General features: G+C 68.1%; 212 protein-coding genes, 1 tRNA gene, 36 pseudogenes and 2 other annotated features (2 of these 251 running past the window's edge). Of the genes and pseudogenes, 105 read left to right on the plus strand and 144 right to left on the minus strand.

Annotation, left to right across the window (positions count from 1 at the left end):
• A pseudogene (gene xseA / locus C7T91_RS01225) lies at nucleotides 1-163 on the minus strand (exodeoxyribonuclease VII large subunit); its annotated part reaches 485 nt to the left of the window's first position; the annotation flags it as partial.
• Between the two features lie 240 nt (nucleotides 164-403).
• Between xseA and C7T91_RS33170 the strand changes: the two are divergent.
• The 3 genes and pseudogenes from C7T91_RS33170 to C7T91_RS38975 all read left to right on the plus strand — a co-directional run bounded on the left by C7T91_RS33170 (nucleotide 404) and on the right by C7T91_RS38975 (nucleotide 1237).
• Complete coding sequence (locus C7T91_RS33170) at nucleotides 404-592, plus strand: hypothetical protein (RefSeq protein ID WP_201741928.1); 189 nt, start codon at nucleotides 404-406, stop codon at nucleotides 590-592.
• Nucleotides 593-617: 25 nt separating this feature from the next.
• Nucleotides 618-1052: pseudogene (locus C7T91_RS33175) on the plus strand (FAD-dependent oxidoreductase); the annotation flags it as partial.
• Between the two features lie 71 nt (nucleotides 1053-1123).
• Nucleotides 1124-1237 carry a hypothetical protein gene (locus C7T91_RS38975; protein WP_407943254.1) on the plus strand — a complete coding sequence of 38 codons (114 nt, stop codon included), beginning with the start codon at nucleotides 1124-1126 and terminating at the stop codon, nucleotides 1235-1237.
• Between the two features lie 307 nt (nucleotides 1238-1544).
• Here C7T91_RS38975 and C7T91_RS38980 read toward each other — a convergent pair whose 3' ends face one another.
• Nucleotides 1545-2642 carry an amidohydrolase family protein gene (locus tag C7T91_RS38980; RefSeq protein ID WP_108257672.1) on the minus strand — a complete coding sequence of 366 codons (1098 nt, stop codon included), beginning with the start codon at nucleotides 2640-2642 and terminating at the stop codon, nucleotides 1545-1547.
• Between the two features lie 11 nt (nucleotides 2643-2653).
• Here C7T91_RS38980 and C7T91_RS01250 point away from each other — a divergent pair.
• The 3 pseudogenes from C7T91_RS01250 to C7T91_RS32070 all read left to right on the plus strand — a co-directional run.
• Nucleotides 2654-3070 (plus strand): annotated as a pseudogene (locus tag C7T91_RS01250) (ATP-binding cassette domain-containing protein); the annotation flags it as partial.
• Between the two features lie 31 nt (nucleotides 3071-3101).
• Nucleotides 3102-3452, plus strand: a pseudogene (locus C7T91_RS01255) (ATP-binding cassette domain-containing protein); the annotation flags it as partial.
• 2008 nt (nucleotides 3453-5460) lie between these two features.
• Nucleotides 5461-5808 (plus strand): annotated as a pseudogene (locus tag C7T91_RS32070) (MFS transporter); the annotation flags it as partial.
• A 69-nt stretch (nucleotides 5809-5877) separates the two neighbouring features.
• On the opposite strand, the pseudogene C7T91_RS34435 reads toward C7T91_RS32070, so the two are convergent.
• Together C7T91_RS34435 and C7T91_RS01265 are read right to left on the minus strand one after the other, a co-directional pair.
• Nucleotides 5878-6921 (minus strand): annotated as a pseudogene (locus C7T91_RS34435) (ABC transporter substrate-binding protein); the annotation flags it as partial.
• A gap of 495 nt (nucleotides 6922-7416) precedes the next feature.
• The gene (locus tag C7T91_RS01265; protein WP_108257675.1) at nucleotides 7417-8274 is read right to left on the minus strand and encodes an oligopeptide/dipeptide ABC transporter ATP-binding protein; all 858 of its coding nucleotides are present in this window, start codon (nucleotides 8272-8274) and stop codon (nucleotides 7417-7419) included.
• 26 nt (nucleotides 8275-8300) lie between these two features.
• Here C7T91_RS01265 and C7T91_RS38290 point away from each other — a divergent pair.
• Nucleotides 8301-9023: pseudogene (locus C7T91_RS38290) on the plus strand (c-type cytochrome); the annotation flags it as partial.
• Nucleotides 9024-9192: 169 nt separating this feature from the next.
• On the opposite strand, the gene C7T91_RS01275 reads toward C7T91_RS38290, so the two are convergent.
• Nucleotides 9193-9852 (minus strand): SDR family NAD(P)-dependent oxidoreductase, encoded by a 660-nt coding sequence (locus tag C7T91_RS01275; RefSeq protein WP_108257677.1) that lies wholly within the window; start codon nucleotides 9850-9852, stop codon nucleotides 9193-9195.
• 86 nt (nucleotides 9853-9938) lie between these two features.
• On the opposite strand from C7T91_RS01275, the gene C7T91_RS31310 reads away from it, so the two are divergent.
• The 6 genes and pseudogenes from C7T91_RS31310 to C7T91_RS01300 form a co-directional block, all read left to right on the plus strand.
• Complete coding sequence (locus tag C7T91_RS31310) at nucleotides 9939-10106, plus strand: winged helix-turn-helix transcriptional regulator (RefSeq protein WP_145962734.1); 168 nt, start codon at nucleotides 9939-9941, stop codon at nucleotides 10104-10106.
• 123 nt (nucleotides 10107-10229) lie between these two features.
• On the plus strand, nucleotides 10230-10703 hold the full coding sequence (locus tag C7T91_RS01280) for a CYTH domain-containing protein (protein ID WP_108257678.1): 474 nt from the start codon (nucleotides 10230-10232) through the stop codon (nucleotides 10701-10703).
• Nucleotides 10704-11604: 901 nt separating this feature from the next.
• Nucleotides 11605-11823, plus strand: a complete 219-nt coding sequence (locus C7T91_RS01285; protein WP_108257679.1) for a hypothetical protein — start codon at nucleotides 11605-11607, stop codon at nucleotides 11821-11823.
• 155 nt (nucleotides 11824-11978) lie between these two features.
• Nucleotides 11979-12668 (plus strand): c-type cytochrome, encoded by a 690-nt coding sequence (locus C7T91_RS01290; RefSeq protein WP_108257680.1) that lies wholly within the window; start codon nucleotides 11979-11981, stop codon nucleotides 12666-12668.
• A 493-nt stretch (nucleotides 12669-13161) separates the two neighbouring features.
• On the plus strand, nucleotides 13162-13389 hold the full coding sequence (locus C7T91_RS01295) for a hypothetical protein (RefSeq protein WP_201741930.1): 228 nt from the start codon (nucleotides 13162-13164) through the stop codon (nucleotides 13387-13389).
• 1 nt (nucleotide 13390) lies between these two features.
• Nucleotides 13391-13951 (plus strand): annotated as a pseudogene (locus C7T91_RS01300) (efflux RND transporter permease subunit); the annotation flags it as partial.
• On the opposite strand, the pseudogene C7T91_RS34445 reads toward C7T91_RS01300, so the two are convergent.
• Together C7T91_RS34445 and C7T91_RS38295 are read right to left on the minus strand one after the other, a co-directional pair.
• Nucleotides 13945-14874: pseudogene (locus C7T91_RS34445) on the minus strand (ABC transporter permease); the annotation flags it as partial. The pseudogenes C7T91_RS01300 and C7T91_RS34445 sit on opposite strands and share 7 nt — an antisense overlap.
• Before the next feature lie 85 nt (nucleotides 14875-14959).
• Nucleotides 14960-15832: a ferredoxin reductase domain-containing protein gene (locus C7T91_RS38295; protein WP_108257683.1), complete on the minus strand. Its 873-nt coding sequence runs from the start codon at nucleotides 15830-15832 to the stop codon at nucleotides 14960-14962.
• Between the two features lie 61 nt (nucleotides 15833-15893).
• Here C7T91_RS38295 and C7T91_RS33185 point away from each other — a divergent pair.
• A pseudogene (locus C7T91_RS33185) lies at nucleotides 15894-16184 on the plus strand (dimethylamine monooxygenase subunit DmmA family protein); the annotation flags it as partial.
• A gap of 218 nt (nucleotides 16185-16402) precedes the next feature.
• Nucleotides 16403-16693: pseudogene (locus C7T91_RS01325) on the plus strand (hypothetical protein); the annotation flags it as partial.
• Between the two features lie 118 nt (nucleotides 16694-16811).
• Here C7T91_RS01325 and C7T91_RS01330 read toward each other — a convergent pair.
• Nucleotides 16812-17273: a FixH family protein gene (locus C7T91_RS01330; protein WP_330848796.1), complete on the minus strand. Its 462-nt coding sequence runs from the start codon at nucleotides 17271-17273 to the stop codon at nucleotides 16812-16814.
• Nucleotides 17273-18763, minus strand: coding sequence for a cytochrome c oxidase accessory protein CcoG (gene ccoG, locus C7T91_RS01335; RefSeq protein WP_108257685.1), 1491 nt, complete (start codon nucleotides 18761-18763; stop codon nucleotides 17273-17275). The genes C7T91_RS01330 and ccoG overlap by 1 nt, the downstream gene beginning before the upstream one ends.
• Nucleotides 18764-19107: 344 nt before the next feature.
• Here ccoG and C7T91_RS01340 point away from each other — a divergent pair, with 344 nt between their 5' ends.
• Both C7T91_RS01340 and C7T91_RS01345 read left to right on the plus strand, forming a co-directional pair.
• A complete protein-coding gene (locus C7T91_RS01340; protein WP_108257686.1) occupies nucleotides 19108-19803 on the plus strand; it encodes a DUF2270 domain-containing protein in 696 nt (231 codons plus the stop codon).
• 10 nt (nucleotides 19804-19813) lie between these two features.
• Nucleotides 19814-20476, plus strand: a pseudogene (locus C7T91_RS01345) (SDR family oxidoreductase); the annotation flags it as partial.
• 24 nt (nucleotides 20477-20500) lie between these two features.
• Here C7T91_RS01345 and C7T91_RS01350 read toward each other — a convergent pair.
• The 6 genes from C7T91_RS01350 to C7T91_RS01375 form a co-directional block, all read right to left on the minus strand.
• Nucleotides 20501-21397, minus strand: coding sequence for a DMT family transporter (locus C7T91_RS01350; RefSeq protein WP_236637908.1), 897 nt, complete (start codon nucleotides 21395-21397; stop codon nucleotides 20501-20503).
• A complete protein-coding gene (locus C7T91_RS01355; protein WP_108257688.1) occupies nucleotides 21394-22119 on the minus strand; it encodes an SDR family oxidoreductase in 726 nt (241 codons plus the stop codon). The genes C7T91_RS01350 and C7T91_RS01355 overlap by 4 nt, the downstream gene beginning before the upstream one ends.
• A gap of 10 nt (nucleotides 22120-22129) precedes the next feature.
• Nucleotides 22130-23620, minus strand: a complete 1491-nt coding sequence (locus C7T91_RS01360) for a UxaA family hydrolase (protein WP_108257689.1) — start codon at nucleotides 23618-23620, stop codon at nucleotides 22130-22132.
• A gap of 67 nt (nucleotides 23621-23687) precedes the next feature.
• The gene (locus C7T91_RS01365) at nucleotides 23688-25316 is read right to left on the minus strand and encodes a TRAP transporter large permease (protein WP_201741932.1); all 1629 of its coding nucleotides are present in this window, start codon (nucleotides 25314-25316) and stop codon (nucleotides 23688-23690) included.
• A 1-nt stretch (nucleotide 25317) separates the two neighbouring features.
• Nucleotides 25318-26127: a TRAP transporter small permease subunit gene (locus C7T91_RS01370; protein WP_108257690.1), complete on the minus strand. Its 810-nt coding sequence runs from the start codon at nucleotides 26125-26127 to the stop codon at nucleotides 25318-25320.
• A gap of 60 nt (nucleotides 26128-26187) precedes the next feature.
• Entirely contained in the window at nucleotides 26188-27204 is a 1017-nt protein-coding gene (locus tag C7T91_RS01375; RefSeq protein WP_108257691.1) for a TRAP transporter substrate-binding protein, read from the minus strand.
• Between the two features lie 187 nt (nucleotides 27205-27391).
• Between C7T91_RS01375 and C7T91_RS01380 the strand changes: the two genes are divergently transcribed.
• From C7T91_RS01380 to C7T91_RS34455, 5 genes and pseudogenes are all read left to right on the plus strand, one after another.
• A complete protein-coding gene (locus C7T91_RS01380; RefSeq protein ID WP_108257692.1) occupies nucleotides 27392-28054 on the plus strand; it encodes a GntR family transcriptional regulator in 663 nt (220 codons plus the stop codon).
• 47 nt (nucleotides 28055-28101) lie between these two features.
• Entirely contained in the window at nucleotides 28102-28947 is an 846-nt protein-coding gene (locus C7T91_RS01385) for a fumarylacetoacetate hydrolase family protein (protein WP_108257693.1), read from the plus strand.
• 97 nt (nucleotides 28948-29044) lie between these two features.
• Nucleotides 29045-30070, plus strand: coding sequence for a sensor histidine kinase (locus C7T91_RS01390; RefSeq protein WP_108257694.1), 1026 nt, complete (start codon nucleotides 29045-29047; stop codon nucleotides 30068-30070).
• The gene (locus tag C7T91_RS01395) at nucleotides 30067-30462 is read left to right on the plus strand and encodes a response regulator (protein ID WP_108257695.1); all 396 of its coding nucleotides are present in this window, start codon (nucleotides 30067-30069) and stop codon (nucleotides 30460-30462) included. The genes C7T91_RS01390 and C7T91_RS01395 overlap by 4 nt, the downstream gene beginning before the upstream one ends.
• 155 nt (nucleotides 30463-30617) lie before the next feature.
• A pseudogene (locus C7T91_RS34455) lies at nucleotides 30618-30945 on the plus strand (hypothetical protein); the annotation flags it as partial.
• On the opposite strand, the gene C7T91_RS34460 reads toward C7T91_RS34455, so the two are convergent.
• From C7T91_RS34460 to C7T91_RS01410, 4 genes are all read right to left on the minus strand, one after another.
• Nucleotides 30923-31531, minus strand: a complete 609-nt coding sequence (locus tag C7T91_RS34460) for a hypothetical protein (protein WP_236637909.1) — start codon at nucleotides 31529-31531, stop codon at nucleotides 30923-30925. The pseudogene C7T91_RS34455 and the gene C7T91_RS34460 sit on opposite strands and share 23 nt — an antisense overlap.
• A 1211-nt stretch (nucleotides 31532-32742) precedes the next feature.
• Nucleotides 32743-32946 (minus strand): hypothetical protein, encoded by a 204-nt coding sequence (locus C7T91_RS31320; RefSeq protein ID WP_145962736.1) that lies wholly within the window; start codon nucleotides 32944-32946, stop codon nucleotides 32743-32745.
• Between the two features lie 33 nt (nucleotides 32947-32979).
• Nucleotides 32980-33078, minus strand: a sequence feature (23S ribosomal RNA rRNA prediction is too short).
• Nucleotides 33079-33102: 24 nt separating this feature from the next.
• Nucleotides 33103-33379, minus strand: a sequence feature (23S ribosomal RNA rRNA prediction is too short).
• 730 nt (nucleotides 33380-34109) lie between these two features.
• Nucleotides 34110-35117 (minus strand): polysaccharide pyruvyl transferase family protein, encoded by a 1008-nt coding sequence (locus C7T91_RS01405; RefSeq protein WP_161555681.1) that lies wholly within the window; start codon nucleotides 35115-35117, stop codon nucleotides 34110-34112.
• An 811-nt stretch (nucleotides 35118-35928) separates the two neighbouring features.
• Nucleotides 35929-36525 (minus strand): S24/S26 family peptidase, encoded by a 597-nt coding sequence (locus C7T91_RS01410; protein ID WP_145962737.1) that lies wholly within the window; start codon nucleotides 36523-36525, stop codon nucleotides 35929-35931.
• A gap of 196 nt (nucleotides 36526-36721) precedes the next feature.
• Between C7T91_RS01410 and C7T91_RS01415 the strand changes: the two genes are divergently transcribed.
• Nucleotides 36722-37927, plus strand: a complete 1206-nt coding sequence (locus C7T91_RS01415) for a GIY-YIG nuclease family protein (protein ID WP_108257699.1) — start codon at nucleotides 36722-36724, stop codon at nucleotides 37925-37927.
• Between the two features lie 157 nt (nucleotides 37928-38084).
• Here the strand turns inward: C7T91_RS01415 and C7T91_RS01420 are convergent, their stop codons facing one another.
• Nucleotides 38085-38750 carry a hypothetical protein gene (locus C7T91_RS01420; RefSeq protein ID WP_108257700.1) on the minus strand — a complete coding sequence of 222 codons (666 nt, stop codon included), beginning with the start codon at nucleotides 38748-38750 and terminating at the stop codon, nucleotides 38085-38087.
• A 194-nt stretch (nucleotides 38751-38944) separates the two neighbouring features.
• Between C7T91_RS01420 and C7T91_RS01425 the strand changes: the two genes are divergently transcribed.
• Both C7T91_RS01425 and C7T91_RS01430 read left to right on the plus strand, forming a co-directional pair.
• On the plus strand, nucleotides 38945-39253 hold the full coding sequence (locus C7T91_RS01425) for a hypothetical protein (RefSeq protein WP_108257701.1): 309 nt from the start codon (nucleotides 38945-38947) through the stop codon (nucleotides 39251-39253).
• Between the two features lie 532 nt (nucleotides 39254-39785).
• The gene (locus C7T91_RS01430) at nucleotides 39786-40256 is read left to right on the plus strand and encodes an MmcB family DNA repair protein (protein WP_108257702.1); all 471 of its coding nucleotides are present in this window, start codon (nucleotides 39786-39788) and stop codon (nucleotides 40254-40256) included.
• 3 nt (nucleotides 40257-40259) lie between these two features.
• Here the strand turns inward: C7T91_RS01430 and C7T91_RS01435 are convergent, their stop codons facing one another.
• Nucleotides 40260-40448, minus strand: a complete 189-nt coding sequence (locus tag C7T91_RS01435; protein ID WP_108257703.1) for a DUF6324 family protein — start codon at nucleotides 40446-40448, stop codon at nucleotides 40260-40262.
• Nucleotides 40449-40511: 63 nt separating this feature from the next.
• On the opposite strand from C7T91_RS01435, the gene C7T91_RS01440 reads away from it, so the two are divergent.
• Both C7T91_RS01440 and C7T91_RS01445 read left to right on the plus strand, forming a co-directional pair.
• Nucleotides 40512-41000 carry a GNAT family N-acetyltransferase gene (locus tag C7T91_RS01440; protein ID WP_108257704.1) on the plus strand — a complete coding sequence of 163 codons (489 nt, stop codon included), beginning with the start codon at nucleotides 40512-40514 and terminating at the stop codon, nucleotides 40998-41000.
• A 75-nt stretch (nucleotides 41001-41075) separates the two neighbouring features.
• Nucleotides 41076-41152: transfer RNA gene (locus C7T91_RS01445), tRNA-His, on the plus strand.
• 2 nt (nucleotides 41153-41154) lie between these two features.
• Here C7T91_RS01445 and C7T91_RS33190 read toward each other — a convergent pair.
• Complete coding sequence (locus C7T91_RS33190) at nucleotides 41155-41760, minus strand: hypothetical protein (RefSeq protein WP_201741933.1); 606 nt, start codon at nucleotides 41758-41760, stop codon at nucleotides 41155-41157.
• Between the two features lie 185 nt (nucleotides 41761-41945).
• Nucleotides 41946-42953, minus strand: a complete 1008-nt coding sequence (locus C7T91_RS01455; RefSeq protein ID WP_108257705.1) for a zinc-dependent alcohol dehydrogenase family protein — start codon at nucleotides 42951-42953, stop codon at nucleotides 41946-41948.
• A gap of 238 nt (nucleotides 42954-43191) precedes the next feature.
• On the opposite strand from C7T91_RS01455, the gene C7T91_RS01460 reads away from it, so the two are divergent.
• Both C7T91_RS01460 and C7T91_RS01465 read left to right on the plus strand, forming a co-directional pair.
• Nucleotides 43192-44727 carry a sulfatase-like hydrolase/transferase gene (locus C7T91_RS01460; RefSeq protein ID WP_108258443.1) on the plus strand — a complete coding sequence of 512 codons (1536 nt, stop codon included), beginning with the start codon at nucleotides 43192-43194 and terminating at the stop codon, nucleotides 44725-44727.
• 136 nt (nucleotides 44728-44863) lie between these two features.
• The gene (locus tag C7T91_RS01465; protein ID WP_145962739.1) at nucleotides 44864-45337 is read left to right on the plus strand and encodes a hypothetical protein; all 474 of its coding nucleotides are present in this window, start codon (nucleotides 44864-44866) and stop codon (nucleotides 45335-45337) included.
• A 39-nt stretch (nucleotides 45338-45376) separates the two neighbouring features.
• On the opposite strand, the gene C7T91_RS01470 is transcribed toward C7T91_RS01465, so the two are convergent.
• The 4 genes from C7T91_RS01470 to C7T91_RS01480 form a co-directional block, all read right to left on the minus strand.
• Nucleotides 45377-46633 (minus strand): ABC transporter substrate-binding protein, encoded by a 1257-nt coding sequence (locus C7T91_RS01470; RefSeq protein WP_108257707.1) that lies wholly within the window; start codon nucleotides 46631-46633, stop codon nucleotides 45377-45379.
• A gap of 68 nt (nucleotides 46634-46701) precedes the next feature.
• On the minus strand, nucleotides 46702-47520 hold the full coding sequence (locus C7T91_RS01475) for a hypothetical protein (RefSeq protein WP_108257708.1): 819 nt from the start codon (nucleotides 47518-47520) through the stop codon (nucleotides 46702-46704).
• On the minus strand, nucleotides 47484-47648 hold the full coding sequence (locus C7T91_RS34465; protein WP_236637910.1) for a hypothetical protein: 165 nt from the start codon (nucleotides 47646-47648) through the stop codon (nucleotides 47484-47486). The genes C7T91_RS01475 and C7T91_RS34465 overlap by 37 nt, the downstream gene beginning before the upstream one ends.
• 77 nt (nucleotides 47649-47725) lie before the next feature.
• Nucleotides 47726-47935, minus strand: a complete 210-nt coding sequence (locus tag C7T91_RS01480; RefSeq protein WP_108257709.1) for a PEP/pyruvate-binding domain-containing protein — start codon at nucleotides 47933-47935, stop codon at nucleotides 47726-47728.
• A gap of 285 nt (nucleotides 47936-48220) precedes the next feature.
• Here C7T91_RS01480 and C7T91_RS01485 point away from each other — a divergent pair, with 285 nt between their 5' ends.
• Complete coding sequence (locus C7T91_RS01485) at nucleotides 48221-48691, plus strand: hypothetical protein (RefSeq protein ID WP_108257710.1); 471 nt, start codon at nucleotides 48221-48223, stop codon at nucleotides 48689-48691.
• Nucleotides 48692-48702: 11 nt separating this feature from the next.
• Nucleotides 48703-48906, plus strand: coding sequence for a hypothetical protein (locus tag C7T91_RS01490; protein WP_108257711.1), 204 nt, complete (start codon nucleotides 48703-48705; stop codon nucleotides 48904-48906).
• A gap of 38 nt (nucleotides 48907-48944) precedes the next feature.
• On the opposite strand, the pseudogene C7T91_RS01495 reads toward C7T91_RS01490, so the two are convergent.
• A pseudogene (locus C7T91_RS01495) lies at nucleotides 48945-49360 on the minus strand (organoarsenical effux MFS transporter ArsJ); the annotation flags it as partial.
• Between the two features lie 931 nt (nucleotides 49361-50291).
• Here C7T91_RS01495 and C7T91_RS01500 point away from each other — a divergent pair.
• Entirely contained in the window at nucleotides 50292-50564 is a 273-nt protein-coding gene (locus tag C7T91_RS01500) for a spike base protein, RCAP_Rcc01079 family (protein WP_108258444.1), read from the plus strand.
• A gap of 111 nt (nucleotides 50565-50675) precedes the next feature.
• Here the strand turns inward: C7T91_RS01500 and C7T91_RS01505 are convergent, their stop codons facing one another.
• Nucleotides 50676-52916: an ATP-binding protein gene (locus tag C7T91_RS01505; protein WP_236637911.1), complete on the minus strand. Its 2241-nt coding sequence runs from the start codon at nucleotides 52914-52916 to the stop codon at nucleotides 50676-50678.
• Nucleotides 52917-53094: 178 nt separating this feature from the next.
• On the minus strand, nucleotides 53095-53454 hold the full coding sequence (locus tag C7T91_RS01510) for an RsmB/NOP family class I SAM-dependent RNA methyltransferase (protein WP_236637912.1): 360 nt from the start codon (nucleotides 53452-53454) through the stop codon (nucleotides 53095-53097).
• 72 nt (nucleotides 53455-53526) lie between these two features.
• On the opposite strand from C7T91_RS01510, the gene C7T91_RS32080 reads away from it, so the two are divergent.
• On the plus strand, nucleotides 53527-53805 hold the full coding sequence (locus C7T91_RS32080) for a calcium-binding protein (RefSeq protein WP_108257714.1): 279 nt from the start codon (nucleotides 53527-53529) through the stop codon (nucleotides 53803-53805).
• 4 nt (nucleotides 53806-53809) lie between these two features.
• Nucleotides 53810-53992, plus strand: coding sequence for a hypothetical protein (locus C7T91_RS01520; RefSeq protein ID WP_145962741.1), 183 nt, complete (start codon nucleotides 53810-53812; stop codon nucleotides 53990-53992).
• Nucleotides 53993-54504: 512 nt separating this feature from the next.
• Here C7T91_RS01520 and C7T91_RS01525 read toward each other — a convergent pair.
• The 9 genes from C7T91_RS01525 to C7T91_RS01565 form a co-directional block, all read right to left on the minus strand.
• Entirely contained in the window at nucleotides 54505-55335 is an 831-nt protein-coding gene (locus C7T91_RS01525) for a DUF1206 domain-containing protein (RefSeq protein WP_108257716.1), read from the minus strand.
• A 452-nt stretch (nucleotides 55336-55787) separates the two neighbouring features.
• Nucleotides 55788-57068 carry a CocE/NonD family hydrolase gene (locus C7T91_RS01530; protein WP_161555682.1) on the minus strand — a complete coding sequence of 427 codons (1281 nt, stop codon included), beginning with the start codon at nucleotides 57066-57068 and terminating at the stop codon, nucleotides 55788-55790.
• Nucleotides 57065-58477: an FAD-binding oxidoreductase gene (locus C7T91_RS01535; RefSeq protein WP_108257718.1), complete on the minus strand. Its 1413-nt coding sequence runs from the start codon at nucleotides 58475-58477 to the stop codon at nucleotides 57065-57067. The genes C7T91_RS01530 and C7T91_RS01535 overlap by 4 nt, the downstream gene beginning before the upstream one ends.
• Nucleotides 58478-58487: 10 nt before the next feature.
• Nucleotides 58488-59300 carry a creatininase family protein gene (locus C7T91_RS01540; RefSeq protein WP_108257719.1) on the minus strand — a complete coding sequence of 271 codons (813 nt, stop codon included), beginning with the start codon at nucleotides 59298-59300 and terminating at the stop codon, nucleotides 58488-58490.
• A gap of 88 nt (nucleotides 59301-59388) precedes the next feature.
• Nucleotides 59389-60354 (minus strand): ABC transporter substrate-binding protein, encoded by a 966-nt coding sequence (locus tag C7T91_RS01545; RefSeq protein WP_108257720.1) that lies wholly within the window; start codon nucleotides 60352-60354, stop codon nucleotides 59389-59391.
• A 48-nt stretch (nucleotides 60355-60402) separates the two neighbouring features.
• The gene (locus C7T91_RS01550) at nucleotides 60403-61791 is read right to left on the minus strand and encodes an FAD-binding oxidoreductase (RefSeq protein ID WP_108257721.1); all 1389 of its coding nucleotides are present in this window, start codon (nucleotides 61789-61791) and stop codon (nucleotides 60403-60405) included.
• Nucleotides 61791-62180 (minus strand): oxalurate catabolism protein HpxZ, encoded by a 390-nt coding sequence (hpxZ, locus tag C7T91_RS01555; protein WP_108257722.1) that lies wholly within the window; start codon nucleotides 62178-62180, stop codon nucleotides 61791-61793. The genes C7T91_RS01550 and hpxZ overlap by 1 nt, the downstream gene beginning before the upstream one ends.
• Nucleotides 62177-62968 carry a cysteine hydrolase family protein gene (locus C7T91_RS01560; protein ID WP_201741934.1) on the minus strand — a complete coding sequence of 264 codons (792 nt, stop codon included), beginning with the start codon at nucleotides 62966-62968 and terminating at the stop codon, nucleotides 62177-62179. The genes hpxZ and C7T91_RS01560 overlap by 4 nt, the downstream gene beginning before the upstream one ends.
• The gene (locus tag C7T91_RS01565) at nucleotides 62968-63399 is read right to left on the minus strand and encodes a cupin domain-containing protein (protein ID WP_108257723.1); all 432 of its coding nucleotides are present in this window, start codon (nucleotides 63397-63399) and stop codon (nucleotides 62968-62970) included. The genes C7T91_RS01560 and C7T91_RS01565 overlap by 1 nt, the downstream gene beginning before the upstream one ends.
• A gap of 129 nt (nucleotides 63400-63528) precedes the next feature.
• Here C7T91_RS01565 and C7T91_RS01570 point away from each other — a divergent pair, with 129 nt between their 5' ends.
• The 4 genes and pseudogenes from C7T91_RS01570 to C7T91_RS01585 all read left to right on the plus strand — a co-directional run bounded on the left by C7T91_RS01570 (nucleotide 63529) and on the right by C7T91_RS01585 (nucleotide 65681).
• Entirely contained in the window at nucleotides 63529-64422 is an 894-nt protein-coding gene (locus C7T91_RS01570) for a LysR family transcriptional regulator (RefSeq protein ID WP_108257724.1), read from the plus strand.
• Between the two features lie 72 nt (nucleotides 64423-64494).
• Nucleotides 64495-64623 (plus strand): annotated as a pseudogene (locus C7T91_RS01575) (GntR family transcriptional regulator); the annotation flags it as partial.
• A gap of 34 nt (nucleotides 64624-64657) precedes the next feature.
• Entirely contained in the window at nucleotides 64658-64840 is a 183-nt protein-coding gene (locus C7T91_RS01580) for a DNA cytosine methyltransferase (protein ID WP_236637913.1), read from the plus strand.
• A gap of 1 nt (nucleotide 64841) precedes the next feature.
• The gene (locus tag C7T91_RS01585) at nucleotides 64842-65681 is read left to right on the plus strand and encodes an NgoMIV family type II restriction endonuclease (protein WP_108257725.1); all 840 of its coding nucleotides are present in this window, start codon (nucleotides 64842-64844) and stop codon (nucleotides 65679-65681) included.
• 5 nt (nucleotides 65682-65686) lie between these two features.
• On the opposite strand, the gene C7T91_RS01590 is transcribed toward C7T91_RS01585, so the two are convergent.
• The 5 genes from C7T91_RS01590 to C7T91_RS01610 form a co-directional block, all read right to left on the minus strand.
• Nucleotides 65687-66163 (minus strand): GNAT family N-acetyltransferase, encoded by a 477-nt coding sequence (locus tag C7T91_RS01590; RefSeq protein WP_108257726.1) that lies wholly within the window; start codon nucleotides 66161-66163, stop codon nucleotides 65687-65689.
• An 87-nt stretch (nucleotides 66164-66250) separates the two neighbouring features.
• Nucleotides 66251-66547, minus strand: coding sequence for a carboxymuconolactone decarboxylase family protein (locus tag C7T91_RS34470; RefSeq protein WP_330848815.1), 297 nt, complete (start codon nucleotides 66545-66547; stop codon nucleotides 66251-66253).
• 99 nt (nucleotides 66548-66646) lie between these two features.
• Nucleotides 66647-66982 carry a MerR family transcriptional regulator gene (locus tag C7T91_RS01600; RefSeq protein WP_201741935.1) on the minus strand — a complete coding sequence of 112 codons (336 nt, stop codon included), beginning with the start codon at nucleotides 66980-66982 and terminating at the stop codon, nucleotides 66647-66649.
• Between the two features lie 187 nt (nucleotides 66983-67169).
• Nucleotides 67170-68945 carry an aspartate--tRNA ligase gene (aspS, locus tag C7T91_RS01605; protein ID WP_108257727.1) on the minus strand — a complete coding sequence of 592 codons (1776 nt, stop codon included), beginning with the start codon at nucleotides 68943-68945 and terminating at the stop codon, nucleotides 67170-67172.
• Nucleotides 68946-68991: 46 nt separating this feature from the next.
• Complete coding sequence (locus C7T91_RS01610) at nucleotides 68992-70554, minus strand: alpha/beta hydrolase domain-containing protein (RefSeq protein ID WP_161555683.1); 1563 nt, start codon at nucleotides 70552-70554, stop codon at nucleotides 68992-68994.
• A gap of 236 nt (nucleotides 70555-70790) precedes the next feature.
• On the opposite strand from C7T91_RS01610, the gene trhA reads away from it, so the two are divergent.
• Together trhA and C7T91_RS01625 are read left to right on the plus strand one after the other, a co-directional pair.
• Nucleotides 70791-71453 carry a PAQR family membrane homeostasis protein TrhA gene (gene trhA, locus C7T91_RS01620; protein WP_108257729.1) on the plus strand — a complete coding sequence of 221 codons (663 nt, stop codon included), beginning with the start codon at nucleotides 70791-70793 and terminating at the stop codon, nucleotides 71451-71453.
• A pseudogene (locus C7T91_RS01625) lies at nucleotides 71372-72298 on the plus strand (acyl-CoA dehydrogenase family protein); the annotation flags it as partial. The gene trhA and the pseudogene C7T91_RS01625, both read left to right, overlap by 82 nt.
• 86 nt (nucleotides 72299-72384) lie before the next feature.
• On the opposite strand, the pseudogene C7T91_RS01630 reads toward C7T91_RS01625, so the two are convergent.
• The 6 genes and pseudogenes from C7T91_RS01630 to C7T91_RS32085 form a co-directional block, all read right to left on the minus strand.
• Nucleotides 72385-73161 (minus strand): annotated as a pseudogene (locus tag C7T91_RS01630) (leucyl aminopeptidase family protein); the annotation flags it as partial.
• Nucleotides 73068-76244: an efflux RND transporter permease subunit gene (locus tag C7T91_RS01635; protein WP_108257731.1), complete on the minus strand. Its 3177-nt coding sequence runs from the start codon at nucleotides 76242-76244 to the stop codon at nucleotides 73068-73070. The pseudogene C7T91_RS01630 and the gene C7T91_RS01635, both read right to left, overlap by 94 nt.
• A gap of 44 nt (nucleotides 76245-76288) precedes the next feature.
• Nucleotides 76289-77047, minus strand: coding sequence for an efflux RND transporter periplasmic adaptor subunit (locus tag C7T91_RS01640; protein ID WP_108257732.1), 759 nt, complete (start codon nucleotides 77045-77047; stop codon nucleotides 76289-76291).
• Nucleotides 77044-77907 carry a formate dehydrogenase accessory sulfurtransferase FdhD gene (locus tag C7T91_RS01645; RefSeq protein WP_108257733.1) on the minus strand — a complete coding sequence of 288 codons (864 nt, stop codon included), beginning with the start codon at nucleotides 77905-77907 and terminating at the stop codon, nucleotides 77044-77046. Before C7T91_RS01645 ends, C7T91_RS01640 begins: the two co-directional genes overlap by 4 nt.
• On the minus strand, nucleotides 77862-78944 hold the full coding sequence (locus C7T91_RS01650; RefSeq protein ID WP_108257734.1) for a caspase family protein: 1083 nt from the start codon (nucleotides 78942-78944) through the stop codon (nucleotides 77862-77864). The genes C7T91_RS01645 and C7T91_RS01650 overlap by 46 nt, the downstream gene beginning before the upstream one ends.
• Before the next feature lie 574 nt (nucleotides 78945-79518).
• Nucleotides 79519-79686: a hypothetical protein gene (locus tag C7T91_RS32085; RefSeq protein ID WP_161555684.1), complete on the minus strand. Its 168-nt coding sequence runs from the start codon at nucleotides 79684-79686 to the stop codon at nucleotides 79519-79521.
• Nucleotides 79687-79973: 287 nt separating this feature from the next.
• Between C7T91_RS32085 and C7T91_RS01655 the strand changes: the two are divergent.
• Nucleotides 79974-81282: pseudogene (locus tag C7T91_RS01655) on the plus strand (IS256 family transposase).
• Nucleotides 81283-82114: 832 nt separating this feature from the next.
• Nucleotides 82115-82927, plus strand: a complete 813-nt coding sequence (locus tag C7T91_RS01660; protein ID WP_145962742.1) for a hypothetical protein — start codon at nucleotides 82115-82117, stop codon at nucleotides 82925-82927.
• A gap of 707 nt (nucleotides 82928-83634) precedes the next feature.
• Here C7T91_RS01660 and C7T91_RS38300 read toward each other — a convergent pair.
• The 4 genes from C7T91_RS38300 to C7T91_RS01680 form a co-directional block, all read right to left on the minus strand.
• The gene (locus tag C7T91_RS38300) at nucleotides 83635-85317 is read right to left on the minus strand and encodes a calcium-binding protein (RefSeq protein ID WP_108257736.1); all 1683 of its coding nucleotides are present in this window, start codon (nucleotides 85315-85317) and stop codon (nucleotides 83635-83637) included.
• A 1241-nt stretch (nucleotides 85318-86558) separates the two neighbouring features.
• Complete coding sequence (locus C7T91_RS01670) at nucleotides 86559-87488, minus strand: AEC family transporter (protein ID WP_108257737.1); 930 nt, start codon at nucleotides 87486-87488, stop codon at nucleotides 86559-86561.
• A complete protein-coding gene (locus C7T91_RS01675; RefSeq protein WP_108257738.1) occupies nucleotides 87488-88285 on the minus strand; it encodes an MBL fold metallo-hydrolase in 798 nt (265 codons plus the stop codon). Before C7T91_RS01675 ends, C7T91_RS01670 begins: the two co-directional genes overlap by 1 nt.
• A complete protein-coding gene (locus tag C7T91_RS01680; RefSeq protein WP_108257739.1) occupies nucleotides 88282-89091 on the minus strand; it encodes a TatD family hydrolase in 810 nt (269 codons plus the stop codon). Before C7T91_RS01680 ends, C7T91_RS01675 begins: the two co-directional genes overlap by 4 nt.
• A 579-nt stretch (nucleotides 89092-89670) precedes the next feature.
• Between C7T91_RS01680 and C7T91_RS33195 the strand changes: the two genes are divergently transcribed.
• The 7 genes from C7T91_RS33195 to C7T91_RS01720 all read left to right on the plus strand — a co-directional run bounded on the left by C7T91_RS33195 (nucleotide 89671) and on the right by C7T91_RS01720 (nucleotide 97317).
• Entirely contained in the window at nucleotides 89671-90294 is a 624-nt protein-coding gene (locus C7T91_RS33195; RefSeq protein ID WP_201741936.1) for a hypothetical protein, read from the plus strand.
• Nucleotides 90295-90518: 224 nt separating this feature from the next.
• Entirely contained in the window at nucleotides 90519-91349 is an 831-nt protein-coding gene (locus C7T91_RS01695; RefSeq protein WP_108257741.1) for a MurR/RpiR family transcriptional regulator, read from the plus strand.
• 149 nt (nucleotides 91350-91498) lie between these two features.
• Nucleotides 91499-93412, plus strand: coding sequence for a bifunctional 5-dehydro-2-deoxygluconokinase/5-dehydro-2-deoxyphosphogluconate aldolase (locus C7T91_RS01700; RefSeq protein WP_108257742.1), 1914 nt, complete (start codon nucleotides 91499-91501; stop codon nucleotides 93410-93412).
• A gap of 47 nt (nucleotides 93413-93459) precedes the next feature.
• A complete protein-coding gene (gene iolD, locus C7T91_RS01705) occupies nucleotides 93460-95301 on the plus strand; it encodes a 3D-(3,5/4)-trihydroxycyclohexane-1,2-dione acylhydrolase (decyclizing) (protein ID WP_108257743.1) in 1842 nt (613 codons plus the stop codon).
• A 136-nt stretch (nucleotides 95302-95437) separates the two neighbouring features.
• Entirely contained in the window at nucleotides 95438-95626 is a 189-nt protein-coding gene (locus tag C7T91_RS01710; protein WP_108257744.1) for a hypothetical protein, read from the plus strand.
• Nucleotides 95623-96429, plus strand: coding sequence for a 5-deoxy-glucuronate isomerase (iolB, locus tag C7T91_RS01715; protein WP_108257745.1), 807 nt, complete (start codon nucleotides 95623-95625; stop codon nucleotides 96427-96429). Before C7T91_RS01710 ends, iolB begins: the two co-directional genes overlap by 4 nt.
• A gap of 285 nt (nucleotides 96430-96714) precedes the next feature.
• Nucleotides 96715-97317 carry a septum site-determining protein MinC gene (locus C7T91_RS01720; protein ID WP_161555685.1) on the plus strand — a complete coding sequence of 201 codons (603 nt, stop codon included), beginning with the start codon at nucleotides 96715-96717 and terminating at the stop codon, nucleotides 97315-97317.
• A gap of 118 nt (nucleotides 97318-97435) precedes the next feature.
• On the opposite strand, the gene C7T91_RS01725 is transcribed toward C7T91_RS01720, so the two are convergent.
• Entirely contained in the window at nucleotides 97436-98722 is a 1287-nt protein-coding gene (locus C7T91_RS01725) for a c-type cytochrome (protein ID WP_236637915.1), read from the minus strand.
• A 70-nt stretch (nucleotides 98723-98792) separates the two neighbouring features.
• Nucleotides 98793-99032, minus strand: a pseudogene (locus tag C7T91_RS34480) (c-type cytochrome); the annotation flags it as partial.
• Here C7T91_RS34480 and C7T91_RS34485 point away from each other — a divergent pair.
• Nucleotides 98923-99180: a hypothetical protein gene (locus C7T91_RS34485; protein ID WP_236637916.1), complete on the plus strand. Its 258-nt coding sequence runs from the start codon at nucleotides 98923-98925 to the stop codon at nucleotides 99178-99180. The pseudogene C7T91_RS34480 and the gene C7T91_RS34485 overlap by 110 nt on opposite strands.
• Before the next feature lie 185 nt (nucleotides 99181-99365).
• Here the strand turns inward: C7T91_RS34485 and C7T91_RS01730 are convergent.
• From C7T91_RS01730 to C7T91_RS01745, 4 genes and pseudogenes are all read right to left on the minus strand, one after another.
• A pseudogene (locus C7T91_RS01730) lies at nucleotides 99366-99972 on the minus strand (transposase); the annotation flags it as partial.
• A 311-nt stretch (nucleotides 99973-100283) separates the two neighbouring features.
• Nucleotides 100284-101027: pseudogene (locus tag C7T91_RS01735) on the minus strand (IS6 family transposase).
• 101 nt (nucleotides 101028-101128) lie between these two features.
• Complete coding sequence (locus tag C7T91_RS01740; RefSeq protein ID WP_108257747.1) at nucleotides 101129-102454, minus strand: LLM class flavin-dependent oxidoreductase; 1326 nt, start codon at nucleotides 102452-102454, stop codon at nucleotides 101129-101131.
• Between the two features lie 32 nt (nucleotides 102455-102486).
• Complete coding sequence (locus C7T91_RS01745) at nucleotides 102487-103542, minus strand: M20/M25/M40 family metallo-hydrolase (RefSeq protein ID WP_108257748.1); 1056 nt, start codon at nucleotides 103540-103542, stop codon at nucleotides 102487-102489.
• Here C7T91_RS01745 and C7T91_RS32090 point away from each other — a divergent pair.
• Together C7T91_RS32090 and C7T91_RS32095 are read left to right on the plus strand one after the other, a co-directional pair.
• Complete coding sequence (locus tag C7T91_RS32090) at nucleotides 103517-103690, plus strand: hypothetical protein (RefSeq protein ID WP_161555686.1); 174 nt, start codon at nucleotides 103517-103519, stop codon at nucleotides 103688-103690. The two genes, C7T91_RS01745 and C7T91_RS32090, sit on opposite strands and share 26 nt — an antisense overlap.
• A gap of 680 nt (nucleotides 103691-104370) precedes the next feature.
• The gene (locus C7T91_RS32095; RefSeq protein WP_161555687.1) at nucleotides 104371-104667 is read left to right on the plus strand and encodes a hypothetical protein; all 297 of its coding nucleotides are present in this window, start codon (nucleotides 104371-104373) and stop codon (nucleotides 104665-104667) included.
• A 476-nt stretch (nucleotides 104668-105143) separates the two neighbouring features.
• Here the strand turns inward: C7T91_RS32095 and C7T91_RS01755 are convergent.
• Nucleotides 105144-105558 (minus strand): annotated as a pseudogene (locus C7T91_RS01755) (IS5/IS1182 family transposase); the annotation flags it as partial.
• Between C7T91_RS01755 and C7T91_RS32100 the strand changes: the two are divergent.
• From C7T91_RS32100 to C7T91_RS01775, 5 genes are all read left to right on the plus strand, one after another.
• The gene (locus C7T91_RS32100; protein ID WP_161555688.1) at nucleotides 105537-105686 is read left to right on the plus strand and encodes a hypothetical protein; all 150 of its coding nucleotides are present in this window, start codon (nucleotides 105537-105539) and stop codon (nucleotides 105684-105686) included. The pseudogene C7T91_RS01755 and the gene C7T91_RS32100 overlap by 22 nt on opposite strands.
• A gap of 127 nt (nucleotides 105687-105813) precedes the next feature.
• A complete protein-coding gene (locus C7T91_RS01760; RefSeq protein WP_108257750.1) occupies nucleotides 105814-106575 on the plus strand; it encodes a carboxymuconolactone decarboxylase family protein in 762 nt (253 codons plus the stop codon).
• A 21-nt stretch (nucleotides 106576-106596) separates the two neighbouring features.
• Nucleotides 106597-107232 (plus strand): NADPH-dependent F420 reductase, encoded by a 636-nt coding sequence (locus C7T91_RS01765; protein ID WP_108257751.1) that lies wholly within the window; start codon nucleotides 106597-106599, stop codon nucleotides 107230-107232.
• A 23-nt stretch (nucleotides 107233-107255) separates the two neighbouring features.
• Nucleotides 107256-107651: a (R)-mandelonitrile lyase gene (locus tag C7T91_RS01770; protein WP_108257752.1), complete on the plus strand. Its 396-nt coding sequence runs from the start codon at nucleotides 107256-107258 to the stop codon at nucleotides 107649-107651.
• Nucleotides 107652-107742: 91 nt separating this feature from the next.
• The gene (locus tag C7T91_RS01775) at nucleotides 107743-108423 is read left to right on the plus strand and encodes a RibD family protein (protein ID WP_108257753.1); all 681 of its coding nucleotides are present in this window, start codon (nucleotides 107743-107745) and stop codon (nucleotides 108421-108423) included.
• Nucleotides 108424-108427: 4 nt separating this feature from the next.
• On the opposite strand, the gene C7T91_RS01780 is transcribed toward C7T91_RS01775, so the two are convergent.
• Nucleotides 108428-108865, minus strand: a complete 438-nt coding sequence (locus tag C7T91_RS01780) for a helix-turn-helix domain-containing protein (protein WP_407943243.1) — start codon at nucleotides 108863-108865, stop codon at nucleotides 108428-108430.
• Between the two features lie 89 nt (nucleotides 108866-108954).
• On the opposite strand from C7T91_RS01780, the pseudogene C7T91_RS01785 reads away from it, so the two are divergent.
• The 4 genes and pseudogenes from C7T91_RS01785 to C7T91_RS01800 form a co-directional block, all read left to right on the plus strand.
• Nucleotides 108955-109443 (plus strand): annotated as a pseudogene (locus tag C7T91_RS01785) (IS5 family transposase); the annotation flags it as partial.
• A 56-nt stretch (nucleotides 109444-109499) separates the two neighbouring features.
• Nucleotides 109500-110501: an IS110 family transposase gene (locus C7T91_RS01790; protein WP_108257754.1), complete on the plus strand. Its 1002-nt coding sequence runs from the start codon at nucleotides 109500-109502 to the stop codon at nucleotides 110499-110501.
• An 81-nt stretch (nucleotides 110502-110582) separates the two neighbouring features.
• The gene (locus C7T91_RS01795; protein WP_108257755.1) at nucleotides 110583-110972 is read left to right on the plus strand and encodes an integrase core domain-containing protein; all 390 of its coding nucleotides are present in this window, start codon (nucleotides 110583-110585) and stop codon (nucleotides 110970-110972) included.
• A 118-nt stretch (nucleotides 110973-111090) separates the two neighbouring features.
• A pseudogene (locus C7T91_RS01800) lies at nucleotides 111091-111363 on the plus strand (hypothetical protein); the annotation flags it as partial.
• Nucleotides 111364-111454: 91 nt separating this feature from the next.
• Here the strand turns inward: C7T91_RS01800 and C7T91_RS37685 are convergent.
• From C7T91_RS37685 to C7T91_RS01810, 3 genes and pseudogenes are all read right to left on the minus strand, one after another.
• Complete coding sequence (locus tag C7T91_RS37685; protein ID WP_269100133.1) at nucleotides 111455-112288, minus strand: glutathione S-transferase N-terminal domain-containing protein; 834 nt, start codon at nucleotides 112286-112288, stop codon at nucleotides 111455-111457.
• 72 nt (nucleotides 112289-112360) lie between these two features.
• A pseudogene (locus tag C7T91_RS37690) lies at nucleotides 112361-112816 on the minus strand (LysR substrate-binding domain-containing protein); the annotation flags it as partial.
• Nucleotides 112817-112894: 78 nt separating this feature from the next.
• Nucleotides 112895-113086 carry a helix-turn-helix domain-containing protein gene (locus C7T91_RS01810; RefSeq protein WP_108257758.1) on the minus strand — a complete coding sequence of 64 codons (192 nt, stop codon included), beginning with the start codon at nucleotides 113084-113086 and terminating at the stop codon, nucleotides 112895-112897.
• A gap of 1271 nt (nucleotides 113087-114357) precedes the next feature.
• Here C7T91_RS01810 and C7T91_RS40290 point away from each other — a divergent pair.
• Nucleotides 114358-114849: a hypothetical protein gene (locus tag C7T91_RS40290; RefSeq protein WP_108258448.1), complete on the plus strand. Its 492-nt coding sequence runs from the start codon at nucleotides 114358-114360 to the stop codon at nucleotides 114847-114849.
• 259 nt (nucleotides 114850-115108) lie between these two features.
• Here C7T91_RS40290 and C7T91_RS40295 read toward each other — a convergent pair.
• From C7T91_RS40295 to C7T91_RS01835, 3 genes and pseudogenes are all read right to left on the minus strand, one after another.
• Nucleotides 115109-115603, minus strand: a pseudogene (locus C7T91_RS40295) (LLM class flavin-dependent oxidoreductase); the annotation flags it as partial.
• Between the two features lie 18 nt (nucleotides 115604-115621).
• Nucleotides 115622-116512, minus strand: a complete 891-nt coding sequence (locus C7T91_RS01830; protein WP_108257759.1) for an amino acid ABC transporter permease — start codon at nucleotides 116510-116512, stop codon at nucleotides 115622-115624.
• 56 nt (nucleotides 116513-116568) lie between these two features.
• Nucleotides 116569-117474, minus strand: coding sequence for an ABC transporter substrate-binding protein (locus C7T91_RS01835; protein WP_108257760.1), 906 nt, complete (start codon nucleotides 117472-117474; stop codon nucleotides 116569-116571).
• A gap of 518 nt (nucleotides 117475-117992) precedes the next feature.
• On the opposite strand from C7T91_RS01835, the gene C7T91_RS01840 reads away from it, so the two are divergent.
• The 4 genes from C7T91_RS01840 to C7T91_RS01855 are packed head-to-tail and all read left to right on the plus strand — an operon-like array spanning nucleotide 117993 to nucleotide 120990.
• Nucleotides 117993-118475, plus strand: coding sequence for a cucumopine synthase-related protein (locus C7T91_RS01840; protein WP_108257761.1), 483 nt, complete (start codon nucleotides 117993-117995; stop codon nucleotides 118473-118475).
• 15 nt (nucleotides 118476-118490) lie between these two features.
• Complete coding sequence (locus C7T91_RS01845; RefSeq protein WP_108257762.1) at nucleotides 118491-118916, plus strand: DUF3830 family protein; 426 nt, start codon at nucleotides 118491-118493, stop codon at nucleotides 118914-118916.
• Nucleotides 118917-118945: 29 nt separating this feature from the next.
• Entirely contained in the window at nucleotides 118946-120313 is a 1368-nt protein-coding gene (glnT, locus tag C7T91_RS01850) for a type III glutamate--ammonia ligase (RefSeq protein WP_108257763.1), read from the plus strand.
• Nucleotides 120313-120990 (plus strand): alpha/beta fold hydrolase, encoded by a 678-nt coding sequence (locus C7T91_RS01855; RefSeq protein WP_108257764.1) that lies wholly within the window; start codon nucleotides 120313-120315, stop codon nucleotides 120988-120990. Before glnT ends, C7T91_RS01855 begins: the two co-directional genes overlap by 1 nt.
• Nucleotides 120991-121292: 302 nt before the next feature.
• Here C7T91_RS01855 and C7T91_RS01870 read toward each other — a convergent pair whose 3' ends face one another.
• From C7T91_RS01870 to C7T91_RS01935, 13 genes are all read right to left on the minus strand, one after another.
• On the minus strand, nucleotides 121293-121664 hold the full coding sequence (locus C7T91_RS01870) for a hypothetical protein (RefSeq protein WP_108257765.1): 372 nt from the start codon (nucleotides 121662-121664) through the stop codon (nucleotides 121293-121295).
• Nucleotides 121651-122748 carry an EscU/YscU/HrcU family type III secretion system export apparatus switch protein gene (locus tag C7T91_RS01875; RefSeq protein WP_108257766.1) on the minus strand — a complete coding sequence of 366 codons (1098 nt, stop codon included), beginning with the start codon at nucleotides 122746-122748 and terminating at the stop codon, nucleotides 121651-121653. The genes C7T91_RS01870 and C7T91_RS01875 overlap by 14 nt, the downstream gene beginning before the upstream one ends.
• Nucleotides 122748-123509, minus strand: coding sequence for a flagellar biosynthetic protein FliR (locus C7T91_RS01880; protein WP_108257767.1), 762 nt, complete (start codon nucleotides 123507-123509; stop codon nucleotides 122748-122750). The genes C7T91_RS01875 and C7T91_RS01880 overlap by 1 nt, the downstream gene beginning before the upstream one ends.
• The gene (locus C7T91_RS01885; RefSeq protein WP_108257768.1) at nucleotides 123506-125626 is read right to left on the minus strand and encodes a flagellar biosynthesis protein FlhA; all 2121 of its coding nucleotides are present in this window, start codon (nucleotides 125624-125626) and stop codon (nucleotides 123506-123508) included. Before C7T91_RS01885 ends, C7T91_RS01880 begins: the two co-directional genes overlap by 4 nt.
• 27 nt (nucleotides 125627-125653) lie before the next feature.
• Complete coding sequence (locus tag C7T91_RS01890) at nucleotides 125654-125959, minus strand: flagellar basal body-associated FliL family protein (RefSeq protein ID WP_108257769.1); 306 nt, start codon at nucleotides 125957-125959, stop codon at nucleotides 125654-125656.
• A 280-nt stretch (nucleotides 125960-126239) separates the two neighbouring features.
• Nucleotides 126240-126983 (minus strand): flagellar basal body L-ring protein FlgH, encoded by a 744-nt coding sequence (flgH, locus tag C7T91_RS01900; protein WP_108257771.1) that lies wholly within the window; start codon nucleotides 126981-126983, stop codon nucleotides 126240-126242.
• A complete protein-coding gene (gene flgA, locus C7T91_RS01905; protein WP_108257772.1) occupies nucleotides 126980-127414 on the minus strand; it encodes a flagellar basal body P-ring formation chaperone FlgA in 435 nt (144 codons plus the stop codon). Before flgA ends, flgH begins: the two co-directional genes overlap by 4 nt.
• A gap of 4 nt (nucleotides 127415-127418) precedes the next feature.
• Nucleotides 127419-128204: a flagellar basal-body rod protein FlgG gene (gene flgG, locus C7T91_RS01910; RefSeq protein ID WP_108257773.1), complete on the minus strand. Its 786-nt coding sequence runs from the start codon at nucleotides 128202-128204 to the stop codon at nucleotides 127419-127421.
• 11 nt (nucleotides 128205-128215) lie between these two features.
• Nucleotides 128216-128932 (minus strand): flagellar hook-basal body complex protein, encoded by a 717-nt coding sequence (locus C7T91_RS01915; protein WP_108257774.1) that lies wholly within the window; start codon nucleotides 128930-128932, stop codon nucleotides 128216-128218.
• A gap of 1 nt (nucleotide 128933) precedes the next feature.
• Nucleotides 128934-129200 carry a flagellar biosynthetic protein FliQ gene (locus C7T91_RS01920; protein ID WP_108257775.1) on the minus strand — a complete coding sequence of 89 codons (267 nt, stop codon included), beginning with the start codon at nucleotides 129198-129200 and terminating at the stop codon, nucleotides 128934-128936.
• Nucleotide 129201: 1 nt separating this feature from the next.
• Nucleotides 129202-129495 carry a flagellar hook-basal body complex protein FliE gene (gene fliE / locus C7T91_RS01925; protein WP_108257776.1) on the minus strand — a complete coding sequence of 98 codons (294 nt, stop codon included), beginning with the start codon at nucleotides 129493-129495 and terminating at the stop codon, nucleotides 129202-129204.
• 23 nt (nucleotides 129496-129518) lie between these two features.
• Entirely contained in the window at nucleotides 129519-129908 is a 390-nt protein-coding gene (gene flgC, locus C7T91_RS01930) for a flagellar basal body rod protein FlgC (protein WP_108257777.1), read from the minus strand.
• A 2-nt stretch (nucleotides 129909-129910) separates the two neighbouring features.
• On the minus strand, nucleotides 129911-130303 hold the full coding sequence (locus C7T91_RS01935; RefSeq protein WP_108257778.1) for a FlgB family protein: 393 nt from the start codon (nucleotides 130301-130303) through the stop codon (nucleotides 129911-129913).
• A gap of 83 nt (nucleotides 130304-130386) precedes the next feature.
• On the opposite strand from C7T91_RS01935, the gene C7T91_RS01940 reads away from it, so the two are divergent.
• Complete coding sequence (locus tag C7T91_RS01940; RefSeq protein WP_108257779.1) at nucleotides 130387-131754, plus strand: FliI/YscN family ATPase; 1368 nt, start codon at nucleotides 130387-130389, stop codon at nucleotides 131752-131754.
• A gap of 122 nt (nucleotides 131755-131876) precedes the next feature.
• Here the strand turns inward: C7T91_RS01940 and C7T91_RS01945 are convergent.
• Together C7T91_RS01945 and C7T91_RS34495 are read right to left on the minus strand one after the other, a co-directional pair.
• Nucleotides 131877-131972: pseudogene (locus C7T91_RS01945) on the minus strand (IS5/IS1182 family transposase); the annotation flags it as partial.
• Nucleotides 131968-132315 (minus strand): hypothetical protein, encoded by a 348-nt coding sequence (locus C7T91_RS34495; protein ID WP_236637919.1) that lies wholly within the window; start codon nucleotides 132313-132315, stop codon nucleotides 131968-131970. The pseudogene C7T91_RS01945 and the gene C7T91_RS34495, both read right to left, overlap by 5 nt.
• 374 nt (nucleotides 132316-132689) lie before the next feature.
• On the opposite strand from C7T91_RS34495, the gene C7T91_RS01955 reads away from it, so the two are divergent.
• Entirely contained in the window at nucleotides 132690-134570 is a 1881-nt protein-coding gene (locus C7T91_RS01955) for a PhoX family protein (protein WP_108257781.1), read from the plus strand.
• Nucleotides 134571-134622: 52 nt separating this feature from the next.
• Here C7T91_RS01955 and C7T91_RS01960 read toward each other — a convergent pair whose 3' ends face one another.
• From C7T91_RS01960 to C7T91_RS01975, 4 genes are all read right to left on the minus strand, one after another.
• Nucleotides 134623-135042 (minus strand): type II toxin-antitoxin system VapC family toxin, encoded by a 420-nt coding sequence (locus tag C7T91_RS01960; RefSeq protein ID WP_108257782.1) that lies wholly within the window; start codon nucleotides 135040-135042, stop codon nucleotides 134623-134625.
• Nucleotides 135042-135296, minus strand: coding sequence for a type II toxin-antitoxin system Phd/YefM family antitoxin (locus C7T91_RS01965; RefSeq protein ID WP_108257783.1), 255 nt, complete (start codon nucleotides 135294-135296; stop codon nucleotides 135042-135044). Before C7T91_RS01965 ends, C7T91_RS01960 begins: the two co-directional genes overlap by 1 nt.
• 124 nt (nucleotides 135297-135420) lie before the next feature.
• Nucleotides 135421-136596, minus strand: coding sequence for a type III PLP-dependent enzyme (locus tag C7T91_RS01970; RefSeq protein WP_407943244.1), 1176 nt, complete (start codon nucleotides 136594-136596; stop codon nucleotides 135421-135423).
• 246 nt (nucleotides 136597-136842) lie between these two features.
• On the minus strand, nucleotides 136843-137304 hold the full coding sequence (locus C7T91_RS01975) for an Lrp/AsnC family transcriptional regulator (protein WP_108257785.1): 462 nt from the start codon (nucleotides 137302-137304) through the stop codon (nucleotides 136843-136845).
• 182 nt (nucleotides 137305-137486) lie between these two features.
• Between C7T91_RS01975 and C7T91_RS01980 the strand changes: the two genes are divergently transcribed.
• Nucleotides 137487-138716 carry an aminotransferase-like domain-containing protein gene (locus tag C7T91_RS01980; RefSeq protein WP_108257786.1) on the plus strand — a complete coding sequence of 410 codons (1230 nt, stop codon included), beginning with the start codon at nucleotides 137487-137489 and terminating at the stop codon, nucleotides 138714-138716.
• Between the two features lie 8 nt (nucleotides 138717-138724).
• Here the strand turns inward: C7T91_RS01980 and C7T91_RS01985 are convergent, their stop codons facing one another.
• Nucleotides 138725-139144, minus strand: coding sequence for a response regulator (locus tag C7T91_RS01985; protein WP_161555690.1), 420 nt, complete (start codon nucleotides 139142-139144; stop codon nucleotides 138725-138727).
• Between the two features lie 88 nt (nucleotides 139145-139232).
• Nucleotides 139233-140048 carry an IclR family transcriptional regulator gene (locus C7T91_RS01990; RefSeq protein ID WP_108257788.1) on the minus strand — a complete coding sequence of 272 codons (816 nt, stop codon included), beginning with the start codon at nucleotides 140046-140048 and terminating at the stop codon, nucleotides 139233-139235.
• Between the two features lie 402 nt (nucleotides 140049-140450).
• On the opposite strand from C7T91_RS01990, the gene C7T91_RS01995 reads away from it, so the two are divergent.
• The 6 genes from C7T91_RS01995 (at nucleotide 140451) to C7T91_RS34505 (ending at nucleotide 144023) form a co-directional block, all read left to right on the plus strand.
• Nucleotides 140451-140987, plus strand: coding sequence for a hypothetical protein (locus C7T91_RS01995; protein WP_108257789.1), 537 nt, complete (start codon nucleotides 140451-140453; stop codon nucleotides 140985-140987).
• Entirely contained in the window at nucleotides 140960-142195 is a 1236-nt protein-coding gene (locus tag C7T91_RS02000; RefSeq protein WP_108257790.1) for a glycosyltransferase 61 family protein, read from the plus strand. The genes C7T91_RS01995 and C7T91_RS02000 overlap by 28 nt, the downstream gene beginning before the upstream one ends.
• 122 nt (nucleotides 142196-142317) lie before the next feature.
• Nucleotides 142318-143097, plus strand: coding sequence for a succinate dehydrogenase iron-sulfur subunit (locus C7T91_RS02005; protein WP_108257791.1), 780 nt, complete (start codon nucleotides 142318-142320; stop codon nucleotides 143095-143097).
• A 67-nt stretch (nucleotides 143098-143164) separates the two neighbouring features.
• Nucleotides 143165-143380 carry a hypothetical protein gene (locus C7T91_RS02010; protein WP_108257792.1) on the plus strand — a complete coding sequence of 72 codons (216 nt, stop codon included), beginning with the start codon at nucleotides 143165-143167 and terminating at the stop codon, nucleotides 143378-143380.
• Nucleotides 143381-143454: 74 nt separating this feature from the next.
• The gene (locus C7T91_RS34500) at nucleotides 143455-143928 is read left to right on the plus strand and encodes an exonuclease domain-containing protein (RefSeq protein ID WP_108257793.1); all 474 of its coding nucleotides are present in this window, start codon (nucleotides 143455-143457) and stop codon (nucleotides 143926-143928) included.
• Complete coding sequence (locus C7T91_RS34505; protein ID WP_236638022.1) at nucleotides 143907-144023, plus strand: tryptophan-rich sensory protein; 117 nt, start codon at nucleotides 143907-143909, stop codon at nucleotides 144021-144023. Before C7T91_RS34500 ends, C7T91_RS34505 begins: the two co-directional genes overlap by 22 nt.
• 5 nt (nucleotides 144024-144028) lie before the next feature.
• Here the strand turns inward: C7T91_RS34505 and C7T91_RS02025 are convergent, their stop codons facing one another.
• Nucleotides 144029-144850: an LOG family protein gene (locus tag C7T91_RS02025; protein ID WP_407943245.1), complete on the minus strand. Its 822-nt coding sequence runs from the start codon at nucleotides 144848-144850 to the stop codon at nucleotides 144029-144031.
• Nucleotides 144851-144927: 77 nt separating this feature from the next.
• On the opposite strand from C7T91_RS02025, the gene dapD reads away from it, so the two are divergent.
• Both dapD and C7T91_RS02035 read left to right on the plus strand, forming a co-directional pair.
• On the plus strand, nucleotides 144928-145755 hold the full coding sequence (gene dapD, locus C7T91_RS02030) for a 2,3,4,5-tetrahydropyridine-2,6-dicarboxylate N-succinyltransferase (RefSeq protein ID WP_108257794.1): 828 nt from the start codon (nucleotides 144928-144930) through the stop codon (nucleotides 145753-145755).
• A gap of 332 nt (nucleotides 145756-146087) precedes the next feature.
• Nucleotides 146088-146395: pseudogene (locus C7T91_RS02035) on the plus strand (hypothetical protein); the annotation flags it as partial.
• A gap of 156 nt (nucleotides 146396-146551) precedes the next feature.
• On the opposite strand, the gene C7T91_RS02040 reads toward C7T91_RS02035, so the two are convergent.
• The gene (locus C7T91_RS02040) at nucleotides 146552-147361 is read right to left on the minus strand and encodes a SapC family protein (RefSeq protein WP_236637921.1); all 810 of its coding nucleotides are present in this window, start codon (nucleotides 147359-147361) and stop codon (nucleotides 146552-146554) included.
• 46 nt (nucleotides 147362-147407) lie between these two features.
• Entirely contained in the window at nucleotides 147408-147662 is a 255-nt protein-coding gene (locus tag C7T91_RS02045; protein WP_108257796.1) for a hypothetical protein, read from the minus strand.
• Here C7T91_RS02045 and C7T91_RS02050 point away from each other — a divergent pair.
• Nucleotides 147634-147891: pseudogene (locus C7T91_RS02050) on the plus strand (IS1634 family transposase); the annotation flags it as partial. The gene C7T91_RS02045 and the pseudogene C7T91_RS02050 overlap by 29 nt on opposite strands.
• 51 nt (nucleotides 147892-147942) lie before the next feature.
• Here the strand turns inward: C7T91_RS02050 and C7T91_RS02055 are convergent.
• Nucleotides 147943-148065, minus strand: coding sequence for an SMR family transporter (locus C7T91_RS02055; RefSeq protein ID WP_330848797.1), 123 nt, complete (start codon nucleotides 148063-148065; stop codon nucleotides 147943-147945).
• Nucleotides 148062-148259: pseudogene (locus C7T91_RS02060) on the minus strand (heme-dependent oxidative N-demethylase subunit alpha family protein); the annotation flags it as partial. The pseudogene C7T91_RS02060 and the gene C7T91_RS02055, both read right to left, overlap by 4 nt.
• 336 nt (nucleotides 148260-148595) lie before the next feature.
• Here C7T91_RS02060 and C7T91_RS02070 point away from each other — a divergent pair.
• Nucleotides 148596-149189: pseudogene (locus C7T91_RS02070) on the plus strand (heme-dependent oxidative N-demethylase family protein); the annotation flags it as partial.
• On the opposite strand, the gene C7T91_RS02075 reads toward C7T91_RS02070, so the two are convergent.
• From C7T91_RS02075 to C7T91_RS02085, 3 genes are read right to left on the minus strand one after another with little or no spacing between them, the layout of a single operon-like run.
• Nucleotides 149117-150022 (minus strand): pseudouridine-5'-phosphate glycosidase, encoded by a 906-nt coding sequence (locus C7T91_RS02075; protein ID WP_236637922.1) that lies wholly within the window; start codon nucleotides 150020-150022, stop codon nucleotides 149117-149119. The pseudogene C7T91_RS02070 and the gene C7T91_RS02075 overlap by 73 nt on opposite strands.
• The gene (locus tag C7T91_RS02080; protein ID WP_236638023.1) at nucleotides 150019-150444 is read right to left on the minus strand and encodes a PfkB family carbohydrate kinase; all 426 of its coding nucleotides are present in this window, start codon (nucleotides 150442-150444) and stop codon (nucleotides 150019-150021) included. The genes C7T91_RS02075 and C7T91_RS02080 overlap by 4 nt, the downstream gene beginning before the upstream one ends.
• Complete coding sequence (locus C7T91_RS02085) at nucleotides 150329-150961, minus strand: amidohydrolase family protein (RefSeq protein WP_236637923.1); 633 nt, start codon at nucleotides 150959-150961, stop codon at nucleotides 150329-150331. Before C7T91_RS02085 ends, C7T91_RS02080 begins: the two co-directional genes overlap by 116 nt.
• 233 nt (nucleotides 150962-151194) lie before the next feature.
• Here C7T91_RS02085 and C7T91_RS38985 point away from each other — a divergent pair.
• Nucleotides 151195-151293, plus strand: a pseudogene (locus C7T91_RS38985) (hypothetical protein); the annotation flags it as partial.
• A 420-nt stretch (nucleotides 151294-151713) separates the two neighbouring features.
• On the opposite strand, the gene C7T91_RS02100 reads toward C7T91_RS38985, so the two are convergent.
• Nucleotides 151714-152772, minus strand: coding sequence for an ABC transporter ATP-binding protein (locus tag C7T91_RS02100; RefSeq protein WP_236637924.1), 1059 nt, complete (start codon nucleotides 152770-152772; stop codon nucleotides 151714-151716).
• A 2-nt stretch (nucleotides 152773-152774) separates the two neighbouring features.
• Nucleotides 152775-153830: an extracellular solute-binding protein gene (locus C7T91_RS02105; protein WP_108257799.1), complete on the minus strand. Its 1056-nt coding sequence runs from the start codon at nucleotides 153828-153830 to the stop codon at nucleotides 152775-152777.
• A 195-nt stretch (nucleotides 153831-154025) separates the two neighbouring features.
• Between C7T91_RS02105 and C7T91_RS02110 the strand changes: the two genes are divergently transcribed.
• Together C7T91_RS02110 and addA are read left to right on the plus strand one after the other, a co-directional pair.
• A complete protein-coding gene (locus C7T91_RS02110; protein ID WP_108258452.1) occupies nucleotides 154026-154862 on the plus strand; it encodes a RecB family exonuclease in 837 nt (278 codons plus the stop codon).
• On the plus strand, nucleotides 154859-157783 hold the full coding sequence (gene addA, locus C7T91_RS02115; RefSeq protein WP_161555693.1) for a double-strand break repair helicase AddA: 2925 nt from the start codon (nucleotides 154859-154861) through the stop codon (nucleotides 157781-157783). The genes C7T91_RS02110 and addA overlap by 4 nt, the downstream gene beginning before the upstream one ends.
• A gap of 248 nt (nucleotides 157784-158031) precedes the next feature.
• On the opposite strand, the pseudogene C7T91_RS02120 reads toward addA, so the two are convergent.
• The 6 genes and pseudogenes from C7T91_RS02120 to purC form a co-directional block, all read right to left on the minus strand.
• Nucleotides 158032-160227 (minus strand): annotated as a pseudogene (locus C7T91_RS02120) (Rne/Rng family ribonuclease); the annotation flags it as partial.
• Between the two features lie 418 nt (nucleotides 160228-160645).
• A complete protein-coding gene (locus C7T91_RS02125) occupies nucleotides 160646-161980 on the minus strand; it encodes a sigma-54-dependent transcriptional regulator (RefSeq protein WP_108257801.1) in 1335 nt (444 codons plus the stop codon).
• 4 nt (nucleotides 161981-161984) lie between these two features.
• Nucleotides 161985-163787, minus strand: coding sequence for a sensor histidine kinase (locus C7T91_RS02130; RefSeq protein ID WP_108257802.1), 1803 nt, complete (start codon nucleotides 163785-163787; stop codon nucleotides 161985-161987).
• 70 nt (nucleotides 163788-163857) lie between these two features.
• The gene (gene purQ, locus C7T91_RS02135) at nucleotides 163858-164529 is read right to left on the minus strand and encodes a phosphoribosylformylglycinamidine synthase subunit PurQ (RefSeq protein WP_108257803.1); all 672 of its coding nucleotides are present in this window, start codon (nucleotides 164527-164529) and stop codon (nucleotides 163858-163860) included.
• Entirely contained in the window at nucleotides 164529-164768 is a 240-nt protein-coding gene (gene purS, locus C7T91_RS02140) for a phosphoribosylformylglycinamidine synthase subunit PurS (protein WP_108257804.1), read from the minus strand. The genes purQ and purS overlap by 1 nt, the downstream gene beginning before the upstream one ends.
• A gap of 126 nt (nucleotides 164769-164894) precedes the next feature.
• Nucleotides 164895-165653 (minus strand): phosphoribosylaminoimidazolesuccinocarboxamide synthase, encoded by a 759-nt coding sequence (gene purC / locus C7T91_RS02145; protein WP_108257805.1) that lies wholly within the window; start codon nucleotides 165651-165653, stop codon nucleotides 164895-164897.
• Nucleotides 165654-165811: 158 nt separating this feature from the next.
• Here purC and C7T91_RS02150 point away from each other — a divergent pair, with 158 nt between their 5' ends.
• Together C7T91_RS02150 and C7T91_RS02155 are read left to right on the plus strand one after the other, a co-directional pair.
• A complete protein-coding gene (locus C7T91_RS02150) occupies nucleotides 165812-166126 on the plus strand; it encodes a DUF1476 domain-containing protein (protein ID WP_108257806.1) in 315 nt (104 codons plus the stop codon).
• 119 nt (nucleotides 166127-166245) lie between these two features.
• Nucleotides 166246-167652, plus strand: a complete 1407-nt coding sequence (locus tag C7T91_RS02155) for a hypothetical protein (RefSeq protein ID WP_108257807.1) — start codon at nucleotides 166246-166248, stop codon at nucleotides 167650-167652.
• Between the two features lie 518 nt (nucleotides 167653-168170).
• Here C7T91_RS02155 and C7T91_RS02165 read toward each other — a convergent pair.
• Both C7T91_RS02165 and C7T91_RS02170 read right to left on the minus strand, forming a co-directional pair.
• Nucleotides 168171-168377: a hypothetical protein gene (locus C7T91_RS02165; RefSeq protein ID WP_145962746.1), complete on the minus strand. Its 207-nt coding sequence runs from the start codon at nucleotides 168375-168377 to the stop codon at nucleotides 168171-168173.
• Between the two features lie 179 nt (nucleotides 168378-168556).
• Nucleotides 168557-169222 (minus strand): RluA family pseudouridine synthase, encoded by a 666-nt coding sequence (locus C7T91_RS02170; RefSeq protein WP_108258453.1) that lies wholly within the window; start codon nucleotides 169220-169222, stop codon nucleotides 168557-168559.
• A gap of 254 nt (nucleotides 169223-169476) precedes the next feature.
• Between C7T91_RS02170 and nhaA the strand changes: the two genes are divergently transcribed.
• A complete protein-coding gene (gene nhaA, locus C7T91_RS02175; protein ID WP_236637925.1) occupies nucleotides 169477-170682 on the plus strand; it encodes a Na+/H+ antiporter NhaA in 1206 nt (401 codons plus the stop codon).
• Between the two features lie 82 nt (nucleotides 170683-170764).
• Here the strand turns inward: nhaA and C7T91_RS02180 are convergent, their stop codons facing one another.
• The gene (locus C7T91_RS02180; protein WP_108258455.1) at nucleotides 170765-170899 is read right to left on the minus strand and encodes a DUF1674 domain-containing protein; all 135 of its coding nucleotides are present in this window, start codon (nucleotides 170897-170899) and stop codon (nucleotides 170765-170767) included.
• The gene (locus C7T91_RS33210) at nucleotides 170896-171090 is read right to left on the minus strand and encodes a hypothetical protein (RefSeq protein WP_201742000.1); all 195 of its coding nucleotides are present in this window, start codon (nucleotides 171088-171090) and stop codon (nucleotides 170896-170898) included. Before C7T91_RS33210 ends, C7T91_RS02180 begins: the two co-directional genes overlap by 4 nt.
• A gap of 161 nt (nucleotides 171091-171251) precedes the next feature.
• On the opposite strand from C7T91_RS33210, the gene C7T91_RS02185 reads away from it, so the two are divergent.
• The 5 genes and pseudogenes from C7T91_RS02185 to C7T91_RS02205 all read left to right on the plus strand — a co-directional run.
• Nucleotides 171252-171833, plus strand: a complete 582-nt coding sequence (locus C7T91_RS02185) for an anthranilate synthase component II (protein ID WP_108257810.1) — start codon at nucleotides 171252-171254, stop codon at nucleotides 171831-171833.
• A complete protein-coding gene (gene trpD / locus C7T91_RS02190) occupies nucleotides 171830-172852 on the plus strand; it encodes an anthranilate phosphoribosyltransferase (RefSeq protein ID WP_108257811.1) in 1023 nt (340 codons plus the stop codon). Before C7T91_RS02185 ends, trpD begins: the two co-directional genes overlap by 4 nt.
• Entirely contained in the window at nucleotides 172849-173664 is an 816-nt protein-coding gene (trpC, locus tag C7T91_RS02195; RefSeq protein ID WP_108257812.1) for an indole-3-glycerol phosphate synthase TrpC, read from the plus strand. The genes trpD and trpC overlap by 4 nt, the downstream gene beginning before the upstream one ends.
• Entirely contained in the window at nucleotides 173664-174137 is a 474-nt protein-coding gene (gene moaC / locus C7T91_RS02200; RefSeq protein ID WP_108257813.1) for a cyclic pyranopterin monophosphate synthase MoaC, read from the plus strand. Before trpC ends, moaC begins: the two co-directional genes overlap by 1 nt.
• Nucleotides 174134-174319, plus strand: a pseudogene (locus C7T91_RS02205) (molybdopterin molybdenumtransferase MoeA); the annotation flags it as partial. The gene moaC and the pseudogene C7T91_RS02205, both read left to right, overlap by 4 nt.
• Here C7T91_RS02205 and C7T91_RS02210 read toward each other — a convergent pair.
• Complete coding sequence (locus C7T91_RS02210) at nucleotides 174292-174888, minus strand: spermidine synthase (RefSeq protein ID WP_201741938.1); 597 nt, start codon at nucleotides 174886-174888, stop codon at nucleotides 174292-174294. The pseudogene C7T91_RS02205 and the gene C7T91_RS02210 overlap by 28 nt on opposite strands.
• 141 nt (nucleotides 174889-175029) lie before the next feature.
• A complete protein-coding gene (locus C7T91_RS02220; RefSeq protein WP_108257815.1) occupies nucleotides 175030-176727 on the minus strand; it encodes an FAD-dependent oxidoreductase in 1698 nt (565 codons plus the stop codon).
• A 235-nt stretch (nucleotides 176728-176962) separates the two neighbouring features.
• On the opposite strand from C7T91_RS02220, the gene C7T91_RS02225 reads away from it, so the two are divergent.
• Complete coding sequence (locus tag C7T91_RS02225) at nucleotides 176963-177616, plus strand: AraC family ligand binding domain-containing protein (RefSeq protein WP_269099540.1); 654 nt, start codon at nucleotides 176963-176965, stop codon at nucleotides 177614-177616.
• 33 nt (nucleotides 177617-177649) lie between these two features.
• On the opposite strand, the gene C7T91_RS02230 is transcribed toward C7T91_RS02225, so the two are convergent.
• The 3 genes from C7T91_RS02230 to C7T91_RS37695 are packed head-to-tail and all read right to left on the minus strand — an operon-like array spanning nucleotide 177650 to nucleotide 179435.
• Nucleotides 177650-178456, minus strand: coding sequence for an ABC transporter permease (locus tag C7T91_RS02230; RefSeq protein WP_108257817.1), 807 nt, complete (start codon nucleotides 178454-178456; stop codon nucleotides 177650-177652).
• Nucleotides 178453-179310 (minus strand): ABC transporter permease, encoded by an 858-nt coding sequence (locus tag C7T91_RS02235; protein WP_236637927.1) that lies wholly within the window; start codon nucleotides 179308-179310, stop codon nucleotides 178453-178455. Before C7T91_RS02235 ends, C7T91_RS02230 begins: the two co-directional genes overlap by 4 nt.
• Nucleotides 179307-179435 (minus strand): hypothetical protein, encoded by a 129-nt coding sequence (locus C7T91_RS37695; protein WP_269099542.1) that lies wholly within the window; start codon nucleotides 179433-179435, stop codon nucleotides 179307-179309. Before C7T91_RS37695 ends, C7T91_RS02235 begins: the two co-directional genes overlap by 4 nt.
• Nucleotides 179436-179448: 13 nt before the next feature.
• Between C7T91_RS37695 and C7T91_RS02240 the strand changes: the two genes are divergently transcribed.
• On the plus strand, nucleotides 179449-179697 hold the full coding sequence (locus C7T91_RS02240) for a glutamine synthetase (RefSeq protein ID WP_161555695.1): 249 nt from the start codon (nucleotides 179449-179451) through the stop codon (nucleotides 179695-179697).
• 7 nt (nucleotides 179698-179704) lie between these two features.
• On the plus strand, nucleotides 179705-180994 hold the full coding sequence (locus C7T91_RS02245) for an NAD(P)/FAD-dependent oxidoreductase (RefSeq protein ID WP_108257820.1): 1290 nt from the start codon (nucleotides 179705-179707) through the stop codon (nucleotides 180992-180994).
• A 372-nt stretch (nucleotides 180995-181366) separates the two neighbouring features.
• On the opposite strand, the pseudogene C7T91_RS34520 reads toward C7T91_RS02245, so the two are convergent.
• A pseudogene (locus C7T91_RS34520) lies at nucleotides 181367-181977 on the minus strand (SDR family NAD(P)-dependent oxidoreductase); the annotation flags it as partial.
• Nucleotides 181978-182254: 277 nt separating this feature from the next.
• A complete protein-coding gene (locus C7T91_RS32110) occupies nucleotides 182255-182413 on the minus strand; it encodes a hypothetical protein (RefSeq protein ID WP_161555696.1) in 159 nt (52 codons plus the stop codon).
• A 137-nt stretch (nucleotides 182414-182550) separates the two neighbouring features.
• Between C7T91_RS32110 and C7T91_RS32115 the strand changes: the two genes are divergently transcribed.
• Nucleotides 182551-182697, plus strand: a complete 147-nt coding sequence (locus C7T91_RS32115; RefSeq protein ID WP_161555697.1) for a hypothetical protein — start codon at nucleotides 182551-182553, stop codon at nucleotides 182695-182697.
• Between the two features lie 219 nt (nucleotides 182698-182916).
• Here the strand turns inward: C7T91_RS32115 and glpD are convergent, their stop codons facing one another.
• Nucleotides 182917-184494, minus strand: a complete 1578-nt coding sequence (glpD, locus tag C7T91_RS02255; protein ID WP_108257821.1) for a glycerol-3-phosphate dehydrogenase — start codon at nucleotides 184492-184494, stop codon at nucleotides 182917-182919.
• A gap of 179 nt (nucleotides 184495-184673) precedes the next feature.
• Between glpD and C7T91_RS02260 the strand changes: the two genes are divergently transcribed.
• A complete protein-coding gene (locus C7T91_RS02260) occupies nucleotides 184674-185423 on the plus strand; it encodes a DeoR/GlpR family DNA-binding transcription regulator (RefSeq protein ID WP_108257822.1) in 750 nt (249 codons plus the stop codon).
• Nucleotides 185424-185426: 3 nt separating this feature from the next.
• Here the strand turns inward: C7T91_RS02260 and pqqE are convergent, their stop codons facing one another.
• From pqqE to iscR, 17 genes are all read right to left on the minus strand, one after another.
• On the minus strand, nucleotides 185427-186527 hold the full coding sequence (gene pqqE / locus C7T91_RS02265) for a pyrroloquinoline quinone biosynthesis protein PqqE (protein WP_108257823.1): 1101 nt from the start codon (nucleotides 186525-186527) through the stop codon (nucleotides 185427-185429).
• The gene (gene pqqD / locus C7T91_RS02270; protein WP_108257824.1) at nucleotides 186524-186805 is read right to left on the minus strand and encodes a pyrroloquinoline quinone biosynthesis peptide chaperone PqqD; all 282 of its coding nucleotides are present in this window, start codon (nucleotides 186803-186805) and stop codon (nucleotides 186524-186526) included. The genes pqqE and pqqD overlap by 4 nt, the downstream gene beginning before the upstream one ends.
• Nucleotides 186802-187548, minus strand: a complete 747-nt coding sequence (gene pqqC, locus C7T91_RS02275) for a pyrroloquinoline-quinone synthase PqqC (RefSeq protein WP_108257825.1) — start codon at nucleotides 187546-187548, stop codon at nucleotides 186802-186804. The genes pqqD and pqqC overlap by 4 nt, the downstream gene beginning before the upstream one ends.
• Nucleotides 187545-188441, minus strand: a complete 897-nt coding sequence (pqqB, locus tag C7T91_RS02280) for a pyrroloquinoline quinone biosynthesis protein PqqB (protein ID WP_108257826.1) — start codon at nucleotides 188439-188441, stop codon at nucleotides 187545-187547. The genes pqqC and pqqB overlap by 4 nt, the downstream gene beginning before the upstream one ends.
• A 27-nt stretch (nucleotides 188442-188468) precedes the next feature.
• Entirely contained in the window at nucleotides 188469-188567 is a 99-nt protein-coding gene (gene pqqA, locus C7T91_RS02285) for a pyrroloquinoline quinone precursor peptide PqqA (RefSeq protein WP_108257827.1), read from the minus strand.
• An 81-nt stretch (nucleotides 188568-188648) separates the two neighbouring features.
• Nucleotides 188649-189308, minus strand: a complete 660-nt coding sequence (locus C7T91_RS02290; RefSeq protein WP_236637929.1) for a response regulator transcription factor — start codon at nucleotides 189306-189308, stop codon at nucleotides 188649-188651.
• Nucleotides 189309-189355: 47 nt separating this feature from the next.
• A complete protein-coding gene (locus tag C7T91_RS02295; protein ID WP_108257828.1) occupies nucleotides 189356-189871 on the minus strand; it encodes a DUF2478 domain-containing protein in 516 nt (171 codons plus the stop codon).
• Nucleotides 189872-190162: 291 nt separating this feature from the next.
• Nucleotides 190163-191131: a substrate-binding domain-containing protein gene (locus C7T91_RS02300; protein WP_201741939.1), complete on the minus strand. Its 969-nt coding sequence runs from the start codon at nucleotides 191129-191131 to the stop codon at nucleotides 190163-190165.
• 66 nt (nucleotides 191132-191197) lie between these two features.
• A complete protein-coding gene (gene glcF / locus C7T91_RS02305) occupies nucleotides 191198-192484 on the minus strand; it encodes a glycolate oxidase subunit GlcF (protein ID WP_108257829.1) in 1287 nt (428 codons plus the stop codon).
• Nucleotides 192485-192487: 3 nt separating this feature from the next.
• Nucleotides 192488-192634 (minus strand): hypothetical protein, encoded by a 147-nt coding sequence (locus tag C7T91_RS32120; protein ID WP_161555698.1) that lies wholly within the window; start codon nucleotides 192632-192634, stop codon nucleotides 192488-192490.
• Nucleotides 192635-192814: 180 nt separating this feature from the next.
• Complete coding sequence (locus C7T91_RS02310; protein WP_108257830.1) at nucleotides 192815-194101, minus strand: SufB/SufD family protein; 1287 nt, start codon at nucleotides 194099-194101, stop codon at nucleotides 192815-192817.
• Nucleotides 194101-194856: a Fe-S cluster assembly ATPase SufC gene (gene sufC, locus C7T91_RS02315; RefSeq protein ID WP_108257831.1), complete on the minus strand. Its 756-nt coding sequence runs from the start codon at nucleotides 194854-194856 to the stop codon at nucleotides 194101-194103. The genes C7T91_RS02310 and sufC overlap by 1 nt, the downstream gene beginning before the upstream one ends.
• Nucleotides 194857-194875: 19 nt before the next feature.
• Entirely contained in the window at nucleotides 194876-195568 is a 693-nt protein-coding gene (locus tag C7T91_RS02320; RefSeq protein ID WP_161555699.1) for a polysaccharide pyruvyl transferase family protein, read from the minus strand.
• A 101-nt stretch (nucleotides 195569-195669) separates the two neighbouring features.
• Nucleotides 195670-195981, minus strand: coding sequence for a heavy metal-binding domain-containing protein (locus tag C7T91_RS02325; protein WP_108257833.1), 312 nt, complete (start codon nucleotides 195979-195981; stop codon nucleotides 195670-195672).
• A gap of 135 nt (nucleotides 195982-196116) precedes the next feature.
• Entirely contained in the window at nucleotides 196117-197679 is a 1563-nt protein-coding gene (sufB, locus tag C7T91_RS02330) for a Fe-S cluster assembly protein SufB (protein ID WP_108257834.1), read from the minus strand.
• Nucleotides 197680-197721: 42 nt separating this feature from the next.
• A complete protein-coding gene (locus C7T91_RS02335) occupies nucleotides 197722-198774 on the minus strand; it encodes a cysteine desulfurase family protein (RefSeq protein ID WP_108257835.1) in 1053 nt (350 codons plus the stop codon).
• Complete coding sequence (gene iscR / locus C7T91_RS02340; RefSeq protein ID WP_108257836.1) at nucleotides 198771-199229, minus strand: Fe-S cluster assembly transcriptional regulator IscR; 459 nt, start codon at nucleotides 199227-199229, stop codon at nucleotides 198771-198773. The genes C7T91_RS02335 and iscR overlap by 4 nt, the downstream gene beginning before the upstream one ends.
• Before the next feature lie 149 nt (nucleotides 199230-199378).
• On the opposite strand from iscR, the gene C7T91_RS02345 reads away from it, so the two are divergent.
• Genes C7T91_RS02345 through C7T91_RS02355 form a run of 3 tightly spaced genes read left to right on the plus strand, consistent with a single transcriptional unit; the run spans nucleotide 199379 to nucleotide 201280 of the window.
• Nucleotides 199379-200032, plus strand: coding sequence for an alpha/beta hydrolase (locus tag C7T91_RS02345; protein ID WP_108257837.1), 654 nt, complete (start codon nucleotides 199379-199381; stop codon nucleotides 200030-200032).
• Nucleotides 200029-200607: an HD domain-containing protein gene (locus C7T91_RS02350; protein ID WP_330848798.1), complete on the plus strand. Its 579-nt coding sequence runs from the start codon at nucleotides 200029-200031 to the stop codon at nucleotides 200605-200607. Before C7T91_RS02345 ends, C7T91_RS02350 begins: the two co-directional genes overlap by 4 nt.
• Complete coding sequence (locus C7T91_RS02355; RefSeq protein ID WP_108257838.1) at nucleotides 200498-201280, plus strand: nitrilase-related carbon-nitrogen hydrolase; 783 nt, start codon at nucleotides 200498-200500, stop codon at nucleotides 201278-201280. The genes C7T91_RS02350 and C7T91_RS02355 overlap by 110 nt, the downstream gene beginning before the upstream one ends.
• A 3-nt stretch (nucleotides 201281-201283) precedes the next feature.
• Here C7T91_RS02355 and C7T91_RS02360 read toward each other — a convergent pair whose 3' ends face one another.
• From C7T91_RS02360 to C7T91_RS02405, 10 genes are all read right to left on the minus strand, one after another.
• Nucleotides 201284-202420 carry a M20/M25/M40 family metallo-hydrolase gene (locus tag C7T91_RS02360; RefSeq protein WP_108257839.1) on the minus strand — a complete coding sequence of 379 codons (1137 nt, stop codon included), beginning with the start codon at nucleotides 202418-202420 and terminating at the stop codon, nucleotides 201284-201286.
• Nucleotides 202417-203577: a M20 aminoacylase family protein gene (locus tag C7T91_RS02365; protein ID WP_108257840.1), complete on the minus strand. Its 1161-nt coding sequence runs from the start codon at nucleotides 203575-203577 to the stop codon at nucleotides 202417-202419. The genes C7T91_RS02360 and C7T91_RS02365 overlap by 4 nt, the downstream gene beginning before the upstream one ends.
• Entirely contained in the window at nucleotides 203564-204079 is a 516-nt protein-coding gene (locus C7T91_RS02370) for an MlrC C-terminal domain-containing protein (protein WP_201741940.1), read from the minus strand. The genes C7T91_RS02365 and C7T91_RS02370 overlap by 14 nt, the downstream gene beginning before the upstream one ends.
• 1167 nt (nucleotides 204080-205246) lie before the next feature.
• Nucleotides 205247-205732, minus strand: coding sequence for a VPLPA-CTERM sorting domain-containing protein (locus C7T91_RS02375; protein ID WP_108257842.1), 486 nt, complete (start codon nucleotides 205730-205732; stop codon nucleotides 205247-205249).
• Nucleotides 205733-205937: 205 nt separating this feature from the next.
• Nucleotides 205938-208067 carry a methylmalonyl-CoA mutase gene (scpA, locus tag C7T91_RS02380; protein ID WP_108257843.1) on the minus strand — a complete coding sequence of 710 codons (2130 nt, stop codon included), beginning with the start codon at nucleotides 208065-208067 and terminating at the stop codon, nucleotides 205938-205940.
• A 181-nt stretch (nucleotides 208068-208248) separates the two neighbouring features.
• Nucleotides 208249-208773, minus strand: coding sequence for a hypothetical protein (locus tag C7T91_RS02385; RefSeq protein WP_108257844.1), 525 nt, complete (start codon nucleotides 208771-208773; stop codon nucleotides 208249-208251).
• 156 nt (nucleotides 208774-208929) lie between these two features.
• The gene (locus tag C7T91_RS02390) at nucleotides 208930-210924 is read right to left on the minus strand and encodes an acetyl-CoA carboxylase biotin carboxylase subunit (protein ID WP_108257845.1); all 1995 of its coding nucleotides are present in this window, start codon (nucleotides 210922-210924) and stop codon (nucleotides 208930-208932) included.
• Between the two features lie 121 nt (nucleotides 210925-211045).
• Nucleotides 211046-211252, minus strand: coding sequence for a hypothetical protein (locus C7T91_RS02395; RefSeq protein ID WP_108258458.1), 207 nt, complete (start codon nucleotides 211250-211252; stop codon nucleotides 211046-211048).
• Nucleotides 211253-211515: 263 nt separating this feature from the next.
• The gene (locus C7T91_RS02400) at nucleotides 211516-213048 is read right to left on the minus strand and encodes an acyl-CoA carboxylase subunit beta (RefSeq protein WP_108257846.1); all 1533 of its coding nucleotides are present in this window, start codon (nucleotides 213046-213048) and stop codon (nucleotides 211516-211518) included.
• Between the two features lie 21 nt (nucleotides 213049-213069).
• A complete protein-coding gene (locus tag C7T91_RS02405) occupies nucleotides 213070-213474 on the minus strand; it encodes a biotin transporter BioY (protein ID WP_161555700.1) in 405 nt (134 codons plus the stop codon).
• On the opposite strand from C7T91_RS02405, the gene C7T91_RS32125 reads away from it, so the two are divergent.
• The 7 genes and pseudogenes from C7T91_RS32125 to C7T91_RS02435 form a co-directional block, all read left to right on the plus strand.
• The gene (locus tag C7T91_RS32125; RefSeq protein ID WP_161555701.1) at nucleotides 213469-213639 is read left to right on the plus strand and encodes a hypothetical protein; all 171 of its coding nucleotides are present in this window, start codon (nucleotides 213469-213471) and stop codon (nucleotides 213637-213639) included. The two genes, C7T91_RS02405 and C7T91_RS32125, sit on opposite strands and share 6 nt — an antisense overlap.
• Complete coding sequence (locus C7T91_RS02410; protein WP_108257848.1) at nucleotides 213639-214727, plus strand: ABC transporter ATP-binding protein; 1089 nt, start codon at nucleotides 213639-213641, stop codon at nucleotides 214725-214727. The genes C7T91_RS32125 and C7T91_RS02410 overlap by 1 nt, the downstream gene beginning before the upstream one ends.
• Nucleotides 214724-215586 (plus strand): annotated as a pseudogene (locus C7T91_RS02415) (carbohydrate ABC transporter permease). The gene C7T91_RS02410 and the pseudogene C7T91_RS02415 overlap by 4 nt, the downstream one beginning before the upstream one ends.
• A gap of 133 nt (nucleotides 215587-215719) precedes the next feature.
• Nucleotides 215720-216472, plus strand: a complete 753-nt coding sequence (locus C7T91_RS02420; RefSeq protein ID WP_236638025.1) for a carbohydrate ABC transporter permease — start codon at nucleotides 215720-215722, stop codon at nucleotides 216470-216472.
• Between the two features lie 12 nt (nucleotides 216473-216484).
• Nucleotides 216485-216766 (plus strand): DUF2160 domain-containing protein, encoded by a 282-nt coding sequence (locus tag C7T91_RS02425; protein WP_108257850.1) that lies wholly within the window; start codon nucleotides 216485-216487, stop codon nucleotides 216764-216766.
• A gap of 142 nt (nucleotides 216767-216908) precedes the next feature.
• Nucleotides 216909-218642: an ABC transporter substrate-binding protein gene (locus tag C7T91_RS02430; RefSeq protein WP_108258460.1), complete on the plus strand. Its 1734-nt coding sequence runs from the start codon at nucleotides 216909-216911 to the stop codon at nucleotides 218640-218642.
• A 72-nt stretch (nucleotides 218643-218714) separates the two neighbouring features.
• Nucleotides 218715-220189, plus strand: partial view of a thiamine pyrophosphate-binding protein gene (locus C7T91_RS02435; protein WP_108257851.1) — the 5' portion only. The gene runs 355 nt beyond the window's last position; only the first 1475 of its 1830 coding nucleotides appear in the window; it begins with the start codon at nucleotides 218715-218717; its stop codon lies off the right edge, out of view.

Raw genomic sequence — 220189 nt, forward strand, 5'->3', positions numbered from 1 at the left:
AGATATGGCCCGAGCGCGGGCGCGAGATGCGGCCGAGCTCGCCGCGGACGCGGACATGGGAGAAATTGCCCTCCACCGTGCGCTTCACGGCACCCGAGATTTCGGACACGGTGAATTCAGGGGCATTGCCGCCGGGCTGGGGCTCGTCTTCGAACAGGTCCATTTTCGTCTCCGCTGCGCGGCTGGACCCTAGCCGAGCGGCGCGCGGAGGAAAAGCCGTCAGGCGGGCTGGAGGGCGCGGGCAAGCGCCTGCGCCGCGTGGCAGGCGGGACAGCAGCCGGCACAGGCGGCGACCGAGCTGCCGCGCGTCGGCCCGGCGCGCTTCGATCTGGCGGCACACGGCATCCGGACGATCGTCTGGGCCACCGGCTTCCGGCGCGCCTACCCGTGGCTGCGCCTGCCGGTGCTCGACGCCGCGGGCGAACTCGAGACGGATCGCGGCCTGACTGCCGTTCCCGGTCTCTATGCGCTCGGCCTGCCGTTCCTGCGCCACCGCGCCTCGGCCTTCATCCATGGGATCGGGCGCGATGCCCAGGACCTTGCCCCGCTCATCGCCGCCGGTCTGCGCCGGGGCATTCCGCTTGCCGCCTGATCGAGTTCAAGAAAGGAAATTCGACATGACCAGAGAGACTTACGACGCAATCATCGTGGGCGCCCGCTGCGCCGGAGCCGCGACCGCCCTGCAGCTCGTCCGGACCGGGGCGAGGGTGCTGCTGATCGACAGCGCGCGCGCGGGAAGCGACACCATGTCCACCCATGCCCTCATGCGCGGGGCGGTGATGCTGCTGGAGCGCTGGGGTCTCGGCGCATCCCTGCGCGCCGCCGGCACGCCGCAGATCTCCCGCACCAGCTTCATCTACGGCACCGAGGTCTTCGACATCGACCTGAGCCCCGAGCATGGCGTCGAGGCTCTGATGGCCCCGCGCCGCATCCTGCTCGACCGGATGCTCGCCGAGGCTGCCGCCGAGGCCGGGGCCGAGCTGCGCTTCGAGACAAGCTGCGTCGGGCTGATCCCGGATGCGCAGGGCCGCACTGCCGGCGCGCGCCTGTCCTCGTCCGACGGCACCGTGCGCGAGGTTTCGTGGAGGCCGCGCGCCGCGCATTGGCCGAGGAAGCCGTGCTGGTGGCCGAGGCCGCGCGGATCGCAGGCTATGGCAGCGCGGCGAATTTCGCCACCGCCTACCGCAGGGCCTTCGGCGAGCCCCCCTCAGCCCGGCGGCGGGGCGGGCTGCGTTGACCGGTGGTGTTATATGCACTATATAGAAGGAATGAGATAGCACGGATAGGAGATCCGATGTCTGCCCCGCTCCGCCCCCTTTCCCCGCAGGACCCTGCCGCCCGGCCGATGAAGGACCGGCGCCTGAGCGCCCGGATCGCCGGGGCGACGGATGTGCATGTCGACGTGACGCTGAGCGCGGCCGACCTGCCGCCGGAGCTGGCGGAGACGCTGGCCGGGGCGATCGGGTCGCGGCTCTCGGCGGAGCTGGAGCGGGAATTCGACCTCTTGGTGGGCGCCTACCGGGCGCGGCTGGAGGAAAGCCTGGTCAAGGGCCAGGACGCGGCGCTGCGCGAGGCGCTGAACCGGGCGCGGCTGCAGACCCGGCTGCTGGCCGGTCTGCCGATGGCCGACCAGGCGGAGGCCTGCGAGCTTCTGGGCCTGTCGCTGGCCAATCCCTCGGCGACGATGAAGCGCAAGGAGGCGCGCGGCGAGATCCTGCGCTTCTCGGTCGAGGGCCGGGCGCGCTATCCGCTCTTCCAGTTCGACGTGGAGGCGCGGCGCATCCATCCGGCGATGGCCGCGATGCTGGCGCGCCGCCCGGACCATTGGAGCGATTTCCGGCTGCTGCACTGGCTGACCCGGCCGCATGCAGCAGCGGCAGGCGCTGGTCGGGCACGCTGTCGTCCCAGGGCAGGCGGGCGAGGGCGGAGTGGATGGCATTGAAGGGCGAGAGCGGCGCGGTCGGCCAGTCGGTGCCGAAGGCCAGCGCCACGCCCTCCCGCGCGATCGCCGCCCAGGGGAAGGTGTCGCCCCAGCGGGCACGCCCCATGATCGAGACGGTCGGTTCCAGAGGCAGGCCGCTCGAGCCCGGCGGATGCACGGGCTGCATCGAAGCGGTGGCGCCGAGTTCCCGCAGCCGCGGCAGGTCATCGGGATGCAGCATGTCGATATGCTCGACCCGGTGGCGGGCATCGCGCGGGCCGTTCGCCGTCTGCGCGGCCTCATAGCCGTCGAGCACCGCCCGCACCGCGCCGTCGCCGACCGCATGGGTCTGGAGCTGCAGGCCGCGGGCATCGGCGGAAATGCAGATCTCGGCGAAGCGGCCGGGCGGGAAGAGCGGTTCCGAGCGAAAGCCGGGACGGCCGGGATAGTCGTCGGTGCGCAGAGCGGTCCAGGTGTCGAAGACGCCGTCCATGAACATCTTGATCCGGCCGAAGCTGAGCCGGCCCACGGGCGGGCGTCCGGCGGCCTCGATCAGCGCGGCGATGCGGGCGTCATCGTGGTCCGGCGCGACGGTCATCGGCAGCGAGACGCGGACCGGCAGGTCTCCGGCCCCGGCCATCTCCGCCAGCAGGTCGGCCAGATAGAGGCTGCCATCCATCATCGCGACCGAGGTGATCCCGAAGCGGGCGCATTCCGCCATCGCGGCCGCAAGCGCGGCGCGACGGCGCGATCCGCGGCACGGCGGAGGACTGGCTCGGCCGCGTCGAGATCGACCCGGGACGCATCGACGACCGGCCCTCGGCGTTTTCGGGCGGCATGCAGCAGCGGCTGCAGATCGCGCGCAACCTCGTCACCGGGCCGCGGCTCGTGTTCATGGACGAGCCGACCGGCGGGCTCGACGTCTCGGTGCAGGCGCGGCTCCTCGACCTCCTGCGCGGGCTGGTGCGCGACATGGGGCTCTCGGCAGTGATCGTCACCCATGATCTCGCCGTGGTGCGCCTGCTCGCCGACCGGCTGATGGTGATGAAATCCGGCGAGGTCGTCGAGCAGGGCCTGACCGACCAGGTGCTCGACGATCCGCAGCACGGCTACACCCAGCTGCTGGTTTCCAGCGTGCTGGCCGCCTGAGGGGACGGACATGGACGGAAACGGACAACAGATGATCGAGATCGCGGGCGTGTCGAAGCGCTTCGTGCTGCACAACCAGGGCAGCGCGGAAATCCCGGTGCTGGCCGGCGCGGGCTTCTCGGTGGCAAGGGGCGAATGCGTGGCGCTGACCGGCGCCTCGGGCGCAGGCAAGTCGACGCTGATGCGGATGATCTACGGCAACTACCGCACCGACGAGGGCCGCATTGCCATCGGCGGGATCGACATGGCCGGGGCCGAGCCGCGGCAGGTGATCCGGCTGCGCCGCGAGGTGCTGGGCCATGTCAGCCAGTTCCTGCGGGTCGTGCCGCGGGTGCCGACCATCGAGGTCGTGGCCGAGCCGCTGCGGCTGCTCGGCACGGCGGAGGCCCCAGGCACCGTCTGACGTCCCGGGCCGCGCCCTTGTCCCGGCCCCCGGCGCCGCATGGCGGGACCGAGTTGTCTTCCTTGCCGGAACGCCGGGCTTGGGCAGGCCTTGCCGGGGACGGCACCGGGACGGATGCCGGCCGCCATGCGCCGGTGGCTGCGGATCGGCCGCGTTTCCGGGACGTCCGTTCCGAGCGCCTTGGTGCCATCGGCAGGCCGGACCGGACTCCTTGCGTTGCTGGGTCTGACCGGGAACGGTGTTCTTCGCAGCGTGCAGTCTTGGCCATTTCGGAGCATGGCCTCGAGGAGGGCGGGGAACTGGCGCCCGGCTGCGATCAGGATCTTTCCGGCCGCCTTCCCTGCGCGCCGCGTCCCGTCGCGGAGGGGCCTGCGCGCTGGCCCGTTGCGGGAAGCGGAGTGCGCAGCGGTGCAGGGAGTCTCGCGCCCCTTTCGCCTGCCACGCCGGACCCGGCAGGGGCCGCGCCAAAGTCCGCTTTCGCGCGCGCAAGGCGCAAGGCCCAAGGCGATCCTGCGGCGTCCGGTTTTGGCGGATTCCGGCAGCTTTGCGGCCGCGTCGCGGGCACGGCGATGGTGCGGCCGAGAGAGGTGAAGCGGGCGTCCGGATCACGGCTGGAGCTTCGATTCCTGCCAGCAGACCGGGCCGGACCGGGCCGTCGCGGCGGGCCTTCCCGGCCTTGCGAATTCCGGCCAAGGGCTTGCGGCGGCGGAGAAGATCGGTGCCGCACCGGCGCGCGTGCCGATGTACAGTCGGAGGCCCGTCTCGGCCAGGATGCGGGCGCCGGTCGCGGATCGCAAATGTCGAAGTTAGGGGCGCAGCGTCCAAGCCAGGCCCGTTCGCACCGATCCGATGTCGACACTCCAAGGCCCGAAGCGGCGCGGTGCCACAAGGCAATCCGCGCGCGCCTTGCGGCGAGGAGACGACGAGTGCAGCAGGCCGCATCATGCAGGGCCGCCCCCGCCGAAAGCCAGTTGGGCCGGACATGCCACGCGTCGCAGCGCCGGACGCCGCGCCATGCCTTGCGGGACCTTGCGGCACCACCTCCCGCAATCATCGGGACCGCCCTGCCGGTCCGCGCGACATATCCCCGGCACCGCGGACTCCGTGAATGGCAGTCTGCGCCGAAGCTCGGGCACCCGCCGAGCCTCCCAAGCGCAGCCTCTCCTTTTTCCGGCCGCGGCCTCCCCCTGGGCACCGCTGTCACGCATCCGGCGGGACGTCAGGAAGGCTGCCGGACCCGCGTCCCGTGACATGACCTCCGGCAGGCGGATACCGGCTTTCCTGCGACGCTGTCGCCCGGTCCCTCCCCGGCCTGCCGCCAACCGGATCGCGGCGGCCCGAGCCATCTTGGCCGGGCGCCCATGCCGATGGAACGCAGGGCATCCAAGCGGCTCGGACAGACGAAACGCACCGAGCCCGCCAGCCGGGCGCGGCAGACCATTGCCGCAGGGATGACCAGTGGCTCTCGCACCCGATCCAGCCCGCGCCCGGGCGCCGGTTCGGCCATGCAGTACAGCGGGCCCGCCGCACGCCGAAGCTTGCTCAGAACAGGCTGAGCTGGTCGCCGGGGCGTGGCGGGACGCGGAACGGCGGCGGCGGGCCCGACAGCGCGGATGCAGCGGGCGAGCGGCACGGAAGGACGGGCGCTGCGATGCGGCCCCGTTCCGGGCGCGTCCCGCTGAGGCTGCCGGAAAGCGGCGCCGCATCCATGAGTCCTGTTCATGGGCGGTTTCATTTTCCCGGCATTCTGCGGTGCGGCATGCCAGGCTAGATTGCAGTCAATTCGATGCCGCACCCCGCGTTTTCCGGGCAGTGCGGCCAATCCGGTCCGATTGCGGGAGCGGCGGTCCTCCCCGTCCCGCCGGACCCCGGACATCCAAGGATGACTGCAATGACCCAAGTTCCGGGCAGGCCCGCCCGCATCCCGCTGCCGCTCCTCGCCCTCGGCCTCGGCGCCTTCGGCATCGGCACCACCGAATTCGCCCCGATGGGGCTGCTGCCTGCGATTTCCGGGGATCTCGGCATCTCGATCCCGACCGCCGGGCAGATCGTCACCGCCTATGCGGTCGGCGTGATGGCCGGGGCGCCGGTGATGACCCTGCTCCTGGCGCGGTTCGGCCATCGCACGGCGCTGATGCTGCTGATGGCGCTCTTCGTGATCGGCAACCTCGCCTCGGCGGCCGCGCCGGACTACTGGACGCTGGTCGCGGCGCGGGTGGTCACCAGCTTCTCGCAGGGCGCTTTCTTCGGCTACGGCGCGGTGGTCGCCACCAGCGTCGTGCCGCCCGAGCGCCGCGCCAGCGCCGTCGCCACCATGTTCATGGGGCTGAGCATCGCCAATATCCTCGGCGTGCCGGCCGCGACCTGGGCCGGGGAGGCCATCGGCTGGCGCGGCCAGCGCGTCCTGGCCGGGCGCAGACAGCAGGAACCGCAGCAGCCGTCCCGCCGCTTCGGGCCGGGCTGCGCCGCGATGGACGAAGCCGCTGCGCGGGACGGCCAGGTTGTAGTCCTCCATCAGCAGGATCTCGGTCCGGGGATCATGCCGCGCCAGCGCATCGGCATAGGAGCCGAGCACGCCGGTCGCGATGAGCACCTCGCCCTCGGCGGTGGCGCGGAACATCTCCGCGCTCGACGTGAACAGGCGCGTCCCGGTCCGGCCCATGATTTCGGCCAGCCGCGCCTGGCCGGGCCCGATCCCGGCGGCCTGGCTCGACAGCAGGTAGCCGATGCCCGAGCGCCGGATGTCATAGGTCGCCAGCCGCCCGGCCAGCATCTCGCCCCGATCGCGGATCAAGGTGGCCAAGGCGGCATGGCTGCGCGGATGCGGCAGCCCGGCAAAGGCCGCGCGGTTCAGGAGAACGACCTCGGGTTCCAGCGTGAAGCCGAAGAGTTCGCCGCGCCAGGAGGTCCCGGAAGGCACGGCCGGAGCGCGTCCCGGCAGCGGCTGCGCGAGCCCGCGGTTGACCAGCGCGACCTGCAGATCCAGCGCCGGGCTGATCACCAGGTCGGGCAGGGGCCCGGTTCCCGCGGCAAGCCGACGGTGCAGGGCCTGCGTTCCGATCTCGTGATAGTCGACGGCGATGCCCGGATGGAGCCCGGCGAAGGCGTCGAGGATGCGGGCGAAGACCGCGCTGTCGGTGGCCGACCACAGGACCAGGGGCGGGGCAGCCTGCGACCGGGAGGGAGCCGCCAGCCCCGCCATCGCGCTTGCCTGCAACCGGGCGATGTGCCTGCGGCGGGGCGAAGCCTTCCTCCTCGGCGCGGTCCTGCTGATGGGCGCCGCCATGCATCTCTGGGGCCTGGGCGTCCTGCTCCACCGTGCCGATCGATCCGGCAGCCTCGGACCCGCGCTGCCCTGGGCCATCGCGCTTTTCTGGCTCCATGCCTCGGCCGTGCTCGCCCTGTCGGGCTGGCGCACCGGCCTGCGCGCCGTCACCGCCCTTGCCATCCTGCCCTTCGCGCAGCTCCTCGCCACCGGCGCCTTCTATGCCGGGAGCGCCTATGTGTTCGTCTCCGAGGAACCGACGCTGAGCATCCTGCAGATGTCGGCCCTGCTGGCAGCCTGCCTCGTGCTGCAGCGGCGCGCCCCGCCCCGCATCGCGCGCCATGCCGCCATCCTGGCGATCATGGCCTTCGTCACCGCCAATCTCTGCGCGCTGGTCGGCTCGCTCGGCGGCGACGTGATCGGCTCCAGCTGGACGGCGCCGCGGCTCGCGGATTTCCAGACCGCAGCTCCCGGCACCGCCACGCGGGAAGAGATCAATGCCGCCTTCGATGCCTTCCTCGAGGCCCGCCAGGCTTTCTACGAGACGGCGCGGCGGATCCCGGCCGGGACCTATGCCCTGGCCTGGGCGGCGGCGCTGGCTGCGCTCGGCATCTGGTCGGCCGCGACGCTGCGGCGCGGGCTCTTCAACACCGCGGTCACCTTCGCGGCGATCCACGCCTATACCCAGCTGATGGAAACGCTGGACGCTGCGCCGCTGGCCTGGCTCCTTGCCGGGCTCTCCGACGCACAGCCGGGCTGTGCCTCGGGACAGCGGCTGCGGAACGGACAGCCCGAGAGCCGCGCGGTGGCGGAGGGCAGCTCGCCCTCGAGCTTCTGCCGTGCCGGTGCCGCGCCGGGCTTCGGCGGCAGCACTGCCGAGAGGAGCGCCCGGGTATAGGGATGCTGCGGCGCTCCGAAAACCGCGTCGCCCGGGCCGAGTTCCACAAGCGTGCCCCGATACATCACCGCGACCCGCTGCGCGATGCTGCGCACGATGCCGAGATCGTGGCTGATGAACAGCAGCGCCAGCCCCAGCTCCGCCTGCAGGTCCTGCAGCAGGTTGACGATCTGCGCCTTGATCGAGACGTCGAGCGCCGAGGTCGCCTCGTCGCAGACGATCAGCTCGGGCTGCGGCGCCAGCGCGCGGGCGATGGCGATGCGCTGTGCCTGGCCGCCGGAAAACTCGTGCGGCCAGCGCTCGGCGCTGTCCACCGGCATCCGCACGAGCCGCAGCAGCCGCGCGACCTCGTTGCGGATCTCCTGCGGGCCCAGCTCGGGGCGGTAGTTGCGCAGCGGCTCGGCCAGGATCGCGCCGATCTTCATGCGCGGGTTCAGCGAGGTCAGCGGGTCCTGGAAGATCATCTGGATGCGCCGCGCATAACCCTGCCGCGCGCCCCGGCGCAGCGTGTCGATGCGGGTGCCGCCGAAGCGGATCGCGCCGCCGCTGACGCTTTCCAGCCCGACCACGCATTTGCCGAGCGTCGACTTCCCGCAGCCGGATTCGCCGACCAGCGCCACGGTCTCGCCGCGCCGCACGGCGAGGCTGACAACGCGGCGCCTATGTCGCGCGGGCCGCCGATTGCGCGCCCTGCCATACCGCCCCCGGCGGCGCGCCCTTCGCCGGCGGGCTGGTGCTGAAGACCGCCTTCGGCGAGATGACCAGCCCGAACATCACTCCGGATCCCGGGACCGGCATCGGCGGCTGGAGCCGCGACGCGTTCGCCCGCGCTGTCCGCGAGGGCATCGCCCCGGACGGCTCGAACCTCTATCCGACCATGTCCTTCACCTCCTATGCGAAGATGTCGGATGCGGATATCGACGCGCTCTATGCCTACATCATGTCGCTCTCGCCAGTGCGGGCCGAGTTCGAACCCGCCGCTCTCGACTTCCCCTGGAACCAGCGCATCCTGCTGAACGGCTGGCGCAAGCTGTTCTTCGACAACGCCGAATTCGAGCCCGATCCCGGCCGCAGCGACGCGGTCAACCGCGGCGCCTATCTGGTCGAGGGTCCGGCGCATTGCGGCGAATGCCACAGCCCGCGGAACGCGCTCGGCGGCTTCGAGCCCGGCAAGGCACTGACCGGCGCCGCGATCGAGGGCTACTGGGCGCCGAACCTGACCCCCGATCCCTCCACCGGCCTCGGCAGCTGGAGCGAGGAGGACCTCTACGCCTATCTCTCGGGCCGCGACACGCCGCATGGCGGCGCCTTCGGGCCGATGCATGACGTGGTGGCCGAGGGCACCTCGCATCTCGACGACCCGGATCTGCGCGCGATGGCCGCCTATCTGCACCAGCTGGCGCCGCAGCGGAACCCGGACGGCCGCGCGCTGGAGCATGCCGAAGCCACGGCCTCGGTCGCCATCGCGACGGTCCACCGGTTTTGCCGCGGCGGGGCGTTCAGGTGCCGGAGGGGGCGCGCAGCGACGGCGGCCCGCATCCTCCGGCAGGGCGGCGTCAGATGCCGGCCTCGGCCAGAACTGTCTCGGCGGCTTCGTGGATCGTGGCCATGCCCTCGGTCCGCTCGGTCGGGAAGAACCGCGCGCGGGTGGCGGTCGGCATCGGCGGCGGGGTCAGGATCTGCACCTTCGGGCCGGTCTTGACGGTCTCGGCTGCCCAGGACTGCGCCAGCGCGATCTGCCCGGCCTTGGTCGCGCCGTAGCTGCCGTAGAATTTCGCGCCCTTCGCCCCGGGGTCGTCGAAGAACAGCGCGCGGCCGGTCTCGCCCAGCAGCGGGGCGACATAGACGATCAGGCGGCGGGTCGCGTCGACATTGATCGACAGGCTCTTGTCCCAGTCCTTGTCGGCGATCATCTGCGCGGGGGTCAGCGGCGCGGCGTGGATCGCGGCATGCACCCAGAGCGACACCCCGCCCCAGCGGTCATGGATCGAGCGGCACAGATGCTGCATCGCGCCGTCCTCGGTGATGTCCATGGGGGCCAGCGTCGCCGAGCCTCCGGCCTTCTTGATCTCGTCATCGAGCTCCTCGAGCCCGCCGATGGTGCGGGCCACGGCCATGACGTGGTGGCCCTTCGCGGCAAGCGCACGGGCAATGGCGAAGCCGAGCCCGCGGGAGGCTCCGGTCACGAGGGCGGGGAGGGCGTCTGTCCGGGTCATGGCGCGACTTAGGCAGCGCCGGCGGGGAAAGGCAAGAGGCGGCGCGGTCGCGCGCGCCCGCGGCGGCGCGGCGGCGGGCGGCGCTCATGGCGCTGGAACGCCCGCGCACCCAGGCCGAGTTGCGCGATCTCCTCGGCATGAGCAACAGCGGCGTCCTCAATCTGCTGCGGCGGCTGGAGCGCGACGGGCTTGCCCGGCCGGCGGAAAAGGTCGGCTGGACCCGGATCTGGGAAAAGGTGGGCCACCGATTCTGATCCCGGCTGCGGGCCGCCGTTTCCGGAGAGGACCGGCCAAGGGACTTGACATGCTGCGGGGGCAAGCTTGAATTCGTGCCGCGCCGCCAGCGGTCCGGCGCGGGGTGCCGGGGGCGGCTTGCGATGGCGACGGAAATCGAGCGGAAATTCCTCGTCACCGGCGAGGGCTGGCGGCAGGCCGTGACGCGCAGCGTCGCGCTGCGCGACGGCATCCTCGCGCTGAGGGAAGGCCGCAAGATCCGCATCCGGTTCTATGACGGGCGCGCGACGCTGACCGTGAAGGGGCCGCGCAACGGCATTTGCCGCGACGAGTTCGAGTACGGGATCCCGGCAGGCGATGCGCGGATCCTGCTGGAGAGCCATTGCACCAATATCCGGGAAAAGATCCGCCACCATGTGTTCCATGGCGGATGGGAGTGGGTGGTTGACGTCTATGGCGGGGCGCTGGCCGGGGTCGTGCTGGCCGAGATCGAGCTTCCGTCGGACCAGGCCCGGTTCCCCTGTCCGCCCTGGATCGGGCGCGAGGTGACCGGTCTGCCGGACTTCCGGCCCGACCGCATCGCCGCGCGGCTGCGGCAGGCCGGAGACGGCGCCTAGCTCAGGCGGCGAGCGCGGCTGGGCGATGGCTCGGGTCCACCTCCGAGAGAGGCGCCACTGGTGGGGTCTTGCTGTCCCTGACCGGAGCCGCAGGTGCCGCTTCGCCGTGCTCTCCGGCGGCTCCGGCCGATTTGCCCGGCGGACCTTGCCCCCGGAACCCGGACTGGGAGTCGCATTGCTTCTTTGGAGAGGGCTCCCGGATGACCAGATGGCGTGGCCGCCGGTCCGGACGATCTGCGCCGCGGGAGCTGATGCCTCAAGGAAGAGGCCGCGGCCATGCGGAAGGCTTCGGCGCCGCCCTAGCCCCCGGACCGGTGGCGTGGCTCGGTCGGCTTCGCGGAATATGCTGCGAAGCAATGGGCGCGAAGCTGGAGTTCACTGCCGTCCGCCACCCGCGCAGGCCATCCGCCTCATGTGCCGGAGGCTTCCGGCGAGCATGAGCGGGTTCCGCGCCAAGCCGCCGGGGACGGAAGTCGTCCCGGGATGCGCGCGATCTCCGAGGTCGGCCACCGGCGCTGCGGCCCCCCTCATCCATGCCGAACTGCGCGGTCAAGGCCTCCGTTGGGCGGGAAAGCGGTGGTCATGCTCATTGAAAAAACCGTTCCACCGCGCAAAGGACGCCGCACTCCGCGAGCGACTGGCAGCCGACCCAATCCCGGCATCGCGCAGACCCTGCCGGGGCGGATCGTCCGGGCCGCATCTGGCTGGCGGGCATCAGCACCGTCAATGGCCCGGACCTGCGGCGCAACCTTGGCGGCGGCCCGCGGAGGTCGGCTGGCTCTGTCCCGCGGTCGCGCAGGACATGGCGAGGGTGGAGAGCGCCGGCCGCTTCCGGTTCGCCGCGCAATTCGCCCTGAGCCATGCCTGCTGACTCCTCGCCTATCCGCTCTCGGGCTGGCTGATGACCGCGTTCGGCACCGCCCCCGCCTTGGCGGCGCTCGCCGCGCTCGCCGGGATGGGCATCCTCCTGGCCCGCGCCCTCTGGCCCCGGAAAGACGCGGAAACGCTGGAGCACACCCACGACGATCTGCCCCTCGACCACCCCCATGTCGCGGGCCGCCGCACCCACAGCCATCCCTTCGTCATCGACGACCTGCACCGCCATTGGCGCAGGCCCTGAACAGCCCCCAAGCCGCAGTAGCGCTCCGGGCGCTGCAAGACCCGCCTGCCGTTTTCCTGCAGCTCCGCGCCGGCCTCCGGGCGCAGGCCCCGTGACAGACGCGGCTCCGGAGCGCATGCTTGCCGGGGAAACGCGCGCAAACGAGGACAAGCATCATGAAACTGTTCCCGACAGTCCTGATTCTGGCGGCCTGCTCCGGTGCCGACGTAGCTGCGCATGAAAATGCCGTTGGCGTCGTCAAGGAACGCATGGAGCTCATGGAGCGCTTCGACGAACTGGCCGACCGCATCTTCGCGATGATCCACGGCGAACTGGCCTATGATCCTGCAGCCGTCCGGCGCGCCGCGGAGGAAATCGCCGAAGGGGCGGGCCGCCACCTCACCGCGCTGTTCCCCGAGGGCTCCGGCGGCGCGCCGAGCGAGGCCAGCCCGGCGATCTGGCGCGAGTCCGGCACGTTCGGACATTACGCTGCAATGCTCGAGGACTGGTCGCGCGAGCTGGCGGCCGAAGCGGGAAACCAGCCCCGCGGCCGCCTTCCCTTGCCTGCAGCGGCGGCGCTGCCTGGCCGGGCCCGGATCGTCATTCACCATCCCCGGTCCTCGGGGAGCCGGGCGTCGCGCCTCCTCGCCGGGCAATTGCGCCGGGCCGGGGCGGGCGAGGTGGAGATCCGCGAAGTCGGCTTCGCGGTCCGGAAGCCCAGTGTCCGCTACTTCCGGCCCGGCGACCGGGCGATGGCAGCGGCAACCTGCGGACTAGCTTTCGGACCTTGCCGGGGCGCGCTCGGCGATTTCACCGGCTACCGCCCCAGCCCGCGCAGGGGCACCGTCGAGATATGGCTGCCCTGAGGATCGTGCCGGGTCGCGGGAAAACTGCCCGGCCGGATATCCCGCCGCATGCCGGTGAAGCAGGTGCCTCCGGACCGCCGGTCCGGCCAGCCGCGCGCGCTGTGCCGGTGCCGCGAAGGACCCGGTGCACCGGAGTGACCTGGGCTGCCGCCTTCGGGCGGGTGTCCTGCCCGCGACGCGTCTGCTCACCGCGCGCCCCGTCCGGTCATCGATCAGGGCGCGGGAGGTCCCGGCACGCCGCCGCTCTGCCGCCGCATCCGAAAATCTTTGAGTGAACGGCATTTCGGCGAGCGCAGACCTGTGTCCTCCGCGATGGCTGCCCCACGGCCCGCGGTCCGGCACCGCATTGGCGCCGGGAGGCGCTTGCTCCGCGGATTGCGCCGGCCCCTCCGTCGTTGCGCAGCAATCGGGAGGCAGCTTGCGCGGGTGACCGCGGTCGCGTCAAAGACCGCCGGCGGGGACTGGAATGCTGGCCTTACGGACCTCGCGCAGAATGCCGGCCCGCAACGGCGGCTCGGCGAATCCGCCGCCCGGGGCAGGCGCCGCGGCGGCGCCGGAGATGCTGGTGCTCGATCCCGAACGGCGGGCGCGGCTCGTCGCCTTCGTCGAGGCGAGCGATGCCATGCCGGGCGAGATGAAGTCCCGCCTGCTGGCCCAGCTCGCCGCGGAGCAGGTCCCGGCGCAGGTGGTCGAGCGGCTGGAAAGCCGGATGGGCAGCTGAGATGGGCGGCATCCTCGGCTATTTCACCCGCCACGCGACGGCGGCCAATCTTGTCCTCGTCCTGCTGGTGGTCTTCGGCCTCGCGGCGCTGCCGCAGATGCGGGCGCAGTATTTCCCGGATGTCGTGGTCGATGCGATCGACGTGGACATCGACTGGGACGGGGCCGGGCCCGAGGATGTCGACCGCGCGGTGATCGAGCCGGTGCTGCCCGCGCTGATGGCGGTGGAGGGCCTGTCCTCGGCCTCCAGCCGCGCCTCCGAGGGGCGGGCGCGGATCGAGCTGGAATTCGAGCCGGGCTGGGACATGGAGCGCGCCGCTGCCGATGTGCAGGCGGCAGTGGACGGGGTGACGACCCTGCCCGAGGATGCCGACCCGCCCGAGGTGACCCGCAGCGTCTGGCGCGACCGGGTGACCGATGTGGTGATCTCGGGGCCGGTGGGGGTGGACCAGCTGGCCCGCTTCGCCGACGAGTTCAGCCAGCGGCTCTTTGCCGAGGGCGTGACCCGCACGACGATCCGCGGCGTCGCGGCGCCGCAGACGGTGGTCGAGGTCCGCACGCTCGACCTGATGCGCCACGACATCACCATGGCGGAGCTGGCCCGCGTGATCGGCGCGGCGGCGGCGACCACGCCCCGGGCGCGCTCGCCCGCCGCCGCCGCGCCGATCAGCACGACGAAGCCGGTGAGCAGCGTGGCGCCTGCCGCCCAGCTGGTGGCGGCGGCGATGCCCGAGAGCACGGTGGTGACGTTGTCGATCGCGTCGCGCACCCGGATCGCGGTGATGTTCGGATAGGCATTGGCAAGGTCGCGCAGGATCGCCGCCTCGGCCTCCTCCTCGGCATAGACGGTGGCGATATGGGTATGCGGCGCACCGGCCAGAGCCGCGGGGTTCATCGACAGCACGAAGCCGATCCCGGCGGTGGAGAAGTCGACTACCCGCAGCGAACTGATCGTCGCGGTGATCTCGCGGCCGAGGATGTTCATGGTGATGGTGTCGCCGATGCCGACGCCGATCTCCTCGGCCTCCTCCTGGGCGAAGCTGACCAGCGGCGGACCGTCGTAATCCTCGGGCCACCATTCGCCTTCGGCCATGGTCACGTTGTCGGGTTTCGTCGCCGAATAGGTCAGGCCGCGGTCGCCGCGCACGACCCAGTGATTGCCCGCGACCTCGCGGGCCGGGCGGCCGTTGATCTGGGTGACGACGCCGCGCAGGTTCGGCGCGGTATCGACGCGGCTGACTGCCGGATCGCCCTCGACCCGGTCGAGGAAGCCCTCGAGCTGGTCGGGCTGGATGTCGACGAAGAAATAGGACGGCGCGCGCTCCGGCAGGTCGTCCTGGATCGCATTGCGCAGGTTGCGGTCGATCTGGCCGACGGCGGCCAGCACCGCGAGCCCGAGGCCCAGCGACAGCACAACCGAGGTCGTCTCCTCGCGCGGGCCGCCGATCGCGGCGACCGCCCAGCGGAGCCACGTCCGGCGCCCGCGACGCCTCCGCGGCAAGGAGGGCCGGTGGGACACGGCCGCACAGGCCCGGTCTGCCGCTCTGGACAAGCCTTGCGGCGCTTGGCAGTCAAAGCGGGGGCACAGGCGCCCCGGGAGCTTGCCGATGACCGACCTGATCCTGTCGAATGTCCGCCTGCCGCTGGCGGGCCGCCTGGCCGAGGGCCATCTGGTGATCCGGCATGGCTGCCTGCATGCCGTCGAAACCGGTCCGGCGGGGGTGGCGGGCGCGGTGGATTGCGAGGGCGACATCGTCGCGCCCGGGCTGATCGAGCTGCATACCGACAATCTCGAGCGCCATATCACGCCGCGCCCGGGGGTGGACTGGCCGCACCATGCCGCGGTGATGGCGCATGACGCCGAGCTGGCCTCCTGCGGCATCACCACGGTCTTCGACGCGGTGCGGGTGGGGACGCTCAGCTATCCGGGCCGCGATACCGGATACCGCGAATATGCCCGCAAGCTCTGCGACGAGATCCTGGCGATGAACGATGCGGGCGCGCTGAAGATCAGCCATTTCCTGCATCTGCGCGCCGAGATCCCGACCCAGACGCTGCTGGCGGAGCTCGACAGCTTCGGCCCTGCCGACGGCGTGCGGCTGATCAGCCTGATGGACCACACGCCGGGGCAGAGGCAATTCGCTGATCCGGAGAAATTCGAGATCTGGACCAAGAAATACATGGGGCTCGACCGCGACGGGTTCGAGCGCTACTGCCGCTTCCTGGTCGAGCTGCGCGACGGCATCGGGCCCGGCAACCTGGCGGGCGCGGTGGCGCGGGCGCAGGCGCTCGGCGCGGTGCTGGCAATGCAGCTCCCAGGGCTGCTGGCTGCGGTCGAGGGCGCAGAGCTGCGACAGGAAGGGCGTGATGCCGATCCCGCCGGCGATCAGGACGTGGCGGCGCGCCCGGCGGTCGAGCGCGAAGAGATTGGCCGGCGGGCTCACCGCCAGCAGGTCGCCCTCCGATACCTTTTCGTGCAGGAAGCGCGAGCCGCCCCTGCCCCGGTCCGGCTCCGAAGGGCTGATCGGCCAGGTCTCGGCGCTGGCGCTCGAAGCCGGCATGCTGCCCGGGGCGATCCAGGCCGAGCATCGCGGCACGGTCGCGCGGCGGATGCAATGCGTCCATTGCAAGGGCATCACCGAGGAGGTCGCGACCGATCCCTTCGCCTGTGCGCATTGCGGGCTGACGCTCTTCGTGCGCGACCATTTCTCCCGCCGCCTCGGCGCCTTCCAGGGGGTCTGCGTCGATGCCGAAACCCCCGGCCAGATCCCCCCGGCACAGGAGATCCGCCCATGAGCCGGATGATGCTGAAAGTCGCCGAGACCGAGATGCTCGCCCCGCTGGTGCGGCGCCTCCGCCTGGTCCATCCCGAGGGCGCGATGCTGCCGGTCTTCTCGGGGGGCGCGCATGTCACCGTCGAGATGCCCGACGGCANAGGTGGNTCCGGCGCAATTCCTATTCGCTGATCTCCGACCCGAATGACGGTTCGGGCTACGAGATCGCCGTGCGCCGCGATCGAGGCGCGCAGCCAGAACCATGCCGGATCGCTGGAGCGCGACCTTCTGGCGGTCAATGACCTGATGTCGCCCTTCTTCGCCGCCGGGTTCTACTACAAGACCTTCATGTGGCCCGCCGCCTTCTGGGAGAAGCTCTACGAGCCGATGATCCGCCGCGCGGCGGGGCTCGGCACGCTTTCGGGCCTGCCCGACCCGGATGCCTATGGGCGCGGCTACCTGCATCCCGACCTGTTGGTGATCGGCGGCGGCGCGGCCGGGCTTGCGGCGGCGCTGGCGGCACCGAGAGCATGAGCTTCTCCGCCCGCGCCGCGCGCAGCCGCGCGACGGTCTCGGCCGGGTCTGTGGCGACGCAGGCCGGACAGGCCACGGCGCCGGGCAGCTCCTGCGTCTCGGCCAGGGCCATGGCTCAGCCTTGCCCGTTCGAGATCAAGAGCGGAATCCGCCGGGTGAATTCCGCGCCGTTGCCGGCCACGGCCTTCAGCCGGATGTTCCAGTTGCCGTCGGGCAGGTCCAGCGGCGTGGCATAGACCGCGCCGTTGCGGGTGAATTCCGGCGTGACGTCGTCGCGGGTCGAGGTCGCCCAGCCAACCAGCGCCACCATCGAGGCGACCTCCGCCGGCGCGCCATCGGGCCCGGTCATCTCGATTTCCAGCACCTTGCCGGCATAGCGGGCCTCGACCGTCCAGCCGAGCGCGTCCTGCGCCGCCTTGTGGGCGTCGAATTCCTGGCTGGCCTCGTAGCTGTTGCGCACCTCGATGCCGGGGAAGGTGGCGACCGCCTGCCACGCCATGATCACGTTCACCCCGATCACCACGCCGAAGAAGGCCAGCGCGATCATCAGCACCTTGAAGCCGGTCAGCTCGCCCATCATTGCGCTTCCTTTCCGTTGAACACCGTCGATTTCTCCGTCGCTTCCCGGCTCACCGTATCCTCCACATGGATCCACAGGTCGGTCCGGTCCGAGACCGCAGCCTCCGAGCCCGGCGCCGCCATGATATAGACCCGCTGCAGCATCGTCGAATCCGCAGGCACCATCACCGTCTGCGTGTCCGAGCCTTCGAGCGCAACCGCGAAGGGCTCGTCCGCCTCGACGGTGATCTCGTAGGGCCGGTCCTCGCCGTGCTTGTTCCTCAGCCGCACGTCATAGGTGTTGCGGATCGTGCCGTCCGACAGCGTGATGAAGACCGGGTTGCGAATCGGAGCGACCGTGACCGAGATGTCCTCGCGCATGAAGAGCGCGGCGACGAGGCCGATGCCGACGCCGCTCCAGAGCACGGTGTAGAGGATCGTGCGCGGCCGCAGGATGTGCCTGAGCACCGGGACGGGCGTCTGCCCGGATTTCTCGTGCTCTTCGTCGGTCAGCGCCATGTAGTCGATCAGGCCGCGCGGCTGGCCGATCTTGTCCATGATCTCGTTGCAGGCATCGATGCACAGCCCGCAGGTGATGCATTCGAGCTGCTGGCCGTCGCGGATGTCGATCCCCATCGGACAGACGTTCACGCAGGCGTTGCAGTCGATGCAGTCGCCCATCACGGGCGCGTCCGCCGGCGCCTCGCGCTGGCTGATCGCGTCGGCGGTGCGGGTGGTCTCGGCGACCTCGACATGCTTGCGGCGGTGCTTGCCGCGCGGCTCGCCGCGCCAGGAGCGGTAGGCGATGGTGATCGTGTCCTCGTCCATCATCGCCGCCTGGATGCGCGGCCAGGGGCACATGTAGATGCAGACCTGTTCGCGCATGAAGCCGCCGAAGATGAAGGTCGTCGCGGTCAGCAGCCCCACCGTGGAATAGGCGACGAAGGGCGCCTGGAAGGTCACGAGGTCATGCAGGAGCGTCGGCGCATCGGCGAAATAGAACACCCAGGCGCCGCCGGTGGCGACCGCGATGGCGAACCAGGCGGCCCATTTGGTGATCCTCAGCCGCGCCTTGCGGGCATCCCATTTCTGCCGCAGCAGCCGGATGCGGGCGTTGCGGTCGCCTTCGACCCAGCGCTCGACCAGGATGAAGAGGTCGGTCCAGACGGTCTGGGGACAGGTATAGCCGCACCAGACCCGGCCCAAAGCCGAGGTGAACAGGAATAGCCCGAGCCCGGCCATGATCAGCAGGCCGGCGACGAAATAGAATTCATGCGGCCAGATCTCGATCCAGAAGAAGAAGAACCGGCGGTTGGCGAGATCGACCAGCACCGCCTGGTCGGGCAGCTTGGCGCCGCGGTCCCAGCGGATCCAGGGCGTGACGTAGTAGATGCCCAGCGTGACGATCATGATGATCCATTTGAGCCTGCGGTAATTCCCCGAGACACGCTTGGGGAAGATCGGCTCGCGGCTGGCATAAAGGGAGGGGGGCTGCTCGCTCGCGCTCATGACATATTCCGATTCGACTGCACTTGTCTTATTCGTGTATCTGCCATGCGCGATTGGCTAGGGACTTGACGTGGATCAATAGCGCCAGATGGTCGCAAATCCCTGCCCTCCGAACAAAAAAACACCGGCACCCCCCAAGGAAACGCGCGAACAGGAAGGGGTGCCGATGTTGAGCGGATCCGAACGAGGTTCAGCACCGTCGGACCTTGCAGTCGTTCTATCCCGCTGATCCGGCTCCGGCTTTGACACAGGTCAATCCCGCGATTCAGGTTGGGCCGGCGCGCGCTTCTGTCCGATACTGGGGGCAACCGGACGCAGATTCGGCGGAAGACGGAGGGGGAAACATGGCGCAGCCAGAGGCGCAGCCGCGGACGCATGCGGCCGCGAAACGGGAATTCACCCCGGCGGAGATCGGCGCGATCGCCCATCTCTACCGCGGCGAGGTCTATCGCAGCACGATCTGGCGAACCCGGCTCGACACGACGACGAACTGGTCGGTGGTGACCCTGGGCGTCGCGCTGTCGATCGCGTTTTCCTCGCCCGGCGCCTCGGAGCTGCCGCTTCTGCTCGTGGGCGTGCTGATCGGGCTCTTCATGGTGCTAGAGGCGCGGCGCTACCGCTATTTCAACGTCTGGCGGGCGCGGGCGCGCTGGATGGAGACGCATTTCTACGCGCCGATGCTCGATGACGGCGACCTGCATACCGAAGAGAACTGGCAGAAGACGCTGGCGAAGGATTACTGGCGGCCGGAATACCATGTCAGCATGTCGCGCGCGATGGGGCGGCGGATCCGGCGCAACTATCTGTGGATCCTGTCGATCCAGTTCCTCGCCTATCTCGGCAAGCTGATCGTCCACCCGGTTCCGGCCGGCAGCATCGGCGACGTGATCGCCCGCGCCGCGATCGGTCCCGCGCCGGGCTGGGCGGTGCTGGGCTTCGGCCTGTGCTATCTGGGCAGCTGGCTCGCCCTTGCCGAATGGGTCCGCCGCAAGGACGCCTCCAGCGCGCGGAAGAAAGGCGGCGGCCGGTCGCTGGGATAGCCCCCGCCCCGGCTGGGACGTGGCGCTTGCCGGGCGCCGCCGGGACGCGCTGGAGGACACCGCGCGGGGCCATGCGAAGGCGCTGATCCTGCCCTGCGACGTCACCGACGAGGCCTCCGCCGACGCGGCCTTCGACAAGGCGGCGGCCGAATGGGGCCATCTCGACGCGCTCTTCAACAATGCCGGCGTGTCCCTGCCCGGCGCGCCGATCGACGAGATCCCGGTGGCCGACTGGCGCCACCTGATCGACGTGAACGTCACCGGCGCCTTCATCGCGGCGCGCGCCGCCTTCCGCATCATGCGCCACCAGGACCCGCAGGGCGGGCGGATCATCAACAACGGCTCGGTGTCGGCCTATGTGCCGCGCTGGGGATCGGCGGCCTACACGGCGTCGAAGCACGCGGTGCTGGGCCTGACCAAGACCGTGTCGCTCGACGGGCGGCCCTTCAACATCGCCTGCGGCCAGATCGACATCGGCAACACGCTGACCGACATGGCCGAGAAGATGACCAAGGGCGTGCCGCAGGCCGACGGTTCGATCGCGGTGGAGCCGGTGATGGACGTGTCGAATGTCGCGAAATCCGTGCTGCACATGGCGTCGCTGCCGCTCGAGGCGAATGTGCAGGTCATGACGGTGATGGCGACCGCCATGCCCTATGTCGGACGCGGCTGACGCGCCGTCCCGGGCGGGGGCGCCTCAGCGTCCCCGCCGTGCCGCGCGCTCGCGCTGGATGATGTACCAGCTCGAGCCCGCAATGATCGCCCCGCCAAGGAGCGTCCATTGCGTCGGCCAGGTGCCGAAGACGAGGATGCCCGCCACCGCCGCCTCGACGATCTGCACATAGACGACCGGCGCCAGGATCGAGGCATCGGCATAGCGGTGCGCCACCGTCGCCAGCGTGTGGGCCGTGCCGCCGAAGACCCCGACCAGCACCAGCACCAGCCCGGTGCCCGCGGTCTCGGGCCAGGCCCAATGCGCCAGCGCCACCGGCGCGAAGGCCAGCGTCGCCAGCCCCGTGCTCCAGACTTGGCTGGTCGAGATGCTTTCCGACCCGGCGATCATCCGGGTGACGATGTAGTAGACCGAGGCCGAGAGCATCGCGCCGACCGACAGGAACACCGCCGGATCGAACTCCGCCCCCCAGGGCTGGACCACCACCATCACGCCGAAGAAGCCGGTGCAGACCGCCGCCAGCCGCCGGAAGCCGACCGTCTCGCCGAGCACCGGGATCGCCAGCAGCGTCACCGCGATGGGGCCGGCGAACATGATCGTCGTGGTCATGGTGATCGGCAGGAACTGCAGCGCGGCGAAGTTGCAGACCGTGCTGCCCAGGAGCGCCAGCGAGCGCAGGAACTGCAGCCCCGGCCGGCGCGAGCGCAGCACCGCCGTCCCCTCGCGCGGCAGGAACCAGCCGAGCGCGAGGACCAGCGCCACCGCGTAGCGCATGAAGACGATCTGCACCACGGGCACCCCGGCGAGCAGAAGCCACTTCGCCGAGGTGTCGATGCAGGTCATGAAGGTCACGCCGAGCGCCATCAGCCCGACGCCGAGCGCGGTGCGCTCCTCTTTCGGCGCGACCTGGGCCTGGCTCACGCCGCGGCCCAGCCGCCGTCGATGATATGTGCCTGTCCGGTGGTGAATTTCGACTCGTCCGAGGCCAGGTAGACCGCCAAATGCGCGATCTCCTCCGGCGCGCCGATCCGGCCCATCGGCTGGCGGGCGACGAAGGCCTTCATCGCCGCGTCGTAATCGCCGGTGGCACGCAGCCGCTCGTGCAGCGACGGGCTGTCCACCGTGCCCGGGCAGATGCAGTTCACCCGCACGCCCTTGGTCACGTAATCCACCGCCACCGATTTCGTCAGGCCGATCACCGCCGCCTTCGACGCGCCGTAGACGCAGCGACCGGGCGCCGCGATCACCGAACTGGCCACCGAGGCGATGTTGATGACCGAGCCGCCACCGCGCTCCACCATCCCCGGCAGCGCCGCCTGCATCGCATGAAACTGCGCCCGGACGTTCAGGTTGAAGGCGAAATCGAAATCCGCATCCGTCGCCTCGGCGATGGTGCCGGCATGGACGACGCCCGCGCAGTTCATCAGGATGTCGGGCTGCGCCGCGCCGATCGCCGCCGCCAGCGCCGCCTTGTCCATGACGTCGAGCGCGAAGGCATGGGCAACCTCCAGCCCGTCCAGAAGTTCGGGCTTCAGGTCGGTTGCCGTCACCTCGGCGCCCTCGGCGGCGAAGGCCTGCGCCACCGCCCGGCCGATCCCCTGTCCGGCCGCCGTCACGAAGGCCCGCTTTCCTTGAAGTCTCATCACTCTCTCCTCACATTACCGCGCCGACCAGCCAGGGCACGAACTCGTAATCGCCCAGGCCCTGGGCTTCGGATTTGGACATCTCGCCCGAAGCCACGCGCAGCCACATTTCGTAAATTTCCCGGCCGACCTCCTCGACCGCCGCCCCGTCGCTCAGGATGCGTCCGGCATTTATGTCCATGTCCCCTTGCATGCGCAGGAACATTTCCGTGTTCGAGGCAATTTTCACCGTCGGCGAGGGTTTCGAGCCGAAGGCCGAGCCGCGCCCGGTGGTGAAGCAGACCAGGTTGCAGCCGCCGGCGATCTGCCCGGTGACGGAGGCCGGATCGTAGCCGGGGCTGTCCATGAAGGCGAAGCCCTTCGCGGTCACCGGCTCGGCATATTTGTAGACACCGGCCAGCGGCGTCGTCCCGCCCTTGGCGGCGGCGCCCAGCGACTTCTCGAGGATGGTGGTCAGCCCGCCCTTCTTGTTGCCGGGGCTCGGGTTGTTGTCCATGTTGCCGCCATTGCGCGCGGTGTAGTCCTGCCACCAGTCGATGAGCCCCAGAAGCCGCCGCCCGGTCGCCTCGTCGACGGCGCGCGCGGTCAGCAGGTGCTCGGCGCCGTAGATCTCGGGCGTCTCGGCCAGCACGCCGGTGCCGCCCTGCGCCACCAGCAGGTCGCAGGCATGGCCGACCGCCGGGTTCGCGGTGATCCCCGACCAGGCATCCGAGCCGCCGCATTGCAGCGCGACGGTCAGCTCCGAAACCGGGCACTCCTCCCGCCGCGCCTTGTCGACCTCGGGCAGCATCGCCTCGATCATCTCGATCCCGTGGCGGATGGTGTTCTGCAGCCCGCCTTCCTCCTGGATGGTCATCACCTGGAAGTGCGGGCCGGGCGTGATGCCGTAAGCTTCCAGCAGCCAGCCGATCTGCATGCCCTCGCAGCCCAGGCCCGCCATCAGCACGCCGCCGACATTGGGATTGCGCGCATAGCCCCAGAGCACCCGCTGCAGGAGCTCGAAGCCGGTGCCGTCGCCGCCCATCGCGCAGCCGGTGCCGTGGACGAAGGCGGTGACGCCGTCGACATTGGGATAGGCGGCCAGCCGCTCGGGGGTGAAATGCTCGGCGATCCGCCTTGCGGCCGTGGCCGAGCAGTTCACCGAGGTCAGGATGGCGATGTAGTTGCGCGTGCCGACCTTGCCGTTCGCCCGGCGGTAGCCCCGGAACGTGTCCTGCGCCGCGGGCGCGGGCGCCGGGCGCAGGTTCGAGGCGAAGCGGTGCTCGTGATCGACATTGCGGAAGTCGCAGTTATGGGTGTGGACATGGGCGCCCTCGGCGATGTCCAGGGCGGCATAGCCGATGATCTGGGAATATTTCACCACCGGCGCGCCCTTCGGGATCGGCCGGGCGGCCAGCTTGTGGCCGCGCGGGATCGGCTCGGCGGCGCCCGCCTCGCCCGGCTCCAGAGGCCGGATGGCGGTGACGACATTGTCGGCTTCGGACAAGCGGACGGTACTCATTGGCGCGGGGCTCCGGGATGGGCGGCAGGGGGGTGCAAGGGGGGAGCTCTGTCCCCCCTTGCCTTGGTCACAGGAAGACCGACACCATCGGCGGCCAGATCAGCAGCACGGCAAGCGCGGCGAGCTGGAGCGCGATGAAGGGCAGGAACCCCTTGAAGATGTCGGTCAGCGAGATATGCGCCGGGGCCACCGATTTCAGGTAGAAGGCGGCAGGCCCGAAGGGCGGCGACAGGAAGCTCACCTGCATGTTCATGCAGAACACCACGCCGAACCAGATCGCGACATGCGCCGGATCGAGGCCGCCCAGGAGCCCCAGCTCCTCGACCGGCAGCTTCAGCACGATCGGCAGGAAGACCGGCATGATCAGGAGCACGATGCCGACCCAGTCCATGAACATCCCCATGACGAGGAAGATCGCCATCATCACCAGGATGATCCCCATCGTGGGCAGGTCGCTGCCGACGATCGCGTTGGCCACATAGGTCGGCCCGCCCGCCAGCGTGTAGGCGGCCGCCAGCGCTGCGGCGCCGATCGTCACCCAGATGATCGTGCCGGTCGAGCGCAGCGTGCGCAGCAGGCTGTCCCAGACGATCTCGAAGGTCATCTCGCGGCGCACCAGCCCCAGCACGAAGACCGCGATCACGCCCATGCCCGCTGCCTCGGTGATGCCGGTGATGCCGCCGTAGATCGAGCCCAGCACCACGCCGATGACGATGATCGGCGCGACGAGCCCCTTGCCCATCTCCCAGCCGGTGGCGGTGCGCTCGCGGCCGACCACGAAGAGCATCAGCCCCACCGCGAGGATCACGAAGCCGCCGAGCCAGGGCAGGTGCGACACCATCCCGAGGAAGATCGGGTCCACGCCCTCGCGGATCTCGTTGGCGCCGGTCAGCGTGAAGAACACCGCGCGCAGGAACAGCACGCCGCCGATCCAGGCCCCGAGACGGCAGAGGAAGCCGAGGAACATCAGCGCCTTATCGCGGCCCGCGGGCGCATCCGGATCCTCCGGCGGCAGCGGTGCCATCTCCGGGTTCAGCCGGGTCCGCACCAGGATGTAGATGATGAAGAACGAAGCCAGCATGAAGCCCGGCAGGAAGGACGCGGTGAACAGCGCCTTGATCGAGGTCTCGGTGATCAGCCCGTAGAAGATCAGCACGATCGAGGGCGGGATCATCGTCCCGAGCGAGCCAGAGGCGCAGATCGTGCCGATGGCGAGGTTCTGGTTGTAGCCGAGGCGCAGCATTTGCGGCAGCGCGATCAGGCCCAGCAGCACCACCTCGCCACCGATGATCCCGGACATGGCGGCCATGATGACGGCCATGATCGAGGTCACGATCGCGATGCCGCCGCGGGTGCGCGACAGCCAGACGTTCAGCGACGAATACATGTCCCGCGCGATGCCCGAGCGCTCCAGGAGCGCCGCCATGAAGATGAAGAGCGGGATCGATATCAGGACGTAGTTCGTCATCTGCCGGTAGATCGCCTGGCCCAGCACCGCAAAGGGGCCGCGCCCGAAATTCGAGAACAGCAGGTCCGGGCCGAATTTCATCACCAGCACGGCAACGGCGAGGAAGGCCGAAGCGAAGCCCAGCGGCATGCCGAGCGCCAGGAGCACGAACATCATGCCCAGCGTCACCAGCGACAGCGTGCCGACATCGGCCACCTTCATCCAGGCGAAGAGGTCGAGGAATTCCATCTCAGTCTTCCTTCAGGGTCCGGCGGATGTTTTCGATCTCCGCCTCGTCGATGTCGTCCATGGGCGAATGATGCTCGGGCGCCTTGTTCCAGTCGGCGATCAGGTTCGACACGGCCTGCACCGCGACCATCACCACGGTGATCAGGATCGCGGCCTTGATCGTGGCGGGAATGGGCGGATCCCAGGCGGTGCCGAAGGTCTCCATCCGCGCCAGCTTGGTCACCACCTCGTTCCAGCCGCCCCAGACGAGGCAGAAGGCGAAGAAGCACACGAGGAGAACCGACAGCACGTCAGACGCCTTCTGCACCGGGCGCGGCAGCAGGTCGTAGATCACGAAGATGCGGATATGGGTCCGCTGCTGCATGGCGTAGAGCCCGGCGAGCAGGAACACGAAGCCCGCGATCCAGAGCGAAAGCTCGTTGGCCCAGAGCGTCGGCTTCTCGAAGACGTAGCGGGCCACGACCTCGTAGAACATCGACGCCACGATGCCGGTGATGCCGATCATCGCGATCCGCGCGCAGACCAGCGACAGGATGTCGAACGGCCCGGTCGGCGGGGTCTCCAGCGGCGCCACCGTGTCCGACAGCCAGGCCGCGCCGAGAAGCACCGCGGCGAAGAGCGACCAGAGCATCAGGAGAACCGAGAGCCGGCCCGCCGGGCGCAGCATGTCGTACATGCCGATCGGTTCGGCGGCGGTGAAGTGCTGGAGGACGAGCCAAAGGAAGGTGAGGGCGGCGACGGCGCAGGCGGCAAGCGCGCCGAGACCGACCGGTCTCCGCAGGGGACCCAGCCAGATGCTGTCTTGCGTCATGGCAGTATGCTCCGCTGGCGGCAGGACGGGACGCGCCCGCCCTGCCGGGGATGGACGGGATTACTTCGCGATCAGGCCCAGCTGGGTCAGATATGCCTTGTGGCTTTCCACCAGCTCGCTGGCTTCGGGCGATTTCCCGGCCCAGACATCCCAGGCCGCCTGCGCCGCCTGGCGGAAGGTGGCGCGGTCCTCGGCCGACCAGTCATGCAGCGTGACGCCGGCTTCGGTCAGGCGCGCCGAAGCCTCGGCATTGGCCTTCTCGAAATACAGCGCCGAACGCAGCGCCAGCTTCTCCATCGCCACTTCGATGATCCGGCGCTGCTGGTCGGTCAGGCCTTCCCAGACGGCCTGGTTGCAGGCCAGGTGGTCCGACGGCATCGAGTGGAAGCCCGGATAGGTCGCATGCTGCGCGAGATCGAAGAGGCCGATGGATTCGTCGTTGGCCAGGCCCGAATAGTCGGTGCCCTCGATGATCCCGGTCTCCATCGCGGTGAAGACCTCGGTGAAGTCCATCACGATCGGCGAAGCGCCCAGATTGGCGAAGATCTCGGTCTCCATGCCGGGCGGCGAGCGGAATTTCCAGTCCTTCAGATCCTCGGGACCGGCGATCGGGGTCGAGGAGACCAGCGATTCCTGGCCATAGACCCACCAGCCGATCAGCTGCATGCCGAACTGGTTGTAGAGGTTCTGGGCCTGCTCCATGCCGCCGCCGTAATAGAGCCAGCTGAGCTGCTGGTAGGGGGTGTCGTAGCCGCCCATGATGTCGCCGACGAACTGGAAGGCGGGGTTCTTGCCGGTCTGGTAGGCGCCGCCGGTCATGTCGCAGTCGATGATGCCGTTGGCCGCCGCGTCGAAGGTCTCCACCGTCGCCACGACGGAGGAGGCATAGAACATCTCGATGTCGATGGCCCCGCCCGACATGGTCTCCACGTCCTCGACGAACTGGGTGGCAAGCTGGCCCGAGGTCTGTTCGGGGTTGTAATGCGTCTGGATGCGCAGCGTGACTTCCTGCGCCTGTGCCGTGCCGGCCGCCATCAGGGCAAGCGCCGTGGTTCCCAGAATCCTGGACAGGGTCATGTGTTCTCCTCCCGGACGGCCCGCAGCCGCCTTGTCGCCTTTTTTCCGGCGGACCTCCTCGTCCGCCGCGAATGGTATACCATTCTGCAGCCAAGCTAGCGCGGCGGCGCTCGACAATCAACTCCTTTTGGTATACCAAAACGCACAGACCCGCCGGCGCGCCGGAAGGACGAAGAAAGACAGGGACATGACCGACAAGACTCTGCCCGAGACCATCGCCGACCAGATCCGGCGCGACATCCTGCGGGGCCGCTTCGCTCCGGGGGCGCCGCTGAAGGAACGCGAGACGGCGCTGGAGATGGACGTGTCCCGCACCCCGATGCGCGAAGCGATTCGCATCCTCGCCAAGGAGGGGCTGGTGCTGCTGCGGCCGTCGCGCAGCCCGGTCATCGCCGACCCGTCGATGCGCGAGATCGGCGACGCGATCGACGTGCTGCGCGCGCTGGAGCTGCTCTCGGGCGAGCTGGCCTGCCGCCGCGCCACGCCCGGAGATCTCGAGCGCATCGCCTCGATCCAGACCGACATGGCCGCGCGCTACGACATGCTCGACACGCTCGACCTGTTCGAGATCGACATGGGCTTCCACACCGCCATCGTCGAGGCCGCCCATAACGAGGCGCTGCTCGGCACCTACCGCGCCTATCTGGAACGGCTCTGGCGCGCCCGCTATCTGTCGGCCAGCCAGCGGCGCAGCCGCGACCGCGTCCTGCGCCAGCACGGCGACATCGTTGCCGGGCTGCAGGCGCGCGATCCCGGAAAGGTCGCCGACGCGATGCGCGCCCATCTCGAGGCGCTCGAGGACAATATCCGCGCCAAGTACGACCAGGATGCCGACGCAACCGGCGCCTGATCCCGTTTCCGCATACCAGTGACGATCACCCCAAGGGAGGACACCCCATGAAACTTCTGCGCTTCGGCCCCGAGGGCCAGGAACGGACCGGCATTCTCGACGCCGACGGCAAGGTCCGCGACCTGTCCGGCACGGTGCCCGAGCTGGCCGGCAAGGCCGTCTCGCTGGAGGCGCTGGACGCGCTGCGCGGCCTCGACCTCGCGTCCCTGCCCGTCGTCGAGGAGCCCGGCCGCATCGGCTCCTGCCTGGCCTCGGTGCCGAATTTCTACTGCATCGGCCTGAACTATGCCAAGCACGCCGCCGAGTCCGGCCTGGCCGTGCCGGACCACCCGGTGGTCTTCAACAAGGCGACCTCCTGCCTGTCGGGCCCCTATGACGACGTCATCATCCCGCGCGGCTCGGAGAAATCCGACTGGGAGGTCGAGCTTGGCGTGATCATCGGCAAGGAGGCGCTCTATGTCTCCGAAGAGGACGCGCTGTCCCATGTCGCGGGCTACTGCACGATCAACGACATGTCCGAGCGGACTTTCCAGATCGAGCGCTCGGGCCAGTGGGTCAAGGGCAAGTCGGCGCCGACCTTCGGGCCGATCGGGCCGTATTTCGTCACCGCCGACGAAGTCCCGGACCCGCAGGCCCTGCGCGTGTCGCTCGACCTCAACGGCGTGACCGTGCAGGACGAGTCGACCGGCGACATGATCTTCACCGTCGCCCAGATCGTCTCGCACCTGTCGCAGTTCATGAAGCTGGTGCCGGGCGACATCATCTCCACCGGCACGCCCTCGGGCGTCGGCATGGGCATGAGCCCGCAGCGCTTCCTCAAGCCCGGCGACGTGATGGAGATCGAGGTCCACGGCCTCGGGCGCCAGCGCCAGACCGCCGTCGCCGCCGCCTGAGGCGCCCTGATCCGTCCGGCGGCATCCCGCGCCGCCGGACCCCGGACAGGGCGGCGAAGACGGGCTGACCGCCGCATTCCAGCTGGCCCGCGCGGGCATGGCGCTCGGCGTGTCGCTGAGCGAGCTCTGCGAGATCCACCAGGCCGCCGCGTCCGGACTGGCCGCCCCCCCAGCCCGCGCGCGGGCGGAGGAGTTCCTGCTCGAAGCGCTGACCGTCTACGACATGGCGCTGCGCGGCCATCTCGACACGATCCGCCAGCTGCGCCAGGAGGTCGAGGAGCGGCAGCGCATCGAGGAAGACCTGCGGCTGGCGACCTTCGCCCTGTCGCGCCAGCGCGACACGCTGGAAACCGAAGTCCAGAAGCGCACGCAGCAGGTCGTGGACATGCTCGACGACCTGCGCCGCTCGAACACGGAACTGCTCCAGAACAACCAGGAGCAGGCCGAGTTCACCTATGCCATCTCGCATGACCTGAAATCGCCGACCAACACGATCCGCATGCTGACGAGCGCGCTGGTCGAGGATTTCGGCAGCGCCATGCCGGAGGGCGCGCGCGAGCTGATCGCGATGCAGTCAGCCACGGTGGAACGGATGCTGCGGCTGATCGACGACCTTCTGTCCTATTCCCAGACGGTCGAGGCCGAGCTGGAACCGGGCCCGGTGCCGCTCGACCGGCTGCTCGCCTCGGTCGTGGCCGACCTGCTCGCCGAAATCGAGGAAAGCGGTTCCGAGATCGTGATCGCTCCCCTGCCGCAGCTGCATGGCGACGAAACCCAGCTGCGCATCCTGTTCCAGAACCTGATTGCCAACGCGATCAAGTTCCGCGCGCCCGGCCGCCCCCAGAAGATCGAGATTTCCTGTGCCGATCCCGGCGCCGATCCCGCGGTGATCCGCGTGCGCGACCGCGGCATCGGCATCCCGCCCGGCCAGCGAGAGCGGATTTTCGGCCTGTTCCAGCGGCTGCACGCCCATGACGACTATCCCGGCTCCGGTCTCGGCCTGGCGATCTGCAAGCGGATCGCCACCCGCCATGACGGCACCATCGAGGTCGTCCCGGCAGATGGCGACGGCACGGAATTCCGCGTGACCCTGCCGCGCCGCGGCCCGGAGGCACCGCCATGACGATCGGGCGGCTCATGGTGATCGACGACGAACGCTCCGACCAGATGATGCACGAACGCATCATCCGGAAAACCGGCCTGGCCGCCGAGGTCGTCACCTTCACCTATGCGCCCGACGCGCTCGGCTACCTGCGCGGCCCGGAGGGCGCAGCGGTCGACGCCATCTTCCTCGACATAAACATGCCGCGCATGACCGGCATCGAGTTCCTCGAAGCGCTGCGCGCGGAATTCGGCGACCGGGCCCGGCCGGTGATCATGATCCTGACCACCTCGATGAACCCGCGCGACCGCCGCTGGGCCGAAGGCTTCCCGCAGGTCCGCGGCTTCGTCAGCAAGCCGCTCTCAGCTGCCGATCTCGACGCAATGGCACGGCATGTCGCCGGAGCGGGCTGAGCCATGCAGGGAGAGACCGCAGACGAGGTGCTGCTCCGGCGGGCCGCGCATGACATCCGCGCCAGCCTGCGCGCCCTGCACGCGCTGCCCGGCTGGGTCTCGGAGGATCTGGAGGCCGCGGGGCTGGCGCTGCCGGCGCAGGCCGGGCGCGACCTCCCCGCCAGCAGCGGCGCAAGCTGCACGGTACGACCACGATCGAGCGGCTGGACGGCGCGATCAAGCGGCGGACGGACGCCGCCGGCGTTGGCCGGGAAATCTGTCCCCCGCAAAGAGGTCCGATCCTCCCGGCTTCCCGGCGAAGCCGCGATCCGCAGGCTGGCAGGAGCGATCCTGGCGGAGCAGGCGGAGCCATGGAGGGTCCGGCGCGCCAGGCGCATGGCGCCGGAGACGCTCGCCGCGGCCTGCGTGCTTCGGGAAAGCGATCGCCGGGATCGATGTCCGGTCCTCAGCCCTCCCGCCGTCAGCCTGCCTGCAGCGCAGAGCGGCGGCCCAGCTCGGCCCGCCCGCCAGCGCGAGGCCGATCGCGAACGGCACCGCCACATGGGGCGGGATCGCAGCAAACTGCCTTGCGGATTTGAACAGCTCCGGTGCAGGCGCTTTCATCGCCAGCAAAACCGCACCGATCGGCCCGACGTCGGGGAGGGCTGCGGGGACGACGGCAGCATTCGTCGCTGCGGCACCAAGTCCTCGGCCTCGCCTTTGTCTCCTTGAAGGGTTCCCGCCACTGCGCGCATTCATCGGCGAGCAACGCAAGCAGATCGCGCGTCACATCGGAACTGTCTTCATCAGCCATGATGCGTGCCAGAAGGAGCGGACGATGAGACACGACCTTGGCCGCGGTCAGCCCGGATTCGGCCGCATGGACCCGGATCGCATTGGCAAGCTGCCTCTGTGCGGCGATGGCACGCTCACCCATGCCGCCCAGCCTCAGTGCCATGTGCAGCTCGGCGCTCTGCACGGGCAGGAACCGCATGGTCGGACGGCTCATCGCCTCGCATGGCGCCCCGGCATCCGCCGCATCATTCTTGCCGCGCTTGACGACGGGGTCACATGAGGAGGATTGGATCAAGCGGGTTTCATTGGGGCACCGGTTTCTCTCCCCCGAGGTTTCGGTTCCGGGGCCCCGGCTGCAGGATGCCGGGACAGTGCAGCCGGAAGTGCCGGCGACCGAATGCGGGCTTGGGCGCGCTGGCCGCCGGCGCGCTCCGTCAAGGGGCCGGACCAAGAATGCCGGGCAGAAGGACAGCCAGTGAGCCGGTGGACCCTGCTTGATCCGGCCCTCCCCGTCTGAGCTTCCGTCAGGCGCCGGAGCAAGGCGGGTTCCGGAACCGTCCGGCGGATCGTCCCGCCGCCGGGCCGGTGCGAATGGCGCTGCGGCGATCTGCGGGGGCCTGATGCCGCCCGCACGGCGATCCATCGGGCGGGGGAACCGGGGGAAGGCGCAGGACGCAGCGTCCGGACATGCGCGCCGTGCCGGTGCAGGGCGGGGAAACGCGGAGGGCGGCACCCGTCTTCGGCATGCGGGAGCGGCCGGTCCGCCAGAACTCCCACGCGCTCAACGCTCGGTGGACATCTGGGAGAATCCGGTCGGTTGGTGTCGCGGGGCGCCACGAATCTCCGGCGGCTGGTGGTGCTGGCTGAGGCCGAGGAATCGGGCCTGCCCGTCGCGGCGCAGCCATCCCGTGAAGTGCAGGCCGCGATGCCTGTCCAACCAGAGGGGCGGCACGCTTCCGGGGGCGAGATCGGCTCGCCGCGCTTGGGAGCTTGCCGGCGCCCGTCCGGTGCGCAAATGCTCGCCCGGAGGAACTGGCGCCGCCGCAGGCCGGCCCGAATTTCCCCGGCCCGTCTGCCGGTCCTCCTCGTTCGGGGCTGACGGGCGGAGGCTGCCGCTTTCCTGCCTTCGGTGCGCGCCAGTTCATGCTCCGGTCTGGCTGGACCGGCGGCGATCCCGGCCGTTCCAGGCATGAGGGCAATATTTCCATGTCGTTCTACGGTGGCGGGACGGTTCCGGCGTCGCCTTGGCGGGCGCCTGGCCCAGCGGATTTGCAACGGGATTCCAGATCGCAGCCCGGGACCGTGCTTGGGCGGTGGCCGGGCCCGAAGAGCTGTGCAGGCGGCTACGGATCGATGGGGCTTGGCCAGGGCAAGCGCTTCTCTCCGGGAGGCCGCGCGAGGTCTGGCTGCGGAGCGGCGGCGGGGCGGGAACGGGGCTTCGGCCGTCGGCGGGACGCCGTGCCCCTGCGGAAGAGACGTTTCGGATCCTGCGGCGACCGGGCGGCGCTAGTTCCGCAGGACGGTGCAGACGGACCCGTATTGGCGGACCTGGTTGCACAGGTTGACCGCTTCGCTGCGGGAGGCAGCGCCGATCTGGGCGGTGTATTGGCGGCCGCGCATCGAGGCGAGCTGCACCCGCGCGATCACCGGGGAATGGCGCTGCAGCACCGGATTGCGGCGGGCGGCGGAGCGGTAGCGCTCGGCGGCCACGCTGCGGCTGGTATGGGCGGCGACGATGACCGCCCAGGGGGCGATCGGGTCTGATCCCACGAACTCGGCGCCCTATTAAGACTCGCTTTCGCTGCGCCTACACCTAGCGGCTTAAGCTTGCTCGTGAGACCAAGTCGATGACCCATTATACAAANTCCCAACCAGTTCCAGTCACTCATCTTGCTCGGCTGGTCCGTGTTCGCTCGCCACTACTAACGGAGGCTCTATTGATGTCCTTTCCTCCGGGTACTTAGATGTTTCAGTTCCCCGGGTTTGCTCTATAATCCCTATGTATTCAGGAAAATAGTACCTGGTTCAGCGACCTGTTAACTGCAGTGCAATAACAGGAAACTGTCAGGTGGGTGCGCCGCCAGCTCGGCGCGGTCCTGGCGCTGGCGGCGGCGGATCGCGCCGGTGATGCGGGCCTGCAGGCGGTCGTCGGCCTCGTCGCTCAATTCCTCGTCCTCGTCCTCATACATGTCGTCCGGCCCGGGTGCCGGTTCGGGGGCAAGCCGCGAGCCGATAACCGGGATGCGGCTGAGGAAACTGGTCCGCGGCGGCGGCGCGGGCTCGTAGGCCTCGCCGTCGTCATAGCCGTCCTCGTCCCAGCGCCCGCCGTCTTCCTCATAGGCCTCGCCGGCATAGGCGGCGCGCTCGTCCTCGGTCTGGAACAGCGGATCGCGGGTCCAGTCCTCGTCCTCGTCGAGCACCGCCATGTCGTCATCGGGCGCCACGGCACGGCGCGAGCTGCGCGGCTCCGCCCGCTGTGCGGCGCGGAGGCCGGCCTTCGCCGGTCGATGCCGGGTCCCGGAACCTCTGCGCCGGGCTGCTCGCCAAGCGCCAAGACACGACCTGCCGACCCGCGCCTTGGACGCCATTGCCGGGATCGGCTGCCCCCCGCATCGTCGACAAGCGGCATGATCCCGGCACGGCGCCGCGCTGGCGGCCCTGAACCGGGAGGCCACCCGGCAACCGGGCCGATCTGGCCGGTACGCTGCCATATGCCGGGCAGCATGTCTCGGGCCGGCTGCGGAACCTTGAACCGATGACCATGACGGCGGCGCCTCCGGCGCGGCCCCGGAAGTCCCCGATCACATCCATCTCTGCATGGCCATTTCATCGCAAGACCGGCCCCCGGATCGCAGCGCGCCGCATCTCCGGCATCACTTCGAGGCTGCCACGATGGCCGGAGCGGCGGCTGACAGGCGCGAGCGGCTGATCCGGAACACTGTCCGCCGCTGCCTCCGGAAGAACGGCAGCCCCGCGCCCTGACGGCCGCGGCAGCAGGCGTTGCGGCTTCGTGGAGAACCGGCACTGCCCGTCGGCCGCGCGTTCTCCCGCCATTCTCCAGTCCGGCGCCTGCCGAAGCGCAGGCCCTCCGCCGGGCCGGATGGCTCGCCCGCCATGGCCGCGACCTCGCGGATTCCTTGGCCAGTGCGCAGCGCGTAGCAGAAGACATGGCCTTCCCCCACATCGGCCGCGCCGGCCGCCAGGCCGGAATAGTCACCCAGCAAGATCGTCGGATCGGGCACCCAGGCCGTCGGGCGCTGCGCCAGCGCCTCGACGACCTCCACGCCGCTCTTCTCGCGCGCGGAAAGCCCGTCGAATCCTGCCAAATAGCCCGCCACTTCCGTTTCATAGGCCGGATCGAGCGTGGCCCGGCCGAAGCTCGGTGCGTAGGAGATGCGCCGCGCGCCCTGCGCGCCGCCCGGAAAGTCCAGATAATAGACCGGATCGATCCCGTATTGCTGGGAAGGCGCCCAGATCTGGTCGGAGCCGCAGATCAACATGTCGAAGCGGCCCGCGGGCGAGGCAAGGAAGGCATCGACCTCTTCCGCCGTGCGCAGGACCGGCCCCGACACCCCGAGCGCCCCGCTCTGGAAGCGGTGGAACATCTCGATCTGGTCGCGGTTTCCGAAGAGCTTCCGCTGCACGGCCGAGAGCTTGAGATAAACAATCTTCGCCTTTGATTTGAGGCTGCCGGATTTCAGCAGGTCTGCAATGCTTCCACCGGCTTCAACATGTTCGGGATGGTAATTGACGAACTCTACTTCACAGCCTTGGTCCATCAGCCATTTCCGTAGCCCGTAGGCCTGCATCAGCGCGCCGAAATTGTCGCTGAAATGGTACGTGAAGATGCCGATCCTCGGGATGGTGGCTGACTTGGACATTGGGGTTCCGGTCATTTTTGCTCTCTGTCTACGCACGCCCCGTGCGGGGAAAGATCATCATTTCGAGCGCGCCAGCGCCGCAACAACGGCACAGCGGATGGCTCAGGAGCAGGCGGACAATATCGTGCCACCACCGGAAACCGATGCAGAAAAAGGCCGGTCGGCGCCTGCCGACGTGGCTTTCGCGGTCCTGACGGACACGACTTTAGTGAAAAATGCGGGCGGCAGATCCTTGGGATCAGCGGAGATGGAAGACACACGGTTACCTTTTACTGATCAGATGGCAGCGCCCGGAACATGCGGCCGCTCATACATGCAATCGAAGGTAAGCATACCCAACTCAGGCATCGCATCATAGTGTTTCCAAGCATGCCAGACTGTCCCGGAATGCCGCAGCCCTTCGTATCCATCCGGCGAGTGCGGCGCGACATTGCAGGTGACGACTCAGCGGATGCCGTTCCGAGACGCGCGCCTCGGAATCGACATAGCTGAACAGCGGTCCGCTCGTCTCGTCTGCACCGCGCATGCCTGTCTCCGCCGTTGATCCGCAGCGGATAAAGCTAGTGTCCCATCGCTTGGTGTAGGAGGCCGCGCGCGGAGCCTTCGGCGCAGCGCAGCGCGCGGCCGGGGATGACGCTGCCGGGCAAAAAAGAAAGGTAGATGGCAAAAGGGATCGACAGGATCCGCCGCAGCCAGGCGCGGCGGCTGAATCCGGCAGGCCAGAGCTTCCCGAGCGCAGATAGGGGCACTGACATTGGCCAGATCCGCATGGAAGCCACCGGGGAACAACCGCCCCCTTCCAGAGAAAACTTCATTCCGGCACCGGCGCGAAAACGGCCCGGACGCGGCCCAGAACCGTCACGCCTGCTCCCGCCGCCGCACGGGGCAGGACCTCGGCCTCGATGGACGGGTTGTCCGGACGCAGGAGCAGCCAGTCCTCCCCCACGCTCAGCCGCCGGATCAGCACGCGGCCGTTCCGCCGGAGTGCGAAAATGGCCGCAGCCGCGCCCGGGCGGCGATCCGCCCCGTCAGCCAGCACCGCCCCTCCCTCCGGCAGAAACGGAGACATCCCCGCGTCGCCGGAGCACAGAAGCACCGGCTCGCCCACGCCTTTTGCCTCCAGCCAGCCGCGCGGCAGGCCAAGGGAAGCAGGCCCAGGTCCGGCAGACTCCGGCATGGGAAGCACCAGCAACTCGCCCTGCTCCGCTGACGGCGGAGCCTCCACGCGCGGCGGTCCGACATAGAATTCCAGTCCCAGCGCCGCGCAGATCGCCTCCGCCCGCTCGAGCGTCGGGCTTGCCTCCTTGGCATCCTGCCGCACCGCGCTGCGCAGGTATCCTGTCCGGAACCCGTAAAGCGTCTCCGCCTGGTTCACGTTGAGCCCCAGCTCGGCCAGTCTCTGTCTCACGATCTCGGAAAAGCGCATCGTCACCCCTGGCGCGGGATATTTCCCGAACCGGAGACTTGCAATTTGGGCTTATCCCGCATTACGTAGGGATTATCCTATTCCTGCTTCGGGAAAGTCCCGATGGTTTGTGCACCGACGCTGCAAGCCAGTTCATCCCGATTTTCCCTTCCCTGCACTCCCGAGAAAGGAGGCCCCAATGCCCAGACGCTTCTCCCGCGACGCCTTCGAACACCTGCTCTTCCCGCTCCACCCAAGCCTCTACGCCGCCATCGAAGGCAAGCTCGCCGAGATGGAGCGGCTCCAGCCTGGGCTGCTCGACGGCGCCGCCGCGCTGGCGCGGGTCTCGAACGCCATGGGCTCGCGCGAGACATTCGGGACGGACCGGCTCGGCGGCGCGCCCCTGCCCCGCCACGACCTGCGGCTGATCGTAGTCCCGGATGACGGCCGCCCGCTGCGCAAGACGCAGGCCGCGCGCCTCGACATCCTGCCCCATGCCGCCCGCCCGGCCGCGGGCTATACCGGCTGCCACCTGATCGTCACCGTGGTCACCGGAAGCATCCAGACCGGACACATCCTGCCGCTCGGCTACGCGCTGCGCGAGCTCGAGGACATCACGCTGCGCCCGGGCGGCTACCAGATCTACCGCCATCACCTCTATCCCAGCGCCGCGCCGATGCCCGTCGCGCCGATGCGGCCGGGCGCGGACCCGGTCCTGCCCTGGGCCGCCCATGCCGGGACCGGCCTCGTCTACACGGGTCTCACCAGCCGCAGCTGGGCCAAGCGTCTGGCCGAGCACCGCCGCACCGCCCATGCAGGGAGCGGCACGCTGTTCCATCAGGCCTTGCGTGGGACGTTCTTCCCGGTCGCGAAGACCGAGCACGAGATCCTGCGCGCCGGGGTCACCCGCGCCGAGGCGATGCGGCTGGAGGAGATCGAGATCGAGGACCGCTCGCTCTTCCCGATCCATGCGCGCGGGCTGAACATGATCCCGGGCGGCGAGGCGGGGATGAAGTTCATCGCCCAATGGCGGCGCGGCCCGGGCGCCCCACCCGAGCCGGGCGCGGTCGAGGAGGCCTATGACGCGGCGCTGAAGGAAATGCTCGCGGCGCGGCTGGAGGGCTGCGTGCCCGATGCCTCCGCGATCGCGCGGCTCTGGGCGGAGAACTTGGCCTACCGCATCGGCGTGACCTGCGGACGCGGGGACCGGCTGTCGCAGCTGCAGATCACCTTCGCGCGGATTTGGCATGCCTGCGGCTGGAGCGAGGAGAAGATCGCGGCGAAGCTCGACGGCGTCGACCGCCGCCGCGCCAAGCCGGAACAAGTCCGCCGCCTCCTCGCCGGAAAGACCTATGCCGATGTCCCGAACCTGATGCCCGGCAGCGCGGAACAATCCGGCCGCTGAGCCGGGCAACCAAGCCGCCCCGGAGAGCGCCGGTGAAGAAGCTCGCGAAAAGTCTTGCCACGTGGCAAGACTTGGCAATGCCCCGGTCCATGGGCACAGGCAGCGCCGTTCCATGCAGGCACTGTCCATGCCAGCCTGCGATCTGGTGGCGGACGCCCTAGCGGCCGAGCGCCTGCTCCAGATCCTCCGGGCCGAGCGCGAGCGCAATCGCCAGGGCATGGGCGGCCGTCACCGGCGCACCCGACGCGTAGTCTCCGGAAATGCGCGCGAGCCCGGTCTCCCCGTCCTCGAAACCCGGCCGCGGCAGCCGCAGCACGGCAATGACGGAGTGGATGCCCCGCTTGGCACGGCAGGGAACACCTTCCCCGGCCACCTCCAGCCAGGGGTCCATGCCGACAACGCCCGCCGGCACTTCCAGATGCAGGCTCCAGCGCCGCTTCCTCGGCAGCCGCTCCAGAATCTCCAGGCAGCGCCGGAGCTCTTCCGGGGTGCCGAGCCGGATGCCGGTGTTGGACCGGGTGGCCGACAGCAGGACCTTTGCAAGCCACCAGGCAAGATCTGCGCCGAGACTGCCGCGGAGGTTCCAGAACTCCTCCATGAGCAGACGGGCCTCGCGCCTTTCCGCCCGGCTACGCGGCCAGTGCGGCGCGAGCCTGCCTTCCGCGCCGGGCGGCAGAAGCCGCGGGCTCCCCTTCCGCGTCTTCAGCGCGGCGAGCGCCCGAGCCGCCGCGGGGACCTCCTGCGGCGCGGCCTCCGGCAGCGCGAGAGCGGGCGGCGCGGCCGCGAGGGCCAGCAGCAGGGTCGTCGCAAGGGCAGGTCTCATCTAGGACTCCTCGACTCCATCGCGGCAGTATCGCCGATTCGCGCCGTGCCGCGGCTGCGGCGCAATGGCAGGGATGCCCAAGGCGTAAGCTCTGCTTACGCATTTGGTCGATGGGCGGCCGGAAATCCGGCGCCTGCCCTTTTCCGCGGCGCTCGTTTGACCTATCTTGAATATCAACCGAAGAGGAGTGTTCCATGCCGCATCTCGTCCGCGTCTATATCCGCCAGGTCATCATCGGTTTCGGGGTCGCTGCGGCCTTCGTTGCGGGGCTCCTCTGGCTGAACGTGGGGAATCTCTGGCATCTCGTCACGCATGACAGTGCCGGGTGGATCGCCGTGATGATGCTCTGGGTGTTCAACGGCATCGTCTTCGCGGGCGTGCAGTTCGCCCTTGCGCTGCCCTCGGGGCGCAATGACGGCGAGGGCGGCGGGCGCCGCGACGCGCTGCCGGTGATGCTGGCCGAACTGGTGCCGGTCCGCTCCGAAGAGCCGCGCCGCCGCTGAGCGGCGCCCTCTCCGGCTGACATTCGCAGCCACAATCCGGAAAGCCGCGCTCGCGCGGCTTTTTTCATGTCCGGCCCAGAGGCCGGGACCGGCAGGCGGCAGGGAAACTTTTCCGCAGGATGTCCGGGGGCAGGGCGGCATCGCCGAAGGGCGGCGCATCCCGGCGGCATCGGCCTCCGGCCGTCTTGCCGGGCGGAGAGGCTGCCATGATCGGGACTGCATCTTGCATCCTCCCCGATGGGGAAGGGAGGCGGGGACCGCGCGCAACCGTGGAGGCATGCATTCCCGAGGACCTGTATATACAGGTGGGCGCCAGGTAACCGAACCAGGGTCCGGCCAGAGCCAGCTCCCTCGGAGTTGCTTAAGGCCACCGGAATTTTGCCACAGACACGGGAAGGGCAGATCCGCCAGCCGTCTACCTAGGGCCGCGGCGGCGCCGGCGCAAGGCCCCGTTTGCGGGAATCGTCAACGCCTGCGTGATTGCGCCGATCCGCCCCTTGCCGGATGTTCACGGGGTGTTCATGATCGGGCCATGCCTGCCGATCCGCTTTCCCTCACTCCCGGCCAGCAGCTGGCCCGCGGCACCTGCCGCCACCTGCGCGACATGGGCTTCGCCACGCTCGAGGAATTCGTGCCCGAACGGGGGCTGCGCGTCGACGTGATCGCGCTGGGACCGAAGGGCGAGATCTGGATCGTGGAATGCAAGTCGGGCCGGGCGGATTTCGCCGCGGACCGCAAATGGCAGGGCTATCTCGGCTGGTGCGACCGCTATTTCTGGGCGGTGGATGCCGGGTTTCCGGCAGAGCTGCTGCCGCAGGAGACCGGGCTGATCTTTGCCGATGCCTGGGACGGCGAGATCCAGCGGATGGGGCCGGAAACCAAGCTGGCCCCGGCGCGGCGCACGAAGCTGGTCCGCAGCTTCGCGCGCCAGGCCGCGTCCCGGCTGCAGGCGCTGCGCGATCCGGGCGCGGCGGCCTTCCTGTCGGCCGGAGACGCGGGCTGAGCCTCAGCGTTTCATCTGTTTCGCGGCATCCGCGGCGGCCAGGATTTCCTCGGCGATCTCCTCGGCCTCGTCGGGTTCGAAATCCATCGAGATTTCCTGCCCCTCGGCGGCCACGAAGATCCGCACCATCCCCAGCGAGGTCGGCCCGATCTGCAGATCCGCGGAGAGGTCGCTTTCGTCGTTGATCCCCATGATGTGCTCCTTTCTCTTGAAGCGCGTAGCCAAAGCTGCGCAGGCTGGCAAGCGGAGGAGATCATGGATGATGCATGGCGGCTGCGCGATCCGGCGCCGGGGGATCTCGGCTGGATCATCGGGCAGCATGGACGGCATTTCGTCGGCGAGCTGGGATTCGACCCGGATTACGAGCGGCTGGTCGCCGAGGAGCTGGTGAATTTCCTCGGCCAGCGCGATGCCGCGCGCGACCGGATCTGGATCGCCGCCCGCGGCGGCACCCCCGGCGGATCGATCCTGTGCATGGGCGAGGGCGAGGAGGCGCGGCTGCGCTTCTTCTACGTGGCGCCCGAGGCCCGGGGCCATGGCGTCGGGCGGATGCTCCTGCGCCAGCTCATCGACCATGCCCGCGACCAGGGATTCGAGCAGGTGATCCTGTCCACCCATGCCGAGCAGGAGGCGGCCTGCCGCCTCTATGCCCGCGCGGGCTTCGCCTGCATCGACAGCGCGCCCTCGCATACCTGGGGCCGCAAGCTGACCGAACAGACCTGGAGTCTGCCGCTCGGGACGTGACTTCGCGTCAGTTGCGAATTTCTTTGCCGAACCCGCTTGCAATCCGCGGCACCGCTATGTAGAGGGAGGCTCCGGGCCGCCTTAGCTCAGTTGGTTAGAGCGCTGGATTGTGGATCCAGAGGTCCCCTGTTCAAGCCAGGGAGGCGGTACCATATCAACTCTTTCGGGGTTGAACGAAAAGGCTCCGGACGCTCGCCGCGTCCGGAGCCTTTCGCGTTCCGGGGTGCCGGTGCCTGCGGTTTTTCACGGGAATGCCGGGACATTTGCCGTCCGCGCGTGGCTGGCGGCAGGGCGCCGCCGGTCCCGGGCGGCTGCAACCGGCTTTGCCTCCATTCCCTCCGCGCTGCCCGGCATCTGCCATGGCGCGGCTCCGTCCCGCATTGCGCGCAGCCGCACCGGTTCGGGCGACGCGCTCCATCTGTTCGGCTTCGGCAGGCGGCGGGGCGTTGCGCAGCGTGGGGGCGGTGCCGACGAAGAGCGGCGCGGGATCGGCCATCTGCCGGTCTTGGCGGCGGTGCAGCGCGGCCTCCCAGTCCGGGTGCCGGGCGAGCCATCGCAGGATGGCCTCGGGCAGCGACATCTGGAAATTGAACCGCGGACGGTAGCCCCGGATCACCGGCAGGCCGAGGCTCAGCGCGGCGGCGGAGAGATTGCAGAGCTTGAACTCGATCGACCCGCGGCTGCGTCCGGTTGCCACCTGCAGCGCCCGGTTTTCCACGGCCTTGTTATAGGGGCGTCCCGACAGCTCGTCGGTGAGCATAGAAATCCAGGACGCGGTGACCGCATCGTTTTCCGCATCTGTCCAGTCTTCGCCCGCCATGGCGGCACGATAGGGCGGTTCTGCGGAAAGGTCATTCGGAAACAGGCGGTTGGAGGCGGTGTGCGGCCGTGGCGTGCCGCCGCAGGACGGAGTCGGCGGGGAGATGTCCCCCCGCCGCCGGGCCGTCAGATCGCCACGCAGATCTTGCCGAAATGCGCGCCGCTTTCCTGGTGGCGGAAGGCGTCGGCCAGCTCGGCCAGCGCGAAGCTGCGGTCGATCACCGGGCGCAGGTCGAGCGCGTCGAGGGCGCGGACGAAATCCAGCTGGTGCCTGCGCGAGCCGACGATCAGCCCCTGCAGCCGCTGCTGGCGGCGCATCAGCTCGGCCGTGGGGATCTCGCCGCCGATGCCGGTCAGCACGCCGATCAGCGCGATATGCGCGCCCGGCCGGCCTGCCACGATCGACTGGGACAGCGTTGCCGGGCCGCCGACCTCGACCACGATGTCGACGCCGCGCCCGCCGGTCAGCCGCTTCATCTCGGCGCCCCATTCGGGGGTGCTGCGGTAGTTGATCACGTGATCGGCGCCAAGCTCGCGCAGCCGCTCCAGCTTCGCATCCGAGGAGGAGGTGGCGATCACCGTCGCCCCCATCGCCTTGGCGAGCTGCAGTGCGTAGATCGACACGCCGCCGGTGCCGAGGATGGCCACCGTGTCGCCCGCCTTGATCCCGGCATCGACCGCCAGCGCGCGCCAGGCGGTCAGCCCGGCGGTGGTGATCGTCGCGGCCTCTTCATGGCTCCAGCCCTCGGGCGAGCGGGTGAACCAGCTCGCGGGCAGGGTGACGCGCTCGCGGGCGAAGCCGTCGATGCCGTCGCCGGGCGTGCGCGAGAAATCCGACGGCCGCTCGTCGCCTTCCTGCCAGTCGGGGAAGAACACCGAGACGACATTGTCGCCGACCGCGAATTCCGTGACGCCGGGACCGACTGCCTCGACCTCGCCCGCGCCGTCGGCCATCGGGATGCGCCCGTCCGGCAGCGCGCCCTCGACGGCGCAGACGCGGTAATCGTGATAGTTCAGCGAGCTGGCGCGGATGCGCACGGTGATTTCGCCGGGGCCGGGCGCGGCGGGCTCCGCCGCATCGGCCAGGGCCAGGTTTTGCAGCCCGCCCGGGGCTTTGATCGTGACCTGTTTCAAGGCGCCACCTTTCTCGTTCCGTTTCCGCCCGCGGCCATGGCGCCGCGGCACCGCCCTGACTTAGGCCCCGCGGGCCGGGATGTCATCCTCCCGGCCATGACCGCAGCGCTGACGTCACGGCGGTTTGCGCTGCGCCGCGGCGGGGTGACGTCTTCGGATTTCCGAAAATGTCATTGATCCGACGGCATTTTCTGCGACAGTTTCCGGATTGATGATGAAATTTCCGGAGGGGGAAATCATGCGCAATGCAACAGCCGTCGCCGCGGGGGCCGTGTGCGCGCTCCTTGCGGGCGCCGCCGCCGCGCAGGAGGCTGAAAAGCCGAATATCCTGGTGATCTGGGGCGACGATGTCGGAATGTGGAACATCTCGGCCTATCACCGCGGCATGATGTGCTGCGAGACGCCCAATATCGACCGCATCGCCGCCGAGGGGATGCTGTTCATGGACCATTACGCGCAGGCCTCCTGCACGGCAGGCCGCGCGGCCTTCATCACCGGGCAGTATCCGCTGCGCACCGGGCTGGCGACCGTCGGCCTGCCGGGCGCGCCGCAGGGGCTGAGCGCCGAGGACCCGACCCTGGCCGAGATGCTGAAGCCGCTGGGCTACCGCACCGGGCAATTCGGCAAGAACCACCTCGGCGATCAGGACGAGCACCTGCCGACCGCGCATGGCTTCGACGAGTTCTTCGGCATCCTCTACCACCTGAATGCCGGCGAATATGCCGAGCAGGCCGATTATCCGGCCGAGGCCTTCGAGGAGGCCGGGCTGGCGCAGCGCGGCATCATCCATTCCTTCGCCGCGTCCGGGGGCGGCGAACAGCAGATCGAGGATCTGGGCCCGTTCGGTGCCGAGGTGCAGACGCATCTCGACCAGGACGTCCTGGAGGAGTCGAAGCGCTTCATCACCGAAGCGGTGGAGGCCGGCGAGCCGTTCTTCGTCTGGCACAACACCACGCGGACCCATTACAAGACCCATCTCGACGACCATTACGACGGCATCACCGGCACCGGCAGCGTCTATGCCGACGGCATGGTCGAGATGGATGACGACGTCGGCGAGCTTCTCGACCTGCTCGACGAACTCGGCGTCGCCGGCGAGACGGTGGTGATGTTCTCCACCGACAACGGCGCGGCCTCGAATTCCTGGCCCGACGGCGGCAACCAGCCGTTCCGCGGCCAGAAGGGCGTCGGCGGCTACGAGGGCGGCTTCAAGGTGCCCGCGATGATCCGCTGGCCGGGGCTTGTGCCCGCAGGCACGACCACGGGCGAGCTGGTGACGATGGAGGATTGGGTGCCGACCATCATGGCGCAGCTCGGCCAGCCCGGCCTGAAGGAGGACCTGCTCGACGGTGCCGAGATCGGCGGCAAGAGCTACCGCGTCCATCTCGACGGCTACGACCAGAGCCCGGTGCTGACCCAGTCCGGCCCGTCGAACCGGCAGGAATTCTTTTTCTTCACCGAGACGACCTTCCACGGGATGCGCTACGGCGAGTGGAAATTCCTGTTCACCCAGCAGGACAAGTGGTTCAACGGCGTGCAGGACAGCCTGACCTCGCCGCTGATCACCCGGCTGGATCTGGACCCGTTCGAGCGGTTCCACGACGCCCGCGGCTTCGACGAATGGCAGGAGAACCGCTCCTGGGCGCTGGGGCCGGCCTCGGCGATCACCCAGACGTTCTTCCAGTCCTTCCAGGACTATCCGCCGCGCCAGGCGAGCCTGGATTTCGACATGGACAAGATCATCGACGACATGATGGATCCGGGCGCGCGCTGAGCGCCGCCTGTCCCGGCGCGGCCGCCAGGCGCCGGGACGCTTGCCTTTGCGGCAGGCCGCCGGTTAGGCTGCGCCCGGGAGCCAGACAAAATCTGCAAGAGGGGATCTCCGGGCATAGCGCTTGATGGAGGATGCCATGCAGAGTTTCGTTCTGGGCCTCGCGGCCGCCTGTGCAGTTCCGGTTTGCAGCCAGCCCGCAATTTCCGCGGAAGAGACGCTGAGATTCCGGCTCGTCGTCCACCATATCGAGACCGACACGATGCGGAACCCGGCGGAGACCGGGCCCGAGCTTTCGGCCTCGCATTCGGTCGGGGTCGCGGTGATGGAGGACGGCCGCCTCGCCTGGAAGGAATTCGTCTGGATCGGCTTCGGCGGCGATGGGGCCGTGCCGTCGCAGGGCTTCTCCTCCTATGTCTTCGAGAATGGCGATGGGCTGGACGTGCGCTTCTCTTCCGGTCCCGGAGAGGGCGGCTATTTCGTCGATTACGAAGTGCTGTCCGGCAGCGGCGGCTATGCGGGCGCAACCGGCACCGGGCAGCTGAAGCTGGTGCCCACCGACTGGGACCACGCCACGCTGTTCGAGGGCTCGATCGACGTCACCACGCCCTGAATTGCGCTGGCGCGGCCCGCCGGGGCCGCGCCGCAGGGGTCAGTTGCTCAGTTCGGCGTCGATCGACGACACATCGGATGCGAGCCGCGCATAGGTGTCCTCCAGCGACAGCTCGCCGACGATCAGCTGCGACATGCGCTGCACGATGGCCGACTGCACCGCCTGGATGCCGGGGAAGGCCGACCAGTCGCGGATTTCGTCGGTGACGTTCGGCGCATTGCGGGCGAAGACCTTCATCGCCGCCGCCGCGCTGGGATCGTCGATCTGGTAGTCGAGATCCGCGATATTGGCGCCCGGAATGATCACGAAGCGTTCGGCGAGCTCGCGCACCACCTCTTCGGAGCCGAGGAATTCCACCAGCTTGGCGACCGCCTCCGGGTGGTCGGTGGTGTTGAAGGCCGCCAGGAACGTGCCGCCCGGCATCGGGATGCAGCCGCCCTCGCCGCAGGGTGCGTCGAGCACGGTCCATTCGAAATCCTGGCCGATCTTGGCCATGAACGGGTTCACCATCCAGTTTCCTGCAAAATAGGTGGCGACATTGGCATCGACGAATTCGTCGCCCATGTTCTTGTAGCGCGACCCGCCCGCGGCGCCCCACATCTCCTTCGGGAAGGCGCCTTCCCGGGTCCAGCGGTACATGTCGGCGATATAGGCCTTGGCCGCGTCGTCGGGGAAGGTCAGCGTGCCGTCGACCGCGTAATGCGCGCCGTAGGAAAAGGCCGGGCCGGTGAAGCGGTGGCCGGAGCGGTCCATGGTGAAGGGAATGTCGATGCCGGTGGCGTCGGCGACGCGCTGCGAGGCCCGGACGATCTCGTCCAGCGTTGCGCCTGCCTCGGGCAGCGGTTCGCCCGCCTGCTCCCAGAGCGTCTTGTTGACGAAAGGCAGGTTGAGCGTCTGCGACAGCTGGAAGCCGCCGATCTTCTCCGCAGGGGCGCCGGGGCTCTTCAGCAGGTTGAGCGAGCTGCCGTGCAGCGCCGCGAAGCCGTCGGGATCGGCCATGTAGGGGCGCAGGTCCAGCGTGTAGCGCATCAGCCCGTGATCGGCGATCTTGGCCAGATCCGGGCCTTCGCCGACCGCGAGCTGCAGCGGCAGCTGTTCGACGATCTGCGAATAGCCCGCGGTGATGAACTCCACCTCGATATCGGGATTGGCGGCTTCGAATTCCTCCAGAAGCGCGCCCATCCGCTCGATATAGGCCGGGTCGTCATCGGTGAAGGCGAAGCTGATCGTGTCCTTGGCCTGGGCCGCCCCGGCGATCAGCGCCAGGGTGCTCGCGGCCATCGCAAGCTTGAGCATTGTGTTCCTCCCTAGTGTGCAAAAAGTTTCGCAACACATCTGGACAATTGTGCAAAGCTGTGGCTGTGTCAACGCCAATAAGGCGCATGATTGGTGGAAATGTCCCGATGTCGAGCGCTGGGAGGAGGAAAATCTTGCAAAGTGCAGAGCAAAAAGTTGCGCAAACATTGCCCGAGCCGGTCTGGTGGGAGCTGGATGAAGGGGCGTCGCTGAATCGCTGGCTGGTCACCCCGGCCGACTCGCGGGTCTTCCCCGGCGAGGCGCGGCCGCATCCCGACCAGGTGGATTACCGCTTCGTCAACGGCTGGGTGGCGACTGGCGACCTGCCCTGCCGCGAGGCCTACCGGAAGATCCTCCCCGGCCTCGATCCTCGGATCCCCGCGGCCGATGCCTTCTCCGAGGTCTATCTCGGCGGCGAGAACCCGCGGGTCGACTTCACCACCTTCTGTTTCCAGCCGACCCGCATCGCGCGCTTCGCCCGCGCTCTGCTGCGCTCGGACGCACCGCAGAGCGCCGCCTTCGAGATCGAGACCTGCGGCGTCGTCCATCTGTGGCTCGACGGCCGCCCGGTGGCGGTGCATGCGCCGCTCGACCGCAACATCCCGCACAAGGCACGGGTCTCGGTCGCGCTGCCCGCGGGCGTCTCCGAGCTGACCGTGCGGCTCGAGGATCTGCACGAGCGCGACACCAGCTGCTTCTTCCGGCTGGGCCTGGCGGCCGGGCAGGGGATCGAGGCGGGGCTGCGCGCCGATGTCGATCCCGCCCGTCTGAAGGATGTCGAGAAGACGCTGGCCGCGCTGCGCACGACGCGGCTGTTCCATGAGGGCGGCAAGCTGGCGGTGGTCTGTGATCACAGCCCCGCGGAGCCGGTCGAGGTGGTGCTGCATGACGGGCAATCCGCCGACGGCAGCGCGACGATGAACGTGCTGGCCGACCGGCTGCCGCTCGCCGAACCGCTGCGCTTCACCGTCACGCGGGCGGGCGAGGTGCACGAGCTCTTCGATGTCGCGGGCATCTCGCCGGGCTGCTACGCGCTGGTCTTCTCGGTCGGGGCGGGGGCAGTGCGGCTCGACGCGTCGCTCGGCACGACGATCATGGGCGCGGTCGGTTGGCCCCGATATAGCGCCGCCAGGCCTCGGCAGTGGTGGCGAAGCCCGGCGGCACGCGGATGCCCTGCGCGCCCAGCTTGGCCACCATCTCGCCAAGCGAAGCGTTCTTGCCGCCCACCTCGGGGACGGCCTCCTTCGACAGATCCTCGAACCAGATCAGGCTCTGCGTCCGCTCCCCGGCTTGCTTGTCCATGTCGGCCTCCTCTCCCTTTGGTTGCAAGGCTAGGCCGCGGGCGGGTGCGGCGCCTTGATTGCGGTCAAACCCGCAGCGGCCCCGAGTCGCCGTCACTCCCCCGGTATTACGTGGCGGAACCTATGCGCCCGCAAATCAGGCAAGCCGCCCTCGCAACCGGCAAGCAGCGGCACATCCGGCCGTTAAGCAGGAGGAAATCCGGTATTTTCGGGACTTTTTGTCGTGATTTCGAGATTTTCGATCCTGTCAACTGCTACTTTTGGCGAATACCCGGAGGACTTTCGCATGGAGCTTTTGATCGACGCGCTCTTGGAATGGATTTCGGCCGAGACTGGCCGCACGGTCGCCGGCGTCCCGCCACCACAGGTTGTGGCGATGACCCCGCAGGAGCTGACGCAGGAATACTATGCCGACCATCCCTACCTGATCCCCGAGGACGGCAAGGACGAGCGCATCCAGGCGCTCTATGCCGCCAGCGACGGGCCGGACGGCACGATCTACATCCTTGCCGCCGAGGCCTTCGCCGACGCTCCGGAATTCGAAAACCCGCAGGACAACCCGGTCTGGCGCGAGGTGCTGCTGCACGAACTGGTCCACCACCTGCAATGGCAGAACGGCGAGCCGGACACCTGGCAGTGCCGCGGCCATGGCGAGCGCGAGGCCTATCTTCTGGGCGGGCGCTATCTCAGGCGGACCCGCACCGCCGATCCGATGCCGAACCGCAATTTCTGGGCGCATGCCTATTCGCGCTGCTGAGGGAGGCCGCCATGATCGAACTTGTCTTCATTGCCTGTTTCGCCGCCGGCGACGGCCAGTGCGAGAACCGCAGCCTGCTCTATCAGGATATCGGCATGATGGCCTGCCTGCTGCACGGCCAGACCCAGCTGGCGGCCTGGGCAGACAGCCATCCGGGCTGGCAGATCGACAGCTGGAAATGCCGGGTCCTGGACCGGAGCATGGCAGAGCTCTGATCCCGGACCCGGCAAGGGTCAGGCAGTGCGGGCCCGGCCTGCGCCCGCAGCTGCCCGGCAAAGCCCGCCGACAGCGCCAGCATCGCCGCGGCGGTGCCGAGGACCAGCGGCAGCCCCCCCGCCTGGTAGGTCAGCCCCGACAGCAGCGTCCCGAGCAGCCGCCCGCCGGCATTGGCCATGTAGTAGAACCCCACATCCATCGTCACCCGCTCGGATTTCGAGAAGGCGTGACCGCGAAGACCGCGCCGAAGGCCAGGAGCCCCGCCACCAGCAGGGCGGTCAGCCAGGCGGCCGGAGCGGGCGAGACGAGCACCGCCAGCGCCAGCGCGGCAGGCACCAGCGCTGAGATGGCCACGCCGGAATTGCACAGAACCAGCATCATGTCGGCAGCCGCCGCGCTGGCCACGGAGCGACGCATGCACCCCGGGACCCCCTGCAGCGAGCCGACGATCCAGGGACGGAAAGCGACCTGACCTGCTGAAATCCCGCTCCGGCGGACCTGGCCGCTTGGCCGAAAACGCTTGACGAAGACGGCCCCGACACCGAAGTCAGATCCGGAGCAGATTGACCGACAGCCCGCGAATTCGAAGATCGCCCATGACAGCGGCATGCCGCGCAGGCATCGACGGCACGGCACGGCACGGAACTGTGGCACATCCACGGGCGGCAACGATCCGATATGCTCCGCAGGCGATGGCTGCGACGCCGGGTTCGGCAACCCAGGCTGTCGCCACCTCGGATTCGCCTGAATTCCGCTGACGGGATGTCATCGGTACAAACCTCCGTGCAAACACCGACCCTTGGGCGGAACTTGATCCCGATGCCTCCCTCGCCCCCCGTCAGCACCAATCGGTTCAGCCGTTGCCCGGAAACCAAAACGGCATGAACATATCGACATCGGCATGGCGAAAGCACAGCACTGGCCCGTCGAAGAAAACCGGTCGCAACAGGCGCGCCGTCAGACGAATTCGGACGTTCAGCGCCAGGCGCAGCTGGACCGCATGCGACGGGCCTGCAGTCCCCGAACTGCGGACGGATCGCCCTCCTTCGGCAAAACCTCTAGGTGGCCACCTTCCCACGGCCCTGCCCGGCACGCGATTTCAGGATCGCGCAAATTCGCAGGCAATCCCCGGCATTTCACGGCGCGCGCGCAGCTGGACCGCGGACCGTGCCGCGGAGACCGGCAGGCCGCGGCATCCTGCGCCGGCACCCCTGTCCGTGGCAAAGCTGCGCCGCCTGCAGCGCACGATGGCTTTCGCAACGATTAAGCCTCTCTCACCAGAATGCCCCCGTGCCGCTGCCTGCATGACCAGCCCGGGGCCCGGCACACCCACCCCAATGCCTCCCGCCCTCGCTGAGCGCGGGTCCGCCGCAAGGAGCACATGATGTCCGACAAATTCGACAAGCATTCCCCCAGCCTGACCTCTCCCGCCACCTCGGGCCAGAGCGTGACGCCGAACGACAGTACGGACCTGCAGACGCATTCGCGCGCGCTGTTCATCGGTTCCGGCGGCAGCCTCGCCGTCGACTTGGTGGACAGCGCCGAGGGCGACACGCTGATCCTCCAGAATGTCCAGGCCGGCATGATCTATCCGCTGCGCGCCCGAAGGGTCCGGTCAAGCGGCACGACCGCGAGCGGCATCATCAATCTCTGGTAACGGGACGGGCGCCCCGGACAGGACGGCACCCCAGGCACCGATTGTGCAGCGGCCCCCCGCGATCTGCGGCGGGGCCGCTTTGCTTTGCGCCGCCCGTGTCATCCGCGGCGCTCAGTGCATGCGGTTGGCGAACTGGGCCTGCACCGTCCGGGTCAGGTCATTGAGCGAAAACGGCTTCGGCAGGAAGACCGAATTCGGAATGCGGCTCTTGTGGTCGGCAAGCGCGTCTTCCGCATAGCCGGAAACGAAGACCACCCGCGTTCCCGGCCGCTCCTTCAGCGCCTGCGTCACCCAGCTCGGCCCGTCCATGCCCGGCATGACCACATCCGTCACGAAGACATCGACCTCGAGCTCCCGGTCGGAGAGCGTCTCCAGCGCTTCTTCGGCGCTTTCGGCCTCGAGCACGGTGTAGCCGCGCAGGCGCAGCGCGCGGGAGGCAAAGGCCCGGACCGGCGCCTCGTCCTCGACCAGGAGGACCACCCCCTCGGCCTGGATGCCCCGCTCCTGCTCTTCCGGCTTGGCCGGTTCCGGCAGCGGCTGTTCCTTGAGGCGGTGGGACGGGAAATAGAGGATGAAGGTCGTCCCGATGCCGATCTCGCTTTCGACGAATATGAAGCCGCCGGTCTGCTTGACGATGCCATAGGCCGTGGAGAGGCCGAGCCCGGTGCCCTCGCCGGTGCGCTTGGTGGTGTAGAAGGGCTCGAAGACCTTGGTCACCTTGTCGGACGGAATGCCGATGCCGTGGTCGATCACCTTCACCACGGAATAGTCGCCGGCCGGAATCGCCGCCCGGTTGCGCTTGATCTCGCGGTCGAGCGTCTGGGCCTCGGTTTCTATGGTGATCTCGCCGCCCTCCGGCATCGCGTCGCGCGAATTCACCACGAGATTCATGATGACCTGTTCCAGCTGCCGCTTGTCCGCGCGGATCGGCGCCAGCGCCGGATCATGGCGCAGCTTCAGCGTGATCTTCTCGCCCACCAGCCGGTTCAGCAGATGGGTCAGTTCGGACAGCGTGTCGCGCAGGTCGACCATCTCGGGCTGCAGCGTCTGCTTGCGCGAGAAGGCCAGAAGCTGGCCGACCAGCGAGGCGGCGCGGTTGGTGTTCTGGTGGATCTGGACAAGGTCGCCATATTCCGGATCGCCCTGGTCATGGCGCAGCAGCAGCAGGTCGCAATGGCCGGAAATGGCCGTCAGCAGGTTGTTGAAATCATGGGCCACCCCGCCCGCCAGCTGGCCGATCGCCTGCATCTTCTGGCTCTGGACGAATTGCGCCTCGAGCGTCTTCAGCTCGGTCGCGTCGTTGAGCACCGCGACCAGATCGGCCTCCTCGTGATCCGGCAGCGGCTTCAGCGTCACCTGCACGAAGACATCCTTGGCCTGCTTGGTCACCTGCAGGAATTCCGAGCGGTTCAGCCCGCGCCCTTCGGTGGCGTCCTGCAGCCACTCGGTGACCGAGCGGCCCAGCCCCGAGACCAGTTCCGACAGGCGGCGGCCGGGCGGAATGTCGTCCTCGAGCAATTCGCGGGCGCCGCGGTTCGCGAGCACGATCTCGCCGAGGCTGTTGAGCTTCAGCAGCGGCACCGGCAGGGTCTCGAACAGCCTTGCATCATCCGAAACGGCGGTTGCGACGGCGGGCACGAGATAGACATCCTTGCCGATCTTGGTCTCGTTGAAGAACACCTGCATCGGCAGCGGCCCGTCGGCAGTGCGCACCATGTGGACCGAACCGGAGACCAGCGGCAGGTCTCCCATGATCTGGTCGAGCCGCGACACCTGGCGGTCAAGCAGCGCCTGCATGGCGCGGTTCGCCGAGACCACGAGCCCCGAGCCGGAAAGCCGCATCACCGGAATGTCGAGCGTGTCGAGCCCGGCCTCCTCCTGGGTGCAGGCCTCCTCGACCCGCCACAGGAAGCTGCCGTCGCCGCCGCGCAGGACCGAGACATGGACGATGCGCCCCAGCGCGGCCCGGGTCTCGCGCGCATGGCCGTGCATCGCGGCCCGCGCCTGCAGGTCGGAGACGAATTTCGCATGGTCGGCCACGATTTCGCGCAGCAGCGGCGACAGCCTGCCGCTGTCCTCGGAGGGATAGACCAGCATGGCCTCTTCGTTGCGCCACAGGATGCGCCCCGCCGCGTCGGTGGTGAAGGCGGGCACCGGGTCCCAGGACAGCATCCGCCGCACGGTTTCGAAGACCTGGCCGCAGATCCTGGCCTGCTGCGCCGCCCGCAGGATCACCGCCAGGGCCAGCACGCACAGCGTCGCCGCCGCCGTTCCGGCGAGTATCCAAAGCGGACCCGGATGGAGCCAGGCCGCGAGCGCGAGGAGGGCAAGCCCGCACAGAAGCAGCGGCAAGGCGCCGCCCCGGACCCGGCTGCAGGCTTGCCGGAGCGGCCCCGGCAATTCGAGTGACGTGGCGCTCACCGCCCCCTCCGTTTCCGATTCCTTCACCCCACTAAGGCGGGTGAATGGTTAATGGCACCTTACAGGCGGCCCCGGCCGGAAAGGTTAACGGAAGCTATATGGCGCAGATTTATTTGGCTTTCGCGAAAACAGCCGCGAAATAGCCGTCCGAGCCCTCATCCGGCAGCAGCGCGGCGCGGCTGACCGCCGAGAACTCGGGATGGCGGGCCAGGAAGGCATCGGCCTGGGCCCCGTTTTCCTCGTCGAAGATCGAACAGGTCGCATGCACGAGATGCCCGCCGGGCCGCACCAGCGCCGCCGCCGCGTCGAGGATCTCGGCCTGCAGCGCGGCGATCTCGCCGAGATCGGCGAGAGAGAACCGCCATTTCGCGTCGGGCGCGCGCCGCCAGGTGCCGGACCCGGAACAGGGCACGTCGGCCAGAACCGTGTCGCAGGCCGGCAGCGCGGAGCCGTGCTGCGCGGCTAGCATAATGGATTCACGAGATGACTCCCCCTGATTTGCGCAACAGCGCCCATCGACTACTCTGCCTCCCATGCGGGCGTGACCTTCACGCTGAAAGACAGCGCCGTTGCCGGCTCCGGCGGCCAGGCCGAGGGAGACACGTTCCGCGACATCGAGGATGCCGTCGGATCGGCCTTCGCGGATGGCATCACCGGCAGCGGCGGTGTGAACGTGATACTCGCAGGCGATGGCGACGACACCATCGATGGCCAAGGCGGCAACGACGCGCTATCCGGCGGCGACGGCGCCGATGTCATAATCGGCGGCGACGGACTGGACCGGCTCCGACACCTTCGTCTTCGGCGGCGGCGGCGATGACGTGGTGACCGACATGGAGGGCACCGACCGCATCGACCTGTCGTCCTACGGTGACCTGGACAGCTTCGGCGACCTCGGGATCGCCTATCTCGATGGCGGGTCCGCCGTGATCGATCTGGGCAACGGCTCCATCATTCTGCAGGACCTCGATTTCGAGCTCGAGGCGGTGCATTTCGTCTTCGGCTGATGCCCATCGCCGAATACAGGCTCAACGGGAGCTGGCCGTTGTCCGGCCAGCTCCCGTTCTTGTCCGGTCCGGCGCCGCAGCTGCAGTTTGCCTTGATCCTCTCCTCCTGCATCACCCGCCAGCAGCCGGAGACTGCCGCGCGAAGGGTGAGCGGCTGCTCCGGGAGACGCCGCAATGCTCAAGCGCCCAAATTCGGACTGCTGGACTGGAAGCGACAGTGCGAGCCTCGACCTGCCGGCCGCTGACTGCCGCCGGCCGGCAGCCGCGCTCTTGATCAGTCCAGCCGAAGACGATGAGCGGCCGGACTTGAGTACATCCCCCCGACCAGCTCCGGCGAAGCGCTGACCGGCACGACCGGCCGCCATCGCCGGATCGCCGACTGGGCTCCGCGATTCCGCTTGTCGTGGCCGTCGTCAGCGGGACCCCTGACCACGACGCTACCAAAACTGGCCGGTAAGGGCTGAACTACGCCTTGGCGGCGCAGCGCGATCGACACCACGTTCCGCCTTGCGTCACGCATGCATTTTGAGATGCTGCGCGATGGTCAATGTCCCTTTTCGCTGACGTGTCGGCAGCACACGGAATGCGACTTCGATCCAGCAATAGATGCCGAACGCGAGCATGCCGAACGCCACGAAGCCCAGCAGATAGAGACCATAGGCCTGGCTGCGCAACAGATCAAAGGCTTGGGACAGGCCACCCGCCTGATCCGGATCCGACTGGACTGCGGCGAAAATGAAGAAACCCCCGATTATCGCGACGACCATGCCGCGCGCCATCAGCCCGAGACGGATCGGAAGCGAGAGTTTTTCGAGGATCGGCGACCAGCGCAGGTTCTCGCGGTATTTCTCGGACCACCCCTTGTGGAGATAGGCCAAGCCTGCACCGATCACGGTCAGACCCACAGCGCCCACGATGATCTGCCCGAAGGGCATTGCCAGGAGTTTCGAGGTCAGCGCCTCCTTGCCGTCTCCACCGCTGCCATTCCCGAGGGCCAGCCGCGCAATCGAGAAGGAGAGGCCCAGATTCGCCAGTCCGCTGACACCCTGGCCGACCCGCGCGACCAGACCTTTGGTTTCGCTGCCCTCGTCTTCCAGATCCATGTAGCCGCAGATCAGGCGCCAGATGCCGTAGCAAAAGAGCCCGGCAGCAATCGCGAGAATGATGACCTCGCCAAAGGGTTGGCCGAACAGCGAACTCAGAGCCCCCTTCTTGTCTTCGCCCGACCCGCCATGCCAGGCCGATAGCAGCGCCAGACCACCGGTCAAAAGATAAACCACGCCGCGTGCAGCATATCCTGCCCGCATCACGTACTCGACCCAGGCCGGTGCCCGCTCTGCCATTGGAAGATCCTCTTTGCCGATGGAGACCCAAGAGAAAATCACGGCAATTTGTTCCCGCCAACCTTGGCGAGATGGAGAGGCTTCCGCACGCACCGGGCGGCATGGCAACGCGCCGGCATGATGTTTTCAGGCTCAGGTCTCCTCAAGACGATGCCCGCTACCCGCGCATTGCGCCAGTAGGGTCAGTCACGATGAGCGGCCGGACTTGGTCGGCGCGTCTAGCTTGGTGCCGTTCGCACGAAGAACACGGCGAGCGGCCGCTTCCGCCTGATCGCCGACTGGTCTCCGCAGCGCCGCCGCAAGTCCGCTTCCCCTAGCCGACCACAGCCGGTCTCTCGTGCCCGACGCCGTCGCGAGCGGCCGAAAAGGGCCGACCTTACCAGTTGGCCGCGAGCTGGCGAGCGTCCGTTCTGTGCGCTTCTCCGTCAGCCAGCAGGCGGAGAATGCTGCGGCTACGGCTGAACGGCTGCTTCAGGGAAAGTCGCAGCGCAGCCGTGCCGCCGGGCGAAAGTCCCGACGGCGGGCGCCATGCGCCAGGGATCATGGACCATCAGCTCGCTGCCCGCGCCGGGAGCTGCTGCCAGCCCGCCATCGCCGATCCTCGTGGCGGCGCGGCCCGATCCGCACAGATAGGCCGGGGCGACGGCGGCCGGGATGGCGGCATGGCTGCGCCAGGTCTTCTGTCCGAGATCGAAAAGCTGCACCCGGTCGGCAGTGCCGAGCGTGCCCTTGCCCTTCAGCACGGCATCGAGGAAGGCGATCTGCGCGCGGTCGGTATCGGCGGCGGCTTCGGGGCCGAAATCAAGCCCGAGCGCCCGGCGCTCCCAGGGGAAATGCACCCAGGGGCCGACCATCAGCCGCATCGCCGGGTCGTCTTCCCGGTCGAGATCGGCAAAGGCCTGCAGCGTCGAATGCAGGTGGCCGTCGAACCAGCCGCCGATGAACAGCATCGGCAGCTTGCGCGCCCGCAGCCGCTCCAGCGAGGCGGCGGGGGAAATCCGCTGCCATTCGGCATCGTCCGCGCCGCGCGCGACCCAGTCCGGGTAATGGCCGATATCGCCCGAGCCCATCAGCCCGTCGGGATGGCCGGGGACCTCGCCCGAAAACAGGCTGCCCGCCGCGGCCTTCAGCCCGGCATAGGCGGCGGCATCGCCGGCGCGGCGCGCGCCTTCGACGGTGATCTGCGTGCCCCAGCCGGCCATCTGGCCGAGCTTGAAGGCGCCGCCCTCGTAGATCCAGGTCTTCGCCGGATCCCAGGGCCCCATGGCGGGGATCAGCGCGGCCAGCGACGGGCTGTCGCCGGTCGCGGCGAGGAGCTGGTCATAGGCCTGGTAGGAAAAACCGTACATCGCGACGCGTCCGTCGGAGCCGGGCAGCCGGGCAGCCCATTCAACCGCCTCGGCGCCGTCCGCCGCCTCGTGGCGGCCCGGCCAGAAGCGGCCCTCGGAGGTGCCGCGCCCGCGCACGTCCTGGACCACGACCATGTAGCCCTGTGCTGCGTACCAGGCGGGATGGGCATAGCAGATCGTGCAGCCGATCCGGCGGCCATAGGCCTGGCGCTGCAGGAGCACCGGCCAGGGACCGTCGCCCTCGGGGCGCCAGATATCCGCGTCGAGCCGCGTGCCGTCGGCGGTGGTCATCGCCGCCGTCTCGACCGGCTGCACCCCCGCGACGGGGGGCAGTTCGACGGTCGGGGCGTGCGGGTCGAAGGCAGGGGTCAGGTCAAGGGTCATCCGAGCCTCCGGTCCCATTTGTCGGTCGGCAGCTCGACGGCGGAGACGGCGGCGTCATCGGCCTCGTCCACCTCGAAGCGGCCCGGGTTCAGCAGCCCATGCGGGTCGACCATGCGCTTGAAGGCGATGTCGGCATCGGTGATTTCCTTCTTGCCGACCGCGCGCACGTTCGAGGTATGCGAGTTCGACACAACCGCGCCGGCCTCCTGCATGTCGCGCACCATCTGCGCCATCTGCTCGGGGCTCTCGTAGACGAAATAGGGCGAGCCCGAACCGACGATCTGCCCGCCGATGCGCAGAAGCTCCATGCGCAGCGGCCCGTAATGCTTCACCTTGTCATGCACCCGGTCGATCAGGCCGACGAGGTCGTCGGCGCGGAAGAAGCCCTCGATCACCGAGCGCTCGGGATGCGATTTCTGGATCTGGAACAGCATGTGGCCGAAGATGAATTCCCAGAGCGGCTGGCCGTAGGGGCCCTCGCCCTCGCGGGATTGCGTCACGATGGTGCCGCCGGCGCGCTCGGCCATCTGGGCGAAGCTTTCCCAGCTCTGGTCGGCGATCATCGTCATCAGGATCGACTTGCCCTCGGGCAAGATGTCCCGGAACGGCTTGACGAAGGAGGGCGTCGGCCATTCATGGACCGAGACGAATTTCCGCGTGATCCCGGCGGCATCGGCAAGCGTCACGCCGAAGCGCACCGCGTCCATGTAGTCGTCGAAGGTGACGATGCATTCGTTCCAGGCCCAGGCGGGCGCGAGCGGCAGCTCCATTTCGGTAATGACGCCGGTGGCGCCGTAGGTGTGGTGGGCGAATTGCGCGTCGAGGCCGCGCAGCTCCAGGAGCCGAGGCTCCTCCTCCATGGTCATGACGGTGCAGGAAATGACGTTGCCCGGATCGCGCCAGGTGCCGTAGACGGTCGAGCCCGGCCCGCCCTGTCCGCCGGCGAAATGCCCCGCGACTGTGGCGATCCGCGCGGTGGTCGGCGGGAAGCGCAGCTCCTTGCCGTGCTGCCTCAGCTCCTTCTCCAGCTCGGCGACGATGGTGCCGCCGCGGACCCGCACCCGGTCTTCGGAGATCGAGACGATCCCCTTCATTCCGAGGCAGTCGAGCACGATCCCGCCCTTCAGCGGCACCGACTGGCCGTAATTCGCGGAGCCGGCCGCGCGCACCGTCACCGGGATGCGGTGGCGCACGGCTGCGGCCAGAACGGTGCGCAGCTCGTCATCGGATCTCGGCGAGACGACGATATCGGCGGTCTTGCCGGCCAGCGCTTCCTTCAGGATCGGGCTGACGGCATAGCGGTCGCGGCTTTTGACGCGGATGCGCTTCGGGTCGACGGTGTGCTCGATGCCGCCGATCTCGGCCGAATAGGCGCCGAGCGGATAGGCGGGGCGGGTCATGTCGTTCATCGGGTCTGCCTCACGCGTAGGAGGGCGATTTTTCCAGTTCGCCGAGATCGAAGGCCGAGATTTCGCCGATGAGCTTGATCAGCCCGTCGACGGCGCGCTCGAACACGATCCCGCCGCGTTCGGCATCTGCCGAGGCCGCGTCGCCGGCCGCGCCCGAGGGATGCAGGTCCTGCGCCTGCCAGCCGAAGCCGACCGCGCCTTCGGGGGTCAGCATGCCGCCCTTCTGCTCGAGCGCGATCGAGAGCGGTTCGAAATTGCGGGCGTGCTGCATGTCGATCAGGTCGGGGAAGAGATGCAGCATGACGCTGGTTTCCACCTCGCCGGCATGGATGCCGTGGCGGCGCTCGAAGTCCGAGAACTGGTCGGACATGTCGGTGAAGCGCGACCACATCGAGGAGACGGCGAACATGCCGAGCTCGATGCGCAGGCGGCGGCAGACCATCTCCATCACCTGCGGCTGGCCGCCATGGGCGTTGAGGAACAGGATGCGGCGGCAGCCGGCGCGGTGCACGGATTTGGCGATCTCGAACCAGTACTCGGCCAGCAGCGGGCCGGGAATGGTCAGCGTGCCGGGATAGGCGAGATGCTCGTCGGACTTGCCCACGGCGCTGACCGGCAGGACGAGGGCCGGGAAATCCGGGTCCATCTTGGCGACGGCGCTTTCGCAGACCGCCTGGGCGATGGAATAGTCGACCTTCACCGGCAGGTGCGGGCCGTGCTGCTCGGTCGCGCCGACCGGGAAGACGGCGACCATGTCCGACATGTCGAGGGTCTTGAAGTCGAGCGCGGTGAGATCGGTCCACCAGTGAGATTTCAGCGTCATGGGAGGTCTTTCTGTATCAAGGGGCTGCCGGGACGGAAGGGGCGCCGCCCCGGCAGCAAGGACTGTCCGCGGAAGAGAGGGGACGCGGTCAGTCCAGGAACTCGAGCGTGTAGGCGGAGGCGTAGTCGAACTCCGCCGGGAAGAGGCCGTATTCGACCAGCGCGTCGAAATGGGCCTTCCAGCGCGCATCGGTCATCGCGCCGATGCCATGGGCGGCGGTGTCCTCGTTCTCGACCAGGCCCAGATCCTTCATCACGCCGTAGGAATAGGCCATCAGCTCGTCGGAGTTCTCCGGGTTCTCGGCCTGCACCGCGGCGAAGCCCGCCTCGGGATCGGCCATGAACTCGGTCCAGCCCTTGACCGAGGCGGAGACTAGGCACTGCACCTGCTCGGGATGGCCGTCGATCAGCGCCTGCGGCACGACGACGACCGAGGTGTAGGGATCATAGCCGTGATCGGCGAGCAGGAAGAAGGACGGGTCGAAGCCGGCCTGCTCCTTGATGCGGAAGGGTTCGTTGGTGACGATGCCCTGCTGGATCGAGTCCTTGTTCTGCATCCAGACCGCGATCTGGCCGTTATAGCTGCGCAGCTGGTCGTCGGTCAGGCCCCACTGGTCCTTCATGAACGGCCAGAAGGTCTGGCGGTTGCCCTGGCTCAGCATGATCGGCTTGCCGGCCATGTCGGCGGGTTCGGAGATCCCGGCTTCCTCGTGATAGAGCAGGATGGTCGGCAGCTTCTGGAAGCCGGCCATGACGGCCTTGGACGCGAAGCCCGCCTGGTTCATCCGCATCGCGCCGTCATTCTGGCTGACGAGGATCGCCTCGACCGCGCCGGTGACCAGAAGCTGCGTGGTGTCGATGCCCGGCCCGCCCGAGCGGACGGTGACGTCGAGGCCGCACTCCTCGTAATAGCCCTCGGCGGCGGCCAGCCAGTAGCCGCCCTGTTCGGCCTGCGCCTTCCAGCTCATCTGGAAGGTCATCGGCACCAGGTCCTGGGCCATTGCGGTGCTGCCGGCCAGAGCGGCAAGCAGCGCGGCGGAAACGGTCTTCATCATGAATGTCTCTCCTGTCGGTCGTTTGTCGCCCTTTGCGGGCCGTGTTGTTCAGCCGGGCTGGCGGTCGAGCCAGCCGTCTGTGTCGAGATGGCGGTCGATCACGGTGTCGGCGGAGCCCTCGGCCTCGAACCGGCCCGGGTTCAGCAGGCCCTTGGGATCGACCTCACGCTTGAAGGCGATCTCGGCCGGGCCGATGGTCTTCTTGCCGACGCCGCGCACGTTCGAGGCATGCGGGTTGGCGACCTTCAGCCCCATGGCGCGCATCGCGGTGACGACCGCGTTCACTGCCGTCTCGTCGGTGAAGGTGACGAAGGTCGAACCCGAGCCGACCAGCTCGCCGCCCCAGCGGCGGATCTCGATCCGCATCGGGCCCGAGGCCTTGATCGCGCCATGCACGTCGAGGATGCGGGCGGCGAGGTCGGGCGCCGAGAAGAAGCCCTCGATCTCGGTGATGTCGGGGCGGGTCTTCTGCGCCTGGAGCGTGGTGTGGCCGAAGGCGAATTCCCAGATCGGGCGTCCGTAGGGCGCCTGCCCCTCGGGCCCGCCCGCGACGATGGCGCCGCCTGCCTCCGCCACCATCTCGCGGAAGAGCGGCATCGAGGCGGCCTCGATCATCGCGATGACGATGGACTGGCCTTCCGGCACGAAGGGCGCGAAGGGCTTCAGCCACTCGCCGACCGGCCATTCATAGGCCGAGGCCAGCTTCTTCTCCAGCCCCGGCTCCTTGCCGATGGCGACGGCGAGGCGCACGGCTGACGGATAGTCGGGCAGGGCGACCAGGCATTCCTCCCAGTCGCGCAGCGGCGCCAGCGGCATCTCCACTTCGGTGACGATGCCGAGCGTGCCGTAGCTGTGCTGGACGATCCGGGTTTCCATGCCGGAAAGCTCGATCTCGCGCGGGGTTTCCTCGACCGTGACGACGCGGGCGGAACGGACATTGCCGTGATCGCGCAGCACGCCGTAATTGATCGACCCGACGCCGCCGGTCCCGCCGGTGACGAATCCGCCGATGGTGGCCTGCTTCTTCGTCGTCGGGAAAAAGCGCAGCTCCTGCCCGCTGGCGGCGGCGGCGGCCTCCAGATCGGCGATGCGGGTGCCGGCATAGGCGCGGATGAAGCCGCTGCCGACTTCGATCACGCCCGAGAGCTTCGACAGGTCGAGCATCGCCCCGCCATGCAGCGGCACCGACTGGCCGTAATTCGCCGTGCCGGTGCCGCGCGGCGTCAGCGCGACGTCATGGGCATAGGCGGCGGCCGCGACGGCGCGGACCTCTTCGGCGGTTTTCGGCGTAACGACGGCCTCGGCGACGAGCCCGTCCAGCGTCTTGGTCAGCAGCGGCGAGATGAAGTGCCAGTCGCGGCTTTTCGCCTTGACCAGCTTCGGTTCGGTGGTGGCCTCGACCGGCCCCAGCGCGGCAAGGAAGGCGTCGAGGGCCATCAGTGGGTCTCCGCCATCAGCGAGACATGCGCGGCGACGACCTTCCAGCCCCCGGGCGTCTTCAGCCAGGTCTGGCTCTGCCGCCCGGTCTTCGTGCCGCCGACGCGGCGGAACTCCAGGTTGCAGGTGCCCATCGCCTCGCCATAGGTGACGATCTCGCGGCGGATCACCTCGCGCTGCGGGCTGCCGCCGGGCCGCGCCTTGCGGAAGTCGCGGATCTCGTCGATGCCGTAGAGATTCTCGCCCACGCCGTAGCGCAGCGTCAGCGGGCTTTCCCAGAAAAGCGCATCCATCGCCTCGAGATCGTTCGACATCAGCGCCGCCTCGTAGGCGTCGCAGGCCGCGGTCAGTTCGGCCAGCGGGCCCGGCAGGTTCAGCGCGGGGATCATGCCTCGGCCTCCAGTTCCGCCTTCAGCCCGGCGCCGTCGCAGACGAAGCCGTAGCATTGGCGCACGTTGTAGAGCGTCGCCTCCATGCAGAACTCCGGCGAGGAGGTCGCCGAGCAGTCCTCCAGCAGCACCGCGTCGAAGCCCTTGGCGACCGCGTCGGTCAGGGTGTTGAGCACGCATTGGTCCGCGTTCACGCCGGCGAAGAGCACGGTGGTGACGTCGAGATTGCGCAGGATCGTTTCCAGTTCGGTGTCCTGGAAGCCGGTCATGCGGTATTTCGAGACCGAGATGTCGCCCGGCTCGGGCGCCAGCTCGTCGACCACCGCGGCGGCCCAGCTGCCTTCCTCGAGCACATGCGCGCCATTGCCGGGAAGCGGCTTGCCGATGCCGGTCGAGCGCCCGTCCGGATCGTAGACATGCAGCACCGAGGGCGGCAGGTTGGCGCGGTCGGGACGGTTGCCCCAGTTCAGCCAGATCACCGGCAGGTCATGGGCGCGCAGGGTCGGCAGCAGCGCCCGCAGCGGCGCGATCGGCGCGCGGCAGGGGGTGACGTCGACGCCGATCGAGGCCAGCCAGCCGTCGGGGTGGCAGAAGTCGTTCTGCATGTCGACGACGATGATCGCGGTGCGGCGCGCGTCGATCACGACCTTGCGGCCGCGGTCCGACAGGGTCACCGGACGGGCGCGGTCGCGGGCCCGCACGAGGCTGACCTCGGCGGCGCTGACCGACCAGGCATTGCGCGGATAGGCGCCGAGCGGGAGCAGGTCGCGGTCCGTCATGCCGTCCATCACGCGGCCTGCCCGGCCAGGATGGCGAGGTCCTCCTCGTCGAGCGCGACCCGCTCGCCCGAGCGGATCAGCTGCGAGAAGTCCTGGTTCGGCACCATCACCGTCAGGGTGTAGAGCTTGGTCTTGCCGGTGTTCTTCACGACATGGACGGAGCCCGGCTCGAGGAGCAGCGCGTCGCCCTTCGAGATCGGCAGCTCGTCGCCATCCGAGGAGGCAATGCCCTCGCCATGCAGCACATAGAAGAATTCATGCGCGTCGGAATGGCTGTTCGGCGGGGTGGCGCCGTCGACATTGAAGATCTCGATCACGAAGATGGCGTCGGTCGCGGAATTCGCCGGGTCGAAGAGGATCGCGAAATAATTGGTGTCCGTCGGAGCGATCCGGAACACCTCGGCCTTTCGAAGTTGCTCATAGGTAAAGGATTTCTGCATCCGTTCTGCTCCGTTGGTCGTCTGCTGCGCGGTCGGCCGCGCTTCTTGTTTTCCAAGGAAGACGATTGACGGGTGAGTTAAAAGCATCAATTTTGCATTGGAACGTTCCAATTACGGCAATACCCTCCCATGCATGCACGCATCCTGCGTTATCTCGACGAGGTGGTCCGCTCGGGCTCGATCCGGGCCGCCTCGGAAAAGCTCCACGTCGCGCCCTCGGCCATCAGCCGCCAGATCAAGACCCTCGAGGAACAGGTCGGCGCACCGATTTTCCATAGGGGTGCCAGGGACATGACCCTCACGGCGGCGGGCGAGCTGCTGATGGTGCATGTCCGCGAAACCCTGCGCGAAGAGAGCCGCACCCTGGCCCAGATCGAGGACCTGAAGGGGCTGCGCCGGGGCGAGGTGTCGCTGGCGATCATGAGCGGCCTGGCCGGAAACGTGATCCCGCGCAGCCTTGCCGCGTTCCGGAAGGCGAATCCGCGGGTCTCGATGAAGGTTCAGCTTCTGCCTACCGGAGAGGCGATCATGGAGGCCGTTGCCTCAGGAGACGCCGATTTCGGAATTGGCTTCGATTTTCCAGAACGCTTCGGGCTGAGAATCCATGTCACCTCGCTGGCGCAGCTCGGCGCGGTGATGGCGGCGGGCCACCCGCTGGCGGCGCGTTCCAGCCTGCGCCTGAGCGACTGCATCGCGTATCCGCTGATCCTTGCCGACGCGTCGATGGTGATCCGCCCCTATCTCGACCGGGCGCTGGCGCCGCTGCGCGGCAGCCCGGAAATCCTGGCGGAAACCAATTCGATAGAGGTGATGCGGGTGATGGCGGCGGGCAGCGACGGGATCAGCTTTCTGACCCGGTTCGACATCGAGCGCGAGGCGGCGGCGGGCACGCTGGTGCTGGTGCCGATCCAGGAATTCGCCGACCGCACCCAGAAGCTGATGGTCGTCGGCTCCGAGCGCTATGCCAATGCGATGGCCAATGTCTATCTCGAGACCCTGAAGCCGATGCTGGCGGGGAAGTAGCCGGATCGCATTTGGCAGTGTACATGTGATGGCGACATGTATACATATTGCGCGGCAAACGGGAGCGCCGCCATGTCCGAAGGGTCCGCCGCAAAGATCCATGCCGCGCTGATCGCGCGGATCGCCGGGGGCGCCCTGCCGCCCGGCACGCCTCTGGCCGAGACCGCGCTGGCGGAGGAATTCGGCGTGTCGCGCACGCCGGTGCGCGAGGCGCTGCAGCACCGGCTTCAACGGCATGCCGCGGCTGACCGTGCCGATGGTGGCGCGCGTCCAGGGCTTCCCCGACGACTGGACCTTCGTCGGCCGCAAGACCCCCGCCTACCGCCAGGTCGGCAATGCCTTTCCGCCGCCGGTCTCGGCCGCGGTGGGCCGCCGCATCGCCGAGGCGCTGATCCGCACCAGCATCCTGATCGCCTGACATGGCCGTCCTGGCCCAGGCGCGCACCGCGTTCCACGCGGCGCTTCTTGCCGGTCCGCTGACCGTGTCGGAGCGCGGCATTCCCTCGAATGCCGACAGCTCCTCGGCGCCGAGCAAGCGGATCGCCCAGGGCATCCTGGAGCGGCTGGGCCCGTCGCGCACCGCGGTGAAGCTGCCCGGCCAGACCGCGGGGGCGAATTTCGAGACGCTCTGCGCCGCCTTCCTCGACGACATCCTGCCGCGCCTCTCGCATCTGCGCCCCGGCCGCTTCGAGATCGCCAAGGGCGGCGCCATCGCGCGCTTCGAGCAATACGCCCATCTCGACGAACTGGAGGCGATCGCCCGCTCGAACCGCGACATCGCCACGGCGCTCGGCTCGGACTACCTGATCAAGCCCGACATCGTCATCGCCCGGCGTCCAGAATCCGACCGGGTGATCAATGCCGAAGAGGAGCTGGTCGACCAGAGCGTCGCCCGCTACGCCTCGATCCGGGCCTGGGCACAGCCTTTGGACCTGCTCCATGCCTCGATCAGCTGCAAATGGACGCTGCGCTCGGACCGGGCGCAGAACGCGCGCTCCGAGGGACTGAACCTGGTGAGGAACCGCAAGGGCCGCCTGCCGCATATCGCGGTCGTCACCGGAGAGCCGCTGCCCTCGCGCATCGCGTCGCTGGCGCTCGGCACAGGCGATATCGACTGCGTCTACCATTTCGCCCTGCCGGAGCTGCGCGCCACGCTCGAGGACACCCATGACGAGGGCTATCTCGACACGCTCGACATGATGGTCGAGGGCAAGCGTCTGAAGGACATCTCCGACCTGCCGCTCGATCTGGTGGCCTGAGCCGCTCAGGCGGTCTCCAGCCGGAACTTCAGGAAGCGCGCGCCGCCATTCTCCGCCTCGCCGAGCGGCCGGGCACCGAGCCTGCGCAGCGCACCCAGGTGCCGGCGCGAGGGCGGCAGAAGGAAGGTGACGAAGGGAATGCGCGGATCGGCGGCGGCGAAGGCCAGCGCCCTGCGCGTGATCGGCAGGCCGAGCCCGAATTGCGCGGGACGCAGCACCAGGCCGAAATCCCACTCGCTGCCCTCCTTCTGGAAGCCGCCCCAGCCGGCATAGCGGCCATCGGCGACGAAGGCCCAGTGCCCCAGTCCGTCGCGCTGCCAGCACGCCTCCTTGGCGGCGACGAAGCGCATCGCCGCCGCCGCGTCCCAGGCCCCGGTCCCGGCCAGCAGCGGCATGTGCTCGGCCAGCCGCGGATCGGACATATGGGCGGCGATCTCGGCAGGCGCGATCTCGGGCAATCTGGCAAAGGCGATTTCGGGCATGCGGAGAACCTCCCGTTCCGGCAGCCCGCCCCGGATGCCGCCGCAAGGCGCGCCTGACCAGCCGGAACGCGCCGTGCGACGTCAATCTCACCGCGACGTGATCCGCCCGGAGCCGGACGGGCCGATTGTGTCAGACCGCAGCCGACGCCGCATCCCGCGCGGCGAAGACCTCCCGGCGGCGAAGCGCCCGTTCAACGCTGCCGGAAACCCGGCATGGACCGCCATCTGCATCGGGATCCCGGTAATCTCCCCGGGGGTCAGCCCGCCATTCAGCCCGGCCTCGACATGCACCTTCCACTGCGGCTGCGCCGTCCCCATCGCGGCCAGCGCGGCAATGGGGGTGATCTCCCGGCGGCGCAGCGGCCGGCCCGGGCGGGACTGGATGTCGCCGAAGGGAAACTCGAAGAGAGAGAGCCGGCGAAATCCGGCGCGATACCCTCGAGTGCCGCGATCACCTTCTCCCCGGCTGCGCCGTTGATCGCGTCAGGCGCGCGGCCGCCGCGCTCCAGCCGGGTTTCCGTTTGCATGGCCATGGTTCTGCGTCCCTTGCTCCGTTGCGGCATAGCTGCCGATCTTGGCGTCGAGGACGACAAGGCTGGCCCGAGGATCGGCCAGATGCGCACGCCCCCTGCCGCAGTACCGCTCCGGGAGCGCGCGCTGCTCGGTACCGGCATGGTCCCCCTCGGCGCGGAGCCGCGCATGGCGCAGCATTTCGCGGATCGGCATGCCGGTGATCTTCAGCCGGTCGAGGCAGGCGATCCAGACGAGGATCGTCTCATCGCAGTCGCGCCAGCTGCCCGCATCGCGATCCGCTCGCAATGGCGGATGGCATGGGCCGACAGGCCGGTGCGCTCCGCACGCTCGCCGATCTTCATCTTGCCCTGCTTGCCATCGAGACGCCGCCGGCCCTGGGGAGGCGAGCGCGCTCCAAATCAAGGGCCGCCGACGGGACGCGGACATGAAAAAGGCCCCCGAGGGGGCCTTTGACGCGCGGTGCCGTGCGGGATCACTCCTGCGGCACGACCCGGATGTTCAGCTCGCGCAGCTGCTCGTTGGTGGGCTCGTTCGGGGCGCCCATCATCACGTCCTCGGCGCGCTGGTTCATCGGGAACAGCATCACCTCGCGGATGTTCTGCTCGTCGGCCAGCAGCATGACGATCCGGTCGATCCCCGCCGCGCAGCCGCCGTGGGGCGGGGCGCCGAAGCGGAAGGCGTTGACCATGCCGCCGAAGCGCTTGCGGACTTCATCCTCGCCGTAGCCGGCGATTTCGAAGGCCTTGAACATGATCTCCGGCTTGTGGTTCCGGATCGCGCCCGAGACCAGCTCGTAGCCGTTGCACGCGAGGTCGTACTGGTAGCCGAGCACGTCGAGCGGATTGCCCTCCAGCGCCTCCATCCCGCCCTGCGGCATCGAGAAGGGGTTGTGCTCGAAGTCGATCTTGCCGGTTTCCTCGTCCTTCTCGTAGACCGGAAAGTCGACGATCCAGGCAAAGGCAAAGCGCTCCATGTCGGTCAGGCCAAGCTCCTCGCCGATCACGGTGCGGGCCTTGCCCGCGACCTTGACGAAGCTCTCCGGCTTGCCGCCGAGGAAGAAGGCCGCGTCGCCGATGCCCAGGTCCAGCTGCTGGCGGATCGCCTCGGTGCGCTCGGGACCGATGTTCTTGGCAAGCGGGCCCGCGGCCTCCATCGCGCCATTCGCTTCGCGCCAGAAGATGTAGCCCATGCCCGGCAGGCCTTCCTTCTGGGCAAAGGCGTTCATCCGGTCGCAGAACTTGCGGCTGCCGCCCTTCGGCGCCGGGATCGCGCGGATCTCGGTGCCGTCCTGCTCCAGCAGCTTGGCGAAGATCGCGAAGCCCGAGCCGCGGAAATGCTCGGAGACGTCCTGCATCTTGATCGGGCAGCGCAGGTCCGGCTTGTCGGTGCCGTACCATTTCATCGCGTCGCGGTAGCCGATCTGCGGCCACTCGCTGTCGACCGCGCGGCCGCCGCCGAATTCCTCGAAAACGCCCTGGATCACCGGCTGGATCGTGTCGAACACGTCCTGCTGCTCGACGAAGGACATCTCCATGTCGAGCTGGTAGAAATCGGTGGGCGAGCGGTCGGCGCGCGGGTCCTCGTCGCGGAAGCAGGGCGCGATCTGGAAGTACTTGTCGAAGCCCGAAACCATCAGCAGCTGCTTGAACTGCTGCGGCGCCTGCGGCAGCGCGTAGAACTTGCCCGGATGCAGGCGCGACGGCACCAGGAAGTCGCGCGCGCCTTCCGGCGACGACGCGGTGATGATCGGCGTCTGGTGCTCGCGGAAGCCCTTGTCCCACATGCGGCGGCGCATCGAGGCGACAACGTCGGAGCGCAGCTTCATGTTGTCCTGCATCTTCTCGCGGCGCAGGTCGAGATAGCGGTATTTCAGCCGGGTCTCTTCGGGGTACTCCTGCTCGCCGAAGACCATCAGCGGCAGTTCCTCGGCGGCGCCGAGCACCTCGAGATCACGGACGAAGACCTCGATCTCGCCGGTCGGGATCTTCGGGTTGACCAGCTCGGGATCGCGCGCCTTCACGGTGCCGTCGATGCGGATGCACCATTCCGAGCGGACTTTCTCGACATCCTTGAACGCGGGGCTGTCCGGGTCGGCAAGGACCTGGGTCATGCCGTAATGGTCGCGCAGGTCGATGAAGAGGATGCCGCCATGGTCGCGCACCCGGTGCACCCACCCGGCAAGACGAACGGTCTGACCGACCTCGGCAGAGGTCAGGGCGGCACAGGTATGGCTGCGAAAGGCGTGCATGTGATCCTCGGGCGGATTGGAGGCAGGAATTCTGGGTTCGCGGCGTTCAAGCCCGCCAGCGCCCCGGTGTCAAGCCTTGCCCGTTGCGCAGCGCCCCCGCGGCATCGCCCGGCAGCGCTTTGGACCGCGCGGCAGGGGCGGCAATCCCGCGCCCTGCACCGGAGGTCCGCGCCCCCGGGAAGACGCTGTCGGGCGGCGCGGTGCCGTCGCGCACCCAGTCCTCGAGCGCGACTTCGAGCGCCCGCAGCACCGGCGCCGCGCTCAGCGGGTTCTTCGGATAGACGCAGGTCGCGGTCTCCGACGGCGCTCCGCCCCAGGCGTTGAAATGCGGCGCCCCGGCCAGGTAGTAGAGCCGCACGTCCTGCGGCATCTCCAGCGGCGTGCCGTCGGGCGCGGTCGAAACCAGCGCGGAGCGGCCCTGCCAGAACTCGGTATCGGTATCGACATGCATCAGCTTGGGGCAGGTGTCCGTCGCCTCGCAGGCCTCCAGGATGCTGCCGGTCCGGCCGGTCAGCGGGTCGGTGGCCTCGGCATAGGAGAACGGGAACTGGTCGCCGGGATAGTCGTGATCCTCGTGCTGGCGCGAATAGCGCCCGGCGAGCGCGAAGGGATAGTTGGCGAAGGTCTTCCGCGAGCCGGCGATATGGGCGATCATCCCGTCGAAGACCTGTGCGCCCGTGCCATCCGCGTTGAAGCCCTGGTAGAGGAAATCGCGCAGGAAGCGCCCGGATTGCGAGATGCCGATCCCGAGCGCGTGCTCGGCCGGACCGAAGGGGGGCTCCGCATCATGGCCAGGGCTGCCGCGCAGGAAGGACACCACATCGGCGGTCGCCACGAAGCCGAGCCCCGCCGGAACCGCCTCCGTGGCCGGATAGGTGAAGTCGTAGATCGCGCCGCCGTCGAAGCCCTCGGGGCGGCTGATCTCGACGGTCGTGTCGTCGACGTAGCGGAAGCCCAGCCCCTCCGGCGTTTCCGGCGCGGCCTGCGCCGTCGCGCGGACGGTCAGGGTCGCCTTCGCCGGATCCATGTCCGCCGCCGGATAGGTCAGCTTGATCTGTCCGTCCGCCGCGCCGTCATCGAAGATCGCCTGCTCGCGCGACAGGCCGGTGACGCCCTCGGCGACCGGCAGGTCGAGCTGGAGCAGGTCCCCGCCCAGATGGGTCTGCCAGCCGCTCCAGACCAGGGTGTGGCCGCGCTCCATCAGGAAGCCGTCGCCCGGCTGGCCGATGTCGAAGCCCTTGCCCGCGGGCGACAGGTTCAGCCCCATGAAGGACAGGTTCCGGCCGCGGTTGGCGACCTCGTAGAACAGCATGCCCGAGCCGGTGCCGGTCGGCCGCAGGATCGAAACCTCGCTGCGGAACTCGACCAGGCCGTCATCGTTCAGCGGCACGTCGCCGATATGGACGATGCCCGCGGCGCGTTCGGATGCGGGGTCGATGGTGATCGTCGCCAGCGCGTCGATGCGTTCGTAGCTGCCCGCGGCGCCGAACTCCCGGCCGTCGAAGGCCGGGGCGGCCGCCAGGATCCGGAAATCCGTGACTTCCGCGGATGCGATTGCCGGGGCCAGGGCCAGCAGGGCCGTGCCGGCCAGCAGGGCTGGTCGTTTCATGGTGTCTCCTCCTTCAGGGACGCGGTTTCTCCGCTCCGGACCGTTCTCCGGCCTCTCGCGTGCGGCCGCCCTGCCGGGCGGCGTGCCCCTAGATCTAGCCGGAACATGTTTTTCAGGTCAACCTTCTTGTATACAATACCCTATAGGTTGTATCTCGGCGGGACGCTGGAAAGACGGCACGCCGGAAAACAGGGATTCTGCTTGGCGGACGGCCTGGGCGGGCGCAGACTGGGGCCATGTCCACCGCAGGCCAGAGCCACCGCGCCTATAGCCGTGCCGAGCGGATCAGCGACGGCATCGTGCATGTCGCCGGCGTCGTCCTGGCGCTGGCCGGGGTTCCCCTGCTGATCGGCCTGGCGGTGCTGCGCGGCGCGGAGCCCGCCGCGCTGGCCGGCGCGGCGGTCTATGGCGGGGCGCTGATCCTGATGCTGACCTGCTCGGCGCTCTACAACATGATCGACAGCAAGCGCTGGGGCGGGCTGCTGCGGCGGCTCGACCATTCGGCGATCTACGTCAAGATCGCGGGCACCTACACGCCCTTCGTGCTGATTTCGGGGGTGCCCGCGACCGGACTGCTGGCCGGGCTCTGGGGCTCGGCGACGCTCGGCACCGTGCTGAAGATCGCCGCGCCCCACCGGTTCCGCTGGTTCGGGCTGGGGCTCTACCTCGCCATGGGCTGGGCAGCGGTGCTGGCCGGGGGCGGCCTGCTGGCGGGGCTACCGGCCCCGGTGCCGGGGCTGATGATCGCCGGCGGGCTGGTCTATACCGCCGGCGTGGCCTTCCATCTCTGGGAAAGGCTCGCCTTCCACACCACCATCTGGCACGTCTTCGTGCTGGTCGGCAGCGTGCTCTATTTCGCCGCCGTGCTGCAGATGCTTGCGGCCGCGCCTTCGGCCTAGGCGGGCAGCGATGCGGCCTTGCCGCCCCGGCGCAGCGCGGGCAGCGAGACCACCGCCCTCCGGCGCGGCTGGAGGAGGGCCGGGTCGTCACGCCGCCTGGTTTCGCCGAAGGCTACCGGGCGATCGCGGAGGGCGGCTGGGTCGGCATGACGGCGGCGCCCGGACAGGGCGGCATGGGGCTGCCGGTGACGCTGGCCATGGCGGTCCAGGAGATGATGTCGGGCGCCTGCCTTGCGCTGCAGCTCTGCCCGCTCCTGAGCCAGGGCCAGATCGACGCGCTGGAGCATCACGCCTCCGATGCGCTGAAGGCGGCCTATCTGCCGAAGCTGGTTTCGGGGGCCTGGACCGGCACGATGTGCCTGACCGAGCCGCAGGCCGGCTCGGATGTCGGGGCGCTCGCCACGCGGGCGGAGCCGGCGGAGGATGGCAGCTACCGCATCACCGGGCAGAAGATCTTCATCACCTGGGGCGATCACGCCATGGCCGAGAACATCTGCCATCTGGTGCTGGCGCGGCTGCCGGAGGCGGCGCCGGGGACGAAGGGGATCAGCCTGTTCCTGGTGCCGAAGCTCCTGCCCGGTGCCGATGGCCGCCCCGATGCGCCGAACGCGGTGGAGACGGTCAGCCTCGAGCACAAGCTCGGGCTGCATGGCTCGCCCACGGCGGTGCTGCAGTTCGAGGGCGCCACCGGCTGGCTGGTCGGCGCGCCGCACAAGGGCATGGCGGCGATGTTCACCATGATGAACAATGCGCGGCTGGGCGTCGCCATGCAGGGGATCGGCGTTGCGGAGGCGGCGCTCCAGAAGGCGGCCGCCCATGCAGCGGAGCGGCGGCAGGGACCGACGCCCGAGCCGGGGCAGGCGGCGATCACCGCCGACAGCGCCGCCGCGAGGCTGTCGGAGCCCGTGTAGAACGGCGCGAGATCCGGGCCGACCGCGACCCGCGCCGCGCCGGTCAGCGTCGCCATCGACACCATCAGGTCGGGGCTTTCCTCGCCGCCATAGGCCAGCGCATCGGCGAGGACCAGCCGCCCCTCGGCATCGGTGTTGTTGATCTCCACCGTCAGCCCGGCGCGCGAGGTCAGCACGTCGCCCGGGCGGAAGGCCGATCCGGCCACCGCGTTCTCGGCCACCGGCAGGAGCACCCGCAGCCGCACCGGAAGGACCGAAGCCATGATCATGTGGGCCAGCCCCAGCACCGTCGCCGCCCCGCCCATGTCCTTCTTCATCAGCGCCATCGAGGAGGACGGCTTCAGGTCGAGCCCGCCGGTGTCGAAGACGATGCCCTTGCCCACGAGCGTCAGCGACGGACCGGAGCCGCCCCAGCGGATGTCGATCAGCCGCGGGCTGCGGTCCGAGGCGCGCCCGACCGCATGGATCATCGGGAAGTTTCGCTCCAGCAGGGTGTCGCCGTCGATCACTTCGATCGAGGCGCCATGCTCGACCGCCAGCGCCTCGGCCGCCGCCTGCAGCTCGGCCGGGCCCATCAGGTTCGCAGGCGTGTTGATCAGCTGCCGGGTCAGGCATTCGCCGGCGGCAATCGCCGCGATCCGCGCGGCATCGACGCCCTCGGGCGGCACCAGCGACGGCATTTTCGGCGGCTCGGCACCGGATTTCAGCGTGTGGCTGTAGCCTGCCAGAAGCCAGGCCAGCGCCGCTTCGTCGCGCTCTTCGGCATCGAGCGGCGTGGCGATCTTCCAGGCGCCCATCGCCGCGTCAGGCGCGCGACGACCACGAAGAAGACCGGCACGAAGAGCACGCCGAGCACCGTGGCCGAGATCGTGCCGCCGAGCACGCCCGAGCCGATCGCGGTCCGCCCGCCGGAGCCCGCGCCGGTCGACAGCACCAGCGGCAGCACGCCGAGCGAGAAGGCCATCGAGGTCATGATGATCGGGCGGAACCGTTGCTTCGCGGCCTCGCGCACCGCCTCGAAGAGCGGCTCGCCGTCCTCGAACCGTTCCCGGGCGAATTCCACGATCATGATCGCGTTCTTGCCGGTGAGGCCGATCACGGTCAGCAGGCCGACCTGGAAGAACACGCCGTTCTCGAAGCCGCCGACCCAGGCGCCGGTCAGCGCGCCGAGCACGCCGATCGGCATGGCCAGCATCACCGCGAAGGGGATCGACCAGCTTTCGTAGAGCGCGGCGAGCGACAGGAACACCGCCGCCAGCGACAGCGCGTAGAGCATCGGCGCCTGGCTGCCGGATTCGACTTCCTCCAGCGACAGGCCGGTCCAGGCAAGGTTGTAGCCTTCGGGCAGCTGGGTGACGAGCCGCTCCATCTCGGCCATCGCCTCGCCGGTGGTGATGCCCGGCGCGGGCGAGCCCTGGATCTGCATCGAGGGGACGCCGTTGTAGCGCACGACGCCCTGCGGCCCGTAGGTCCAGCTGCCGGTCGAGAAGTTCGAGAACGGCACCAGGCCGCCGGAGTCGTTGCGGACCCGCCACTGCTCGATATCCGAAGGCGCCGAGCGCGAGTCGGCCTCGCCCTGGACATAGACCCGCTTGATCCGGCCGTTGTCGAGGAAGTCGTTCACGTAGCTGCCCGCCCAGGCGACGTTCAGCAGGTTGCCGACATCCGCCGCCGAGATCCCCATCGCCCCGGCCTTGCGCCAGTCGATGTCGAGATTGTACTGCGCCGCGTCCTCGAGACCCGAGGGCCGCACCGAGCCGATCAGCGGGCTTTCCCCGGCCATGCCGAGAAGCTGGTTGCGGGCGTTCAGAAGCTGTTCATGCGTCTGGCCGCCGCGGGCCTGCAGGTAGAAGTCGAAGCCCGAGACGTTGCCGAGCTCGATCACCGAGGGCGGCACGATCGGGAAGACCATGGCGTCCTGGATGCCCATGAAGGCCGGGAAGGCGCGACCGGCGATGGCCTGGGCGCTCTGGTCCGGGCGCGGGCGGTCCTCCCAGTCCTTCAGCCGCACGAAGGCGATGCCCATGTTCTGGCCCTGGCCCGCGAAGGAGAATCCGGTGACGCCGAACATCGCCTCGACATTCTCGGATTCGCTGTCGAGGAAGAAGTTCTCGACCTGGCGGACGACCTCCTCGGTGCGCTCGGCGGTGGCGCCGGTGGGCGCCTGGATCAGGGTGAAGAGAATGCCCTGGTCCTCGTCGGGCAGGAAGCCGGTGGGCGTGCGCTGGAACAGCGCGACCACGCCCGCGCCGATCAGCAGGTAGATGATCCCGACGCGGAGCGGCCGCCTGACCAGATAGCCGACGAAGCCGCCATAGCCGTTGTTCACCTTGTCGAAGCTGCGGTTGAACAGGCCGAAGAAGCCCTTCTTCTTGTGCGGGGTGTTCTTCAGCATGGTGGCGCAGAGCGCGGGCGTCAGGGTCAGCGCGACCAGCACCGACAGCGCCATGGCCGAGACGATGGTGACAGAGAACTGCTGGTAGATCACGCCGGTGGAGCCGCCGAAGAAGGCCATCGGCACGAACACCGCCGACAGCACCATGGCGATGCCGATCAGCGCGCCGGTGATCTGGTCCATCGACTTGCGCGTCGCCTCGACCGGGCTGAGGCCCTCTTCGTGCATGATCCGCTCGACGTTCTCGACGACCACGATGGCGTCGTCGACCAGAAGGCCGATCGCCAGAACCATGGCGAGCATGGTCAGCGTGTTGATCGAGAAGCCGAGCGCCGCCATCACCCCGAACGTGCCGAGCAGCACGACCGGCACGGCGAGCGTCGGGATGATCGTCGCCCGCAGGTTCTGCAGGAAGAGGAGCATCACGAAGAACACGAGGATGATCGCCTCGACCAGCGTCTTGACCACCTCGTGGATCGAGATCTCGACGAAGGGGGTGGTGTCGAAGGGAATGACGTATTCCATGCCCTCCGGGAAGAACGACGCGAAATCCTCGACGCGTTCCTTCACCCGGGCCGCGGTGTCGAGCGCGTTGGCGCCGGGCGCCAGGCTGATCGCCATGCCCGAAGACGGGCCGCGGTTGTAATGCGCGATGGTCGAGTAGTTCTGGGCGCCGATCTCCACCCGCGCGACATCGTCGAGCAGCACGAGGCCGCCATCGGTTTCGGCGCGCAGCACGATCTGGCGGAAATCCTCGGGCGTCGACAGCAGCGACTGGGCCGTGATCGTGGCGTTCAGCATCTGGCCCGCGGGAGCGGGACGGTCGCCGAAGGCGCCGGCCGAGATCTGGGCGTTCTCTTCGGAGACTGCGCGGACCACGTCCGACGGCGTCAGCTCATAGGCGGCGAGCTTGGCCGGATCGAGCCAGATCCGCATGGCGTACTGGCCGCCGAAGACCTGCACGTTGCCCACGCCCTCGACCCGGCTGAGATCGTCGACGAGGTTCGAGACCAGGTAATCCGACAGGTCGGCCTGGTCGAAGGTCCCGTCGGGAGAGACGAGGCCCACGACCATCAGGAAGCCGGCCGAGCTTTTCCGCACGGTGACGCCCTGGCGCTGCACCGTTTCCGGCAGCAGCGCGGTGGCCTGGCTGAGCTTGTTCTGCACCTGGACCTGGGCGATGTCCGGATCGGTGCCGGTCTCGAAGGTCAGGGTGATCTGCGAGGAGCCCGCCGAGGTCGAGCTGGAGGACATGTAGCGCATGCCGTCGAGCCCGGTCATCTGCTGTTCGATGACCTGGGTGACGGTATTGGCGACGGTCTCGGCCGAGGCGCCGGGATAGGTGGCGCGGATCTGCACCGAGGGCGGCGCGATCTGCGGATATTGCGAGACCGGCAGCGAGAAGATCGACAAGAGGCCGATCCCCATGATGATGATCGAGATCACCCAGGCGAAAATCGGGCGATCAATGAAAAAGCGGGCCATGGCGGCACTCCGGAAAACTGGGGATCAGAACGGGCCGGTCAGGCTCATTCCGTCATGGCTTGGGTTGACTCGTCTTCGGCTTCGCGTTCCTGCGGGGCGACGGTGGCGCCCGGCGCGGTCTTCTGCAGCCCTGCGACGATCACCCGGTCGCCCGGGTTCAGCCCGCTCTCGACGATCCAGGAATTGCCGCGGTCCTGGATGATCTCCAGCTGGCGGGTCTCGACGACATTGTCGGCATTGACGACCATCGCGGTCGGGTTGCCGCGGCGGTCGCGGGTCACGCCTTCCTGCGGGACCATGTAGACGCCCGAGACGGCGGCGGTCGGCATCTCGACCTGGACATACATGCCCGGCAGCAAGAGCTTGTCGGGATTGTCGAAGGTCAGGCGCAGCACCACGACGCCGGTCTGCTCGTCGACATGCGGCTCGGCCGCGGTCAGCATGCCGGTCTGCTCGTAGATGGTGCCGTCGGCGAGCCGCAGCTGCACGGTGTGGTCCTCGACCCCGGGCTCGGCGGCATCGCCGCGGCGGCGCCAGCGCAGCACGTCGGCGGCCGATTGCGTCACGTCGACATAGACCGGGTCGATGTTGCGGATCACCGCCAGCGCCGAGGTCTGGCCGGTGGTCACCAGCGCGCCGGAGGACACGTCGGAGCGGCCGATTTCGCCCGAGAGCCGGGCATGGATCGTGGTGCGGTCGAGCTCGATCTGCGCGGAGGCCAGCTGGGCCTGGGCGACCAGAAGCTGCGCTTCGGCCTGCTCGCGCGCGGTGCGGGCGTCGTCGGGCGCCTTCAACCCGCTCATGTCGCCGCCTTGCGCCGCGATCCGGCGCTTTCGGCGGGGACGGAGGCCGGGTCGGCGTCGCGGATCAGCCGTTCCTCGCCCGCGAGGCAGACGAAGCGCTGGCCGCGCATCCGGCCGATCAGCGTCAGCCCGACCTGGCGGGCGATCTCGACGCCCCAGGCGGTGAAGCCCGAGCGCGAGACCAGCACCGGAATGCCCATCTGCGCTGTTTTGATCACCATTTCCGAGGTCAGACGGCCGGTGGTGTAGAGGATCTTGTCCTCCGCCGCGACGCCGTGCCGGAACAGGAAGCCCGCGATCTTGTCGACCGCGTTGTGGCGTCCGACATCCTCCATGTAGACCAGCGGGCGATCGCCCTGGCAGAGCACCGTGCCGTGGATTGCGCCGGCCTCGAGATAGAGCGAGGGCGTGGTATTGATCTCCTTCGCCAGCGCATAGAGCCAGCTGGTCCGGACCTCCGCCTGCGGCAGGACGAGATCGCCGAGCCCCTCCATCATGTCGCCGAAGACGGTGCCGACCGCGCAGCCAGAAGTGCGGGTCTTCTTCTGCAGCTTCTCCTCGTAGGAGGTCTCGCGCTCGGTGCGCACCACGACGGTCTCGATTTCCTCGTCGTAATCGATGCCGGTGACGGTGTCGTCGGCGCGCAGCATGCCCTGGTTGCGCAGGAATCCCAGCGCCAGGTATTCGGGATAGTCGCCAATGGTCATCGCGGTGACGATTTCCTGGCGGTTGAGATAGATCGTCAGCGGACGTTCCTCGACCACGGCGATCTCGGCCGCGGCGCCGGTCTGGTCGGTGCCGGAGATGCGCCTCGTCAGGCGGGGATTCCCCGGATCGGGAAGCAGCGGCAATTCTGGCATGGACGGTTCCGGCGCCTCCTCTGGCCTTGGGCAGGGCGCATTTTGTCTCCGGAACCGGGCAGTTGCAAGGGCAGGCGGCCCGCCCCGGCCACCCTCTGCGTGCCGACCCGGCCGGTCGCGGCCGGGCCCGCCGCTCCGATCATCTCTCTACCGGTGGCGCTCATCTCCATGTACAGCTGATGGAACTTGTACATTTGTGTGGGTAGGGACTGCAGCAGCTCAGGCTTGACAAGCGGTTTACCGAGTTCGTACATGTATTTCACTTCCGCCTTTTCGATTGGTGCGACTCCTAGCAATTGATCCGTAGTTAGACCGGTGTCAGTAATAAATTGTTCTATCGTCATTTCTTTACCGGTCACCAACGGGGCCAGCCCGCCGGGTTCCGCAGCGCGCGGCCCGCCGACCTCGATGCCGCCGCCCAGCGGGTTGTCGCGGCAGCTGTCGAGGATGACGATCCGCATCCGCCGCGCGCCATCGACCGTGCGCAGGAAATCCTTCAGCGACACCGACTGCGCCTGCACATCCTCGTTGGTCTGCGCATCGGCATCGACCGGCAGCAGGAAATTCTCGCCCGCGACCTGCACCCCGTGCCCGGCAAAATAGATCAGCGCCAGATCGGCGGTCTCGGCCTCGAAGGCAAAGCGCTGCATGGTCTCCCTGAGCCCAGACAGCGGCATGTCGAGCGCCCGCGTCACGTCGAAGCCGATGCCCTCGAGCGTGTCGGCCACCGCCGTCGCGTCGGGCACCGGATTGTCGAGCGCATTGAGCGTGGCATAGCCCCCCATGCCGATCACCAGCGCAACCCGGTCGGGCGCCGCCTGCAGGCCCGCCGGCAGCAGCAGCGCCAGAACCAGGGCAAGCCGCCCCGCCGCCGCGGTTTCCGGTTCGGCTCCCGCCGGGCGACAGCCCGCTCGGCGCTTCGGCCCGGTAACGCTCGCCCTTCGCCAGCACGGCCCAGGCAATGCGCGCCGCGCGCGGTTCGCTCGGGCCGGTGGCGCATCACCGCACGCCGTTGGCCATGGCAACCGCCGCGACATTCACATGCGCGCGCTCCTTCCGCCCGTCTGCCCAGGCCAGTATCGGCGACGTCCTGTCCCGCACGAGAGGCAGCACCGTCCGGGCCCCATGAATGAAGAGCTTGCGCAACTGGCTCGCCCCCGGCCGCCGGATATCCGGCCGGTTGCGGTCCGGGCCAAGTAGACCGGCGCCCAGCTTTGCCTGACCCTGCTGCCTGCCGGGGCATTGCCCCGGGAGAGATACTGGAGCCTGCGGGGGCCGCGGACCAATCCCAGTGCCGTGATGCCGACCCCGCCGCAGGCCGGTCCGGCCCCGTCTCGCCGGGGGGGCGCGCAGGAAGCCATGCCATGCCGGGACCGTCGCCCCGAGGCAGGCAATTGCCGCTGATCGATCTTTCCAGTCCCGCCGCGGCGTCGGCAGCAGTCCTGCCCTGGCCGCGGCAGGCCCTGTGAGCCCCGGCCCCGCCAATGACCTGCCGCCGGTGGCTGGGGCTGGCTGACACTGGCTTTGCGTCCGTCGGAATTCGTCGAGGTCGTTTGCCAGCACGAGCTTGCCGTCGTAGGGCGCCTCGATTTCGCTTTTCGCGGTCCCGATCTAGGCGCCGCAATGAAGGACATGGGGCGGGGCCAGGACGCCATGGCGTGCCTCGCTGGCAATCTGCGCCAATTCGCTGGTCAGCGTGTGCGAGGAATGCTGACAGGGCTGCCAGTCCGGGCTGAGCGCCTTCCTGCCCGCCTCGCTGATCCGGCCATGCACCACCACGTCCGCGCCCTTCGCCGTTCGCGTCGAAGATCCCGCCGAGGTCGACCTGGGAGATCGTCGGGTCCTTCACCGGCTGGTTGCCGCTGGTGCGCAGGTTGATGGCGAGCGCCTGCATCGCGCAGTCGGCGCCGGTCACCGCCCGGAGCGCCGCGGCAGCGCAGGCATTCAGCGTCTCCCGGCGCCGCCGCCAAGAGCTATGGCTGAAAATGGGTGATGGGGCCTGAGAAGGCGGCGTATCGTGGCGGGTGTCGAAGCCTGCCAGAACTTCCAAAAGGAACGATACGCCTATGACCGAAGATACCACGATCACCCCGCTCCGCCAGCCCGGAACCATCCTTGATCCGCTGACCGAGATCGCCCGCGAGGGTGCCCGCCAGATGCTCGCTGCCGCCCTGAAAGCGGAAGCGGCGAGTTTCGTCGCCCAGTTTTCCGGGGAGCGGCTGCCCGACGGCCGCCAGCGTGTCGTTCGGCATGGAGCCGGGCCCGAGCGCGACATCCAGACCGGGATCGGACCGGTCCCGGTGCAGCGCCAGAAGGTCCGCGACAGGGCAGCCGGGGTGCCCGACGAGAAGAAGATCCGGTTCACTTCGAACATCCTGCCACGATGGGCGCGCCGGTCGCGCAGCCTCGATGCGCTGCTGCCCGTACTCTACCTGCGCGGTGTTTCCACCGGCGTTCGGACATTCCTTCGAACCAATGGCAGTCATGTCCTCACTCCAGGAAGCGCTCGGCGCGCTCCTCGGGTCGGATGCGCCGAACCTGTCGCCGGGTGCGATTACCCGTCTCACGGCCGGGTGGCAGGAAGAGTACGACCGCTGGCAGCGACGGGACCTGTCCGCCCGGCGCTATGTCTACATCTGGGCGGATGGCGTCTACCTGCAGGCTAGGATGGAGCCTGTGGCCGAGTGCATGCTGGTCGTGATCGGGGCGACACCGGAAGGAAAGAAGGAGCTGGTGGGCTTCCAGGTCGGGGTCCGGGAAAACGCCCAGAGCTGGCGCGAGCTGCTGGTCGATCTCAAGGCCCGAGGACTGGCGGTTCCGCCCGAGCTGGCCGTCGGCGACGGTGCCTTGGGCTTCTGGAAGGCGATGGACGAAGTCTTTCCCGGCACCCGCCATCAGCGCTGCTGGTTCCACAAGATGTCAAATGTCCTCAACCACTTCCCGAAATCCGGGCAGCCCGCCGCGGCCGCTGATCTGCGCAACATCTCGCATGCGGCAACCCGGGCAGCGGCCCTGGCGGCCATCGAGACCTTCAAGGAAAAATACGCCGCGAAATACGCGAAAGGCGTGGCCTGCCTGACAAAGGACACCGACGCGTTGCTGGCCTTCTACGATTTCCCGGCCGAACATTGGGACCACTTGCGGACCTCGAACCCGATCGAAAGCGTGTTCGCCACCGTCAGGCATCGCACCGTCAGGACCAGGGGCGCGCTCTCGCAGAAGACCGCGAAGCTGATGGTCTTCACCCTGGTCAGGGCAGCGTCGCAGAAATGGCGCAAGCTCAACGGGCGGAACCAGTTGCCGCGCGTCATCGAAGGTGTCACATTCACCGACGGCGTCGCCCAAACCGATGCCAACGAAAGCCGCGCCGCCTGATCAAGCCGCGTCACCCAGTTTCAGCCATAGCTCCGCCGCCAATCGGTCGCGGCAATCTCCGGATCGTCGCGCGTGCGGTCGCGGTGCAGATGCGGCGGGAAGAGCTCCCGGACCTGCGTCGGTTGGACTTCTTCCGCTCCGCCCTCTGCCAGGTTTCGGCCATCCCGTACGCCATGCCGCCCCGGCATCGAACAGACAGGCCTCGCCATTGGCGTTCACCGCAAGGCCGGGGCCGGTGCCCAGCACGATCACGCGGATCCCGGCCGTGGCGGGTGCCGGCAGGCCGCGGAGCGCTGCCGCCACGGCAAATATTCCGAAAATCGTCTTCATGAGCGTGTCCTGCCGGACGTCATGAGTGCCCGGCTGCGCTCCTGCGGGAGGCGGCCGTGCCTCCCGATGATGCGCCGGCGGCCGCGGGCAGCGCCACGCCTTCGCGGCCCTCCACCATGAGCAGGGCGTCCCGCGGGCGGGCGATCCCAGGCTCCGGCAGCGGCACCGACCGGGGAGCGCTCGCCCGCTGGCATCGCGGCCGGATCCGCCGGCGCGAAAGCATCCCCTTGCCCTTTGAACCTGCGTGGCCAGCGGCGGCGTGATCGGGGCAGCCGCCAGGAAGACTGCGCACGCCGGACCAGATTGAAGGCAAAGGGCTTCCGGCGGTCCGCCGGGTCCTGGTCCGCCGCGGAGGTTCCGGGCCGAGGGACCGGAGCAGGGCAAAGCCCCGAAAGCCGCAATCACCGGAGACAGCATGCAAGCTTGGGCGTGCTGGCCTTCGGCACGCGTTCCGTCAGCGTTCCGGCCCCGGGGATCCGGAACGTCAGGCGGAAGGACGCCGGTGAGCCGATGGAACCCGCTTGATCCGGCCCTCATCATCTGCGCCTTCCGTGAAGGCCAGAGTGAAACTGGGGCCGAAACCGTCCGAAGCAAGGTTCTGCCGCCGAACGTCATGGCCGATGCCGAGGCGATTGCCGAAGCGGCCCGCCGTCCGAGTTCAAGCAGGTCCGCACCAGCGGATCGGACGATCCGGCGGAGCGTTCAAAGGCGCAGAACCCGCTTCGTTGGGATCAAATCACCCGGGCAGCTTGGCCTCGGCATGATCATCAGGCTGCGGGGACATCTCCCGGAGTTCGGGAACGTCGCAGGCAAGGGCCGGGAGACCGCCGCCGAGCTGCGCCCCGCGCCGGAGACGGGGGACGCCCCGAAGAGCATGTCGCAGCTCTGCCTCGGTCAGATCGACGGCCTGTCCACGCGGAACTCCGAACTCGACGGGCAGATACAGGCAGCAACCAAGCGTGCTCCGCTTTCCGCCCGGCTCCGGATGATGCCGCGAGTCGGCCCGGCGACGGCGATGGCCGTTGCCGCCTGCGACCCGCCGATGGAAGCCTTCGGTCGCGGCCGTGATTTCCCGGCATGGCCCGCCATGCGGTCCGTCTCCCGGACGGATCGCATTCCGGCCCGCCCTGCCGGGACGGCATTCGGGCGCCGGCAAGCAGCGGCGGGGCGGAACCAGAAAATCCGGACAGAGCGTTGCCAATGGCCGCTCGGACCGGCGGCTCGACCATCGGCACTCCGGCGCGTGAAGATCACCGGCGCGATGCGCGATGGCAGTGATTTCGGCGAGCAAGGCGCGGATGCTGGCGGCAATTAAGCGGGCCATCCGCGAGCGGTCCCCGCCACCGGTCCGAGAGGACCGCGAACAACCGCCTGCTGTGGGCGATGATGGCAAAGGGCGAAGGGGGGCGACGCGGTCCGCAGCTGGCGGGGCGACGTGGCCCGGGCTCGGCTTCGGACATGCGGGAGAAGCCGAAGCGGGCATGATATCGACCGGAAAGATCGGGGTTTGGGAAATCCGCGTTGAACGGTGAGCTTAGGACCCGGCTTGATGTCTTGATCCTGACCCGCGGTTCCCGTGGCGGCCAGGGGCGCGAGATCCGTGGAACGGCTTGGCATATCGACCGCGTTCGATCGCATCGTGCCAGCCGAGGCGGGCGACATTGAAGCCGGAGCTGGCCATACATGCTCCGACCGCTGCCGCAGCGGACCCGCCCGGCCGCCATGACGGTCCCGTCCCGCTCGGATGGCATCGGCCGTGCCGGAGAGAGAGCAACGCTGCGCCGCCGGGCCGCAAAGCGCGGCTGCCAGAGCGCTCATGTGTCGATGACGTTGCGGCCAAGTGGTTCCGCTCCCCGGCGATCGCCCCCGTTCGTCCTTCCCCCGGGCCTGCATCGCAAAAGGCCGCCCGGCCGAAGCCGGGCGCCGCTTTCCGCCGATGCGGGCGGGCGGCCCCGGTGGGACCGCCGGCTATCTGCCACCGGCCGCGGCCTGCGCGCCCGGCGACGTTTTCCAATGACCGGCTCAGAGCACGAACCAGCCTGCCTCAGCCGGATCGGCGCCAGCAATCTCGATCGCGAAATCGGCCAGGCCGTCGCCGTCGACATCGCCCTCGATCCGCTGGGCGCCGCCCAGATCGGCTGCGCGCAGCTCCCCGGCGGTTGCCGTGAAACCGGCATAGCCGATGAAGGCAAAGGCATCGTCCGCCGCGGTCGCCGTGTCGGCATCCATCTTGTCGAGACGGATGATGTCACCCTCGACCGCGTCGAAATCGGTGATGACATCGACATGGAGGGGATCGGCGATCCGGAAGAAGAAGCTGTCCGCCCCGTCCCCGCCGGTCAGCATGTCTGAACCGAAACCGCCCGACAGCTGGTCATCGCCGTCGCCGCCATCGAGCGAGTCCGCGCCCAGGCCGCCGAACAGCCGGTCGTTGCCGAGCCCGCCGAACAGCCGGTCCTTGCCCATGCCCCGCAGCAGCAGGTCGTTGCCCATGCCGCCGCGCAGCTCGTCGTCGCCCTTGCCGCCTTCGAGCGTATCCCTGCCGAGATTGCCGTAGAGCGTGTCGTTGCCGTCGCCGCCGTCGATCCAGTCCGCGCCTTCATAGCCCATCACCAGATCGTCGCCGCCCCAGGCCGCGATGTAGTCGCCCACCGAGCTTCCCGCGATCACGTCGTCGCTGTCTTCCGGCGCATCGATCACGGTGGTGCCGATATACTCGTGCATCACGTAGATCGCCTCGCGGGCATCCTCGACCGACTGCGCCCAGTCATTAAGCCCGGCATTGGCGCCGTCGGCCATCACGAAGCTCAGCCCGTCCTCCGAGAGCGCCATGTACTGGTCGGTCCAGCCCTTGCCGCTGCCGACATCGTTGATGCCGTCGCCATTGGCGTCGGAGCCCCAGATCACGTCGAGCAGGGTGCGCTGCACGGCTTCGAGGTCGGACGGATCGCCGTCCATGTCCTGGTACCATTGCACCCAGGTATCGCCATAGGCCGCGGCCCGGTCGTAGTCGAAGGCTTCCGTGCCGCCCTCGGTGAAGCCGTAATAGCCGATGTCAACGGAACCGCCCGCTTCGGTCACCTCGTTCACCTCCATCAGCGTATGGGCGGTGATCACCGCATCCATGCTGATCGGGTTGAACTTGGAGAACACACCGGCCAGGAGGCCGGTCGGGTTCCAGCCCGCGGCCACCAGACCGGCCAGCGCCCCGGGAAGGTTGTCCGCGGCATTCGCCTTGGCTTCGGTCCAGCTGGTTGCGCCGCCGGCCTGCATGACCAGCTTGTAGAGCGCGAGGCATTCGCGCGGCGAGTCGATCAGCACCCCGTCGACCATGATGCGGCCCGACGGATCGGGCTCGATCACCGTCCCGCCCTCGATCTTGGCGAGGGCCTCGGCAAGCGCGTTCTCGACCACCTGGTCCGGAGAGCGCATGATGTTGGCGCGCTCCAGCTCGACTTCCTGGATGTATTGAAGCTGGTCTTCGGGGACTTCGTAATCCCCTTCCGTTCCTTCCACGAGGGTGATCGGGAAGTATTCCCCGGTCACCGCATCAAATCCCACCGGGATGATCTGGCCGTTCCCGTCCAGAACCGGCTCCCCGTTCCCGCCGCCATCCGTCGGGTCGAGGTCCCGGGCAAGCACCCACAGGTCGCCGTAGAGGTCGCCCTGGATGCTGCCGCCTTCATGGATCACTGTGTCGGCCATGGCCGCCTCCTGCGTTGGCCCGCACTCGCGCGAGTGCGGGCATCTGCGGCAATCTTATCCTGCGGCGGCAGCGGCCGGATTGATTTGAATCACCATTTTGGAATGTTTTGTTTTCGGCTTTCCCGCCGGGCCTGAGAAAAGGTGGCGGCCGGGGCCGGACAGGGGTCGCAGCCGTGACGCCCGGCCGCCTCGCTTGTCCGGGCCACCCGCGAGGGAAGCTGCATCGCTTATTTCAACGGGCTTGTCACCGGCGTCTGTTCTCAGGCGGCGAACTGTCCCCGTCCGGCCAAGGGGCCGCCGCCGGCTGCTTGCCCGTGGAGCGCATCGGCGGCGCCTTGGCCTTTTGGCATCTCGTCGGGCCGGTCCAGGTTGAGCAAGACCGAACCGTTTGCGGTCCAGCAGCGGGGGCGGCTGGACCGGCGCTCGGGACCTTTCTCGCGGGCCTGCTCTCAGACCTTGCCGCGCAGTGTTCAGGCGTCGCGGAGCGGAGCGCGCTGTGGCGATGCTCACGGTCGTGCCAAGCGACGAAGACCTGGACCCAAATGCGCGCCGCATAGATGGCGCCAAAGCCGCACGGCAGCAAGCCGCGGCGGGGAAATCGCCTCGGAGAAGGCGTTGTCATTGCTCACGCGCGGGCGGCTGAAGGCGGCCGTGATGCCGGGCCGGTCCATCCCCGCCTTCCCGGTCGCGCTCTTCACGCGCTGCCCGGCGGGGGCTCATTGCACATATCGGCGAGAGGGACTCCGTTCGGGTATCCCGCGGGTTGGATCGGCGGCATGCCAAAGCCTGCCTCCCCGAACTGCCGCACGGCGAACTGGTCCGGCTGCAACGCTTCGCTGAAACCGCGTGGTTCGCTCGCGATCTGCGTCGGTCCCGAGATGGAGTGGAGGGCGCATGGCCGGGGCAAGCGGGGCCCCCGCGAGACCCGTTCCGAGTGAGGCGGGTCAGGGAACGGTCGGGGACTGTTTCCCCGGCGGCTGCCGTCCGGACCTGCCTGGCATCGAAGGCCCGGTTCAGCACGGCCGGGCGCGGCGTGATCGCCAGCCGGGAAACGGGCCGGAAACGGGCCGACCGATTGGGCCGCCCTTTCGCCACCGGCGCCCGGCGCGGCAGGGGGCGCGCATTGAGCATCCGACTCTGACGCCTGTGCCGCGCGGCTCGATGCCGGGCAGGCTCTGATGCAGCCGGGGCCGTCAGTGATCTGCCTTCGTTACCGGGGGCCGGGGGCCGCCAGCCCGGTCTCAGCCCAGGATCTGCAGCCAGACCCAGGCGGTGACGACGCAGAGCGCGGTGCCGAGCAGCAGCCCGGTGGCCGCGACGCGGCGCGCGCGGCCGTACATGTCGGCGAAGAGATAGGCATTCACCCCCGGCGCCATCGCGGCGGTGACGACGGCGTTGCGCAGCGTCTCGTGCGGGACATGCAGCAGGTTTCCGAGCCCCAGCGCCACGGCCGGATGCAGGATCAGCGACACCGCGACGACGAAGCCCGCCGTGGCAAGGTCGCCTTCGGGGCGGTAGCGCACCAGCACCCCGCCGAGTCCGAACAGCGCGGCCGGCAGCGCGGCGCGGCGCATCAGCTCCAGCGCCTCGGTCATCACGCCGGGCATCGGCAGGCCGGAGAGGTTGAAGACCAGCCCCAGCGCGATGCCGATGATCAGCGAGTTCGAGAACATCGCCTTGAGCACCGAGCGCGCGGTCTCGGCGCGGGTGCGGCCTGCATTGCGCACCATCTCCATCGCGGTGATGCCAAGCAGGTAGCAGAACGGCGAATGGATCGAGATGATGGTGAAGTTCGCCGCCAGAGAGGCCTCGCCATAGGCGCGCTCGCTGATCGGCAGGCCGAGCAGCAGCGAGTTCGAGAACAGGCAGCAGAAGCCGATGGCGATGCAGTCTTCCCACGGCCGCGAGAACAGCAGCCGGGCGCCCAGGATGCCCGCCGCGAAGCCGGTGACCGCGCCCGCATAGAAGCTGAACAGCAGCCGCGGATCGTAGGACATCGACAGGTCGAGCTGCGAGATCGCCAGGAACAGCAGGCAGGGGATCGCGAATTTCTGGCTGAAGATCATCAGCCCGTCGACCGAGGACGAGCTGATCCACTTGCGGTAGGCGGCCAGGTAGCCGAAGCCGATGACGAAGAAGACGGGAAGGACGACCTCGATCAGCGCGCCCATCAGAGGTCGAAGCTCAGCCGCAGCCCGTCATGGGCCGGGATCACATGCGCAGGCGTTTCCGCCGCCACGTCGTCATAGTCCAGATCGTGATGCATGTTGGTCAGAACCGCCTGTTCCGGCTTGACCTTCCCGATCCAGTCCAGCGTCTTCTCCAGATGCGAATGGCTGGGATGCGGCTGGCGGCGCAGCGCGTCGACGATCCAGAGCCGCAGCCCCTCGAGCGCGGGCCAGCTGTCTTCGGGAATGTCCGAGACGTCGGGCAGATAGGCGATGTCCTCGAAGCGGAAGCCCTTGGCGTCGATGCTGCCGTGCTCGACGTCGAAGGGCACCAGCGTGATCGTGCCGCCGGCGCCGACGACCGAGAGCGGGCCCTTGATCGGATGCATGTTCAGGATCGGCGGATAGGGCGAGCCCTCGGGCGCCTCGAAGGCATAGGCGAAGCGCACCAGCAGGTCCTGCTGCGTGGCGGCATCGGCCCAGACATTCAGCCGCGACCGGGTGTTGAAGACGATCTGGCGCAGGTCGTCGAGCCCGTGGACATGGTCGGCATGGGCATGGGTGTAGACCACGCCGTCAAGCGCGCCGACGCCCGCATCGAGGAGCTGCTGGCGCATGTCGGGGCCGGTGTCGATCAGCACGCGGGTGGTGCCTTCGGGACCGTCCTTCTCGATCAGCAGCGAGCAGCGGCGCCGGGTGTTCTTCGGATTGTCGGGATTGCACTCGCCCCAGATGCCGCCGAGCCGCGGGACGCCGCCCGAGGAGCCGCAGCCGAGGATCGTGACATGGAGCGTGCTCATGCGGTTTCCCAGGCAGCGGCGCGGGCGAAGAGCCGGTCGAAATTGGCGGTGGTCGCGGCAGCGAACTCTTCCGGAGACAGGCCGAAGACCTCGGCGCCGACAGCGGCGGTCTTGGCGACATAGGCCGGTTCGTTGCGCTTGCCGCGATGCGGCGGCGGCGCCAGATAGGGGCTGTCGGTCTCGACGAGGATCCGCTCGAGCGGCGCCTTGGCGAAGATCGCGCGCAGCTCCTTCGAGCGCGGGAAGGCGGCGATGCCCGACATGGACAGGTAGAAGCCCAGCTCCAGCGCGGCATCGGCCAGCGCCTCCGAGGACGAGAAGCAGTGCATCACGCAGTCATAGGCGCCCGCGCGGTGTTCCTCGGTCAGGATCCGCGCCATGTCCTCGTCGGCGTCGCGGGCATGGATGATCAGCGGCAACCCGGTGCGGCGGCAGGCCTCGATATGCAGGCGCAGGCTCTCCTGCTGCTTTCCGGCGCTCTCTGCAGTGTAGTGGTAGTCGAGCCCGGTCTCGCCGATGCCGACGCATTTCGGGTGCTGCGCGACTTCGACCAGCTCCTCGACCGTGACCAGCGGCAGGTCGGCGACGCTCATCGGGTGGATGCCGTAGGCGAAGAACACCTGGTCATAGCGCTCGGCGATGCCCGTCACCTTCGCCAGCCCGGCGGGCTTGGTGCAGATCGACACCATCCGGCCGATCCCGGCCTCGCCCGCGCGGGCGATCACCTCGTCCAGTTCGCCGTCGAAATCCGGGAAATCGAGATGGCAGTGGCTGTCGACAAGATGGGGGCGGGAGGGGGCAATCATTACACGGATCCAGTCTGGAAGAGCGCCTGGGACGCCGTTGCGTCGAGGGTGTGTACCATATCGAGGATGAGGCTCGCAGGGTCAAGGTTCACCGCCGTCCCGTGCGCCATGCGCCCGGCGATGCGCGACTGCGCCCCCGCCCAGGCCTGCGCGGAGGCGTGGTCCGGCGACAGGCGGCAGAGCGCGGCCTGCATCTCGGGGGCCGCAGCACGGCGGGCGCGGCGAGCGGCGCGAAGCTGCGGTACTGCGCCTGATAGGCGCTGCCATCCGCCGCTGCCTCGATGTTGCGCGCGCCGCGCGGCGCCGAGCAGGCGGACAGCGCCGCAACCATTGCTGCACCTGCACCTAATTGTCCGATAAGACTTTTCGCCACGTCCGGCCGCGCTCCTGCCCGTTTCCGGAGCAGGCTATAGGCCACCGAGGGCAGCCGTCCATTCCCCCTTTGGCCGCCGCGGCAATCCGTTCGGATATATGGCTCTCCTGTTGCGCCGGTGCCCTGTCCCTGGGGGACGCGGACCCGGCCGGCGCGCTGCGCTACACCCTTCCGGACACAGCCATTGCCGGAACGGAGCCATCGGGATGATCCGCATCAAGACAAGGGAAGGCAGCTTTGCGCAGCATCTGGCCGCCTATTGCCTGTCGGGCATGGCGGCCAAGGCGTCGCGCCTCTTCGTCGTGGTCGCGGTGGCGCGCAGCATGGATGCCGGTGCCATCGGCCTCGCGGCGGCGGCCATCGCCGCGGCGGACATCCTCAAGGCGCTGACCGAGAACGGCATCGGCCAGAGGATCATCGCCGCGCCCGAAGACGAGCTCGAAGCCGCCTGCCGCACCGCGCGGCAGCTGTTCCGGCTCTGGTGCGGCGGGCTCTTCCTGCTGCAGCTCGCGGTGGCCGCGGCGATGCGGCATCAGGCGGAACGTGCCCCCGGGCGGCGTGACGGCCGGGCTCGGTCCCCGCAGCACCTGTGTTGCCGTTTCCGCCGGGATCAGCGGCGCAGCCGCACGGGTGGCCAGCCCGTCGGGCAGACCGCTTTGCAGGATGGCGGCAAGCTGTCCCGCCGGGCGGTCATTCCGGAGCTGACCGGGCGGCAGGTCGCCGCCATCGATCATTGCGTTGCACTCCTCGATGGTCCCGGCATTTTCTTCCTTCCGGGTCCGCCCGGATCGCAGCTCCCAGCCCCTGTTCCGCGGCCTGCGGCAGGTTGATCCCCGGTGCCCGCGCCTCGTCGAGCGCGCCGCCGCCGAACGTCTTTCTGGCGGGGTTCCGCTGCGGCCGTGCCTTGTGTCTCTCCGTGTGAAGATGCCGCAAACCATCCAGGTTCCTGGCTTTGCTGCCGGGCCTCGCGGCGCGGGCCGCTACCGGATGTTGCAAACGTGGAATTTTTGTTCCAAGTTTTTGGCTTGGCGGAGCGCGCAGCGAGGGAGCCGGGATGGCCAGCGAAACAGGGGCGATGGCGCCACCGCAGAGCGTCGAGGAATTCCGGGAGCGGCTGCGTGAGCTCGGTCCGTCTCTCCCTCGGCGGATGCGCGACTGCGCCGCCTATCTCGAGGCGAATGCGGACCGTGTCGCGGTGTCAACCGTCGCGCAGCTGGCGGACGGCGCCGGGGTGGCGCCCTCGGCGATGATGCGTTTCTGCCAGGTTCTGGGATTTTCCGGATTTTCCGAGATGCAGCGGATGTTCCGCGAGGCCTACAATCCCGGCCTGCCGGATTATTCCACCCGGCTGGAGCTGCTGCGCGAGGAGGGGCGGGACAGCCCTTCGGCGCTGTTGGCGGAATTCATAGACTCCGGGCGGAATTCTCTAGAAAACTTGGCGAACTCCATCGAGCCGGCGGCTCTGGAGGCGGCGGTGCGGGTGCTGGCCGGGGCAGGGGTGATCCATCTTGCCGGGCTGCGCCGCGCCTTTCCGGTGGCGGCCTATCTGGCCTATGCCTTCGAGAAGATGCAGATCCCGGCGATGCTGCATGACCAGACCGGGCGGCTGGACCATCGCCACGCCATGCGGCCGGGCGATGCGCTGCTGGTCGTTACCTTCGCCCCCTATACGCCCGAAACCGTCGCCATGGCCGAAGCCGCCGCCGCCGCCGGCCTGCCGGTCGTGGCGATCACCGACCGCACCGATGGCCCCTTCGCCCGGCCGGGCATGCTGCCGCTGCTGGTCTCCGAGGCGGATTTCGGGGCGTTCCGGGCGCTTTCCGCTACCATGTCGCTGGCGATTGCGCTGGCGGTTGCGGTCGGAACGCGGCGGAATGACGGCTGAGAATGGAATTTAGCAGTTGATTTTTTCCGAAATGGAATGTTTATTCCATTTTGAGGAGGGGCCGCGCAGCGCGGTCCGGGGAGGACAGGATGCGGCGCCGGGCAGGAGGCCTGCCGCATCGCGGGCTCCCCCATGGAGCGAGGCATGACATGAAGACGCTGGATGTCATCACCATCGGCCGGAGTTCGGTCGATCTCTACGGAACGCAGATCGGCGGGCGCCTGGAAGACATGGGCTCCTTCGACAAGTATATCGGCGGCTCGCCGACCAACATCGCCTGCGGCGCGTCGCGGCTGGGGCTGCGGACCGCGGTGATCACCAAGGTCGGCGACGAGCATATGGGCCGCTTCATCCGCGAGCAGCTGGAGCGCGAGGGCGTCGACACCACGGGCGTCGTCACCGATCCCGAGCGGCTGACCGCGCTGGTGCTTCTGGGCATCCGCGACGAGGACCAGTTCCCGCTGATCTTCTACCGCGAGAACTGCGCCGACATGGGGCTGGCCGCCGAGGACATCTCCGAGGAGTTCATCGCCTCGGCGCGCGCCGTGGTCGCCACCGGCACGCATCTGAGCCACCCGAAGGTCGAGGCGGCGACGCTGAAGGCGCTGGAACTGGCGCGCAAGCACGGTCTGAGGACTGCGCTCGACATCGACTACCGTCCGAACCTCTGGGGCGTGGCCGGCCATGGCGACGGCGAGAGCCGCTTCGTCGAAAGTGCTGCGGTCACCGCCAAGTTGCAGTCGACGCTGCATTTCTTCGACCTGATCGTCGGCACCGAGGAAGAGTTCCACATCGCCGGCGGATCCACCGACACGATCGAGGCGCTGAAGGCGGTCCGCAAGGTCTCGGGCGCGACGCTGGTCTGCAAGCGCGGCGCGCAGGGCGCCGTGGCGATCACCGGCGAAATCCCGGACAGCCTCGACGAGGGCGAGGCCGGTCCGGGCTTCCCGATCGAGGTGTTCAACGTGCTGGGCGCGGGCGACGGCTTCTTCTCCGGCCTGCTCAAGGGCTGGATGGATGACGAGAGCTGGCCGGTCGCGCTGAAATACGCCAATGCCTGCGGCGCCTTCGCGGTCAGCCGCCATGGCTGCACCCCGGCCTATCCGTCGCTGAAGGAGCTGGAGTTCTTCCTCGGCCGCGGCATCGTCCGCCCGGATCTGCGCAACGACGCGGAGCTGGAGCAGGTCCACTGGGCGACCAACCGCAAGGGCGACTGGCCGACTGTGCGGACATTTGCCTTCGACCACCGGATGCAGCTCGAGGAGATGGAGGGCTACACGCTGGCGAAGGGCGGCGCGTTCAAGGAGCTTTGCCTGAAGGCGGCGCTTCAGGTGCAGGGCGGGCGGCCCGGCTGCGGCATCCTCTGCGACAACCGCATCGGCCGCAAGGCGCTGCACGCGGCCTCGGGCTCCGGTCTCTGGATCGGCCGTCCGACCGAATTGCCGGGATCCCGCCCGATCGAATTCGAGCCCGAGCTCGGCCCGGATCTCGGCCAGTTCCGCGAATGGGCGCGGGAGAACGTGGTCAAGCTTCTGGTCTTCTGCCACCCGGATGACGATGCGGCGACCCGCGCGCTGCAGGAGGAGCGGGTGCTCCGCCTCTTCACCGCCGCGCGCCGCAACAACCTGGAATTCCTTCTGGAAATCATCCCCTCCAAGGTCGGTCCGGTCGATGACATGACGACCGCCACGCTGATCCGGCAATTCTACGATCTCGGCGTCTATCCCGACTGGTGGAAGCTCGAGCCGCTGAAGACGCCCTCGGCCTGGGCCAATGCCGTCGCGGCGATCGAGGAGAACGACCCGCATACCCGCGGCATCGTGGTGCTGGGTCTCGATGCGCCCGAGGCCGAGCTGGCCGCCAGCTTCGAGGTTGCCGCCGGTTTCGACCTGGTGAAAGGCTTTGCCGTGGGGCGGACCATTTTCGGCGATGCCGCCCGCGCCTGGATGAAGGGCGCCATGACCGACGCGGCGGCCGTTGTCCAGATGGCGGAGCGCTATGCCCGGCTCTGCGAAGTCTGGGACGGCGCCCGTGCCAATGCAACGAAAGAGGCTGCGGAATGAGCCCGAAGGACATGACCGCGCCTGCGACGCGCGAGGGAGGAACGGAAATGGGCCAGACGATCCGGCTGACCGCAGCCCAGGCGATGGTGCGCTGGCTGTCGGTACAGATGACCGAAGAGGGCGAGCGCTTCGTCGACGGTATCTGGGCGATCTTCGGCCATGGCAACGTGGCGGGGCTGGGCGAGGCGCTGCACGGTATCGGCGATGCCTTCCCGACCTGGCGCGGCCAGAACGAGCAGACCATGGCCCATGCCGCCATCGCCTATGCCAAGGCGAAGAAGCGGACCCGCGCGATGGCGGTGACCACCTCGATCGGGCCGGGCTCCACCAACTTGGTGACGGCCGCCGCGCTGGCGCATGTCAACCGGCTGCCGCTGCTGATCATCGCGGGCGACGTGTTTGCCAACCGCCGCCCCGATCCGGTGCTGCAGCAGGTCGAGGATTTCGACGACGGCACCGTGTCCGCGAATGACTGCCTGCGCCCGGTCAGCCGCTATTTCGACCGGATCACCCGGCCCGAGCATATCCTGAGCGCGCTGCCGCGGGCGCTGCGCGTCATGACCGACCCGGCGAATTGCGGTCCGGCGACGCTGGCCTTCTGCCAGGACGTGCAGGCCGAGGCGTATGACTATCCGGCGGAGTTCTTCGCGCCGCGGGTCTGGCACATCCGCCGCCCGCAGCCCGATGCGCGCGAGCTGGACGAGGTCGCGGCGCTGATCCGTTCGGCGGAGAACCCGGTGATCATCGCCGGGGGCGGGGTGATCTATTCGCAGGCCGAGGCCGAGCTGGGGGCGTTCGCCACCCGCCACGGCATTCCGGTGGCCGAAACCCAGGCCGGGAAATCGGCGCTGGCGCAAAGCCATCCGATGAATTTCGGCGCCTCCGGCGTCGACGGCGCCGAAAGCGCCAATGCCGTGTCGGCCACCGCCGATCTGGTGATCGGCATCGGCACGCGGTTCCAGGATTTCACCACCGGTTCGCGGGCGCTGTTCCGCAATCCGGATGTCCGCTTCGTCAGCCTGAACATCCATGGCTACGATGCGGCCAAGCATGGCGCTGTCAGTCTCGTCGGCGATGCCAAGGTGACGCTCGGGCTCCTGTCCGGAGCGCTCGGGGACTACAAGGCGGCGGCCTTCGATCCGGCGGCGCGCGCGGCCTGGCTGGCCAAGGTCGACGACCATTGCCGCGACCGCAAGCGGACCGGGGGAGAGCTGCCGATCGATGCCGAGGTGATCGGCGCGGTGCAGCGCACCGGCTCGGAGGCCACCGTCGCCATGTGTGCCGCGGGCACGATGCCCGGCGCGCTGAAGCTGCTGTGGCAGCCCTCCCAGGGGGGCTATCACATGGAATACGGCTATTCCTGCATGGGCTACGAAGTGGCCGGCGCGATGGGCATCAAGCTCGCCACGCCGGAGCGCGACGTGGTCTGCTTCGTCGGCGACGGCTCCTACATGATGGCCAATGCCGAGCTGGCGACGGCGGTGATGCGGCGCATCCCCTTCACCGTCGTGCTGACCGACAACCGTGGCTATGGCTGCATCAACCGGCTGCAGCAGGGCTGCGGCGGGGCGGAGTTCAACAACCTCTACAAGGACTGCAACATCGAGCAGCAGCCCGAGATCGACTACGTCGCCCATGCCGCGTCGATGGGGGCGCATGCCGTCAAGGCGGCGGACATTGCCGACCTCGAGGCGAAGCTCGCCGAGGCGAAGGGCCGGGACATTCCCACGGTCATCGTGATCGAGACCGATCCGCGTCCGGGCCCCGGCGAGAATGGCGGCGGCGCCTGGTGGGACGTGGCGGTGCCGCAGGCGGGCGGTCCGGAGCGGCTGGAGCAGGCGCGCGGCAGCTATATCGAGAACGTGCTGAACCAGCGCGTGCTGAACTGACGGCAGGCGGGGAGGGGGCGTGCCCCCTCCCCGCGGCCCCTCCCCCGGGCGAGGCCCCGGCGCCTGCGGCCGGTTCCGGTCGGCCTGCGCCGAACCCATCCTTCCAACAGGTCACGCGACCGGCTAGTGATCCCCCATGTTCGACCTCAACCATCCGTTCTTCCGCCCGCTGTGGCGGCGCGTCCTGGTCACCGGCTTCTGCCTTGGCTGGGCGGTGTTCGAAGCCGTCATGGGCAATGGGTTCTGGGCCGTCCTCACGGCCGGGATCGGGATCTATTGCGGCTACGGCTTCTTCGTGACCTTCGATCCGAGAGACGACCCATGAGCGACCTTCTCTGCAAGCCCTTCGGCACCCATGGCAAGGTGCACCAGATCACCCCGGAAAGCGCCCGCTGGCGCTATGTCGGCTTCTCCCTCTACAAGCTGCGCCCGGGCGAGACCGTGGGCGAAGCGACAGGCCCCAACGAGGTCATCCTCGTCATGGTCGAAGGCAGGGCCGCCTTCACCGGCGCGGGGAAGGACTGGGGCGTGCTCGGCGAGCGGATGAATGTCTTCGAAAAGACGCCGCCGCATTGCCTCTACATCCCGAACGGCCAGGAGTGGCAGGCCACCGCCGAGACCGGCTGCACCATCGCGGTCTGCGCGGCCCCCGGCATGGGCGGCCACGAAGCACGCCGGATCGGCCCGGACGGCATCACCCTGACGGAGCGCGGCAAGGGCACCAACACGCGCCACATCAACAACATCGCGATGGAGAACGAGGATTACTGCGACAGCCTGCTGGTGACCGAGGTCTTCACCCCGGCGGGCCATTGGTCGAGCTATCCGAGCCACCGCCATGACGAGGACGACTTCCCCCGGATCACCTATCTGGAGGAGACCTACTACCACCGGATCAATCCGGGCGACGGCTTCGGCATCCAGCGGGTCTATACCGAGGACGGCGCGCTCGACGAAACCATGGCGGTGGCGGACGGCGATGTCGTGCTGGTGCCGCGCGGCCACCATCCCTGCGGCGCGCCCTACGGGTTCGAGATGTACTATCTGAACGTCATGGCCGGGCCGCTCCGGAAATGGCGCTTCGTCGCGCATCCGGCGGTGGTGCCGATCATGGAGCGCGACGCCTGAGTCGCGGCCCGCGCTGCCGGGCGGCAAATCACCTCCGTGCAAGTCCCCGTCCCCGGCAGGCGCAAATCCGCCTGCCGGCGGGCGCGGGAGGCTTTCCGTTCATAAACAGCGCCTTCTTTTGCCGATATCCCGGGCCGACCACACCATATCGTGGCGAAGCGCCGCCCCCTGTGCCTATTTTGCGTCATTCCGATGGACCGGCGGGTGCAAATGCGCTACCGTTTCGGGAAAGCGCCGCATCAGACAGGCGCATCAGGCAGCACAAACACAGGCATCGGATCGGGCGTGAATTCACTCACATCGGACACCACCGCCGCGGACCCCGTCGCGTCGGTCAAGCCATTCCAGATCAGGGGCCGGTTCTTCACGGCCGTTGCGCTCCGGCTTGCCGGACATCCGGACCAGGCGTTCTACAAGGCGCTGGATGCCGAACTGATGCGGATGCCGCATTTCTTCGACCACGCGCCCTTCGTCATCGATCTGGGCGAAGTGGGCGGCGGGCTCAAGGGCGATGCGCTGACCCAGCTGATCGAGGCGCTCAAGCGCCGCAAGCTGTCGGTCTTCGGCATCCAGAACGCCACCACGGAGCAGACCGAGACCGCGAAGAAGGCCGGGCTGCTGCCGCTGCCGGGCGGGCGCGATGCGCCGCTCGACCGGGTCGAGACGCAGCGCCGCGAGGCCGACCGCATGGTCGCCGAACGCAAGGCCAAGGCCGAAGCGAAGAACGGTGACAACAACCCTGCACGAGGGGGAGGGCGCGTTCCGGACACTTGCGGGGTTCCGAACATCCCGACCGGGCGCTCCAGCGCCGCTGGACCGGCGATCGCCGGCGGAGCCGGGGCGATACGGATCAGGAGCAGGCCTGCGGGGGGCCTTTTCCGGCGATAGGACACGCGGCGCAAAACGTGCCGGCCAGAGACTGACGTTACAGGAGCCCGGCCGCCAAGTGTCCGAACGCCGGAGCCCGAAGGCAATCCTGAGCCGCGTCAGCGCCTCGGCAGGCCGGTCACCGCAGCCGCGGGACAGGCTGTCCGGGCCGATGACGCCTGCGGATGCCGGGCGATTTTCGCATCCCGGCGCTCCCGCCGTCGGAGGCTTGGGTCCGCCGCCATCTCCGCCGGCCTGCTGGTTTCATCTTCCAATGCCATCCGATGCTGCACCCCGACCGGTGGCAATCCAACATGAGTCCTCCTGAAACCGCCGTGCGACGCCAGGCGGTTTCCGTTTCGATACGAAACTCGGCGACAGGCGAAGCCTGCCCCCTTGCTTCAGGGTGACCAGGCCGACCCGGCGATACCTTGGCCACGGCCGTCCTCCGCACCAGGCGCATCGATGGCATCCTGCAGTCCCCTCCGGTCGAAACCCTGAAAGCGCGCCCGCCTGCCCTGATGCTCGTGTGGAGCCGGGCGGGCAGAGCAGCCACTCCGCGTGCCACCCGCCCCGTGCCCGGACCCTCCCGGGCGCCCGCTTGCGCTCTGGCCTCTGCCGCCGGAGCCCGGGAGGCGGGCGCGCCCTGCCAGGCCGGAAGATCCGGCGCGTAGCGGGCCCGCAGGTAATGGGCCAGCTCCTCGATCTGCGGCTCCGACAGTTCCGCACCGAAGCCCGGCATGTCGCGCAAAGGCAGCGACAGCGGCGCCTCGATCCCGTCGCGGATCACCGTTTTCAGGCCCTCCGCCGAGGGCGCGCGGATCGCGGCAGACCGCGACAGCGGCACCTGCGCCGCCGTGAAGGTGTCGGCCAGCCCCGGCTCGTGGCAGCTCGAACAGGCCGACCGGAAGAGCCGCGACGAAGCGTCGGGCAGCAGCTCGGCCTGTTCCGGCACCTGCGCCGGCGCGACATTCGGCGCGGCGAGACCGGCCAGATAGACCGCCATCGCGCGGATATCGGCATCGGGCAGCGCGGTCAGGCTGTCGACCACCTCGCCCATCGGGCCCGAGGCGCTGGCGGTGCCGGGAGCATGGCCCTCGCGCAGATAGGCATAGAGTCCCGCCTCGTCCCAGCCGCGCTCGGCCATTGCCGATCCAGCCAGCGGCGGCGCATACCAGCCGTCGATCACCGCGCCCGACAGCGCCTTCGCCCCGGTCGCCTCGGCGCCCAGCAGATTGCGGGGGCTGTGGCAGGCGGAGCAATGACCGGCGGCCTCGACCAGGTACTTTCCGCGGTTCCACTCGGCCGATTGCGCGGCATCCGGCACGAAGGGCGAAGCGTCGTGGTAGATCGCGTTCCAGACCGCATTCACCGGGCGCAGGTTCACCGGCGCCAGCATCTCGGATTCCGGCACCTCCGCAGTCACCGGCTCCANGCGTCTGGAGGTAGGCATAGAGCGCCTGCATGTCCGCGCCGTCGATCTTGGCGAAGGAAGTGTAGGGAAAGGCCGGATAGAGATTGTGGCCATCGCGCGAGATGCCCTTGCGCATCGCCCTGTCGAAGGCGGCGAAGGACCACAGGCCCAGCCCGGTCTCGGGATCGGGCGTCAGGTTGGTGGTGTAGACCGTGCCGAAAGGCGTCTCCATCCCGCGCCCGCCGGCATTCGGGATGCCGCCCTCGGCGGTGTGGCAGACCGCGCAATCGCCCGCGGCGAAGACCTGGCGGCCGCGTTCGATCGTCTCCGCCGAGAAGGTCGAGGCGGCGGGGGCGGGCTGCGGCGGGATCGAGCGGGCCATCGGAATGCCCACGGCCCCCAAGGTCAGCATGCCCGCAACACCGCCGGCGACGCGGGAGAGCCAGCAGATCACCGTCCAGATCCAGTGACGGGGTGCAACCCATGATAGCCAACTATCCATGCATATGGAAATTTTCGACTGCCCTTCACATGGCCTCGAAATGCGCCGCCCTCTCGCCGGAAAGCGTCAACCAATCCCGGCTACGGTCGTGTCGCGAATGTGGTGGAAATTGCCGAGCGGCGTGCTCCGGGCATGTGAACTTGGCTCCGTTCGGGCGGCGAGGTCAAGGGACATCGGCTCGAGGGGCTGGGAGAAGGTCTCCCAGCCGTCGATCTTGCGCATCTGGATCTGCCCGGAGGCCAGCAGCGCCCAGAGCAGCATCGGCACCGTCTCGGCGCAGCGCAGCACGGTCTGGGTCTTGATCCTGCGGCGGAACTCTTCGTTCAGTCGCTCAATCGCGTTGGTTGTGCGGGCCGATTTCCATTGCGGCGGATCGAGCCGGGTGAAGCTGAAGAGCCGGTCGCCCGGCTCTTCCAGGCTGTCCGCGACGCCCGCACTTCAGGCGCCACTTGCGCGAGGCAACATCTTGCGCCTGAGCTCCACCCCGGCGTCGGTGTCGGCATAGATCATGTCGCGGCAGTCCTCGGCCAGCTCGTCGTGGAGGCGCTTGGGGGCATGCGCCAAGAGATTCCGGTGCTTGTGGACCGTACAGCGCTGGATCGGCAGGTCCTCGCCCCGGAGCGCCGTCGACGACGGCGAATTCGGGCCGTCGCAGGCCGCGGGCATCGAGATCGGCGAGGAACTGGCCCCAGGCCGCGGTGCTCTCGCCGCCCATGTTCTTGATGGATAACAGGACCTTCTGCCCGTCGCGGCGCACGCCCCCTCTCGGGACAGCGCTGCGCAATCACCTGCCGGTCAACGGGTCCGGTCCGATCGTCTCCGTCTTGTCCATGTTCTGTGGCCCTCATTTCAATGAATACGAAACCCCACCATGCCCCAGGGGCGCGAGGGTGGAAGGACCGTCCACCCTATCACCTCACATCTCGCCCGCTGCCGGGGCAGTCTGGTGGTCGACACGTCAGTGCAATGACACAAGGTTAATCAAGTTGCGAGTCAGGCCACCAGACTGCCCAAGCATATTCACAGCCAGGTTGTCATCCGTTTCCCAAGGACGGCTGCTCAGGCCGCTTTTCATGCGGTGAGCCCGGCGGTGCATGCGTTCCGCAGATCGAAGGCATGTGACCCGGCGTGGCGGCAGGACGTGGCGGAGAGGCGATGGCGCTTTGGCCTCGACAAGGCGGCTGCCTGATCATGGACCGAGAGGAGCCGTTGGGCCTCGCCCGCCGACTTGAACCGGCCCATGATCTTCCCGCAGCGCCTCGCATGGCGATGGCTGGCTTCGGCGCGGTTGTTCAGCCCCTTGTGCCTGCGGCGGCCGACGCCCGGCGCGATTTCGGCTTTCGCCGCCGCGCAGGAACCGAGTCTGCCGGTCACCAGGACATGTGCCATGCCCCAGCGCGGGAAAAGCTTGCGGAAAGGCGCTTTTCGGCATCCTTGTCGCGCCGCGCCCGGACCAGGATATCGGGAGATGAGCCGGAATGCGCCATGCGTTCAAGCATGCTGGCGAATGCCGTTCGCATCCACCGCACGCCACAGCCAATGGGGCTTGCCGTTCATCCGGATGACGACCTCGCCGAGATGCCAATTGTCCGCAGGAGCCGGACGGCCCCGCCGGATGCTTGCGGCAAATTGATGGCCGAAGCGGTCGACCCAGCCGCGGATCGTCTCACGGGGATACCGTGATGCCGCGCGCGGCCAGGAGAACCCCGACGTCGCGCAGGCTCAGGGCGAAGCGGTGATACGCCCGCACGGCGTCGATGACGACATTTCGGGGACGCGGAAGCCTTTGATCCGGGACAAGTCTTCGACGTTCAGCCTGAGATCAGGCTGCCGCCATCTGGAGTGCCCGGCAACTTGACTGTGCCATCCCGAACGAGTTGGCAATGCCGGCGGGAGGCCGAGCGAAAGCCCAGAGGTCATATGTACCTGTTTGCCGGACGTGGCAGGCCGAGGTGGTCCCGCAGGGTCGTACCGGAGTATTCGCGGCGGAACAGCCCCCGGTCCTGCAGCACCGGAACCACGCGGTCCACGAAATCGGACAAGGTGGAGGGCAGTACCGGGAAGGTGATCATGAACCCGTCACAGGCCCCGCGCTCCAGCCATTCCTGCATGACATCGGCAATCTCCTCAGGCGATCCGAACAGCGTCACCTTGGAGCGGGTGTATTGCTGGCAGATCTGCCTCAGGGTCAGGCCGCGCCGGATCATGCCGGAGATTTCGTCGAAATACGCCCGGTGATGGCGGGCCTCTGCCGGAATGCGGTCAAGCGGGACCGGCTCGTCCAGCGGCAGGTCCGACAGGTCGGCCTCGATGTCCTGCCGGATGCGCATCAGCCCGACCTCCGGGTGGATCAGCGACTGCCACTGATCGAAACGCGCCTTGGCTTCCTCTGCGCTGTCGCCGACCACGATCGTCGCGCCGGCCAGAATTTTCAGGTGGTCGGGATCGCGGCCATGGGCGGGCATGCGGCCCTTGAGATCGTCATAGAATGCGATTGCCGCCTCGATTTCGGTGGCGACGCCGAAGACCGCCTCGGCGGTGCGTGCGGCCAGCTCTTTTCCTGCTTCCGAAGCGCCGGCCTGCAGGATCACCGGGTGGCCCTGCGGCGGGCGGGCAATGTTGAGCGCGCCATGGATGCGGAAGAACTCGCCGTCATGGTCGAGGGCGTGCTGCGCTTCCGGACGGAAATTCAGCCCGGCCTCCTTGTCGTAGACGAAGGCGTCGTCTTCCCAGCTGTCCCAGAGCGCGGTGACAATGCCGTGGAACTCGGCAGCCTTGGCATAGCGCCGGTCATGCGGGGGCAGGCGGTCCGCGCCGAAATTCCGCGCGGCATAGTCATTGGCCGAGGTCACGACATTCCAGCCCGCGCGGCCGCCGGAGATATGGTCGAGCGAGGCAAAGAGCCGGGCGAGGTTGTAAGGCTCGTAGAAGCTGGTCGAAGCCGTCGCGGCAAGGCCGAGCTTCTCGGTCGCGCCGGCCAGCGCGGTCAGCAGGGTGATCGGCTCCAGCTGGTTCATGTACATCGGCGAGCGCGCCCAGATCTCCAGATCCGAGGTGCGGGCGGCGGGCGTATCAGCAAGGAAAAGGAAATCGAATTTGCCCTTCTCGCAGATCTGCGCGATTCGCTTGAAATGGGCGATGTCGGTGGGCGCGCCGGGCTGCGCTTCGTCGCTGCGCCAGGAAGCGGGGTGAAGCCCGTAGGCGTCGATCAGGGTGCCGATGGCAAGCTGTTTCCGGGTCATGGTCCGATCCTTGTGGGGAGGGGAGAGGCAGGTCAGGTAGCGGCGCAGAAGCGCAGGGCCGCCGCGTCGAGCATCCGGTCGCAGGCGGCGAGCTGGGACAGCTCTATGAACTCGTCCGGGCGGTGGGCCTGGGCGATCTCGCCGGGACCACAGACCAGGACGGGAACGTCGAGCCCGGCGGCATAGAGCCCGGCCTCGGTCCCGTAGCTCAGCAGGCAGGTCGCGGTTCCGGCAGGCAGGCAGTCCCGCAGCGCCGCCAGGGCGGGCAGATCGGCGGGCATCGACAGGCCGGGATAGCGTCCGGTTTCCTCCACCGTGATCAGCGGACCGGAGAAGCGGCTGGCATGGGGCCGTGCGGCTTCTTCCGCCACGCCGCGGATGCGCGCGGCCAGCGCAGCGATGTCCTCGGCGCCGACCGGACGGACCTCCATCAGGATCTCGGCGCTCTCGGGGACCATGTTGACGACTGTGCCGCCCGACATGCGCCCTGCATGAAGCGTCGTGCAGGGCACCGAATAGCCGGCCTCCTGCGGACCGTTCGCGGCAAGGTCGTCCTGCAGCCGCCTGAGCCCCGCGAGGAAATCGCCTGCCAGATGCAGCGCGTTCAGCGCGAGCGGCGCCTCGGAGGAATGGCGAGGTTCGCCGCGGCAGGTTACGGTCAGGCTCATCTTGCCCTTGTGGCCCAGCCCGATCTGCATCGCGGTCGCCTCGCCGACCAGCACCAAATCGGGGCGGAGGCCGCGGGCCGCCATGCCCGCGATCATCGAGGGAACGCCGCGGCAGCCGGTCTCTTCGTCATGGGACAGCGCCAGCCAGAGCGGGCGCTCCAGCCGCGACGGATCGAGCCGGCCGGCGAGGGCCAGCGCGCAGGCGACGAAACCCTTCATGTCGGTGGTGCCGCGGCCGTAGATGCGGCTGCCGCGCGCGGTGGCGGCGAAGGGCGGGACCGTCCAGTCCTGGCCCTCCACGGGCACGACATCGAGATGTCCCGACAGCACCAGCCCCAGTTCCGAAGGCCATGTCCCGGCCGAAGCGCTGGAATGGCTGCCGGGGATTGCCGCGGTGCTGAGCTGGGGAGGCGAGGCCACCGCCCAGGCCCGCGCGCTGGCGGCCCGTCCGGGGCCGATCATCGCGCTGGTCACGGCGATGCCCGATGCGGCGCATGTGCTCCATGAACGGCACCTGTGCATAGACACGACGGCGGCAGGCGGCAACGCCATGCTGCTGGCCGGCTGACGGCCGTCCTCCTGCCGCCGGAAACGGCAGGAGGGCCCGACCCGGCTGCCGTTGGTCATCGTCCCCAGGTCCGCCGAGACGGGCCTTCCCTCCGCTGCTGGCCACGCGCCGCAGCGCGTTCCTGGGGGTGGACAGGCCGGACCGGTTCACCTGACGGCTCTCGGGCATTCCGAGGACGACAGCCGTCATCCAAGAGCCCCCTCAGCCACAGCCCGAGTGCCGCGCGAAAGTTGGCGATGGCCTGGGGGGCGGCATATCGAGGCGGTGTTCAGACGCCGTCAATTCCCTGCCGCGCGCGACCGCGAACGCCATTGGTCCGGGAGAGCGGTCGAACATGTGCCACATGCCGGAGACGGCCATCGCCACTCTGCCCGATCCACCGAGGTTTTCGCCGGATCCGTTGACGGGCCTCATCCGCCAAGGCGCGCGCAAGCTCATCGAGCAGGCGCCCGAAGCCAGACTGGCCACGCTTCCCGCCGCTTTCGCCGGTGACTGGTCCGAGGACGGCCGGGCCAGGCTGGTGCGGGACCGCAAAGCGGGGGCTGAGGAAGGCCGGGTGCAGGGCGGAGATCATCGCGACGGATGTCGCAGGCTCGGCGACCTTCGGCGACACGGCGGGGCTCCACGTCGTCCCGAGGCTCGGGAACAGCTTCGTGCCGGGGAACCGGTATGCATCGCTGATGGCGGCGGAGAACTGCATATCCAAGCCGGAGGCGGTGGCCCTGTCCCGTCGGCTGGCGCTGGTTCAGGACATCCTGGTCGGCGGGGTCACCGGCTTGGCCGTGGCCGGGGTGCTGCGTCGCGTCCCGACGCATCCGCTGTCGGCAGGCACCGGTCCGGCGGTGGTGATCTCGGCCCACATGGTCAACACTTGCTTGGGAAATACTCGGGACAGATCCGGCACGTCGCTTGGATCAGGTTCAGCTGGGAGCCTGTCCGCCCTGCGTGCGGCCGAAACGGCTTTCGGCACGGTCTGAGATCGCAGCTGCCGCCGCCGGTGTTCCCTCGTTCAGCAGGAAATGCATGCCGTCCGGAGATTCTCAATCAGATGAGGCCGCCCTGTCGCGCAAATCAGCTGACGGCCGCAGGTTCCCCTTTCCGGGACACGCCTATCCCAAGGCCGCGGTGACCGGAATGCCGGGCGGGGGCCGTGAAGCGGGTGAGGATTGAGCGGCACGCGCCACCGGTCCGAGCGCCGCCGCGAAGGCGTGGATCGCCCCCCACCCGAGCTTTTCCTGTTCCGACTGATGTCCCGGACCTGCTCTGGCGGTGATGCCCGCTCCGGTTCCGCAGCAAAGCCCGGCCGGAGCGCTTCGTTGCCCTCAGGAACGCGTTGCGCGCTCGCACCCCGCCCGTGTCCGGTTTCCATAGCCTGGCGTTCCCGCGGGCATTGTCGCAGGGCGTTGTTGGACTAATCAGCTGGCGACCGCAGTCCCCCTTTCCCCGGACACACCTATCCCATTGCCACAGTGACCGGGCTGCCGAGGGCGGTGAAGCGGTTCAGGATGGCCGCGCGGAGCTGGACCTCCGCCACCTGGCGGTCGAACTCCCGTGACATCAGCCGCTGGCCGAGCTGCTTCACGCAGTTCATCTTCGTCTCGACCCGGCTCCGGCGGTGATACCCGCTCCAGTTCCGCCACAGGTGCTTCGACGCCCGCAGGATCTCGTTGCGCGGGGCGCGCGTGGCGCAGGCGCCATCGGCAGGGACCGTGGGCATTTCCCGATCCGGGCCGGTCTGCTTCAGGAGTTCCGGCAGCATCCCTCGCCGGTTCGCTCGGACCGGTGGCGCTCGCCGGCTCGACGTCGCCGACATTGCTCGAGGTGACCTCGATGGCCCGGATCTCCAATGTTTGCTCGTCGACCCCGAGGCGCCGCGATTGCCGAGGCGACGGCGGCGGGCGTGCGCGCGGGCTTCGTCACCGGCGGGCTGATCTCGCTTGCGATGATCGCGGCAAGTTTCCTGGTGCGCCGCCCGCGCGAGCTGCGCAGCCTCTGACGCCGGGCCGTCCGGATTGCGATTGATGAGCCCTGTTCATGGGCGCCTTGGCGAGCGGGGGCATTAAGCTTTCCCTGCGGGAGGCCAGATAAGGGCCGTAACCGAACGCAATCCGGAAGGATCCAAGATGAAGACGCATCTCGCCGCCTCGGCCCTCGCCCTCGTCACCGGCACCGCAGCCGCGCAGGAGGCCTCCTCCACCCTGCCCGACGCCGTCGGCCGCGTCGCGCCTGCCCTTGATGCCTATGCCTCCGACAACATCTTCGGGGAAGTCTGGGCCGGCGAGGAACTGTCGATGCGCGACCGCGCGCTGGTGACCTTCGCGGCGCTGATGACCCGCCACGAGACCGAGAACCTCGGCAGCTTCGTCGAGCTGGCGCTCGATGCCGGCGTGACCCCGGCCGAGCTGAGCGAGACCATCACCCATCTGGCCTTCTATACCGGCCTCGGCAACGCGACCGCCGCCGCCGAGGCGATGGCCCCTGTCTACGAGGCCCGCGGCATCGCGGCCGAGGACCTGCCCGGCGCCGATGTCGAATTCCTCGATTTCGACCAGGAGGCGGAGGATTCCCGCCAGGAATTCGTCTCCTCGACGTATGGCGATGTCAGCCAGGGCGTGGTCGACACCACCCAGAAGATCCTGTTCCTCGACCTCTGGCTGCGCCCCGACCTCGCGCCGCGCGACCGCAGCCTGGTGACCGTCGCCGCGCTGATCGCGGCCGGCCAGCCCGAGCAGATGACCTTCCACCTCAACCGCGCCATGGACAACGGCTTGACCCAGGAAGAGGCCGGCGCGATGCTGTCGCACCTTGCCTTCTATGCCGGCTGGCCCAAGGTCTTCTCGGCGCTGCCGGTGGCCAAGCAGGTCTTCGAAAGCCGCGGCGAGTAACCGGCCAGGGGGAGTGGAGCGATGAAGATCGGCATTCTGGGAAGCGGCCTGATGGGCGGCAAGCTCGGCACGATCTGGGCGCGCTGCGGCCATGACGTGACCTTCGCCTATTCGCGCTCCGCCTCGAAGCTCGACCGCCTGTCCAAGAGCTGCGGCGCCCGCGCGGGCAGCGTCGCCGAGGCCGCCGCGGAGGCGGATGTGCTGCTGCTGGCAGTCCACTGGTCGCGCGTCCCGGACGTGCTGGCGCAGGCGGGCGATCTTGCCGGCAGGACCGTGCTGAGCTGCACGCTGCCGCTGAACGAAAGCGACTCGGAACTGGTGGTCGGCACCACCTCCTCGGGGCTCGAGGAACTGATGCGGATGCGCCCCGAGGCCCGCTGGGCCGGGGGCTTCTCCACCACGCCCTCGGAGAGCTTCTTCCCGGTCCACGAGCGCAAGGGGCAGGCAGAGCCGCCCCATGTGATGATCTACGGCGACGATGCCGGGGCCAAGCAGGCCGCCTTCGGGCTGGCCCGCGACACCGGCTTCGAGCCGCAGGATACGGGCGGGGCGCGCAACGCGCGCTTCGTCGAGCCATTCGCCATGGCCACCGTCGAGCTGGCCTATGTCCAGCCCGGCGGCGCAGCCTGGACCTACCGCTTCACCAAGCTGCGCTGAGGCGCAATACGAAAGGAAAGACCATGAAAATCATCCGTTCCGGCAGCGCGCCGTCGATGAAAGGTCCCGAGGACTGGTTCACCGGCACCGTCCGCGTCGATCCGCTTTTCGCCGCCGACGAACCCGGCCGCACCTCCGGCGCCCATGTCACCTTCGAGCCGGGCGCGCGCACCGCATGGCACACCCATCCGGCGGGCCAGACCATCATCATCACCTTCGGCCGCGGCCGCGTCCAGCGCGAAGGCGGCCCGGTGGAAGAGGTCTCCCAGGGCGATGTCGTGTGGTTCCCGGCCGGCGAAAAGCACTGGCACGGTGCCAGCGCCGAGACCGCGATGAGCCATATCGCGATCCAGGAAAGCATCGACGGCTCGCCGGTGACCTGGATGGAGAAGGTCGCGGACGAAGACTACAACGGCTGAGCGCCCGCGCGCCCGGCCGGACGGCACTGACACGGGCCCGTTCCCCTTGCCGGGGGGCGGGTCCTGTTGTCCCCAAGAAGGAGGCTGCCCCATGACCCGCCCCGACATCATCTGCCACATGATCGCCTCGCTCGACGGACGTCTGCTGGCCGATCGCTGGCCCTGCACCGAAGACGCCCTTCTGGAGGTCTATGACGGCGCCGCCGCGCGGCTGGAGGCCGATGGCTGGATCGCCGGGCGCGAAACCATGGGGCATTACCTCGACTCCGGCGATCCGGCGACGGACGGCCCCCGGGCCGAGCCGCGCGACCGCATCGCAGGGCATCGCGGTCCCGGGCTCGGCATCGCCTTCGACCGCAGCGGGCGGCTGCGCCCGGAAAGCGGCGATCTCGACGGCGACCACCTGGTGATCGTGCTGTCCGGACAGGTATCGGAAGCCCATGTCGCGGATCTGGCGGCGAAGGGCGTCTCGGTCGTCTTCTCGGGTCCCGGCGGGGCCGATATCGAAGGCGCGCTGGCGCGGATCGGCGCGGCCTTCGGCGTTTCGCGGCTGCTGCTCGAGGGCGGCGGCACGCTCAACGGCGCATTCCTGGCGGCAGGGGTAATCGACGAGACCAGCACGCTGATCCACCCGGTTCTGGACGGCCAGCGCGGCATCCCGGCGATCTATGACGGCGACGCCCCGCGCGGCGCCCGCGCGCTGGAGCTGGTCTCGGCAGAGACCCTGCCCGGCGGCACGGTCTGGCTGCGCCACCGTCTCGGCAAGGCCTGAGCCCTCAGGCCGTTCCTTCGGCCTGCGCCCGCGGCTGCAGCTGGCGCGCCTCCTGCGACGGCGGACGGCCGAAGGTGCGGGAATAGTCGCGGCTGAACTGCGAGGCGCTTTCATAGCCGACCGCATGGGCGGTTCGGATGACATCGCGGCCCGACAGGAGCAGCCGCCGCGCCGCCTGCAGGCGCAGGATTTTCTGGAACTGCACCGGGCTCATGCCGGTCGCCACGCGGAAATGGCGGCGGAAGGTGGCTTCGGCCATGCCCGCGCAGGAGGCCAACTCCGCCACAGGCACGGTCTCGGCGACATGGCTGCGGATCCAGTCGATCGCGCGGCGCACCTGGCGGATGCGGGGATCGGAAGCCACGGCCTGCAGCAGCGCAGGGCCATGCGGCCCGCGCAGCAGCCGGTAGAGGAGCTCCCGCCGCAGCATCGGCCCCAGCACGGCGGCATCCTCAGTCGCGCGCGCGCCTGACCCTCAAGGTCCTGCTCGGCCTGCCGCTCCGGCAAGCCACCGGTTTCGTCGCGAGCCTGCTGGAACTGTCAATCGACGAGCAAACATTGGAGATCCGGGCCGTCGAGGTCACCTCGAGCAATGTCGGCGACGCGCCGGTGCTGCCGGACCTGCTTGCCCAGATACCAGCGGACGAGGAGATCGCCACCGTCACCGCCGACGGTGCGTATGACACCCGCGCCTGCCATGACGCCATCGCGGCGCGCAGAGCAGCAGCCATCATCCCTCCGAGGCGGAATGCGAGGCCATGGAAGGCGGACACGGCAGGCGCCCGGGCGCGCAACGAGAGCCTGCGGGCATCGAAGCACCTGGGCCGCGCACTCTGGCGGAACTGGAGCGGGTACCACCGCCGCAGCAGGGGCGAAACGAAAATGAACTGCGTGAAACAGCTCGGCCAGCGTCTGATGTCACGGGACTTCGACCGCCAGGTAGCCGAGGTCCAGATCCGGGTGGCGGTCCTGAACCATTTCACGGCCCTCGGCATCCCGATGACCGTGGCCGCAGGATAGGTGTGTCCGGGGAAAGGGGGACTGCGGTCATCAGCTGATTTGTCCAACAACGCCAGATGATGGACAAGCAAAGCGAAGGCCGCACGATCTTCGGCGGGGTGGATGCGCACAAAGATCTTCACGTCGCGGCGGTCGTCGACGACAAGGACCGCGTCATCGCGGGCGAGAGCTTCCCGACGACACGGCATGGCTACAGGCTGATGCTGGAGTGGATGCGGTCCTTCGGCGATCTCCGCCGCGCCGGAATCGAAGCCACCGGAACCCATGGCGCCGCGGGGCTCCGCCACTTCCGGAAGGCGGGTGTCCAGGTGCTGGAGGTCACCGGTCCGGACAAGCACGGCCGCCGGGCACGCGGAAAATCCGGCACCTTCGATGCGGAGGCTGCGGCGCATGCCGCCTTCTCCGGGAAAAGGACGGTCACGCCCAAGTCGCGGGATGGAATGATCGGGGCATTGCGGGTGCTCAGGGCCGTTCGGAAGACAGCGGTGCAGGCCCGCAGGATCGCGCTCCAGATGATGGGGAACACCATCGTCGCCGCCCCGGACGCGATGCGCGACAGCATCCGGCACATGACGCGGATGCCGCTGATCCGCACGCTTGCAGCCTGGCGCCCCGACATGACCGCCTGCCGGATCTCGCTGAAGTCCCTGGCCCGGCGCTATCTCGAGCTGCATGGCGAAATCGCAGACCTCGACAAGATGATCCAGGCCATCGTCGACGAACTGGCACCCGGGCTCGTGGCCCAGGATGCCATCGGGTATCATTCTGCAGCTCAATTGCTGATTGCGGCGGGCGCCAACCCCGACCGCTTGAAATCCGAAGCGAGTTTCGCGGCGTTGTGCGGGGTGAGCCCCATCCCGGCATCCAGCGGCAAGATCAACCGCCATCGCCTGAACCGGGGAGGTGACAGGGCAGCCAACAGCGCCCTGCACATCATCGCAGACGGCCGTTCGAAACGCGAAGCGCTCCGGTGCGTCAAGCGATGCATCGCACGCGAGGTCTACAGGTTGATCCGGGCCCGTTACGATCAAATCAACCAGACCCAGATCGTCGCTTGACAAACAGAAGGGCGTCCGCGGATCCCAGCATGCGCCGGAGCTGCATCGAGGCATGCTCGCCGAAACGGCTTCTCCGGATCGATGAGCCGCTGCGGCACCCCGTACGAGTTCAAGCCGGTCCGCGCCAGCGGATCGAACGGTCCGGCGGACCGTTCGAAGGCGCAGAACGCAAAGGCAGAGAGCTTCATGAAGACCCTGAAGGTGGAGGACGCTTGCCTGATGGAGCATGAGGCTTTCCACGACGTCGCCACCGGCTTGCCCCGGTTCATCGAGGCCTGCAACACCCGCCGCCTGCATTCAGCTTTGGGCTATCTCAGCCCTGCACAGTTCGGGGACGGCCACGCCCGCGCCATGGTCAAAGCCGCCGCCTGGGAATGTCCGCCCGCAGGAGCGCACTCCAGTCTTTGCTGCGGATACACTGTTTGCGAGGCGGGGGCTGAGATCTCATTCCCGGCAACGAGCAGGGAGTGACTTTCTCGATGAGCGCACATTTCGAGGTTCTCGCCAACGAGCGCGAGACGTGGTGCAGGAACCGGAAGTGGCCGGACGGGCTGAAGGCTGAGATCGTCGCCGAGACGTTGCGCCCGGCGCGACGGTGAACGACTTGGCCGCGCGGAACGGGCTGGCGTCGAACCAGGTTTCGGCCTGGCGGCAGAAGGCGCGCAGCGGCAGGCTGGTGCTTCCCGCGCCCGAGGACGCGACGGAGTTCGTGTCTCTGATGGCGGCGACGCCAGAGCCCGCTGCGGCGCCGCCAACGGGCGGCAGCGTCGAGATCGCCGTTCGCGCGGTGACGGTGCGGCTCGAGCCCGGCGCCTCGGCCGAGCGGCTCCCCGCCGTGGTCCGGGCGCTGGCATGGCGCTGATCATCGACGCCCATTGGCGAAGCTAGGGAAGTAGCGGCAATCATTATTATTCGTGTACCAACATTGTGGCTGACAGCTGGCAGGGTCTGGATTAGGGTCCGGGGCGTTCCCGGTCCGAATGCAGCAAGGCGTCCCGATGTCCGATCCGATACCGCCCGGCGGCACGCGCCTCGACGCCTACTGGTTCTGGTCCGGCCTGCCGGAGGAGCCGGAGATGCGCCGCCAGCTGGCGGACTTCCGCGACCGCGGCTTCGGGCGCATCTACATCCAGGCGCGGCTCTCCATGCCGCGCGAGGTCTATCTGTCGGAGGCGTTCATTGCCGCCTATGTGCGCGCCGTCGGGCTCATGGCGGAGCTCGGGCTGAAGGCGGGGCTCTATGACGACTATGCCTGGACCAGCGGCCAGGCGGGCGGGCGCACCGTCGAGGGTGCCGACCATCTGCGCGAGCGGCATCTGTTCTGGGCTTCCTCGACGGAGCGGACGGCGGCGGTGACCGGCATCCGGGCAACGCTGGCCGCGAGCCTCGGCCGGGCGGCGCGGGACTGGATCCACGAGGGGGGCACGCCGCGGTTCCGCTGCCGGGCCCGCTGCCAGCGGACCGGCCGCGACCGAGAGCCAGCGCTGCACCTCCGCCGCCCCTGCGGGAACCGCGGGCAGACAGCCGCCGTCGGCGCCGTTACGCTTGGCAAGGCAGACGAGGATCGCGCAGCTGTCCCAGAGCACCGTGCCTCCATCCTCGATCGCAGGGATCTGCCCGAAGCGGCTGATCTCCAGGTAGTCCGGCGCCTTCTGCGGGCGGGCGGCCAGGTCGATGCGGATGGTCCCGCAGCGCAGACCGCGCAGCGACAGCATCCGTTCGGCGCGGTGGGCATGGCCGGATTTCCCGTGCCAATAGAGCTTGATCGGGCGGCCGGGCAGGCTCATGGGCGGTTCTCCCCGGGACGCGGTCGGACAGGAGCGGGACAGGCGGCGCGCAGCATGTCGCCGAAGGCGCGGGTTTCGAAAGCGTCGCGGCGGCGCACCAGCACCGTGTCGACGAAGATGCCCCCGGCGCCCATGCGGTGCATGTCGATCTCGGGGGGGCGGTTGCGGCCTCGGCCACCGAGCGCGCATCATCGACATGCCGATATCGGATTCGACGCAGCCGAGAATGCCGTCGAGCGTGCCGAATTCCACCCTCAGCGCCTGGCCGACCGCGCATTCCGACAGCGTCCGCAGGAAGCGCGCGCGGTCGGAGCAGCCCTCGCGGAACATCAGCGCAGTCGGCTCGGGATGGGCGGCCAGACAGGCCTCGAGCGTGTCCCGGCCGCGGGCGGTGACCATCGCCAACTCCTTGCCCAGCACGGTTTCCCCGCGGAGCACGGGCTCCGAAACCGGCCCGGCCGCCAGCGCGCAGCCGAGCCGCCCGTCGAGCACCTGCTCGACCATCTGCCGGGCCGGTGCCGATCTCCAGCGCCATCTTGGGGCAGGCGGCGCGGTAGGCGACCAGCACCGTCGGCCGACGGATCGCCATCGCCGTCTCCATCGACCCTATCCGGAGAGGCTCCGAGGGCTCGCGCGAGACATCGCGCACCACATGCTCCGCCTCGCACGCCAGGGCCGATATCCGCGGCCCTTGGGGTGCGGCGCCTCGCCGGTATCGGTCAGCTCCATCCCGGTGCGCTTGCGCACGAAAAGCTGCGTGCCGATCGACTGCTCCAGCGCCTTGATCCGGTTGGTCACGTTGGGGAGTTGTCACGTCAAGCAGCGCTGACAGCCGGGCGGATGATTTGAACACGCCCGTTTCCGATGCAGATGTCGTCCGGCATCAGCTGCAGGCGGCACCGTTGCCCGGACATGACCGTCTACCGGGCCGTCTGGCTCCACGTCATGCCGCTCTGGATCTTGACCGGACTGCAGCCAGCCAATGCGATGTTGGTGGCCATGGCGGCTGCGGAGGGGGGCGCGCTCCACGGTGCGGTCCGGTTCGGCTTGGCCTCGAGCTGCGTGTCGGCTGCCGGAACTTGCAACGCATTTCCGATTTTCCCCGGGCTGTTTCTGTCGGCAGTCGGCGCCCTTGCGCTCTGGCCGGCCATCCGGGCACGCGCTGGAGATGAAGGAACCGGTCAGATATCTCGAGTGCGTTGCGGAGTGTCGCCAAGCGGTCATGCCGAGGATGCCGGCATGACCGCAAGCCGCCGGACATTGTTTCGCCCGCATTGCTGCTGAGGGGCTGCGCGCCCGGGCAGCGACGTCATCCCGGGACAGGCCGATCCCGCCGTTTGGCCAGAAGGAGCGCCATGCACGCGGCAGGGACCGTCATGAACGGCGCTGCAGGTTTCTCTGGCGGCGACTCGGATGCGGTCGGGAACGTGGCCCGCCACAGGTCGCTCCGCGTGAGTTCGGGGCGTTTGCGTTCGGCAGACTGGGCCGCCATCTCTTTCTGTGTGACGCAACTGCGCGCCATTGGCCTATTAAATATGCATTTGATCTGTCGGTGGGCTTGGAGAGGCAAAAAATGCGCGTGTCGTGACTGCGAGCATGGTGCGCAAGTTGCAGTCAGCCCATTCCGGTGATGTTCTCTGAGAGATCCGGGGCTGGCGCCGAATGCGGTGCCTGTCCCTTCGAGAAAACCGATGGAGGCTCATCATCAACGCTCATCTGCTTGCGGCACTGATCATCTCGCCCTTCGTCCTGGCCTTCGTGTATGCGGCAATCCACGAGTGCCTCAGATACAATTCGGAAGGGCGCGCGACCTACGGGCTCGCCTTCGACGGTGCGACAGGTTCTTCCTATGTGAAGAGGATTGGCCGCGGGGAAGAGATGTTCAAGCCGGAGGAATTCGCTCCGAAGCCCACAAAGGCTTGAAAGTCATCTTGATGGCAGGCCGAGAGCGGATGAGGCCGGGCTGCCCGTTTCGTTTGTGCCCCATCCGCCCGCGGGCTTCGGCGACGGAGTTCTCAGGTTAGCCAGCTCCGATTTCCAGGCGGATGATTTGGACATGCCCGTCTTTGATGAAGACCGTGTCCGGCATCCGCTGCCAGTGCCAGCGCCTCCCACCCGCGATCGTCCACGCGGCCCGGCTCTGCGTCCGGTTCAATCTCGGCCGCCGCGCGGCGGAGGAGATGCCGATGGAGCGTGGCATCGACCTGTCCCATGAAACCATCCGGCGCTGGACCGTCAAATTCGGCCCGCAGATCGCGCGGAACCTGCGGCGCAGGCGATGTCGTCCCGGGGACGTCTGGCATCTGGACGAAGTCGCGGCGAAGCGCGAGGCTGCGCCCGGCCTCGGCAACCGGGCCGCAAACAGCCATCTGCCATTCCGGAAGGTGGAGCGCGCCATGCAGGGATATCGATCGCCCGGTGCCCTGCAACGGTTCGCCTCCGTCCGCTCCGCCATCCGCGACAGCTTCTCCGATCCAGCCCGCCGCCCGACTGCGCTGGCCTTCCGCTGCCACCGGATGGAAGCCATTGACGCGTGGAGATCGGCCGTCGGCATTGCCTGAAGCGATCTGCGACACCCTCGTGCCCACGCGCGCGAGTTAACGTGGCAATTCCACCGAGACTGTCCGCAAATGGCCCCTGCGCCTGGGCCGGGGCCAGCGTGATGCGCCCGCGCGCGGTCCATGCCGCTTCGAAGTCCCGCAGGGGCTGCGGCGGCGGCAGGACGAGCGGGGCGACGACCGGCATGTACCGGGGCCGCGGCGCGAGCCGCTGCAGGATGCGCGGGTCGCCGCCGGTGACATAGAGAGGCGGCAGCGGGCGCTGGCGCGGATGCAGGAGCACCGGGGTCTCAGGCAGGCCGAGCGCGGCGGCCTCGGGGCCGATTTCCCCGCCGGTCAGCGCCGCCTCGACCACGTCCCAGTATTTCAGGAAGGTATCGGCGCGGGCGGCGACGTCGGCACCGTAGCGCTCGAACTCGAAGGGCTGGTAGCCGGTGCCGACGCCGAGCACCAGCCGGCCCTCGGAGAGCTGGTCGACCAGCGCGATTTCCTGCGCCGCCCGCATCGGCTGATAGAGCGGCAGGACGATCACCGCCGTGCCGAGCCGGATGCGCGAGGTGCAGCCCGCGAAATGCGCCGCCAGCATCAGGGGCGAGACCGAGAGCGAATAGTTGGTGAAATGGTGCTCGGCGAACCAGGCGGCGGAGAACCCCGCCTCCTCGGCCAGCCGCACCATCACGCGGGTGTCGTCCAGCACGCCCGGCACGCCGCCGGGATGGTCGCGCAGCGACATCAGGTTGAACAGTCCGAATTCCATGGCAGGGGCTCCGATTGGTCAGGAGGCGCGCGGGCTGTGGCCGCGGTTGTAATGGCGCTCGATCCGGGCCTGGACCATCGACAGGAGCGTGGTCGCCACCAGGTACCAGGCACAGGCCACCAGCAGCATCGGGATGGTCTGGAAGGTGCGCGAATAGATCGTCTGCACCGAATAGAGCAGGTCCCAGAGCGCCACGATGGAGACGATCGAGGTGTTCTTCAGCATCCCGATGGTCTGGTTGCCTGTCGGCGGCACGATGAAGCGCATCGCCTGCGGCAGGATGATCAGCCGCATGGTGCGGGAGCGGCTCAGCCCCATCGCGGCAGCGGCCTCGCGCTGGCCGCGGCCGACGCTTTCCAGCCCCGCGCGGGTGATTTCGGCCATGTAGGCGCCCTCGTTCAGCCCGAGCCCGAGGATCGCCGCCGTGTAGGGCGTGATCAGGTCGTTGAAGGAGCCTTCGAAGAAGGTCACGCCGGTGAAGGGAATGCCGAGCGCATAGCGCGGATAGAGCGCGGCGAGGTTGTACCAGAAGATCAGCTGCACCAGCACCGGCGTGCCGCGGAAGAACCACAGATAGGCCGCCGAGAAGGCGCGCAGCGGCATCACCGAGGACACCCGCATCACCGCCAGCAGGATGCCCAGCACCACGCCGATCGCCATGGTCACCACCGTCAGCCACAGCGTGGTGGCGAAGCCGCGCAGCACCACCGGATCGAACAGGTAGCGCCCGAACACGTCCCATTGGAACCGTTCGTTGGTGGCGACGTCCTGGACGATGGCGGCGGCCAGCAGAAGGAAGGCAGCCCAGCCGATCAGCTGGCGGCGCGGGAAATGCCGCTTGCCCTCGGGCTTGGGCGGCGCCTGCTGCGGCAGGAGCGCGTGGCGGACATAGGCGGTCTGGCTCGTCATGTCGGGTCCCGGTCAGGTCGTGGCGGCCCGCCCCGGCAAGGGGCGGGCGGATCAGGTCAGTCGCGCGGATTGGTGGTCGTCATGTTGATGCCGAACTCGTCGAGCGCGGCATGCGGGATGCTCCATTTCTCGAAGATCGCGTCATAGGTGCCGTTCTCGCCGAGCACCTTCAGCGACGCGAGCAGCGCCTCGGCCAGTTCGGTATTCTCATGCGCCACGATCGCGCCGAGATAGTTCTGCTTCTCCAGCGGATTGGAGATGGTGGCGACCTCCACCGGGTTGTTCTTGCGGATCTCTTCCACCGAGGCGGCAGCGCTCAGCGTGAAGTCGATGCGCCCCGCGAAAAGCGCCAGAAGCACGGAGGATTGCTGCGGATACTGGCCGATCTCCAGCGGCTCCAGGTCCTGCTCTTCGCACCAGGCCGAGAGCTGCTCGAGCTTGGAGACGAAATCGGTGCCGGTCTGCCCGGCCGTGGTCAGCCCGCAGAGCGAGGAGGCGTCGCCTGCGGTGATCGCCTCGTTGTCGGCCAGGAAGTAGAAGGCATTGCCGTAATCGAGGCTGGTATTGACGAAGGTGACGACCTCCTCGCGCTCGGCCCGGTCGGTGATGCATTCCATCGCCATGTCGTAGCGGCCGCCCTCGACGCCGGGGATCAGCCCGCCGAAATCGATCGAGACCGGCGCGATCTCGGTGCCGAGCACCTGCGCCATGGCATCCCAGAGATCGACCTCGAAGCCGACCATGGTGGTGCCGTCCTGGTCGAAGGACTGGCAGGGCGGATAATTGGCATCGGTGGCGAGGTCGATCCGGCCCTTCTCGCGGATCGAGGCGGGCAGCATCTCGTGCAGCTCGGGCACGGCCTCCTGCACGGGGATGTCCTGCGCCAGGGCGGGAGCCGTGGTTGCGAGGGTCAGGCCGAGGCCCGCGAAGGTGGCCGCTTCGGTCAGTCTGCGGGAAATCATGTCAGTCTTCTCCATGCTGGACGGGGGGCGCCCGGCTGCGATTTGCGCGGGTCTTTTTGAATTATGGTTCAATGTCTGCCGAGATCCGGTTTTTTCCGGCAAGCCTTCAAAAGCCCTGCCCAGCCCGAAATGACGATCTTTCCCGCATTGCCGAAAACTTCAACTGAAGAAAATGCAGGAGGTCCAAAAACTGTGCGAAACCCTGCGGAAATTCAAACACATACGTTGCACTTATGGGATTGCGAATTTTTTTTATGAGGTTTCAGGATGGATTCGCAGGGCTGACCGAAAAAATTCCAGCCGGATACATTTGCCTAAAATTCAATCTCCAGTTCAGAAAATCCCTTTGTCAAAAGGTCATTTCGGCCAGCCCCCGGATCAACTTTCGGCCTCCAAAATCAACGAAACGACACAGCTTTCCGTTTTTTGTTTGAATAGTTTTTCAAATCCGCCCTATCACTTCGGCAAAGGCGCGCCGCTGGCAGCGCCTGCAGGACACCACCGACAAGGAGACCGAAATGACCCTGGACGAGGCCATTGCCCGTTTCGAAGCCGAACGGGAGAAGATCTGGTTCGAATCGCCGAAGGATGTCGAAGCGCTCGGCCGCGGCGAGGTTCCGCGCGGCACCGGCGCGCGCGGCCAGTACCTCTCGACCATCATCTTCGCCGAGGGCGAGGCGCGCACCTTCGCCGACGAGATGCTCTGGGGCATCATCCGCGTCTGCGAGGATACCGAGGCGGACCTGAAGACCCTGCAGGCCACGATCGACCAGATCATCGGCTACAAGGCGTCGTTCTTCGACTTCGTCTCGATCCCATCGGCCGCCGAGATGACCCGGCTCTATGTCGACGCCTCGAAGCTCTGCGAGACCACCGACGACCTCAGCCGCCTCAGCCAGGCCGCGCTCGGCTATGCCAACCGGTTGCACATGTGGGTCGACTACATCCTGCCCTGGGGCCTGGGCAACGCCTTCCCCCGCCAGAAACCTGCCACTGCCTGAGCCCGAGGACGACCCATGCACCTGATCCTTAGCATCGACGACGCCGACATCTGCAAGATCGAGGTCTGGGAGGACAAGGTTCCCCAGCTCTGCCAGCAGTTCCGCGAGAAACTGCCGATGACCTCCATGCTGCAGCATGGCAAGCTCCTGGGCGACCTGATCTTCTTCACCATGCCGATCGTCGCGCCCTGGGAGAACAAGTACCTGACCGAGGAAGTCGGCGCCGAGCGCAAGGCGAAATACGGCAGCCCCGCGGGCGGCGTCTGCTTCTACTCGCCGCGCCAGCAGTTCTGCGTCGTCTACGGCGACGAGGCCTCCGACGAGCCGCTGCCGATCTCCTATATCGGCGAGGTGGTCGAGGGCTCGCTGGAGCTGAAGGTCGCCGGGCTCGAAACCTGGTTCGACCAGAGCCGCCGCGTCACCCTGCGCATCGCCGCCTGAGCCGCAACCGAAATCCGGGAGAGAACCGAATGACCGCGCTGAGCGACGCCGAGCTGAACGACCTGCAGACCGCGCTGGAAGCCAAGGGCATCCGCTACCTGATGGGCGCCTATGTCGACATCCACGGGGTGCAGAAGGGCAAGGTCGTGCCGATCGGCCACCTGAAGCACATGGCGCATGGCTCCGAACGCTACACGGGCTATGCGCTCGACGGGCTCGGCCAGGCGCCCTCGGACGACGAGATCACCTCGGTCCCGGATTTCAGCCACATCATCCAGCTGCCCTGGGAGCCCAAGGTCGCCTGGATGCCGGCCGACAACCATTTCCAGGGCGCGCCCTACCCGCTCTCGCCGCGCAACGTGCTGAAGCGCGTGCTCGACGAGGCGGCGGGCATGGGCTTCGGCTTCAATCTCGGGATCGAGGCCGAGATCTTCCTGCTGAAGAAGGAGGCCGACGGCACGCTGTCGGTCCCCGCCGGGAACGACACGCTCGTCAAGCCCTGCTACGACCTGCGCAGCTTCATGGACAATTTCGGCTGGCTCGACCGCATGGCCGAGACCATCGACGCGCTCGGCTGGGACCTCTATTCCTTCGACCACGAGGACGCCAACGGCCAGTTCGAATTCGACTTCCGCTTTGCCGATGCGCTGACCACCGCCGACCGCTTCACCTTCTTCCGGATGATGGCCAAGCATTACGCCGAGGAGCGCGGGCTGATCGCCACGACGATGCCCAAGCCCTTCGCCGACAAGACCGGAAACGGCGCGCATTTCAACATGTCGCTCTTCGATCTCGACAGCGGCGCCAATGTCTTCGCCTGCGATCCCGCCGATGATCCGCGCGGGCTGGGCCTGACCGAGACCGGGTATCATTTCATCGGCGGCATCCTGCGCCATGGCCGCGCGCTCTGCGCCACCTTTGCGCCGACGGTGAACAGCTACAAGCGGCTGGTGCGCCAGGGCGCGATGGCGGGGTTCAGCTGGGCGCCGGTCTTCAACTCCTTCGGCTCGAACAACCGCACCAATTCGGTCCGCATCCCGCAGGGCGGCGGCCGCTGCGAAAGCCGCAATGCCGACGGCGCGGTGAACCCCTATCTCGCCGCCGCGATGGTGCTGGCGGCCGGGCTCGAAGGCGTGCGGGAAAAGATCGACCCGGGCAGCCCGAACGAGGACAATCTCTACGAGCTGAGCGATGCCGAGCGCGCCGGACGCGGCATCGAGTTCCTGCCGCAGACCCTTCTGGAAGCGGTCGAGGCCTTCGATGCCGATCCGCTGGCCGCCAGGGTTCTGGGCGATGAGCTGAAGGCCGAATTCATCCGCTACAAGACCGCCGAGTGGAACGAGTACCACCTCTCCGTCTCCGCCTGGGAGACGGCGCGCTACAGCCACATGTTCTGATGCTGCCCCCCCTGCAGCATCTGGAGCTGGGCGCCCTGCCGCTCCCGGGCGGCGGCACCCTGCCGGGGGCGGTCCTGACCTACAGGGCCTGGGGCCGCCCCGCCCCCGGCGGCGGCAACGTGGTGCTGATCCCCAGCCACTATACCGGCACCTCCGCCTCGCCCGCCGCGATGATCGGCCCGGGACGCGCGCTCGATCCGGACCGCTTCTGCATCATCGCGCCCGACCTGTTCGGCAACGGCAACGCGACCTCGCCGAGCCATCTGGGCAATCCGACTGCCCGGCTCGGCTTCCCGCAGGTCTCGATCGCCGACAATGTCGCCGCCCAGGCCCGCCTGCTGGCGCATCTGGGCATCGACCGGCTGCGCCTCGTCTATGGCTGGTCGATGGGCGCGATCCAGGCCTGGCACTGGGCGGCCTGCGGCCCGCTTCCGGTCGCCGCGATCCTGCCGGTCTGCGGTGCCACCGGCTGCTGGCCGCTGAACCGGGTGTTCCTGGCCGGGCTAAAAAAGACATCGGAGCGGTGCTCCCGGCCCCACCTGTTTGTGCGGCGGCGGTTCCGGGATCTGGTTTCCTGCAACGTGCAGGGAGCGGCTTTCCCAACGAGCGCATGTTTCGAGGGTCCCGCGAACGGGCGCGCAACGCAGCGCGGAACCGGAAGGGGCCGGACGGGCTGAAGGCGGAGATCGTTGCCGGGACCCTGCGTCCCGGCGCGGCCGTGAACGAGGTTGCCGCCCGGACCGGGCTGCAGGCCAGCCAGGTTTCGGCCTGGCGGCGGATGGCGCGGGACGGCCGCCCTTGCCAGCGCGACGGCCAGCGCCGCGCCGATGCCGCGGCTGGCGCCGGTCACCATGGCGCGGCGGCCGGAAAGAGAGAACAGACGGCCCAGATAGGCCTCGGCTGCGTCGGGCATGCATGGTCCCCCTGCGGTCCTGTATTGCCTAGACAATTGCCGCAGAGCCCGCCGGAGGCAAGAGGCTCAACCGCCGCGGCGCTTGCGGGCCGCGCCGTGCCGCTCCAGCAGCTTGTCCACGACCTGGTGCTTGCCGACGGATTGGCGCGCCACCTGGCCCTGCTGCTCCAGATCGGCCGAAAGCTGGGCGATCCGCTGGCGGATTTCCCGGGCGCGGCCCGTCCGCCATGCATCCCACAGCCCGTCGCGCCCGGCGAGCTGATAGGCCGTCGGCTCCCCCTGCCCGGACAGCCAGTCGATCGAGATCTGGTCCAGCATCCGGATCTGCTGCTCCAGCGCCGCGATCTCCGCGCGCAGCCGCTGCATCGCCGCGACATCGGCATCGCGCTTGACCCCGGCCAGGGCCTTCAGCTGCGAGAGGGCCTCAATAGGATCCAAAGGGGCTGTGCCTCTTCTTCCTGCGCAGCTCGTCGGCGAAGCGGATCGCCGCCGCCACGGCCTTGTAATGCTCGCTGCCGATCTCCTCGCCGATCTCGACGGCGGCATAGAGCGCGCGGGCGGTGGGCGGCTCGCTATAGACAGGCACGCTGTAATCGGCGGCAAGCCTGCGGATCACGGCGGCCATCTCGTCGACGCCCTTGGCCACGCAGACCGGCGCGGACCGCTTGGTCCGGCTCCATTTCAGCGCGACGGCGAAATGCTCGGGATTGACGATGACCACGTCCGCTTCCTTCATGTCGTGCAGCATCTGCGTGCGGGCGATGTCCATCGCGCGCTGGCGGCGCTTCTGCTTCATTGCCGGATCGCCTTCGGACTCCTTCATCTCGTCCATCAGCTCGCGATGCGACATCCGCAGGTTGCGCTGGTGTTCGGCATTCTGGAACAGGTAGTCGACCACGCCCACCATCGCCGAGATGCCGAGCGACACCAGCAGGAACAGCAGCGCGACATCCATCATCAGCACCGCGACCTGGCGCGCCTCCAGCATCTGCGAGATGAGGATCTCGTCCTGGCGGTTGATCAGGAACCAGATCAGCGCGCAGGTGTAGAGCATCAGTTTGACGAAGCTCTTGAAGAACTCGAACAGCCCGCGGCGGCCGAATTTCTTCTTGAAATTGCTGATCGGCGAGAGGCGGGACAGCTTCATCTCGAGGTTCCCGCCATAGAAGATGAAGGCGCGCTGCACCCCCAGCGACAGCAGGACCCCGAGCGCCGGCATCAGGAAGATCGGCAGGATCGACACGGCGATGTCGATGGCCGGCCCGAGCAGCAGCGCGCCGTTGCCGTGCCCGGGCTGCATCGCCGCGCGCCACAGCCGGTCCGAGAAGAAGCCGGTCAGGAGCCCGCCGAAGCTGCGGATCATGTCCTCGCCCCAGATCAGCAGCGACAGCGCCAGACCGCCATAGGCGGCTGTCGTGTTCAGATCGGTGGACCGCGCGATATTGCCCTTCCTGCGGGCATCCATGATCTTTTTCTGGGACGGCTCGTACGGCTTGTCCTCGCTTTCGCCCTGCTCCGCCATCAGCGCAGCCCGCGCAGGAGCGAGAAATCCTGCAGATGCCCAAGCCAGACATGCAGCAGGACCGGGGCGGAAACCATCAGCAGGAAGAGGCCCAGCCAGGAGATCGCCGGAGCGCCGACGAAGGCCACCATGAGCTGCGGCATCGCCTTGTTCACCACGCCGAGACAGAGGTTGTAGAGGACCGCGACCACGAGAAACGGTCCCGCAAGGGCCACTGCGATGTCGAAGAGCCGGACGAAGGTGTCGACGCCGATCCGCACGGCAGTTTCGGGTGCGACGCCGGCACCGATCGGGATCAGCTGGTAGGATTCGATCAGTGCTTCGACCACCTTCAGATGGAATTTCATCGCCATCGCCAGCGCAAGCGCCGCGTAATAGAGAAACTGGCCGATGGCGCCCTGCGGCTGCTCGACCTGGTTGCCGAGGATCTGCGCCAGGGAAATCGCCTGCGCCGCCATCGTGCCTGCGATCTGGATGCTCCAGAACAGGCTCCGGCACAGGAAGCCGATCAGGAAGCCCGCAAACACTTCTCCGACGCAGGCGGTGATGTAGTCGCCTTGCGTCATGTCCGCCTGCATCGGGCCCGAGAGCGGCGTGACCGCATAGGTCAGGACAAGCGCCATCATCAGGCGGACCTGAGCCGACACGGTACGGGAGCCCAGAACCGGAAGCAGGGCCATGGTGGCGCCGATCCGCAAGAGCACCAGAAAGGCCTGCGTCAGCGGCAGGATCTCAAGCAGCGCGGCGACCGCCCCGTTCATGCCTGGACGATGCCGAGCACCAGCGGCTGGGCCTGCATCCCGAGTTCCTCGTAGGACACGACCGGCGCCGACAGGCCTTTCGCCATGGCGACCGTCTTGATGAACCGCCGCCGCCGCGCCGAGGTGACCAGCACCGGCTCGGCGCCGGTTTCCGCCGCCTCGCGCAGGGTTTCGGCCATGCGTTCGGCCAGGCGGTTGAACTCGTCCGGCGGCAGCGCGATCTCGGTGCCGCCCTCCGTGCCCACCTGGTATTGCAGGAACCGCTTTTCCCATTCGGGCGAAAGCTGGACCAGCGGCACACGGCCGTCGGCCTGCTTGAGCGCCGAGACGATCTGGAACCCGAGACGCTGGCGGACATACTCGCAGATGTTCTCCGCCCGGCCGACCGCGGGCCGCGCCTCGGCGATCGTCTCGAGGATCAGCGGCAGGTTGCGGATCGAGACCCGCTCCTCGAGCAGCAGCCGCAGCACCGTCAGGGCCAGGTCCATCGGCACCTTGTCGGGAATCAGGTCGTCGATCAGCCGGCGGTTGGCATCGGCGCGGCGCTTGTCCGAAAGCCGGGTCAGCTCTTCGAGCAGCCGCGACAGCGATTTCAGCGACAGCAGCCGCGACAGGTTTGCCTTGACCACTTCCAGAAGATGCGTCGCCAGCACCTCGGCCGCGCTGACCACCGTCGCCCCCGAAAGGACGAGCGAATCCTGGTTCTTTCTGTCGACCCAGCGGGCCGGCGCCCCGTAGACCGGCTCCTTGACGTCTTCGCCGGGCGGAAGCGAAGCGGCGGCGGTCTCGTCCTTCAGCACCATCACCTGCCCCAGCCGCAGCTGCGCCTCGGCCACCGCCACCCCCTGGATCAGGATGCGGTACCGGCCGGCGCCAAGCTGCGCCTGGTCGGTCAGGCGCACCTCGGGAAGGATCATGCCGAAGGCGGTGGCGACATGCTTGCGCATCCCGTCGATCCGGACGTCGAGCCCGGTGCCGGGATCGAGTATCATGTTGACCAGATCCGGCGCAAATTCGATATGGATGTCGTCGAGATCGATGAGGTCGCCGATCAGGGTCTGGTCGCCGCGCATCTCGGCGGCTTCGACCTCGACGGTCTCGACGGCCTGGCTGGCTTTCCGCCTGGCAGCCCCCGCCAGGAAGGCCAGCCCGCCGAGGCCCGCAGCGGCGAGCAGGAAGGGCAAGAAGGGGAATCCCGGCACGACCGCGAAGACCAGCATCAGCCCCGCCACCGTCGACAGCGCGGCGGGATGGCGGCCGACCTGTTCGGCAATCGCGGTGTCAGTGGTGTGGGTCAGCCCGCCCCGCGACAGCAAGAGCGCCGAGGCGACCGAAATGATCACCGCAGGCAGCTGCGTCACGAGGCCGTCGCCGACGGTCAGCACCGCATAGGTCGTCATCGCCTCGCTCAGCTCGAGGCCATGGGCGAAAATGCCGATCGACAGCCCGACCACGAGGTTCAGCAGCGTGATCAGCAGCCCGGCAATGGCATCGCCCTTGACGAATTTGGAAACGCCGTCGAGCGAGCCGAAGAACGTGGCCTCGGCCTGTTCGCGCTCGCGCCGTTCCTTGGCCTCCAGATGGGTGATCGCCCCCGAGGACACGTCGGCATCGATCGCCAGCTGCCGCCCCGGCATTCCGTCCAGCGCGAAGCGCGCGCCGACCTCGGCCATCCGCGCCGCGCCCTTGGTCACCACCACGAAATTCACGATAAGCAGGATGAAGAAGATCACCACGCCGAGGAACGGGTCGCCGCCCATGACGAACATCGCGACGCCCTCGATCACGTTGCCGGCGGCGTCCGGGCCGGTATGGCCCTGGCCGATGATCAGCTTCGTCGAGGAAATGTTCAGCGACAGCCGCAGGATCAGCGAGGCGAGCAGCACCGTCGGAAAGGACGAGAAATCGAGCGGCCGTTCGATGAAGAGCACGATGGTGAAGACCAGCGCCGCCATGCCGAAGCTCAGCACCAGCCCGACATCGAGGAGCCAGGCCGGGACCGGCAGCAGCATCATGATGATCATCGCCATCAAGCCGAGCGCAAGCGCCGTGGACGGGCTCAGGACCCGCCTGATGCCGAACCCGCTGCCCAGGCCGCGCCGGACAGCATCCCCCATCGTATCCGCCACCGTCCGTCCCCCTGTTCAGTTGTCCTGCCGGATCATGTCCACGATCAGCACGGCGTTCACGATCGGCCCCAGCACGGCCTTTGCCGCCTCCGTCAGGTCCCGGCGGATCAGCTGCAGGTTTTCGGCATCGAGATAATTGCCGGAGAAGCCCCCGAACGAGGAATAGCCGAAGAGGATGCGCAGGAACTCGTCGCGCAGCTTGGGCCCCTTGGACAGGACCGTTTCGCGCGATCCCAGTTCGATCTCGAGGCTGAGCGACATCACCAGCATGCCGGTGACCTCCTGGCCTTCGAGAATGGGCACGACGAACTGGCCCTCCATGTCAACATACTCGAACTCCCGGCTGGCTTCGGCCGGCGGGGCGCCTGGATCTGCCGGCGCGTCTCCTTCCGTTGCGGCACTNGACATACTCGAACTCCCGGCTGGCTTCGGCCGGCGGGGCGCCCGGATCTGCCGGCGCGTCTCCTTCCGTTGCGGCACTGCAATCGCATTCCGGCGCAGCCGGCGGCTCCGGCGCAAGGAACCAGCCCAGGCCGCCGCCGATGCCGATGCCTGCCAGCACGATCACGATCGGAATGAGGAACTTCTTCATCTGCGGCACCTAGTAGGGCAGGAGGATGTCGGAGAGCTGCTGGCCGTAGCGCGGCTGCTGGACATCGGTGATCTGGCCGCGGCCGCCATAGGAAATGCGGGCCGACGCGATTTTGTCATAGGGCACCTCGTTGAGCCGCGAGATGTCCTCGGGGCGGACATAGCCGGTCACCAGAAGCTCGCGGATCTCGAAATTGACGCGGATTTCCTGCGACCCCTGGATCCGCAGCACCCCGTTCGGCAGCGCATCCGTCACCGTCGCGGCAATCCTCAGCTCGAGCTTTTCGTTGCGCTTCACCGATCCGTCGCCGGAATGGCTGGAGGAACTGTCCACCGAGACCGGCGCCTTGGCATCCGAGCCCGAGGGCATGACCCTCTGCAGGTTCTCCGGCAGGCCGAACAGCGCCCCCATGGTCAGGCTGTCGCTGGCAGAGCGCGACCGGTCGGTCGTGTTGGAAATTTCCGCCTTCTCGTCGATCTCGATCACCACCGTGAGGATGTCGCCCGGATCACCGGCCCGGCGGTCGCCGAGGAGGGAATTCCGGGACCCGCTCCAGAGCGATGCCTGATCCACCGGCTTCACCTTTTCCAGGCGCTGCGGCAATCCGGGAACCGACATGGCGAGATGCTCGCGTCCGGTATCGGCATCCGAGAAGCTCGGCGGCTTGCCGAAATGGTCGAAGCGTCCGCAGCCTCCCGCCGCAAGGACGCAGGCCAGCAGGCTGCCCGCCAAGATGTGAGTCGCATGTTTCATTCGGTTGTCCCCGAGACCGCAACGCTGCCATCGGGCAAGACCTTGCCGGTGACCGTCTTGCGGGAGCTGATGTTGATGACCCGGATCGTGTCTCCGATGGCACCGCCGTCGAGGGCCCGGCCCTCGGTGGAGATGCTCAGCGCTCCGTTCACGAAATGCATCATGACCGGCTGGTTGCGCTCCACGAGATGCGGCCGCTGGAGATCACCGGGGCCGATCGGGCTGCCCGGAAACAGGTTGCGGATGGCCTGCATCCCGATTGCATCGCCGGGATCCGTGAGCGCTCCGCCGATGTCGCCGTCCTGAAGCAGGATGTCGGAGGGACCGAGGACCGTGCCTGCCCGCACGGGCCGCGATGTCACCAGGACATCTGCCGCGAGCGGCGGCGCAGCGGCAATGAAAACGGCGGCGGACAGCAGGCGGCGCAACATGGCGTCAGCGGACCTGGGTCGTGGCGGCCAGCATCTGGTCGGCCGCGGTCAGCACCTTGGCGTTCAGTTCGTAGCCGCGCTGCGCCTCGATCAGTTCCGTGATCTCGGCGACGGCATCGACCGAGGAATCCTCGAGGAACCCCTGGCGCAGCGTGCCGAGCCCGTCGAGTCCGGGCGTCGTCGCGTTCGGCTGGCCGGAAGCCTCGGTCTCGACGAACAGGTTGCTGCCGATCGCCTCCAGCCCCTTCGGGTTGGCGAAGCCGACCAGCGAGAACTGCCCCAGCAGCTGGGCCGCGACCTGGTCGTTGAAATAGGCATAAACCTCGCCGTCGGCATTGATCGAGATCGAGCGCGCATCCTCCGGCACGACGATGTCGGGCACCAGCGGATAGCCGTCGGAGGTCACGATCGTCCCTTCGGCATTGAGCTTGAGGCCGCCGTCGCGCGTGTAGCCGGAGATGCCCGACGGCAGGGTCACCTCGAGATATCCCTTTCCCTCGATCGCGACATCGAGATCGTTCCCGGTCATGTCGAGCGACCCCTGCTTGAGATCGAAGGAAATCGCCGAGGGCCGCACGCCGAGGCCGAGCTGGATGCCGGTCGGCAGCACTGTGCCGTCCGCGGCATTGATCGAGCCGGGCCGGGCAATCTGCTGGTAATGCAGGTCCGCGAACTCGGCGCGGCGCGCCTTGTAGCCGGTGGTGTTCATGTTCGAGAGGTTGTTGGCGATCGTGTCGACCCGCATCTGCTGGGCGCTCATTCCGGTCGCGGCTATCTTCAGGCTTCGCATGGTTGCTCCTGTCAGGCACCGAGGGTCCGCAGCACGCCGCGGATCCGTTCGTCTTCGGATTTGTTGAGGTTCGCGCCCTGCTCGTAGGCGCGGTGGACTTCGATCATCCGCGCCAGCTCCAGCACGGCCTCGACGTTCGAATCTTCCTTGAAGCCCTGGAGGATGACGGGGTTTTCTACGGGCACCGGCGGCTGCTGGGTGGTGAACATCGTGCCGGCCACGCGGACCGGATCGTCCCCCTCGGCAGGCACCACCGGCGCGATGGTCGAGATGAAGTTGCCGTCGGCACTGAGCGTGCCGTCCCGCGACAGCATCAGGTTGCGGGCATCGGGCGGAATGGCAATCGCCGCGCCGCCCGCGTCGAGCACCCGGTGGCCGTTCTCGGTGACGAGCTCGCCATTGGAGTTCTGGCCGAAATTGCCGGCGCGGGTCAGCGCCTGGCCGCCATTGTACTCGACCAGGAAGAAGCCCTCGCCGTCGATCGCGAAGTCGAATTCGCTGCCCGTCTGGGTCAGCGGTCCCTGGCTGAAATCGGTGCGGCGGACCTCGGCATCGGCCATGGACAGCGAGTGGTCCCGGTCCTCTGTCGCCACGATGAATTCCGAGAAGATCACGCCCTCGCGCTTGAAGCCCGGCGTCGAAATGTTCGCAATGTTGTTCGCAATGACCTGCAGCTCGGCCTTGAGGCCATCGAGCCGGGTCAGGTTGGTATAGATTGCGTTGTCCAAATCAATGCTCCGCGATGAGCGACAGGATGGTATCGTGGAAGAACGTCACGAGCGTGTTCGACATGAAGGCCATGCTCACCCAGAACACCGCGAGCATGGCGGCCATCTTCGGCACGAAGGTAAGGGTCATTTCCTGGATGGAAGTCAGCGCCTGCAAAAGGCCGATCACGATCCCGGTCACCAGGGCCGCGCCCAGGATCGGCGTCGAGATCGCCACCCCGATCCAGAGGGCCTCGCGCACCACGTCGAAGACGGTTTCCTCGTTCATGTCAGATCTGCATCCGCATGATTTCCTGGTAGGCTTCGATCACCTTGTCCCGGATCGTCACTGCAGTCTCCACGGCCAGCTGGGCCTGGGCCAGCGCCTCGACCATGGATTGCGGGTCGCTCTCGCCCATCATGGTTGCGCGCGCGGCATCGTCGGCACGCTGCAGGGTTTCGCTGAAGTCGCGGGCAAAGCTCTCGAGGCTCTGGCCGATAGTCGGCCCGGAGGCCGCCCCGGGATCCGCGAGGCGGCCGATCTTTCCGAAGGCCCCTGCCGCGAGCGATGAACTGATATCCATTCTGGATCTCCTGTTTCCGGCGGTTAGCGGCGAAGAATATCAAGCGCGGCACTCGCCATTTTCCGCGCCTGGTCGAACATCTGCAGATTGGCTTCGTAGCTGCGCTGCGCCTCGCGGGCGTCGGCAATTTCGAAGATGAGCTTCACGTTGGAGCCGTCATAGCTGCCCGTGCCGTCCGCCAGCGGATGCGCCGGATCGTAGACCCGCTGCAGGTCGGTCTGGTCCAGCTGGACGCCGCCGGTGCGCACGCCCGAAAGGCCGCGATCGAGGCGCTGCACCTCGAAGGGGACAAGCTTGCGGTGGTAGCCGGGCGTGTCGACATTGGCGACATTCTCGGTCACGTGCCGCAACCGGGTGGCCTGGGCCTTCAGGCCCGTGGCCGCGACGGACATGGAATCGATCAGGTTGCCCATGCTCAATTCCTCCCGAGGGCGCTGCGCATCAGGTTCAGCCCGCTGCGGTAGACCGTCAGCGCCACGTCATGCGCATATTTGGTTTCGGCGGCATTCAGCATTTCCCGCTCAAGCGAGACCGTGTTGCCGTTCGGCGAGGCATCGCCGGGGCGTTCCACCGCGTTCTGCGAGAACTCATGGGGCCCGCCCGGGGTCCTGACATGCACGGCCCGTGTCGTGCGAAGACGGAACGGTTCCGAGCTGCCGGGGTAGCTGTCGGCAAAGGACCGGACGTCCCGCGCGCGGTAGTCCGGCGTGTCGGCATTGGCCATGTTCTGGGAAATTATGGTCTGGCGTGCGCTGGCATGCGCCGCCAGGGCGGACGCTGTCCTAAAGATTTCCAAAGACGAGAACATGCGGATTCTCCACAGAATTTCTTCAACCTTGGATTAACTGCGATTCGTTTAGAAACGGTTTGCGCAAGAACTCGGGAACCAAGATGACCGATCCGCCAATCGGATACTTCGACACCACGCCGATCGACCGCCTGGAGCGGACCTTCGAGCGGATGTACGCGGCGCTGAGCCAGGTGAAGACCGTCTTCCATGTCGGCCGCGTCGCCTCGCTGGGACAGGCGGGCATCTCGGTCTCGGGCCTCACCAGGGTGGCGTCCATCGGCGACAGGGTCGAAATCCGGTGCCGCGGCGGACGCATCCTGCCCGGCGAAATCCGGGCCATCGGGGCGTCGGACGTGACCGTGCTTGCCGACGGGCCGCTGACCGGCGTGTCCCTCGCGGATCCGGTCAAGCTGCTCGGCGAAGCGCTGCTGTCCCCGGACGAGGACTGGCTCGGCCGGGTGATCGACCCGCTGGGAAACCCGCTCGACGGCAAGTTTCTCCTGCCGGGGGTGACGCCCTGCCAGGTCGACACCCCGCCGCCCGCGCCGGCCCGGCGCAAGGCGCTCGGCGACCGGCTGGACACCGGCCTCTGCGCCTTCAACACCGTGCTGCCGATCGTCCGCGGCCAGCGGGTCGGGCTCTTTGCAGGCTCGGGCGTCGGCAAGTCGTCGCTGCTGGCCAGCATGGCCAAGGGCATTTCCGCGGATGTCGTGGTGCTGGCGCTGATCGGCGAGCGCGGGCGCGAACTGCGCCATTTCGTGCAGGACGTGCTGGGCCCCGAGGGGATGAAGCGGACCGTCGTCGTGGCCGCGACTTCGGACCAGTCTCCGCTGACCCGCCGCCGCTGCGCCTGGTCGGCGATGTCCGTGGCAGAGCATTTCCGCGACATGGGCAAGGATGTGCTTTTCCTTGCAGATTCGATAACCCGCTTTGCCGAGGCCCATCGCGAGGTCGCCCTCGCGCTCGGCGAGCCTCCGACCCTCGGCGGCTATCCGCCCTCGCTGGCCCATGCCATCATGACGCTTGCCGAGCGCGCCGGCCCCGGCGAGGACGGCCAGGGCGACATCACCGCGGTGTTCAGCGTCCTCGTTGCCGGGGCGGACATGGACGGACCGGTGGCCGACATCCTGCGCGGCGTGCTCGACGGCCATGTCGTGCTGGAGCGCCAGATCGCCGAACGCGGCCGCTACCCGGCCATCAACCTTCTGAAATCGGTGTCGCGCAGCCTGCCTGCGGCGGCCGGCCCTGCCGAGAACGTCTTGATCCAGGAAACCCGCGAGATGCTGGGCGTCTACGACCGGGCGGAGCTGATGATCCAGTCGGGCCTCTACACGCAGGGATCGAATCCGGTGATCGACCGGGCTATCTCGCTGTTTCCGAAACTCGATGCGTTCATTTCGCAGGAAGAGGACGGCACTGTCGCGGACAGCTTCGCCAGACTGGCCAGGTGTCTCGGAAAGCCCGGCTGACGCATCGGGCAGGCCTTCATGCCGCCTGGTCGGGGCTTGTTGCAGAAACTATCTTCTCGCGTGAGGCACGCCGCGGTGTTTTTCAAGGTTGTTGTCACCGGTGTCTATTTTCAGGCTGCGCACTCGAACCAGACGGTCAGCGCTCCACGCTGCCTCAGCGCCTGATTATACGCTTGCCAGTTGGTGGTCTTGCAGGTCGGCTTCGGCGGTCTGCTAATCGCCGCCGGCTATCATGCTGGATTCGCGCAGTGAATCCCCAGCCGCATTTACGCAACAAGGCCGTTCCGAGGCAATGAGCCGGTTGTCCTGGCAGCCGGTAGCGTAGCGGCGTTCGGCCTGCGACGCGCCGTGCCGGGCCTGCTGCAGTTCCCTCTCGAGAACCGTGCGCTTGTCCTCCAGTGCCTTGCCCAAAAGGGCGCACACCTGCAAGGCGGCCTCGATCGCGAGCGGCGCCACGGCCTCCGAAACCGCACCGGTGACGAGCGTCCCGGCCCTGAGCCCGCCGAAGGGGAGGCAGCGCTTCCGGCCCGGAATCAGGTTGGGCGACCGGCGTTGCTGCATTTTCCGGGCGCGAGGCGTGAGGGCGGTCCTGGCGGCGGCGTGCCGCGGATCGATAGCCGGTGCCGGCTTGGTCGAAGCAAAGGCTCGGTGCCGGGGCGCAACCGCCTGCCGCCTCGGGAGCACGAAGACCCAGCGGCATGTCTGCCCGAGCGGCGGCCAGGTCGCGGCTCGCGGTGGCCCGGACATGGCGAAGACGCTCTGGCGGAAGTCCGGAGCGCGTTCCGGCCGGAACCCGGCCAGGTGCCGCAACGGCATCCCGGATGACACAAAAGCTTCATCTGCCTGACATGAAACTTCAGGACTCCCGTGACAGGAGAGCGCCGACTCGGCCATGGGCCGGAACCAGCAAGCTGTCAGCCAGAGGAAACGCCGCCATGGATAGCCGCGACACCGTTGAATTGTCCTGGGACGAGTTCGACGAACTCCGCGACCCCCGCCCCGCCGAAAGCGATTTCGACCGCGTCGTCGAGCGCGCCATGTCGCGCCGCGGCTTCCTCGGTTCGGTGCTGGCCTTCGGCTCAGGCGCAGCCGTCTTCGGCTCGGGCCTGATGTCCTCCACCACCGCGGCGCGTGCCGAGACCGGCGGCTTCAAGTTCACGCCGATCGGCATCTCCACCGATTTCGACGTCCATGTCCCGGAAGGCTACCAGTGGAAGCCGCTGGTGAAATGGGGGCAAGCGCTGTTCTCGGAAGCCGAGGGCGCCTACAGCCCGGAAACCGGCGTGCCGACCGCGATGTCCGACAAGGTCTTCGGCGAGAACACGGACGGCATGGAAACCTTCGAAGCCGACGGCCATGTGCTGCTGGCGATCAACTCGGAATACGTGAACCCGAAGATCAACCTTCCCGCGGACTCCGAAGGCATGCCCAAAAATGCCGAAGAAGTCATGCTGCTGAAGAACATGCAGGGCGTCACCGTCCTCGAGATCGCAGCGCAGGACGGCGCATGGGAGGTCGTGGCCGACAGCCCCTACAACCGCCGCATCACCCATGAGACCCAGATGGTCATGGACGGCCCGGCGGCCGGGTCGGAGCTGGTCAAGACCAATGCCGATCCCGAGGGCATGAACCCCAAGGGCACGATGAACAACTGCGGTTCGGGCAAGACGCTCTGGGGCACGTATCTGACCTGCGAAGAGAACTTCAACGGCTATTTCGGCGCCACCGGCGAGATGCCGGAAGGCGAAGGCTACGGCCGCTACGGCATCGGCGGCGAAGGCCGCTATGCCTACGAGAAGTTCGACGCGCGCTATGACCTGACGCAGGAGCCGAACGAGCCGCACCGCCATGGCTTCGTGACGGAAATCAACCCCGCGGATCCGGAAAGCACCCCGGTCAAGCACACCGCGCTCGGCCGCTTCAAGCACGAGAACGCGGAGATGGTGCAGGCCGCCGACGGCCGGATCGTCGTCTACATGGGCGATGACGAGCGCGGCGAGTTCATGTACCGCTATGTGTCGAACGGCACCTGGGCCGAAGGCCAGCCGACCGACGGGCTGCTGTCCGACGGCACGCTCTATGTCGCGAAGTTCAACGACGACCAAACCGGCGAATGGCTGGCGCTGACGCCCGAGACCACCGGCATGCCGATCGAGGAAATCCTGGTCTTCTCGCGGATGGCAGGCTCCAAGGTCGGCGCCACCACCATGGACCGCCCCGAATGGATCGCGGCCAACCCGCTGAAGGCCGAGGCCTATTGCGCGCTGACCAACAACAAGAACCGCGGCCTGAAGCCGAATGCCGGCGGAGACGAGACCCCGGTCGGCGGCCCGAACCCGCGCGAGGCCAACAATTACGGCCAGATCGTGCGCTGGCAACCCGAAGGCGGCGACCACGGTGCCGACGCTTTCGCCTGGGACCTGTTCGTCATGGCCGGCAACCCGGAAGCTGCCGAAGGCGCCTACAAGGGGTCGGAGAACGTCACCGCGGGCAACATGTTCAACTCGCCCGACGGCATGGCCTTCTCTTCCGACGGGATGCTGTGGATCCAGACCGACGGCGATGACAGCAACGAGGGCGAGTTTGCCGGCATGGGCAACAACCAGATGCTGGTCGGCAACCCGGAAACCGGCGAGATCGCCCGCTTCCTGACCGCCCCGAACGGCGCCGAAGTCACCGGCCTGACCTGGTCGCCGGACGGCAAGACCGCCTTCGTCGGCATCCAGCACCCGGGCGGCTCCTGGCCGGACGGCGCGGGCAAGCCGCGTTCCGCCGTGATCCAGGTCTGGCGCGAGGACGGCGACGTGATCGGCTGACCCGGCTGACGGACAAAAGGAAAGGCGCCCCGCGGGGCGCCTTTTTTGCGTCTCACCCCTGCCAGGGATCGAGCAGAGCGGCACCGGTCGCGGCGAAATCGGCGGTGTTGCGGGTCACCACAGTCAGCCCGTGAACCAGCGCGGTGGCAGCGATCAGCGCGTCGCGCTCGGATTTCGGGTCGGGGACATGCAGCCCGGCGCAGCGCAGCGCCACGGCGGCATCGACGGGCAGGCAGCGGGGGACGAATTCCGGCAGCACATGGTCCTGCATCCATTGCCGGAGCCGCGCGCCCTGCGCCGGATCGCGCCGCTCCACCCGCAGGATGCCGATCTCCAGCTCCATCAAGGTCAGCGCCGAGACGTGGCAGGCCTCCGCCTCCACCCCGCCGACCCAGGCGGCGACATTCGCATCCGCGCGGCCATCGCCGAGCTTGCGCAGCTCGGAGATCACGTTGGTGTCGAGCAGGTACATCAGGAGAAATCGGCGGGGCGGCTCGCCAGGCCGGATTTTTCCGGCTCGAACTCGATCTCCGACAGGCCCGGCATGGCCAGCGCCTGGCCCAGCGTGCGCCCTGCCCCGGCCAGCCGCCGGTATTCCTCGATGGTCAGCAGCACATGTGCCGGGCGGCCGCGGTCGGTGATGAAGACCGGCCCCTCCTGCGCGGCGCGCTTGGCACGGCCGACATCCTGGTTGAGCTCGCGGCTGGTCAGCGTGGTGATCGTCATGGCAGGCCCTCCGGCTGATGTAGCAACGTTACTACATATGGGCGATCCGGGCAAGATGGCAAGGGCCGGAACGGAAAGGGCCGGTCCCCCGCGGAACCGGCCCTGTCGCGGGATCGCCCGCGGATCAGATGACGACGACGGCCAGCGGCGGGAAGCCGTTGAAACCGATCGAGGAATAGCTGGAGGTGTAGGCGCCGCAATTGCGGATCATCACCTTGTCGCCGCAGGCCAGGCCGAGCGGCAGCTGGACCGGGCGCTTTTCGTAGAGCACGTCGGCGCTGTCGCAGGAGGGGCCTGCGAGGATGCAGGGGCCGGTCTCCTGGCCGTCCTTCGCGGTGGCCAGCTGGTAGCGGATCGCCTCGCCCTCGGTCTCCGCGAGACCGGAGAAGCGGCCGATATCCAGATAGACCCAGCGGTGCAGGTCGTCCTCGGACTTGCGCGACACCAGCAGCACTTCGGCAGCGATCGCGCCGCAATCGGCAACGAGGCCGCGGCCCGGCTCCGCCATGATCTGCGGGACGATGCCGAAGCGCTCGCGGATCAGCTCCATGACCTTCGACGCGTATTCGGTCTTGCCGTCGACTTCCTCGCCGTAGAAGGCCGGGAAGCCGCCGCCGATGTTCAGAAGGGTCAGCACGAAGCCGGCCTCGCGGGCCGCCGCCCAGGCACCGGCCACGTTGTCGAGGACGCCGGTCCACATGGTGGCGCGCCGGGTCTGCGACCCGACATGGAAGCTCAGGCCGCGCGGATCGAGGCCCAGTTCCTGCGCCAGGCCGAGCAGCTCGACGACTTTCGACGGCGCGCAGCCGAACTTGCGGCTCAGCGGCCAGTCGGCTTCGCAATTCTCGACGAGGATACGGATATAGACCGAGGCGCCGGGCGCGTTGGCCGCGATTTTCTGAAGCTCCTCCTCGCTGTCGGCAGCGAAGAGGGTCAGGCCCGCGGCATGGGCGAAGGCGATGTCGGCCGGACGCTTGACGGTGTTGCCGAAGGAGATCGTCTCGGGACGGGCGCCGAGCGACAGGCAGAGCTCGATCTCGCCGCGCGAGGCCGCGTCGAAATGCGAGCCGAGCCCGACCAGCGTCGCGATGATCTCGGGCGCCGGGTTCGCCTTCACGGCATAGTGGATGTCGGCATGGCCGAGACCGGCCTTCAGCGCGCCGTAGCTGTCGGCGACGATCGAACGGTCCAGCACAAGGGTCGGGCGGTCGAAGGACGAGGCCGCGATGAAGGTCTCGAGGCGGGAAGCGGACAGGTCGAATGCGCCGACGACGTCGGGGGTGGCAGCGTTCATGGTCATCTCCATCAGGATCCCGGACTCGGCCGGAAGGGTAAGGGAGACGTTTCCGTCGCTGCATCGCTTGCCGGGAAGGGTCCCTCTGGGCCAGAGGCGCGTGCGTTGGCGTCTGTTTTTGCGCATATGCATAGAAGCGGGATTCGCTGCAAGACCCCATTTGACCCAAGTCAAAATAATTTTGCGCCGCTCTCGCCGGACCTGGGCAAGCCCTTGGGGCCATGGCGGAATCCGGCGATTTTCTGCGAGGGCTCAGACCGGGATTTCGGTGGAGGCCTTGATCTGCTGCATGGGGATTTCGGTCTTGACGCTCTGCACCCCCGGCAGCCGCGTCAGGTGATGCGCCTGGAACTGGCGGTAGCTCTGGATGTCATGCACCACGACCCTGAGGAGGAAGTCGCAATCCCCGGCCATGAGGTGGCATTCGACCACTTCGGGCATCTTGCGCACCGCCGCGGCGAAGGCGTCGACGCTGCGCCCGTCCTGGCCGGTCAGCCAGATCCGGGTGAAGATCGTCATCCCCAGCCCCAGCGCCGCCGGATTCAGGATCGCCACGTAGCGGTCGATGGCGCCGCTTTCCTCCAGCCGCCGCACCCGCCGCAGATAGGGGGTCTGCGACAGCCCCACCTCCTCGGCGATCTCGCTGCTGCTGCGCTTGCTGTTCTTCTGCAGGGCCCGCAGGATCTTGCGGTCGATCTCGTCCAGCTGCTGCATCTCTGCCTCCTTCCGTCCGGTCATGAGTGCAATGCACCACGATTTTACGAAATGCTAGTGCATGACCCTGAAATTTGAGCGAAAGAGGCGGCAGTTTAGCGCATATTGTTCATCTTCCTGCGCTAGAACCCCATCACGCGGCGGGACAGCGAGTCCCGCCGCAGGATATCAAGGATAGTGACATGACTGGACGAGCCGAATTCGCCTCCTGGCTGGAGGGTACCAATGATCTGACGAGCCGCTTCGTCGGTTCGGCGGGCATCGCGGATCTCGTCAATGTCGCGGGCGGGCTTCCAGATGCCTCGCTATTCCCTTCGGACCGGCTGGCCGAGATTGCCGCCGAGGCGATCCGCACCCGGCCGGGCGTAGCGCTCGGCTATGCGCCGACCGGCGGCCTGCCCGAGCTGCGCGAGGCCATTGCCGCCCGCTACCGCGCCCGCGGCGCCGCCGTCGATGCCTCCAACGTGCTGATCACCGCCAGCGGCACCCAGGCGCTGGACCTCGTCGGCAAGGTGCTGATCGAGCCCGGCCGCCGCATCGCTTGCGATTTCCCGACCTATGCCGGAGCGATGGATGCCTTCCGCCCGCGCGAACCGCGCTATCAGCATGTCGACCTGAGCCGCCATGACCGGCTGGCAGACGCGCTCGGCAAGGCCGACCTGGCCTACATGATCCCGAATTTCTCGAACCCGACCGGCAAGCTGGTCGACCTGCCGACCCGCCGCGCGCTGGTCGAGGCCGTCCATGCCACCGACACCTGGCTGATCGAGGACGACCCCTATGGCGCGCTCTATTACGACGGTCCGGCCCTGCCCGGCCTGCTGGAGCTGTCATCGCGCGGCACCGAGGCACCCTATCGCGGTCCGGTGATCCACATGGGCAGCCTGTCGAAGCAGCTGGTGCCGGGGCTGCGGGTCGGCTGGGTGATCGCCGACCCCGAGTTGATCGGCAAGCTGAGTTCTGCCAAGCAGGCCACCGACCTGTGCTCCAACGCACTGTCGCAGCTGCTGACGCTGGCCGCGCTGGAGGAAGGCATGATCGAGGAGATGCATCCCAAGGCGATCGCGCTCTACCGCGAGCGGCGCACCGCGCTGGCCGAGGCGATGGAGCGCCACATCTCGCCCTGGTTCGACTGGGAAGTTCCGGTCGGCGGCATGTTCTTCTGGGCCCGTGCCAAGGACCGCTCGCTCGATGTCGACCGGCTGGTCGATGCCGGGATGGAACATGGCGTTCTGGTCGGGCCGGGCAATGTCTTCGACCCGCTCGGCCTGTCCGGCCCGGCGCTGCGGCTGAACTTCACGCTGAACGATGCCGAGAAGCTCGACCGCGGCATGGCGCGGCTGGCAGAGGCGCTGGTCGCGATCGGCGCAGGCACCGGACAGCAGCGCGCACCGGCCGCCGCCGCGGTCTGAGCCGCGGTTCAGGCGGCGCAGCAGCTCTGCGCCACGTCCTCGAGGACTTCGGGGCCGAAATCGGACTTGTCGAGCACCAGGAGCTCCGGGCGGCCCTTACCCAGTTCCTGCTCGGCATGTTCGCGAAGCCCGGTCAGGATGGCGGCCCGCGTCCAGCGCGGCACGCCGCCTTCCGCCATCTCGACCAGGAAGCCCGCGCCGAAACCGTCGGGCAGGTGATGGTCGAGCAGGACGAGATCATAGAAGGCCGACATCAGTTTCTCGCGCGCTTCCGCGAGGCTGGTCGCCGTTTCGACGGTGATGTCGAGCCGCGTCTTCTCGATCGCGCGCTGCACCATCATCCGGCAGAAGGCATCGTCATCGACCAGCAGGCAGCTGAGGCAGCACGCCTCTGCATCCGGCCGGATGATCTTGTCGCTTCCCAGCATCGCCACTGACCCCATGTCTCCCCTGACCGCCGACGGTAGGGGCTCTTGCTTTACAAAAGCGGAAGATGCACGGGCGAAACAGTTCGAATTAGATCGATTGCAGCTCCGGCAGGTCCGGATGCAGATGCTCCATGTCCGCGCCGAGCCGCCGCGAGATCCCGGCGCACATCTCGACCAGCGCATCGCGGCAATATTCCGCCGGGAAGATCGACGTCCCCGACAGGCGCTGGATGAACGGGATCGTCACCGAAGCGACCGCCTGGCCGGTGAAATCGAAGATCGGCACGGAGATGTTCACCACCCCGGCGATGGTGTGCGAGGGACTGACGCAGAAGCCCTGGCGGCGCACCGCGGGCAGGTCTGCCTCGAAATCGGCGCGCTTGGGCGACTCGCGCCCGGCCTCGCCGATCAGCCTGTCGAGCGCGTCGCGCTCGAGCCACGCCGCCAGAACCCGGCCCGAGGCGGTGTCGTAGACCGGCACATGCGCGCCGAGCCGCACCGAAGTCAGGTTGTTGTCGGGGCAGTCGACCTGGGCGATCACCAGCATCTCGCCGCGGTGCAGGATGCCCAGATGCATCGACTGGTTCAGCCGGTCGGCAAGGCGCTGCATCGGGTCGCCCGCAACCGCGGCCAGCCGCTTCACCGGCGGATGGCGGTGCGCCATCACGAACATCTTGGTGGTCAAGTGGTAGCGGTCATTGTCGATCTCGACATAGCCGCGCTCGCGCAGCACCATGAGCATGCGGAAGATCTCGGAAGAGGTCCGTCCCAGGGTCTTGGCGATCTCGGCCTGGGTCATCCCGTCCGCCACGGTCGAGAGCAGCTCGAGGATGTCGAGCCCCTTGGACAGGGCAGGTGCCCGGTATTTCGCGGCCTCGCCGCCTTCGTCGCTGATCGCACTCATCTGGTCACTCCGAATTCACTGGCCGGACGCAACCGCAGATAGGGTCAGACCCCCGAGATTCCATGCCCCAGCCGCAAAAACCGGGCCGGACATGCATCACATGCGATCAAGGAAACGTCCCCGGGACATCCCGGACGCGCTGCAGACCTCTGGCCGCACGCGCTGCGGGCCCCGGATAGCAGAGGCGCGCGGCATTTCGCCAGCGGCATTTTTGATTTTCAGTAAATTTTCTGCAGCTGCAGCATCGCCGGTGTCAGACAGGCGCCCGCTGACCGGAAAGGACGCCGAGGAAGGCAGCGAAATCCTGCCCGAGCATGGCCGCTGCCGCCGGATCGGGGCTCAGGGTTTCGGTCTCCGGCGCCATGCGGGCCAGAACGGCCCGCAGCGCCGGGGCGCCGCCGGATGCCGCGGCCCGCAGCCACCTCGCCGCCCGTGCCGCGCGGGGCCGGCGCGATGACCCCGGGCATGACCGCGATGCTGGCCGACGGCGCACTGCGCGTCTTCGTCTCGCGCGTCTCCCAGGAGGAGCAGGCCGCACGTCTTTCGGTCCAGGGACAGCTCGCCTCGCTGGCAGTCGGCGAGACCATGCTGACCATGGCCGGCAATGACTACTGCATGGTGACGCTCGACGGCATCGCCGCCGGCGGTGCCATGCTCAGCGGCGCCTGCGGCGACGACCTGCCAGAGGCCGAAGGCGCCAGCCCCGGCAACACGGTCGTTCTGGGCGAAGGCGGCATCCGCGTCTTCGTCTCGCGCGTCGAGGACTGGCCGCAGCGCGCGCGGCTGTCGATCAACGGCGAGATGAAGGAGATCGAGGCCGGGCGCACCGCGCTGGTCTCGGTCGACGGCACGCTCTGCGGCGTCAGGCTCGACGCCGTGGGCCGCTGGAGAAGCGGCTGCGCCGGCCCGGCTTGCTCAAGCGCTTCGAAAACATCCTGATCGAGCCGGCGGGCGGCAAGGCTTGGCCGTCCGGTCCGGTCTGGCCCGCGGCGGAAGAGGGCGGCGAGCCCGGCCTGCACCGGCAATGGGTCAACGGCCATCCCGATCCGAAGCAGCCCGCCGCTTCCGGCCGCACGCCGGTCGTGGTGGAGGAGCCCTGCATCTGGGCGGGTGCGGCCTCGATCCATTTCGGGCATTTCATGGCCGAGCACAGCCAGCGCCTGCTGTTCTCGCGGCTGGCCATGCCGGAGGCCCGCCTGGTTATTACCGTGGCGCGCCGCAAGGGCGCGCGCGAGGTGCCGGGCTATGTTTTCGACCTGTGCGACTGGCTGGAGATCCCGCGCGACCGGCTGCTGTTCGTCAAGGACCGCCCGCTGCTGGCACGGGAACTCTATGTCATGCCGCAGGGCGAGCAGCTCGAGAAGGTCAATCTCGGCCTGAGCGTCGTCAAGCACCGCTGGTGCGGCCCGATGCCGGAATACATCGAGGCGCTGAACGCGCTGCAGGCGAAGAAGGGCATCGTGCTGGCGACGGGCGGCACGCTCTACGTGTCGCGTTCGCGGCTGGCGCCGGACATGGTGCGGATCCCCGGGGAGGCCTATCTCGAGGACCGGCTCGCCGCGCTCGGCGTGACCGTGATCTGGCCGGAGACCATGAGCTTCGACGCGCAGATGACGGCCTATGCCAAGGCGGAGCGGATCATCTTCGCCGAAGGCTCGGCGGTGCATGCGCGCCAGCATCTCGGCCATCTGCCCCAGGACGTGGCGATCCTCGTCCGCCGCAAGCGGGTCCGCCTCGCGCAGGAACACATGGAGCCGCGGGTCCGCAAGCTGGCCCATATCGACCCGGTGGAGTGCAACATCCTGTTCTCCGAAGGGCCGACCGGCGGCACCGGGCGCCAGGGCTCCATGCCGGTCTACGACCAGGACCGCCTTCTGGACCTGTTCGCGGAATTCGGCATCGACCTTGCGCCGGTCTGGGACCGCGCCGAGTACCGCAAGGCGCATGACCGGGACTTGGACGAGTGGCTGCTGGCCAATCTGGCTGGTGCTACGACGTCGGTCGAGCGTGCGGCGGGACTGGCGCGGATGAAGGCCAGCCTGATCGGCTCCGGCCTGGTCGAGCAGTTCGTCCGGCTGAACCAGGTCGCCGCCCGGTGGAAGAAGGACCAGCGGGAGGCCGCGCCGTCGGCCGGTGCACCGCCCTGACGTTTCCATGACCGGCCCCGCCAGGGACCGCGTCCCGCATCTTTCCCGCCGGCCGCCCTGCGGCCGGTTCCGACAACAACTTCGCCAATGCGCCCAGAGCCTAGCCAGATAGGGGAAAAACGATGGTTCAGTTCACCCTTCCCAAGAACTCGAAGATCACCACGGGCAAGACGTGGCCGAAGCCGGAAGGCGCGACCAATGTCCGGAAATTCCAGATCTACCGCTGGAACCCCGATGACGGCCAGAACCCGCGGGTCGACACCTATTTCCTCGACATGGACAAATGCGGTCCGATGGTCCTGGACGCGCTGATCAAGATCAAGAACGAGATCGACCCGACCCTGACCTTCCGCCGGTCCTGCCGCGAAGGCATCTGCGGGTCCTGTGCGATGAACATCGACGGGATCAACACGCTGGCCTGCATCTACGGGCTCGACGAGATCAAGGGCGACGTGCGCATCTACCCGCTGCCGCACATGCCGGTGGTCAAGGACCTGATCCCCGACCTGACCCATTTCTACGCCCAGCATGCCTCGATCATGCCCTGGCTGGAAACCAAGACCAACCGCCCGGCGAAGGAGTGGAAGCAGTCCATCGAGGACCGCAAGAAGCTCGACGGCCTCTATGAATGCGTGATGTGCGCCAGCTGCTCGACCTCCTGCCCGAGCTACTGGTGGAACGGCGACCGCTATCTCGGCCCGGCGGCGCTGCTGCATGCCTACCGCTGGCTGATCGACAGCCGCGACGAGGCCACCGGCGAGCGTCTCGACGCGCTGGAGGACCCGTTCAAGCTCTATCGCTGCCACACCATCATGAACTGCACGCAGACCTGCCCGAAAGGCCTGAACCCGGCCAAGGCGATCGCGTCGATCAAGAAGATGATGGTGGAACGCCAGGTCTGACCTGCGCGCCTGCCGCTGAACGAGGCCCCGGCACAGCCCGGGGCCTTTTCCGTTCCGGAGCCTGCCCATGTTCATCTTCCTCATCGTCCTGATCGGCGTGCTTGTCTGGATGGCCGTCACCTTCCGCGCGCGCAAGGCGGTCAAGAACTGCCGCTGGCGCGAGAACCGCGGCAAGGACAGCGGGGCTGGGCGCTATTTCATTTGCATGAATTGCGGCGCCGAGACCCATACCCGCGACGGCAAGCCGCCGGCCGCCTGCCTGCGCCCGCCGGAGCAGCCCTGACGCCCGGCCTTGTCGGCGCCCGGCCCGGGGGATATGCCGCCGGGACAGGCGCAAGGACAGGCAGGGGGATCGAGATGGACCGCAGCGGCAATCCGGCAGGGGCGCTGCCCGAGGGCGAATTCCGCTTCGTGGTGCTCGATGTCGAGACCGCGAACGGCGATCCGTCGAGCATCTGCCAGATCGGCCTGGCCTTCGTGCGCGAGGGCGGCGCGATCGAGACCTTTGCCGCCTATGTCGATCCGGAGTGCCGGTTCTCGTCCTTCAACATCCAGCTGACCGGGATCCGCCCCGAGACCGTCCGCGGCGCGCCGCGCTTCGCCGAGCTCCAGCCGCGGATTGCCGGCCTCCTGGCGCGCCAGCCGGTGATCCAGCACAGCAGCTTCGACCGCCGCGCGATCCATGCCGCCTGCGACCTGGCCGGGCTGGCGCATCCCATGTGGACCTGGTTCGACAGCGTGCCGATGGCGCGCCGCTCTGCGGCCTCTGGCTCGCCGTGGCGGCGACGGCGGCGGCCTTCTGGCAGGTGGTGCCGCTGGCGGGGGCCTTGATGCTGCCCTATCTCGCCTGGGTGACGGTGGCCGCGGCGCTGAACCGCGCGGTGATCGCGCGGAACCCGGAGGCCGCGGCCTGGAAGCTCGGCTGAGTCCGTCAGGCCTCGAGCACGATCCGCGCGGCCTCTTCGCCGGTCTCGACGAAGCGGAAGAGGTTGAGGTCGTCGGCCCCGATCGTGCCTGCGGCCTCCAGCGCCTCCCAGTTGATGATCGAGCGCCAGAACTTCTCGCCGAAGAGCAGGATCGGCACCGGCGCCATGCGCTGGGTCTGGATCAGGGTCATCGCCTCGAACAGCTCGTCGAGCGTGCCGAAGCCGCCGGGGAACACGGTGATCGCCTTGGCGCGCATCAGGAAATGCATCTTCCGGATGGCGAAATAGTGGAAGTTGAAAGAGAATTCCGGCGTCACATAAGCGTTGGGCGTCGCCTCGAACGGGAGCACGATGTTCAGCCCGATGGATTTGCCACCGGCCTGTTCCGCGCCGAGATTGCCGGCCTCCATCACGCCCGGACCGCCGCCGGTGACGATGATGTTCTCGGTGCCGCCGGATTTCATGCTTTCCTGCGTCACCAGCCGCGCGAATTCGCGGGCTTCCTCGTAAAAATGGCTGAGCTCGCCGAGCGCCGGGGTGCGGGCCTTGTCCTTCTCGGCAGGCGAGGGGATACGGGCGCCGCCGAACATCACCACGGTGGAGGTGATCCCGGCCTCGTCCATCATCATCTGCGGCTTGAGAAGCTCCAGCTGCAGCCGCACCGGGCGCAGCTCCTCGCGCATCAGGAAGTCGGAATCGTCGAAGGCCAGCCGGTAGGTCGGCGACAGCGTCTGGGGCGTCTGGTCCTCGATGAGGCTGCGCCGGACATCCTCGCGCGCGTCGGGGAAGGGATGGGCCTTGGAACCGGTCATCTTGGTGTCTTTCATATGGATTGCACCCTCCGACCCTTAGCCGTATAGCCCGGGGAACCGCGACGCCAGAGCAAACCGTTCGGAGGGGCCCCATGTCACACGCAGAGCTGGAAACCGCAATCGAGGCCGCCTGGGAGGTCCGGGACACGATCACCCCGGAAACCAAGGGCGAGACCCGCGACGCCATCGAAACCACGCTGAACGCGCTCGATTCCGGCAAGATCCGGGTGGCGGAAAAGCAGGCCGACAATTCCTGGCACGTGAACCAGTGGGCCAAGAAGGCCGTGCTGCTGGGCTTCCGCCTGAAGGACATGGAAAAGCAGTCCGGCGGCCCGCAGGGCGGCGACTGGTGGGACAAGGTCGACAGCAAGTTCGCCGACTGGAAGAAGAAGGACTGGAAAGAGGCAGGCTTCCGCGCCGTGCCGAACTGCGTCGTGCGCAAATCGGCCTATATCGCGCCGGGCGTGGTGCTGATGCCGTCCTTCGTCAATCTCGGCGCCTATGTCGACAGCGGCACCATGGTCGACACCTGGGCGACCGTCGGCTCCTGCGCGCAGATCGGCAAGAACGTGCACCTCTCGGGCGGCGTCGGCATCGGCGGCGTGCTTGAGCCGATGCAGGCCGGCCCGACCATCATCGAGGACAACTGCTTCATCGGTGCCCGCTCCGAGGTTGTCGAGGGCGTGATCGTCCGCGAAGGCTCGGTTCTGGGCATGGGCGTGTTCCTCGGCCAGTCGACCAAGATCGTCGACCGCGAAACCGGCGAAGTCACCTATGGCGAGGTCCCGGCAGGCTCCGTCGTCGTCGCGGGCACGATGCCCTCGAAGAACGGCGTGAACCTCTATTGCGCGGTGATCGTGAAGCGCGTCGACGAGAAGACCCGCTCCAAGACATCGATCAACGAGCTGCTGCGCGACTGATCTGCGGCCAGACGATTTTTCCGGAGGGCTTCCCCGCGGGGAGGCCCTTTGCATGTTCGGACTCCCCGCGGTCCGGCAGAAAGTTGCCCTCAGCCCCACCTTTGCCTTGGATGTTTCGTCCCAGGGTGTAGTGGTCTGCCATTCTGCGATCATCGGAAGGATGACCCATGGGACATGCTCTTCGCGGCAGCGCCACGATCCGTTGACCGGAAGGCGAATGCGCGCCTTCGCCGGGAGCGGCGCACGCCATCCGTGCTCCCATGCAGCGATCGAAAGCTTCGGACGCGGCGTCCCGGAATCGATCCGGGGGAACGATTTCAGCGCGGAACCGCCTGCATGCCTTGCAGCCCTCGATCCCGCACCTGACGCGCCCGTCCCTGCACCGAAGCCTGCAGCGATGAGCCATCGTGGCGCCATCGGTTCGAGCCCGATGGCGCAGGGATCAGCCGGCTGCCCGATGTGGAGGGCGGCAAACCGAAGCGGAAATTCAAGGCTTGCCCGATCGGAGGCTTCCGCATCGACATTGCGGACGTACGTTCGGGAGAAGGCAAGACATGCCTGTTCGCGGCGATTGGCCGGACCTCGAAATGAGGTGGTCGCCGAGCTGCGCCGGAAGGCCGGGAAGATGGCGGCCGCGCAACGCAGGGGCGCCATGCCCCGCGCCGCCGCGCGGTCATGCGGCCGAGCACCGCCTGCCCTGCCTCGTCGAGCCAGCCCGGATCGCGCTCCGTACGTTCCGGATAGAAGCGCACCAGCGGCGCGGCGAAGCTCTGGGCGGCGGGCATCGGCATCGCTGTCAGCTCTGGTAGCCCTCGTATTCAGGCTCGGGCGCCGGATCCGGCTCGGCCATTTCGGGTGCCGGCGGCGGGGTCTCGGCCTGCTGCAGCGCTTCGCCGAAATTGTTCAGCATCGACTGGAAGTGCCGCATCGAGAAGAGATGCAGGAAGGTGCATTCCAGTTCGTCGGTGTCGAACATCAGCCGCAGCTGGTCATCCGGGATCTTCTTCAGCGCCTCGCGGTCGACCGTCATGAAGCCCGACAGCGAGCGCTGCGCGCCGCCCGGCAGCTTGAACTGCGCCTGCATCGGCTTGAGCAGATCCAGCTCCTGCAGCCGCCGGCAATAGGCCTCGGTGCGGCGGAACTGGCCCTGGTATTCCTGGAGGAAGCGCAGGATGTTCTGCAGGTAGATGGTCTGGCGCCCCTCGGAGTCGAACAGCCTTTCGCCGCGTCCCTCGCGGTTGCAGCCCTCGTAGCCCTCGTCGATGTTCAGGATGAAGTTCTTGTTCTCCGCATCGGTCGAGAAGACGAAGGGATAGCGGCGCACGAAGGCGGGGATGTAGCTGCCCTGCCGCCAATGGCCCTCCTCGCTGACATGCAGGTTCTGGTCGGCCGTCACGCCGAGGATCACCGCCGGCATGACCTTGTCCTGCGTCCCCGCGAAGACGATCGGGTAATGCCCCGCCGCCGAAGCGAACTCGATCGCGGTCAGCGGCACCGAGTTGACCTTGCGCGCGAAGGCATACTGGCCGCCGGTGCGGACATAGAGGTCGCCATGCGCCCTGGCGGTGACGGGACGGGCATTTTCGTAGAACAGAAGCTGGGTCAAGTTTCGGGTCCTCCATTGGTTGTCTCTTTGGTGGCTCGGCTGCGCCTCATGCGGTGGCATCCCGCGAGACGAAGTATTTCAGGAACACGCGGGTCGCGGCGCGGGCAATGCGGCCCGCGAGCGGCGCGGGATCGTGGGCGAAGCGGACATGGACCCGCGCGCCGTAGACCGGCACCTCGGCCGCGTCCTCGAGTTCGAGATCGAGCTGGTACATCGGCTCGAAGGTCTGGAGCCGCGCGCGCGGCTGGCCGGGATCGAGCGAGGCCTGCCCGCCGGTCCACCACCGCCTGCCGGACCGCATCCGCGCCCGTGCCCTCACCTGCTTCCTGGCGCTGGTCCTCTGCCGCGTCAAGCGGATGCGGCTGAAGGCAAAGGGCCATTCCGCCAGCCCGCGCACCGCGCTCGACCTGCTCGCGCGCATTCAGAAGCACACCGCCCATATCGGCGAGCGAACCTTCAACGGCACCAGCAAGACCACCCCGGAGCAACTGGACCTTTTCGATGCATTGAGCCTTCCGAAATCCGCCTGAGCCTTCGCGCAGTCACACAAATGCCATTTCGGAATGAACAATATCAAGTACTTATCGGATTAACTGTCGAACTTGGGAGAGCCGGGTGAAGCCGTCGGAGGATTTCATAGCCATCGCCCAGACCACCTCGAGGCAGCCGGCGATGGCGAGCAGGATCCAGGGCATGGCGGTCATCCCTCGGGGAAGATGCCCGGCGATGTGGGCGCGCCGTCATCGGCCCCGGCGAGGTAGTCGACGATCATGCCGCGGTTGACGGCGAAGCCCTTGTACTCTGCCAGATCCGGGTCGAGATCGCGCAGCACCCGGTGCAGGCGGCGGCCCCATTTCGGCTGGGAGCAGAGGTCCTCGAGGCTCGCCAGGTAACAGCGACCGCCTGCGACGGCCGCATCCTGCATCACGACCACTGGCTGAGCGAGGAGGAGCGCGCGCTCCAGACGCGGATCATGCCCTGCATGTCGCGCTTCAAGGGCGCGCGGCTCGAACTGGATCTCTGAGGAGGNCGTTCCATGACCCTGCAATTCAACGACGAAACCTTCCGCGGCGACTACACCTATTTCAACTCGCCTGCCGCGATCCGCCGCTTTCCCTTCCCCTTCGACCGCGACAGCTACATGTATTCGGTCAATATCGAGCCGCATCCCGGCGGTCCGGCGGGTTCGCCCTTCGAGCATGCCTTCGATGTCGACGAGCATTACGTCGCCGAGATGCGCGACCGGGCGATCACCCTGGCCGAGGATCCGATGCGCTGCCAGTCGCTGCCGCACATGGAGCTGGCGGGCTGGGACCTGCTGGAGCTGATCATGGTGTCGAAGGCGCGGGACTATCCGGCGCTCTTCTCGCTCGCCCGCGACGGCGACCGCTGGCACTGGATCAACCGGCCCCTGGGGATCGAGCAGCGCTTCACCTTCCTCGATCCGGCGACGCTGCCCTGCGGGCCGCTGGAATACATCACCCGCCAGGCCCAGGGCGATTTCGCGCTCCTCGACGCGCGCGGCGGCAACCTGTGGCTCGATGCCGGCATGATCACGTCGCAGGCGGACTGGTCGCTCGATTTCGATGTCGGCATGAACTTCTTCGAATGGCACGCGCCGGTGCCGAAGGCGCGCAAGATGGGGGTCTTCGACAAGGCGCTGAAATTCCTCAATGCGGTCGATCAGGGCCAGGCCTATCGCCGTCTCAACTGGACGATGACGGTCAATCCGCGGCTCGATACCAGCCCCGAGACCTACCACAGATGGGGCCCCGAGAAACGCACCGTCACGCCGGAGAATGTCGGCCGGAAGCAGTTCCTGCGGGTAGAGCTGCAGAGCTTCTGGCGGCTGCCGCGGTCGAACGCGCTGGCCTTCCCGATCAGCACTACACCCGCCTTCTGGGCGAGGCGCAGCGCGATGCGGAGGCCCGCCGCGAGCAGCAGGAATCCCAGCAGAACCGCGACGGCGGCCAGCAGCCGCGCCAGCGCGACCGCAATGACGACCAGCGCGGCCAGCAGCGCGACGACGACCAGCGCGGCGTCGGCGGGCATGTCGGCCCGCAGCGGCGCGGCGAGGCCGCTGTCGCGCGACCAGAAGGCCGGAAGCGCGTCCTGGCCATAGGCGAAGACCGGCACGCCGAGGGTTTCGAGCACTTCCAGCGTCTTCGGCAGGTCGAGGATCGCCTTGGCGCCGGCGCAGACCACGGTGACCGGCGTCTGGGCCAGCTCCTGCAGGTCGGCGGAGATGTCGAAGCTGTCCTCGGCGCCCTTGTGCACGCCGCCGATGCCGCCGGTGGCGAAGACGCGGATGCCGGCCGCGCGGGCGGCGATCATGGTGGCGGCGACGGTGGTCGCTCCGGAGATGCCGGTGGCCATCGCGACGGCGAGGTCGGCGCGGCTGAGCTTGGCGACGTCGGAGCGCTGCGCCAGGGCTTCGAGTTCGGCGCCTTCGAGGCCGACATGCAGCACGCCGTCGATCACCGCGATGGTCGCGGGCACGGCGCCCGCGGTGCGGATGTCGTTTTCCACCGCGCGGGCGGTCTCGAGATTGCGCGGATAGGGCATCCCGTGGGTGATTATGGTGCTTTCCAGCGCCACGATCGGGCCGCCGAGCTCGCGGGCGGCGGCAACCTCGGTGGAATAGCGGATGTCGGGGGTCATGAGATGTCTTCTCCGGCAACGTAGCGGGCGGCGGATTGGGTGGCGTGCATCAGCGCCTCGCCGCGGCCCATGCCCTGGAGCTCGGCGGCGATGTGGACGGCCATCAGCGTGTCGCCCGCCCCGGTGACGCGCTTGGGTTCGACGAGGGGCGGGGTGGCGCGGTAGCAGTTGGTGGCCGAAAGGTCCACCGCCTCGCCGACGCCGTCGGTGACGATGCAGCGTTCGGCCCCGGCCTTGAGCAGGCAGCGCGCGGCCCCCCCGGCATCGGGAGCGTTGCAGCCCGAGAGCAGGTTTGCCTCTTCGCGGTTAACGTAAAGTGTGCCGCGGCCGCTTTCGAGGAAGGCCTTCAGCCGGTCGGCCTTGCCCGGGCTGGCCGGCGCGATCCGGAGATCGGCGGCGGCGAAGAGCGGGCTGGCGGCGATCTCGGCCAGGAGCGCCGTGGTCAGGTTGCCGTCGAGCGCGATGGTCCCGCCATAGGGGTCCGCCGCGCTGCCCAAGATCGGCGCGGCGCCCCGGCGCGACGAGGCCCAGATCGGGGCGGCCGATGCGGCTTGCCGCGTTCAGCGTGGCCGCGCGGTAGGCCCAGAGCGGCGGCAGCCCGCAGGAGATCAGCACCCGGATCACCCGGTCCAGCGCGCCCCTTTCCAGGAGGTCGTCCGGGAAGATGTCGTCGGTGCAGAGCGTGACGGTCTGCGGCAGCTCGCCCAGCTCGAGGAGCGCGGCGGCGAGTTCCGGCAGCAGGTGCTCGTGCGAGCCGCGCAGCTCGATGGTGAAGCCGGCCTCCAGCTTGGCGATCAGGTCATCCGCGCCGGTCAGCTCGTGATCGGTCTCGACGCCCGCCGCCGCGAAGCCCGCGAGATCGCCGCCCGCAAGGCCGCGGGCATGCCCGCAGACCCCGCTCCTCCCAGACGCCTGCCATCCGGGACCGCGGTCGGACATGCCCCTGCGCCTGCCCCTTCCCGAAGCTGCGCGGCGGCCCGTCCGGGCCGTGCCCCGTTCCGTTAACCGGAATAATGGGCTTTTCGCCCATTTTCAGGTGATGGCCCGCCGGGGAGTTCCCTGTCAACAGGAAATGGGCTAAATGCACATTTGACGGGGAGGCTGCCTGCGACGTGACGGACGAGACTTTCAGAGCCGCGGTTGACCGCATCCTCCGTCCGCTGGTGCGCGCGATGATCGGGCGCGGCCTGGCCTATCCGCAGCTTGCCGAATTGCTGAAGCCGCTGTTCATCGAGCAGGCCCTTCGGCATTTCGGGCTGCCGGGGCGGCGCATGACAGATAGCCGGATCAGCGTGCTGACCGGGCTGCAGCGGCGCGACATCCGCAGCCTGCGCGAGGCGAGCGAGGCGCCGCGCGCGGCGGAACGCGGCCACGGCCCGATCCCCCGGCGCAGCTCTCCGGCGGCCAGCGGCAGCGCGTGGCGCTGGCGCGTGCGCTGGTGCGCGACCCGGCCGCCTTCCTGATGGACGAGCCGCTGTCGAACCTCGATGCCAAGCTGCGCGCCCATATGCGCGAAGAGCTGGCCGAGCTGCATGGCCGGCTGGGCACCACCTTCGTCTACGTGACCCATGACCAGGTCGAGGCGATGACGATGTCGGACCGGATCGCGCTGATGGAGGGCGGGCAGATCGCCCAGCTCGGCACGCCGTCCGAGCTTTACGAGCGGCCCGCGAACCTGACCGTGGCGCGCTTCATCGGGACGCCGCAGATGAACCTGCTGCCGGTCGAGATCGCCGCGGACGGCACGGTCGAGATGTTCGGCTGGCGGACGCTGCTGGCGGCGCGCGGGGAAACGGGGCCGGCCACGCTGGGGCTGCGCGCCGAGGATATGCGGCTGGCGGCGCATGGCTGGGGTTCTCGCCAGCGCCGGGCGCGGCCAGCTCGGGGCGGACGCCGACCTGCACGGCGGTGCCGGGCACGAAGGCGCCGGGCGCGGTCACCTCGCCATGCGCGGTCTCGACCACGCTGACATGGCCGTCGCTATGGGTGACGGTGCCCGAAAGCCGGGTGGAGAGGCCGACGAAATCCATCACGAAGGGCGTGGCGGGGCGGGCATAGAGCGTCGAGGGATCGGCGAACTGCTCGATCCGCCCGGCATTCATCACCGCGATCCGGTCGGAGACGCCCATCGCCTCCTCCTGGTCATGGGTGACGAAGATCGCGGTGATGCCGCGGTCGCGCAGCAGCGCCTTGAGTTCCACCTGCATGGTTTCGCGCAACTTGCGGTCGAGCGCCGAGAACGGCTCGTCGAGGAGCAGCAGGTCCGGCTCGACGACCAGTGCGCGGGCGACGGCGACGCGCTGCTGCTGGCCGCCGGAGAGGGCCGAGACCGGGCGGATGGCGAAGGCGTCCATGCGGACGAGCCGCAGCGCCTCCTCCACCGGCCCGGCGCAGGCGGCTTTCGCGGTGCCGCGGGCGCGCAGGCCGAAAGCGACGTTCTCGGCCACGGTCAGATGCGGGAAGAGCGCGTAGTTCTGGAACACCACCGAGATGTTGCGGCGATGCGCGGGCAGGCGGGTGATGTTGCGCCCGCCCAGCACCACGTCGCCCTGGTCGGCCTCCATCAGCCCGGCGATGATCCGCAGCAGCGTGGTCTTGCCGCAGCCCGACGGACCGAGGAGCGAGACGAGCTCGCCCCGGTCCATGCGGAAGTTCATCTCCGACATGACCCGCGTGCCCCGGAAGGACTTGGCCACGCCCCAGACGTCGAGATAATGGCGCTCCTGCGCGGTGCGGGTCATGCCGGGCATGATCAAAGCGCCATCAGCTTGTCGAAGCGGTCGATCCAGGCGCGGCGGTTCGCGGCGACGAAGGCCCAGTCGGGCGAGTAGATCTCCACGCCGTCCGGAATGGCCGCGCCCGCGGTGACGGTGGTGTTGGCCGGAACCGACGAGGCGAAATCGGCGATGGCGGCCTGCATGTCCGGCCCCAGCATCTCGTTGACATAGGCCTCGGCCAGTTCCGGGTTCGGACCGCCCTTCACCAGGCAGATGCCCGAGGGCATGGCGAAGATGCCTTCCTTTGGCGCGGCCAGGTCGACGGGCACGCCTTCGGCCTTGCGCGGCAGCGTGTAGGACGAGAAATTGCCCGAAAGCAGCGTGATCTCGCCCTGTTCCAGCAGGTTGAAGGCCTGGGACATGGTCGAATAGACCGACAGCAGGTTCGGCTTCAGCGCCTCGAGCTTGGCGAAGGCGGCGTCGATTTCGTACTGCGCCTCGGCGAAGGGCTTGCCCGAACCCAGCATGGCGGCGGCAAAGAGCGTCCACATGCCTTCTGTGTTCTGCAGCGACGGGATGATGACCTGCCCGGCATTCTCCGCCGCCCAGAGCGCCTCCCAGCTCGGCACGCCGCCGGGGGCGAAATCGGTGTTGTAGGCGATGCCCGCCCAGGGCTGGACGTAGTTGCACCACATCCCGTCCATGTGCACGGCATCGGGGCGGAGGTCTTCCATGTTCGGCACGGCATCCGGCGTGATCGGCGCCAGCAGATCCGCTTCGACCGCCTGGATCATCACCGGGTCGTCCATCTGCACGACCGACAGGTAGGGCCGGTCCTTGTTGGAGGCCATCTTCTCGAGGTTCACCGAGGATTTCGTGCCCTCGAACAGGATGTCGGCGCCGATCGCGGCTTTCATGTGCGGCGCGACGATCTCCTCCATCCAGGCGGTGTGGCTGCCGGCGCAGCCGATCACGATCTCGGTGGATTGCGCGCGCAGGATCGACGGCGCGGCCAGCGTGCCGAAAGCGGCGGCGGCAGAGCTTTTCAGCAGCCTGCGGCGGGTCAGGCCGGTGGCGGCGATGCGTGTCATGGGTGGTCCTCCTTGCTGTCCCCCGGTGTGCGACCGGTTGCTCCAGAATGGAATGCCATTTGACAGAAGCGGAGAATTGGTTCCTGTATCTAGTGAAAATCAAATTTCACAAAATACCAATCGTGAAATGACGTGAAAAACGGCACTCCGGAGATGGAATGCCATTAGACTAGGCGAGGTCTGGACGAAAATGGAATGCCATTTGGTGAATCTCTCGCTGCTCTGCGCCGATGCGGGGCTGGAGCGCGACTCGGAACTGCTGGTGGGGGCGGATGGCCGGATCCTAGCGCGGGGGCGCGGGCTCGGCGCGCCGCCGGGCTGCGCGGGCTCCGCGGCACCGTCCTGCACGAGGTTCTGGAACAGGTGGTGCCGCACTTCCCCGGGCTCGACCGCGCCCGGCAGAAGGCGCTGCTCCTGTCGACCGGCGCCGAGGTGCTGGACCGGATCGTGCCCTGGCCGACCGCGCGGCGGTTCTGGCTGGCGCGGCTGCAGCGCATCGCCGACCATTTCATCGCCGAGGAAGAGACCCGGCGCGCCCGCGGCGCACTGCTCAAGACCGAACAGGGCGGCGGCCATGTGCTGCCGACGACCGGGGTCGAGCTGGTGGTCAAGACCGACCGGATCGACCGCACGCCCGAGGGCGCGGTCTGGCTCTATGACTACAAGACCGGCAAGCCGCCGACCGAGAAGCAGCAGGCGAAATACAACAAGCAGCTGCACATCACCGCCTATCTGGCCGAGACCGGCGCCTTCGGCGAGCTGGGACCGCTGCATGTGGTCGGCGCCGAGTATATCGGCCTCGCCGCCCGCCCCGAGACCGTGCCCGCCGATCTGGAGAAGATCCCGGTCGAGCTGGTGCCGGAAAGCCTGCACCGGCTCTTCACCCGCTTCCTCGACCCCGCTACCGGCTTCACCGCGCAGGTCGCGCGCGAGAGCCAGGGCGAGTGGTCGGATTACGACCATCTCAGCCGCGGCGGCGAATGGGACCTGACCCAGCATGCCGAGACGCTGAAAGTGGGGGACCACGAATGACCGCCCCGACCGCTACCCCCGTGAACCTGGCGACCCAGCGCCAGATCGAGGCCGCGCGGCCGCATGAATCGACCTGGCTCGCCGCCAATGCCGGATCGGGCAAGACCCGCGTGCTGACCAACCGGGTGGCGCGGCTGCTGCTGTCGGGCGTGGCGCCGCAGAACATCCTCTGCCTGACCTATACCAAGGCGGCGGCGAGCGAGATGCAGAACCGGCTGTTCCAGACCCTGGGCGAATGGGCGATGCGCCCCGATGCCGAGCTGCGCGCCGATCTGCAGAAGCTGGGCGAGACCGGGCTCGACGAGGACCGGCTGCTGCGCGCGCGCCGCCTGTTCGCCCGCGCCATCGAGACGCCGGGCGGGCTGAAGATCCAGACGATCCACTCCTTCTGCGCCGCGCTCCTGCGCCGCTTCCCTTTGGAGGCCGGGGTCAGCCCGCAGTTCACCGAGATCGACGAACGCACCCAGGCGGCGATGATCGAGCGCGTCGTCGAGGAGATGGCCGACGGGCCGGAGGCGCATCTGATCGACGCGCTGGCCTTCCAGATGGGCGGCGAGGACATTGCCGGTCTCTCGGCGCAGATCCTGCATGCCCGCGCCGATTTCGCCGCGCTGCCGGACGAGGAGGCGTTGTGGGAGGCGATGGGGCTGCTGCCCGGCCAGTCCGAAGCCGACCTCGTCGACCTGGCCTTCGCGCCGGGCGACCGGCGGCTCCTGGAGGCGCTGGTGCCGGTGCTGCAGTCGAAGGGCGGCAATGACGGCAAGGCCGGGGCGGCGCTGGCGCGGCTCGCGCCCTTCGAGCCGTCGATGGGCCTCCTGAAGGGGCTCGAAGGACCTTTCCTGTTCGGCGCCACCGCCAAGACCCCCTTCGGGCCGAAGACCGACAGCTTCCCGACGAAACCCACCCGCCAGGCGCTGGGGCCGGATCTGGTCGAGGCGCTGAACGGGCTGATGTCTCGGGTCGCCGATGCCCGCACGCTGGGGCTGGCGCTGACCGCGGCGAAGCGGACGCGCGTGCTGCACCGCTATGCCGAGGCCTTCCTGCCCCGGATCGAGGCGGCGAAGCTCGCGCGCGGCTGGCTCGATTTCGACGACCTGATCCTGCGGACCCGCGCACTGCTGATGGATCCGGCAGTGGCGCAATGGGTGCTCTACAAGCTCGACGGCGGCATCGACCACATCCTCGTCGACGAAGCGCAGGACACCAGCCCCGAGCAATGGGACGTGGTGCGCCTGCTGGCGCAGGAATTCACCGCCGGCGAAGGCACAAGGGGCGACGTGCCGCGCACGATCTTCGTGGTCGGCGACAAGAAGCAGTCGATCTATTCCTTCCAGGGCGCCGATCCACGCGAATTCGACCGGATGCGCGGCCATTTCGGCGAGGGGCTGGCATCGATCGGCGCCACGCTGCATTCGCGCGAACTGGCGCATTCCTTCCGCTCGGCCGCGGCGGTGCTGACCGCGGTCGACCGCACCTTTCCCGAGGTCTCGGGCCTCGGCGATCCGCCCGAGCATGTCGCCTTCCGCACCACCTATCCCGGCCGGGTCGATCTCTGGCCCGCGATCCTGCCCGACAAGGAGAGCGGCGAGGAGGAAAACGCCGATGGCTGGGACCCGGTTGACCGGCTCGACCCGGAAAGCCCGGTGGCGCAGCTGGCGCTCGCCGTCGCCAAGGAGGCCCGCCAGCTCGTGGACACCGCGCATCTGCCCGCGGGCAACGGCACCGGGCGGCGCATCCATGAAGGCGACCTGCTGATCCTGTTCCGCCGCCGCGGCGACCTGTTCTTCGAAACCATGCGCGCGCTGAAGGCCGAGGGGCTGGAGGTCGCCGGCGCCGACCGGATCAAGCTCGGCGAGGAACTGGCGGTGCGCGACCTGCTGGCGCTGCTGTCGTTCCTGGCGCTGCCCGAGGACGACCTGTCGCTGGCCGCCGCCCTCAGATCGCCGGTCTTCGGCTGGACCGAGGACGATCTCTTCCGCCTCGCCCATCCGCGTCCCGCCGGCAGCTATCTGTGGACCGCGCTGCGCCAGTCGGAGGCGCATCCCGACACCTACGCGATCCTCGACGACCTGCGCCGCCTGGCCGACCTGCGCCGTCCCTACGACCTCCTGGACCGCATCCTGACCCGGCATCGCGGCCGCTGCCGGCTGATCGCGCGGCTCGGCCCGGAATGCGAGGAGGCGATCGACGGGCTCCTGCAGCAGGCGCTCGATTACGAGCAGTCCGAGATCCCCTCGCTGACCGGCTTCCTCGAATGGATGGCCGCCGAGGATGTCGAGATCAAGCGCCAGGCCGAGGCGGCGGGCCGCGCCGTGCGGCTGATGACGGTGCATGGCTCGAAGGGGCTCGAGGCGCCGGTGGTGATCCTGCCCGACTGCGCCGCCTTCCACAATTCCGGGCAGGATGTGCTTTTGCCCCGCGAAGGCTCCTGGCCGGCCTGGCGGGTCTCGCGCGACGAGCTGCCCCCCGCGCTGCAGGAGGCCGCCGAAGCGGTCGCCCATGCCGAGGCCGAGGAGCGTGACCGGCTGCTCTATGTCGCCATGACCCGCGCCGAACAGTGGCTGATCGTGGCCGCGGCCGGAAAGCTCGGCAACCAGACCACCTGGCACGGCCAGGTCAGTGCCGGGCTGAAGCTGGCGGAGGCGAAGGCGCTCGGCACGCCGACCGGACAGGGGCTGCGGCTGGAGACCGGGGACTGGGAAATCGCCGAGGCGCGCGAGGCGCCCGCGGAGGAAGAAACCCGGCGCCCCGCTTTGCCCGGCTGGCGTCCGCCACGGCGGCGGCGGCGGCGCTTCGGCTGGTCGTCGCCGTTTTCGGCGGCCTCGGCACCGTCCTCGGAGGACGCATCGCTGTCATCCTCCTCGTCCGAAGACGTCTCGGCACTGTCCTCGCCGTCACCGGAGGCGCTGTCGGCCTCGTAGCCATTGTCGTCGCCATTCGGACGGCCCTTGCGGCGGCGGCGGCGGCGGCGGCGCTTCGGCTGGCCGTCATCGTCGGTGTCCCGCTCTTCGGCAAGCTCGGAGCGGCCGGTTTCCTGCGGCTCGTCTTCCTGCTCCTGCACGTCCTCTTCCTCGATCTCGAGTTCGGGGAGATCGGAGGTGTCAACCGAGATGACCGGCGCGGAAGGCACCGGAACCGTGCGCGAGGCCGTCTTGAACCGCTCGACGGTGAAGTCGGGGTTGATCAGCGACGGGTCCGCCTCGATCCGGACCGACAGGCCGTAGCGCATCTCGATATTGGCGATATGCACCCGCTTGTTGTTCATCAGGTAGTTGGCGATGCCCACCGGACATTTCACCAGAACCTCGCGGGAGCGGCGGCGCACGCCCTCTTCCTCGATCTGGCGCAGGATCGACAGCGCCAGGCTGTCATCCGAGCGGATCAGGCCGGTGCCATGGCAGTGATGGCAGGGCTGCGTCGTCGCCTCGATCATGCCGGGGCGCAGGCGCTGGCGCGACATCTCCATCAGGCCGAAGCCCGAGATGCGGCCGACCTGGATGCGCGCGCGGTCGGTCTTCAGCTTGTCCTTGAAGCGCTTCTCGACGGCAGCGTTGTTCTTGCGCTCTTCCATGTCGATGAAGTCGATCACGATCAGGCCCGCGAGGTCGCGCAGGCGCAGCTGGCGCGCCACCTCGTCGGCGGCCTCCAGGTTCGTGTTCAGCGCGGTCTGCTCGATCGAGCCTTCCTTGGTCGCCTTGCCGGAGTTCACGTCGATCGCGACCAGCGCCTCGGTGACGCCGATGACGATGTAGCCGCCGGATTTCAGACGCACGACCGGATTGAACATCCCGTCGAGATAGCTTTCCACCTGGTGCCGCGCGAACAGGGGCAGCGGGTCGGTGTATTGCTGCACGTTCTTGGCGTGGGACGGCATGATCATCTTCATGAAGTCCTTGGCGTTGCGGTAGCCCGCCTCGCCCTCGACCAGGACTTCGTCGATCTCGCGGTTGTAGAGGTCGCGGATCGAGCGCTTGATCAGGTCGCCTTCCTCGTAGATCTTGGCGGGCGCGAAGGATTTCAGCGCCAGCTGCCGGATCTGCTCCCACAGCCGCTGCAGGTATTCGTAGTCGCGCTTGATCTCCGACTTGGTGCGCTTGGCGCCCGCGGTGCGGATGATCAGGCCCGCGCCTTCCGGTACGTCGAGCTCGGTCGCGATCTGCTTGAGCTTCTTGCGGTCTGCCGCCTGGGTGATCTTGCGGGAGATCCCGCCGCCGCGCGCGGTGTTCGGCATCAGCACGCAGTAGCGGCCCGCCAGCGACAGGTAGGTCGTCAGCGCGGCGCCCTTGTTGCCGCGCTCTTCCTTGACCACCTGGACCAGCATGATCTGCCGGACCTTGATGACTTCCTGGATCTTGTAGCGGCGCGGACGCGGCTTCTGGCTGCGCGGACGGCGCGCCTCCTCGACCTCTTCCTCGATGTCGTCGGTCTCGACGTCCTCGATGGTGTCGTCGTGCTCGGCCTCTTCCGGCTCGTTCTCGTGGAGCGGAACCTCGGACTCGGTCTCATCGGACTCGGCCGCTGCCTCGGCAGGCTCCTGCGAGGTCACGAAATCGGACGGACCGGAAGCCGCCATGTAGTTCGGCGGCGTCTTGTCGCCGGGCGTCTCCGCATCCTCTTCGGACCCGGTCTCTGCCGGGGTCTCTTCGGCTGCGTCCGCGGTGTCTTCGGCCGGAGCTTCCCCGGCAGCCGGAGCGTCCGGCTCGGCCGGAGTTTCCGCGGTTTCGATCGGGATCTCGACCGCTTCGGCGGGAACCTCGGTGGCTTCCGCTTCGGGCGCGACGGCTTCGACCGGCGCCTCGGGCGCGGCCTTTTCCTCGTCCCGGTCCGCCGGAACGTCGATCACCGCCATGGAACCGTCATCGGAACCGACCGGCGACAGCAGCGGATCTTCCTCGGGGGACAGGTCCACGACGTCCATGCCGGCGATGTCGCGGCTGCGGCCCTCTCCGGAGGATTTCCGCGATTTCGACGGCTTCGCATCGTCGCCGTCGCGCGACTTCGACCGGGTGCGGCGGCGCGACTTGCGCTGGCCTTCGCCCTCGCCGTCCTCGTCGTCGCGGTCCTTCAGCGATTCCGCATAGGCGCGTTCCTCGGCCATCAGCGCTTCGCGGTCGGCCACCGGGATCTGGTAGTAATCCGGGTGGATCTCCGAGAAGGCCAGGAAGCCGTGGCGGTTGCCGCCGTAATCGACGAAGGCAGCCTGGAGCGACGGCTCTACGCGCGTGACCTTTGCCAGGTAGATATTGCCAGCCAGCTGGCGCTTGTTTTCGGACTCAAAGTCGAATTCCTCGACTTTGCTGCCGTCGACCACGACGACCCGGGTCTCTTCCGGGTGCGTGGCATCGATGAGCATTTTCTTTGCCATTATAACTCTTGTCACCGCCCGGATGCCGGAGGCTCTGACGCCTGGACGGCGCACGGGCGTTATGTGGGGTAGAAGCAACGGCCGGAGCGGTGGATCGGGATACAGGGACAAGCGGCGTTCTCGCCCTCGCCTGTCCTGCCCTCAACCGATCCGGTTCCATCGCGTTTCATCCTTGGCCCGTCATCGGGGCCGGTTCGTGGCCCGCCGGTCCAGGCCGATGCGGGCGTTTGGATCCCCGTAAACGGGGAGTTTCGACTGGTCCGCGCCCCGCACCGGGTTTCGGCGCCAAGGGCGTTCCAGGGAAATCTATCATCGGGACACAGGCCCGGTGTCCCACTTAAACTGCACTTTGCACGAATGACAACGACAATTTGCGCGGGACCTGCCGCAACGGCCAGGTCCCGCTCAGGAAATGGGCTCAGGACATGTAGTCGGAGCGGGCCAGGCCGTATTTCTGCATCTTCTCGTTCAGCGTGCGGCGCGGCACGCAGAGCTCTTCCATCACCTTGGCGACCGAGCCCTTGTGGCGGCGCATGGTGTTGTCGATCAGCATTTTTTCGAAGGATTCCACGTATTCCTTCAAGGGCTTGCCTTCCTGGGTCATGGCCGGGGTCAGCGCCTCGTTATCCGCCATCAGGAGCGAGGTCAGCGTGCCCTTCTCGCGCCGCGCCTGCAGGACGGCACGATCGGCCATGTTCGAGAGCTGCCGCAGGTTGCCCGGCCAGGGCGCCTGCATCAGCTGCGCGGCATCCTGTGCCGAGAGATCGGGCACCTCGCAGCCGTATTCCTCGGCGGCGCGGCGCATCATCTGGTTGAACAGCGTCAGGATGTCGTCGCCGCGGGCGCGCAGCGGCGGCAGCGACAGCCGGTGGCAGCTCAGCCGGTGGAACAGGTCCGGGCGCAGACGGGCCTCGAGCGGCTCGGACAGGTCCTGCAGGTTCGAGATCGCGATCACCCGCGGCGCGGTGGATTCGTCCTCGGCATCGAGCCAGGCGACGAGCCTCACCTGCGCATCGGGATCGAGCGCTTCGACATCCTCCAGCACCAGCGTGCCGCCGCGCGCCTCGGCCAGAACCCCGGTGCCGCCCGCTTCCTCGTCGCCGAACAGCGCGGCTGCCTGCTGGGCGGGCGAGATCGAGGCGCAGAAGAACCGCTGCATCGGCTTCGCGGCCCGCGGACCGACCGCATGGAGCGCACGCGCGACAAGCGTCTTGCCGGTCCCGGTCTCGCCCTCGATCAGCACCGGCAGCGGCGACTGGCCGAAATCGAGGATGTCCTCGCGCAGCTGCACCATCTCGGCGCAGTTCCCGGCGAGCTGGCCGACCGGCGCCGAGCCGTCCGACAGTTCCTCGCGCAGCGCGCGGTTGTCGAGATTTGCGCGGCGCGCCTCGACGCCCTTGCGCACCAGCTCGGTCAGGCGCTCGGGATCGAAGGGCTTCTCCATGAAGTCCATCGCGCCGATCCGCATCGCCTCCACCGCCATCGGCACGTCGCCATGGCCGGTGATCATGATGACCGGCAGGCCGCTGTCGAGATGCATCAGCCGCTTGAGGAAGGCCATGCCGTCCATGCCGGGCATCTTGATGTCGGTGACCACCACGCCGGGCCAGCCGTTGCGGAGCACCGCCAGAGCGTCGAGCGCGCTGGGGAAGGTTTCGGTTTCGAAGCCCGAAAGGCTCAGCCACTGGCTGATCGACTGGCGCATGTCCGCCTCGTCGTCGACGATGGCAATCTTGATGACCTGCTTGCTCATGGCTCTACTCCGCCGCGGCGTCCGGTTGGCCGGACCTTGTTTGTGGTTCAGTTACGTCGGGATCCCCGGCCAGCGGCAGATCCATCTTGAAAATCGCGCCGCCGCCCGATCCGTTCCGCGCCGTCAGGCGGCCGCCGAAGGATTTGACGATGGTCGAGGAAATCGCGAGCCCCAGCCCGACCCCCTCGCCCGGCGGCTTGGTGGTGTAGAAGGGCTCGAAGAGATTGTTCAGGTCCTTTATCCCGGTGCCGTTGTCGCGCACCGAGAGCGTCGCCACCTCGCCCTCGCTCAAGACGATGTCGACCATCGGGTCCTCGGCCCCGGCCGTGGCGTCGAGCGCATTGCGCAGGAGGTTGACCAGAACCTGTTCGATCCGCACCGGATCGGCCATTACCACGACCGGATCCTCGGGCACGGTGCGGCTGACGCGCGCCGGGCTGCGGCTGAGCTGCGGCGCCATCATGTCGAGCACGGAATTGACGCAGTCGCGCAGGTCGACCTCGGTCAGGTCGTCGGTTTCCTTGCGGGCATGGGCCTTCAGCTGGCGGGTGATCGAGCCCATCCGGTCGATCAGCCCGTTGATCCGGTGAAAGGAGGACAGCGCCTCCTCGGTGCGCTGGCGCTGCATCAGGAGCCGCGCCCCCGCCAGATAGGTCTTCATCGCTGCCAGCGGCTGGTTCAGCTCGTGGCTGACCGCCGCCGACATTTCCCCCAGCGCCGCCATCTTCGAGGATTGCGCCAGAGACTGTTCCGCGACCTGCAGGCTGCGCTCGGCCTTCTCGCGCTCGGCGATCTCGGCCTGGAGCCGCTGGTTCAGCCGCCGGAGACGGTCGGATTCGCGCGCCAGCCGCGCCGAGCGGCGGTTCGAGGATTGCGACACCAGATAGAAGAGCAGCGCCAGCACGATGGCAAAGCCCATGACTTCCATCGCCAGCACCGCCGCCACCCGCTCGCGCACCTGGGCGAAAGAGGTGTAGGACACGAGCCGCCAGCCCTGGAAGGGCACGCGTGTCTCCTGCCGCATCATCGGCTCGCCCTCGACGAAGCCGTCGCCGGTCGCGCCCGCGAAGCCGCGCAGCACGCTGCCGGGCGAACCGCTGGAGGACTCGAGGAAATCCGTCTCGGTCAGGCCGGTCCAGCGCGGCGCGGTCGACAAGACGACCCGCCCGGTGCTGTCGACGACGAAGACCGCGTCCGACAGCCAGGCCCAGCGGGGCAGGAACTTCTTCAGGTCGACCTCGACCGCGATCACCCCGAGCGTGTCGCCGGCCTGCGCGACCCGGCGGCTGTAGAAGAAGGCCGTCGCCCCGGCCTCGGTCTGCACCGAGGTGTAGATCGTGTCGTTCGAGCGAAGCGCCTCGATGAAATAGCCCGCCGAGCGCTGGTTCTGGCCGAGGTTGCTGCGGTCCGAAGAGGCGACCACCCGCCCCGAGCTGTCGAGCAGCAGGAGCCGCGCGGCGCCGATCTCGTCGCGGTACTTGATCAGGAGCTGCGAGGTCTGGACGAAATCCTGCGACGACAGCGCGCCGAGCAGAAGCGGATCGCGCGACAGCAGCAGCGGCACCACTTCCTGGCGTTCGAGCTCGCCGATCAGGTTGCCGGAATAAAGCGCCAGCCGCACGTCCGAACGCGCCCGGCTGGTTTCCGAAAAACGCTGGCTGAGGATCTGGTTGGTCACCCAGATCATCCCCATGGCCGCAACGAAAAGACCGAGCACTGCGGCGCGCAGTGCCCAGGTCCGGTTGGGGCCCAGCGACGGGCGCAGCTTTTCCAGTTTCCGTGTCACGCGGGGAACGTAGGCGCGCATGCGGGAAAATCCAAGCACGCCTGCGCGGCGGGCCGCCCGGTAGGCGGAGCGCCGCGCGTGCCGGGCCGCGTCAGGCCGAGACCAGCGACTCGGCCAGGGCCTTGAACATGGCCACGCCGTCGGTGCCGCCATGCAGCGCGTCGACCGCGCGTTCGGGATGCGGCATCAGCCCCAGCACCCGGCGGTTCGACGACAGGACGCCCGCGATGCGGTCGTCGGCGCCGTTGATGTCCTCGGCATAGCGGAAGGCGATGCGGTCCTCGTCCTTCAGCCGGGCCATCAGGTCGCCGGCGGCCCGGTAGCTGCCGTCATGGTGCGCGACCGGGATCTCGATCTTCTGGCCCTTCTCGTAGCCCGAAGTGAAGATGCTGTCCGCGGTCTCGACCACCAGGTCGACCGGCTTGCAGACGAATTTCAGGTTCGAGTTGCGCATCAGCGCGCCGGGCAGCAGCCCGGTCTCGGTCAGCACCTGGAAGCCGTTGCAGACGCCCAGCACGGCACCGCCGGCCTTGGCGAAATCGACCACGGCGCGGCAGATCGGCGAATTCGCGGCAATGGCGCCGCAGCGCAGGTAGTCGCCGAAGGAGAACCCGCCCGGGATGCCGACGATGTCGACATTGTCCGGAAGGCCGCTTTCGCCGTGCCAGACCATGGTGGTCTCGGCGCCGGTCACCTCGCGGAAGGCCACCGCCATGTCGCGGTCGCAGTTCGATCCGGGAAAGACGATGACAGCAGCGCGCATCACAGGATCTCGATCTGGTAGCTTTCGATCACGGTATTGGCGAGCAGCTTCTCGCACATCGCGGTCACGCTGTGGCGCGCCGCTTCCGGATCGGTTTCGGCGAGGTCGAGCTCGATCACCTTGCCCTGGCGCACGCCGCCGACGCCCTCGAAGCCGAGGTTCCCGAGAGCGGTGCGCACCGCCTCGCCCTGCGGATCGAGCACCCCGTTGCGCAGCATCACCATAACCCGTGCTTTCATGGTCGTCCCTTGTCTCTTAGTCCCGGTGCGGGCAGTCGCGCCCGCCTCTAGGGGGTAGCCCGAGGGGAATCAACTCCCCTCTGAGGCTTTCCGGCGGAACTGGATGACCGTCCCGCCTCCCGGCTTTCAATTGATCAGCGTCGGCTTGATCGGGGTGGCCTGCGCGGGCAGCACGCCGAGACGCTTCGCCACTTCGGAATAGGCATCCGTCAGGCTGCCCAGATCCTGGCGGAACACGTCCTTGTCCAGTTTCTGGCCGGTCTTGACGTCCCACAGGCGGCAGCTGTCGGGGCTGATCTCGTCGGCGACGATCAGGCGCTGGTAGTCGCCGTCCCAGACCCGGCCGATCTCGATCTTGAAGTCGACCAGCTGGATGCCGACGCCATGCATGACGCCCGACAGGAAGTCGTTCACCCGCAGCGCGAGCGCGATCATGTCGTCGAGGTCCTGCTGCGAGGCCCAGCCGAAGGCGATGATGTGCTCTTCGGTGACCAGCGGGTCGCCCAGCTTGTCGTCCTTGTAGCAGAACTCGACGATCGGGCGCGGCAGCGCGGTGCCTTCTTCGAGGCCGAGGCGCTTGGCGAGGCTGCCTGCCGCGCGGTTGCGCACGATCACCTCGAGCGGGATGATTTCCACCGCGCGGATCAGCTGCTCGCGCATGTTGATGCGGCGGATGAAGTGAGTCGGGACGCCGATCGCGGCCAGACCGCCCATGAAGAATTCGGACAGGCGGTTGTTCAGGACGCCCTTGCCTTCGATCACGTCTTTCTTCTGCGCGTTGAAGGCGGTGGCGTCGTCCTTGAAGTACTGGACGAGCGTGCCGGGCTCAGGACCTTCGTAAAGGATCTTGGCCTTTCCTTCATAGATTTTCTTGCGACGTGCCATTGCGTAATCCACCTGGGAGAGAGGCGCGCTTCTGGCGCCGGGTGGGCGTCATATACGGCAAGGCCACACATCCCGCAAGGACGCGGGGAAATCCCTTGTACGGCCCATCAAAACAGCCAAATATGTGATTGGACGCGCACTAGAAGGGAGATGGTGCCATGACCACTTTTGATCAACGAGAAATGGCCTTCGAGGCGATGTTCGTCCGCAGCGAGGAGATGACCTTCAAGGCAATCGCCCGCCGCGACCGCGCGCTGGCCCGCTGGGCCGGCAGCCTGCTGGGCAAGACCGGCGACGAGCTGGCGGACTACGTCGTCGAGGTCGTGCGCGCCGATATTGACGATCCGCGCCATTTGGCCGTCCTGATCAAGATCCGCGAGGATCTGGGCGACCTGACCACCGAAGAGCAGATCAAGGAGAAAATGGTCGAGTTCTTCGCCCAGGCCAAGGCCGACATCGCCGCGGAGACCTGATCTTAACCCTCTGTAAGGGCTGATCTCCCCGAAGCCGCGCCCCGCGCGGCTTCCGTTAGGCTTTCCTTTGTACAGCCGTCCTATCGTCTCCCCGGGTTCGGGGAACAGAGGGGACGACCATGCCACCGATCATCACGGATGCGGGCCGCATCCGGCTCGCCTCGCCGCGCGCACTGGCGCGCGCCCTCGTCGCGCCTGCCATTACCGTTCTGCTTCTGCTGGCCTTCCGAGACAAGCTCCTGTCGGTCGATTTCGCCGAGACCCGCGCCGCCTTCTCCCGGATCGCGCCGGCTGCCTGGCTGCAGGCTGCGGCGCTCGCAGGGCTCGGCTACTGGGCGCTCGGCCGCTTCGACGCCATCGCCCACCGCATGTTCCATACCGGCGTCGGCCAGAAGCTGGCCCGCCGTGCCGGCATGGCAGCCATGGCGGTATCGCAGACCTTGGGGGTCGGCATCCTGACCGGCGCGCTGGCGCGCTGGCGGCTGATTCCCGGGCTCAGCCCGGCCCGCGCGCTGATGCTCTCCACCGTCATGGCGGCCGGGTTCTTCGTCATCTGGGCCTGGCTCAGCATGGCCGCGCTGATGCTGCATCCCGAGCTGGAGCCCGACACCGCCGCCGCCGCCCGCGCAGGCTTCTGGATCACCTCCCTGCTCGGCGCGGCGCTGGCCTTCTGGCCGAACGGGCTGGCGCGGAAGGCACGGCGGCGGCTGCGCAGCAGCGGCATCGGCATGCGCAGCATCGCGGCGATGACCTTCTATGCGGTGCTCGACATGCTGGCCGCCGCCGGGGTGATGCATGTGCTGCTCGACGGGGCGGCGGCGGTGCCGCTCCATGTCATGGTGCCGGTCTTCCTGCTGTCGCTCGGCGCCGGGCTGATGGCCGGAACCCCCGCAGGGCTCGGCGCCTTCGAGCTGACCATACTGTCTCTGCTGCCGACGGTCGACCCCGCCCTGCTAGTCGCGGCGATCACGGGCTACCGGCTGGTCTATTTCGCCATTCCCGCCGCGTTGGCCACCGTCGCCCTGGCTGCGCCCGCGCTGATCCGGCCGAAACACGGCGCGATCGAGCTGGAATGGCGCCGCGGCGCCGAAGTCGGCTGCGCGAATACCGAACTGGGCCGGGCGCTTGCGGAATGCTCGCTTGCCGAGGCGCATCTGGTGCGCCAGCCGGGGCTCGGGCTGCTGTGGTCGGCCTCGCTAGCTGCCGCCGGCAGCGGCCGGAGGCGGCGCGGAGCTACCCTGGCCGGGGACGGCGGCAACCGCCCCGCCGCCGTAGCTCTGCGCAGCCGAGGTCAGGCCGGCCTGCATCGCGAGGTCATATTGCCGTTTCTCTTCCTCCGACGCTCCGGCATCGGCCAGGCCGCCGGACCCGTCCTGCTGCGGTTCCCCGTCAGCAGGACCGGCGCGGCCGTCGAACAGCCGGTACGGCGCATACCAGACCTTCTCCCAAGCCTGGCGGATCCGCTCGCGCTCCGTCGAGTTCAGCGACGCCCGGTTGGTCAACACCATGCTGCGCTCGCTGAGTGACACCAGCGACGAGAAGGTCGTGTTCAGGAACTCCTGGTCCCGCTCGGACACCACATCGCCATTGGCGTAGATGTCGTAGACGCCGATCGCCAGATCCGTCATCCGCCGCAGCGACGCTTCCTGCTGGAACCGCTCGATATCTTGCAGCAGCAGGCTGGTCTTGTTGTAGAGGTTCGTCAGCATCCCCGTCACGCCGACAAAGAAGATGATGACCACGACCAGGACAAACCTGCTGAAGGTGTTGCGGTACATCGCCAGCTTGCCCGACCGGAACTTGCGGATCTGCTGCAGCGTGTATGGCTGCACCAGCTTCAGCGTCCGCACGACCTCGCTGTGCAGCGCCTGCGCCTCGGGACTGTCATAGCTGAGCTCGTCCTCGTCATCCTTGCGCTCCGCCGCGCCGAGCGCCTTGATCAGCCGGTCGTCCTTTATGGCCCCGGTTTCCACCCCGACCTGGTTGAGCTTGCGGGCGTCCTTCAGAAGCTGGTCAAGTTCCGGTGCACGCGCCATCTGGGTCGCTACCCCGCCGTCCCGTAGACCCAGCCGGCCTGCTGGTGGAAGCAGGCGCAGGTCGTGCCGACCGGCTGCGGCGCCGGCAGCCAGCACCAGAAATACGGCGTGAAGCAGACGGTTCCCGGCGGATGCGGCGGCACCTGCGCCTCGGCCGGACGCCGCGACACCTGCAGGAGAGCCGCCGCCAGCGCGAGGATGGCGAGCAACGGCAAGACCGCTTTGGCCGGACGGACCATGTTCCCCCCCGTTACATGAAAAAATTCACATAAACGAGACAGGAGAAGCTTCCCCTATGTCAAGCCCCTCGCGCAGGGGCTCCGCCCCCGCCGGCAACCGGCAGACCCGCCGCGGCGCGGAGCGCGGCCCGGACAAGGCTCCGGGCAAAGCGGGGTCAGAAAGGCGCGGGCACCGAGAAGGTCATGCCCTGCCCGCCTTCCGGATTGCGGAAGCGCAGCCGCTCGGCATGCAGCATCAGCCGGGGATATTCCAGCGCCGGGCCGTCGGCGTAGAAGGGGTCGCCCAGGATCGGATGGCCGAGGCTCAGCATGTGGACCCGCAGCTGGTGGCTGCGTCCGGTCAGCGGGTTCAGCCGCACCCGGCTCTCGCCGTCGCCGGCCTTGATGCGCTTCCATTCGGTGACCGCGTTGCGGCCGGTCTCGTGGCAGACCTTCTGCAGCGGCCGGTTCGGCCAGTCGACGATCAGCGGCAGATCCACCACGCCCTCGGCTTCGGCCATCTCGCCCCAGACGCGGGCGACATAGGCCTTCTTCACCTGCCGCTTCTCGAATTGCAGCCCCAGATGCCGCTGCGCATGCTTGGTCAGCGCGAAGACCATGACCCCCGAAGTGTCGCGGTCGAGCCGGTGCACCAGCAGCACTTCGGGGAAGATCCCCTGCAGCCGCGAGATCAGGCAATCCGCCAGATGCTCGCCCCGCCCCGGCACCGACAGGAGGCCCGAGGGCTTCTCCACCACCAGCAGGTGCTGGTCGTGATGCAGGATGTTCAGCGGGTCGGTCGGCGGGTCGTAGGGCGCGGTGCCCGGAACGAATTTCGGCATCGGAAGGACCTCGGCAGCGGCGGTCAAGGGCCGGACATGCCCGCTTGCCCCGCCGAAGACAAGTCCGGGCCGCGTGCAAAATGCCGAAAAACGTGGCACAAGAAAGCGTACCGCACGAATCCGGAGCATTCCGGCCCGGATTTCCGGCCGGTCAAATTGAATTCACGCAAGCGCGACCCGATATCGGTCGGGAAGCGGGCGCCGGGCGACCATGACGCCCCGCTTGGCATGTTCAATAGCTAGGAGTTATGGCCGTGAGCAAGGCGATGGAACGCCTCGACAATTTCCTTCACAAGGACACCAGCGCGGGCATCGTGCTGATCATTGCGACCATTCTGGCCCTGGCTGCCAGCAATTCGGGTCTGGCGGAAGCGTACAACCACTTCCTCCACATGCACATGAGCATCGAGATCGGCAGCCTGGTCATCGACAAGGGGCTGAGCCACTGGATCAATGACGGCCTGATGGCGATCTTCTTCTTCCTCGTCGGGCTGGAGATCAAACGCGAGCTGGTGCAGGGCGACCTGTCGAGCTTCGACAAGGCGATGCTGCCGCTCCTCGCCGCGATCGGCGGCATGGCCGGCCCGGCGCTGATCTACTGGGCGATCAACATGAACTCGCCCGAGACGATCCAGGGCTGGGCAATCCCGGCGGCGACCGACATCGCCTTCGCGCTCGGGATCCTGGCGCTGGTCGGCGCGCGCGCGCCGGTCTCGCTGAAGATCCTGCTCCTGGCGATCGCGATCATCGACGATCTCGGCGCGATCATCATCATCGCCGCCTTCTACAGCTCCGACATGTCCATGGTCGCGCTCGGCGTGGCGGCGATCGGCGTGGTGGCGGCGATCGGCCTGAACCGGCTGGGGGTCAACCGCGCCTTTCCCTATGTCGCCTGCCTGATCTTCGTCTGGGTCTGCGTGCTGAAATCGGGCGTCCATGCCACGCTCGCGGGCGTGCTGATCGCGCTGACCGTGCCGCTGACCACCAAGGACGGCGAGGAAGGCCTGGCCCCGAAGATGGAGCACGGGCTGCATGTCTATGTCAGCTTCCTGATCCTGCCGATCTTCGCCTTCGCCAATGCCGGCGTGGACCTGTCGGGCATCACCGCCGACATGATGCTGAGCCCGGTGCCGCTCGGAATCGCCGCGGGCCTGTTCTTCGGCAAGCAGGCGGGCGTGTTCCTGATCGTGCTGGCGATGGGCCTGACCGGGCTCGCGCGGCTGCCCAAAGGCGCCAACTGGGCACAGATCTACGGCCTGGCCTGCCTGACCGGGGTCGGCTTCACCATGAGCCTGTTCATCGGCAGCCTCGCCTTCACCGGCGAGACCCTGATGAACGAGGTGCGGCTGGGCGTGCTGGCGGGCTCGATCCTGTCGGGCGTGGTGGGCTTCGCCGTGCTCTATCTCAGCGGCAAGCCCGCCGAGGCGCAGAGCCCGCGGCGCCAGGGCCACGCCGCCTGAAGCAGCCGTCCGGACAAATGCGGAAGGCGCGGGGACCATTCCCCGCGCCTTTTTTCATGCGTGCCCGCCAAAGGGCGGCCGCTCAGAAATCGATGGCGATGCCCTTCTTCTCCCAGTCGCCGTAGCGCACGGGCTCGGGCCCGTCGCGGCCGCCCAGCTCCTTGGGCAGCGCCGCTGCCGCCTCGGCGGCCTTGCGGCGTTCCTCGGCTTCCTTCAGCGCGCGGAGCGCGTCAGCGGATGCCGCGGCGCGGGCCCGGCGGCGACCTGCAGCTCCTCGAACACCGCCGGCGGCACCATCTTCGGCGGCTCCGGCTGCTTCGACCGCTCGATCTGAAGCGCCGCCACCCCGAGCAGCAGCACCGCCGCCGCCAGCCCGAAGACCAGCCCCGCCAGCATTCCCCGCGTCATCCGTCCCAACGATTCCCGCCCCGTTCCATCGTCCAACCCCCATTCGTCCTGCCCGCGCGCCGAGCATAGCAGATCGTCCTTTGCCGGCGCCATCCTCGCCCCCGCCCCTTGACCATGGCCGCGCTAAGGGTGCAACTGCGTCCCAGACCGAAGGACCCGCCATGCTTCTGCTCATCGATAACTACGACAGCTTCACTTACAACCTGGTCCATTATTTCGGCGAACTCGGCGCCGATGTGGACGTGCACCGCAACGACGCGCTGAGCGTGCAGGAGGCGCTGGCGAAGCGCCCCTCGGGCATCGTGCTCTCGCCCGGCCCCTGCGATCCCGCGCAGGCGGGCATCTGCCTCGAGCTGACCACGGCCGCCGCCGCCGCGGGCGTGCCGCTCTTCGGCGTCTGCCTCGGCCACCAGACCATCGGCGAAGCCTTCGGCGGAAACGTGGTCCGCGCGGGCGAGATCGTCCACGGCAAGATGGGCACCATCCATCACGAGGGCAAAGGCGTCTTCGCCGGGCTGCCCTCGCCGCTCATGGGCACGCGCTACCATTCGCTGATCGTCGACCGCGCCACGCTTCCGGACTGCCTCGAGGTGACGGCATGGCTGGAGGACGGCACGATCATGGGGCTGCGCCACCGCGAGCTGCCCGTCGAGGGCGTGCAGTTCCACCCCGAGAGCATCCGCAGCGAGCATGGACACCAGATGCTCAAGACTTTCCTCGACGGGCTGAAGGAACCGGCATGAGCGACGACATCAAACCCCTGATCGGCAAGGCCGCCGACGGACCGTTGACCCGCGCCGAAGCCGAGGCCGCCTTCCTCGCGCTGTTCGAGGGCCGCGCGACGCCCGCGCAGATCGGCGGCTTCCTCATGGCGCTCAGGACCCGCGGCGAGACGGTGGACGAGATCACCGCCGCCGCCAAGGTGATGCGCTCGAAATGCAGCAAGGTCACCGCCCCCGAGGGCGCGATCGACATCGTCGGCACCGGCGGCGACGGCAAGGGCACGCTGAACATCTCCACCGCGACGGCCTTCGTCGTGGCAGGCGCGGGCGTGCCGGTCGCCAAGCACGGCAACCGCAACCTGTCGTCGAAATCGGGCTCGGCCGACGCGCTCGGGCAGATGGGCGTGAATGTCATGGTTCCGCCCGAGGTCGTGCAGAAGGCGCTCGATGCCTGCGGCATCGCCTTCATGATGGCGCCGATGCACCACCCGGCGATGAAGCATGTCGGCCCGTCACGGGTCGAGCTCGGCACCAGGACGATCTTCAACATCCTCGGGCCGCTTTCGAACCCCGCCGAAGTGAAGTTCCAGCTGACCGGCGCCTTCACTGCGGCGCTGATCCGGCCGATGGCCGAAGTGCTGGGCCAGCTCGGCACCACCCGCGCCTGGCTGGTCCACGGCTCCGACGGCACCGACGAGCTGACCATCACCGGCACCTCCGAGGTCGCCGAGCTGAAGGACGGCAAGGTCGCCGAATTCCAGATCCACCCCGAGGAGGCCGGCCTGCCGGTGCATCCCTTCGAGGACATCGTCGGCGGCACGCCCGAAGAGAACGGCATCGCCTTCCGGGCGCTCCTGAACGGCACCAAGTCCGCCTATCGCGATGCGGTGCTCCTGAACTCCGCAGCCGCCCTGCTGATCGCCGGGAAGGCGTCCGACCTGAAGGACGGCGCCGCCATGGCCGCGGAAAGCATCGACAGCGGCGAGGCCTTCTGCAAGGTCGAAGCCCTCGCCCGCATTACTTCGGAGGTGACGGCATGAGCGAGACCGTCCTCGACCGCATCAAGGCCTACAAGCTGGAGCATGTCGCTGCCTGCAAGCAGGCCGTGCCCCTTTCGGAAATCGAAGCGCGCGCCCGCGCCGCCTCGCCCGTGCGCCCCTTCGGCCGCGCGCTGCACGAGGCCAGCCAGCAGGGCTACGGGCTGATCGCCGAGGTCAAGAAGGCGAGTCCCTCCAAGGGGCTGATCCGCCCGGATTTCGATCCGCCCGCGATCGCCGCCGCCTATGAGGAAGGCGGCGCGACCTGCCTGTCCGTTCTGACCGACGGGCCGAGCTTCCAGGGCGCCGACGAATTCCTGGTGGCGGCGCGCGGAGCAGTGTCGCTGCCGGTGCTGCGCAAGGACTTCATGTACGACACCTACCAGGTGGCCGAGGCCCGCGCGCTCGGCGCGGACTGCATCCTGATCATCATGGCCAGCGTCTCCGACGCCCAGGCGCAGGAGCTCGAGGCCGCCGCCGCCGACTGGGGCATGGACGCGCTGATCGAGGTGCACAACCAGGAGGAGCTGGAGCGCGCGAGCGCCCTGAAATCCTCCCTCCTCGGCATCAACAACCGCAACCTGAAGACCTTCGAGACCTCGCTCGACACCACCCGGACGCTGGCCAAGCGCGCGCCGCTCGACCGGATGCTGGTCGGCGAAAGCGGGCTCTTCACCCGCGAGGATCTGGCGGACATGGCGCGCTACGGCGTGCGCTGCTTCCTGATCGGCGAAAGCCTGATGCGCCAGGACGATGTCGCCACCGCGACCCGCACCCTGCTCTCGCAGCCGCTGACCTCGGGCGGAGGCATGTGATGCTCACCCATTTCGACGCCAAGGGCGACGCGCATATGGTCGATGTCTCGGAAAAGGCGGTGACCTCGCGGGTCGCCGTGGCCGAGGGCGCGGTGCGCATGTCGGCCGAGACGCTTCGTCTGGTGACCGAGGGCACCGCCAAGAAGGGCGACGTGCTGGGCGTGGCGCGGCTGGCCGGGATCATGGGGGCGAAGCGCACCTCCGACCTGATCCCGCTCTGCCATCCGCTGCCGGTGACCAAGGTCGCGGTCGAGCTGGCCCCGGACGAGACCCTGCCGGGCGTGCGGATCGAGGCCACGGTGAAGACCACCGGCCAGACCGGCGTCGAGATGGAAGCGCTGACCGCCGTCTCGACGGCCGCGCTGACCGTCTATGACATGCTGAAGGCGGCGCAGAAGGACATGGAGATCCTCGGCATCCGCGTGATGCTGAAGGAAGGCGGCAAGTCCGGCCGCTACGAGGCAGCCCCGTGATTTCCGTGGACGAGGCGCTGGCGCGGATCTTCGCGCTGGTCACGCCGATGCCGACCGAGAGCGTCCCGCTGCTGCGGGCTGCCGGACGGGTCCTTGCCGAGCCCGCCATTGCCCGCCGCACCCAGCCGCCCTTCGCCGCCTCCGCCATGGACGGCTACGCGGTCCGCGGCGAGGACCCGGGCGCATAGCCGTCGGGCAGGGCGTCGAGCGGCGCGAGGGGCCGGTGAGAGGCGGCAAGCAGCGTATTGGCCAGGCCGCGCGCGCTGACGGGCCCCTGCACCGCGTCGACATGCGGATAGAGGTCGCGCAGGATCGCGTGGATGCCGCGTTCCAGCCGGCCGCCGGGGCTGTCGATCAGGTTCACGTAGACCGGCCCGCCGGTGATCTCGCGCAGGCGCCGGTAGGTCTCGGCCGTCGCCAGATGCGCCGGGACCGACGAGGACGAGAACGCGTCCATTACCGCGGCATCGAAGCGGCGCCCGGTTTCGTTGATGAAGACGCGGCCGTCGGCATGCACGATCCCGAGTCGGCCGGGACCTCCGGCATCGCCGGGGGCGGCCTCATGGCCCGTCCGTTCGATCATTGCGGCGGCGGCTGGCAGGTGCCGGCGCACGACTTCGGTGACGAGCGGATCGATCTCGACCGCGACGGCTCTGGCCTCCGGGCGCGAGGCCAGGAGGCGGGCGGGCAGGGTATATCCGCCGCCGCCGACGAAGAGCACGGCGGCTTCCGGCCCCAGATCGCGGTCCATGCGCGCCCAGACCCATTGCGCGTAGGGAGGCCACCTTGCAGCCCGCCGCGAGGAAGCCCTCGAGGCAGGCCCGCCCGATGCCGCCGGCCCCGCCGGTGACGACCGCGACCTTGCCGTCAAGCGCCAGCCAGTCCGCGCCGCTCATGCCGCACCTGCCAGATGGCGGCCGGTGATGTAGCCGAAGGTCATCGCCGGACCCAGCGTGATGCCCGCGCCGGGATAGTTGCCGCCCATGATCGAGGCCCGGTCATTGCCGACCGCATAGAGGCCGGGGATGGCCGCGCCCTGCCGGTCGAGCACCTGGCCCTCCACCGTGGTCTCGAGCCCGTCGAAGGTGCCCAGATCGCCCATCACCACCTTGACCGCGTAGAACGGCCCGGCCTCCAGGGGCGCGACGCAGGGATTGGGGGTGTTCTCGGGATCGGCGAGATAACGGTTGAAGGCGGTCGAGCCGCGGCCGAATTCCGGATCCTCGCCCTGCCGCGCCGTGGCGTTGTAGCCCGCCACCGTGGCCTCGAGCCCGGCCGGGTCGATGCCGCAGGCCGCCGCCAGCTCCGCCAGCGTCTTTCCGCTTTTCAGATAGCCCGTCCGCTTGAACAGCTGCGGCGGCACCGGCGAGGGCTTGGCAAAGCCCAGCCCGTATTTCGCCAGCGCCCGGCGGTCGGCGACCAGCCAGCAGGCGGTCTCGGCCTCGCCCTCGCAGGCCCGGATCAGCGCCGCGCCGACATCGTGATAGCTCTCGCTTTCGTTGGTGAAGCGCCGCCCGTCCTTCAGCACCGCGATGATGCCCGGCTTGTAGCGGTCCAGAAGATGCGGGAAGGCGATCGTCCTGCCCTTGCCCGACGGCACCTCGGAGACCGGCATCCAGGCCGAAGTGTTGGCGAAGCGCAGGTCGAACTTGCCGCCCGCCGCCACGCCCAGATCGATGCCGTCGCCGGTATTGCCCTCGGGCACCGGGGTGACATGGGTGCCGCCGCGCCGCAGATGCGGATAGGCCTTGCGGATTTTCTCCAGATCGCGGGCGAAGCCGCCGGCCGCCAGCACCACGCCCTTGCGCGCCCGGATCGTGACCTTGCCCGACGGCGCCGCCACGACGGCGCCGGTCACCCCGCCCGGCCCGGACAGGAGTTCATCCGCGGGCGCCGAGGTATGGATCGGAATGCCCAGATCGAAGCAGCTTTTCGCCAGCCGCGCCGCCAGCGCGTTGCCCGAGGTCACCTTGGTGCCGCGGCCGTAGCGCAGCACCTCGACGAAATGCGCCGCCAGCCGCCGCGCGACATAGGCGAAGGACGTCACCGACTTGGTGGCGTTGAAAAAATGCTTGATGTCGGCATTCGAGGAATTGAACATCATCCCCATGAAGGTGATGGTCTTCAGGGGCGGGCGCAGCCGCGCCATGTCCTTGCCGAGCCCGGTCGTGTCATAGGGCGCGGCCAGCACCGAGCGGCCGGTCTCGACCCCGCCCGGAACCGTCGGGTGATAGTCGGGATAGAGCGTCGGCACGAAGGCGACCTCGGTCTCGCGCTCGAAGAAATCGAGCATCTCCGGCCCGGTCTCCAGATAGGCCTCGACCGCGGCGGCGTCGTAGAAATTGCCGGTCTCTTCGCGCATGTAGCGCCGCGCCTCGTCGCGGCTGTCGGGGACGCCGCAATGGCGGTTGCCGGGAACCCAGAGCACCCCGCCGGAAAAGGCGGTGGTGCCGCCGAAGACCGGCTCCTTCTCGATCACGACCACGTCGAGCCCGTGCTTGGCGGCGGTGACCGCCGTGGCCAGCCCGCCCGCGCCCGAGCCGATCACCAGCACGTCGCATTCCTGCCCGTCTCGGAGCATCTCTTGCATCTCGTTCCTCCCGGAATTGGCGGCACGCGGCCTCTCCCCGGCGCGTGCCCATGGCGGCAATCTGGCCTCGGCGGGCCACGGAAGGAATGGACGGCGGCTGCCGAAAATTGCATATTTGCCGCGCGGAATTCACGGTCCGCAGGCGCGGGAGGCGCCGGCACGGAGGAGGACACAGATGCTCGATCTCGAAATACCCCTTTGCTTTCTGTATGGTGACCCGATTTCGGATGTCGAGATGGACTTCCTCCATATCGAGCCGATCCGGGAACGATCCGGGGCGCATGATTGGATTATTCAGGAGCATTCCCATCCGGAGCATGTGCAGATCCTTCTGGTCGAGCATGGCGGCGGGCTCTACCGCGTGGAGGGCGAGGAGATCGCCGTGCCGACCGGCAGCCTGATCCTGGTGCCCGCGGGGCTGGTCCACGGCTTCGAGTTCTCGGCAGGAACCGACGGTTTCGTGATCAATGCAGCGACCGCCTATCTGCGCGCGGTGGCGGGACAGGACATGCGCCTGCTGGAGCCGCTGTCGCAGCCCGCGGTGCATCCGGTGGCCGAGACCGACCCGGCGACCTCGATGATCCCGGCGCTGTTCCGCGGCTGCTACCGCGAATATGTCTGGTCGGCGCCGGGGCGGCGCGCTGCGATCCGCGGCCAGGTGCTGCAGATGCTGGTGGCGCTGATGCGCGCGGCGGCACAGCCGCCGCATCGGCGGCCGACTGGACCGAGGCCGGGCCGGTTTCCGGCGAGACCACGCGGATCCCGCAGCCCGGCGCCCAGGCCTGGAGCATCGCCTCGCGGCGCGCGATCTCGGCCGGTCCGGCGCTCCGGTGGAGCGGACTGGCCAGCTGGTAGATCAGACGTATCCTGTCCGGCATGTCCGACATGACGGGTCCTTCCTGTCTTGAGGCGGTCCGGAGGATCAGAACGCGCGTTGCAGTCCGACGAGTTTCTGCACCAGCCCCACGCCGACCAGCGACAAGAGGATCGAGATCGTCGCGGCGGCCGCAGCCGTCGGCTTGAACTCGTAGGTGAGGAAGTCGAAGAGGGCGAGCGGCAGGGTGTTGCCGCCGATCGGCTTGAGCAGAAGCGAGATCGTGTAGAGGTCGAAACTGTTGATGAAGGCGAAGATCCCGCCCATCGCCAGGCCCGGCATCACCAAGGGCAGCGTCACCAGCCGGAAGGTCTGCCAGCCGGTCGCCCCGAGGCTCGCCGAGGCCTCGTCGAGCGCCCGCGGCACCGGCCGCATCGCCGCCGAGATCGACACGTAGGCATAAGGGAAGGACATCAGGATATGGCCGATCTGCAGCCCCAGCCCGGTCTTGCCGAGACCGATCTTGTAGAGGAAGAACAGGAGCCCCACCGCGGTCAGCAGTTCCGGCACCAGCAGCGGCAGCGTCATGCCGAGCTGGAACCAGCCGCCGAGCTTGCCGGTGATCACCTGCCCCGCCAGCGCCGCCATCATGGCGATCGCCATGGTGACGACCGCCGTGACCGCGCCGACCTTCAGCGACAGCAGCAGGCCGTCGATCAGGTTCTTGCGGCCGAGGAACTCGGCATACCATTGCAGCGAGAACCCCTCCGGCGGGAAGGCCATCAGCTGGCCCGAGGTGAAGGAGGCGCCGATGATCGTGACCAGCGGCATCAGCAGGAAGACGTAGAGCAGGACGATCAAAAGGCCGAAGCCGAGCGTGACAGGCCCCTGGTTCGCGAAGGCGGAGCGGTTCATGCGCGGGCCCTTTCCATCCATTTCCAGGTGAAGAGCGTGAAGGCCAGCACCACGCCGAGGGTCGAGAGCGAGAGCACGATCGCCAGCGCCGAGCCGAGCGGCCAGCGGAAGGTGCCGGTCAGCTCGCCGATGATCAGGGTCGGCATGTAGGTGACCATCTGGCCGCCGAGCAGCGCCGGGGTCACATAGGCCGCCACGGCCAGCACGTAGACCAGGATCACGCCGGGCTGGATGCCCGGGAAGCTGAGCGGCAGGATCACGTCGCGGAACGCGGCGACCCGGCTGGCGCCCATCGAGGCGGCGGCCTCCGACAGCTCCGGCGGGATGTTCCTGAGCGCGTTGTTGATCGGCAGCACCATGAAGGGCACGAAGACATGCACCAGGGCCAGGATGACCAGCGTCTGGGTGAACAGGAGCCTGAGCGGCGCGTCGATGATGCCCATGGCGATCAGCGTGTCGTTCACCGGCCCGTCGAGGGCGGCGGCGATCATCCAGCCGAAGTTGCGCACCAGCACCCCGGTCATCAGCGGCGAGGCGATGGCGGCGTAGAGCAGCACCGCCTTCATTCCCTTGGCCTTCGACAGGTGCCAGGCGATCGGGTAGCTGACGATCAGGCACAGCAGCGTGACCAGCGCGGCGGTCCAGAGCGAGCGGAACAGCACGCCCCAGTAATAGCCGTCGCCGAAGATGCGCGCGTAATGCATCGCGGTGTAGTCGTCGCCGAACGGCTCGGACGTGCCCGGCGTGCGGAAGCTCATCTCCACCATGTTGGTGATCGGCAGGATCATGAAGACGAAGATCAGCGCCACGGCCGGCAGCGCCAGCCACAGCTTCATGCGGGCGGAACGGGTCATGCCGCGACCTCGGGCATGATCCAGGCATGGTCCAGGTCGACCGCGATGCCGACCTCGTCGCCGGTGGCGACCGGGGCGTTCGGCGGCGCGGTCAGCTTCAGCCGCGCGCCGTCGGGCAGCGCCACCTCGCAATGCTGCGTGCGCGGCCTCGACGCCGGGCAGGAGCCCGCGCCGCGCGAGGACAACAATGTCGGGAGCGGCGCACGGGCCGCGATCCCGCCGGACTGGCGGCAGATGATCGAGGCCTTCGAGGCCAGCCCGCTCTGCGCCGCGCTGTTCCCGGCCGAGTTCGTCGCGATGTTCTCGGCCTGCAAGCGGCAGGAGCTGGCGGTGTTCGAGGCCGAGATCTCGGCGCTGGAATACCGCAGCTATCTCGGCACGGTGTGATCCGGCCATGACCCAGCCCCACACCACGTCCTATTACGCGGCCAGCGCCCGCAGCTATGCCCCCTTCCCGGCGCTCGAAGGCGACACCGAGGCCGATGTCGCGGTGGTCGGCGGCGGCTTCACCGGCATCAACGCGGCGATCGAGCTGGCCGGGCGCGGGCTCCGCGTCGTGCTGCTCGAGGCCAACCGGATCGGCTGGGGGGCCACCGGGCGCAATGGCGGACAGATCACCGGCTCGCTCTCCGGCGATGAGGCGATGGCGCGGCAGTTCCGCCGCTCGCTCGGCGCGGGAACGGCGGATTACATCTGGGACCTGCGCTGGCGCGGCCACCGGATCATCCGCGAGCGCGTTGCGCGGTTCGGCATCGATTGCGATCTGAAGCACGGCCACCTTCAGGCGGCGATGACGCCGAAGCACGAAGCGGCGCTGAGGAAGCTCGCCCGTACCGCCGAGGCCCAGGGGATGGGGGACGAGGTCCGCTATGTCGAGGGCGACGAGCTGCGCAGCCTGATCGAGGTGCCGCTCTACACCGGCGGCGTGCTGAACATGCGCAACATGCATGTCCACTCGCTGAACCTTGCCATCGGCGAGGCAGAGGCCGCGGCCTCGCTCGGCGTGCGGATCTTCGAGCGGAGCCGCGTCACCGGCATCCGCCACGGCCGCCGCCCCGTGCTCGATACCGCAGCCGGCCGGGTCACTTGCGACACCGTCCTGCTGGCCGGAAACGCCTATCACCGGCTGGCCGAAGGCCGCATGAAGGGCGCGCTCTTCCCGGCGGCGCTCGGCATCGTCGCGACCGAACCGCTGCCCGAGGAGGTGGCGCTCACGATCAACCCGCGGGACATCGCGGTCTATGACGACCGCTTCGTGCTCGACTACCACCGGGTGACCGCCGACCGGCGTCTGATCTTCGGCGGCGGCACCAACTATTCCGGCCGCGCCACCCGCGATATTGCCGCCGAACTCCGGCCCGCGCTCGAACGCACCTATCCGCGTCTGAAGGGCATCGGCATCGACTACCAGTGGTCGGGACAGGACGGGATCATCCCCAACCGCATCCCGCATCTGGGACGCATCCGGCCGAATGTCTTCTTCGCCGAGGGCTATTCCGGCCACGGCATCGCCACCAGCCATATCGTCGCCGGCATCATGGCCGGGGCGATCACCGGCACGATGGCCGAATTCGACGTGTTCGACACGGTGCGGCGGCTGCGGCTGCCGGCCGGCCAATGGGCGGCCCATCAGGCCCTGGCCCTGGGCATGTGGTACTACACGCTCCGCGAAAGGTTGGCCTGAGCGGGGCGGAAACGACGGAAAGAGTGACAGAGCCCCCTCGAGAGGGGCCGTGCAACAGCGAGGACGACCATGACCGACCAGAAACGCCCCGGTGCCGTTCCGGCACGCCCGCGCGCCATCAGCCGCCGCGGCCTCCTGCAATCCGCCGCCGCTTTCGGCCTCGCCTCCGGCGCGGGCGGCCTCCTGCTGCCCGGCGGCGGCGGGCCGCGGTTCGGGCCGCGGCAGGACGAGGCTGCCGAGCGCGGCAGGGCCTGCAAGCGCGCCGAGGAGCGGGATCGTGTCCTGGATCATCCGGTGCCTCCCCCAGTCCATGTGCCAGCCATGGGATGCGACCAGCGGCTGCCCGGTCAGCGCGTTGGTCGGAAAGGCGGCGAAGAAATGCGCCACCGCGGCGATGTCGGCGACGGTGGTGAATTCGGTATCCACCGTCTCGCCCAGCATGACCTTCGAGATCACCCCGTCCTCGGACAGGCCCAGATCGCGCGCCGGTTCGGGGTTCTGCTTCTCGACCATTGGCGTCCTGACGAAGTCCGGGCAGATCACGTTGGTGCGGATGCCGTGCCCGCCGCCTTCCTTGGCGATGACGCGGGCGAGGCCGAGGAGGCCGTCACGTAGGGCGCCTTCAGCGCCGAGGTTTCCTTGGAATGCACCGAGCGCATGAACAGGATCGCGCCGCCGCCCTGCGCCTTCATGTGCGGGATCACCGCCTTCGAGGCCAGGAAGGCGCCGCCGAGATGGATCGACAGCAGCTTCTTCCATTCGCCGGAGGGGAAGCCCTCCGCCTTGCGGAGGATCTGCATCCCGGCATTCGATATCAGCACGTCGAAACGGCCATAGGTGTCGGCGACCTTCTGCATCCCGGCATTGACCGTGTCCTCGTCGGTCACGTCCATTTCCACGGCCATCGCCTCGCCGGGCGTCTGCGCCGCGCTCTCCTCGGCGGCGGCGCGGGCCGCGTCGATCTTCAGGTTGGCGATCGCCACCTTGGCGACATCCCCGGCATAGCGTTGGCGATGGCCCTGCCGATGCCGGAGGCGGCGCCGGTGACGATGCAGACCTTGTCCTTGAGCGTGCTCATGTCAGTCTCCCTTCGGGGTCGGCGGCCCGGCCTCATGCAATCGTGTGCCGGACGGTGCGCCCGGTCAGGCCGAGGACCCGAAGCCCGCCACGGCGGCGCCCGCGCTGCGTCCAGCGGGGATCGGCCAGGGAGGTCCCCGGGTCGCGCGCGCCCGGGGCCCTGTGCTGCCGCATCGAGAACCGCTAGAAGGCGCAATCCTTGGCCGGGGCCGCGCGGCATAACCGGCCGGGATCGGAGCCGTCGCGCAACGCTGCGGGCAGGCGGGTGCGGATTGGGAACTGGATGCCCTTGCTGCGGCTCTCGACATCGGCCAGCGTGCCGGGGCCCGCGCTGCGGGTCAACGTGGAGTCCCGTCATCGGCTGCGCGCCATGCTTTTCCGGCACGTATTGCAGCTTGGTGCCCGACACCCTCCCGCCAGAGCCGCCCCTCCGCTTCGGCGCCGGGAAAACCCGGCGGCAGCGCGCTGGAGGCCATCACGTGCCCGGGGCCGATCTCTATGGAGGGATGCGCGAAATTGCCGGTTTCGCCATCGACCGCCCCGGCCGGGAGCCGCGGGCCATGGGCGTTAGCCAGCTGAAATTCGCCAGCTCCTCCAGCGTGACGCGCAGCATGGCGGTGCTGTAGGCGGCCAAGGCAGCCGGGGCCGGAAGAAGCCGGGCACGCCCGAGGCGACCACCGCCGCGGCATTTTCATGGCCGAGCCGGGCGATGCCGGGCTGGGCGCGGGGGGCAAGCGGCTTGAAACCTTTTCCCGGAAGGCCGGGAGCCGTGCCAGGCGCCGCTCCGGGGGATTGCCGCTGACCAGCGGCCGCCAGGGGCAAGCCCGGGCCAAAGACGGAAGGTGTTATTCGGCCGCCGCAGACAACCGGCTCTCTCCGGACATCCAGGCCTGGAGGGCCGCGGCCTGCGACTCGTCGAGGCGCAATCCCAGCTTGCCGCGCCGCCAGAGCACGTCTTCGGCCCGGCGGGCGAATTCGCGGTCCATCAGCCAGCGGACCTCGCGCTCGGTCAGGGTGCCGCCGAAATCGCGGCCGAGATCGCCGATCTCCCGCGCGCCATCCAGAATCTCTGCCGCTTCGGTCCCGTAGGCCCGCACCAGGCGCAGCGCCCAAGCGTCGTCCAGGAACGGGAAACGCGCGCGCAGATCGGCAACCAGCGCCGGGACGCCGTCCACCGGGAAGCCGCCGCCGGGCAGCGGTGCGCCTGCCGTCCAGGCCGGGACCTCGAGCTCCAGCACATCGGCGATTTTCTCCAGCGCGTGTTCGGCCAGCCGCCGGTAGGTAGTGATCTTGCCGCCGAAGACATTGAGCAGCGGCGCGCCGGACTGCTCCAGCTTCAGCGTGTAGTCGCGGGTGGCCGCCGTGGCGGAGCTGGCGCCGTCGTCATAGAGCGGGCGCACCCCGGAATAGGTCCAGACGACATCCGCGCGCGCCACCGGCTGCTCGAAATATTGCGAAGCGAAGCGGCAGAGATAGGCGGCCTCCTCCTCGGTGCAGACCGGACGCTGGTCCGGATTGCCATGCTCCTGGTCGGTGGTGCCGATCAGCGTGAAGTCGGTCTCGTAGGGAATGGCGAAGATGATCCGCCCGTCCTCGCCCTGGAAGAAATAGGCGCGGTCATGGCCATGCAGCTTCGGCACCACGACATGGCTGCCGCGCACAAGCCGCACCCGGTCCGGCGTCTCGACACGGAGGACGTCCTTCAGCGTCTCGCCGACCCAGGGCCCGGCGGCATTGACCAGCATCCTCGCGCTGACCTGGCGGGTGGCGCCGGTGTCCCGGTCCTCGAGCGTGGCGATCCAGTGATCGGCATGGCGCTCCGCCCCCGTCAGCTTGGTGCGGGTCCAGATATCGGCGCCCTTCGCTTCCGCATCGCGGGCATTCAGCACGACGAGGCGCGAGTCCTGCACCCAGCAGTCGGAATACTCGTAGGCCTTGGCGAACTTGTCCTTCAGCGGCTTGCCGGCCTCGTCGGTCTTCAGGTCGAGATTGCGCGTGCCGGGCAGGATCTTCCGTCCGCCGAGATGGTCGTAGAGAAACAGGCCGAAGCGGATCAGCCAGGCCGGGCGGCGGCCCTTCATCCACGGCATGACGGTGGACAGGAGCTTCGAGGTCGGCGTCTGGCTCTCGAAGCGCATGTCCTTGTGATAGGGCAGCACGAAGCGCATCGGCCACGCGATATGCGGCATCGCGCGCAGCAGCACCTCGCGTTCGATCAGCGCCTCGCGCACCAGGCGGAACTCGAAGAACTCGAGGTAGCGCAGCCCGCCATGGAAAAGCTTCGTCGAGGCCGAGGAGGTCGCCGAGGCCAGGTCGTCCATCTCCGCCAGCGCGACCGTCATGCCCCGCCCTGCCGCGTCGCGGGCGATGCCGCATCCGTTGATGCCGCCGCCGATGATCAGGAGGTCGTAATCCGGGGTCATGTGCAAAGGCTCCTTGGTGCTGTCCCTTGCCGCAGGAGATGCGCCTGATGCCCGAGTCTGTCAATTCGGAATTTTCGTTTGTTTTCGTTTGTGGCGATTTCGCGCTCGTTTTTCGGTCACACTTGCGGGATCGGGCGAGGTCGGCCTAGAGTCGCACACTTGCGAAACCCGGAGTCCCCATGTCCCAGACCTTCCGCCACCCCCAGATCCTCGAAATTGCCCGCATCGAGGGAAAGGTGACGGTCGAGGGGCTGGTGGCGCGCTTCGGGGTGACGCCGCAGACCATCCGGCGCGACCTGAACGACCTGGCGGAGGCGGGCCAGCTGGAGCGGGTGCATGGCGGGGCGGTGCTGCCGTCCGGCACGGCGAACATCGTCTATGACGAACGCAGCCGGCTGAACCGCGAGGCGAAGGAGGCGATCGGCCGGGCCTGCGCCGCGCAGGTGCCGCAGGACGCCTCGCTGTTCCTCAATATCGGCACGACGACCGAGGCGGTGGCGCGGCACCTGCTGACGCATCGCGGGCTGATGGTGATGACCAACAACCTGAACGTGGCGAACATCCTGATCGGCAATCCGGAGGCGGATATCGTGGTCGCGGGCGGCAGCTTCCGGCGCAGCGACGGCGGGCTCGTCGGGCCGCTGACCCAGGCCTCGGTGGAAAGCTACAAGTTCGACCTGGCGGTGATCGGCTGCTCGGCGATCGATTCCGACGGCGACCTGCTGGATTTCGACGCGCAGGAGGTCGGCGTGACCCAGACCATCCTGCGCCGGGCGCGCAAGGTGTTCCTGGTCGCCGACCATTCGAAATTCGAGCGCACCGCGCCGGTGCGGATCGCGCCCTTGGCGCAGGTCGACCGGCTCTTCACCGACCGCGCCCTGCCCCCTGCCCTGTCGGGGATCGACCTCGACGTGACGCTGGCGGGCTGAGGCTCAGGCGGTTTCCAGCGCCGCCTTGCCCGGTGCCGGACGGTAGACCAGCGGATCGTCGGCCTCGGCCCAGAACGCCGCCTGGCGCGCCAAGTCTTCATGATGCGGGGACTTCACGCAGACCGGATCGGCGGCAGCGGCATCGCCCGCCAGGGCCAGCGCCTGGCAGCGGCAGCCGCCGAAATCACGGGTCTTGCGCTCGCAGCTGGTGCAGGGCTCCTGCATCCAATCCGTTCCGCGATAGGCGTTGAAGGCCGGGCTGCCGGTCCAGATCTCGGCCAGCCCCTGGTCCATGACGTTCCGGAATTCCAGATGCGGGATAGACTCGGCGGCGTGGCAGGGCAGCACCTTGCCCTCGGGCGTCACGTTCAGCCCGGTCGAGCCCCAGCCGCCCATGCAGGGCTTGGGATAGCTCGAATGGTAATCTGCCGGGACGTAGTCGATGACCAGCACGCCCTTCAGCCGCGCACGCGCGGCGCCGACGATCGCCGTGGCCTCCGCCGCCTGCGCCTTCGACGGGATCAGCGCGCCGCGGTTCCGCTCGGCCCAGCCATGGACCTGCACGGTCGCAACCTCGATTCGGCGCGCGCCCATCTCCACCGCCATCTCCAGCGCGCGCGGCAGCTGGTGCATGTTGCGGCGGTGCATGACGAAGTTCAGCGTCAGCGGGAAGCCGACCGACCGGATGATCTCCGCCGCCGCCATCTTGCGCTCGAACCCGCCCTTGTAGCCGCCGATCTGGTCAGCCATCTCGGCATCCGTGCCCTGCAGCGACAGCTGGATATGGTCGAGACCGGCCTCGTCCAGCTCGCGCGCCCGCGCTTCGGTCAGGCCGATGCCGGAAGTGATCAGGTTGGCATAAAGTCCCGCCTCCCGCGCCGCCCGGACCAGCTCTGGCAGGTCGCGCCGCGCCAGCGGCTCGCCGCCCGACAGATGCAACTGAAGGACGCCCAGCTCCGCCGCCTCGCGGAACACCCGCGCCCAGGTCTCCGTGTCCAGCTCCGCCTCCTTGCGGATCAGGTCCAGCGGGTTCGAGCAATAGGGACAGGCCAGCGGACAGCGATGGGTCAGCTCGGCCAGCATGGCGATAGGCGGCTGCGTCATGGCCTTGTCTCCAGGATGCGGCGTTCGTGCAGGGCGCCGAGATAGTCGATGCAATCCGACAGGATCGCCTCCGCCGGAGCCTCGTAGCGCGCCGCCAAGTCCCCCGCGATCTGCCCGAGGCTGCGCGTGCCGTCGATCTCCGACAGGATGGCGAGCCCCGTGCCGTCCAGCGCCAGCGCCCGCTCGGGTGCCAGCAGCACCCAGCGGTCGCGGACCTTGTCTTCGTGGAGCCGCACGCCGCGCGGCAGGACCGGGACGGATTGCGCGTCGAGGCTCATGCCGCCGCCTGCGCCATGCCGGTTCCCGGCTGCCAAGCCCCGGGCGGGATCCGTGCAGGCTCCACATAGGCGCCCCAGAGCGCATCGAGCTGCGACCAGAGCACGTCGGTCTTGAAGATCAGCGCCGCGGCCGCCTGGTCCTGCTTTTCCTGCGTATCGGCATGGTCGAGCACCCATTGCAGCCCGAAGGCCACATCCTTCGGCGCCTCGGTCAGGCGGCGGCGGAAATAGGACAGGCTCGAGTCATCCGCGAAGGCGTAGTTCTGCAGCAGCCCCTCGATCCGCGCAGCATGGATCTTCGGCGCAAAGAGTTCGGTCAGCGAGGCCGCGACCGCCTCCAGCAGGGTCTTGTCGCGGACGAAGCGGACATAGGCATCCACCGCGATTTTCGTCGCCGGCAGAACGCCGTCGCAGGTGGCCACGTAATCCGGGTCAAGCCCGACCGCCGAGGCAAGGCGCAGCCAGCGGCGGATGCCGCCCTCGTTGCCGTCGCTGCCGTCATGGTCCTCGATCCGGCTGCGCCAGGCACGGCGCAGGGCCGGGTCCTCGACGCGGCTCATGAAGGCGGCGTCCTTCATCGGGATGCGGCTTTGATAATAGTAGCGGTTGATCACCCAGGCACGCACCTCGTCGGGGGTGCATTGGCCGCCATGCAGGCGGTGATGGAACGGGTGCAGGTCGTGATAGCGTTCCGCCCCGATCTGGCGCAGCCGCGCCTCGAACTCTGCCTTGCTCTGGGTCATGCTGTCAGCTCCATGCCGTCCCGGGCGATGATCCAGCCCGCGGCCTCTGCCTCGGCGCGTTCGCCCGCATCGGGACGCAGCACCGGGTTGGTGTTGTTCATGTGGACGAAGACGCGGGCGCCGATCTCCAGCCCCGCAAGCCCGGCAATCGAGCCGTCGGCTCCGCTCATCGAGATATGGCCCATGCGCTTGCCGGTCTTCCGGCCCAGCCCTTCGCGGATCATCTCGTCATCCTGCCAGAGCGTGCCGTCGAAGAAGAGCATGTCGGCCCCGTCGATGCGCTCCGCCAGCGCCGGCGTGATCCGCGCGCAACCCGGGATGTAGAGCATCCGGGTCGCGCCCGCGGCCAGCTCCACGCCGACGGTCTGTTCGCCCTCGAGGTCGGTCTCGACCGTCTCGCCCTCGAGATAGAGCGGCACCTTCCCAGGCACCGGGAAGAGCCGCGCCTCGAGGCCGGGCAGCAGCTCGAAGGGAGTCTCGAGCGAAATGGTGCGGCGCGGCACCAGTTGCCGGTCTACCGCCGCCATCATCGGATTGCCGGACAGCGCCGCCTGGATCTCCGCCGTCGCGAAGAGATCGAAGGGCTGCTTCTCGCGCAGGGTGAGGAGTCCGGCCACATGGTCGATATCGCCATTGGTGACCAGAACCGAACGCAGGGGGGACACGCGCAGATCGGTCGGCGCCAGCTGCGGCACGCGGGCGAACTGCTCCCTCAGGTCGGGCGAAGCATTGAGCAGCGCCCAGGAGGTCCCGTCCAGGCTCACGGCCACCGAACTCTGGCTCAGCGACGGTATGGTGCCCGCCCGTGCCAGGTTGCAATTGGTGCAGCCGCAGTTCCATTGGGGGAGGCCGCCTCCGGCTGCCGCCCCCAGAATGATGGCGCGGATCGACATCCGCTGCCTCTCCGCGCCGGCCGTCCGTCAGAGCCAGACGTCGCGGTCGTCATCCTCTGCCGGGCTGTACATGTTGATTTCCATCCCGCAGGTGATCTCGCGCAGGGTCGGCTTGGTCCATGCCATGATGTTGTCTCCTCCTCAGGTTCACATCCATCACCTTACTGCAGCTTGCCGGAGTCGCAGCCCGCAAGTTCTAAGAGGATTCTAAGAGCCAGCGCCGCGCAGCTCGAAGCCGCGGCTGCGGATGGTCACGATCTCAAGCCCGAATTCCGGCCGGGCGGCCAGCTTCTTCCTGAGATAACCGATATAGACATCGACCACGTTCTCGGCGCCGGGCGCATCGCCGGTCCAGAGCCGGTCGAAGATCCCGCCGCGCGGAAGCGGCGCGCCGCGGTGCTCCCACAGGAGCTGCAGGAGCGCGAATTCGCGTTCGGTCAGGTCCAGTTCCGCCGCGCCCTTCCGCAGCCGCCGCGTTCCGGCATCGAGCACCGGCCCTCCGGGCCGGATCTCGGCTGCGCGGCTGATCTGGACATGGAGCCGGGCGGCCAGCTCGTCGAGATCAAGCGGCTTTACGACGTAGTCGTCCGCCCCGGCGCGCAGCCCGGCCGTGCGGTCGGCGATCTCGGTCAGCGCGCTGAGCATCAGCACCGGCAGCCGCAGCCCTTCCGCGCGAAGCCCGGCCACCAAATCGAGCCCGCTTTCGGTGCCGATCATCACGTCGATCACCGCCGCGTCGAACGGCTCCGCCCGCAGCCGGACGGCCGCGGACGCCGCCGAAGGCTCCGCCACGACCGCAAACCCCTTCATCCGCAGCCCGCGCGCCAGCACCGAGGCAATGTCGGGATCGTCATCGACGACGAGCACCCGCGGAGTTCCGGACGTGTCCTCCAGCGTGCGCCCTCCCCTTGCGATCAGGCCGCGATATCGGACAGGACGCCGAGCGCCCAGGCCTCCATCGCCGCCGCTTCGGCCGGGACGGGTTCGGCGAAATCGCCCGCGAAATCGAGGAAGGCCGCCATGTTGCTGGCGCCGACGCCGACGATCACCGGGGTTCCGCCCGCGACCGCCCCGCCGATCAGCTCGCGGAAGCCGCGGCCGTCAGCCTCGTGCTTGCCGAACTTGTTGACCATCAGAAGATCGACCGGCGCGGAAAGCGAGGCGGTGACCATGCCGACCGCCTGTTCCAACGCGCCGGCGTCCAGACGGCAGCCCGAGGAGCCTGCGCCCAGAGACTGGGAGATCCGTACCAGCGGGCCGTCGGGCAGGACGCGCACATCCATGTCGCAGCCGCAATCGTCGTCGCGCTCCGTGTTCTGCTGCACCACGCCCGCCAGCCGCACGCCGCGCGCCGCCAGCTGCGCGGCTAGCCCGCTGAGCAGCCGGTCGCCGTCGCCCCTGCCATCCGCTGTCACATATCCGATCCGCATTGCCGACTCTCCGTACTGCCAAGGGGCAAGATAGCCCCGGCGCGGCCGCATCGCCAGCCTTCGCGGGGCCGACATTCGTCGGTGCCGTTGCCATGCACACAGATCAGGGCAGATCTTCCATACCAGCCATTGCGGCCGCCGGTCCGATCCCCTATTTTGTACTCAACGGTACATTGCGTACCACTGAATTTCCGAAGGCTCCTCCTCCTCCCTGAGCCTAGGAAATGTGCGGCGACCCCCTCCTCCTCCCTGGGGTCGCCGCTTTTTTGTCCGCCGCATCGCCAGCCGCCGTCAGCGCGCCCCCCGGCTTATGCCGCGCTCGGCGCTATCCAGGTTGCCGTAATCGATCAGGCCGGGGCCGGTCAGGATCTCGCGCATCGGGACTGCCAGGCCGAAATTGACATGCGCATTCAGGATCGTGACCGCCAGGAACCCCTGCAGATAGCCCTGCTGGTCGATGGCGAAAATCTGGGAGCCGGAGCGGATCCGGTCGATCGTGGTATCGTCGAGATCGATGCTGCCGATCTTCACCCGGCCCGCCTGCCCCGCGCGCTCCACCGCTCTCACCGAAGCATTGGTGCTGTAGCTTCCGATCGACAGGATCGCGGCCACGCCGGGCGTTCCGATCAGGTATTGCTTGACCGCGTCCGACGCCGCGTCCAGATCCTCGATGCTGCCCGGCGGCAGGTCGAGCGTTTCCGCTTCGCCCCCGGCCTCGGAAATCGAGTCCTCCAGACCACGGCACATCGCGGCGATGTTGTCGAGATCGGGCAGGGTCGTGACGCAGACCGCCCGCAGGAGCCCGTTGGCAGCGAAATAGCTGCCGGCAGCGCGGCCGTTGTCGTAGCCGCGGCTGCCGATATAGGTCAGCGCTCCCAGCCGGCGCACCGCTTCGAGCCCGCCGGCGTTGTAGAGAATGACGGGAATCCCCGCCGCGACCGCCTCCTGCACCGCGGCTTCGATCGGTTCGGGGTCCCAGAGGCCCGTGACGATGCCGTCGGCACGCCGCGCGATCGCCTTGCGGATCAGGGCAGCGGCATTTCCTCCGACATCGTCGTAATCCTCGATCTGCAGCCAGGTGACAGATCCCAGCTGCGCCTCGACCACCATCCCCGCATCCTCCGCCCCGCGATGCACGATCGACCAGAACGGGTGCCCGGTATTGCCGCCGACCACGAAAATGTCGGCAGCAAGCACGGGCCGGACGCCGAGCATGCAAATGATCGAGATCAGGGCGGCGGCAAGGCACTGGCGCGGCATTTCGGAACCCTCCTGTGAGGGCAGGCTAGGGCCGCGGAGGTTACCGGACGCTGAACATATTCCGGTTCAGGAAACTTTCCCCAGCTTGGCCGGTTCCGGCCCGCCCCAGGCCCAGTCGAGCAGCTCGACGGTATGCACCACCGGCACGCCGGTCCGCCCGCCGATCTGCGCCATGCATCCGATATTGCCGGCCGCGATGACCTCCGGCGCCACCGCCTCGAGCGTGGCGGCCTTGCGGCGGCCGAGTTCTCCGGCGATTTCGGGCTGCATCAGGTTGTAGGTCCCGGCGGAGCCGCAGCAAAGATGCGGATCGGCAGGCGTCGCGACCTCGTAGCCTGCCGCCTGCAGCAGCGCCTTCGGCGCGGCGGTCACCTTCTGGCCGTGCTGCAGCGAACAGGCGGCGTGATAGGCAACACGCATCCCCTGACGCGCCGGCGCGGGCAGCTCCAGCCCCGACAGGAACTCGGTGATGTCCTTCGCCTTGGCGCTGACCTCCGCCGCTGCCTCGGAGAGCGGATCGTTGCGGAAGATATGGCCGTAATCCTTCACCGTCGTGCCGCAGCCCGAGGTGTTGACGATGATCGCGTCGAGCCCCTCCATCTCGGCCATCCAGGTGCAGATGTTGCGGGCGGCGAAGTGCTTCGCCTCTTCCTCGCGGCCCATGTGGTGCACCAGCGCGCCGCAGCAGCCCTCTCCCTTCGGGATCACCACCTCGATGCCCAGGCGGGTCAGCAGCCGGATGGTCGCCGCGTTGATGTCGGCGTCGAGCGCCTTCTGGGCGCAGCCGGTCATCAGCACGACCCGGCCGCGGCGGTCTCCTTGCGCCTTGTGGACCTGCGGCTCGTCGATCCGTGACGGCGCGGCGATCGGCGCCTTGGCCATGTCGAGCATCGCGCGCGCCCGCGCATCCGGCACCAGCCTGCGGAACGGCCGGGCAATCTTGGCGCCGAGCAGCGCCCAGCGGAACCGCCCCGGATAGGGCAGGATCCGCGCCAGCGCGCCGCGCAGCAGCCGCTCCTGCCAGGGCCGCTCCCAGGTCTTCTCGATATGGGCGCGGGCATGGTCGACGAGATGCATGTAATGCACGCCCGAGGGACAGGTTGTCATGCAGGCCAGGCAGCCGAGGCAGCGGTCGACATGGCGCACGGTCTCCTCGTCCGCCGGGCGGCCGGACTCCAGCATGTCCTTGATCAGGTAGATGCGGCCGCGCGGGGAATCCAGTTCGTCGCCCAGCACCTGGTAGCTCGGGCAGGTCGCCGTGCAGAAGCCGCAATGCACGCAGGCGCGCAGGATCTCGTTGGCGCGGGCAATGCCGGGATCGGCAAGCTGCGCGTCTGTGAAGTTCGTCTTCATGTCTCAGCCTTCCGGAGCGAACAGCCCGCGCGGGTCGAATTTCTGCCTCAGCCCGGCCGCCAGCGCGGCCACCGGGGCGGGATCGGGATGCAGCGCCGGGACAGGTCCCTGCCCGCGCAGCCGGGTGGCATGGCCGCCGAGATCCGCCATCCCGGCGCGCAGGTCGGTCCTCCCGCGACAGGCGCGGCAGCTGCGCGACGAAGACCAGCGCGCAGCCGAGCATGAGATAGGCCAGCGCCCGTCCCTCATGTTCGGGCAGCGCCAGCCGCCGCCGGACCACCTGGCCCGGACGGCGGTAGCTCGCCAGGATGTCCAGCGTGACCGAGGACATCAGCCGCGGCGCCGGGCCAGCCAGCCGTCCAGCCGCTCGCGGATCTCGTCCGCCAGGCTGTCATCCTCGATCTCGTCCAGCGCCTCGGCGAGGAACGCGAGCGTCAGCAGATCCTGCGCCTCGCGCAGCGGCACGCCGCGCGACCGCAGGTAGTAGAGCGCCGTGTCGTCGATCGCCCCCGAGGTCGAGCCATGCGAGCAGGCCACGTCATCGGCGTAGATTTCCAGCTCCGGCTTGGCGAGGAACTGGCTGTCATCGTCCAGAAGCAGCGACTGGCTGATCTGGTAGCCGTCGGTCTTCTGCGCGTCCTTCTTCACCAGGATCTTGCCCTGGAAGACGCCGGTCGCGCCGTTCCGGAGCACCTTCTTGAACACCTGGCGGCTTTCGCAATTCACCGCGTCATGGGTGATGAAGACGGTGTCGTCATGGTGGAAATCGCCGTCGCCCATCGAGGCGCCCGCGACATGGGCCACCGCGTCGTCGCCGGTGAACTCGATGACGCATTCGTTGCGGGTCAGCACGCCGTTCGCCGTCATGGTGAAGGACTTGAACAGGCTCTCCTCGCCCAGCCGGGCAAAGATATGCGTCGCCGCGCGGCGCTCATGGTCGCGCCCCTGGGCACGGACATGATGGAACTTGCCGCCATCGGCGACATCGACTTCCAGCACCTTGTTGAACCGCGCCGCCGCCGGACCGTTCTCCAGCAGGGTGATCTCGGCGCCCGTCTCGACCTTCACCGCATGGTGCAGGATCGCGTCGGAGCCTTCGTCCTTGTGGATATAGACCAGCGAGACCGGCTTCGACGGCGTGCCGGTGACGTGGATCAGGATCCCGTCGGTCGCGAAGGCGGTGTTCAGCGCCGCCAGCGGACGCTCCACCGGAGACTGTCCGCGCGCTTCAAGAACGCCGTACAAGTCCTTGGCCCAATGGATATCCTTGGTGCCCGCCTCGGCCAGGCGCTCGATGGCGATGCCTTCGAGTTCCAGCGCATCGGACTGCTCGGGATCGAAGACCCCGTCGACGAAGGTTATCTTCAGCCGGTCGCGGCCGGAAAAGATCGGCGTCTCGGAGGCTTCGAACACCGCCGCGGCGGGCGCTTCCCGAGCGACCAGCGTATCGGGACGGGTGTATTTCCAGTACTCGTCGCGCGCATTGGGCAGGCCCGTCGCGCCGAGACGTGCCAGCGCGTCCTGGCGCGCCGGAGCGCTCCAGCCGCCTTCCGGCAGGCTCAGCGACGCGAGCCGCGCTTCCAGCGCGTCAAGCTTCGGCTTCAGCTGCGCTGCCATCACGCCACCTCCGACAGGATGTCCGCGTAGCCGTTCTTCTCGACTTCGAGCGCCAGCTCCGGGCCGCCGGTCTTGATGATCCGGCCATTGGCCATGATGTGGACGACGTCCGGCTTGATGTGGTCGAGCAGGCGCTGGTAGTGCGTGATCACGAGGAAGGCCCGGCCCTCGTCGCGAAGCGCGTTGACGCCGTCCGAGACCAGCTTCATCGCGTCGACATCGAGGCCGGAATCGGTCTCGTCGAGGATGCACATCTTCGGTTCCAGCATCGCCATCTGCAGGATTTCGTTGCGCTTCTTCTCGCCGCCGGAGAAGCCCACATTGACCGGACGCTTCAGCATCTCGGCATCGATCTTCAGGTCCTTCGCCTTGGCGCGCACCAGCTTGAGGAAGTCGGCCGAGCTGATTTCCTCTTCGCCGCGCAGCTTCCGCTGGGCGTTCAGCGCGGTGCGCAGGAAGGTCATGTTGCCGACGCCGGGGATTTCCACCGGGTACTGGAACGCCAGGAACAGGCCCTTGGCGGCACGCTCTTCCGGCTCGATGTCCAGGAGGTCCTCGCCGTTCAGCGTCGCGCTGCCGCCGGTGACCTCGTAGCCGTCACGGCCCGACAGGACATAGGACAGGGTCGACTTGCCCGAGCCGTTCGGGCCCATGATGGCATGGACCGATCCTGCCTCGACCGACAGATCGACGCCCTTGAGGATCTGCTTGTCCTCTTCTTCGAGTTTGACTTCGAGCCCCTTGATTTCCAGCATGTTACATCCTCTTCTTGAACTAGGTCGCCCGAAGCTCGGGCGGAAAGCTGTGCTTCAGCCGCGCTTTCGCGGCCGCGATGCCCGAGGCATGGGGCAGCGCCCCCTCAGGCAGGTCGTCAAGCCGCGCCGGGATCTCTTCCGGCTGGATCGGCTCTCCGAGATTTCTTTCAATGCCAAGGGCATAGTCTTCGAATTTGAAGTGCGGCTCGGCATGGATCCCCGTCGGATCGACCCAAGTCGAGGCGATCCCGCAGGCATCGGCCGTCACCAGCCCGTGCAGCGACGAGCTGAAGACATGCCGCGCCGTCGCGATCAGACGGACGGCCTCCAGCGGATCCTTGGCGCGCACATCGACCAACCGGATGCCCGGCCGCTCCGCCAGCGCCTGCCAGACCGGCAGGTCTGCATGGGAAAAATGAGGAACAACAGCGACTTCTTCGCAGATCTTGATGTCCTCTCCCAGTGCCTCGCCGATCAGCAGTCCCGGATCGCCATAGGCTTCGACCGCAAGATGCAGGACCTCCGCCGTCTTCGGCCCCCTGACGGCGGCAAAGTCGACATTGGCGGTAAAGCGGCGCCCGACCGGCTTCATGCAGCCGGAACCCCAGACCACCGGCCGGTGCGCCCGCGGCTCGCGATAGGCCTTGGCCACCGGACGCAGGATCGAGCCCAAGGCAAAGATCTCCGCCTCTTCCGGGGCGGCCCATTCCACCGGCCGGCCGGACGCATGCGCCACGATCAGCGGAGAAATGCCATCCCCGAAATTCGGCTTCTTCCGCCACCAGAAGAGCCGCAGAGGCGGACGCGCCCCCATCAGCCGACGGTCACCGAGGTGCCGGAGGCCGAGACCATCAGCATGTTGTTGATGACCTCGTAATCGATGTCGACGCCGACCACCGCATTGCCGCCCGCGGCGCGGGCGCGCTCCTCCATCTCGCGCAGCGCGGTTTCCCGCGCCTCGCCGAGCGACCGCTCATAGGCGCCCGAGCGGCCGCCGATGATGTCGGTGATGCCCGCGAACATGTCCCGGAAGACGTTCGCGCCGAGGATCGCCTCGCCCACGACGATGCCGTGATACGCGGTGATCGACTTGCCTTCGATGCTGGGGGTGGTCGTGACGATCATGGATGCGCCTTTCGACTTGCTCCAGGGGTTGCTCATGCCAGTCTCCAACGGCCAGGACGGCCAAATCCGATCCGAACGGCAGACCAAGACACTTCAACGCCTTGGCCGCCGGTTTTCATGTGCAACCGACCAAGATCAGCCGACCGAGCCCTCGAGCGAGATCGCGACGAGCTGCTGCGCTTCCATCGCGAATTCCATCGGCAGCGCCTGCAGGACCTCGCGGCAGAAGCCGTTCACCACCAGCGCGACGGCCTCTTCCTCGTCCATGCCGCGCGACCGGCAGTAGAACAGCTGGTCGTCATCCACCTTCGACGTGGTCGCCTCGTGCTCCACCCGGCTCGAGTTGTTCTTCACCTCGATATAGGGGACCGTGTGCGCGCCGCACTGGTCGCCGATCAGAAGGCTGTCGCACTGGGTGTAGTTGCGCGAGTTCTTGGCCTTCGGATGCATCGACACGAGACCGCGATAGGTGTTCTGCGCCTTGCCCGCCGAGATGCCCTTGGAGACGATCCGCGACTTGGTGTTCTTGCCCAGATGCACCATCTTGGTGCCGGTATCGGCCTGCTGGTAGTTGTTGGCGATGGCGATCGAATAGAACTCGCCCTGGCTTTCGTCGCCGCGCAGGATGCAGGACGGGTATTTCCAGGTCACGGCCGAGCCGGTTTCGACCTGGGTCCACATCACCTTGGCGCGCGCGCCGCGGCAGTCCGCCCGCTTGGTCACGAAGTTGTAGATGCCGCCCTTGCCGTTCTCGTCGCCGGGGAACCAGTTCTGCACCGTGGAGTATTTCACCTCGGCGTCTTCCTCGACGATGATCTCGACCACGGCCGCGTGCAGCTGGGTCGTGTCGCGCTGCGGCGCGGTGCAGCCTTCGAGATAGCTGACATAGCTGCCCTTGTCGGCGATGATCAGCGTCCGCTCGAACTGGCCGGTGTTTTCCGCGTTGATGCGGAAATAGGTCGACAGTTCCATCGGGCAGCGCACGCCCGGCGGGACATAGACGAAGGAGCCGTCGGAGAACACGGCCGAGTTCAGCGTCGCGAAGAAGTTGTCGGAGACCGGCACGACCGAACCGAGGTACTTCTTCACCAGCTCCGGATGCTCGCGGATCGCTTCCGAGATCGAGCAGAAGATCACGCCCGCTTCCTTCAGCTCCTTCTGGAAGGTGGTGCCGACCGAAACGGAGTCGAACACCGCGTCGACGGCGACCTTGCGGTCGGAGCCTGCGGTCGCCGCCAGCTCGCCCACGGCGTCCTTGGCATCGGCAGGCGCGGCATCCGCCCCTTCGACGCCCGCGAGGATCATCTGTTCCTTCAGCGGGATGCCGAGCTTGTTGTAGGTCTCAAGCAGCTTCGGATCGACCTCGTCGAGCGATTTCGGCTTGGTCTCCATGGATTTGGGACGGGCGTAGTAATACTGGTCCTGGTAGTCGATCTTCGGATAGTCGACCATCGCCCAGGTGGGCTCTTCCTTCTGGGTCCAGCGCTGATAGGCGGCCAGACGCCATTCGGTCATCCATTCCGGCTCTTCGTTCTTGGACGAGATCAGGCGGACGATGTCCTCGTTCAGCCCCTTCGGGGCGTACTCCATCTCGATCTCGGTTTCCCAGCCGTACTTGTACGTGCCCATGTTGCGGACGGCATCGACGGTCTCCTGGTCGACGCCTTCCTTGACGCCCTGATTGTCCAAAGCTGCCATGGCCTAGCCTTTCCCTCTGCGGGCCGCGCGGCCCGCAATCCCCTATGATGCCCGCGCGAGGCGCCGGCGGTTCTGTGCGCTCCAGGCCTCCACGAAGCGGAGCACCTGATCCTCGTTTGTCTCCGGCCCCAGCGACACGCGGATGGCGCTTGCCGCCGTCTCCTCATCGTATCCCATGGCCGTCAGCACGTGGCTCGCCTTCACCTTCCCCGAGGAGCAGGCGGATCCGGCCGAGATCGCGAACCCGGCAAGATCCATCTGCATCACCTGGGTCTCGCCCTTCCATCCGGGAGTGGCGATCATCGAGGTATTGGGCAGACGCGCGCTATCTTTCCCGACAAAAATAGTCGAAGTATTTTCCGAGGCCAAGCCGCTTTCTAGAATTTTTCTAAGTTCAAAGACTTTTTCCCAGACGCCATCGGCAAGGTCCCGCTGGGCGGCCTGGGCCGCAGCGCCGAACCCCATGATCCCAATGACGTTTTCCGTTCCGGAGCGGCGCCCCATCTCCTGTCCGCCGCCCTTGATCCGGGCGGTGACGTCGAGTCCGCGCCTGAGCACCAGCGCACCGATGCCCTTGGGTCCGCCCAGCTTGTGTGCCGAGATGAAGCCCATGTCGATGCCCATCCAGTCGAATCCCAGGGGCATCTTGCCGAAGCCCTGGGTCAGGTCGCTGACCGCCAGCCCTTGCGGCAGGTCCTGGATCACGCCGGTCTCGCTGTTCGCCAGTTGCAACGTGCAACCGCCCGGATCGGCCGGCATCTGCACCTTGCCGCAGCCATCGACGGACAGGTCCTCGCGGCACCAGGCGCGGACCGCATCATGCTCCACCCCGGAACAGAGCAGATCCCGCCCTTCGAGCGCCAGCGCGGCCGCCTCGGTCGATCCCGACACGAAGACGATATCGGCCGCCATCGCGCCGAGCGCCTCGGCAATCTGCCCGCGCGCCCGTTCGACCAGCGCCTTGGCGGCACGGCCTTCGGCATGGACAGAGGACGGGTTCCCGGCCACGTCCATCGCCGCGATCATCGCCGCGCGCGCTTCGGGGCGCAGCGGGGTCGTTGCGTTCCAGTCGAGATAGGCCCGGTCGCGTCTCATTCGTCGATGATCGCGAAGAGGTTCGGCACCGCCGGACAGGGCGCGAGATCGTTCTTCACCACGTCCGACAGGCGGGTCTGGTGGAGGAAGACGTAGACATGGGCCGAGAAGCCCTCCCACAGCCGGTTGGTCAGCGACTGCGCGCGCGAGCCCGACAGCGCCCCCGACGCGGCCGCGCCCTTGTGCAGCGCGCTCACGGTTTCATCGACTGCTGCCAGGATTTCCGACACCCGGATTTCGGTCGCGGGCCGCGCGAGGCGATATCCCCCGCCCGGACCGCGCACGGATTCCACCAGCTTCGCGCGGCGCAGCTTGACGAACAGCTGCTCGAGGTAAGCCACGGAAATGTCCTGACGTTTCGCGACATCGGCAAGGCTCACCGGCTCCTCGCCCTTCTGCAGCGCAAGGTCGGTCAGCGCCACCATCGCATAGCGGCCTTTCGTGCTGAGCTTCATGCAAACCCTCCGTTGCCATTGACCCGTGGCCGATGGATGTATACCTGCCTCACGATGCCGTCATGCCCGTGACGGCGCGAGACACGTCTAAGGACCGGTGGAGACTCCGTCAAGGAACAGCGCCGGTCAGCTGGAGAGCTGAGCAGCCGATGCCTGAGGTCATTTTCCCCGGACCCGAAGGGCGCCTCGAGGGGCGCTACCACCCGCAGAAGATCAAGGATGCCCCGATCGCGATCATCCTGCATCCGCATCCGCAATTCGGCGGGACGATGAACAACCGGGTGGTGTACAACCTCCATTACGCCTTCTTCAACATGGGCTTCACCGTGCTGCGGTTCAACTTCCGCGGCGTCGGCCGGTCCCAGGGCGAATACGACCAGGGCATCGGCGAACTGTCCGATGCGGCCTCGGCGCTCGACTACCTGCAGTCGATGAACCAGAACGCCAAGCATTGCTGGGTCGCGGGCTTCTCCTTCGGGGCCTGGATCGGCATGCAGCTGCTGATGCGCCGCCCCGAGATCACCGGCTTCGTCTCGGTCAGCCCGCCCGCCAACATGTACGACTTCTCGTTCCTGGCGCCCTGCCCGTCCTCGGGCCTGATCATCAACGGCACCAATGACCGCGTCGCCCCGCCTGCGGACACCCGGTCGCTGGTCGGCAAGCTGCACGAGCAGAAGGGCATCACCATCACCCATACCGAGGTGGAAGGTGCAGGCCATTTCTACGAGGATCCTCACATGGACACCCTCACCGGTTCGGTCACCGACTACGTGAAACGGCGGCTCACCGAGAACACCCGGTGACCCGGCTCGACCGGCAGATCGCCTTCCTGATGGAGGCGGAGCGGCTGCGCCAAGTGACCCGCTCCACCCCCATCGGCGACGGCTCGCGGCCGGAGAACTCGGCCGAGCATTCCTGGCACCTGGCGCTCTTCGCGCTGGTGCTGGGCGAGCACGGGGCGGAGGGCATCGACCTCAACCGCGTGATCCGCATGCTGATCCTGCATGACATCGTCGAGGTGGATGCGGGCGACCACCCGATCCACGGCAAGGTCGACGAGGCCGCCAAGGAGGCCGCCGAGCTGCGTGCCGCAGACCGGCTCTACGGCCTGCTGCCCGAGGACCAGGCCGCCGAGCTGCGCGCGCTCTGGGACGAGTTCGAGGCCGGGGAGACGCCGGAGGCGCAATTCGCCAAGGCGCTCGACCGGTTCCAGCCGCCGCTGCTGAACCTCGCGACCAACGGGGTGAACTGGAAGCTCTACGACGTCGATGCCGAGAAGATCGAGGCCCGCGTCGGCCGTCCGATCGAGCGCGGCGCGCCGGGTCTCTGGGCCTGGCTCTGGCCGAAGGTCACGTCCTTTTTCGCGCGTCAGGCCTGATCCGGCCAGCCGCCCTTCGCCAGCCCTGCGAGCTGGGCCGGGCGGTAGGGCCAGCCCGCGCCGCCAGCCGCGCGGCGGCCCGTGGGAGACGGCGGCTGCCGGTCTGGCGCGGGCGCATGGGATCGCGCTGGTCTTCGGATGGGCCGAGCGGGACGGCGCGGATGTCTGGAACGCGGCCACGGCGCTCGGGCCGGAGGGGACAGTGCTGGCGCATTACCGCAAGATCCAGCTGTTCGGCGAGATGGAGCGCGCGAGCTTCCGTGCCGGGGAAGACCTGCCGCCGGTCTTCGAGCTGGGCGGGCGGCGCTTCGGTCTGCTGATCTGCTATGACATCGAGTTCCCGGAACATGCCCGCGGCCTCGCCCGGCGCGGCGCGCAGGCGATCCTGGTGCCGACCGCGAACCCGTCGGGCTATGAGCACGTCCAGCGCTTGCTGGTCCCGGCGCGGGCCTGCGAGAACGGGGTCTTCGTCGCCTATGCCAATTACTGCGGCACCGACCAAGGCCTGCGCTTCGGCGGCGGCTCGGTGATCGCCGGGCCGGACGGGGCAGCGCTGGCATCGAGCGGGACGGCGCCCGCGCTGCTGATTGCGGATCTGCCGGAGCTGAGCGCCTATCCCGGGGAGATGCTCTCCGCCCAGCTCGCTGATCTGCGGCTGCCGGGCGGAGACTGAGGCTCAGGCGAGGGTCGTCAGCATCCCGGCCATCATGCGGGTGCGCGGGACGATGAAATCCTCGTCGATATGCTCCTCGAGCGTATGCAGCCCGTCGCCCTTCACGCCGAGCGAGCAGAGCGAGGGGATGCCGAGCGCGCCGGTGAAGTTCGCGTCCGACCCGCCGCCCTGGCTGCGGTGGGGCATGTCGAAGCCCAGGCTTTCCGAAATCGCCTTCGCGTGCTCGTAGAGCGCCATGGTCCCCGGCAGGCCCGGTTCCCAGACCGGGCGGGTGACGCCGCGGGTGACGGTGAAGCGCACGCCGTTGCGTTCGCCGCTGAGCGCCAGCATCCGTTCGATCCCGGCATCCAGATCGGCCTGCTCCTTGGCCATCGACAGGCATTCGGCCGAGGCGAAGGAGGGCACGCAGTTCACCCATTGCCCCGAGGCGATGTTGTTGCAGGAGAAGGTGCAGTCCTCGCCGGTCATCTCCTCGATCTCGATGATCCGCTTGGCGAGTTCGCGGACCGCGGAGATGCCGCCCTTGACGTTGGCGCCCGCATGGCTGGGCTTGCCCTCCGCCGTCAGGTTGAACCGCGCGATGGCATAGCGCCCGGTGCAGACGCCGTTGTCGGGATGCGCGGGCTCGGGGCAGAGCACGTATTTGGCGCGCTTTGCCTCGGTCTCGATCAGCGTCCGCGTCGCGGGCGTTCCGATCTCCTCGTCCGGAGTGAAGAGCGCCGTGATCGGCAGCGGCGTCTCGATGCCCGCCTCGATGATCTTGGCGATGGCCTCCAGCGTGATGTAGTTGCCGCCCTTCATGTCCTGGATGCCGGGGCCGTAAACCTTGCCGTCCTCGCGGCGGAACGGGTTCTTCGCCAGCGTGCCGACGGGATGGACGGTGTCGAAATGGCCGGTGATCATGATCCCCGGCTCGCCCATCTTCGGATGCGGGAAGCGCGCGCGGACCGAACCGCCGAGCCCCATGACGCCGGGAATGCACTCCACCGTGGCGCCAAGCTCGGCGCATTTCATCGCGACGAGGTCCATCATCTTGTCGACGGCGCCGGCATCCCAGGTCGGGCTTTCGCACTCGATCCAGGGTTTCAGTCCGGCGATGATCTCGTCGGTGTCGAAGGCAAGGTCTTTCCAGGTGGTCATGCCGCTGCGCCCCGCTGGGTGACGAGATTGGCGTAGATCGAGGCGCCGACCGGCAGGATCGCGTCGTCGAGGGTGAAGCCCGGATTGTGCACCGGGATGCCGCCGGAATGGCCGATGGTGCAATAGGCGCCCGGGACGGCGCGCAGCATGTCGGCGAAATCCTCGGAGCCCATGACCAGCTCGGTGGTCAGGCCGGACATCTCCTCGCCCACGACCGCGCCGGAGGCGGCGAGGATCGCGTCGGACAGGCTGTCGTCATTGACCAGCACGTCGAAGACGTTGCGGATGTCGACCGCGATCTCGACGTCATAGGCGGTGGCGATGCCGGCGCAGATCGCGCGCATCCGCTCGGAGATCATCTCGCCCACCTTGGTGTCGAAGAAGCGGATCGTGCCGCCGAGTTCGGCGGTGTTCGGCACGACGTTATAGGCGTCGCCCGCATGGATCTTCGTCACCGAGACGACGGCCGGGCTGGTCGGCGCGACGTTGCGCGAGACGATGGACTGCAGTTGCTGCACCAGTGCGGTGGCGATCACCACCGGGTCCTTGGAGTCCTCCGGCCGTGCGCCATGGCTGCCGCGGCCGGTGATCTTGATGTCGAAGAAGTCCGATCCGGCCATGGCCGGGCCCTTCTTGACCTGCACCAGATCGGGCTGGTGATGCGGGGCGTTGTGCATCCCGTAGATCTCGTCGCAGGGGAACTTGTCGAACAGCCCGTCGGCCAGCATCGCCCGCGCGCCGCCGAGGCCTTCCTCGGCCGGCTGGAAGATGAAGACCGCCGTTCCGGCGAAGTCGCGGTTCTCCGCGAGGTAGCGCGCTGCGCCCAGCAGCATGGTGGTGTGGCCGTCATGGCCGCAGGCATGCATCACGCCGGGGGTCCTCGACGACCAGGGCAGGTTGGTTTCCTCGTGGATCGGCAGCGCGTCCATGTCGGCGCGCAGCCCGATGGTCCGGCCGGGCTTCGTGCCCTTCAGCACGCCGACCACGCCGGTCTTGCCCAGGCCCTTGGTGACCTCGATGCCCCATTCGGCCAGCTTCTCGGCGACGATGCCGGAGGTGCGGACCTCCTGGAAGCCCAGCTCGGGGTGCTCGTGGAAGTCGCGGCGGATCGCGGTCAGTTCGTCGGCGAATGCCGCGATATCCTCAATGACCGGCATCTGCGGTCTCCTTCGTGTCGTGGTCTTGGGTTTGGAACGCGGGGCCCATGGCCCCCATGCGCAGGCCGTGGCGGAGCCGTTCCCAAGGCAGGTCCTTGGGATCGACGGCCATCGGGCCCGGCGCGGCGCAGGTCAGAAGCGCGGCGGCGATCGGCTCGAAATCGGCGCGGAAATGGACGGAGCTCTTCACGATCAGGATCGGCTCCTCTTCGGGGGCGATGCCGACCTGGCGGAACATGGCGCGGTCGGCCATCTGCGCCTTGGCCGAGACCACGGCGATCTTCAGGTCGCCGAGACGCAGGCAGGCCGAGGGCCCCATGCTCATCTTCTTGCCGCGGTAATAGGGACCATGGGCGGTGAACTCGCCGTCGGACAGCGCCTCGACGGTGAACTCCGCCTCGAAGGGCGCGTCGCCGGGCACGCCCGACTGGCCGCCGATGGCGAGCGTCACGGTCGCGCCTGTCCCGGCCTCGTGGGCGGCAGCCGCGGCGGCCCGCCGCAAGCGGTCTGCCGCTTCCGCCCGCAAGCCCCCGCAGCAGCTGCTGCGCGGCGCCGGGAATGGGCCGACGGCCCGTGATCAGCGGAACGCGCCGCCCGGCCCTGACGCCGCATGGGACTTGAGCTGCACGGCAACGGTCTTCCCGGCCCGGAGCTTTCCATCATGGCACCATCGGGACCGGCCGGATGGCCGAAGGCGCTCCGCAGGGACGGAGGCCGTACCTCACAGCCTGGCACGCCGCCGTCCCGACAGGGGCGCGGCCGGCATGAAAGCAATCCGGGCCGACCGGACCAACGCGGCGGAGCGCGGGTCCGGGCGAAGAGGCACGAAAGAGAACAGGCCCGAGCTTCGCGCGCAGTGTTCCGCCCCCCTGCGCGACGCCAATCGGGGTCACCTGACCGGCGCCGATACCTTGCGGATCGCCCCCGCGTCTTCGCGGGAACGGCGGAACTTCCGGCGAAGACCTGTCCATCGGGGGGCTGCACCTTGCGGATCAAGGCCCGGGTCGGCGATGCCGGCGTTTGACCGGCACGGCCCAGTGCCGGCTGCCATATGCGGCGTTCGCGCTGCGGTCCTTGGCGAGATGCGCGGCAGTGCGTGCGGGATCGAAGCAGCGCGCCCCGGGCGGATTGACGGACAGGAGCGGGCTGCCGGGCGCCCCTTCCTTTCGATCATCATCGTTTTGCCCGCTGGCCTCTGCCTATGGAAAGTCCGGCGGATTCCATGGTTCGGACCGGACCGTGGCAGCCTCCCGGCAGGCCCCTCCCCGGACCATGAGGACCCAGGAGAACCGGGCGCGCTTGTCGGAGCCCCCACGGGCGGCGGACCCGCATGGCCGGCCTCCAGGGCCGGTGCCCGCTCCGATTTCCCTGCCTGGAGATTGCACCGGGCACAGGGGCCGGCCCCAAGTCAGCGTTCCCCCGTTCAGACATGGGACCGAGCCCGCCCTGGCCGCCGCTGGACACGGGGGCGCGGGGCCAGCCCCGGCAGGCCGCAACAGCGCTTCCGCAGCCCGGTCACGCAGGGAGGCTGCGCCCCCCTGCCCGCCGACATTTGCCGCCGCGACGCGCAGCGCTCCGGCAACGGAAAACGGCCGGGCTTGCACCCGGCCGTCTGTTCCGCCTTCGGGGAATTGTGACGCGCAACCCCTCCGGCGGAAATCTTCAAGGATCAGCCGCGGCGGCGGCGGGCCGCGACGCCGGCGCCGACAAGGGCGGTGCCGAGCAGGAGGCCTGCTGCCGGGACCGGAACGGCGGAGGCTTCGTAGGAATAGGCGAAGGACACCGAGCCCGGGGCCGTGTCGGACACCGAGGCGATCAGGCTGAACGCGCCGGTCGCGATGTAGGAGAAGGTGACGCCGGCACCGACCAGGGAGCCGACGCTGTAGGACGGGGTCAGCTTGTAGGGCTCTTCGCCCTCGATGCCGACCACGGTCAGTTCAATCGACTTGCCGAAGTCGGTATCGGTGCCGAGGACGAGGAAGTCGACCTTCAGGGATTCGCTGACGTCGAACTCGGCGGTCGCGGTTTCGCCCTTGTTGACCGTGACATAGGCCAGATCGCTGCTGTCGCCATCGGCGAGCAGGGTCGCGGCATGGGCCGCGCCGGACAGCGCGATGGTGGCTACGAGAGGCGCGAGGCTGCGGAAGAAAGTCATGTTTGAAGCTCCGAAATGGATTTTTTGCCCCGTCTAGTTCACGCAGCTGATTGCTTTATTCAATTTATACTCAAGTAAATGGTTAATAGGAGAGGTATATTGCGGCGCCGTTGACAGCGGCCCTCCAAAATGACGCAGGGCGGCGCGCCGGAACGCACCGCCCTGTCCGATTTCCGCTGCCGGCCCCGGAGGGCCGGTCCCCGCGTCAGCCCCGCGACTCGGCGATCAGCTTCAGCACTTTCGACGCCGCATCCGGGATGTTGGTGCCGGGGCCGAAGATCGCCTTGACGCCGGCATCGTAGAGGAACTGGTAGTCCTGTGCCGGGATCACGCCGCCGCAGACCACCAGGATGTCGCCTGCGCCCTGCGCCTTCAGCTCCTCGATCAGCTGCGGCGCCAGCGTCTTGTGGCCGGCCGCCTGGGACGAGATGCCGACGACATGGACGTCGTTGTCGATCGCGTCCTGCGCGGCCTCGGCCGGCGTCTGGAACAACGGCCCGACATCGACGTCGAAGCCGATATCGGCAAAGGCCGTCGCGATCACCTTGGCGCCGCGGTCATGGCCGTCCTGGCCCATCTTGACCACCAGCATGCGCGGGCGGCGGCCCTCCTTCTCGGCGAACTCCGCGATCTCCTTCTGGATCGCCGCGAAGCCCTCGTCGCCCTCGTAGGCCGACCCGTAAACACCAGCCAAAGTCTTCACCTCCGCTCTGTGACGCCCGAAGACCTCTTCCATCGCCATGGAGATCTCGCCCACCGACGCGCGGGCGCGCGCGCATTCCACGGCCGCTTCCAGCAGGTTGCCGCCCTCGGTGGCGCGCCGCGTCAGCTCGGCCAGCGCCGCCGTGCAGGCCGCGTCGTCGCGGCTGCCGCGCATCGTCTCCAGCCGCGCGACCTGCGACTTGCGCACCGCCGTGTTGTCGATGTCGAGGATGTCGATCGGGTCTTCCTTGTCCTTGCGGTACTTGTTGACCCCGACGATCACCTCGTCGCCCTTGTCGATCATCGCCTGGCGGCGGGCGGCGGTCTCCTCGATCCGCAGCTTCGGCATGCCCGAGGCCACGGCCTTGGTCATGCCGCCCATCTCCTCGACCTCCTCGATCAGCGCCCAGGCCTTGTCGATCAGTTCGGCGGTGAGGCTCTCCACGTAGTAGCTGCCGGCCAGCGGATCGATCACGTTGGTGATGCCGGTCTCTTCCTGCAGGATCAGCTGGGTGTTGCGCGCGATCCGGGCCGAGAACTCGGTCGGCAGCGCGATCGCCTCGTCGAGCGCGTTGGTATGCAGCGACTGGGTGCCGCCGAGCGCCGCCGACATCGCCTCGTAGGCGGTGCGGATGACGTTGTTGTAGGGATCCTGCTCCTGCAGCGACACGCCCGAAGTCTGGCAGTGGGTGCGCAGCATCAGCGACTTGGGGTCCTTCGGCGCGAACTCCTCCATCACCCGGTGCCACAGCGTCCGCGCGGCGCGCAGCTTGGCCGCCTCCATGAAGAAGTTCATGCCGATGGCGAAGAAGAAGCTCAGCCGCCCGGCGAACTTGTCGACATCCATGCCCGCCGCGATGGCGGTGCGCACGTATTCGCGGCCGTCGGCGATGGTGAAGGCCAGCTCCTGCACCAGGTCGGCGCCGGCCTCCTGCATGTGGTAGCCGGAGATCGAGATGGAGTTGAATTTCGGCATCTCGTTCGAGGTGTACTCGATGATGTCCGCGATGATCCGCATCGAGGGCTCGGGCGGATAGATGTAGGTGTTGCGGACCATGAACTCCTTGAGGATGTCGTTCTGGATGGTCCCCGACAGCACCTTGCGGTCATGGCCCTGTTCCTCGCCGGTGACGATGAAATTCGCCAGGACCGGGATCACCGCGCCGTTCATGGTCATCGAGACCGAGATCTTGTCGAGCGGGATGCCGTCGAACAGGATCTTCATGTCCTCGACGCTGTCGATCGCCACGCCCGCCTTGCCGACATCGCCGACCACGCGCGGGTGATCGCTGTCATAGCCGCGATGGGTGGCGAGGTCGAAGGCAACCGAAACGCCCTGCTGCCCAGCGGCCAGCGCCTTGCGGTAGAAGGCGTTCGACTCCTCCGCCGTCGAGAAGCCGGCATATTGCCGGATCGTCCAGGGGCGGCCGGCATACATCGTCGCCCGCACGCCGCGGGTATAGGGCCCCTCGCCCGGAATGCCGCCCATATGCGGCAGGTCCGCGGTGTCGGCCTCGGTATAGAGCGGCTTCACCTTGATGCCCTCGAGGGTCTCCCAGTCGAGGTTTTCCAGAGGCTTGCCGCGCAGCTCCTTCTCGGCAAGCGCCTTCCATCGGTCCAGCTTTCCGGTCATTTTCCACCCTTTGATCGCGCGCCGGGCGCCTGCGGCCCCGGGCTGTGACGGTCCGTCGGCGCAGGGCCCGTCGCCGGGCCCCGCAAATCGCGGAAAGCCCCGCCGCAGCGCTCCGGCAGGAGCGCCGCCCGCAGGGCCGCGATGACATGAATTCGGGAGGCGCCCGCAGCGGCGCGGGCGCTCAGACGTTGCCGCGCATGAAGACGGCGAGCCGCTCCGGCGGATAGACGAGGATCAGCGCATTTCCGTCGGGCTCGTAGAGCATCCGCGCCGATTTCGACACCAGGATGCGGTAGACACCCTTGCGGATGCCGTCCCCTTCGGCACAGTCCAGAACCGGACCGATCCCGCTGGAGAGCAGTCCCAGCCCGCGGGCCAGGTCCTCGGTCATCAGCGTCTCGGAAATCTCGGTGGGGCTGCGGCCGGGGAACTCGAAGAGCACCGGCGTGCCGGCCTCCACCAGTTCCAGCGCCGTCTTGCTGTCCGATGCGCGCGTCAGCCCGCCCTCCATCGCGACGGAGGGCTGGTCGATATGGAACACGGCCAGCGTGCAGCTCGATTTCGACACGAAATTCCGCGTCCCCGCCAGCGAGAACCATTGCGACAGATGCTGGCGCAGCGCCTCCTCGCTGTCGAGCGAACAGCCCGCCAGCAGGGCGGGGACAAGCAGCCCCGCAGCCAGAATGAGTGCCGGACGCAGCCGCATCCTTCCGTCCTCCCCGACGGTCCGAGTCGGCCGCGAGGCTAGCGGGCGAAGATTGACAAATGTCTTCGCGGCGCAGGCAGGTCCCGGCCCGCAGCGGCCGGAACGCGCCGGGCGCGCGCGCCCCGCCCGCCCAAGCCGGCATGCGGGCCGCGCCGGTCATTCGAATTCCATGATGACGTCGTCGACCGCAAGGCTGGCACCGGCCTCGCAGTTGACCTTCTTCACCACGCCCTGCTTTTCGGCGCGCAGGGTGTTCTCCATCTTCATGGCTTCCACGACCGCCAGCGGCTGGCCCTCCTGCACCTCGTCGCCTTCGGAGACATTGATGCGGACCACGAGGCCCGGCATCGGGCACAGCAGCAGCTTCGAGGTGTCCGGCGGCAGCTTGACCGGCATCAGCTTGGCAAGCTCGGCCGCACGCAGCGACCGCGGCACGGCCTTCAGGTCGGCCCCGCGCCAGCGCAGGCGGAAGCCTTGGCTGGCCGGATCGACCTTGACCATCACGGTCCTGCCGTCGATCTCGGCCTGCGCCACGGTCTGCCCCGCCTTCCAGGCAAGCGCCATGGTGACGCCGTCCTCGAAGGTGATCCGGCCGCCGTCGCGCACCGAGATGGTCAGCGGCACATGCGCCTCGCCGATCGCGACTTCCCATTCATCGGCGAAGATCTGCGGCTTCGCGCGGAGCTGGCCGGAGATCGCCGACTTCCGGTCGAACTCGATGGCCGACAGCCCAAGCGCGACGCGCGCGAGCATCTCCATGTCCGCTTCGGGCAGGGTCACGCCCGAGAAGCCGTCGGGATATTCCTCGGCGATGAAGGCCGTGGAAATCTCGCCCGACATGAAGCGCGGATGGTCCATCACCGCCGCGACGAAGGGCAGGTTGTGGCCGATGCCCTCGACCTCGAACTGGTCGAGCGCGTTGCGCATCGCCTCGGTCGCCTCTTCGCGGGTCTCGCCCCAGGTGCAGAGCTTGGCGATCATCGGGTCGTAGTACATCGAGATCTCGGCGCCCTCGTAGACGCCGGTATCGTTGCGCACGATGCAGCCATCGGCGGTGTCGCCCTCGAACGGCGGCCGGTAGCGGGTCAGCCGGCCGATCGACGGCAGGAAGTTGCGGTAGGGGTCCTCGGCATAGAGGCGGTTTTCGATCGCCCAGCCCTTGATGCCGATGTCGCTCTGCTTCATGGCCAGCTTTTCGCCATAGGCGACGCGGATCATCTGCTCCACCAGGTCGACGCCGGTGATCAGCTCGGTGACCGGATGCTCCACCTGCAGGCGGGTGTTCATCTCGAGGAAGTAGAAGTTCTTGTCGCCGTCAACGATGAATTCGACCGTGCCGGCGGAGGCATAGTCCACCGCCTTCGCCAGCGCGCAGGACTGCTCGCCCATCGCCTTGCGGGTGGCCTCGTCGAGGAACGGGCTCGGCGCCTCTTCCACGACCTTCTGGTTGCGGCGCTGGATCGAGCATTCGCGTTCGTTCAGGTAGAGGCAGTTGCCGTGCTTGTCGGCCAGCACCTGGATTTCGATGTGCCGCGGCTGGGTGACGAATTTCTCGATGAAGATGCGGTCGTCGCCGAAGCTGTTGGCGGCCTCGTTCTTCGAGCTCTCGAAGCCTTCGCGCGCTTCGGTGTCGTTCCAGGCGATCCGCATGCCCTTGCCGCCGCCGCCAGCGCTGGCCTTGATCATCACCGGATAGCCGATCTCCTTGGAAATCTTCACCGCCTCGTCGGCATCCTCGATCAGGCCCATGTAGCCCGGAACCGTCGAGACGCCTGCCTCCTGGGCCAGCTTCTTCGAGGTGATCTTGTCGCCCATCGCCTCGATCGCGCCCGAGGGCGGGCCGATGAAGGCAACGCCGGCCGCTTCGAGCGCCTCGGCGAACCCCTTGTTCTCGCTGAGGAAGCCATAGCCCGGATGCACCGCTTCGGCGCCGGTCTGCTTGATCGCGTCGAGTATCTTGTCGATGATCAGGTAGGACTGGTTGGCCGGCGGCGGGCCGATATGCACCGCCTCGTCGGCCATCTGCACATGCAGCGCATTGGCATCGGCATCGGAATAGACCGCGACGGTCTGGATGCCCATCTTGCGCGCGGTCTTGATCACGCGGCAGGCGATCTCGCCCCGGTTGGCGATCAGGATTTTCTTGAACATGTCTCACTCCGCAGGACAGAGGAAACCCGCCGCGGCACCGGGCCACGACGGGTTCGATTGGTGTCGGTCGCGCGGAGGGTCCGCGCGCGGATCAGTCGGGCCGCGCGCGAGGTCGCGCGGATCAGTTGTTCGGACAGGTCCCCAGCGCACGGCAGCTTGCGCCCGCCGCACCGCCGATCAGCGCCCCGGTCACGGGATCGCCCGTGATCACCTGCCCCGCGGCGCCGCCGATCACGGCGCCCGTCGCGGTACGCTCCAGGTCGGTCTGTCCGCAGGCAGTCAGGGCAAGCAGGCCGCAGGCCGCCAGCATCAACGTCACTTTCTTCATCATGCGCCTCATTCGCTTTGGTGGCGGTGCCGGTCCGGCACAGCGTCGCGATGATAACGCAAGAAAGGGCGGAAAGGTTTCCTTTAATTGGCGACGTTGCGGAAACAGGCGTCCCTCCGCTCACGCGGAAGGCGACCGGCACAACCGGTGCGGTTCCTTCGCTGATCTGGAGGCAGGCCTGCATGTCTGGCGGTTCCCTGGCTGTCGGTTGACCTTGCCCCGGCGCCTGCCCCTCCCAAGGCGGCGCCGGGTTTCCCTGCTCGTCAGAGCGGGATGTTGTCGTGCTTCTTGTAGGGCACCTCGACATGCTTCGTGCGCAGTGCGGCGAAGGCATTGGCGACCCGGCGGCGCGTCGAGCGCGGCATGATCACCTCGTCGATGAAGCCCCGTTCCGCCGCCACGAAGGGGTTGGCGAAGCGGTCCTCGTATTCCTTGGTGCGCGCGGCGATCTTCTCGGGATCGCCCAGTTCCGAGCGGTAGAGGATCTCGGTGGCGCCCTTGGCCCCCATCACGGCGATCTCGGCGGTCGGCCAGGCATAGTTGACATCCGCGCCGATATGCTTCGACGCCATCACGTCATAGGCGCCGCCATAGGCCTTGCGGGTGATGACCGTGACCATCGGCACGGTGGCCTGGGAATAGGCGAAAAGCAGCTTCGCGCCGTGCTTGATGACGCCGCCATATTCCTGGCTGGTCCCCGGCAGGAAGCCGGGCACGTCGACCAAGGTCAGGATCGGGATGTTGAAGGCGTTGCAGAAGCGCACGAAGCGCGCCGCCTTGCGCGAGCTGTCGATGTCGAGGCAGCCCGCCAGCACCATCGGCTGGTTGGCGACGACGCCGACGGTCGAACCTTCGAGCCGCATGAAGCCGGTCAGGATGTTCTTCGCGAAATCCTCCTGGATCTCGTAGAACTCGCCGCAATCCGCGATCTTCCCGATCAGTTCCTTCATGTCATAGGGCATGTTGGGATTGTCGGGGATCAGCGTGTCGAGGCTTTCGTCCTGGCGCTCGGGATCGTCGATCACCGGCAGCTTCGGCGGATTTTCGCGCGCCGAAAGCGGCAGGAAGTCGACAAGGCGGCGGACCTCGGCCAGCGCCTCGACGTCATTGTCGAAGGCCTTGTCGGCGACGGAGGATTTCTTGGTATGGGTCGACGCGCCGCCCAGCTCCTCGGCGGTGACGATCTCGTTCGTCACGGTCTTCACCACGTCGGGGCCGGTGACGAACATGTAGGAGCTGTCGCGCACCATGAAGATGAAGTCGGTCATCGCCGGCGAATAGACCGCGCCGCCCGCGCAGGGGCCCATGATGACGGAAATCTGCGGGATGGTGCCCGAGGCGATGACGTTGCGCTTGAACACGTCGGCATAGCCCGCGAGCGAGGCCACGCCTTCCTGGATGCGCGCGCCGCCCGAGTCGTTGATACCGATCACCGGGGCGCCGTTCTGCACCGCCTTGTCCATGATCTTGCAGATCTTCTGGGCATGGGTCTCGCTGAGCGAGCCGCCGAAGACGGTGAAGTCCTGGCTGAAGACGTAGACCATGCGTCCGTTGATCGTGCCCCAGCCGGTGACCACGCCGTCGCCGGTGATCTTCTGGTCCTGCATGCCGAAATCGGTGCAGCGATGGGTCCGGTAGGTGTCGTATTCCTCGAACGACCCCTCATCCAGCAGCAGCTCGATGCGCTCGCGCGCGGTCAGCTTGCCCTTGGCGTGCTGCGCATCGATGCGGCGCTGGCCGCCGCCCAGATAGGCCTCCTCGCGGCGTTCCTGCAGCTTCTCGAGTATCTCTTTCATCGTGACCTCTTGCGCGATGTGTCAGACGGAGCGGCGGGCAAGCGCCCAAGCGCCGAAACCGGCGATCAGGGACTTGAAGATGCCGCCGAAGATGAACGGGGTCAGGCCGAGGGCCAGCACCGGCTTGTCCCAGCCGATGACATTGCCGAGCTGCCAGAGCCCGGTGGGGAAGACGAGCGCCGTGGCGATCAGCGCGGCCGCGACCGCGCCGGACAGCGACCGCGTCCAGCCGCGGTCTCGGGCGAACCCCGCAAAGAGCGCGGCGATCACGAAGCCCGCGATATAGCCGCCGGTCGGGCCGGTCAGCGCGACCAGACCGGCCTTGCCGCCCGAAAAGACCGCCGGCCCGCGCGGCCCGGCGATGCCGCGGCGGTGACCGGGCGGGTCAGCCTCTGCGAAGTCGACGGCTCGGCAACCTTCGTGCATTTCGCCTGCGGCGGCCAGGACTGGGTGATGAAGCGCGACGGGGTCCATGCCTGCCCGGGCGGCACGCCGGTGAGCGTGCGGATCGACCCCGATGATTTCTTCCTCTTCGACGCGGAAGGCCGGCTCGCCGCCACGCCCGCGCCCCGGCACAGGGAGGCCGCGTGATGGCCCAGATCGTGATCGATGCCCTGCGGCATTCCTATGACGGCCGCCTCGACGACCCGGACGCGCTGGCGCTCAAGCAGGTCGACCTGACCTGGGAGGATGGCAGGGCCTATGCCCTGCTCGGACCTTCGGGCTGCGGCAAGTCCTCTATGCTGAACATCATTTCCGGCCTGGTGCGGCAGAGCACGGGACGGGTGCTGTTCGACGGGCGCGACGTCTCGGATCTGGCGACCGAGAAGCGCAACATCGCCCAGGTCTTCCAGTTCCCGGTGCTCTACGACACCATGACGGTGGAGCAGAACCTCGCCTTCCCGCTGCGCAACCGCGGCACGGATCCGGCCCGCATCCGCAAGCGGGTGGACGAGGTGGCCGGGATGCTCGATCTCGGGCCGCTGCTGAAGAAGCGCGCGGCCGGGCTCGGCGCGGCGGAAAAGCAGAAGATCAGCCTCGGCCGCGGGCTGGTGCGCGAGGACGTGGCGGCGGTGCTCTTCGACGAGCCGCTGACCGTGATCGACCCGCATGTCAAATTCGAGCTCCGCCGCAAGCTGAAGATGCTGCACGAGGAACTGGGCCTGACGCTGATCTACGTCACCCATGACCAGAGCGAGGCGCTGACGCTCGCCGACGAGGTCGTGGTGATGGCCGAGGGCGAGGTGATGCAGGCAGGCACGCCGGAGGCCCTCTACGAGCGGCCGGACCATGTCTTCGTCGGCAATTTCATCGGCTCGCCGGGGATGAATTTCCTGCCCTGCAAGGCCATCGGCGAAAGACTGGCCTTCCGCGGCGGGAGCCTGCCCCTGACCGGGCGGGCCGCGGCGGGCATCGCGCCCGGGCAGAGCCTCTGCCTCGGCATCCGCCCGCAATACCTGCGGCCCGCGCGGCCCGGAGAAGAGGCGGTCGAGGCGGTCCTGGGCGAAATCCAGCATCGCGGCGACTGCTTCATGGCGGTGCTCCATATCGGCGACATGGCCCTGTCGGTGCGGCTGCCCGACAGCGCACCGCCGCCCGGGGGGACGATGCGCGTGCATTTCCCGCCCGACCGGACGCTGCTCTATGCCGACAACCGACTGACCGGAGATCTCTCATGAACCGGACCCATGACAACCGCGCCTGGTTCCTGATCTGCCCGTCGTGGCGCTCGTCGCCTTCTCGGCGGTGATCCCGCTGATGACCGTGGTAAACTACTCGGTTCAGGACATCTTCGGACCAGGCCAGCGCTATTTCATCGGCGTCGACTGGTTCCGCGAGGCGCTGCGCGATCCCGAGGTGCATGGCGCCTTCCTGCGCCAGCTGGCCTTTTCCGGGATCGTGCTGGCCATCGAGATCCCGCTCGGCGTGGCGGTGGCGCTGCTCCTGCCCAAGGCAGGGTGGAAATCCTCGCTGGCAATCGTGATCCTGGCGCTGCCGCTGCTGATCCCGTTCAACGTCGTCGGCACGATCTGGCAGGTCTATGCCCGCCCCGAGATCGGCTTCCTCGGCCGCGTGCTCAACGACATCGGCATCGACTTCAACTATACCGGCGACGCGGTTTCGGCCTGGGCGACCATCGTGCTGATGGATGTCTGGCACTGGACGCCGCTGGTCGCGCTGCTGGCCTTTGCCGGGCTGCGCTCGATCCCCGACGCCTATTACCAGGCGGCGAGGATCGACGGGGCCGGACGGCTGGCGGTGTTCCGCTTCATCGAGCTGCCCAAGATGAAATCGGTCCTGACCATCGCGGTCCTGCTTCGCTTCATGGACAGTTTCATGATCTACACCGAGCCTTTCGTCGTCACCGGCGGCGGTCCGGGCAGCGCCACCACCTTCCTGTCGATCCGGCTGGTGAACATGGCGGTGGGGCAGTTCGACCTCGGACCCGCGGCGGCCTTCTCCCTGATGTATTTCCTGGTGATCCTGCTGATCTCCTATGTCTTCTACACGATCCTGCAGCGCGCAAGCGCCAGCTGAGGGACGACACATGACCTATCCGACCGAACCCCTTGCCGGACCGGCGGCGCCCGCCTTCGCCCGCTTCCGCGGCATCGCGCTGAACCGGCGCCTCGCGGCCCCGCTGCTGCTCGGCCTCTATCTCGCGTTCCAGATGCTGCCGATCTACTGGCTGATGCGCATGTCGCTGATGACCCCGGGCGACATCATGGCCAGCGCGGAGTTCCTGCCGACGGCGCCGAGCCTCGGCAACTACCGCACGCTCTTCACCGATCCGGCCTGGTACATGACCTACCTGAACTCGCTGTCCTACGTGATCCTCAACATGGCGATCACGCTCTCGGTGGCGCTGCCTGCGGCCTATGCCTTCTCGCGCTACCGCTTCCTCGGCGACAAGCACGTCTTCTTCTGGCTCTTCACCAACCGCATGGCGCCGCCGGCCGTCTTCCTGCTGCCGTTCTTCCAGCTCTACTCCGCGGTCGGACTGTTCGACACGCCGCTCGCGGTGGCGCTGGCGCACTGCCTCTTCAACGTGCCGCTGGCGGTCTGGATCCTCGAGGGCTTCATGTCCGGCGTGCCGCGCGAAATCGACGAAACCGCCTATGTCGACGGCTACTCCTTCCCGCGCTTCTTCCTGACCGTGTTCCTGCCGCTTATCCGGGCAGGCATCGGGGTGACGGCCTTCTTCTGCTTCATGTTCTCCTGGGTGGAGCTGCTCCTGGCCCGCACCCTGACCTCGGTCGAAGCCAAGCCGATCGTGGTCGCGATGACGCGGACGGTCTCGGCCTCGGGGCTCGACTGGGGGCTGATGGCGGCAGCGGGCGTCGTGACCATCCTGCCCGGCGCCTGCGTGATCTGGTTCGTGCGCAACTACATCGCCAAGGGCTTCGCCCTGGGCCGCGTCTGAGGAGGACGGAAGATGGATTTCCAATGGATGGCCTGGACCACGCCGACGGCGGTGTTCTTCCTGGTGATCGCGGCGATCCTGGTCGCCATGACCCTGGCCGAGATCCGCTTTCCCACCGCAGAGCGGCGCGGCTTCCTGCCGATGCCGACAACGCGGGGAGACCGGCTGTTCCTGTCGCTGATGCTGGCCGCCTTCATCCATCTGGGCTTCGTCGCGCTGAGTGACGCCCAGAGCCTGGCGGTGCCGCTCGGCATCTCGATCTTCGCCGGAGCGCTGATGATGCGCTTCGGCTGAGGCCCCGCCCCGCAGAGGGGCGGAGAAGACCAACGACAAACCGACGACACATCCCCGGCGGGAGGAGCCTGGCCGGGCAACGGAGGAGGAATGACCGATGAGAACCGGAACCGGACGGGCAGGGCGGCTGAGCCTCGGCGCGATGCTGATGGGCGCCACGGTCCTGCATGGGGCAGCCGCGCTGGCCCAGGATTACCAGGCGGCCGCGCAGAAATGGATCGGGGAGGAGTTCCAGCTTTCGGTGCTCTCGAAGGAGGAGCAGGCCGCCGAGCTGGATTGGTTCACGAAAGCGGCCGAACCCTATCGCGGCATGGAGATCAACGTCGTCTCCGAGAACATCCCGACCCACACCTACGAATCCCAGGTGCTGACCCGGGCCTTCGAGGAGATCACCGGCATCAAGGTGCGCCATGACCTGCTGCAGGAAGGCGACGTGATCGAGAAGCTGCAGACGCAGCTGGCCTCGGGGCAGAACATCTATGACGCCTATGTCAATGACAGCGATCTGATCGGCACGCATTTCCGCTATGGCGCCGTGATGCCGCTCGACGATTTCATGGCGGGCGAGGGCGCGGACGTCACCTCGCCGACGCTCGATCTCGACGATTTCATGGGGCTGAGCTTCACCACGGCGCCGGACGGCAAGGTCTACATGCTGCCCGACCAGCAATTCGCCAATCTCTACTGGTTCCGCGAGGACCTGTTCACCGATCCCGACCTGATGGAGCGGTTCAAGGCGAAATACGGCTACGACCTCGGCGTGCCGGTCAACTGGTCGGCCTACGAGGACATTGCGGAATTCTTCACCAACGACGTCAAGGAGATCGACGGCGAGCCGATCTACGGCCACATGGATTACGGCAAGAAAGACCCGAGCCTCGGCTGGCGCTACACCGATGCCTGGTTCTCGATGGCCGGCAGCGGCGACAAGGGCCTGCCGAACGGCAAGCCGGTGGACGAATGGGGCATCCGCGTCGAGGACTGCCACCCGACCGGTTCCTCGGTCACCCGCGGCGGCGACATCAACGGCCCGGCGGCGGTCTATGCGCTGTCGAAGTCGATCCAATGGCTGAAGGACTACGCCCCCGCCGAGGCGCAGGGCATGACCTTCTACGAATACGCCTCGGTGCCGACCCACGGCAACATCGCGCAGCAGGCCTTCTGGTACACCGCCTTCACCGCGGATTACGCCAAGCAGGACATCCCGGTCGTCGACGATGACGGCAACCCGAAATGGCGCGTAGCCCCCTCGCCGCACGGCGCCTACTGGCAGGAGGGCATGAAGCTCGGCTACCAGGATGCGGGCTCGTGGCTCCTGCTGAAATCGACGCCCACGGACCGCGCCAAGGCGGCCTGGCTCTATGCCCAGTTCGTCACCTCGAAGACCGTGGACACGCAGAAGTCCCATATCGGGCTGACCTTCGTGCGCGACAGCACCGTGCGCCACGAGAGCTTCACCGAACGCGCGCCGAAGCTCGGCGGCCTCGTCGAATTCTACCGCTCGCCCGCCCGCGTGATGTGGACGCCGACCGGCACCAACGTGCCCGACTATCCGAAGCTCTCGCAGCTCTGGTGGCAGAACATCTCCACCGCGATCTCGGGCGAGACCACGGTGCAGGAGGCGCTCGACAACCTCGCGCGGTCCCAGGACCGGGTGATGGAGCGGCTCGAGCGCGCAGGCGTGATGGCCGAATGCGGTCCGAAGCTGAATCCGGAAACCTCCGCCGAGGACTGGTACGCCAAGGCCGAGGCACATCCGGACTGGCTGGCCCCGCAGCGCAAGCTGGAGAACGAGAAGCCGATGGGCGAGACCGTCGCCTATGACGCGCTGCTCGACGCCTGGGCCAGCGGCAAGGCAATGCCGGACAACATGTGATCCGGTTCCTCCCCGGGGCGCGCGCCTGCGTCGCGCGCCCCAATTCCCCCAAGACCGAGAGAAGGAAACACGATGGCCCATATAGGTGACCTGGTTGCCGAGATGCTGGCGCAATACGGAACCGAGCTTGTCTTCGGCATGCCCGGAGGCCAGACCACGGCGCTGCATGACGGGATATCGCGCCGGTCGGACCGGATCCGCCACGTCCTGATGCGCGACGAGAGGAACGCGGCCTATGCCGCCGATGCCTATGCGCGGCTGACCGGCAAGCCCGGCGTCTGCGACGTCACCGTCGGGCCGGGCGCGAACCTGCTGCCCGCGGGCTTCCTCGAGGCGCTCAATGCCTCGATCCCGATGATCGGAATCATCGGCGAGCTGCCGCTCGACTGGCTGCCGCTGAAGGAGAAGGGCATCGCCAGCCAGGGCTTCGACCAGCTCTCGTTCTTCAAGACCTGCACCAAGGATGCCTGGCTGGTGCCCTCGGTCACCGCGCTGCCCGAGCTGATCCGCACCGCCTACCGCACCGCGACCGGCGGACGTCCGGGACCTGTGGCGCTGATCATCCCGCATGACATCTTCGATGCCGAATGGGACGAAGACTTGGTCAAGATCACCGTCGACGACCGCGCCATGCAGGTGCCGTTCCTGCGCTCTGCCGCGCCTGCCGCATCGATCGCCGAAGCCGCCGCGCTGATCCGGCGGGCGAAGCGGCCCGCGCTGGTCTGCGGCGGCGGCGTGCATGGCTCGGATGCCGCCGCCGAGGTCACGGCGCTGGCCGACAGGTTCGGCGGGCTCGTGGTCACCTCGCTTTCGGGCAAGGGGGCCGTTCCAGAGACGCGGGACTATGCGGCGGGCGTGCTGAACCCGCTCGGCTCCTGGGCCGCGATCGAACTGGTGAAGGAGGCCGACCTGATCGTCTGGTGCGGCTCCAAGGTCAGCCAGAATACCGGCATGAACTGGACCCTGCCGGGGCCGGAGCAGGCGACGATCACCATCGATTGCGACGCGATGGAGCATGGCCGCACCTTCCGGCCGACCGTGCCCCTGCTGGGCGATGTGCGCGAGATCGTCAGCCAGCTAGACGCCGCGCTCGGCAAGCCGGTGGCGCGCCCGGACTGGATGGCGCGGATCGCGGAAGTGAAGGCCGAGGGCGAGGCTGCGAAGGCCGCCGAGATCGCCTCGGACGCGGTGCCGGTGCAGCCGCCGCGCGTGATGGCCGAACTTGCCAAGCGGATCGGGCCGGACGACATCGTCGTGTCGGACGCGTCTTTCTCGGCGGGCTGGATCGCGGGCTACATCCCGGCGCAACAGCCGGGGCGGCAGTTCCTCTATGCCCGCGGCCAGGGCGGCTTGGGCTATTCGGTGCCGGGCGCGATCGGCGCGGCGGCGACGCGGCCCGGCGCGCGGATCGTCACCGTGGCCGGGGACGGCGCGTTTTCCTACACGGTCGGCGAACTCGCCACCCAGGCGCAGCAGGGCCAGCGCATCGTCAATGTCGTGCTGAACAACGGGCGGCTCGGCTGGATCCAGCTCTGGCAGGAGATCTT

Origin of the sequence: Mangrovicoccus ximenensis, from assembly GCF_003056725.1 — a bacterium.
Classification (GTDB): Bacteria; Pseudomonadota; Alphaproteobacteria; order Rhodobacterales; family Rhodobacteraceae; genus Mangrovicoccus; species Mangrovicoccus ximenensis.

Coding starts and splice junctions, on each gene's coding strand:
- C7T91_RS38980 (WP_108257672.1), bottom strand. CDS start 2,642: ATGGCGGAATGCGCCCGCTTCGGGATCACCTCGGTCGCGATGATGGAT.
- C7T91_RS01275 (WP_108257677.1), bottom strand. CDS start 9,852: ATGACCCGGACAGACGCCCTCCCCGCCCTCGTGACCGGAGCCTCCCGC.
- C7T91_RS31310 (WP_145962734.1), top strand. CDS start 9,939: ATGGCGCTGGAACGCCCGCGCACCCAGGCCGAGTTGCGCGATCTCCTC.
- C7T91_RS01280 (WP_108257678.1), top strand. CDS start 10,230: ATGGCGACGGAAATCGAGCGGAAATTCCTCGTCACCGGCGAGGGCTGG.
- C7T91_RS01285 (WP_108257679.1), top strand. CDS start 11,605: ATGACCGCGTTCGGCACCGCCCCCGCCTTGGCGGCGCTCGCCGCGCTC.
- C7T91_RS01290 (WP_108257680.1), top strand. CDS start 11,979: ATGAAACTGTTCCCGACAGTCCTGATTCTGGCGGCCTGCTCCGGTGCC.
- C7T91_RS01295 (WP_201741930.1), top strand. CDS start 13,162: ATGCCGGCCCGCAACGGCGGCTCGGCGAATCCGCCGCCCGGGGCAGGC.
- C7T91_RS01330 (WP_330848796.1), bottom strand. CDS start 17,273: ATGGGCGAGCTGACCGGCTTCAAGGTGCTGATGATCGCGCTGGCCTTC.
- ccoG (WP_108257685.1), bottom strand. CDS start 18,763: ATGAGCGCGAGCGAGCAGCCCCCCTCCCTTTATGCCAGCCGCGAGCCG.
- C7T91_RS01340 (WP_108257686.1), top strand. CDS start 19,108: ATGGCGCAGCCAGAGGCGCAGCCGCGGACGCATGCGGCCGCGAAACGG.
- C7T91_RS01355 (WP_108257688.1), bottom strand. CDS start 22,119: ATGAGACTTCAAGGAAAGCGGGCCTTCGTGACGGCGGCCGGACAGGGG.
- C7T91_RS01360 (WP_108257689.1), bottom strand. CDS start 23,620: ATGAGTACCGTCCGCTTGTCCGAAGCCGACAATGTCGTCACCGCCATC.
- C7T91_RS01365 (WP_201741932.1), bottom strand. CDS start 25,316: ATGGAATTCCTCGACCTCTTCGCCTGGATGAAGGTGGCCGATGTCGGC.
- C7T91_RS01370 (WP_108257690.1), bottom strand. CDS start 26,127: ATGACGCAAGACAGCATCTGGCTGGGTCCCCTGCGGAGACCGGTCGGT.
- C7T91_RS01375 (WP_108257691.1), bottom strand. CDS start 27,204: ATGACCCTGTCCAGGATTCTGGGAACCACGGCGCTTGCCCTGATGGCG.
- C7T91_RS01380 (WP_108257692.1), top strand. CDS start 27,392: ATGACCGACAAGACTCTGCCCGAGACCATCGCCGACCAGATCCGGCGC.
- C7T91_RS01385 (WP_108257693.1), top strand. CDS start 28,102: ATGAAACTTCTGCGCTTCGGCCCCGAGGGCCAGGAACGGACCGGCATT.
- C7T91_RS01390 (WP_108257694.1), top strand. CDS start 29,045: ATGGCGCTCGGCGTGTCGCTGAGCGAGCTCTGCGAGATCCACCAGGCC.
- C7T91_RS01395 (WP_108257695.1), top strand. CDS start 30,067: ATGACGATCGGGCGGCTCATGGTGATCGACGACGAACGCTCCGACCAG.
- C7T91_RS01405 (WP_161555681.1), bottom strand. CDS start 35,117: ATGTCCAAGTCAGCCACCATCCCGAGGATCGGCATCTTCACGTACCAT.
- C7T91_RS01415 (WP_108257699.1), top strand. CDS start 36,722: ATGCCCAGACGCTTCTCCCGCGACGCCTTCGAACACCTGCTCTTCCCG.
- C7T91_RS01420 (WP_108257700.1), bottom strand. CDS start 38,750: ATGAGACCTGCCCTTGCGACGACCCTGCTGCTGGCCCTCGCGGCCGCG.
- C7T91_RS01425 (WP_108257701.1), top strand. CDS start 38,945: ATGCCGCATCTCGTCCGCGTCTATATCCGCCAGGTCATCATCGGTTTC.
- C7T91_RS01430 (WP_108257702.1), top strand. CDS start 39,786: ATGCCTGCCGATCCGCTTTCCCTCACTCCCGGCCAGCAGCTGGCCCGC.
- C7T91_RS01435 (WP_108257703.1), bottom strand. CDS start 40,448: ATGGGGATCAACGACGAAAGCGACCTCTCCGCGGATCTGCAGATCGGG.
- C7T91_RS01440 (WP_108257704.1), top strand. CDS start 40,512: ATGGATGATGCATGGCGGCTGCGCGATCCGGCGCCGGGGGATCTCGGC.
- C7T91_RS33190 (WP_201741933.1), bottom strand. CDS start 41,760: ATGCTCACCGACGAGCTGTCGGGACGCCCCTATAACAAGGCCGTGGAA.
- C7T91_RS01460 (WP_108258443.1), top strand. CDS start 43,192: ATGCGCAATGCAACAGCCGTCGCCGCGGGGGCCGTGTGCGCGCTCCTT.
- C7T91_RS01465 (WP_145962739.1), top strand. CDS start 44,864: ATGCAGAGTTTCGTTCTGGGCCTCGCGGCCGCCTGTGCAGTTCCGGTT.
- C7T91_RS01470 (WP_108257707.1), bottom strand. CDS start 46,633: ATGCTCAAGCTTGCGATGGCCGCGAGCACCCTGGCGCTGATCGCCGGG.
- C7T91_RS01475 (WP_108257708.1), bottom strand. CDS start 47,520: ATGCAGCACCACCTCGACCGGCTCCGCGGGGCTGTGATCACAGACCAC.
- C7T91_RS34465 (WP_236637910.1), bottom strand. CDS start 47,648: ATGCCCGCGACATCGAAGAGCTCGTGCACCTCGCCCGCCCGCGTGACG.
- C7T91_RS01480 (WP_108257709.1), bottom strand. CDS start 47,935: ATGGACAAGCAAGCCGGGGAGCGGACGCAGAGCCTGATCTGGTTCGAG.
- C7T91_RS01485 (WP_108257710.1), top strand. CDS start 48,221: ATGGAGCTTTTGATCGACGCGCTCTTGGAATGGATTTCGGCCGAGACT.
- C7T91_RS01490 (WP_108257711.1), top strand. CDS start 48,703: ATGATCGAACTTGTCTTCATTGCCTGTTTCGCCGCCGGCGACGGCCAG.
- C7T91_RS01500 (WP_108258444.1), top strand. CDS start 50,292: ATGTCCGACAAATTCGACAAGCATTCCCCCAGCCTGACCTCTCCCGCC.
- C7T91_RS01510 (WP_236637912.1), bottom strand. CDS start 53,454: ATGCTAGCCGCGCAGCACGGCTCCGCGCTGCCGGCCTGCGACACGGTT.
- C7T91_RS01525 (WP_108257716.1), bottom strand. CDS start 55,335: ATGGCAGAGCGGGCACCGGCCTGGGTCGAGTACGTGATGCGGGCAGGA.
- C7T91_RS01530 (WP_161555682.1), bottom strand. CDS start 57,068: ATGACCCTTGACCTGACCCCTGCCTTCGACCCGCACGCCCCGACCGTC.
- C7T91_RS01535 (WP_108257718.1), bottom strand. CDS start 58,477: ATGAACGACATGACCCGCCCCGCCTATCCGCTCGGCGCCTATTCGGCC.
- C7T91_RS01540 (WP_108257719.1), bottom strand. CDS start 59,300: ATGACGCTGAAATCTCACTGGTGGACCGATCTCACCGCGCTCGACTTC.
- C7T91_RS01545 (WP_108257720.1), bottom strand. CDS start 60,354: ATGATGAAGACCGTTTCCGCCGCGCTGCTTGCCGCTCTGGCCGGCAGC.
- C7T91_RS01550 (WP_108257721.1), bottom strand. CDS start 61,791: ATGGCCCTCGACGCCTTCCTTGCCGCGCTGGGGCCGGTCGAGGCCACC.
- hpxZ (WP_108257722.1), bottom strand. CDS start 62,180: ATGATCCCCGCGCTGAACCTGCCGGGCCCGCTGGCCGAACTGACCGCG.
- C7T91_RS01560 (WP_201741934.1), bottom strand. CDS start 62,968: ATGGACGGCATGACGGACCGCGACCTGCTCCCGCTCGGCGCCTATCCG.
- C7T91_RS01565 (WP_108257723.1), bottom strand. CDS start 63,399: ATGCAGAAATCCTTTACCTATGAGCAACTTCGAAAGGCCGAGGTGTTC.
- C7T91_RS01570 (WP_108257724.1), top strand. CDS start 63,529: ATGCATGCACGCATCCTGCGTTATCTCGACGAGGTGGTCCGCTCGGGC.
- C7T91_RS01580 (WP_236637913.1), top strand. CDS start 64,658: ATGCCGCGGCTGACCGTGCCGATGGTGGCGCGCGTCCAGGGCTTCCCC.
- C7T91_RS01585 (WP_108257725.1), top strand. CDS start 64,842: ATGGCCGTCCTGGCCCAGGCGCGCACCGCGTTCCACGCGGCGCTTCTT.
- C7T91_RS01590 (WP_108257726.1), bottom strand. CDS start 66,163: ATGCCCGAAATCGCCTTTGCCAGATTGCCCGAGATCGCGCCTGCCGAG.
- aspS (WP_108257727.1), bottom strand. CDS start 68,945: ATGCACGCCTTTCGCAGCCATACCTGTGCCGCCCTGACCTCTGCCGAG.
- C7T91_RS01610 (WP_161555683.1), bottom strand. CDS start 70,554: ATGAAACGACCAGCCCTGCTGGCCGGCACGGCCCTGCTGGCCCTGGCC.
- trhA (WP_108257729.1), top strand. CDS start 70,791: ATGTCCACCGCAGGCCAGAGCCACCGCGCCTATAGCCGTGCCGAGCGG.
- C7T91_RS01635 (WP_108257731.1), bottom strand. CDS start 76,244: ATGGCCCGCTTTTTCATTGATCGCCCGATTTTCGCCTGGGTGATCTCG.
- C7T91_RS01640 (WP_108257732.1), bottom strand. CDS start 77,047: ATGAGCGGGTTGAAGGCGCCCGACGACGCCCGCACCGCGCGCGAGCAG.
- C7T91_RS01645 (WP_108257733.1), bottom strand. CDS start 77,907: ATGCCAGAATTGCCGCTGCTTCCCGATCCGGGGAATCCCCGCCTGACG.
- C7T91_RS01650 (WP_108257734.1), bottom strand. CDS start 78,944: ATGTCGCGGCGGTTGCCATGGCCAACGGCGTGCGGTGATGCGCCACCG.
- C7T91_RS38300 (WP_108257736.1), bottom strand. CDS start 85,317: ATGGCCGACACAGTGATCCATGAAGGCGGCAGCATCCAGGGCGACCTC.
- C7T91_RS01670 (WP_108257737.1), bottom strand. CDS start 87,488: ATGGGCGCGCTGATCGAGGTCGTCCTTCCCGTCTTCTTCGTCATCGGC.
- C7T91_RS01675 (WP_108257738.1), bottom strand. CDS start 88,285: ATGAGCACGCTCCATGTCACGATCCTCGGCTGCGGCTCCTCGGGCGGC.
- C7T91_RS01680 (WP_108257739.1), bottom strand. CDS start 89,091: ATGATTGCCCCCTCCCGCCCCCATCTTGTCGACAGCCACTGCCATCTC.
- C7T91_RS33195 (WP_201741936.1), top strand. CDS start 89,671: ATGATCCGCATCAAGACAAGGGAAGGCAGCTTTGCGCAGCATCTGGCC.
- C7T91_RS01695 (WP_108257741.1), top strand. CDS start 90,519: ATGGCCAGCGAAACAGGGGCGATGGCGCCACCGCAGAGCGTCGAGGAA.
- C7T91_RS01700 (WP_108257742.1), top strand. CDS start 91,499: ATGAAGACGCTGGATGTCATCACCATCGGCCGGAGTTCGGTCGATCTC.
- iolD (WP_108257743.1), top strand. CDS start 93,460: ATGGGCCAGACGATCCGGCTGACCGCAGCCCAGGCGATGGTGCGCTGG.
- C7T91_RS01710 (WP_108257744.1), top strand. CDS start 95,438: ATGTTCGACCTCAACCATCCGTTCTTCCGCCCGCTGTGGCGGCGCGTC.
- iolB (WP_108257745.1), top strand. CDS start 95,623: ATGAGCGACCTTCTCTGCAAGCCCTTCGGCACCCATGGCAAGGTGCAC.
- C7T91_RS01740 (WP_108257747.1), bottom strand. CDS start 102,454: ATGACCCGGAAACAGCTTGCCATCGGCACCCTGATCGACGCCTACGGG.
- C7T91_RS32095 (WP_161555687.1), top strand. CDS start 104,371: ATGGCGGCGGAGAACTGCATATCCAAGCCGGAGGCGGTGGCCCTGTCC.
- C7T91_RS32100 (WP_161555688.1), top strand. CDS start 105,537: ATGTTTGCTCGTCGACCCCGAGGCGCCGCGATTGCCGAGGCGACGGCG.
- C7T91_RS01760 (WP_108257750.1), top strand. CDS start 105,814: ATGAAGACGCATCTCGCCGCCTCGGCCCTCGCCCTCGTCACCGGCACC.
- C7T91_RS01765 (WP_108257751.1), top strand. CDS start 106,597: ATGAAGATCGGCATTCTGGGAAGCGGCCTGATGGGCGGCAAGCTCGGC.
- C7T91_RS01770 (WP_108257752.1), top strand. CDS start 107,256: ATGAAAATCATCCGTTCCGGCAGCGCGCCGTCGATGAAAGGTCCCGAG.
- C7T91_RS01775 (WP_108257753.1), top strand. CDS start 107,743: ATGACCCGCCCCGACATCATCTGCCACATGATCGCCTCGCTCGACGGA.
- C7T91_RS01790 (WP_108257754.1), top strand. CDS start 109,500: ATGATGGACAAGCAAAGCGAAGGCCGCACGATCTTCGGCGGGGTGGAT.
- C7T91_RS01795 (WP_108257755.1), top strand. CDS start 110,583: ATGAGCCGCTGCGGCACCCCGTACGAGTTCAAGCCGGTCCGCGCCAGC.
- C7T91_RS37685 (WP_269100133.1), bottom strand. CDS start 112,288: ATGAGCCTGCCCGGCCGCCCGATCAAGCTCTATTGGCACGGGAAATCC.
- C7T91_RS40290 (WP_108258448.1), top strand. CDS start 114,358: ATGAAGACCGTGTCCGGCATCCGCTGCCAGTGCCAGCGCCTCCCACCC.
- C7T91_RS01830 (WP_108257759.1), bottom strand. CDS start 116,512: ATGACGAGCCAGACCGCCTATGTCCGCCACGCGCTCCTGCCGCAGCAG.
- C7T91_RS01835 (WP_108257760.1), bottom strand. CDS start 117,474: ATGATTTCCCGCAGACTGACCGAAGCGGCCACCTTCGCGGGCCTCGGC.
- C7T91_RS01840 (WP_108257761.1), top strand. CDS start 117,993: ATGACCCTGGACGAGGCCATTGCCCGTTTCGAAGCCGAACGGGAGAAG.
- C7T91_RS01845 (WP_108257762.1), top strand. CDS start 118,491: ATGCACCTGATCCTTAGCATCGACGACGCCGACATCTGCAAGATCGAG.
- glnT (WP_108257763.1), top strand. CDS start 118,946: ATGACCGCGCTGAGCGACGCCGAGCTGAACGACCTGCAGACCGCGCTG.
- C7T91_RS01855 (WP_108257764.1), top strand. CDS start 120,313: ATGCTGCCCCCCCTGCAGCATCTGGAGCTGGGCGCCCTGCCGCTCCCG.
- C7T91_RS01875 (WP_108257766.1), bottom strand. CDS start 122,748: ATGGCGGAGCAGGGCGAAAGCGAGGACAAGCCGTACGAGCCGTCCCAG.
- C7T91_RS01880 (WP_108257767.1), bottom strand. CDS start 123,509: ATGAACGGGGCGGTCGCCGCGCTGCTTGAGATCCTGCCGCTGACGCAG.
- C7T91_RS01885 (WP_108257768.1), bottom strand. CDS start 125,626: ATGGGGGATGCTGTCCGGCGCGGCCTGGGCAGCGGGTTCGGCATCAGG.
- C7T91_RS01890 (WP_108257769.1), bottom strand. CDS start 125,959: ATGGAGGGCCAGTTCGTCGTGCCCATTCTCGAAGGCCAGGAGGTCACC.
- flgH (WP_108257771.1), bottom strand. CDS start 126,983: ATGAAACATGCGACTCACATCTTGGCGGGCAGCCTGCTGGCCTGCGTC.
- flgA (WP_108257772.1), bottom strand. CDS start 127,414: ATGTTGCGCCGCCTGCTGTCCGCCGCCGTTTTCATTGCCGCTGCGCCG.
- flgG (WP_108257773.1), bottom strand. CDS start 128,204: ATGCGAAGCCTGAAGATAGCCGCGACCGGAATGAGCGCCCAGCAGATG.
- C7T91_RS01920 (WP_108257775.1), bottom strand. CDS start 129,200: ATGAACGAGGAAACCGTCTTCGACGTGGTGCGCGAGGCCCTCTGGATC.
- fliE (WP_108257776.1), bottom strand. CDS start 129,495: ATGGATATCAGTTCATCGCTCGCGGCAGGGGCCTTCGGAAAGATCGGC.
- flgC (WP_108257777.1), bottom strand. CDS start 129,908: ATGGGCAACCTGATCGATTCCATGTCCGTCGCGGCCACGGGCCTGAAG.
- C7T91_RS01935 (WP_108257778.1), bottom strand. CDS start 130,303: ATGTTCTCGTCTTTGGAAATCTTTAGGACAGCGTCCGCCCTGGCGGCG.
- C7T91_RS01940 (WP_108257779.1), top strand. CDS start 130,387: ATGACCGATCCGCCAATCGGATACTTCGACACCACGCCGATCGACCGC.
- C7T91_RS34495 (WP_236637919.1), bottom strand. CDS start 132,315: ATGCAGCAACGCCGGTCGCCCAACCTGATTCCGGGCCGGAAGCGCTGC.
- C7T91_RS01955 (WP_108257781.1), top strand. CDS start 132,690: ATGGATAGCCGCGACACCGTTGAATTGTCCTGGGACGAGTTCGACGAA.
- C7T91_RS01960 (WP_108257782.1), bottom strand. CDS start 135,042: ATGTACCTGCTCGACACCAACGTGATCTCCGAGCTGCGCAAGCTCGGC.
- C7T91_RS01965 (WP_108257783.1), bottom strand. CDS start 135,296: ATGACGATCACCACGCTGACCAGCCGCGAGCTCAACCAGGATGTCGGC.
- C7T91_RS01970 (WP_407943244.1), bottom strand. CDS start 136,596: ATGACCATGAACGCTGCCACCCCCGACGTCGTCGGCGCATTCGACCTG.
- C7T91_RS01975 (WP_108257785.1), bottom strand. CDS start 137,304: ATGCAGCAGCTGGACGAGATCGACCGCAAGATCCTGCGGGCCCTGCAG.
- C7T91_RS01980 (WP_108257786.1), top strand. CDS start 137,487: ATGACTGGACGAGCCGAATTCGCCTCCTGGCTGGAGGGTACCAATGAT.
- C7T91_RS01985 (WP_161555690.1), bottom strand. CDS start 139,144: ATGCTGGGAAGCGACAAGATCATCCGGCCGGATGCAGAGGCGTGCTGC.
- C7T91_RS01990 (WP_108257788.1), bottom strand. CDS start 140,048: ATGAGTGCGATCAGCGACGAAGGCGGCGAGGCCGCGAAATACCGGGCA.
- C7T91_RS01995 (WP_108257789.1), top strand. CDS start 140,451: ATGCCGCGGCCCGCAGCCACCTCGCCGCCCGTGCCGCGCGGGGCCGGC.
- C7T91_RS02005 (WP_108257791.1), top strand. CDS start 142,318: ATGGTTCAGTTCACCCTTCCCAAGAACTCGAAGATCACCACGGGCAAG.
- C7T91_RS02010 (WP_108257792.1), top strand. CDS start 143,165: ATGTTCATCTTCCTCATCGTCCTGATCGGCGTGCTTGTCTGGATGGCC.
- C7T91_RS34500 (WP_108257793.1), top strand. CDS start 143,455: ATGGACCGCAGCGGCAATCCGGCAGGGGCGCTGCCCGAGGGCGAATTC.
- C7T91_RS02025 (WP_407943245.1), bottom strand. CDS start 144,850: ATGAAAGACACCAAGATGACCGGTTCCAAGGCCCATCCCTTCCCCGAC.
- dapD (WP_108257794.1), top strand. CDS start 144,928: ATGTCACACGCAGAGCTGGAAACCGCAATCGAGGCCGCCTGGGAGGTC.
- C7T91_RS02045 (WP_108257796.1), bottom strand. CDS start 147,662: ATGCGGTCCGGCAGGCGGTGGTGGACCGGCGGGCAGGCCTCGCTCGAT.
- C7T91_RS02055 (WP_330848797.1), bottom strand. CDS start 148,065: ATGACCGCCATGCCCTGGATCCTGCTCGCCATCGCCGGCTGCCTCGAG.
- C7T91_RS02075 (WP_236637922.1), bottom strand. CDS start 150,022: ATGACCCCCGACATCCGCTATTCCACCGAGGTTGCCGCCGCCCGCGAG.
- C7T91_RS02085 (WP_236637923.1), bottom strand. CDS start 150,961: ATGTCCGACCGCGGTCCCGGATGGCAGGCGTCTGGGAGGAGCGGGGTC.
- C7T91_RS02100 (WP_236637924.1), bottom strand. CDS start 152,772: ATGCCCGGCATGACCCGCACCGCGCAGGAGCGCCATTATCTCGACGTC.
- C7T91_RS02105 (WP_108257799.1), bottom strand. CDS start 153,830: ATGACACGCATCGCCGCCACCGGCCTGACCCGCCGCAGGCTGCTGAAA.
- C7T91_RS02110 (WP_108258452.1), top strand. CDS start 154,026: ATGCCATTTGGTGAATCTCTCGCTGCTCTGCGCCGATGCGGGGCTGGA.
- addA (WP_161555693.1), top strand. CDS start 154,859: ATGACCGCCCCGACCGCTACCCCCGTGAACCTGGCGACCCAGCGCCAG.
- C7T91_RS02125 (WP_108257801.1), bottom strand. CDS start 161,980: ATGAGCAAGCAGGTCATCAAGATTGCCATCGTCGACGACGAGGCGGAC.
- C7T91_RS02130 (WP_108257802.1), bottom strand. CDS start 163,787: ATGCGCGCCTACGTTCCCCGCGTGACACGGAAACTGGAAAAGCTGCGC.
- purQ (WP_108257803.1), bottom strand. CDS start 164,529: ATGCGCGCTGCTGTCATCGTCTTTCCCGGATCGAACTGCGACCGCGAC.
- purS (WP_108257804.1), bottom strand. CDS start 164,768: ATGAAAGCACGGGTTATGGTGATGCTGCGCAACGGGGTGCTCGATCCG.
- purC (WP_108257805.1), bottom strand. CDS start 165,653: ATGGCACGTCGCAAGAAAATCTATGAAGGAAAGGCCAAGATCCTTTAC.
- C7T91_RS02150 (WP_108257806.1), top strand. CDS start 165,812: ATGACCACTTTTGATCAACGAGAAATGGCCTTCGAGGCGATGTTCGTC.
- C7T91_RS02155 (WP_108257807.1), top strand. CDS start 166,246: ATGCCACCGATCATCACGGATGCGGGCCGCATCCGGCTCGCCTCGCCG.
- C7T91_RS02170 (WP_108258453.1), bottom strand. CDS start 169,222: ATGCCGAAATTCGTTCCGGGCACCGCGCCCTACGACCCGCCGACCGAC.
- C7T91_RS33210 (WP_201742000.1), bottom strand. CDS start 171,090: ATGACGCGGGGAATGCTGGCGGGGCTGGTCTTCGGGCTGGCGGCGGCG.
- C7T91_RS02185 (WP_108257810.1), top strand. CDS start 171,252: ATGCTTCTGCTCATCGATAACTACGACAGCTTCACTTACAACCTGGTC.
- trpD (WP_108257811.1), top strand. CDS start 171,830: ATGAGCGACGACATCAAACCCCTGATCGGCAAGGCCGCCGACGGACCG.
- trpC (WP_108257812.1), top strand. CDS start 172,849: ATGAGCGAGACCGTCCTCGACCGCATCAAGGCCTACAAGCTGGAGCAT.
- moaC (WP_108257813.1), top strand. CDS start 173,664: ATGCTCACCCATTTCGACGCCAAGGGCGACGCGCATATGGTCGATGTC.
- C7T91_RS02210 (WP_201741938.1), bottom strand. CDS start 174,888: ATGGACCGCGATCTGGGGCCGGAAGCCGCCGTGCTCTTCGTCGGCGGC.
- C7T91_RS02220 (WP_108257815.1), bottom strand. CDS start 176,727: ATGCAAGAGATGCTCCGAGACGGGCAGGAATGCGACGTGCTGGTGATC.
- C7T91_RS02225 (WP_269099540.1), top strand. CDS start 176,963: ATGGACTTCCTCCATATCGAGCCGATCCGGGAACGATCCGGGGCGCAT.
- C7T91_RS02230 (WP_108257817.1), bottom strand. CDS start 178,456: ATGAACCGCTCCGCCTTCGCGAACCAGGGGCCTGTCACGCTCGGCTTC.
- C7T91_RS02235 (WP_236637927.1), bottom strand. CDS start 179,310: ATGACCCGTTCCGCCCGCATGAAGCTGTGGCTGGCGCTGCCGGCCGTG.
- C7T91_RS02245 (WP_108257820.1), top strand. CDS start 179,705: ATGACCCAGCCCCACACCACGTCCTATTACGCGGCCAGCGCCCGCAGC.
- glpD (WP_108257821.1), bottom strand. CDS start 184,494: ATGACCCCGGATTACGACCTCCTGATCATCGGCGGCGGCATCAACGGA.
- C7T91_RS02260 (WP_108257822.1), top strand. CDS start 184,674: ATGTCCCAGACCTTCCGCCACCCCCAGATCCTCGAAATTGCCCGCATC.
- pqqE (WP_108257823.1), bottom strand. CDS start 186,527: ATGACGCAGCCGCCTATCGCCATGCTGGCCGAGCTGACCCATCGCTGT.
- pqqD (WP_108257824.1), bottom strand. CDS start 186,805: ATGAGCCTCGACGCGCAATCCGTCCCGGTCCTGCCGCGCGGCGTGCGG.
- pqqC (WP_108257825.1), bottom strand. CDS start 187,548: ATGACCCAGAGCAAGGCAGAGTTCGAGGCGCGGCTGCGCCAGATCGGG.
- pqqB (WP_108257826.1), bottom strand. CDS start 188,441: ATGTCGATCCGCGCCATCATTCTGGGGGCGGCAGCCGGAGGCGGCCTC.
- pqqA (WP_108257827.1), bottom strand. CDS start 188,567: ATGGCATGGACCAAGCCGACCCTGCGCGAGATCACCTGCGGGATGGAA.
- C7T91_RS02295 (WP_108257828.1), bottom strand. CDS start 189,871: ATGCGGATCGGATATGTGACAGCGGATGGCAGGGGCGACGGCGACCGG.
- C7T91_RS02300 (WP_201741939.1), bottom strand. CDS start 191,131: ATGCCGCGCCAGTGCCTTGCCGCCGCCCTGATCTCGATCATTTGCATG.
- glcF (WP_108257829.1), bottom strand. CDS start 192,484: ATGAAGACGAACTTCACAGACGCGCAGCTTGCCGATCCCGGCATTGCC.
- C7T91_RS32120 (WP_161555698.1), bottom strand. CDS start 192,634: ATGGCGGATCTCGGCGGCCATGCCACCCGGCTGCGCGGGCAGGGACCT.
- C7T91_RS02310 (WP_108257830.1), bottom strand. CDS start 194,101: ATGGCAGCGCAGCTGAAGCCGAAGCTTGACGCGCTGGAAGCGCGGCTC.
- sufC (WP_108257831.1), bottom strand. CDS start 194,856: ATGCTGGAAATCAAGGGGCTCGAAGTCAAACTCGAAGAAGAGGACAAG.
- C7T91_RS02325 (WP_108257833.1), bottom strand. CDS start 195,981: ATGATCGTCACGACCACCCCCAGCATCGAAGGCAAGTCGATCACCGCG.
- sufB (WP_108257834.1), bottom strand. CDS start 197,679: ATGGCAGCTTTGGACAATCAGGGCGTCAAGGAAGGCGTCGACCAGGAG.
- C7T91_RS02335 (WP_108257835.1), bottom strand. CDS start 198,774: ATGAGACGCGACCGGGCCTATCTCGACTGGAACGCAACGACCCCGCTG.
- iscR (WP_108257836.1), bottom strand. CDS start 199,229: ATGAAGCTCAGCACGAAAGGCCGCTATGCGATGGTGGCGCTGACCGAC.
- C7T91_RS02345 (WP_108257837.1), top strand. CDS start 199,379: ATGCCTGAGGTCATTTTCCCCGGACCCGAAGGGCGCCTCGAGGGGCGC.
- C7T91_RS02355 (WP_108257838.1), top strand. CDS start 200,498: ATGCCGAGAAGATCGAGGCCCGCGTCGGCCGTCCGATCGAGCGCGGCG.
- C7T91_RS02360 (WP_108257839.1), bottom strand. CDS start 202,420: ATGACCACCTGGAAAGACCTTGCCTTCGACACCGACGAGATCATCGCC.
- C7T91_RS02365 (WP_108257840.1), bottom strand. CDS start 203,577: ATGCCGGTCATTGAGGATATCGCGGCATTCGCCGACGAACTGACCGCG.
- C7T91_RS02375 (WP_108257842.1), bottom strand. CDS start 205,732: ATGACTTTCTTCCGCAGCCTCGCGCCTCTCGTAGCCACCATCGCGCTG.
- scpA (WP_108257843.1), bottom strand. CDS start 208,067: ATGACCGGAAAGCTGGACCGATGGAAGGCGCTTGCCGAGAAGGAGCTG.
- C7T91_RS02385 (WP_108257844.1), bottom strand. CDS start 208,773: ATGCGGCTGCGTCCGGCACTCATTCTGGCTGCGGGGCTGCTTGTCCCC.
- C7T91_RS02390 (WP_108257845.1), bottom strand. CDS start 210,924: ATGTTCAAGAAAATCCTGATCGCCAACCGGGGCGAGATCGCCTGCCGC.
- C7T91_RS02395 (WP_108258458.1), bottom strand. CDS start 211,252: ATGAAGAAAGTGACGTTGATGCTGGCGGCCTGCGGCCTGCTTGCCCTG.
- C7T91_RS02400 (WP_108257846.1), bottom strand. CDS start 213,048: ATGAAAGAGATACTCGAGAAGCTGCAGGAACGCCGCGAGGAGGCCTAT.
- C7T91_RS02405 (WP_161555700.1), bottom strand. CDS start 213,474: ATGCACGAAGGTTGCCGAGCCGTCGACTTCGCAGAGGCTGACCCGCCC.
- C7T91_RS02410 (WP_108257848.1), top strand. CDS start 213,639: ATGGCCCAGATCGTGATCGATGCCCTGCGGCATTCCTATGACGGCCGC.
- C7T91_RS02420 (WP_236638025.1), top strand. CDS start 215,720: ATGCTGCCGATCTACTGGCTGATGCGCATGTCGCTGATGACCCCGGGC.
- C7T91_RS02425 (WP_108257850.1), top strand. CDS start 216,485: ATGGATTTCCAATGGATGGCCTGGACCACGCCGACGGCGGTGTTCTTC.
- C7T91_RS02430 (WP_108258460.1), top strand. CDS start 216,909: ATGCTGATGGGCGCCACGGTCCTGCATGGGGCAGCCGCGCTGGCCCAG.